Annotated in this window: 209 protein-coding genes, 1 tRNA gene, 1 pseudogene and 1 riboswitch (1 of these 212 cut by a window edge); of the genes and pseudogenes, 96 read left to right on the forward strand and 115 right to left on the reverse strand. The window is 72.8% G+C overall.

What is annotated here, in order from left to right; genetic code table 11:
* Positions 1 to 22: 22 nt before the first annotated feature.
* The 3 genes from AC3IX6_RS01970 to AC3IX6_RS01980 form a co-directional block, all read right to left on the reverse strand.
* Positions 23 to 886, reverse strand: a complete 864-nt coding sequence (locus AC3IX6_RS01970) for a serine hydrolase domain-containing protein (protein WP_489368426.1) — start codon at positions 884 to 886, stop codon at positions 23 to 25.
* 119 nt (positions 887 to 1005) lie between these two features.
* Positions 1006 to 1941, reverse strand: coding sequence for a DUF4436 family protein (locus tag AC3IX6_RS01975; RefSeq protein ID WP_489368427.1), 936 nt, complete (start codon positions 1939 to 1941; stop codon positions 1006 to 1008).
* Positions 1938 to 3101 carry an agmatine deiminase family protein gene (locus tag AC3IX6_RS01980; protein ID WP_489368428.1) on the reverse strand — a complete coding sequence of 388 codons (1164 nt, stop codon included), beginning with the start codon at positions 3099 to 3101 and terminating at the stop codon, positions 1938 to 1940. The genes AC3IX6_RS01975 and AC3IX6_RS01980 overlap by 4 nt, the downstream gene beginning before the upstream one ends.
* Positions 3102 to 3357: 256 nt before the next feature.
* Here AC3IX6_RS01980 and AC3IX6_RS01985 point away from each other — a divergent pair, with 256 nt between their 5' ends.
* Positions 3358 to 5133, forward strand: a complete 1776-nt coding sequence (locus AC3IX6_RS01985; RefSeq protein WP_489368429.1) for a serine/threonine-protein kinase — start codon at positions 3358 to 3360, stop codon at positions 5131 to 5133.
* 60 nt (positions 5134 to 5193) lie between these two features.
* Positions 5194 to 5925, forward strand: coding sequence for an ATP-grasp domain-containing protein (locus AC3IX6_RS01990; protein WP_489368430.1), 732 nt, complete (start codon positions 5194 to 5196; stop codon positions 5923 to 5925).
* Positions 5926 to 5992: 67 nt separating this feature from the next.
* Here AC3IX6_RS01990 and AC3IX6_RS01995 read toward each other — a convergent pair whose 3' ends face one another.
* Positions 5993 to 9472 (reverse strand): S8 family serine peptidase, encoded by a 3480-nt coding sequence (locus AC3IX6_RS01995; protein WP_489368431.1) that lies wholly within the window; start codon positions 9470 to 9472, stop codon positions 5993 to 5995.
* Between the two features lie 346 nt (positions 9473 to 9818).
* Here AC3IX6_RS01995 and AC3IX6_RS02000 point away from each other — a divergent pair, with 346 nt between their 5' ends.
* Positions 9819 to 11309, forward strand: coding sequence for an MFS transporter (locus AC3IX6_RS02000; protein ID WP_489368432.1), 1491 nt, complete (start codon positions 9819 to 9821; stop codon positions 11307 to 11309).
* Between the two features lie 27 nt (positions 11310 to 11336).
* On the opposite strand, the gene AC3IX6_RS02005 is transcribed toward AC3IX6_RS02000, so the two are convergent.
* The gene (locus tag AC3IX6_RS02005) at positions 11337 to 13391 is read right to left on the reverse strand and encodes a glycosyl hydrolase family 28-related protein (RefSeq protein ID WP_489368433.1); all 2055 of its coding nucleotides are present in this window, start codon (positions 13389 to 13391) and stop codon (positions 11337 to 11339) included.
* A gap of 137 nt (positions 13392 to 13528) precedes the next feature.
* Here AC3IX6_RS02005 and AC3IX6_RS02010 point away from each other — a divergent pair, with 137 nt between their 5' ends.
* Positions 13529 to 14185 carry a DUF6629 family protein gene (locus AC3IX6_RS02010; RefSeq protein ID WP_489368434.1) on the forward strand — a complete coding sequence of 219 codons (657 nt, stop codon included), beginning with the start codon at positions 13529 to 13531 and terminating at the stop codon, positions 14183 to 14185.
* A 449-nt stretch (positions 14186 to 14634) separates the two neighbouring features.
* A complete protein-coding gene (locus AC3IX6_RS02015; RefSeq protein ID WP_351434288.1) occupies positions 14635 to 16290 on the forward strand; it encodes a GMC oxidoreductase in 1656 nt (551 codons plus the stop codon).
* Between the two features lie 82 nt (positions 16291 to 16372).
* Here AC3IX6_RS02015 and AC3IX6_RS02020 read toward each other — a convergent pair whose 3' ends face one another.
* The 5 genes from AC3IX6_RS02020 to AC3IX6_RS02040 all read right to left on the reverse strand — a co-directional run bounded on the left by AC3IX6_RS02020 (position 16373) and on the right by AC3IX6_RS02040 (position 20487).
* Positions 16373 to 16852, reverse strand: a complete 480-nt coding sequence (locus tag AC3IX6_RS02020) for a carboxymuconolactone decarboxylase family protein (protein ID WP_327302617.1) — start codon at positions 16850 to 16852, stop codon at positions 16373 to 16375.
* Complete coding sequence (locus AC3IX6_RS02025; protein ID WP_489368435.1) at positions 16849 to 17931, reverse strand: NAD(P)H-dependent amine dehydrogenase family protein; 1083 nt, start codon at positions 17929 to 17931, stop codon at positions 16849 to 16851. The genes AC3IX6_RS02020 and AC3IX6_RS02025 overlap by 4 nt, the downstream gene beginning before the upstream one ends.
* A gap of 64 nt (positions 17932 to 17995) precedes the next feature.
* A complete protein-coding gene (locus tag AC3IX6_RS02030; protein ID WP_489368436.1) occupies positions 17996 to 18142 on the reverse strand; it encodes a DUF6126 family protein in 147 nt (48 codons plus the stop codon).
* Between the two features lie 17 nt (positions 18143 to 18159).
* Positions 18160 to 18855 (reverse strand): helix-turn-helix domain-containing protein, encoded by a 696-nt coding sequence (locus tag AC3IX6_RS02035; RefSeq protein ID WP_489368437.1) that lies wholly within the window; start codon positions 18853 to 18855, stop codon positions 18160 to 18162.
* Between the two features lie 63 nt (positions 18856 to 18918).
* Entirely contained in the window at positions 18919 to 20487 is a 1569-nt protein-coding gene (locus AC3IX6_RS02040; protein ID WP_489368438.1) for an ATP-dependent DNA ligase, read from the reverse strand.
* An 867-nt stretch (positions 20488 to 21354) separates the two neighbouring features.
* On the opposite strand from AC3IX6_RS02040, the gene AC3IX6_RS02045 reads away from it, so the two are divergent.
* Together AC3IX6_RS02045 and AC3IX6_RS02050 are read left to right on the forward strand one after the other, a co-directional pair.
* Positions 21355 to 22341 (forward strand): hypothetical protein, encoded by a 987-nt coding sequence (locus tag AC3IX6_RS02045; protein WP_489368439.1) that lies wholly within the window; start codon positions 21355 to 21357, stop codon positions 22339 to 22341.
* A 694-nt stretch (positions 22342 to 23035) separates the two neighbouring features.
* The gene (locus AC3IX6_RS02050) at positions 23036 to 23476 is read left to right on the forward strand and encodes a hypothetical protein (protein WP_489368440.1); all 441 of its coding nucleotides are present in this window, start codon (positions 23036 to 23038) and stop codon (positions 23474 to 23476) included.
* A gap of 191 nt (positions 23477 to 23667) precedes the next feature.
* Here the strand turns inward: AC3IX6_RS02050 and AC3IX6_RS02055 are convergent, their stop codons facing one another.
* Both AC3IX6_RS02055 and AC3IX6_RS02060 read right to left on the reverse strand, forming a co-directional pair.
* A complete protein-coding gene (locus AC3IX6_RS02055) occupies positions 23668 to 23928 on the reverse strand; it encodes a DUF6422 family protein (protein WP_489368441.1) in 261 nt (86 codons plus the stop codon).
* A 265-nt stretch (positions 23929 to 24193) separates the two neighbouring features.
* Positions 24194 to 24832 (reverse strand): PadR family transcriptional regulator, encoded by a 639-nt coding sequence (locus AC3IX6_RS02060; RefSeq protein ID WP_489368442.1) that lies wholly within the window; start codon positions 24830 to 24832, stop codon positions 24194 to 24196.
* Between the two features lie 164 nt (positions 24833 to 24996).
* Between AC3IX6_RS02060 and AC3IX6_RS02065 the strand changes: the two genes are divergently transcribed.
* The 6 genes from AC3IX6_RS02065 to AC3IX6_RS02090 all read left to right on the forward strand — a co-directional run bounded on the left by AC3IX6_RS02065 (position 24997) and on the right by AC3IX6_RS02090 (position 32381).
* Complete coding sequence (locus AC3IX6_RS02065) at positions 24997 to 25935, forward strand: ATP-binding cassette domain-containing protein (RefSeq protein ID WP_489368443.1); 939 nt, start codon at positions 24997 to 24999, stop codon at positions 25933 to 25935.
* A 50-nt stretch (positions 25936 to 25985) separates the two neighbouring features.
* Entirely contained in the window at positions 25986 to 26792 is an 807-nt protein-coding gene (locus AC3IX6_RS02070) for an ABC transporter permease (protein WP_489371710.1), read from the forward strand.
* A gap of 171 nt (positions 26793 to 26963) precedes the next feature.
* Positions 26964 to 27272 carry a hypothetical protein gene (locus tag AC3IX6_RS02075; protein ID WP_489368444.1) on the forward strand — a complete coding sequence of 103 codons (309 nt, stop codon included), beginning with the start codon at positions 26964 to 26966 and terminating at the stop codon, positions 27270 to 27272.
* Positions 27273 to 27709: 437 nt separating this feature from the next.
* Positions 27710 to 30427, forward strand: coding sequence for an alpha/beta fold hydrolase (locus AC3IX6_RS02080; RefSeq protein ID WP_489368445.1), 2718 nt, complete (start codon positions 27710 to 27712; stop codon positions 30425 to 30427).
* A complete protein-coding gene (locus AC3IX6_RS02085; protein ID WP_489368446.1) occupies positions 30424 to 31356 on the forward strand; it encodes an ABC transporter permease in 933 nt (310 codons plus the stop codon). Before AC3IX6_RS02080 ends, AC3IX6_RS02085 begins: the two co-directional genes overlap by 4 nt.
* Positions 31357 to 31484: 128 nt before the next feature.
* A complete protein-coding gene (locus AC3IX6_RS02090; RefSeq protein ID WP_489368447.1) occupies positions 31485 to 32381 on the forward strand; it encodes a carbonic anhydrase in 897 nt (298 codons plus the stop codon).
* A gap of 13 nt (positions 32382 to 32394) precedes the next feature.
* Here the strand turns inward: AC3IX6_RS02090 and AC3IX6_RS02095 are convergent, their stop codons facing one another.
* Positions 32395 to 33309 (reverse strand): aldo/keto reductase, encoded by a 915-nt coding sequence (locus AC3IX6_RS02095; RefSeq protein ID WP_489368448.1) that lies wholly within the window; start codon positions 33307 to 33309, stop codon positions 32395 to 32397.
* A 298-nt stretch (positions 33310 to 33607) separates the two neighbouring features.
* Here AC3IX6_RS02095 and AC3IX6_RS02100 point away from each other — a divergent pair, with 298 nt between their 5' ends.
* Complete coding sequence (locus AC3IX6_RS02100) at positions 33608 to 34789, forward strand: LacI family DNA-binding transcriptional regulator (protein ID WP_489368449.1); 1182 nt, start codon at positions 33608 to 33610, stop codon at positions 34787 to 34789.
* A 320-nt stretch (positions 34790 to 35109) separates the two neighbouring features.
* Here AC3IX6_RS02100 and AC3IX6_RS02105 read toward each other — a convergent pair whose 3' ends face one another.
* From AC3IX6_RS02105 to AC3IX6_RS02115, 3 genes are all read right to left on the reverse strand, one after another.
* Positions 35110 to 36141: an FG-GAP repeat domain-containing protein gene (locus AC3IX6_RS02105; RefSeq protein ID WP_489368450.1), complete on the reverse strand. Its 1032-nt coding sequence runs from the start codon at positions 36139 to 36141 to the stop codon at positions 35110 to 35112.
* Positions 36142 to 36329: 188 nt separating this feature from the next.
* Positions 36330 to 37154 carry a sugar phosphate isomerase/epimerase family protein gene (locus AC3IX6_RS02110; RefSeq protein ID WP_489368451.1) on the reverse strand — a complete coding sequence of 275 codons (825 nt, stop codon included), beginning with the start codon at positions 37152 to 37154 and terminating at the stop codon, positions 36330 to 36332.
* Positions 37151 to 38248: a LacI family DNA-binding transcriptional regulator gene (locus AC3IX6_RS02115; protein ID WP_489368452.1), complete on the reverse strand. Its 1098-nt coding sequence runs from the start codon at positions 38246 to 38248 to the stop codon at positions 37151 to 37153. The genes AC3IX6_RS02110 and AC3IX6_RS02115 overlap by 4 nt, the downstream gene beginning before the upstream one ends.
* Positions 38249 to 38488: 240 nt before the next feature.
* On the opposite strand from AC3IX6_RS02115, the gene AC3IX6_RS02120 reads away from it, so the two are divergent.
* The 6 genes from AC3IX6_RS02120 (at position 38489) to AC3IX6_RS02145 (ending at position 46340) form a co-directional block, all read left to right on the forward strand.
* Complete coding sequence (locus AC3IX6_RS02120) at positions 38489 to 39613, forward strand: Gfo/Idh/MocA family protein (RefSeq protein ID WP_489371711.1); 1125 nt, start codon at positions 38489 to 38491, stop codon at positions 39611 to 39613.
* Positions 39610 to 40767 carry a dihydrodipicolinate synthase family protein gene (locus AC3IX6_RS02125; RefSeq protein ID WP_489368453.1) on the forward strand — a complete coding sequence of 386 codons (1158 nt, stop codon included), beginning with the start codon at positions 39610 to 39612 and terminating at the stop codon, positions 40765 to 40767. The genes AC3IX6_RS02120 and AC3IX6_RS02125 overlap by 4 nt, the downstream gene beginning before the upstream one ends.
* Positions 40764 to 41603, forward strand: coding sequence for a sugar phosphate isomerase/epimerase family protein (locus tag AC3IX6_RS02130; RefSeq protein WP_489368454.1), 840 nt, complete (start codon positions 40764 to 40766; stop codon positions 41601 to 41603). The genes AC3IX6_RS02125 and AC3IX6_RS02130 overlap by 4 nt, the downstream gene beginning before the upstream one ends.
* 116 nt (positions 41604 to 41719) lie before the next feature.
* Positions 41720 to 44113, forward strand: coding sequence for a polysaccharide lyase 8 family protein (locus tag AC3IX6_RS02135; RefSeq protein ID WP_489368455.1), 2394 nt, complete (start codon positions 41720 to 41722; stop codon positions 44111 to 44113).
* Between the two features lie 76 nt (positions 44114 to 44189).
* The gene (locus AC3IX6_RS02140) at positions 44190 to 45815 is read left to right on the forward strand and encodes a N,N-dimethylformamidase beta subunit family domain-containing protein (protein ID WP_489368456.1); all 1626 of its coding nucleotides are present in this window, start codon (positions 44190 to 44192) and stop codon (positions 45813 to 45815) included.
* A 135-nt stretch (positions 45816 to 45950) separates the two neighbouring features.
* Positions 45951 to 46340: a VOC family protein gene (locus AC3IX6_RS02145; protein WP_489368457.1), complete on the forward strand. Its 390-nt coding sequence runs from the start codon at positions 45951 to 45953 to the stop codon at positions 46338 to 46340.
* Here the strand turns inward: AC3IX6_RS02145 and AC3IX6_RS02150 are convergent.
* The 4 genes from AC3IX6_RS02150 to AC3IX6_RS02165 form a co-directional block, all read right to left on the reverse strand.
* Entirely contained in the window at positions 46330 to 47190 is an 861-nt protein-coding gene (locus AC3IX6_RS02150; protein WP_489368458.1) for an ABC transporter ATP-binding protein, read from the reverse strand. The two genes, AC3IX6_RS02145 and AC3IX6_RS02150, sit on opposite strands and share 11 nt — an antisense overlap.
* Positions 47187 to 48242 carry a FecCD family ABC transporter permease gene (locus AC3IX6_RS02155; protein ID WP_489368459.1) on the reverse strand — a complete coding sequence of 352 codons (1056 nt, stop codon included), beginning with the start codon at positions 48240 to 48242 and terminating at the stop codon, positions 47187 to 47189. Before AC3IX6_RS02155 ends, AC3IX6_RS02150 begins: the two co-directional genes overlap by 4 nt.
* Complete coding sequence (locus AC3IX6_RS02160) at positions 48239 to 49231, reverse strand: ABC transporter substrate-binding protein (protein ID WP_489368460.1); 993 nt, start codon at positions 49229 to 49231, stop codon at positions 48239 to 48241. The genes AC3IX6_RS02155 and AC3IX6_RS02160 overlap by 4 nt, the downstream gene beginning before the upstream one ends.
* Positions 49232 to 49288: 57 nt before the next feature.
* A riboswitch (cobalamin riboswitch) is annotated at positions 49289 to 49368 on the reverse strand.
* 47 nt (positions 49369 to 49415) lie between these two features.
* Positions 49416 to 50396 carry a helix-turn-helix transcriptional regulator gene (locus AC3IX6_RS02165; protein ID WP_489368461.1) on the reverse strand — a complete coding sequence of 327 codons (981 nt, stop codon included), beginning with the start codon at positions 50394 to 50396 and terminating at the stop codon, positions 49416 to 49418.
* Between the two features lie 187 nt (positions 50397 to 50583).
* On the opposite strand from AC3IX6_RS02165, the gene AC3IX6_RS02170 reads away from it, so the two are divergent.
* The 3 genes from AC3IX6_RS02170 (at position 50584) to AC3IX6_RS02180 (ending at position 53959) form a co-directional block, all read left to right on the forward strand.
* Positions 50584 to 51033, forward strand: a complete 450-nt coding sequence (locus AC3IX6_RS02170) for a hypothetical protein (RefSeq protein ID WP_489368462.1) — start codon at positions 50584 to 50586, stop codon at positions 51031 to 51033.
* A gap of 178 nt (positions 51034 to 51211) precedes the next feature.
* Positions 51212 to 53239: a PA14 domain-containing protein gene (locus AC3IX6_RS02175; RefSeq protein WP_489368463.1), complete on the forward strand. Its 2028-nt coding sequence runs from the start codon at positions 51212 to 51214 to the stop codon at positions 53237 to 53239.
* Between the two features lie 423 nt (positions 53240 to 53662).
* Positions 53663 to 53959 carry a phosphotransferase gene (locus tag AC3IX6_RS02180; protein WP_489368464.1) on the forward strand — a complete coding sequence of 99 codons (297 nt, stop codon included), beginning with the start codon at positions 53663 to 53665 and terminating at the stop codon, positions 53957 to 53959.
* 1010 nt (positions 53960 to 54969) lie between these two features.
* On the opposite strand, the gene AC3IX6_RS02185 is transcribed toward AC3IX6_RS02180, so the two are convergent.
* Both AC3IX6_RS02185 and AC3IX6_RS02190 read right to left on the reverse strand, forming a co-directional pair.
* A tRNA-Trp gene (locus tag AC3IX6_RS02185) sits at positions 54970 to 55042 on the reverse strand.
* Between the two features lie 54 nt (positions 55043 to 55096).
* A complete protein-coding gene (locus tag AC3IX6_RS02190) occupies positions 55097 to 55831 on the reverse strand; it encodes an ankyrin repeat domain-containing protein (protein WP_489368465.1) in 735 nt (244 codons plus the stop codon).
* 133 nt (positions 55832 to 55964) lie between these two features.
* Between AC3IX6_RS02190 and AC3IX6_RS02195 the strand changes: the two genes are divergently transcribed.
* From AC3IX6_RS02195 to AC3IX6_RS02215, 5 genes are all read left to right on the forward strand, one after another.
* Positions 55965 to 56591, forward strand: coding sequence for a hypothetical protein (locus AC3IX6_RS02195; protein WP_489368466.1), 627 nt, complete (start codon positions 55965 to 55967; stop codon positions 56589 to 56591).
* 196 nt (positions 56592 to 56787) lie between these two features.
* Positions 56788 to 58119 carry a glycoside hydrolase family 18 protein gene (locus tag AC3IX6_RS02200; protein ID WP_489368467.1) on the forward strand — a complete coding sequence of 444 codons (1332 nt, stop codon included), beginning with the start codon at positions 56788 to 56790 and terminating at the stop codon, positions 58117 to 58119.
* A 78-nt stretch (positions 58120 to 58197) separates the two neighbouring features.
* The gene (locus tag AC3IX6_RS02205) at positions 58198 to 59448 is read left to right on the forward strand and encodes a serpin family protein (protein ID WP_489368468.1); all 1251 of its coding nucleotides are present in this window, start codon (positions 58198 to 58200) and stop codon (positions 59446 to 59448) included.
* A gap of 43 nt (positions 59449 to 59491) precedes the next feature.
* Entirely contained in the window at positions 59492 to 60691 is a 1200-nt protein-coding gene (locus AC3IX6_RS02210; protein WP_489368469.1) for a serpin family protein, read from the forward strand.
* The gene (locus tag AC3IX6_RS02215) at positions 60688 to 61572 is read left to right on the forward strand and encodes an aldo/keto reductase (protein WP_489368470.1); all 885 of its coding nucleotides are present in this window, start codon (positions 60688 to 60690) and stop codon (positions 61570 to 61572) included. The genes AC3IX6_RS02210 and AC3IX6_RS02215 overlap by 4 nt, the downstream gene beginning before the upstream one ends.
* 20 nt (positions 61573 to 61592) lie before the next feature.
* Here AC3IX6_RS02215 and manD read toward each other — a convergent pair whose 3' ends face one another.
* The 4 genes from manD to AC3IX6_RS02235 are packed head-to-tail and all read right to left on the reverse strand — an operon-like array spanning position 61593 to position 65920.
* On the reverse strand, positions 61593 to 62798 hold the full coding sequence (manD, locus tag AC3IX6_RS02220) for a D-mannonate dehydratase ManD (protein ID WP_489371712.1): 1206 nt from the start codon (positions 62796 to 62798) through the stop codon (positions 61593 to 61595).
* On the reverse strand, positions 62686 to 64269 hold the full coding sequence (locus AC3IX6_RS02225; RefSeq protein ID WP_489368471.1) for an MFS transporter: 1584 nt from the start codon (positions 64267 to 64269) through the stop codon (positions 62686 to 62688). The genes manD and AC3IX6_RS02225 overlap by 113 nt, the downstream gene beginning before the upstream one ends.
* Positions 64266 to 65279: a PfkB family carbohydrate kinase gene (locus AC3IX6_RS02230; RefSeq protein ID WP_489368472.1), complete on the reverse strand. Its 1014-nt coding sequence runs from the start codon at positions 65277 to 65279 to the stop codon at positions 64266 to 64268. Before AC3IX6_RS02230 ends, AC3IX6_RS02225 begins: the two co-directional genes overlap by 4 nt.
* Positions 65276 to 65920, reverse strand: a complete 645-nt coding sequence (locus tag AC3IX6_RS02235) for a bifunctional 4-hydroxy-2-oxoglutarate aldolase/2-dehydro-3-deoxy-phosphogluconate aldolase (protein ID WP_489368473.1) — start codon at positions 65918 to 65920, stop codon at positions 65276 to 65278. The genes AC3IX6_RS02230 and AC3IX6_RS02235 overlap by 4 nt, the downstream gene beginning before the upstream one ends.
* Before the next feature lie 86 nt (positions 65921 to 66006).
* On the opposite strand from AC3IX6_RS02235, the gene AC3IX6_RS02240 reads away from it, so the two are divergent.
* Positions 66007 to 66807: an IclR family transcriptional regulator gene (locus tag AC3IX6_RS02240; RefSeq protein WP_489368474.1), complete on the forward strand. Its 801-nt coding sequence runs from the start codon at positions 66007 to 66009 to the stop codon at positions 66805 to 66807.
* A gap of 78 nt (positions 66808 to 66885) precedes the next feature.
* Here AC3IX6_RS02240 and AC3IX6_RS02245 read toward each other — a convergent pair whose 3' ends face one another.
* Both AC3IX6_RS02245 and AC3IX6_RS02250 read right to left on the reverse strand, forming a co-directional pair.
* Positions 66886 to 69030 (reverse strand): tetratricopeptide repeat protein, encoded by a 2145-nt coding sequence (locus tag AC3IX6_RS02245; protein ID WP_489368475.1) that lies wholly within the window; start codon positions 69028 to 69030, stop codon positions 66886 to 66888.
* A 107-nt stretch (positions 69031 to 69137) separates the two neighbouring features.
* Positions 69138 to 70181, reverse strand: a complete 1044-nt coding sequence (locus tag AC3IX6_RS02250; RefSeq protein WP_489368476.1) for a S66 family peptidase — start codon at positions 70179 to 70181, stop codon at positions 69138 to 69140.
* A 122-nt stretch (positions 70182 to 70303) separates the two neighbouring features.
* Between AC3IX6_RS02250 and AC3IX6_RS02255 the strand changes: the two genes are divergently transcribed.
* From AC3IX6_RS02255 to AC3IX6_RS02270, 4 genes are all read left to right on the forward strand, one after another.
* Positions 70304 to 70819 (forward strand): helix-turn-helix domain-containing protein, encoded by a 516-nt coding sequence (locus AC3IX6_RS02255; RefSeq protein WP_489368477.1) that lies wholly within the window; start codon positions 70304 to 70306, stop codon positions 70817 to 70819.
* The gene (locus tag AC3IX6_RS02260; RefSeq protein WP_489368478.1) at positions 70812 to 71180 is read left to right on the forward strand and encodes a DUF4180 domain-containing protein; all 369 of its coding nucleotides are present in this window, start codon (positions 70812 to 70814) and stop codon (positions 71178 to 71180) included. The genes AC3IX6_RS02255 and AC3IX6_RS02260 overlap by 8 nt, the downstream gene beginning before the upstream one ends.
* Before the next feature lie 129 nt (positions 71181 to 71309).
* Positions 71310 to 73007 carry a sigma-70 family RNA polymerase sigma factor gene (locus tag AC3IX6_RS02265; protein ID WP_489368479.1) on the forward strand — a complete coding sequence of 566 codons (1698 nt, stop codon included), beginning with the start codon at positions 71310 to 71312 and terminating at the stop codon, positions 73005 to 73007.
* A gap of 191 nt (positions 73008 to 73198) precedes the next feature.
* A complete protein-coding gene (locus AC3IX6_RS02270) occupies positions 73199 to 75718 on the forward strand; it encodes a helicase associated domain-containing protein (protein ID WP_489368480.1) in 2520 nt (839 codons plus the stop codon).
* Positions 75719 to 75747: 29 nt separating this feature from the next.
* On the opposite strand, the gene gad is transcribed toward AC3IX6_RS02270, so the two are convergent.
* Positions 75748 to 77139 (reverse strand): glutamate decarboxylase, encoded by a 1392-nt coding sequence (gene gad / locus AC3IX6_RS02275; protein ID WP_489368481.1) that lies wholly within the window; start codon positions 77137 to 77139, stop codon positions 75748 to 75750.
* Between the two features lie 132 nt (positions 77140 to 77271).
* Between gad and AC3IX6_RS02280 the strand changes: the two genes are divergently transcribed.
* From AC3IX6_RS02280 to melC2, 5 genes are all read left to right on the forward strand, one after another.
* Positions 77272 to 78099 (forward strand): PepSY domain-containing protein, encoded by an 828-nt coding sequence (locus AC3IX6_RS02280; RefSeq protein ID WP_489368482.1) that lies wholly within the window; start codon positions 77272 to 77274, stop codon positions 78097 to 78099.
* Positions 78100 to 78114: 15 nt separating this feature from the next.
* Positions 78115 to 78831 (forward strand): response regulator transcription factor, encoded by a 717-nt coding sequence (locus AC3IX6_RS02285; protein WP_489368483.1) that lies wholly within the window; start codon positions 78115 to 78117, stop codon positions 78829 to 78831.
* Between the two features lie 113 nt (positions 78832 to 78944).
* Positions 78945 to 80294 carry a sensor histidine kinase gene (locus AC3IX6_RS02290; RefSeq protein ID WP_489368484.1) on the forward strand — a complete coding sequence of 450 codons (1350 nt, stop codon included), beginning with the start codon at positions 78945 to 78947 and terminating at the stop codon, positions 80292 to 80294.
* Positions 80295 to 80484: 190 nt separating this feature from the next.
* A complete protein-coding gene (gene melC1, locus AC3IX6_RS02295; RefSeq protein ID WP_489368485.1) occupies positions 80485 to 80889 on the forward strand; it encodes an apotyrosinase chaperone MelC1 in 405 nt (134 codons plus the stop codon).
* Positions 80889 to 81752 (forward strand): tyrosinase MelC2, encoded by an 864-nt coding sequence (melC2, locus tag AC3IX6_RS02300; RefSeq protein ID WP_489368486.1) that lies wholly within the window; start codon positions 80889 to 80891, stop codon positions 81750 to 81752. Before melC1 ends, melC2 begins: the two co-directional genes overlap by 1 nt.
* On the opposite strand, the gene AC3IX6_RS02305 is transcribed toward melC2, so the two are convergent.
* Positions 81692 to 82414, reverse strand: a complete 723-nt coding sequence (locus AC3IX6_RS02305) for a response regulator (RefSeq protein WP_489368487.1) — start codon at positions 82412 to 82414, stop codon at positions 81692 to 81694. The two genes, melC2 and AC3IX6_RS02305, sit on opposite strands and share 61 nt — an antisense overlap.
* Positions 82411 to 84099, reverse strand: a complete 1689-nt coding sequence (locus tag AC3IX6_RS02310; RefSeq protein ID WP_489368488.1) for a sensor histidine kinase — start codon at positions 84097 to 84099, stop codon at positions 82411 to 82413. The genes AC3IX6_RS02305 and AC3IX6_RS02310 overlap by 4 nt, the downstream gene beginning before the upstream one ends.
* 126 nt (positions 84100 to 84225) lie before the next feature.
* On the opposite strand from AC3IX6_RS02310, the gene AC3IX6_RS02315 reads away from it, so the two are divergent.
* Complete coding sequence (locus AC3IX6_RS02315) at positions 84226 to 85578, forward strand: cation:dicarboxylate symporter family transporter (protein ID WP_489368489.1); 1353 nt, start codon at positions 84226 to 84228, stop codon at positions 85576 to 85578.
* Positions 85579 to 85806: 228 nt separating this feature from the next.
* Positions 85807 to 87612 (forward strand): S8 family peptidase, encoded by a 1806-nt coding sequence (locus AC3IX6_RS02320; RefSeq protein WP_489368490.1) that lies wholly within the window; start codon positions 85807 to 85809, stop codon positions 87610 to 87612.
* Positions 87613 to 87690: 78 nt separating this feature from the next.
* Here the strand turns inward: AC3IX6_RS02320 and AC3IX6_RS02325 are convergent, their stop codons facing one another.
* From AC3IX6_RS02325 to AC3IX6_RS02340, 4 genes are all read right to left on the reverse strand, one after another.
* A complete protein-coding gene (locus tag AC3IX6_RS02325) occupies positions 87691 to 88371 on the reverse strand; it encodes a (2Fe-2S)-binding protein (RefSeq protein ID WP_489368491.1) in 681 nt (226 codons plus the stop codon).
* A gap of 1 nt (position 88372) precedes the next feature.
* Positions 88373 to 88585 (reverse strand): hypothetical protein, encoded by a 213-nt coding sequence (locus AC3IX6_RS02330; protein WP_489368492.1) that lies wholly within the window; start codon positions 88583 to 88585, stop codon positions 88373 to 88375.
* 83 nt (positions 88586 to 88668) lie between these two features.
* Positions 88669 to 89721: an SIS domain-containing protein gene (locus tag AC3IX6_RS02335; protein WP_489368493.1), complete on the reverse strand. Its 1053-nt coding sequence runs from the start codon at positions 89719 to 89721 to the stop codon at positions 88669 to 88671.
* A gap of 143 nt (positions 89722 to 89864) precedes the next feature.
* Entirely contained in the window at positions 89865 to 91118 is a 1254-nt protein-coding gene (locus AC3IX6_RS02340; RefSeq protein WP_489368494.1) for a PTS transporter subunit EIIC, read from the reverse strand.
* Between the two features lie 176 nt (positions 91119 to 91294).
* Between AC3IX6_RS02340 and AC3IX6_RS02345 the strand changes: the two genes are divergently transcribed.
* Positions 91295 to 92071: a GntR family transcriptional regulator gene (locus AC3IX6_RS02345; RefSeq protein ID WP_489368495.1), complete on the forward strand. Its 777-nt coding sequence runs from the start codon at positions 91295 to 91297 to the stop codon at positions 92069 to 92071.
* Between the two features lie 99 nt (positions 92072 to 92170).
* On the opposite strand, the gene AC3IX6_RS02350 is transcribed toward AC3IX6_RS02345, so the two are convergent.
* A complete protein-coding gene (locus AC3IX6_RS02350) occupies positions 92171 to 92977 on the reverse strand; it encodes an alpha/beta fold hydrolase (RefSeq protein WP_489368496.1) in 807 nt (268 codons plus the stop codon).
* Positions 92978 to 93117: 140 nt separating this feature from the next.
* Here AC3IX6_RS02350 and AC3IX6_RS02355 point away from each other — a divergent pair, with 140 nt between their 5' ends.
* Positions 93118 to 93804, forward strand: coding sequence for a GNAT family N-acetyltransferase (locus AC3IX6_RS02355; protein WP_489368497.1), 687 nt, complete (start codon positions 93118 to 93120; stop codon positions 93802 to 93804).
* 96 nt (positions 93805 to 93900) lie between these two features.
* Here the strand turns inward: AC3IX6_RS02355 and AC3IX6_RS02360 are convergent, their stop codons facing one another.
* Positions 93901 to 94938, reverse strand: a complete 1038-nt coding sequence (locus tag AC3IX6_RS02360; protein WP_489368498.1) for a TolB family protein — start codon at positions 94936 to 94938, stop codon at positions 93901 to 93903.
* 250 nt (positions 94939 to 95188) lie between these two features.
* On the opposite strand from AC3IX6_RS02360, the gene AC3IX6_RS02365 reads away from it, so the two are divergent.
* Entirely contained in the window at positions 95189 to 96400 is a 1212-nt protein-coding gene (locus AC3IX6_RS02365) for an alpha/beta hydrolase (protein ID WP_489368499.1), read from the forward strand.
* Here AC3IX6_RS02365 and AC3IX6_RS02370 read toward each other — a convergent pair.
* Entirely contained in the window at positions 96378 to 97931 is a 1554-nt protein-coding gene (locus tag AC3IX6_RS02370) for a carboxylesterase/lipase family protein (RefSeq protein WP_489368500.1), read from the reverse strand. The genes AC3IX6_RS02365 and AC3IX6_RS02370 overlap by 23 nt on opposite strands.
* Positions 97932 to 98141: 210 nt before the next feature.
* Between AC3IX6_RS02370 and AC3IX6_RS02375 the strand changes: the two genes are divergently transcribed.
* Both AC3IX6_RS02375 and AC3IX6_RS02380 read left to right on the forward strand, forming a co-directional pair.
* Entirely contained in the window at positions 98142 to 98540 is a 399-nt protein-coding gene (locus tag AC3IX6_RS02375; RefSeq protein WP_489368501.1) for a hypothetical protein, read from the forward strand.
* A gap of 157 nt (positions 98541 to 98697) precedes the next feature.
* Entirely contained in the window at positions 98698 to 98982 is a 285-nt protein-coding gene (locus tag AC3IX6_RS02380) for a chaplin (RefSeq protein ID WP_327302678.1), read from the forward strand.
* An 86-nt stretch (positions 98983 to 99068) separates the two neighbouring features.
* On the opposite strand, the gene AC3IX6_RS02385 is transcribed toward AC3IX6_RS02380, so the two are convergent.
* Both AC3IX6_RS02385 and AC3IX6_RS02390 read right to left on the reverse strand, forming a co-directional pair.
* Positions 99069 to 99932 (reverse strand): tyrosinase family protein, encoded by an 864-nt coding sequence (locus AC3IX6_RS02385; protein WP_489368502.1) that lies wholly within the window; start codon positions 99930 to 99932, stop codon positions 99069 to 99071.
* A gap of 6 nt (positions 99933 to 99938) precedes the next feature.
* Complete coding sequence (locus tag AC3IX6_RS02390) at positions 99939 to 100316, reverse strand: tyrosinase family oxidase copper chaperone (RefSeq protein ID WP_489368503.1); 378 nt, start codon at positions 100314 to 100316, stop codon at positions 99939 to 99941.
* A gap of 314 nt (positions 100317 to 100630) precedes the next feature.
* Here AC3IX6_RS02390 and AC3IX6_RS02395 point away from each other — a divergent pair, with 314 nt between their 5' ends.
* Complete coding sequence (locus AC3IX6_RS02395) at positions 100631 to 101845, forward strand: hypothetical protein (RefSeq protein ID WP_489368504.1); 1215 nt, start codon at positions 100631 to 100633, stop codon at positions 101843 to 101845.
* A gap of 10 nt (positions 101846 to 101855) precedes the next feature.
* Here the strand turns inward: AC3IX6_RS02395 and AC3IX6_RS02400 are convergent, their stop codons facing one another.
* The 3 genes from AC3IX6_RS02400 to AC3IX6_RS02410 all read right to left on the reverse strand — a co-directional run bounded on the left by AC3IX6_RS02400 (position 101856) and on the right by AC3IX6_RS02410 (position 104209).
* Positions 101856 to 102707 carry a YhjD/YihY/BrkB family envelope integrity protein gene (locus tag AC3IX6_RS02400; RefSeq protein ID WP_489368505.1) on the reverse strand — a complete coding sequence of 284 codons (852 nt, stop codon included), beginning with the start codon at positions 102705 to 102707 and terminating at the stop codon, positions 101856 to 101858.
* A 106-nt stretch (positions 102708 to 102813) separates the two neighbouring features.
* A complete protein-coding gene (locus AC3IX6_RS02405; protein WP_489368506.1) occupies positions 102814 to 103425 on the reverse strand; it encodes a trimeric intracellular cation channel family protein in 612 nt (203 codons plus the stop codon).
* A 181-nt stretch (positions 103426 to 103606) separates the two neighbouring features.
* Positions 103607 to 104209, reverse strand: a complete 603-nt coding sequence (locus AC3IX6_RS02410) for a sigma-70 family RNA polymerase sigma factor (RefSeq protein WP_489368507.1) — start codon at positions 104207 to 104209, stop codon at positions 103607 to 103609.
* Positions 104210 to 104295: 86 nt separating this feature from the next.
* Between AC3IX6_RS02410 and AC3IX6_RS02415 the strand changes: the two are divergent.
* Positions 104296 to 105119 (forward strand): annotated as a pseudogene (locus tag AC3IX6_RS02415) (alpha/beta fold hydrolase).
* 15 nt (positions 105120 to 105134) lie between these two features.
* Here AC3IX6_RS02415 and AC3IX6_RS02420 read toward each other — a convergent pair.
* From AC3IX6_RS02420 to AC3IX6_RS02430, 3 genes are read right to left on the reverse strand one after another with little or no spacing between them, the layout of a single operon-like run.
* Positions 105135 to 106259: an acyl-CoA dehydrogenase family protein gene (locus AC3IX6_RS02420; RefSeq protein ID WP_489368508.1), complete on the reverse strand. Its 1125-nt coding sequence runs from the start codon at positions 106257 to 106259 to the stop codon at positions 105135 to 105137.
* Positions 106256 to 107476 (reverse strand): acyl-CoA dehydrogenase family protein, encoded by a 1221-nt coding sequence (locus tag AC3IX6_RS02425; RefSeq protein ID WP_489368509.1) that lies wholly within the window; start codon positions 107474 to 107476, stop codon positions 106256 to 106258. The genes AC3IX6_RS02420 and AC3IX6_RS02425 overlap by 4 nt, the downstream gene beginning before the upstream one ends.
* Complete coding sequence (locus AC3IX6_RS02430) at positions 107473 to 108471, reverse strand: NADPH:quinone oxidoreductase family protein (protein WP_489368510.1); 999 nt, start codon at positions 108469 to 108471, stop codon at positions 107473 to 107475. The genes AC3IX6_RS02425 and AC3IX6_RS02430 overlap by 4 nt, the downstream gene beginning before the upstream one ends.
* A 301-nt stretch (positions 108472 to 108772) precedes the next feature.
* On the opposite strand from AC3IX6_RS02430, the gene AC3IX6_RS02435 reads away from it, so the two are divergent.
* Entirely contained in the window at positions 108773 to 109897 is a 1125-nt protein-coding gene (locus AC3IX6_RS02435) for a hypothetical protein (RefSeq protein WP_489368511.1), read from the forward strand.
* Positions 109898 to 109983: 86 nt separating this feature from the next.
* Positions 109984 to 110904, forward strand: a complete 921-nt coding sequence (locus tag AC3IX6_RS02440) for an SDR family oxidoreductase (protein ID WP_489368512.1) — start codon at positions 109984 to 109986, stop codon at positions 110902 to 110904.
* On the opposite strand, the gene AC3IX6_RS02445 is transcribed toward AC3IX6_RS02440, so the two are convergent.
* Together AC3IX6_RS02445 and AC3IX6_RS02450 are read right to left on the reverse strand one after the other, a co-directional pair.
* The gene (locus tag AC3IX6_RS02445; RefSeq protein WP_489368513.1) at positions 110894 to 111367 is read right to left on the reverse strand and encodes an SRPBCC family protein; all 474 of its coding nucleotides are present in this window, start codon (positions 111365 to 111367) and stop codon (positions 110894 to 110896) included. The two genes, AC3IX6_RS02440 and AC3IX6_RS02445, sit on opposite strands and share 11 nt — an antisense overlap.
* Positions 111364 to 111957 carry a Rossmann-fold NAD(P)-binding domain-containing protein gene (locus AC3IX6_RS02450; RefSeq protein WP_489368514.1) on the reverse strand — a complete coding sequence of 198 codons (594 nt, stop codon included), beginning with the start codon at positions 111955 to 111957 and terminating at the stop codon, positions 111364 to 111366. Before AC3IX6_RS02450 ends, AC3IX6_RS02445 begins: the two co-directional genes overlap by 4 nt.
* An 86-nt stretch (positions 111958 to 112043) precedes the next feature.
* Between AC3IX6_RS02450 and AC3IX6_RS02455 the strand changes: the two genes are divergently transcribed.
* A complete protein-coding gene (locus AC3IX6_RS02455) occupies positions 112044 to 112646 on the forward strand; it encodes a TetR/AcrR family transcriptional regulator (protein WP_489368515.1) in 603 nt (200 codons plus the stop codon).
* Positions 112647 to 112714: 68 nt separating this feature from the next.
* Positions 112715 to 113518, forward strand: coding sequence for a hypothetical protein (locus AC3IX6_RS02460; protein ID WP_489368516.1), 804 nt, complete (start codon positions 112715 to 112717; stop codon positions 113516 to 113518).
* Here AC3IX6_RS02460 and AC3IX6_RS02465 read toward each other — a convergent pair.
* Complete coding sequence (locus AC3IX6_RS02465; RefSeq protein ID WP_489368517.1) at positions 113505 to 114338, reverse strand: enoyl-CoA hydratase/isomerase family protein; 834 nt, start codon at positions 114336 to 114338, stop codon at positions 113505 to 113507. The genes AC3IX6_RS02460 and AC3IX6_RS02465 overlap by 14 nt on opposite strands.
* A 23-nt stretch (positions 114339 to 114361) precedes the next feature.
* Entirely contained in the window at positions 114362 to 115126 is a 765-nt protein-coding gene (locus AC3IX6_RS02470) for a PIG-L deacetylase family protein (protein WP_489368518.1), read from the reverse strand.
* Between the two features lie 18 nt (positions 115127 to 115144).
* Between AC3IX6_RS02470 and AC3IX6_RS02475 the strand changes: the two genes are divergently transcribed.
* Positions 115145 to 115966 carry an MBL fold metallo-hydrolase gene (locus tag AC3IX6_RS02475; protein ID WP_489368519.1) on the forward strand — a complete coding sequence of 274 codons (822 nt, stop codon included), beginning with the start codon at positions 115145 to 115147 and terminating at the stop codon, positions 115964 to 115966.
* Between the two features lie 17 nt (positions 115967 to 115983).
* Here the strand turns inward: AC3IX6_RS02475 and AC3IX6_RS02480 are convergent, their stop codons facing one another.
* From AC3IX6_RS02480 to AC3IX6_RS02490, 3 genes are all read right to left on the reverse strand, one after another.
* Positions 115984 to 117324: an alpha/beta fold hydrolase gene (locus tag AC3IX6_RS02480; RefSeq protein ID WP_489368520.1), complete on the reverse strand. Its 1341-nt coding sequence runs from the start codon at positions 117322 to 117324 to the stop codon at positions 115984 to 115986.
* A gap of 170 nt (positions 117325 to 117494) precedes the next feature.
* Positions 117495 to 118349, reverse strand: coding sequence for a PaaX family transcriptional regulator C-terminal domain-containing protein (locus AC3IX6_RS02485; protein WP_489371713.1), 855 nt, complete (start codon positions 118347 to 118349; stop codon positions 117495 to 117497).
* Between the two features lie 38 nt (positions 118350 to 118387).
* On the reverse strand, positions 118388 to 119026 hold the full coding sequence (locus tag AC3IX6_RS02490; RefSeq protein WP_489368521.1) for a GNAT family N-acetyltransferase: 639 nt from the start codon (positions 119024 to 119026) through the stop codon (positions 118388 to 118390).
* 122 nt (positions 119027 to 119148) lie between these two features.
* On the opposite strand from AC3IX6_RS02490, the gene AC3IX6_RS02495 reads away from it, so the two are divergent.
* On the forward strand, positions 119149 to 120216 hold the full coding sequence (locus tag AC3IX6_RS02495) for an alpha/beta hydrolase family protein (RefSeq protein ID WP_489368522.1): 1068 nt from the start codon (positions 119149 to 119151) through the stop codon (positions 120214 to 120216).
* A gap of 62 nt (positions 120217 to 120278) precedes the next feature.
* On the opposite strand, the gene AC3IX6_RS02500 is transcribed toward AC3IX6_RS02495, so the two are convergent.
* The 4 genes from AC3IX6_RS02500 to AC3IX6_RS02515 form a co-directional block, all read right to left on the reverse strand.
* Positions 120279 to 121103, reverse strand: a complete 825-nt coding sequence (locus AC3IX6_RS02500) for a hypothetical protein (RefSeq protein ID WP_489368523.1) — start codon at positions 121101 to 121103, stop codon at positions 120279 to 120281.
* 155 nt (positions 121104 to 121258) lie between these two features.
* Entirely contained in the window at positions 121259 to 122182 is a 924-nt protein-coding gene (locus AC3IX6_RS02505) for a phosphotransferase family protein (RefSeq protein WP_489368524.1), read from the reverse strand.
* A gap of 14 nt (positions 122183 to 122196) precedes the next feature.
* Complete coding sequence (locus AC3IX6_RS02510) at positions 122197 to 123282, reverse strand: S-(hydroxymethyl)mycothiol dehydrogenase (protein WP_489368525.1); 1086 nt, start codon at positions 123280 to 123282, stop codon at positions 122197 to 122199.
* A gap of 181 nt (positions 123283 to 123463) precedes the next feature.
* Positions 123464 to 124441, reverse strand: coding sequence for a LysR family transcriptional regulator (locus AC3IX6_RS02515; protein ID WP_489368526.1), 978 nt, complete (start codon positions 124439 to 124441; stop codon positions 123464 to 123466).
* A gap of 70 nt (positions 124442 to 124511) precedes the next feature.
* Here AC3IX6_RS02515 and AC3IX6_RS02520 point away from each other — a divergent pair, with 70 nt between their 5' ends.
* The 3 genes from AC3IX6_RS02520 (at position 124512) to AC3IX6_RS02530 (ending at position 126941) form a co-directional block, all read left to right on the forward strand.
* Positions 124512 to 125459, forward strand: coding sequence for a dihydrodipicolinate synthase family protein (locus AC3IX6_RS02520; RefSeq protein ID WP_489368527.1), 948 nt, complete (start codon positions 124512 to 124514; stop codon positions 125457 to 125459).
* Between the two features lie 40 nt (positions 125460 to 125499).
* A complete protein-coding gene (locus AC3IX6_RS02525; RefSeq protein ID WP_489368528.1) occupies positions 125500 to 125841 on the forward strand; it encodes a hypothetical protein in 342 nt (113 codons plus the stop codon).
* 428 nt (positions 125842 to 126269) lie between these two features.
* Positions 126270 to 126941 (forward strand): transglycosylase SLT domain-containing protein, encoded by a 672-nt coding sequence (locus AC3IX6_RS02530; protein ID WP_489368529.1) that lies wholly within the window; start codon positions 126270 to 126272, stop codon positions 126939 to 126941.
* Here AC3IX6_RS02530 and AC3IX6_RS02535 read toward each other — a convergent pair.
* Together AC3IX6_RS02535 and AC3IX6_RS02540 are read right to left on the reverse strand one after the other, a co-directional pair.
* Complete coding sequence (locus AC3IX6_RS02535) at positions 126935 to 127300, reverse strand: 5-carboxymethyl-2-hydroxymuconate Delta-isomerase (protein ID WP_489368530.1); 366 nt, start codon at positions 127298 to 127300, stop codon at positions 126935 to 126937. The genes AC3IX6_RS02530 and AC3IX6_RS02535 overlap by 7 nt on opposite strands.
* Positions 127301 to 127515: 215 nt before the next feature.
* The gene (locus AC3IX6_RS02540) at positions 127516 to 128160 is read right to left on the reverse strand and encodes a MerR family transcriptional regulator (RefSeq protein WP_489368531.1); all 645 of its coding nucleotides are present in this window, start codon (positions 128158 to 128160) and stop codon (positions 127516 to 127518) included.
* A gap of 101 nt (positions 128161 to 128261) precedes the next feature.
* Here AC3IX6_RS02540 and AC3IX6_RS02545 point away from each other — a divergent pair, with 101 nt between their 5' ends.
* On the forward strand, positions 128262 to 128771 hold the full coding sequence (locus tag AC3IX6_RS02545) for a DUF4188 domain-containing protein (protein ID WP_489368532.1): 510 nt from the start codon (positions 128262 to 128264) through the stop codon (positions 128769 to 128771).
* Between the two features lies 1 nt (position 128772).
* On the opposite strand, the gene AC3IX6_RS02550 is transcribed toward AC3IX6_RS02545, so the two are convergent.
* Positions 128773 to 129369 (reverse strand): squalene/phytoene synthase family protein, encoded by a 597-nt coding sequence (locus AC3IX6_RS02550; protein ID WP_489368533.1) that lies wholly within the window; start codon positions 129367 to 129369, stop codon positions 128773 to 128775.
* 61 nt (positions 129370 to 129430) lie between these two features.
* The gene (locus tag AC3IX6_RS02555) at positions 129431 to 131167 is read right to left on the reverse strand and encodes a serine/threonine-protein kinase (protein WP_489368534.1); all 1737 of its coding nucleotides are present in this window, start codon (positions 131165 to 131167) and stop codon (positions 129431 to 129433) included.
* A gap of 126 nt (positions 131168 to 131293) precedes the next feature.
* Here AC3IX6_RS02555 and AC3IX6_RS02560 point away from each other — a divergent pair, with 126 nt between their 5' ends.
* Positions 131294 to 131818, forward strand: a complete 525-nt coding sequence (locus AC3IX6_RS02560; protein ID WP_489368535.1) for an NUDIX domain-containing protein — start codon at positions 131294 to 131296, stop codon at positions 131816 to 131818.
* A 49-nt stretch (positions 131819 to 131867) separates the two neighbouring features.
* On the opposite strand, the gene AC3IX6_RS02565 is transcribed toward AC3IX6_RS02560, so the two are convergent.
* The 4 genes from AC3IX6_RS02565 to AC3IX6_RS02580 all read right to left on the reverse strand — a co-directional run bounded on the left by AC3IX6_RS02565 (position 131868) and on the right by AC3IX6_RS02580 (position 134381).
* A complete protein-coding gene (locus tag AC3IX6_RS02565; RefSeq protein ID WP_389432641.1) occupies positions 131868 to 132134 on the reverse strand; it encodes a GlsB/YeaQ/YmgE family stress response membrane protein in 267 nt (88 codons plus the stop codon).
* 95 nt (positions 132135 to 132229) lie between these two features.
* A complete protein-coding gene (locus AC3IX6_RS02570; RefSeq protein ID WP_489368536.1) occupies positions 132230 to 132559 on the reverse strand; it encodes a hypothetical protein in 330 nt (109 codons plus the stop codon).
* 5 nt (positions 132560 to 132564) lie between these two features.
* Positions 132565 to 133488 carry a hypothetical protein gene (locus tag AC3IX6_RS02575; RefSeq protein WP_489368537.1) on the reverse strand — a complete coding sequence of 308 codons (924 nt, stop codon included), beginning with the start codon at positions 133486 to 133488 and terminating at the stop codon, positions 132565 to 132567.
* The gene (locus tag AC3IX6_RS02580) at positions 133485 to 134381 is read right to left on the reverse strand and encodes a phosphatase PAP2 family protein (protein ID WP_489368538.1); all 897 of its coding nucleotides are present in this window, start codon (positions 134379 to 134381) and stop codon (positions 133485 to 133487) included. The genes AC3IX6_RS02575 and AC3IX6_RS02580 overlap by 4 nt, the downstream gene beginning before the upstream one ends.
* Positions 134382 to 134585: 204 nt before the next feature.
* On the opposite strand from AC3IX6_RS02580, the gene AC3IX6_RS02585 reads away from it, so the two are divergent.
* Positions 134586 to 135218: a TetR/AcrR family transcriptional regulator gene (locus tag AC3IX6_RS02585; protein WP_489368539.1), complete on the forward strand. Its 633-nt coding sequence runs from the start codon at positions 134586 to 134588 to the stop codon at positions 135216 to 135218.
* Positions 135219 to 135419: 201 nt separating this feature from the next.
* Here AC3IX6_RS02585 and AC3IX6_RS02590 read toward each other — a convergent pair whose 3' ends face one another.
* Both AC3IX6_RS02590 and AC3IX6_RS02595 read right to left on the reverse strand, forming a co-directional pair.
* Positions 135420 to 135956 carry a TerD family protein gene (locus AC3IX6_RS02590; protein WP_489368540.1) on the reverse strand — a complete coding sequence of 179 codons (537 nt, stop codon included), beginning with the start codon at positions 135954 to 135956 and terminating at the stop codon, positions 135420 to 135422.
* Between the two features lie 155 nt (positions 135957 to 136111).
* Complete coding sequence (locus AC3IX6_RS02595; RefSeq protein WP_489368541.1) at positions 136112 to 137272, reverse strand: hypothetical protein; 1161 nt, start codon at positions 137270 to 137272, stop codon at positions 136112 to 136114.
* Between the two features lie 251 nt (positions 137273 to 137523).
* Here AC3IX6_RS02595 and AC3IX6_RS02600 point away from each other — a divergent pair, with 251 nt between their 5' ends.
* Positions 137524 to 138339 (forward strand): glutamate ABC transporter substrate-binding protein, encoded by an 816-nt coding sequence (locus tag AC3IX6_RS02600; protein WP_489368542.1) that lies wholly within the window; start codon positions 137524 to 137526, stop codon positions 138337 to 138339.
* On the opposite strand, the gene AC3IX6_RS02605 is transcribed toward AC3IX6_RS02600, so the two are convergent.
* Together AC3IX6_RS02605 and AC3IX6_RS02610 are read right to left on the reverse strand one after the other, a co-directional pair.
* On the reverse strand, positions 138323 to 139276 hold the full coding sequence (locus AC3IX6_RS02605; protein WP_489368543.1) for an SMP-30/gluconolactonase/LRE family protein: 954 nt from the start codon (positions 139274 to 139276) through the stop codon (positions 138323 to 138325). The genes AC3IX6_RS02600 and AC3IX6_RS02605 overlap by 17 nt on opposite strands.
* 125 nt (positions 139277 to 139401) lie before the next feature.
* Entirely contained in the window at positions 139402 to 139974 is a 573-nt protein-coding gene (locus AC3IX6_RS02610; RefSeq protein WP_489368544.1) for a DJ-1/PfpI family protein, read from the reverse strand.
* A 248-nt stretch (positions 139975 to 140222) separates the two neighbouring features.
* On the opposite strand from AC3IX6_RS02610, the gene AC3IX6_RS02615 reads away from it, so the two are divergent.
* Positions 140223 to 141035, forward strand: a complete 813-nt coding sequence (locus AC3IX6_RS02615) for an endonuclease I family protein (RefSeq protein WP_489368545.1) — start codon at positions 140223 to 140225, stop codon at positions 141033 to 141035.
* Between the two features lie 25 nt (positions 141036 to 141060).
* Here the strand turns inward: AC3IX6_RS02615 and AC3IX6_RS02620 are convergent, their stop codons facing one another.
* The 4 genes from AC3IX6_RS02620 to AC3IX6_RS02635 all read right to left on the reverse strand — a co-directional run bounded on the left by AC3IX6_RS02620 (position 141061) and on the right by AC3IX6_RS02635 (position 145106).
* Positions 141061 to 141501: a GNAT family N-acetyltransferase gene (locus AC3IX6_RS02620; RefSeq protein ID WP_489368546.1), complete on the reverse strand. Its 441-nt coding sequence runs from the start codon at positions 141499 to 141501 to the stop codon at positions 141061 to 141063.
* Between the two features lie 113 nt (positions 141502 to 141614).
* Positions 141615 to 143288: a beta-N-acetylhexosaminidase gene (locus tag AC3IX6_RS02625; protein ID WP_489368547.1), complete on the reverse strand. Its 1674-nt coding sequence runs from the start codon at positions 143286 to 143288 to the stop codon at positions 141615 to 141617.
* Positions 143289 to 143386: 98 nt separating this feature from the next.
* Positions 143387 to 143821, reverse strand: a complete 435-nt coding sequence (locus AC3IX6_RS02630) for a GlcG/HbpS family heme-binding protein (protein ID WP_399379428.1) — start codon at positions 143819 to 143821, stop codon at positions 143387 to 143389.
* Between the two features lie 58 nt (positions 143822 to 143879).
* Positions 143880 to 145106, reverse strand: coding sequence for an MFS transporter (locus AC3IX6_RS02635; protein ID WP_489368548.1), 1227 nt, complete (start codon positions 145104 to 145106; stop codon positions 143880 to 143882).
* Between the two features lie 240 nt (positions 145107 to 145346).
* On the opposite strand from AC3IX6_RS02635, the gene AC3IX6_RS02640 reads away from it, so the two are divergent.
* Complete coding sequence (locus AC3IX6_RS02640) at positions 145347 to 145814, forward strand: MarR family winged helix-turn-helix transcriptional regulator (protein WP_489368549.1); 468 nt, start codon at positions 145347 to 145349, stop codon at positions 145812 to 145814.
* Here the strand turns inward: AC3IX6_RS02640 and AC3IX6_RS02645 are convergent.
* The 7 genes from AC3IX6_RS02645 to pdxR all read right to left on the reverse strand — a co-directional run bounded on the left by AC3IX6_RS02645 (position 145811) and on the right by pdxR (position 151502).
* Positions 145811 to 146260, reverse strand: coding sequence for a nuclear transport factor 2 family protein (locus AC3IX6_RS02645; RefSeq protein WP_489368550.1), 450 nt, complete (start codon positions 146258 to 146260; stop codon positions 145811 to 145813). The genes AC3IX6_RS02640 and AC3IX6_RS02645 overlap by 4 nt on opposite strands.
* Positions 146261 to 146352: 92 nt before the next feature.
* A complete protein-coding gene (locus tag AC3IX6_RS02650) occupies positions 146353 to 146883 on the reverse strand; it encodes a GNAT family N-acetyltransferase (protein ID WP_489368551.1) in 531 nt (176 codons plus the stop codon).
* A gap of 9 nt (positions 146884 to 146892) precedes the next feature.
* Positions 146893 to 147885 carry an AraC-like ligand-binding domain-containing protein gene (locus AC3IX6_RS02655; RefSeq protein WP_489368552.1) on the reverse strand — a complete coding sequence of 331 codons (993 nt, stop codon included), beginning with the start codon at positions 147883 to 147885 and terminating at the stop codon, positions 146893 to 146895.
* 130 nt (positions 147886 to 148015) lie between these two features.
* Positions 148016 to 148588 carry a hypothetical protein gene (locus AC3IX6_RS02660; RefSeq protein ID WP_489368553.1) on the reverse strand — a complete coding sequence of 191 codons (573 nt, stop codon included), beginning with the start codon at positions 148586 to 148588 and terminating at the stop codon, positions 148016 to 148018.
* Complete coding sequence (locus tag AC3IX6_RS02665; RefSeq protein WP_489368554.1) at positions 148585 to 149250, reverse strand: RNA polymerase sigma factor; 666 nt, start codon at positions 149248 to 149250, stop codon at positions 148585 to 148587. The genes AC3IX6_RS02660 and AC3IX6_RS02665 overlap by 4 nt, the downstream gene beginning before the upstream one ends.
* 8 nt (positions 149251 to 149258) lie before the next feature.
* Positions 149259 to 149711, reverse strand: a complete 453-nt coding sequence (locus AC3IX6_RS02670) for an LPXTG cell wall anchor domain-containing protein (protein ID WP_489368555.1) — start codon at positions 149709 to 149711, stop codon at positions 149259 to 149261.
* Positions 149712 to 149912: 201 nt separating this feature from the next.
* Positions 149913 to 151502 (reverse strand): MocR-like pyridoxine biosynthesis transcription factor PdxR, encoded by a 1590-nt coding sequence (gene pdxR / locus AC3IX6_RS02675; protein WP_489368556.1) that lies wholly within the window; start codon positions 151500 to 151502, stop codon positions 149913 to 149915.
* 28 nt (positions 151503 to 151530) lie between these two features.
* On the opposite strand from pdxR, the gene AC3IX6_RS02680 reads away from it, so the two are divergent.
* Positions 151531 to 152562, forward strand: a complete 1032-nt coding sequence (locus tag AC3IX6_RS02680) for a DMT family transporter (protein WP_489368558.1) — start codon at positions 151531 to 151533, stop codon at positions 152560 to 152562.
* Positions 152563 to 152594: 32 nt separating this feature from the next.
* The gene (locus AC3IX6_RS02685) at positions 152595 to 153530 is read left to right on the forward strand and encodes a helix-turn-helix domain-containing protein (protein ID WP_489368559.1); all 936 of its coding nucleotides are present in this window, start codon (positions 152595 to 152597) and stop codon (positions 153528 to 153530) included.
* On the opposite strand, the gene AC3IX6_RS02690 is transcribed toward AC3IX6_RS02685, so the two are convergent.
* Together AC3IX6_RS02690 and AC3IX6_RS02695 are read right to left on the reverse strand one after the other, a co-directional pair.
* Complete coding sequence (locus AC3IX6_RS02690; RefSeq protein WP_489368560.1) at positions 153508 to 156945, reverse strand: endo-alpha-N-acetylgalactosaminidase family protein; 3438 nt, start codon at positions 156943 to 156945, stop codon at positions 153508 to 153510. The genes AC3IX6_RS02685 and AC3IX6_RS02690 overlap by 23 nt on opposite strands.
* 216 nt (positions 156946 to 157161) lie before the next feature.
* Positions 157162 to 157686, reverse strand: coding sequence for a CGNR zinc finger domain-containing protein (locus AC3IX6_RS02695; RefSeq protein ID WP_489368562.1), 525 nt, complete (start codon positions 157684 to 157686; stop codon positions 157162 to 157164).
* A 25-nt stretch (positions 157687 to 157711) separates the two neighbouring features.
* Here AC3IX6_RS02695 and AC3IX6_RS02700 point away from each other — a divergent pair, with 25 nt between their 5' ends.
* The gene (locus AC3IX6_RS02700) at positions 157712 to 158380 is read left to right on the forward strand and encodes a LysE family translocator (protein ID WP_489368564.1); all 669 of its coding nucleotides are present in this window, start codon (positions 157712 to 157714) and stop codon (positions 158378 to 158380) included.
* A gap of 20 nt (positions 158381 to 158400) precedes the next feature.
* Here the strand turns inward: AC3IX6_RS02700 and AC3IX6_RS02705 are convergent, their stop codons facing one another.
* Entirely contained in the window at positions 158401 to 159606 is a 1206-nt protein-coding gene (locus AC3IX6_RS02705; RefSeq protein WP_489371714.1) for an MFS transporter, read from the reverse strand.
* Between the two features lie 257 nt (positions 159607 to 159863).
* Positions 159864 to 160238, reverse strand: coding sequence for a YbjQ family protein (locus AC3IX6_RS02710; protein ID WP_388499743.1), 375 nt, complete (start codon positions 160236 to 160238; stop codon positions 159864 to 159866).
* Between the two features lie 266 nt (positions 160239 to 160504).
* Here AC3IX6_RS02710 and AC3IX6_RS02715 point away from each other — a divergent pair, with 266 nt between their 5' ends.
* Positions 160505 to 160996: a hypothetical protein gene (locus AC3IX6_RS02715; protein ID WP_489368566.1), complete on the forward strand. Its 492-nt coding sequence runs from the start codon at positions 160505 to 160507 to the stop codon at positions 160994 to 160996.
* A 23-nt stretch (positions 160997 to 161019) separates the two neighbouring features.
* Here AC3IX6_RS02715 and AC3IX6_RS02720 read toward each other — a convergent pair whose 3' ends face one another.
* The 5 genes from AC3IX6_RS02720 to AC3IX6_RS02740 form a co-directional block, all read right to left on the reverse strand.
* A complete protein-coding gene (locus AC3IX6_RS02720; protein WP_489368567.1) occupies positions 161020 to 161385 on the reverse strand; it encodes a PIN domain-containing protein in 366 nt (121 codons plus the stop codon).
* A 63-nt stretch (positions 161386 to 161448) separates the two neighbouring features.
* Complete coding sequence (locus AC3IX6_RS02725) at positions 161449 to 162417, reverse strand: phosphatase domain-containing protein (protein ID WP_489368568.1); 969 nt, start codon at positions 162415 to 162417, stop codon at positions 161449 to 161451.
* Between the two features lie 4 nt (positions 162418 to 162421).
* On the reverse strand, positions 162422 to 163636 hold the full coding sequence (locus tag AC3IX6_RS02730; RefSeq protein WP_489368569.1) for an RNA ligase: 1215 nt from the start codon (positions 163634 to 163636) through the stop codon (positions 162422 to 162424).
* A 72-nt stretch (positions 163637 to 163708) separates the two neighbouring features.
* A complete protein-coding gene (locus tag AC3IX6_RS02735; RefSeq protein ID WP_489368571.1) occupies positions 163709 to 164413 on the reverse strand; it encodes a Rossmann-fold NAD(P)-binding domain-containing protein in 705 nt (234 codons plus the stop codon).
* A gap of 52 nt (positions 164414 to 164465) precedes the next feature.
* Complete coding sequence (locus AC3IX6_RS02740) at positions 164466 to 164900, reverse strand: VOC family protein (RefSeq protein ID WP_489368572.1); 435 nt, start codon at positions 164898 to 164900, stop codon at positions 164466 to 164468.
* Positions 164901 to 165063: 163 nt separating this feature from the next.
* Between AC3IX6_RS02740 and AC3IX6_RS02745 the strand changes: the two genes are divergently transcribed.
* Positions 165064 to 165777: a YoaK family protein gene (locus AC3IX6_RS02745; RefSeq protein ID WP_489368573.1), complete on the forward strand. Its 714-nt coding sequence runs from the start codon at positions 165064 to 165066 to the stop codon at positions 165775 to 165777.
* A gap of 250 nt (positions 165778 to 166027) precedes the next feature.
* Here the strand turns inward: AC3IX6_RS02745 and AC3IX6_RS02750 are convergent, their stop codons facing one another.
* Positions 166028 to 166975 carry a tellurite resistance/C4-dicarboxylate transporter family protein gene (locus AC3IX6_RS02750; RefSeq protein ID WP_489368574.1) on the reverse strand — a complete coding sequence of 316 codons (948 nt, stop codon included), beginning with the start codon at positions 166973 to 166975 and terminating at the stop codon, positions 166028 to 166030.
* A 309-nt stretch (positions 166976 to 167284) separates the two neighbouring features.
* Between AC3IX6_RS02750 and AC3IX6_RS02755 the strand changes: the two genes are divergently transcribed.
* From AC3IX6_RS02755 to AC3IX6_RS02800, 10 genes are all read left to right on the forward strand, one after another.
* Positions 167285 to 168253 carry an urea transporter gene (locus tag AC3IX6_RS02755; protein ID WP_489368575.1) on the forward strand — a complete coding sequence of 323 codons (969 nt, stop codon included), beginning with the start codon at positions 167285 to 167287 and terminating at the stop codon, positions 168251 to 168253.
* 111 nt (positions 168254 to 168364) lie between these two features.
* Positions 168365 to 168670, forward strand: coding sequence for an urease subunit gamma (locus AC3IX6_RS02760; protein WP_243332378.1), 306 nt, complete (start codon positions 168365 to 168367; stop codon positions 168668 to 168670).
* A 3-nt stretch (positions 168671 to 168673) separates the two neighbouring features.
* Positions 168674 to 169552 (forward strand): sirohydrochlorin chelatase, encoded by an 879-nt coding sequence (locus tag AC3IX6_RS02765; protein WP_489368576.1) that lies wholly within the window; start codon positions 168674 to 168676, stop codon positions 169550 to 169552.
* Positions 169553 to 169575: 23 nt separating this feature from the next.
* On the forward strand, positions 169576 to 170121 hold the full coding sequence (locus tag AC3IX6_RS02770; RefSeq protein ID WP_489368577.1) for an urease subunit beta: 546 nt from the start codon (positions 169576 to 169578) through the stop codon (positions 170119 to 170121).
* 2 nt (positions 170122 to 170123) lie between these two features.
* Entirely contained in the window at positions 170124 to 171848 is a 1725-nt protein-coding gene (gene ureC / locus AC3IX6_RS02775; protein ID WP_489368578.1) for an urease subunit alpha, read from the forward strand.
* A complete protein-coding gene (locus AC3IX6_RS02780; protein WP_489368580.1) occupies positions 171845 to 172570 on the forward strand; it encodes an urease accessory protein UreF in 726 nt (241 codons plus the stop codon). The genes ureC and AC3IX6_RS02780 overlap by 4 nt, the downstream gene beginning before the upstream one ends.
* 60 nt (positions 172571 to 172630) lie before the next feature.
* A complete protein-coding gene (ureG, locus tag AC3IX6_RS02785; RefSeq protein ID WP_489368581.1) occupies positions 172631 to 173254 on the forward strand; it encodes an urease accessory protein UreG in 624 nt (207 codons plus the stop codon).
* 5 nt (positions 173255 to 173259) lie between these two features.
* Positions 173260 to 174255 (forward strand): urease accessory protein UreD, encoded by a 996-nt coding sequence (locus AC3IX6_RS02790; RefSeq protein WP_489371715.1) that lies wholly within the window; start codon positions 173260 to 173262, stop codon positions 174253 to 174255.
* Positions 174256 to 174303: 48 nt separating this feature from the next.
* Complete coding sequence (locus tag AC3IX6_RS02795; RefSeq protein WP_489368582.1) at positions 174304 to 175677, forward strand: ammonium transporter; 1374 nt, start codon at positions 174304 to 174306, stop codon at positions 175675 to 175677.
* Complete coding sequence (locus AC3IX6_RS02800) at positions 175674 to 177086, forward strand: ammonium transporter (protein WP_489368584.1); 1413 nt, start codon at positions 175674 to 175676, stop codon at positions 177084 to 177086. Before AC3IX6_RS02795 ends, AC3IX6_RS02800 begins: the two co-directional genes overlap by 4 nt.
* 59 nt (positions 177087 to 177145) lie before the next feature.
* On the opposite strand, the gene AC3IX6_RS02805 is transcribed toward AC3IX6_RS02800, so the two are convergent.
* On the reverse strand, positions 177146 to 177673 hold the full coding sequence (locus AC3IX6_RS02805; protein ID WP_489368586.1) for a universal stress protein: 528 nt from the start codon (positions 177671 to 177673) through the stop codon (positions 177146 to 177148).
* A gap of 171 nt (positions 177674 to 177844) precedes the next feature.
* Positions 177845 to 178459 carry an RraA family protein gene (locus tag AC3IX6_RS02810; protein WP_489368587.1) on the reverse strand — a complete coding sequence of 205 codons (615 nt, stop codon included), beginning with the start codon at positions 178457 to 178459 and terminating at the stop codon, positions 177845 to 177847.
* Between the two features lie 218 nt (positions 178460 to 178677).
* Here AC3IX6_RS02810 and AC3IX6_RS02815 point away from each other — a divergent pair, with 218 nt between their 5' ends.
* On the forward strand, positions 178678 to 179709 hold the full coding sequence (locus AC3IX6_RS02815) for a Rossmann-fold NAD(P)-binding domain-containing protein (RefSeq protein WP_489368588.1): 1032 nt from the start codon (positions 178678 to 178680) through the stop codon (positions 179707 to 179709).
* Positions 179710 to 179721: 12 nt separating this feature from the next.
* Here AC3IX6_RS02815 and AC3IX6_RS02820 read toward each other — a convergent pair whose 3' ends face one another.
* The 3 genes from AC3IX6_RS02820 to AC3IX6_RS02830 all read right to left on the reverse strand — a co-directional run bounded on the left by AC3IX6_RS02820 (position 179722) and on the right by AC3IX6_RS02830 (position 181663).
* Positions 179722 to 179937, reverse strand: a complete 216-nt coding sequence (locus tag AC3IX6_RS02820) for a heavy-metal-associated domain-containing protein (protein ID WP_489368589.1) — start codon at positions 179935 to 179937, stop codon at positions 179722 to 179724.
* Positions 179934 to 180971, reverse strand: coding sequence for an urease accessory protein UreH domain-containing protein (locus tag AC3IX6_RS02825; protein WP_489368590.1), 1038 nt, complete (start codon positions 180969 to 180971; stop codon positions 179934 to 179936). Before AC3IX6_RS02825 ends, AC3IX6_RS02820 begins: the two co-directional genes overlap by 4 nt.
* Positions 180972 to 181063: 92 nt before the next feature.
* Entirely contained in the window at positions 181064 to 181663 is a 600-nt protein-coding gene (locus AC3IX6_RS02830) for a hypothetical protein (protein WP_489368592.1), read from the reverse strand.
* 116 nt (positions 181664 to 181779) lie between these two features.
* Between AC3IX6_RS02830 and AC3IX6_RS02835 the strand changes: the two genes are divergently transcribed.
* Both AC3IX6_RS02835 and AC3IX6_RS02840 read left to right on the forward strand, forming a co-directional pair.
* A complete protein-coding gene (locus AC3IX6_RS02835; protein ID WP_489368593.1) occupies positions 181780 to 182052 on the forward strand; it encodes a hypothetical protein in 273 nt (90 codons plus the stop codon).
* A 41-nt stretch (positions 182053 to 182093) separates the two neighbouring features.
* Positions 182094 to 182243, forward strand: a complete 150-nt coding sequence (locus AC3IX6_RS02840; RefSeq protein WP_489368595.1) for a hypothetical protein — start codon at positions 182094 to 182096, stop codon at positions 182241 to 182243.
* Here the strand turns inward: AC3IX6_RS02840 and AC3IX6_RS02845 are convergent.
* The 3 genes from AC3IX6_RS02845 to katG form a co-directional block, all read right to left on the reverse strand.
* Complete coding sequence (locus AC3IX6_RS02845; RefSeq protein ID WP_489371716.1) at positions 182231 to 184225, reverse strand: potassium channel family protein; 1995 nt, start codon at positions 184223 to 184225, stop codon at positions 182231 to 182233. The two genes, AC3IX6_RS02840 and AC3IX6_RS02845, sit on opposite strands and share 13 nt — an antisense overlap.
* A gap of 113 nt (positions 184226 to 184338) precedes the next feature.
* Complete coding sequence (locus tag AC3IX6_RS02850; protein ID WP_266902336.1) at positions 184339 to 184689, reverse strand: hypothetical protein; 351 nt, start codon at positions 184687 to 184689, stop codon at positions 184339 to 184341.
* A 214-nt stretch (positions 184690 to 184903) separates the two neighbouring features.
* Complete coding sequence (gene katG, locus AC3IX6_RS02855) at positions 184904 to 187135, reverse strand: catalase/peroxidase HPI (protein ID WP_489368597.1); 2232 nt, start codon at positions 187133 to 187135, stop codon at positions 184904 to 184906.
* Between the two features lie 370 nt (positions 187136 to 187505).
* Between katG and AC3IX6_RS02860 the strand changes: the two genes are divergently transcribed.
* Positions 187506 to 187916 (forward strand): Fur family transcriptional regulator, encoded by a 411-nt coding sequence (locus AC3IX6_RS02860; protein WP_489368598.1) that lies wholly within the window; start codon positions 187506 to 187508, stop codon positions 187914 to 187916.
* A gap of 103 nt (positions 187917 to 188019) precedes the next feature.
* On the opposite strand, the gene AC3IX6_RS02865 is transcribed toward AC3IX6_RS02860, so the two are convergent.
* Positions 188020 to 188475 carry a MarR family winged helix-turn-helix transcriptional regulator gene (locus AC3IX6_RS02865; RefSeq protein ID WP_489368599.1) on the reverse strand — a complete coding sequence of 152 codons (456 nt, stop codon included), beginning with the start codon at positions 188473 to 188475 and terminating at the stop codon, positions 188020 to 188022.
* 96 nt (positions 188476 to 188571) lie between these two features.
* Between AC3IX6_RS02865 and AC3IX6_RS02870 the strand changes: the two genes are divergently transcribed.
* The gene (locus AC3IX6_RS02870; protein WP_382739049.1) at positions 188572 to 188904 is read left to right on the forward strand and encodes a rhodanese-like domain-containing protein; all 333 of its coding nucleotides are present in this window, start codon (positions 188572 to 188574) and stop codon (positions 188902 to 188904) included.
* 35 nt (positions 188905 to 188939) lie between these two features.
* A complete protein-coding gene (locus tag AC3IX6_RS02875) occupies positions 188940 to 189518 on the forward strand; it encodes a YceI family protein (RefSeq protein ID WP_250738298.1) in 579 nt (192 codons plus the stop codon).
* A 133-nt stretch (positions 189519 to 189651) separates the two neighbouring features.
* Here AC3IX6_RS02875 and AC3IX6_RS02880 read toward each other — a convergent pair whose 3' ends face one another.
* Entirely contained in the window at positions 189652 to 190239 is a 588-nt protein-coding gene (locus AC3IX6_RS02880) for a TetR/AcrR family transcriptional regulator (protein WP_489368600.1), read from the reverse strand.
* 383 nt (positions 190240 to 190622) lie between these two features.
* Between AC3IX6_RS02880 and AC3IX6_RS02885 the strand changes: the two genes are divergently transcribed.
* The 6 genes from AC3IX6_RS02885 to AC3IX6_RS02910 are packed head-to-tail and all read left to right on the forward strand — an operon-like array spanning position 190623 to position 195976.
* Positions 190623 to 191807 carry an aminotransferase class I/II-fold pyridoxal phosphate-dependent enzyme gene (locus AC3IX6_RS02885; protein WP_489368601.1) on the forward strand — a complete coding sequence of 395 codons (1185 nt, stop codon included), beginning with the start codon at positions 190623 to 190625 and terminating at the stop codon, positions 191805 to 191807.
* Complete coding sequence (locus AC3IX6_RS02890) at positions 191797 to 192309, forward strand: DUF6190 family protein (RefSeq protein WP_489368602.1); 513 nt, start codon at positions 191797 to 191799, stop codon at positions 192307 to 192309. Before AC3IX6_RS02885 ends, AC3IX6_RS02890 begins: the two co-directional genes overlap by 11 nt.
* Positions 192310 to 192319: 10 nt before the next feature.
* Positions 192320 to 193099 carry a dihydrodipicolinate synthase family protein gene (locus tag AC3IX6_RS02895; RefSeq protein WP_489368604.1) on the forward strand — a complete coding sequence of 260 codons (780 nt, stop codon included), beginning with the start codon at positions 192320 to 192322 and terminating at the stop codon, positions 193097 to 193099.
* Positions 193093 to 193932: an iron-containing redox enzyme family protein gene (locus AC3IX6_RS02900; protein WP_489368605.1), complete on the forward strand. Its 840-nt coding sequence runs from the start codon at positions 193093 to 193095 to the stop codon at positions 193930 to 193932. The genes AC3IX6_RS02895 and AC3IX6_RS02900 overlap by 7 nt, the downstream gene beginning before the upstream one ends.
* Positions 193929 to 195242 (forward strand): methyltransferase domain-containing protein, encoded by a 1314-nt coding sequence (locus tag AC3IX6_RS02905; RefSeq protein WP_489368606.1) that lies wholly within the window; start codon positions 193929 to 193931, stop codon positions 195240 to 195242. Before AC3IX6_RS02900 ends, AC3IX6_RS02905 begins: the two co-directional genes overlap by 4 nt.
* A gap of 2 nt (positions 195243 to 195244) precedes the next feature.
* Complete coding sequence (locus tag AC3IX6_RS02910; RefSeq protein WP_489371717.1) at positions 195245 to 195976, forward strand: DsbA family oxidoreductase; 732 nt, start codon at positions 195245 to 195247, stop codon at positions 195974 to 195976.
* A gap of 65 nt (positions 195977 to 196041) precedes the next feature.
* On the opposite strand, the gene AC3IX6_RS02915 is transcribed toward AC3IX6_RS02910, so the two are convergent.
* From AC3IX6_RS02915 to AC3IX6_RS02925, 3 genes are all read right to left on the reverse strand, one after another.
* On the reverse strand, positions 196042 to 196947 hold the full coding sequence (locus AC3IX6_RS02915; RefSeq protein ID WP_489368607.1) for a geranyl diphosphate 2-C-methyltransferase: 906 nt from the start codon (positions 196945 to 196947) through the stop codon (positions 196042 to 196044).
* A gap of 14 nt (positions 196948 to 196961) precedes the next feature.
* Entirely contained in the window at positions 196962 to 198332 is a 1371-nt protein-coding gene (locus AC3IX6_RS02920) for a family 2 encapsulin nanocompartment cargo protein terpene cyclase (protein WP_489368608.1), read from the reverse strand.
* A 258-nt stretch (positions 198333 to 198590) separates the two neighbouring features.
* Positions 198591 to 200003 carry a family 2B encapsulin nanocompartment shell protein gene (locus AC3IX6_RS02925; RefSeq protein ID WP_489368610.1) on the reverse strand — a complete coding sequence of 471 codons (1413 nt, stop codon included), beginning with the start codon at positions 200001 to 200003 and terminating at the stop codon, positions 198591 to 198593.
* A gap of 676 nt (positions 200004 to 200679) precedes the next feature.
* Between AC3IX6_RS02925 and AC3IX6_RS02930 the strand changes: the two genes are divergently transcribed.
* From AC3IX6_RS02930 to xdhC, 3 genes are read left to right on the forward strand one after another with little or no spacing between them, the layout of a single operon-like run.
* A complete protein-coding gene (locus tag AC3IX6_RS02930; protein ID WP_489368611.1) occupies positions 200680 to 202167 on the forward strand; it encodes a xanthine dehydrogenase small subunit in 1488 nt (495 codons plus the stop codon).
* Positions 202164 to 204611 (forward strand): xanthine dehydrogenase molybdopterin binding subunit, encoded by a 2448-nt coding sequence (gene xdhB, locus AC3IX6_RS02935; protein ID WP_489368612.1) that lies wholly within the window; start codon positions 202164 to 202166, stop codon positions 204609 to 204611. Before AC3IX6_RS02930 ends, xdhB begins: the two co-directional genes overlap by 4 nt.
* Position 204612: 1 nt before the next feature.
* Positions 204613 to 205506: a xanthine dehydrogenase accessory protein XdhC gene (xdhC, locus tag AC3IX6_RS02940; RefSeq protein ID WP_489371718.1), complete on the forward strand. Its 894-nt coding sequence runs from the start codon at positions 204613 to 204615 to the stop codon at positions 205504 to 205506.
* A 60-nt stretch (positions 205507 to 205566) separates the two neighbouring features.
* Here xdhC and AC3IX6_RS02945 read toward each other — a convergent pair whose 3' ends face one another.
* The 7 genes from AC3IX6_RS02945 to AC3IX6_RS02975 form a co-directional block, all read right to left on the reverse strand.
* Complete coding sequence (locus tag AC3IX6_RS02945; RefSeq protein ID WP_489371719.1) at positions 205567 to 206697, reverse strand: MFS transporter; 1131 nt, start codon at positions 206695 to 206697, stop codon at positions 205567 to 205569.
* The gene (locus tag AC3IX6_RS02950) at positions 206628 to 207314 is read right to left on the reverse strand and encodes a hypothetical protein (RefSeq protein WP_489368614.1); all 687 of its coding nucleotides are present in this window, start codon (positions 207312 to 207314) and stop codon (positions 206628 to 206630) included. Before AC3IX6_RS02950 ends, AC3IX6_RS02945 begins: the two co-directional genes overlap by 70 nt.
* A 126-nt stretch (positions 207315 to 207440) precedes the next feature.
* Entirely contained in the window at positions 207441 to 208634 is a 1194-nt protein-coding gene (locus AC3IX6_RS02955; protein ID WP_489368615.1) for a serine hydrolase domain-containing protein, read from the reverse strand.
* A 168-nt stretch (positions 208635 to 208802) separates the two neighbouring features.
* Positions 208803 to 210620, reverse strand: coding sequence for a glycoside hydrolase family 35 protein (locus AC3IX6_RS02960; protein ID WP_489368616.1), 1818 nt, complete (start codon positions 210618 to 210620; stop codon positions 208803 to 208805).
* 193 nt (positions 210621 to 210813) lie between these two features.
* Positions 210814 to 212076, reverse strand: a complete 1263-nt coding sequence (locus AC3IX6_RS02965) for an ATP-grasp domain-containing protein (protein ID WP_489368617.1) — start codon at positions 212074 to 212076, stop codon at positions 210814 to 210816.
* A 44-nt stretch (positions 212077 to 212120) separates the two neighbouring features.
* Positions 212121 to 213368, reverse strand: a complete 1248-nt coding sequence (locus AC3IX6_RS02970; RefSeq protein ID WP_489368618.1) for an MFS transporter — start codon at positions 213366 to 213368, stop codon at positions 212121 to 212123.
* A complete protein-coding gene (locus AC3IX6_RS02975; protein ID WP_489368619.1) occupies positions 213365 to 214690 on the reverse strand; it encodes a hypothetical protein in 1326 nt (441 codons plus the stop codon). Before AC3IX6_RS02975 ends, AC3IX6_RS02970 begins: the two co-directional genes overlap by 4 nt.
* Positions 214691 to 214818: 128 nt before the next feature.
* On the opposite strand from AC3IX6_RS02975, the gene AC3IX6_RS02980 reads away from it, so the two are divergent.
* Entirely contained in the window at positions 214819 to 216060 is a 1242-nt protein-coding gene (locus tag AC3IX6_RS02980) for an MFS transporter (RefSeq protein WP_489368620.1), read from the forward strand.
* A 6-nt stretch (positions 216061 to 216066) separates the two neighbouring features.
* Positions 216067 to 217011 (forward strand): GNAT family N-acetyltransferase, encoded by a 945-nt coding sequence (locus AC3IX6_RS02985; protein WP_489368621.1) that lies wholly within the window; start codon positions 216067 to 216069, stop codon positions 217009 to 217011.
* Positions 217012 to 217063: 52 nt separating this feature from the next.
* Here AC3IX6_RS02985 and AC3IX6_RS02990 read toward each other — a convergent pair whose 3' ends face one another.
* The 3 genes from AC3IX6_RS02990 to AC3IX6_RS03000 all read right to left on the reverse strand — a co-directional run bounded on the left by AC3IX6_RS02990 (position 217064) and on the right by AC3IX6_RS03000 (position 220398).
* Positions 217064 to 217984 (reverse strand): TauD/TfdA dioxygenase family protein, encoded by a 921-nt coding sequence (locus AC3IX6_RS02990; RefSeq protein ID WP_489368622.1) that lies wholly within the window; start codon positions 217982 to 217984, stop codon positions 217064 to 217066.
* A 201-nt stretch (positions 217985 to 218185) separates the two neighbouring features.
* Positions 218186 to 219094, reverse strand: a complete 909-nt coding sequence (locus AC3IX6_RS02995) for a GNAT family N-acetyltransferase (RefSeq protein ID WP_489368623.1) — start codon at positions 219092 to 219094, stop codon at positions 218186 to 218188.
* Between the two features lie 77 nt (positions 219095 to 219171).
* Positions 219172 to 220398: a helix-turn-helix domain-containing protein gene (locus AC3IX6_RS03000; RefSeq protein ID WP_489368624.1), complete on the reverse strand. Its 1227-nt coding sequence runs from the start codon at positions 220396 to 220398 to the stop codon at positions 219172 to 219174.
* Between the two features lie 364 nt (positions 220399 to 220762).
* Here AC3IX6_RS03000 and AC3IX6_RS03005 point away from each other — a divergent pair, with 364 nt between their 5' ends.
* Positions 220763 to 222016 (forward strand): ATP-grasp domain-containing protein, encoded by a 1254-nt coding sequence (locus tag AC3IX6_RS03005; protein WP_489368625.1) that lies wholly within the window; start codon positions 220763 to 220765, stop codon positions 222014 to 222016.
* A gap of 122 nt (positions 222017 to 222138) precedes the next feature.
* Here the strand turns inward: AC3IX6_RS03005 and AC3IX6_RS03010 are convergent, their stop codons facing one another.
* Positions 222139 to 222321 carry a hypothetical protein gene (locus AC3IX6_RS03010; RefSeq protein ID WP_489368626.1) on the reverse strand — a complete coding sequence of 61 codons (183 nt, stop codon included), beginning with the start codon at positions 222319 to 222321 and terminating at the stop codon, positions 222139 to 222141.
* A gap of 311 nt (positions 222322 to 222632) precedes the next feature.
* Here AC3IX6_RS03010 and AC3IX6_RS03015 point away from each other — a divergent pair, with 311 nt between their 5' ends.
* Positions 222633 to 223853 carry a helix-turn-helix domain-containing protein gene (locus AC3IX6_RS03015; RefSeq protein ID WP_489368627.1) on the forward strand — a complete coding sequence of 407 codons (1221 nt, stop codon included), beginning with the start codon at positions 222633 to 222635 and terminating at the stop codon, positions 223851 to 223853.
* 108 nt (positions 223854 to 223961) lie between these two features.
* Here the strand turns inward: AC3IX6_RS03015 and AC3IX6_RS03020 are convergent, their stop codons facing one another.
* Positions 223962 to 224758, reverse strand: the 3' portion of a protein-coding gene (locus AC3IX6_RS03020; RefSeq protein ID WP_489368628.1) for an alpha/beta hydrolase. Its footprint extends 226 nt past the window's final position; 797 of the gene's 1023 nt are visible here — the last part of the coding sequence; its start codon lies off the right edge, out of view; the stop codon is at positions 223962 to 223964.

Raw genomic sequence — 224758 nt, forward strand, 5'->3', positions numbered from 1 at the left:
CGGCGTTGCACCGGATCGGAGTTCAGGCGAAGACCGCGTCACGGAACGCGGTACGGAGCGGGGCCGACGGGGCGGCGGGGAGGAGGGCCGCCCAGCGCCGCCCGCGCGGGGAGATCCACAGGGCCGGGCCGTCGCCGTGGGACCAGGAGCCGTGCGCGCCGGGGTGCCAGAGGAGGCCCCGGGCGGGTAGCAGTTCGCCGGTGCGGATGCGGAGCGACTGCGCGGTCCAGGCCGGGCTGACGGGTCCGCCCGCCGGGGCGAGGAGGTGGCTCAGGAACCGGCCGAGGTCGGCGGCGGACGCGCGCAGGGTCCCGTCGGGGGCGAATCCCGTCCGGGTCATGCCGAGCGGTGCCCAGATCCGGTCGGCGGCGACCCCCGCGAGGGGGCTGCCGCACAGCCGCTCGGCGAGCCCGGTGAGCGCGGGCGACACCCCGGGGCCGTGGGTGAGCAGATGGTGCGCGGTGGTTCCGGCGGGCAGGCCGTCGCCCGCCCCGTAGGCGGTGAGCGGGGTGTGCAGGGCAAGCTCCCCCGCGTCCACGAGCATCCCGATGACGGGCCAGACGGCCAGCACACCCGCCAGCCCGCTCGCATCGGGAGCGGCGGCCGGGCCTCCGGCCGGGGCTTCGGCCCCGGCTCGATCGCCGACCTCGGCTCGACCGCCGGCCCCTACGTCGGCCTCCACCACCGCGTCCGGGCCGTCCGGGCCGTCCGCGCCGCCGACGGCCCAGCCGGCCCCGGGGTCCGCGTCCCGAACGAGTGCCGCGATCCGTACGAGTGCCGCGATCCGGTCGACGTCCCCGGCCGGAGCGCGCCGCGTGACCGGCTCGCGCGGTCCGGCAGGCCCCGTCTGGTCGGCCTGTCCGGCCCGGTCGCTCTGGAGCGTCATGCTCAGCACGGTACGGCGCCCGCGGCGCCCGTCCCGCGCGTCGCGCGGTCCGGCCGCGGCGGGCCACCCGAATGCCCCCGCGGCCGCCCGGCACCGGCGTCCCGGTACCGCCCGCCGGGCTACCGGGCGGCGCCGGGCCCCGGACCCTCCACCGGAGGCTGCGCCTCGGGCCCGCCCGCCCCCTCGGCCGGAGGCTCCGCGCGGGACTCGACCCTCATCCCCATGACCACCACGGTGATCAGGCAGAACGCGATGAGGATCTCCGCCCAGAGGAAGGCGAGGTAGTCGAGCAGGCAGCCGATCGGCGGTGTGCCCGGGGCGGCGTTGCGGAAGGCCGCCAGCGCGAACAGGGTGGCGGCCATCCAGCCGAGGGCGGGCCAGGTGAGCCCCTTGCGCCGGGTGACGAGGAACCAGCCGCCGATGAGGACGGACACGGCCAGCGCCCACATCGCGATCATCATGAACACCGCGAACACGAGCACGCTGTTGGAACGGGCCAGCCCGACGTCGAGGACGACCTCGCCGCCGCTCGTCGTCGAGGCCCCCACCGTGGACGTGAAGAGCACGTCGTTGTTGGAGAACAGGACCCGGACCGGGACCTTCTTCTCGCCCAGTACGGCCCCGAATCCGATGTCCGCCCCGTAGGTGTCGAACGGGTAGTCCGTGACGGAGCCGTCGTCCAGGGCCACCGCCACGTCCCGGCCGGCGATGCGCTGGTGGGCCTTGAAGGTCAGGTCGTCGCGGGTGGCCGCCGAGGTCTGGAGGGTGAGGTCCTCCACGGGTGCGACCCCGTCGGGCTCGGCCAGCGCTCCCCTGGGCGTGACCAGGACCCGCAGCACCAGTTCGCGCCCGGCGGCGTCGACGCGCTGGATCGTGGCCTCGACGTCCACCCGGTCCGGATCGGCCCGTCCCGTGGTGTGGACGGTGTCCTGGGCCTGGCGTTCGCCGAACTGCAGCCAGGCCCCCACGCCGACCGCCGCCACGATGACGAGCAGGAGCAGTCCCGGGAGCAGGGGGACGCGCCGCCCGGACGGGCGGCGCCGCACTGCGCTCACGCGGCGGGCTTGCCGGGCTGGTCGTGGGTCGAGCAGTGGATGCCGCCGCCGCCCGAGGCGATCGTGTCGATCGTGACGGGGACGACGTCCCGCTTGGGGAAGTGCTCCTGCAGGATGCCGCGGGCCCGGTCGTCGGCCTGGCGGTCCCCGAACTTCGGCATGAAGACGGAGTCGTTGGCCACGTAGAAGTTGGCGTAGGTCGACACGAAGTCGTCGCCCTCGCCGGTGATCTTGTCCAGGTCGGGCTGCGGCAGGTCGATGATCTCGAACTTCCGGCCGCGGGCGTCCGTGGCCTTCGACAGGACCGCCTTCGCCTGGTCCGCCGAGCGGGACCAGGAGTCCTTCGGGGTGTTCGGGTGGGCGCGGTCCAGCAGGACGACGCCGGGGGCGGCGAACCGTACGAGGCTGTCCACGTGGGCGTCGGTGATGTCCTCGCCGCGTACGCCGGCCAGCCAGACCACCGTCTGCACGCCCAGGGTCTGCTTGAGCTCGGCCTCGATCTGGTCCCGGCTCTTGCCGCGGTTGCGGTTGTCGTTGACGATCGAGCTCTCGGTGATCAGCAGGGTGCCCTCGCCGTCGGTCTCGAAGGAGCCGCCCTCGGCGACCAGCGGGGCCTGGACCCGGGGGATGCCGTACTTCTGGAGCAGGAGCCGGCCGACCTGGCCGTCGTTCTTGTGCTCCTGCTTGTTGCCCCAGCCGTTGAAGTTGAAGTCGACACCGATGACCTTGCCCTCCTCCTCGACGAAGACGGGAACGGTGTCGCGGGCCCACAGGTCGTCCACGGCCAGCGGGATCACCTCGACCTCGGAGCCGCAGGCCTTCTGCGCCGCGGCCACCTGCTCGGGCCGGGCCATCATGATGACCTCCTCGTACCCCCCGACGGCCCGGGCGATCCGCGCGATGTCCTCGCGCACGGAGCGCAGGTCCTCCATCCAGACCGCGTCCAGGGCGGGCCAGGCCATGAAGGTGCGGGTGTGGCTCTCCCACTCGGCGCCGAGCCGGCGCGCGGTGGCGGCCGGGGACGGCTGGGGGGTTCCGTCGGGGGCGTTGGAGCGCGGGGCGCTCTGCGAAGGGCCGCAGGCGGCGGCCCCGAAGGCGAGGGCGCCGAGCCCGGCGAAGGTGCGGAGGGCGGTCCGGCGCGTGGGGGGCAGGTGGGACACGGGAGGGCTCCGATCGAGGGCCGGCAGGACGACTGCGTCCGGCCGGGACGGGCGCGGGAGGCACGGCACGGGCCGACCGTCCCGGGCCCCTGAGACAAGGGTGCGCCCTCCGTCCGCGAAGGGCCGTGACGCGGAACGGGTGGTGCGGGCGCGTGTCGCCCACTCTGGCACTGACTGAAAATTCAGTCAATTCATGGCACGATGTGCGCGCAGGCCCCTGCCACGTCTCGCCTCGCATCGTTGAAAGAGCCACCGCATGTCCGAACAGCACTCCGGCGCACAGCCGGCCCGTACGGCACTGTCCGCAGACGATCCCGCCGAGATCGGCGGCTACCGCCTGCACGCCCGGCTCGGCTCCGGCGGCATGGGCGTGGTCTACCTGGCCCATACGCCCGGCGGCCGCCCCATCGCGCTGAAGGCCGTCCGCAGGGAGCTCGCCTCCGATCCCGAGTTCCGGCGGCGGTTCGCCCAGGAGGTGGCCAGCGCCCGCCGGATCCACGGCCTGTTCACCGCCCAGGTGATCGACTCCGGGGTCGAGGACCCCACGCCGTGGCTCGCCACCGCGTACGTGTCCGGTCCCTCGCTGCACGAGGTCGTACGGCGGCACGGGCCGCTGCCGGCCCGCACGGTCCTGCTGCTGCTCGCGGGCATAGCCGAGGCGCTCCAGGCCATCCACGGGGCGGGCGTCGTCCACCGCGACCTGAAGCCGGCCAACGTGCTGCTCGCGGGGGACGGCCCCCGGGTGATCGACTTCGGCATCGCCCGGGCGGCCGACGCCGCCGCACTGACCGGTACGGGGCTGCGGATCGGCACGGCGGCCTTCATGGCGCCCGAGCAGGCGCTCGGCCATCCGGCGACGCCGGCGACCGACGTCTTCGCGCTCGGCACGCTGGCCGCGTACGTCGCCTGCGGGATCGCGCCCTTCGGGAACGGGCCGGAGTCCAGCGCCCTCTACCGGGTCGTCCACGAACATCCCGACCTCACCCGGGTGCCGCACGAGCTGTACGGCCTGGTCTCGTGGTGCCTCGCGAAGCGTCCCGAGGACCGTCCGCGGCCGGCCGAACTGATCGCCTCCGTGCGGGCGCACCCCCTGGTCTGCGGGCAGCCGGAGTTCACCGACGGCTGGCTGCCCCGGCAGGTCCGGGAGGAGCTCGGCGGAGGCGGGGGCGGCGGCGCGGGTGCAGGCGGTGGCACGGCCGGGGGCGACAGCGCCCGGACCGCCCCCGCGCCGTTCCGGGCCACCAGGACGGCCACCGCGCTGCCGGACCCGGCGGGCATCGCGCCGTACTCCCCCGGGACGGCCTTCCCCGGACCGCGCACGGATTCCGGAGCCCGGCCCGACGGACAGCCGCCGGCGCCCGCATCCGCGCCGGCCCCTGCACCGGTCCCTGCACCGGTCGACGCACCGGTCCACGCACCGGCATCCGGCCCCGGTCCGGGCCACGGCAGGCCGGCCCGGAGGCGGCGGCTTCCGCTGCCGGCGACCCTCATCGTGGCCGGCACCCTGCTCGCCGCCGCCGGAGCCGTGTACTACCTGGACGACCCCGCGGGCGAGGCCCGGAGCACCGACGGCCGCGGCCCCGTCACCGGCCCCACGGCCTCCGCATCCGCCCCCGCCACCCCCACACCCGGTGCCGCCCCGGCCGACCCGGCCGCCGGGTACCTGCCCGGCTACGCGAAGGCCAGGCTCACCGCCCCCGACTCCGGGTACGAGTTCGACCTGAAGGCCGGGAAGGTGGTGCCCGCGGAGACGGCCGCCTGGTACCTGGCGCACGACGGCCAGGCCCTGGTCCCCTCCGAGGAGTCGGACTCCTTCGTCTCCGACTCCGACTCCGGGGAGCTGACCGTGGCCGCCTGCCTCCACGGCATCGGGACCCGCCCGGCCGCCGACCTGCCCCTCGCCGCCCTCGCGAAGGCCCGGCCGTTCTGCGTGCGCAGCCCGGACCGGACCGAGCTCGCGATCGCGAGACTGGCCGAGGCCCCGGCCGGCGGCTCCGTCACGATCCTGGTGGACCAGTACCGCCGCGGCTGACGCCCCGTCCGGCTCCGAAACCCGGATGACGCGGGACCGGACCCCCGGCAGGATCTCCGCATGACCCTGCTGCTCCCGCCCCGTGTCACCGCGTCCGCCGCCCGGCTCCGGGACACGGCGCGGGCGCGCGGGCTGGCCACCGTACAACTGGACGGCTTCGCCGTGCCCGAGGGCCTGGAGGCCCGCCATCTGCACGCCGGGCCGCGGTTCGCCGATGCCGTGGCCCCCGGGCTCGGGATCGGTCTGCTGGAAGCGCCGTCCGACTGGCTGGCGCGGCTGCCCCGGGAGTTCACCGGCCGGGAGGTCCGGCTGATGCCGATCCGTGAGGCGTACGGGCTGCGCAGGCCCGTATTCGTGAAGTCGCCGAACGACAAGGACATCCCGGCACTCGTCTACGCCGACGGCTCGCGCCTGCCGGGGCCGGACGCGGTGGATCCGGGGACGGAGGTGCTGGTCAGCGACGTGGTCCGGTTCACGGCGGAGCACCGCGTGTTCCTGCTCGACGGGACCGTGCACACGGCGAGCCGCTATGCCGAGGACGGCCGGCTCAGCCCCGGCCCGGCCCCGGCCGATGCCCTCGCCTTCGCGTCCGGACTGCCCTTCTCCACCCTCCCGTCCGCGATCGTGGTCGACGTGGGCCTCGCCGGCGGCCGCTGGTCGGTGATCGAGGCCAATGCCGCGTGGGCCAGCGGTACGTACGCCTGCGACCCGGGGCGCGCCCTGGACGTGGTCCTGCGCGCGGCGGCCCCGCTCCCCTCCTTCGCCGGCCGCGACCGGAGGTTCCTGCGCTGACCCCGGGCCTGAACGCACGGGGGCGGGGCACCCGGAGGTGCCCCGCCCGTCGCGCTGTGGCCCGGGGTCAGGTCTTGTCGGGGCGGTCCGTCACGCGCAGGGAGTTCAGCAGGGGTTTGCCGAAGCCGGTGTGGGTGACGAAGCGGACGTTCAGGACGCCGTCCGTGACCGTGACCGTGTAGGTGCGGGTCAGGGCCGTGTACGGGCCCGCTTCCAGGGCGATGTCCAGGGAGGGCAGGACCTGGGCGCCTTCCGCCAGGACGTCGAAGACGCGCTTGTTCGGCTTGGTGGAGGAGAGTTCCGCGAAGCCCAGTTCCACGGTGTAGGTGCCGTTGGGGACGTTGTCGAAGCGGTATTCGTACATGCCCTCACGGGCGTTGCGGAAGAGCTTCTGGTCGTCCGTGCCCGCGATCGTGCGGCTGGTGGACTGGGACGAGGCGTTGCCCTGGTAGCCGTACGAGCCCGTCGTGTACTTGCGGTCCGGGGACCAGCCGTCGCCCAGCGAGTCCGTGCTGGAGCCCGTGGAACCGGCGTCCAGGGCGACCTGGTAGCGCGGGACGACGAGCTTGACGGGGACGGTGAGCACCGGGGTCCGGCCGCTGGCCGAGGTGATCTTCAGGTCGGCCGTGAGGACGGTGCCCGGGGTCAGGCCCGTGGTGTCCACGACCAGGGTGAGCGGGGCCTTCCCGCCCGTCGGGAGGTCCCCGGAGCCGGGGGTCACCGTCAGCCAGGCCGCGTCCTCGGCCGCCGTAAAGGCCGTACCGAGACCGGGGTTGGCGAGGTCGAGGGTCCGGGTCCGCTTCTGGCCGGGCGGCAGGACGAGCTCCACGGCCGGTTTCGCCGGGGTGACCTTGCCGGTGCGCAGGGACCGGGTCACCTGGGTGACGTCGGCCGCCTTGACGTCCACGGTGGCCGCGGCCGGCTCGTACTGGGCGGCGGTCAGGGCGAGTTCCCGTGCTCCCGAGGGGCTCTGGACCACGTAGCCGCCGTCGGCCGCCGTGGTGGCGGAGACCGCGGTGGCGCCCGTGCCGATGGTCACGGTGGCTCCGGCGACCCCGTTGCCGTCGTTCGCGTCGAGCACGCGGCCCGCCACGACGCCGCTCCTGGTGGTGCGGAAGGAGACGGACAGGCCGTCCGTGATCACGGGCGTGTTGAAGGAGTACCGGTAGGCGTCGGTGCCGGTGGCGTTCTCCACGCCGACCGTGGCGGTGGAGCCGCCCTTGATGCCGGTGCCGCCGGTCCCCTGGTAGGAGTAGCGGACGGTGCCGTCCTCGCCGATGGCCGCCGAGAAGGAGAACTTTTCGGACTGCGCCGACCAGTGCGACACCTCGCGCCATTCGATGACGTAACTGCGGTGCGGTGCGGTGCCGGTGACGGCCGTGAAGACTCCGGAGCCGCTGCCGGCGGCGCCGACGACCAGGTCGTCCCAGAACGGGTACAGCGCCGCGTTGGGCGTGGCCGTGCTCGGGATGTCCCCGTTGACGTCCCCGGTGTTGTTGCCGCCGAGGCTGACGGTGCCGTTCGTGCCGATCCAGGCCTGCGCGTACGTCTTGCCGTACAGCGGCAGCGGGAAGGGCAGGTCGACGCGCTCGGTGGTGTTGTCGCCGGTCAGCGCGAGCCGCCGGTCGCCCGGCTGGTACGGGGTGCCGTTCGAGGCGGCGCAGGCGTAGCCGTAGCCGTCGGTGCGCTCGGGCAGGTTGACGGCGACGGTGGTGTCACCGGCGACGGTGACCGCGGCCGCGCCGGCGGTGAGGCAGCGGGAGGAGTGGGTGGCGTTCACGGTGTAGGTGCCGTGGGGCAGGGTGACCTCGAAGCGGCCCTGGGCGTCGGTGGTCGCGGTCACCGGGGTGTCCGCGACGCTCACCGCAGCGCCGGCGACCGGGCCCGCGGCCGAGGCGACGGTGCCGGTGAGCTTCCCGGAGTCCGCCTGGACGAGGTCGATGTCACCGGTGGCGGTGGCGTTCTCGGTCACCGCCACGGTCGCGCCCTGCTGTCCGTAGCCGAACTTCGAGGCGGTGAGCGCGTACGAGCCCACGGACAGGGTGGGGAAGCGGTACGTGCCGTCGGCCGCGGTGGTCGCCGTGCGGTCGATGGGGCCGTCGGCGACGACCTTCGCCCCGGCGACGGGCTGCCCGCCGGAGCGGACGGTGCCCGCGAGCGCGCCGAGGGCTCCGCGCGGCGCGGAGGTCACGGCGGCGAGCACGTCGAGCTTGCCCTCGCCGAAGACGTTGTTGTCGGCGGCGGTGCCGCCGCACTGCGCGCTGTCGGTGTCCAGCGCGGTGCCGTCCAGCAGTGCTTCGGTCTGCGCGACGTCGCCTTCGAGGGCGGGTGCGGCCGACCAGAGCAGGGCCACGGCCGCGGCGGTGTGCGGGGAGGCCATGGAGGTGCCGGAGAAGGACTCGTATCCGCCGCCGGGGACGGAGGAGCGGACGTTCACCCCGGGGGCCGCGATGTTCGGCTTGAGGATCCCGCCGGGGCCGGCTCCGCGCGAGGAGAAGGAGGCGATGGCGCCGTTGATGTCGAAGGCGCCGGAGCTGTAGGAGCTCGCGTAGTCGCCGGGCGATCCGCTGGTGGCGCAGCCGGGTCCGGAGTTGCCGTTGGAGAAGGCCGGGAAGATGCCGGCGGCCCGCCAGGTGTCGACGATCTGCTGGTACCAGGTGTCCGCGCCCGGGCCTCCCCAGGAGTTGTTGACGATGTGCGGGGCCAGGTCGGGGCGCGGGTTCTGGCCGTTCAGGTCGGTCGGCGCGACGATCCACTGGCCCGCGGCGAGCAGCGAGGCCTCGGAGCAGGAGTTGCTCTCGCAGCCCTTGGCCGCGATCCACTTGGCTCCCGGGGCGACGCCGGTCTTGTTGGCGCCGCCGTCGTCGCCGACCATCGTGCCCATGGTGTGGGTGCCGTGGTCGTTGTTGTCGCAGGGGGCGGCGGTGGCGCAGACGCCCGCCGGGTCGAACCAGTCGTAGTTGTGGTCGTAGGACCCGTCCGCGGCCCGGCCGCGGTACTGGTTGGCCACGGCCGGGTGGGTGTGGTCCACGCCGCTGTCGATGTTGGCGACGACGATGCCCTCGCCGCGCACGCCGAGCTGGTCCCAGACCTGCGGCGCCTTGATCCGGTCCACGTTCCACTCGACGGCGTCGGCCGCCGTCTTCTCCCGGGTGCCCTCCGCGGGCTTCGCCAGGGCGATCCGGTCGTCGGCGTCGATCCGGGCGACCTCGGGGCGCTGGGCCAGGGCGGTGGCGAGCTTCTCGGTGCCGACGACGCGGACCGCGTTGACGATCCAGTACGAGGTGTACTCGGCCTGCGTGCCCTGCAGGGCCTTGATCACCTCGGTCTGGCTGCGTGCGGCCTGCTCCTTCTTGAGCCGCAGCACCGTCTCGGCCTTCGCCGCGCGGGTCGGCTGCGCGGCCGCGGCGGTGAGGTCGGCGGCGCTGTCGAGGTAGACCCAGAAGACGGCCTTGGCGGAGCCGTCGAGCTGGGCCCGGAGACTCGGCTCGATCTTGCGCTCGGCCGCGCCCGGGCTGGGGGCCGGATCGGGGGCGGCCGCGGCCACGCCCGCGCCGAGCGGCAGGAGCAGGGCCGCGGTGAGGGCGGCGAGCCCTGCGCGCAGGGGTCGTAATCGTGCTCGGGAGGATCGTCGGCTGTCGCTTGGGGCCACGTGTGTCTCCTCGTACGCCGTGTGCAGAACGTGCGGAAAGGGTGTGCGTGACGTGCGCGGGTCATGGTGCGGGAGATGTCATGACCCGTACAAGGGTGCCTAATGAGCCGAACCGCTACCGGACCGCGACCGGACGGCCACCGGTTCCGCCGCCGGCCCCGCCGCCGGACCGCCGCCGGACCGCCGCCGGACCGCCCCCGGCCGGGTGGCCGTTCCGGGCCGCGCGGGCCAGCCTGGGGGAATGACCGCCCCCGCCCCGACCCCAGCCCCGGCCCCCGGGGGGCGGCTCGCTACCGCGCAGGGCCGGTGGATCGTGCTGACCACCGTGCTCGGATCCGCCATGGCGCTGCTCGACTCGACCGTGGTCAATGTGGCCCTGCCCGCCATCGGCCGGGATCTCGGCGCCGATCTGGCGGTGCTCCAGTGGACGGTCAACGCCTACCTGCTGACCCTCGCGGGCCTGATCCTGGTCGGCGGGGCCCTCGGGGACCGGTTCGGGCGTCGCCGGATCTTCGTGCTCGGGGTGGTGTGGTTCGCGGTGGGCTCCCTGCTGTGCGGGATCGCCCCGAACGCCGGGGTGCTCATCGCCGCCCGCGCTCTCCAGGGGATCGGAGGGGCGCTGCTGACGCCCGGTTCCCTCGCGCTGATCCAGGGCTCGATCCATCCCGACGACCGGGCCCGCGCGGTGGGGCTGTGGTCGGGGTTCGGCGGGGTGGGCGCGGCCGTGGGGCCGTTCCTGGGCGGCTGGCTGGTGGACGGGCCGGGCTGGCGCTGGGTGTTCCTGCTGAACGTGCCGGTGGCCGCGCTCTGCGTCCCGGTCGCGCTGCGGCACGTACCGGAATCGCGGGATCCGGCGGCGCACGGGCGGTTCGACGTGGCCGGGGCGGTGCTCGGGGCGGCCTCGCTCGCGCTGCTGACCTACGCGCTCATCGAGGCCCGGTCGGGCACCGCGCTGGTGGCGGGCGCCGCCGTGGGCGGCGTCCTGCTGGCCGGGGCCTTCGTGGTGGTCGAGCGGCGGCGGGCCGATCCGATGGTGCCCCCGGACATCTTCTCCTCGCGCCGGTTCACCGCCGTCAATCTGGTCACGCTGTGCGTGTACGCGGCCTTCGGCGGGTTCTTCTTCCTCGTGGTGCTCCAGCTCCAGGTGGTGTCCGGCTACTCCGCCCTCGGCGCCGGGGCCGCCCTGCTGCCCACCACGGCCCTGATGCTGCTGCTGTCGGCCCCCTCCGCGCAGCTCGGGGAGCGGATCGGCCCGCGCATCCCGCTGACCGTGGGGCCGCTGCTGTGCGCGGCGGGGATGCTGCTGATGCTGCGGGTGGGCCCGGAGGCCTCGTACGTACGGGACGTGCTGCCGGCGCTGCTCGTGATGGGCCTGGGCATGGCGGCCCTGGTGGCCCCGCTGACGGCGACCGTCCTGTCCTCGGTGGACCCCGGCCGGGCGGGCCTGGCCAGTGGCATCAACAACGCGGCCGCGCGCGCCGCCGGGCTCCTCGCGGTGGCCGCGCTGCCGCTGCTGGCCGGGATGGGCCCGGACGCGTACCTCTCGGCCGGGGCCTTCGACGCGGCCTTCGGGCGGGCGATGTACTGGTGCGCGGGGGTGCTGGTGGTCGGAGCCGCCGTGGCCTGGGCGACCGTACGCTCCCCCGCGCCCGGGGCCTGTCACCCGCAGTGCCGTACGAACTGCGCGGTGACCGCTCCGCCGCTCGAACCCCCGGGAGCGGCGGAGCGGTAGCCCCTCAGAGATCGCCGGGCCGGGTGTTCACCAGGGGCTCGGCGCCGGCGGGGCGACGACCGGCGGGCGGTCGTCGCAGGTGATGGTGTTGGGCAGTTCCCAGCCGGACAGCCAGGGGCCCGTGGTGCCGCCGCCGTCGTTGCCGCCGCGGTCGACGAGGGTGAACTCCGAGCCGGTGGCGGGGAAGTTGAAGGAACCGCAGTTGTTGACGCCGACGGCCCCGACGCCCCGGGCGTCGACGTTCTCGAAGCTCGCCGAGCCGGCCACGCGCGCGCTGACCACGGAGGTGCCGGTGCCGTCGACGCGGACGTCCTTGAAGTGGACGTTCTCGATGCGGACCTTGTCCTTCACCGGCCAGTCGCTGACCAGCATGATCGCGTTGTAGGTGCTGTCGAGGAAGGAGTTCCCGGTGACCTGGATGTCGGCCTGGTCGATGCTGCGGTCCAGGGCGTAGAACCAGATCGCGCCGAGCCCGATGTTCCAGTTCAGTTCGTACGTGCCGGAGCGCACGGTGGTGTTGCCGTCGATCCGCAGGCTGCCGGTGAAGGGTTCGGCTCCGAAGCGGGAGCCGACGTGCAGGGCGCTGCCCTCGCGGACCGGGTCGGCCACGAGGTTGGCGGTGACGGTGGTGTCGGCGCCGCCGTAGATCGCGATGCCGTTGGCCAGCGTGGGGCTCTGCACGGTGTTGTGGTCGAAGGTGTTGCGGGCGTTCGTGGTCTTCTCCGCCCACATGGCGAGGCCGTCGTCGCCCGTGTTGCGGACGAAGTTGTCCTGGACGAGGGAGTCGGTGACTCCGGTGTGGAAGTTCAGGCCGTCGGCGATCTGGTCGGTGATGACGTTGCGGGTGACCTTCACGTTGCTCATCGGGCCGTCGAACCAGAGGCCGACCTTGGTGTGGTGGATGTAGAGGGAGTCGATGGTGGAGTCGCTCATCGCGCCGCCGACCCCGTTGACCTGGTCGGTGTCCACGCGTTCGCGGACGTCGCCCTCGATGGCGAAGCGGGACAGGTGGACGCCCCGGCTGCCGCCGTCCGCGGCCTCCTTGCCGTAGAAGCCGACGCCCTTGCCCTTGACGGTGGTGTACCAGCTGCCGGCGCCGGTGATGGTGACCCCGTCCACGATGATGTGGCGGTTGACCTGGTAGGTGCCCGGCGGCAGGTAGACCGGGAGCCGGTGGCGCTTGGCGAAGGCGATGGCCCGGTCGATGGCATCGGCGGAGTCCCGGCGGCCCGTCGGGTCGGCGCCGAAGAGGAGAGCGTTGGCGGCGGCCGCCTCCACGTGCGGGGCGCCGACGCGCTGCGAGTCGAGCAGGTCGATCACCGTCCACGCGGCGGGGCTCCCGGCCGGGACGGTGAGCCGGACCTTGTCGCCCGCCCGGTAGGTGCGGCCCAGGAGCAGGCGCTGCTCGTCGTACATGTGGGTGGGGCGGAACGGCTTGGCGATGACCGGCGCCGGGGTGGTGGCCGCCGGGACGCAACCGCACTCGGTGATCCACCAGTCGGGGTGCAGGAGGCCGGCCTGCGGGTCGTTGCTGAAGGGGTACTGGTTGTACAGCCAGGAGTACTGCGAGGTCAGCGTCATGGAGCGGCGGTTCTTGCCGTTGACGGTGACGTCGAGCGGGGCCGTGATGCCGCCACCGGCGGGGGCGTCGGGGAGGCTGTAGCGGACGGTGACGGCGTCGGCCGCCGCGGGCAGGGTGAACTCCACGTACTGGCCCGGGGCCAGCTTCACGGCCTTGCGGCCGGAGGCCTCGGCGGGCAGGGAGTACGCGGTGCGGTCGGGGCCGATGAGCGTGCCGGAGGTGGCGGCGTTCTCCGCCTCCTGCTCGGCGAAGTCCACCCGGGCGCCGCGGCCCTCGGCCAGTGCGGGGTCGAGGGCGGCCCGGGTGACGGCCGTGGGGGCCGCGGGGCCCGCGGCGGCGGGACGGGCCTCGGCCGCGCCCGCGCCCAGGGCGCCGAGGCCGAGGGCGGACGCGGTCAACGCCGCCAGGACGGCGGTGGCCCGTGTGGGGACGGCTCTTCTGCGTGCTGCGCCGGCTGCGGCTGGGTTTGCGGCTCGGCTTGCGGCTCTTCTTGGGGGCATGGCCGGGACAGTAGGACCCCGCACGGAAACACGGCAAGACTCGTGCAGGATTCTTCTCCTTCCTGTCGAATTTTTCCAAAGATCCGTGGTGTGGCAGACGTGACCACCTCGGCCTACCGTGGGATCGGGAGGGCGCCATGTGCTGGAGCGCGACGGCCGATCTGACGGCGGGCACGGTCATCACCGCCGTCGGGATCGCCTGCCTGGCCCGGACCCGGCGCGCCCGGGACCTGCCCGTCGCGGCGCTCCCGCTGATCCTCGGCGCGCACCAGCTGATCGAGGCGGCCGTCTGGCGCTCCGGCGGCGGCTGCGGCCCGGCCACCACCGCCTGGGCGGTCATCGCCCTCCCGCTGCTGCCCGTATGGGTGCCGCTCGGGGTGCTGCTCGCCGCCGCGCCCGAGCTCAGGCCCAGGCTCCGGCTGCCGGCCGCCGCCGGAACCGCCACCGGCGCGTACCTCGCGTACTGCCTGGCGACCCGCCCGGTGAGCGCCGAGATCCGCGGCCACACCCTCGGGTACGGCGTGAACCTTCCGTGGATGCCCCTGGCCCTGGCGGGCTACCTGTTCGCCACGCTCGGCACCCTGCTCCTCTCGGGGGACCGCCGGCTGCGCCTCCTCGGCTCCCTCCTGGCGGCCGGGGCCCTCGTCTGCGCCGCCCTGTGGAGGCTGGAGTTCGCTTCCACCTGGTGCGCCTTCGCGGCGGCCGCCTCGACGCTGATCCTGGTCTGGACCGGCGACCGCCCGCGTTCCCCTTCTGTACGCGAGGGCGCCCGGCGGGGTGCGCCGAGCCTGTAACACCGGCCCGGGGGCGGAACAGGAGCGCCTGTCGAAGGTAAAAAGATTCGCGCGCCGATCACGGGCCCACCTTGCGGTTTGTCGCTTTTCGGCCTCGGAGCCCGCGGGATGCAGCCATGGCGGAGTGGCTGGATGCGCCGAGGACCCCGCCACCCCGGGGCGGCGGGGCATCCCGTAACGCGTTCGACTTCTGACGTGGTGGATTCGAGCGGACGCACCCCGCCCGCGGGCCCCTCCGCGGGGCGGTTTCCGTCACTGCGGGATCGCCGGCCGTGCACAGCGGGTGGTCGTTCCCAGCGTCCGATGGGACCTTCGCCGGCCCTCCGCGGGCCGCGAACCGACGCCGCCCACGGCCACCGCCGGCGAAAGACGCCTTGACGTATCTAGTGACTTCGCAAGCACTCGGCAGTAGAACTCGTTCTCATTCCGCCTAGAGTGAGGAAGCTCACATGAGCGACAAAGGCCTGCACAAAACGAACCAGAACGGCGTATCCCGTCGAGGATTTCTCGGTAGAACGGGTTCCATCCTGGGTGCAATGGCCCTCGCCGGTCAGATCGCCCCGTCCCAGGCCCAGGCCGCCACGGCCGGCGCGGCCGCCGCCGGCCCGATCGACAACGGAGCGCACGTACCGGCCCTCGTGATCGGTACCGGGTACGGCGGTTCCGTCGCCGCCCTGCGGCTCGCCCAGGCCGGGGTCGACGTCCACATGATCGAAATGGGCATGGCCTGGGACACCCCCGGCTCGGACGGCAAGATCTTCTGCAATACGACCACCCCGGACTACCGCGCGTACTGGCTCCGGACCAAGACCAAGGCGCCGCTGAGCAACTTCCTGGGCTTCCCCATCGACAAGGCCGTCCCGCGCTACACCGGCATCCTGGACGCCGAGGAGATGGGCGGGATCATCGTCTACCAGGGCCGCGGCGTCGGCGGCGGCTCCCTGGTCAACGGCGGCATGGCGGTCACCCCGAAGCGCGCGAACTTCGGCGCCGTCCTGCCGACCGTGAACGCGGACGAGATGTACGACACCTACTACCCGCGCGCCAACGCGGGCCTCGGGGTCAGCCTGATCGACCCGGCCTGGTTCGAGAGCGTCGACTGCTACCAGTTCTCCCGCGTGGGCCGCAAGCACGCCCAGCGGGCCGGGTTCCCCTTCGTCTTCGTCCCGGACGTATACGACTGGGACTACATGAAGCAGGAAGCGGCCGGGACCGTCCCCAAGTCCGCCGTCGCCGGTGAGATCCTCTACGGCAACAACGCCGGCAAGAAGTCCCTCCAGCAGACCTACATCGCCCAGGCGAAGGCCACCGGCAAGGTCACCATCTCGCCCCTGCACAAGGTGACTTCGGTCTCCCCGGCCTCCGGCGGCGGGTACACGGTCGTCATCGACCAGATCAACACCACCGGCGACACCGTCGGCACCAAGACCGTCGTCGCGGACAAGGTGTTCTTCGCGGCCGGCAGCGTCGGCACCAGCAAGCTGCTCGTCCGGCTCAAGGCCACCGGCGCCCTGCCCAACCTGAACAACGAGATCGGCAAGGGCTGGGGCGACAACGGCAACGTCATGTGCGGCCGGGCCAACCACATGTGGGACGCCACCGGCAAGGTGCAGGCCTCCATCCCCTGCGGCGGCATCGACAACTGGGACGCGGGCGGCGCCTTCGCCGAGGTGGCGCCGCTGCCGACCGGCATCGAGACGTACGCCTCGTTCTACCTGTCGATCACGAAGAACCCGAACCGCGCGGAGTTCACGTACAACGCCTCGACGGGCGGGGTCGAGCTGAACTGGCAGACGGCGTGGAAGGCACCGTCCATCGCCATGGCGAAGACCATCTTCGACAAGATCAACTCGAAGGAGGGGACGATCTACCGGACCGACCTCTTCGGCACCAACAAGATCTGGGGCGACCACCTCACCTACCACCCCCTCGGTGGCGCGGTCCTGGACAAGGCCACCGACAACTACGGCCGCCTGCACGGCTACACCGGCCTGTACGTCATCGACGGCGCGCTGATCCCCGGCAACACCAGCGTCAACCCGTTCGTCACCATCACCGCGCTCGCCGAGCGCAACATCGAGAAGATCATCGCCACCGACCTGTAGGGGCGGCGGACAGCACGAAGGCCGGGGCCGTCGGATTCTCCGACGGCCCCGGTCCCGTGTGCGCACCGCACGCGCCCCGCGCTCAGTGGCCCGGCAGCACGCAGACACTGTCGAGGCCGAGCACGTGGTTGAGCCGGCCGAAGGCCAGCCAGGAGCCGATGCTCATCGTCAGCTCCACGATCTCCACCTGGCTGTAGCGGGCCGTCATCCGGTCCCAGAACTCCTCGTCCAGGCCGTGGTGGTCCAGGCAGTACCGCTCCGCGTACTCCGCCGCGAGCCGGGTGCGCTCGTCGAAGCGGTCCGTGGTGCGCCAGTCGGTGACGGCCTCGGGGAACTCGTCCTCGACCTTCTCCCCGTCCCGGTCCGTGCGCCAGTCCAGGCAGAAGACGCAGCCGTTGATCTGCGCGACGCGCAGCCGGGCCGCCTCGAACTCCCGCAGTCCCAGGGTGGTGTGGGCGTACACCGACAGGGAGAAGTTGGCGGCGGCCATGCCGATGCCGGGGACCAGGTCGCCCCACACGTACTCGATGGGGTGCTGGCCTTCGGGTATGTCGATCCTCATGACAGTTTCCTTCCGAGTTTGCCGACGGCGGGGCGCAGGGGGACGTCCAGGGCGTCGTAGAGCCCCGGTTCGGCCTCCACCAGCCAGTCGATGGCTCCGACGAGGCGTCCGACGGCGGTGGCGTTGCCTCCGGCGGAGCGGTTCTCGCCCTCGTCGGTGGCCTCGATGGTGACCTCGATGTGCGGGCGGCCCTCGATGATCACCCGGTGGGCGCCGTCGCCGCCGTCGGGCGGGGTCGGCCAGTCGGGGGCGCAGGAGGCGTGGATGCGGGTGACGTGCTCGATGACGATGCGGGGTTCGCCCTCGACGATCCCCTGCACCTCGAAGCGGACGGCGCCCTGGGTGCCTCCTTCGAACTCCCCCATCGTGCGCGTGGCGACGGTGGTGTCGAGGGCGCGGCGCTCCACGGTCTCGCGTATGTCGTCGAGTTCGACGCCCAGCGCCCGGGCCATCATCCGGATCTGCCCGCCCCACACCATGCTCGGGATGGACGGCATGAGCATCATCGGCTCGTAGTCCATGGGCTGGCCCATGCCGATGAGGTAGCGGACGGAGTCCGGCTGGTCGTAGGTGGAGTAGTCGAAGATCTCCTGGCAGCGGATGACGTCGATCCGGGTGCCGAGCCCGCTGAGCAGCAGCGGGAGCACGTCGTTGCCCCAGCCGGGGTCGACGCCGGAGGCGAAGAGCGAACCGCCGCCCTCCGCGACCGCGGCGGTCACCGGATCGAGGAACTCCGGTGGGGCGCTGCGATAGTCGTAGAGCGGATAGAGGGCGGGGCTCACGACGACGGCGCCGGAGCGGATCGCCCGGGTGATGTCGGCGAGCGCGTCGTCGGGGCGGATGTCGCCGGACGCCGCGTAGACGACCGCCTGCGGGCGGGCCGCGAGGACCGCCTCTATGTCGTCGGTGGCCGCGACGCCCGTCTCGTAGTCGAGTTCGCCGAGTTCACCGGCGTCGCGGCCGACCTTTTCTGGATTGTGGACGATGACGGCGGCCAACTTCAGCGCCGGATGGGCCTCTACGGCACGGATGGCCAAACGGCCGACGTTGCCGGTACCCCAGACAACCGTGGAAATCATGCGCGGAGGGTAGCTTCAGGACCTGTAGGTTCCTAGAGCCGTGTACGGAAATTCCGGCCCGCTGTCACTGGTTTTGCGCACCCAGCACGAAGAGCAGGTAGACGAAGAACGCGAACAAGTGACCTACGAACAAGTAGGCGACGAGCCGGATGATGAGACCGCGCGGGAACTTCGACTGCTGCACTTGCTTCGTGCCCTGTGAATCGGACATGGCGTACGGCTCCTCGCCTATCGGTGGTATGTGGTCGTGCCGGTACCGCCGCCGAGGCACAGGCCGGCGAGGCTGCTCTGCAGCAGGGTGTGGACGAACAGCAGCTCCGCCCCGGCGGCCGAGGCCGCGCTGATCCGGTGCGCGGTGAGCGAGTCGAAGTGGGCGCTGTCCCCGGGCTCCAGCAGGTGCTCGGTCTCCCCCAGGTGCAGCCGCAGCCGCCCCTGCAGCACGTACAGCCACTCCTCCCCCGGATGGACGCGGACCAGCTCGCCCTGGCTGCGGCCGTTGGGGACGTGCACGCGCAGCGCCTGCATCCCGCGGCCGGAGCCGCCGGCCTGCCAGTACGTCCAGCCGTCCGCCTCGCGGGCGCCGGGGCCGCCGGCCCGTACGATGGGATCGGCGACGGCCGGGGTCTCCCCGAGCAGCTCCGAGACCGTCGTGCCGTACGTGCGGGCGAGCCCGAGCAGCAGCGGCAGCGAGGGCTGGCGGCGGCCGGTCTCCAGCCGCGACAGGTGCGCCGGCGAGAGCCGGGCCCGGGCGGCGGCGGCCTCCAGGGTCAGCCCGGCCCGGCGGCGCAGATCGCGCAGCTGCGGGGCCACGGTGGGCAGCTCGGCGTCGGGGGCGGTGGCACCGGGGACGGTGGCACTGAGGGCGGTGGCACTGGGGTCTGGGTCGGCCGCTTCGCCGGGGCCGGGGGCAGGACCGGTTGTCATGCCCCGATTGAGCCAGAAACTTACCTGCCTGGCAATCCGCTTTGCCTCTGAGGTAAACCGGCCTTACGGGGCGTCGCCGGATCCCGTTTCGGCGCCGGGTCCGGTGGGGCCGCCGAGCACCGTCTCCACCGTGTCCGCGTCCTGCGCCCGCTTGTCGGGGCGGTGGCGCAGGACCCGCGCGAAGCGCAGCGCGACCCCGGCCGGGTAGCGCGGGGAGCGCTGCAGGCCGTCGTAGGCGATCTCCACCACCAGTTCGGGGCGCACCCGGACCGTGTGGCCGTCGTCCTCGACCGCGAGCTCGCCGAGCCGCTCGGTCTGCCAGCGCAGCATCGCGTCGGTCAGTCCCTTGAAGGTCTTTCCGAGCATCGCGTATCCGCCGTCGGCGGTCCGGGCGCCCAGGTGCAGATTGGACAGGAGGCCGGTGCGCCGGCCGTGGCCCCGTTCGACGGCGAGCACGACCAGGTCCAGGGTGTGCACCGGTTTCACCTTGAGCCAGTGCTTGCCGCGCCGGCCGGCCGCGTAGACGGAGTCGAGGGCCTTGACCATCACGCCCTCGTGCCCCCGGCTCAGGGTCCGCGTCCAGAACTCCTGCGCCTCGGCCGCCTGCGCCGCCGGGTCCTCGACCACGAGCCGGCCGACCCGGAACTCCTCCGGCACCAGGGCGGTGAGCGCCGCGTACCGTTCGCGCACCGGCAGGTCGAGGAGCACGCGGTCCCCCGCCACCAGCACGTCGAAGAAGTGCGGGACGACCGGAAGGGTCCGCCGTGCGGCCTCGACGTCGGCGCGCGAGCCGACCCGGCTCGCCACCTCCTGGAACGGCACCGGCCGCCCGTCCGCCGGGGAGCGTCCGATGACCTCCCCGTCGAGGATGAACCGGTCCCCCGGGAAGGACCGGGCCAGCTCGGCCACTTCCGGCAGCCGGCCGGTGATCTCGTCGAGGGAGCGCGTGTACACCCGTACGTCGTCCCCCTCGCAGTGGACCTGCACGCGGATCCCGTCGAGCTTCTCCTCCACCGCACACGGCCCGAGCGCGGCCAGGGCCTCGGCCACCGACTTGGCGGTGTTCGCCAGCATGGGCTGTACGGGCTGCCCCACGCGCAGGGTGACCTCACGCAGGGCCGCCGCCCCCTCGGCGAGCACGGCCGCCGCCACCCGGGGCAGGGAGCCGTCGAGCATCGCCGCCCGGCGCAGGTCGGCAGCGGGCACCCCGGCCGCGGCGGCCACCCCGTCCAGGGCCACGGCGTCGAGCGCGCCCTGGCGCACCTCCCCGCCGAGCAGGCTGCGCAGGAACCGCTGCTCGGCCTCGGTGGCGGCGCCGAGCAGGCCGTCCAGGATCCGGCGGCGTTCGGCCTGGGCGCCGGCCCCGGCCACGGCGGCGAGCCGGGTCACCGCCTCGTCGACGGCGGTCACGGTCAGGGTGGGTTCGGCGGCCGGTTCGGTCTCCCCGGCCAGCGCGCGCCAGCCGATGCCCGGGCGGCCCTGCGGGAGCCGCCCGGCGAGGTAGGAGACGACCAGCGCCGCTTCCCCGGCGGGCGCGGCGGCGAACAGCTCTGCGAGCAGGGCGGTCTTCCCCGACCTGGCGGAGGTCGCGGCGACCTCCCGGGACACGCGCGCGACCTCGGCGAGCAGCATGCGGCCATCCTCCTGCCGGGCGGCTCCCGGCGCAGCCCGGCACACTTAATTGCTGCTCCGCCGCGAAGCCGCTCGCCAGGACGCAGGAGCCGGGGACGTGGTCGGCGGCCTGGGCGAGCATCGGCTCGAAGGGTGCAGTCAGGACCACTCGGGATGGCCTCCTTCACCGCCGCTCCGGGCCTGGCACCACCAGCCTCCCCCGCTGGTCCCGGAGGCGCGACAGGCAGAGCCACAAGGCCCTGCTGCGTCAGGCTCCCGGGCGTACCGGCTTCTGCTGGGCCGCAACCACGAGGACTCTGCATTCCTGGCAGAGCGGGTTCTCTGGGCGGAATCGTGTGGCGCGAGGCGGAGCACGACGTCATGACGAAGCTCAGAGCCGGTGCAACTAACCCTGGCCAGTGCCACAGGTGTGGTGCCATCGGCGATTCCGTTGAGTCTTGGGACCAGCGGCCCGGCGGCCCGGCGGCCTGACTCGGCCGGCGTTTGATGCGGTGGGGGGCCTGGCCCCGTCTGGGCAGACGGCTCATTCGGGTGAAGCGTTCATTCGATCACCTCGTGGTGCGCCGCCGAGCGGTACACCGGGCTTTATGACAACGGGAGAGCTCGATCAGCAGGTCAGGACTCAGACCGACCACACCGCTGTGCCTCTGGCAGGGGCTTCATCGGTGGTGCGGTGCGCCACTGGCCTGGTCACTTCGACGATGGGCTCGTTGCCGTCACCAGCCTTCGGCGCGGCGGGCAGCCTTCGCTCTCCGGTGTGCGTGGACGTCTTGAACTAAGGACACTGCCGACCTGTTCTTCCTCATGGGCGGCGACGGCTACGTGGCGGGCACACCGCAGACCCACGAGACGAACCTCTGGCCCCTCATGCGTGACGTCACAGCCAGGACCGACGCCGGAGAAGGAGCCCGCATCGACTACTCGGACTGGGCGAAGAAGAACGACACGACGGCCGCGGAGGTGGTGACCTACGTCTGCCGGGACTCCATCCAGTGGGCGGCCGACTGGTGCGGCGAACGCTACGCCGACCAGCCGACATTCCTCCGCTACACCGCTCTGACCACGATCTGCGACGACATCTGCATTCCGCCGCTGGACCTCGTGCGCGATGGGTTCCGCAGGTACGGCCGATCGGTCGGCGAGATCATCGCCGCCATGGACGAGGAGGGCTGGGGGCACGACGCTGTACACGCGCTGCTCGCCCTGGTCCGCCCATACCTGTTCCAATACGCCGAGAAGCTCGACCACACGCCGACCCGGGGCCGTGCCGACCTGCACACCCGGCTCAACAACTCGTCCGGTGTATGGGACGCCGTCATCTACCGCACGTACTCCGCCAACACCTACGGATGTCTCATCGGAGTAGCGCGCCTGTACGACGCCGGCCCCGCGTCGTTCACCTGGCTGATGGACAGCGCCATCGCCGACGGCATGTCCATGGACTTGTGCAAGTCCGCGATGGACGTCTACCGGCTCGACGCCCACCAGCCCACCGCCAACGAGCATCTTGCTTCGCGCAGGCAGACGGCCTACCGCTCGGTCTACCTCGACCTCATTGACGATCTCGGGGCCAGTGGGGCGCACGACGCCCTCGTGCACTACGGCCGGGCCGGTTTTCTGTACGTTCAGATCCAGGACCGCTACCACGAACGCCGACTGGGCAGCCGTATCCCGCTGCGGCCGGCGGTATCCGAGCGGCTGCACAGCTTGTTCGGTGACGAGCCGGTGGACCCCTTGACCGAGCACCGGTTCCAGGCTCAGCGCACCACCATCCCGGCCGCCGCGACGGGACCGGTACTCGGCGGGCCGACCGGTCTGGGCACATCAGCAGCCAGAATCATCGTCCCGCGCTGACGAAGCACGTGGCCACGCAACAAGCCCCTAGGAGGCAGGCGGCGACCACCCGCAGTACGAAGGCCAGGATCAGGGCAGGCCGTTCGGACAACGTGGGATTGGGGCGTCGTTGCGCGCCGCGCACCAGCCGGGCCAGGGCTACGAGCTTCCTCGTTCGAGGAGAAGCTGATGGCGAACCTGCGACGGTTCATCTCGTAGGACGAGGTCATCACGTTCGGGAAGGCGTACGGCGCCGAGCGAGGCCACCTCAGTGACCCTCTCGCCGGGCTCCCACGGTTCTCCGAACTCCCTGGCGGTGTACGCGCGCCGACACGGCGAGGAGGGCGAGTTCACCGAGTTCCTGAGCGTGGGCGCCTTCATCAGCCCGGCGGGCGGCCTCGACCGCCGAAACCGCGTCGGCGAACGTCGACGGCGCCGCATCCGGCATCACCGGGTCGTCCGCGAGCCCGACCAGAGCGCCCGTGAAGTACCGGCGCGCACGGCCTCCGCCCGCCCCGCGAACGCCCGCAGCCACCCACGGACCGTGCCCTCCGCCAGCAGCACGTGCGTAACCTTGCAGCCCGGGCAACGAGTACGGCGCGGCCGCAAACAGCCGGGCCCCAGATCTAATCCGTTTCGTCTGGATGGTGCGAGCTCGGACAATGGAAGAGCTGGAAGGAGCGACTCTCCAAGATCGAAGCAGGTTGCTGAGGCAATGACTGAAATGCCATCCACCATGCAGATGGTCACCTTTGCGGCCTGGCGGGACGATTCCCTTCACACGGGCGGCCCGGCTGATCGCCGCCACGTCACCCTGGCTGAGCTTCTGGTCCGACTGGGGAGTTACGGACTCGGGCTGACATGGAAGGCTCAGATGTTCGACGAGCAGCCACACCCGGCGTTTGCTCGGATGATGAAGGCGTCAGCCGGCACCGGAATCCCCACCCTTCAGTTGCTGGCCATGGACGCGCCTTACCTGCAGGCGATCGACGGCGACTTCGAGGGCTATGCGGGCAACGAACTCGTACTGACCCTGAGGGAGTTCGACAGTTCCAGCTGGGATGTCCGCACAGCCGACGCCTGGGTGCTGAGTGAGATCCAACGGCGATACCCCGACGCCAGGCCAATGACCTCAGACGAATGGGACTCGAACTGATTCCCTGAGGATGGAGCCACGTAGTCAGCAGCACCGGCGCCGCGGCTGGCGGCCGGACGACGGAGAGGTCGGCGGTCGCCGGTCCTCCCCCGCGTACCGAGAGCGCGCGGGGTCGGGACCCGCTCGACGGCCGCCCGCACCCGGCCCGGATCCGGGAACCGGTATGGCCCCGACGAGTCCGGGCTCCAGAGTCACTCTACGTTTTCGTGGCTTTCCAAGTCGTGCCTGCATGTGGGCCGCCCGCACTTGAAAGTGTCATCGGACAGACCTCCGGGGAACTTGAAGAAGGCGCAGCTACACAGGCTGCACGGCGACAGGTTGTCCTCGGTGGGCTCCACGCCCGCCTCAAGGAGACGGGACCGAGCGCTGGCGTAGGCGGTGGCGACACTCCGCATTGCGTCGTGCACGACCTTCTGCTGCTCTTCGGTTAGGTTTCTCTCGCCATGGGACATGTTGCCTCCCCAGCATCGTCTGAGAGACGGCCCTTGTCCCCAAGGTCCTGCAGGCGGTCCACACCCGCAACCGGGGACGCCAGGCACCAGCGCACGCCCGCCCCGCCCAGCCGCCCTCGCACCGCATTGCCGAACGTCGCCGGCGAACCGGACCGGGCCCACGCCGGCGCTCGCCTGCGCGAGGCCGCCTGGGACATCGACGCCGGTCTGCCGACCCGTAGCCCGTAGCTGCTGCGCTCACACCCGCCGCCGCCAGGGTGCGTCACTACCGGTTGTCCTCCGGGTGCGGCCCCGTCGCGTACGGGTTCGGCTCGTCGTCCGCGAGGACGCCCACGAAGGGTTCGCCTTCCCCCGCGAAGGTGTACGCACCGCCCTCGATTCGCGCGATCAGGCTGTGCGTCCATTCCGCTTCACTGTCTGCGGAATGCACCCACATGTTCATGATCTCGCCGATGTGCCCGAGCTGTTCGGGCCCGTTCTCCGGTACGTAGTACTCGGTGACCCCGGCCCGCCACTGCTCAAGGCCCCTGATGCGCTCCTTGAGGAGTGCGACAGCCTCGGCTCGCGGCAGGTCGACGATGAATCCGATGCCGGCCGAGAGCATGTCCATCTTCTGGTCGTACGAGGTCAGAGCCTGGCGCAGCAGTGCGAGGTACTCCTCGGCTCCCTTCTCGGTGATCTCGTACTCGACGCGGGGCGGGCCGCCGACGGCGCTCGGCGCGACCTCGTGCGCGATGAGGAGCCCTTGCTTCGCCATCTGCTTGAGCGCGTGGTAGATCGAGCCCGGCTTGGCGTTGGACCACTCGTGGGCGCCCCAGAATTCCAGGTCGTTGCGCACCTGGTAGCCGTGGGCCCGTCCGTGCTGACGCACCGCGCCGAGGACCAGCAGCCGGATCGCTGACATGGGCGTCCCCCCTCTAGGTAATTTTGACTAGATTACCTCTCCGCGAGTTGACCAGCTCCACGGTTCCCGTCGATTTCTCGCCCTAATCAAGTTTGACTAACCGGTCGGAGTGGCCTACCTTCGAGGATCTAGTCAAGTTTGATCAATGAGTGGAGGAGGTTGCCTTGTCTGACCACGATCTGGCGATCGTCGTCGAAGGTGTCCGGAAGAAGTACGGGGACAAGCAGGCCCTCGACGGCCTCGATCTCACGGTCCGAGCGGGGACCGTCCAGGGGATTCTCGGCCCGAACGGCGCCGGCAAGACCACGGCCGTACGCATCATGTCCACGCTGCTGCGTCCCGAGGAGGGGCGTGTCCAGGTGGCGGGCATCGACGTGAGGACCCGGGCCGGCGAGGTGCGCTCACGGATCGGGCTGCTCGGCCAGAACGCCGCCGTCGACGAGGAGCTCAGCGGCCGCCAGAACCTGGAAATGTTCGGCCGGCTCTACCACCTCGGCGCCCGCCGTGCGGGCGCCCGGGCCGATGAGCTCTTGGCCCGGTTCGGGCTCGCGGACACCGGCAAGAAGGCCGTCAAGCAGTACAGCGGCGGCATGCGGCGTCGGCTCGACCTCGCGGCCTCCCTCATTTCCCAGCCGCAAGTGCTCTTCCTGGACGAGCCCACGACCGGGCTCGACCCCCGCGGCCGTACGGAGGTATGGAGCGCGGTGCGTTCCCTGGTCGGCGGCGGCACGACCGTCCTGCTGACCACGCAGTACCTGGAGGAGGCCGACCAGCTGGCCGACCAGATCGCGGTGATCAACCACGGGAAGGTCATCGCCGAGGGCACGGCAGACCAGCTGAAGACCAAGACGGGCGGCGACCGCATCGACGTGGTCCTGCACGACGCCGGCCAACTGGCCCGCACGGCCACGCTCCTGCCCGGTGAAGTCACGGTGGACGAGGACCGGCGGATGGTCAGCGCCTCGGTCAGCGACCGCATGGCGGCGCTGACGGAGACCGTGCGGGCGCTCGAGGCGGCCGGCATCGAGGCCGAGGACATCGCCGTACGCCGGCCGACGCTCGACGAGGTCTTCATGCACCTGACCAAGGAGGACGCCGCATGAGCACGACGCACGATGTGGACACGACGTACGGTGTCAACACGACGCACGGCATGAGCACGATGCCCGGCACAGGCTCGAAGCTGGGCTGGGCGGCCGCCGATTCCTGGACGATGACCCGACGCGAGCTGGCGCACTGGGCGCGCCAGCCCGTACAGGTGATCGTCGGGCTGGTCTTCCCGGTGATGATGCTGCTGATGTTCAGCTACCTCATCGGCGGCGGACAGGGCGTCCAGGGCGACTTCAAGGCCTACCTCGTCCCCGGCATGCTCACCATGACCATGGCCTTCGGCCTGGAAGCAACGATGCTCTCGGTGACCCAGGACCTCGGCAAGGGGGTCATCGACCGGTTCCGGTCCATGCCGATGAACTCCGGCGCGGTCCTGGTCGGGCGGAGCGTCGCCGACATGCTCCAGTCGGTGGTCGGCCTCACCGTGATGATCGCGGTCGGATACGCGATCGGCTGGCGCTGGCACGAGGGCTTCGCCGCCTTCCTGGGCGCGGTGGGACTGCTGTTGCTGCTGCGCTTCGCGATGCTGTGGATCGGCATCCACCTGGCCATGGTCGCGGGCAAGCCGGAACTGGTGCAGGCCGTACAGATCCTGGTCTGGCCCGTCAGTTTCCTCTCCAACGCCATCGCCTCACCCGAATCGATGCCCTCCTGGCTCGGCGCGATCGTGGAGTGGAACCCGATGTCCGCGACGGCCACCGCGGTACGCGGCCTGTTCGGCAACCCGGGCGCGGCCGGCGACTCCTGGGCCGCGACGCATGCGGAACTCCTCGCCGTGGCCTGGCCGGTAGCGCTGGTCGCGGTGTTCTTCCCGCTCGCCGTCAAGCGCTTCCGCAACCTCAGCCGCTGACGAACCCGGCCCCGCTCTCCGATCCGTTTCACCGGATCGCAGTCCGGGGCCGGCCCGGCGATCGCCCGCTACGTCTCTGGACGCTGCCGTCCGCGCCCTCAGAGATGCCAGCGAGGTCATATGTCGGACCGTCGTCTGGCGATGTCGGTGGCGCCTTCTACCCTTCCTTCCATGTCGGTCAACATTGATCTCGCCTTCACCGTTACCGGTGTCACGGGTGAGCCGCAGGCCTGGGAGATCGTCCGTGCTCTCGAGGAGCTGCTGCGTGAGGAGTCCCTCATCCTCCAGGTGTCGTTGGGGGTGGCGGTGGACGACGACGGCGCGTTCTTCGTGTCCGGCGAATCCGACTTTCCGCTGGGGATCAGCCGCTTCTACCTGTGGCGGCCGCATTTCGAAGGGCTCTTCGCGGCGACCGTCGCAGAGGTAGCTGCCGGTGCGAGCGGGACGGTTCAGTGGGGCTATCCCGACGAGGAGTACTGATTTCCGACCGGCGTCGGGGACTCTGCTGCCCTGATGGAGCTCGGTGAATCTCCCCACGCGTCGGTTGGGCTAGGTCAGACCTGCTCGCCGCGGTCGCTGCCGGGCGAGGGGCAAGGCGGCGGTGTCTACAGCAACGGCGGCACGGTCACCGTCGTACCAGGCAGCGTCACCAAGAACACCCCGAACGACTGCGCCGCGTTTGAGGCGCGGGGTCTGGGCGGAGCCCCAGCGCGGCGGAGCCGCGGAATGCCGCACAGCCGGGAAGGGGTGGGGTGGGGTGGGGTGGGGTGGGGGAAAATATCGCCCCCCGGCCCCGACCCCGGCCCGCCGCATACCGCAGGCGCGGTACGACGACCGACCGGTGTAGTCCTTGAGGACGTCCGCAGTTCAGCCTGCGGGAGCGCGGCCACCGGCGGCCTGGCGCTTAGGGTTCCCGTATGAAGCTCCGACTGCCCCGGCGCCGCCGCAGCCGCCTGCTCGCGGGCGCGGCCGCGCTCGCCGTCGTCGCGGGGGCGGGCACCCTCACGGCCACCGCCGCGGCCGGCGACGCCCCGTCCGTGCGCCGCGAGGACAAGGTCCTCGACATGCCCGGCGCCGGCATCGACATCTCGTACTTCACGGCCGGAGGGGACAGCGGGGGAAACCGGCCCGCCGTGCTCCTCGCCCACGGGTTCGGCGGCAGCAAGGAGGACGTGCGCCCGCAGGCCGAGCGCCTCGCCCGTGACGGCTACGCCGTGCTGACCTGGTCGGCGCGCGGATTCGGCCGATCCGGCGGGAAGATCGGGCTCAATGACCCCGCCTTCGAGGTCAAGGACGTCTCCCGGCTGATCGACTGGATCGCCGCCCGCCCCGGGGTGCGGCTCGACGCGGCGGGAGATCCGCGCGTGGGCATCGCGGGCGGCTCGTACGGCGGGGCGGTCTCGCTGCTCGCGGCCGGCAACGACCCGCGCGTGGACGCCATCGCCCCCTCGATCACCTACTGGAACCTCGCGGACTCCCTCTTCCCCGGCGACGTCTTCAAGAAGCTGTGGGCGGGCCTCTTCTTCACCACCGGTTCCGCGGGCGGGCTGCAGCCGGGCACCTCCGGCCCGGGAGCCGCCCCGCAGGCGGGCCCGGCCGCGCCCGGCTGCGGACGCTTCCAGCCGGAGCTGTGCGCCATGTACGAACGGGTCGCGGTGGCCGGCAAGCCCGATCCGGAGGCCCGCGCACTGCTGGAGCGGCGCAGCCCCTCGGCGGTCGGCGGCGCGATCAAGGTGCCGACCCTGATCACGCAGGGCCAGGACGACTCCCTCTTCCCGCTGGACCAGGCCGATGCCATGGCCCGGACGATCGCCGCCAACGGTGCGCCCGTCTCCGTGGACTGGGCGGCCGGCGGTCACGACGGGGGCATGCGCGAGGCCGACCGGGTCGAGGACCGGGTGAAGACCTGGTTCGACCGGTACCTCAAGGAGGACACGGCCGTGGACACCGGCCCCGCCTTCCGCGTCTCGCGCTCCGGCGGCATCGACTCCACCGACGGCCGGGTCACGCTGCGCGGAGCGAGCGGCTCCACCTATCCCGGGCTGTTGTCCGGGCCGCGCGAGTTCGCCCTGACCGGCCGGGAGCAGACCTTCGCCAACCCGGCGGGCGGGGCCCCGCCCGCGCTCTCCGCGCTTCCGGGCATCGGCGGGCAGCTCGCCGCCCTCGGGGGCGGCCTCTCGCTGGACTTCCCCGGGCAGAACGCCCGGTTCGAGTCGGAGCCGCTGACCGGGGAAACCCGGATCACCGGGACCCCGACCATCACCCTAAAGGTGAGGTCTACGGCTGAGGACGGCTCGGCCGTCCTGTTCGGCAAGGTGTACGACGTCAGCCCCGACGGGCGCCAGCAGGTGCTGCCCGGTCAGCTGGTGGCCCCGGTGCGGGTGGAGGGCGCGCAGCAGGACAAGACCGTAGAGCTGCGGCTGCCCGCGATCGACCACGCCGTCGAGGCCGGGCACCGGCTGCGGCTCGTCGTCGCCGCCACCGACCTCGGCTACGCCTCCCCGGCCGTGCCCGCCACCTACACCGTCTCGGCGCAGGGCCCCCTGGCCGTGCCCGTCGCGGGCGGGGTGCGCACGGCGTCCTCCGGGCTGCCCGCCTGGACCTGGTGGATGCCCCTCGGGGCGGCGCTGCTGGCCGCTGCGCTGGTGGGGATCCGCAGGACCGGCCGGGGGCCGGGCGGGGGCCGGGCGGGCGCGGCGCAGCCCGACCCGGCGCTGGCCGGCGTACCGCTGGAGATCACCGGGCTGACCAAGCGCTACGCCAAGGCGCAGGACCGCTACGCCGTACGGGACCTGTCCTTCCGGGTGGAGAAGGGCCAGGTGCTCGGCCTGCTCGGACCCAACGGCGCGGGCAAGACCACGACCCTGCGGATGCTCATGGGCCTGATCACTCCGGATGCCGGGGAGATCCGGGTCTTCGGGCACCAGGTCCGGGCCGGCGCGCCCGTGCTCTCGCGGGTCGGGGCGTTCGTGGAGGGTGCCGGCTTCCTGCCGCACCTGACGGGGCGCGCCAACCTGGAGCTGTACTGGCAGGCCACGGGCCGTCCCGCCGCGGACTCCCACATGGAGGAGGCCCTGGAGATCGCCGGGCTCGGCGACGCGCTGGAGCGGGCGGTGCGCACGTACTCGCAGGGCATGCGCCAGCGCCTCGCGATCGCGCAGGCCATGCTCGGCATGCCGGACCTGCTGATCCTCGACGAGCCGACCAACGGTCTGGACCCGCCGCAGATCCGCGAGATGCGCGACGTGATGATCCGGTACGCGGCCGGCGGGCGGACGGTCATCGTCTCCAGCCACCTGCTGTCGGAGGTCGAGCAGTCCTGCACGCACCTGGTGGTCATGGACCGCGGCAGGCTCGTCCAGGCGGGCGAGGTCGCCGAGATCACCGGCGGCGGCGACGTGCTGCTGGTGTCGCTGGCCGAACCGGTGGACGAGGCGGTCGTCGGGAAGATCGCCGCGCTGGAGGGAGTGGAGTCCGTGGCGAGCGCCGAGGACGGTCTGCTCGTACGGCTGGACGGCGCGAGCGCCGCCGAGCTGATCGCCGAACTCGTACGGCTGGAGGTGCCGGTCTCGGGAGTGGGGCCGCACCGGCGGCTGGAAGACGCGTTCCTCACCCTGATCGGAGGCGCGGCATGAAGACCGTGACGGATGCGAACGCGCACAGGAACCCGGAGGACTCGCCCGCGGACGGCGACGTGACGCCGGACGGCATCGGCCGCGAGGTGGCCCACGGCTACCGGGCGAACCGGACGCTGCCGCTGCGCGTGGAGGCACTGAGGCAGTGGCGCCGGCGGCGGACGCTGGTGATGGGCGGGATCCTGGCCGCGCTGCCCTTCATCCTGATGATCGCCTTCGCGGTCGGCGGCGGCCCCGGCAGCCGGGGCGGCGACGGCCGGATCACCCTCATCGACACGGCGACGGCCTCGGGCGCGAACTTCGCGGCCACCTGCCTGTTCGTGTCGGCCGGGTTCCTGCTGGTGGTGCCGGTGGCGCTGTTCTGCGGGGACACGGTGGCCTCGGAGGCCAGCTGGTCCTCGCTGCGGTACCTGCTGGCCTCGCCCGTGCCCAGGGCCCGGCTGCTGTGGAGCAAGCTGGTGGTGGCCCTCGGGTTCAGCCTGGCCGCGATGGTGCTGCTGCCGCTGGTGGCGCTCGCCGCGGGTACGGCGGCCTACGGATGGGGGCCGCTGGAACTCCCCGCGGGCGGCTCGCTGCCGGCCGGGGACACGATCGGGCGGCTCGCGATCGCCGTGGCGTTCGTCTTCGTATCGCAGCTGGTCACGGCCGGGCTGGCGTTCTGGCTGTCGACGCGGACGGACGCTCCGCTGGGCGCGGTGGGCGGGGCGGTCGGTCTGACGATCGTCGGCAACGTGCTGGACGCGGTGACCGCGCTGGGGTCCTGGCGGGAGTTCCTGCCCGCGCACTGGCAGTTCGCGTGGGCCGACGCCTTGCAGCCGCAGCTCGAGTGGGGCGGGATGATCAAGGGAACGGTGGTGTCGGTGTCGTACGCCGTGGTGCTGTTCGCGCTGGCGTTCCGCGGGTTCGCGCGCAAGGACATCGTGTCCTGAGGTTCGGCCGTCGGGGGCGAACCCGGGCGGGCCCGTGTGTGCCTGCCGCGCCGGCGGCCCGTCCCCCCGAAGAATCGCCTCGGTCAGGGCGTACGGACGCGTCCGAACGGCACCGAGGGGTACGACCCATGGACAGAGCAGGACTTCCGCCTCGCAGGTTCGTGCTGACGGGTGGCCTCACGGCCGCCGCGGCCCTGCTCGCGGGACTCACGGGCTGCTCGGCCAAGAGCGCCCCGAAGGCGACGACGGCCGCGCCCGAGCCCCGGCCGAGCACCCCCGAAGGCGCGTACAGCCGCCTGATGGAGGGCAACAAGCGCTGGGTGAGCGGCAGCCTCAACCACCCCGACCGCGATCCGGACCGCCGTGAGCTCGTGGCGCAGGCGCAGGATCCCTTCGGCGTGATCCTGGCCTGCATCGACTCCCGGGTGCCGCCGGAGCTGCTCTTCGACACCGGGCTCGGCGACCTGTTCGTGCTGCGCACGGGCGGGCAGGCGGTCGGCCCGGTGGTCACCGGGTCGGTGGAGTTCGGGCCCATGACGGCGGGCACCCCGCTGATCATGGTCCTCGGGCACCAGCGCTGCGGGGCCATCGACGCCTCGTACAAGGCGCTGCGGGAGGGCAACCCGCTGCCCGGCAACCTGCGGGCGATCGAGAGGGCGCTGGTGCCGGCGTACGAGCTGACGATCAAGGACCCGGGCGCCGACCCGGTCGACACGATGATCCGCAACCAGATCAAGGTGACGGCGGACGAACTGCGGGCCAACGCGGATCTGGCGCCCCTGGTGGGCAAGGGCTCGCTGGCCGTGGTCGGTGCCTACTACTCGCTGGACACCGGCCAGGTGGAGATCCTGACGGGGGCGCCGACGGGAAGCGCTTCCGCCAGCCCGTCGGCCAGTAACTCGGCCGGCGCCTCCGGGAGCTCCTCGCCGAGCCCGTCGGAGTCGGCATCCGCATCCTCGTCGGCATCGGAGTCCCCGTCTCCGTCGGGGTCCGTTTCCGTCAGCCCGTCGCCCGACGCCTCCTGAAGGCGGGGGCCGGTCAGCCCGCGGCAGCTCCCGCGACGGCGTCGACCTCCGCGAGGAGTTCCGCGTCGAGCGGCCGGTCCGCGACGGCCGCGTTGGCCCGTACCTGCTCGGCGGACGTGGCACCCGCGATGACGGAGGCACAGCCGGGCTGGGCGGAGAGCCAGCCGATGGCGAGTTCCAGGACGGTGCGCCCGTGCTTGTCGGCCAGCGCCGCCAGGGCTTCCACGGTGTCGAGGCGCTCGTCGGTGAGGTAGGCGTCGCGGCCTTCGAGGCGGGAGCCCGCGGGGACGGGAGCACCGCGGCGGATCTTCCCGGTCAGCAGGCCGTTGGCCAGCGGGAAGTACGGCAGTACGCCGACTCCGTAGTGGAGGGCGGCCGGGACGAGCTCGCGCTCGGCCGATCGCTGGAGCAGCGACCATTCGTTCTGGGCCGACACGAAGGGTGCCGCGCCGGTCTCGCGGGCCACGTGGGCGGCTTCGGCGAGCTGCCAGCCGCTGAAGTTGGAGTGCCCGATGTAGCGGATCTTGCCCTCGGTGACGAGTTCGGTGAGCGCGGCGAGGGTTTCGGCCACGGGAACGGCCGGGTCGGGGCTGTGGAGTTGGTAGAGGTCGATGTGATCGGTCTGCAAGCGGGTCAGGGAGGCTTCGACGGCGCGGCGGATGTAGGCGCGGCCGCCGCGGGAGCCGGCGGCGGGTCCGTAGCCCATGTCCACGCCGTCGTAGCCGAACTTGGTGGCCAGGACCACCTGGTCCCGGCGGCCCTTGAGGGCCTCGCCGAGGTGGGTTTCCGAGCCGCCGGCGCCCCCGTAGATGTCGGCGGTGTCGAGGAGGGTGATGCCCGCGTCGAGGGCGGCGTCGACGACGGTGCGGGTGGCCCGGGCGTCGAGGCGACCGCCGAAGTTGTTGCAGCCGAGCCCGATCGCCGACACCTGAAGACCTGAACTGCCAAGGGGTTGATGGCGCATGGTTCTCGTTCCTCCGCACTCGTCCGGCACATGATCGGCAGGACGGCAGTGTAGATCGCCTCCGGCTCCCGGCCCCGGGACGGGTGGCTGCTCCGGCGCGGAAGTTCACACGATCGCAAAAGACTTCGCGGATGTCGGCGCCGGAGGTGTCAGTGACCGGTTGAGCGGGTTCGATCGAATCGATCGTTTTGGTTTTCTGTGGTGGAATCGAGCGCCACGCGCACCACGGACACGGACACGGACCACGCCGCAGGGGGATCCCTTGAGACCACATGTCGACCAGCGCCAGGCCCGTGTGCTCGCCCTGGTCCGGGCGCGGGGCAGTGCACGGGTCGTGGACCTCGCCAGGGAGCTGGGCATCTCCCCCGTGACCCTGCGGCGGGACGTCGAGGCGATGGCGGCGCGGGGCGAGATCCAGCGGATGCACGGGGTGATCAGCCGGCTGGAGTCCGTCCCGGCGGGTACGGAGCCCGGCACCGCGGGCACCGGCACTGCGGGCACCGGCACTGCGGGCACCGGCACCGCAACTGGCGCCGACCCGGGCCGCGGGGGTAGCGGTGGCCTGGTCATCGGGATGGTCGTGCCGACCACCGAGTACTACTACGCGGACGTTGTCCGGGGGGCCCGCGAGGTGGTCGAGGCGCGGGGCGCGCGGCTCGCCGTGGGGCTGACCCGGTACCTGGCGGGCGAGGACCGCACGCAGGCGGAACGGCTGCTCTCCACGGGGGCCGACGGACTGCTGCTGACCCCGAACTGGGAGGCCGGAGCTCCCGGCCCCGGCGAGGGGGCGTGGACGGCCGAACTGCCGGTGCCGACCGTCCTGGTGGAGCGGTGGGCCCCGCCCGGGCATCCGGCGGCCGCCCTGGACCGGGTGGGCTCCGACCACGCGGACGGCGCGGCCCGGGCCGTGGCGCACCTGGCGGAACGGGGGCACAAGCGGATCGCGCTGGCCAGCCGGGAGACCCCGACGTCGGGGCGGCTGCGGGCCGGTTTCGCGGCGGCCGTGGCCACCCTCGGGCTGGAGCCGGCCCCTGCGTGGCCCGCCGCCGGGGCGCGGCCCGCGGCGGGGGCGGGCACGGCGGCCGGGGCGGCGGCGCCGGCGGAAGCGGAGGCCTTCGCGCGGACCCTGGACTACTTGTGCGCGGCGGTGACCGAGGGCGGAGTGACCGCTGCCCTGATCCACAGCGACACGGACGCGATCATGCTGATCCCCCGGCTCCAGGCGCGGGGCGTGCGGGTGCCGGAGGACCTGGCGGTGATCACGTACGACGACGAGGTGGCCGAACTGGCCGACGTACCGCTGTCGGCGGTGGCTCCGGCCAAGCGTGAGGTCGGGGCGCGGGCTGCGGGCATGCTGCTGGACCGGCTGGAGGACCGCGGGGCGGGGCGGGAGGGGCCGCGGCAGCATCTGGACCTGCTTCCCCGGCTGACCGTCCGCCCGTAGCCCCGCGCTGCGCTGCGTGCGGGCGGTGCGTGCGTGCGTGCCTGCGTGCCTGCGTGCCTGCGTGCCTGCGTGCCTGCGTGCCTGCGTGCCTGCGTGCCTGCGTGCCTGCGTGCCTGCGTGCGTTCCGAGTGTGCGTTTCACGTGTGCGTTTCGATCGCATCACGGAATCGCTCTTGACGACATGATCGTCCGCACAAAAGGATGAGGCCCGCGAACAGCTCCGGGGCCGCCTCTTTGGGGAGCGGCGGCCCCGGGGCCTTTTCGCGGCCGCCTTCGGTCAGTCCACAACCGATCGGGCGGGTTCCCTCACCGTGCGGTCGTCACCAGGTGCCGGGCTCGACCGTGACGGAGTTGCGGCCGTTGCCGAACGTCCCGTCGGCCTTCCCCGGGGCGATGGCGAACTCGAATTTCGTGGTGCCGAAGTTGTAGGCGTACTGCAGATCCGCACGGGTGTCGTCGTCGAACCTGCCCCCGGTGATGGAGACCGCGTTCCAGTCCCAGTTCCCCGGTGCGATGCTCAAACCTCCGTGCCATCCCGAGTAGTTCCCGTCCGCCGTGGCGCGCGCGGTGAAGAACGTGACGCGGCCGTCGCCGTACTTGTAGAGGGCGCCGATGTCCGTACGGCCGTCCCCGTCGAAGTCACCGACCGCGTACTTCGCGAGATCCGCCCACCATTCGTTCTGGGCCCCCCGCCAGGCCACGCGGACATCCGGGAACGTTCCGTTGGCGGTACCGCGGAACACCCACAGTGCGGAGTTTCCACTGCCGTAGTCGTACATCACCGTGATGTCGGACTTGCCGTCCCCGTCGACGTCACCCGGCAGCAGCGTGGAGGACCCGGCGCACCAATTGCCCGCGCCGGTCCGGAAACTCGAGACCTCGCTTTCGAGGGTGCCGTCGGCCTTGCCGCCGAGCAGGGTGAACATCATCATGTCGCAGTTTCCGTAGTCGTACATGAACGCGATGTCGCCCTTCCCGTCGCCGTTGAAGTCGCCGGCGGTGGGCTTCACCGAGTTCCAGCTCCAGTTGCCCGCCGGCACGTCCCGGGCGAGGACCTCGTTGAAGGATCCGTCCGGCTGCGTGTACCAGATGAAGATCCGTACGGCTCCGTTGCCGTAGCCGTAGATGCCGGCCAGGTCGGTGCGTCCGTCGCCGTTGAAGTCGGCGGCCGCGTACGTGCTCTGGTGGTAGCACCAGGTGCCCGGGGTCATCCACGCACGGCGTTCGACGGGTGTCCCGGAGACACCGTCCGCGGCGGTGAGGGCCGTCCAGAGGCTGCTCGTCTCCGGCTCGGCCGCCGTCAACGCCCTGCCGGCCGCGGAGTACACGCTCGCCGCCATCCTGTTCGCCAACAAGCGGGGTCCTGGACTCCGCACACGCCTACCGGGCCGCCCGCGGCCCCGTCGCCCCGTCGCCCCGCTACCCCGCCGTCGGCAACTACCACCGCACCGTCGGCCTGGTCGGCGCCTCGCTCAGGGGAACTGGAGCGCTACGCCCGGGGGCTCGGCTTCCGCCACGCCGTCGACCGGGACCGGCTCGGCTACTCGGCCTGGGCCGTCGCCTTCGGATCCTGCGGGGCCCGGGCCGCGCGGACCAGCCGCTCCAGGTACGCGCGGCCCGGCCCGAGCCGCTCCGGGAGCTCGCCCGCGCCGGGGTACCAGCGCTTCTCGTACTCCCAGCAGAGCCAGCCCCCCGGCGGTACGAGAGCCACCGCCTCGGCGAGCGGCAGCGCTCCCCCGCCGAGCCCGAGCGGGGTCAGCTCCTGCGCCGACGCCACGTCCTTGACCTGGACGTACCCCAGGTGCCCGGCGAGGGCACGGCTCGACTCGGCCGGTGACTCGCCCCCGAGCCAGGTGTGCAGTACGTCCCACAGCGCGCCCGCGCCCGGATGCGCGACCCGGTCGAGGACCCGGGCCGTGGCGGCAGCGGTGCGGTGCGAGTCGTGGGTCTCCAGCAGGATCCGCACCCCGTGCCGCTCGGCGAAGGGCGCGGCGGCCCGGAGCCTGCGGACCGCGTGGTCGTCGGCGTCTGCCGGGGGCGGTTCACCGCCGCCGGGGAAGACCCGTACGTAGGGGGCTTCGAGGTCGGCCGCGAGCCGGACCAGCGCCCGGATCTCGGCGAGGACGGGCTCGTCGGGGCCGGGCGCGGCCACCCGGACGTAGCCCGCGACGCCGAGGACGGTGACGCCGGCGGAGGCCAGGGTGCGCAGGCCGGCCGCGCGGTCGCCGGCGGAGCTGGCGGGATGCAGGGGCTCCTCGGGGTGGGCCCGCAGTTCGAGGCCCTGGTAGCCGTGCGTGGCGGCGAGCTCCGCGCTGCGCTCCAGCGGGGTGCCGGGCAGGCCGAGGGTGGAGAAGGCGTACCTCACGGACGGCCCCCTGCGGTGGCGGCGGGCGGACCGGTGGTGGGCGGCGGCCCGGTGGAGGCGCGCACCGTCAGCTCGGCGGGCAGCGTGGTGATGCCGCCGGGGGGCAGCGCTCTGCGGCCCGTGACGAGCTGCGCGGCGAGCACCCCGGCCTCCCGCAGCGGCACCCGGACGGTGGTGAGGGCGGGGGCGGTGTCGACGCAGACGGGCAGGTCGTCGAAGCCGGCGACGGAGACGTCCTCGGGTATCCGCAGGCCGGCCTCGCGCAGGGCCGCGGCGACGCCGGTGGCGACGGTGTCGTTGGCGGCGGCCACGGCGGTGAAGGGTGCTCCGCGGCGGAGCAGTTCACGGGTGGCGTCGTATCCGGCGGACCGCTCGAACCCCGCGTGCACGGTGAGAGCGGCGCAGTGCGCGGGCAGTGCGGGGTCGTGGTCGCGCAGGGCGTCCTGGTGTCCGGCGAGGCGCTCCCGGGTCGTGCTCAGTCCGGGCGGGCCGGCCACGTAGGCGATGTGCCGGTGGCCGAGCGTCAGCAGGTGCTCGGTGAGCCGGAAGGCGCCGCCCCGGTCGTCGAACATGACGGTGGCGACGGGGAGTCCGGCGGGCATGGGCAGCGGGGGCCGCCCGCAGAGCACCACCGGGGCTCCGGTGGCCGCGATGCGGGCGAGGCGGGCGGCGAGCGCCCGGGTGTGCTCCGGCTCCTCGACGGCGCCGCCGGTCAGGACGACCCCGCCGGCCCGCTGTCCCTCCAGGAGGGCGAGGTAGTCGAGCTCGGCGGCCGGGGCGCCCTCGGTGTTGCAGACGACGGCGAGCCGGCGCGCGCCGCCCTGCCCGCCGGGGGTCAGGGCGCTCTGCAGGGAACCGGCGAGGATCCCGAAGAAGCTGTCCGCGACATCGTGGACGAGGACGCCGATCAGGTCGGAGGTCGCGGCGGCGAGGGCCCGCGCGGGGCCGTTGGCGATGTAGCCGAGGTCCTCGACCGCCCGCTCCACGCGGGTCCTGGTGGCGCCCGCCACCGGATACCCGCCGTTGAGTACGCGCGAGACCGTGGCGGGCGATACGCCCGCGTGCGCCGCCACTTCGGCGAGTGTGACCGCCATCGTCCCCTCCTTCCGTTCCGTCCCGGGCCATCGTCTCACCCGGCGTGTGGATCTCCATAGTCGCCGAGGAAGAAAGCGCTTTCTATCACCCGTAAGAGTCTTGCACCGCGACGTCGCGCGGCCCTAGCCTGAGCGGAGAGAAAGCGCTTTCTATGCCGTTTCTCGGAAGCTCCGCACAAGGAACACCGCAACAAGACGAAGGAGGGGGACACCGTGCAGCGCAGGACGATCAAGATCGCCATGAACGGCGTCACCGGGCGGATGGGATATCGCCAGCACCTGGTCCGCTCCCTGCTCGCACTGCGCGAGCAGGGCGGGCTCGACCTCGGCGACGGCACCGTACTGTGGCCGGAGCCGGTGCTGGTCGGGCGCCGCGAGGAGGCCCTGCGGGCCATCGCGGAGCGGCACGGCCTGGAGCACGTGAGCACCGACCTGGCCGCCGTGCTCGCCGACCCCGAGGTCGAGATCTACTTCGACGCCCAGGTCACGAGCGCCCGCGAGGCGGCCGTGCGGCAGGCCGTGGCGGCCGGCAAGCACGTGTACTGCGAGAAGCCCACCGCCCTCACCTTCGAGTCCTCGCTGGAGATCGCGCGACTGGCCGACGCGGCCGGCGTCAAGCACGGAGTGGTGCAGGACAAGCTGTTCCTGCCGGGCCTGCTGAAGCTCAAGCGGCTCATCGACGGCGGCTTCTTCGGCGAGATCCTGTCCGTGCGGGGGGAGTTCGGGTACTGGGTCTTCGAAGGCGACTGGCAGTCCGCCCAGCGCCCTTCCTGGAACTACCGCTCCCAGGACGGCGGCGGCATCGTCGCCGACATGTTCCCGCACTGGGAGTACCTGCTGCACGAGCTGTTCGGCCGGGTCCGCACGGTGCAGGCGCTGACCCGCACCCACATCGGCCGCCGCTGGGACGAGGAGGGCAAGCCGTACGAGGCCACCGCGGACGACGCGGCGTACGGGATCTTCGAGCTGGAGGGGGGCGCCGTCGCGCAGATCAACTCCTCCTGGGCGGTACGGGTCAACCGCGACGAGCTCGTGGAGTTCCAGGTGGACGGAACGCACGGATCGGCCGTCGCCGGGCTGCGCGGCTGCCGGATCCAGCACCGCGCGACGACCCCGAAGCCGGTGTGGAATCCGGACCTGCCCCTGACGGAGAACTTCCGCGATCAGTGGCAGGAGGTGCCGGACAACACCCCCGCCGACAACGGCTTCAAGGCCCAGTGGGAGCTGTTCCTGCGCCATGTCGTCCGGGACGAGCCCTGGCAGTGGGACCTGCTGGCCGGGGCCCGCGGGGTGCAGCTGGCCGATCTCGGGCTGCGCTCCTCGGCGGACGGCCGGCGGCTCGTGGTCCCGGAGGTGGCGCTGTGAGCATCCGGCTCCCCTCGGCGGACGGCGGGCTGCGCCTCCACGCCCCGGTGACCGCTCCGCTGGCACCGCTGGCCTGTGCCCCGGCCCGCAGCCGCACCTTCTACTCGGCCGCGCACGTGGTGGCCGACCCCCTCTCCGCCTCGGCCGAATCCGGCCCGGTGATCGACTGGGAGTCCACGCTGGCCTTCCGGCACACGCTGTGGGCGCAGGGCCTCGGGGTCGCCGAAGCCATGGACACGGCGCAGCGCGGGATGGGGCTGGACTGGCCGGCCGCGGCGGAGCTGATCCGGCGTTCGACCGCCGAAGCCCGGTCGGTGGGCGGCCGGATCGTCTGCGGGGCGGGCACCGACCAGCTGGCCCCGGACACCACACACGCCCTGGCCGCGGTCACCGCGGCGTACGAGGAGCAGCTGGCGCTGGTCGAGGAGTGCGGGGCGACGGCCGTACTGATGGCCTCCCGGGCGCTGGCCGCGGCGGCGCGCGGTCCGGAGGATTATCTGGAGGTGTACGGGAGGCTGCTGCGGCAGAGTTCCCGGCCGGTGGTCCTGCACTGGCTGGGGCCGATGTTCGACCCGGCACTTGAGGGGTACTGGGGGCACGCGGACCTGGACATGGCCACGGACGTCTTCCTGAAGATCATTTCCGAGCATCCGGAGAAGGTCGACGGCATCAAGGTCTCGCTGCTCGACGCGGGGCGCGAGGTGGACATCCGGCGGCGGCTGCCTGGGGGCGTGCGCTGCTACACGGGCGACGACTACCACTATCCGGAGCTGATCGCCGGGGACGGCGAGCTGGCCAGCGACGCACTCCTGGGGATCTTCGATCCGATCGCCCCGATCGCGGCGCGGGCGGCGCTCGCCCTCGACCAGGACGATGCGGCCGGATTCCGGGAGCTGCTGGATCCGACGGTGGCGCTGTCCCGGCACCTGTTCGCTCCGCCCACCCGCTACTACAAGACGGGCGTCGTGCTCCTGGCCTGGCTCGCGGGGCACCAGAAGCACTTCGCGATGGTGGGCGGGGTGCACTCGGCCCGCTCGCTCCCCCATCTGGCCACCGCCTACGAACTGGCGGACAACCTCGGCCTGTTCCCGGATCCGGAGCGCGCCGAGGCCCGGATGCGACAGCTGCTCGCGCTGCACGGGGTGGCCTCGTGAGCCCGGCGGCGGCGCCGGCCCGGTTCAGCCTGAACCAGGAGACGATCCGCCAGTGGTCCCTTCCCGAGCTGGTGGCCGGGTGTACCTCCGCCGGGGTCGGCGCGGTCGGGCTGTGGCGCGATCCCGTACGGCGGTTCGGGGTGCGGGAGACCGCGAAGCTGGTCGCCGGGGCCGGACTCCGGGTCAGCTCGCTGTGCCGGGGCGGCTTCTTCACCGCCGCCGATCCGGACGGGCGGGCGGCCGCCCTCGAGGACAACCGCCGCGCCGTGGAGGAAGCCGCCGAGCTGGGCGCCGACACACTGGTGCTGGTCTCGGGCGGCCTGCCGGACGGAGACCGGGACCTGGCGGGAGCCCGGCGGCGGATCGTGGACATCCTGGGTGACCTGGTCCCGTACGCCGCCGGGCACGGCGTGCGCCTGGGGATCGAGGCGCTGCACCCGATGTACGCGGCGGACCGCTGCGTGGTCTCCACCCTCGGTCAGGCCCTCGACATCGCCGAGGAGTTCCCGGCGGCGCGGGTGGGGGTGGTCGTCGACTCCTACCACCTGTGGTGGGACGAGCGGCTGCCGTGCGAGGTCCGGCGGGCCGGAGAGGCCGGGCGGATCGTGTCCGTCCAGGTCGCCGACTGGGTGACGCCGCTCCCCGAGGGCGTGCTGCTGGGCCGGGGACAGCTGGGCGACGGCTCGATCGACCTGAGGGCCTTCCGGGAGCTGACCGACTCCGCGGGATACCTGGGGCCGGTCGAGGTCGAGATCTTCCACCCCGGACTGTGGGCGCGCGACGGCGCCGAGGTACTGCGGGAGGTGATCGACCGCTACCGCGAGCACGTCGCATGAGGTGAAGGGGGGTGCGTGAGCCGAAGTACACGGGGGCCACAGCGTTTCAGGCGATGCAGCGTTTCAGGCGAAGCAGCGTTTCAGGCGAAGCAGCGTTTCAGTCAAAGGAGACTGTGATGACAGATGTGTGGAGCCGCCGTGCCTTCCTCACGGCGGTCGGTGGCAGCGTGGTCCTCCTCGGCACCCCCGCCTTCCCCGCGACCGCCGGGACGGTGACCTCGGTACACGCCGCCATGCGCGCGGTGTGGCAGGGCCTCGTCCTCGGGAGCGTGTCCTCCCCCACCGCGGAACCGTTCCGCACGCGGCTGACCGCGCTGGGCGCGCAGGCCGGCCAGTGGCGCTCCTCGATGGCCCCGGCGACCGGTTCGCTCTGGCCCGACCAGGTCTTCACCACCGACCCCGAGTGGATGGCGCAGAGCTACTACCGGCTGCGGAGCATGGCCGAGGCCTACGTCAGACCGGGGACGGGGCTCACCGGTGACGCCGCGCTGCGCACGGCCGTGCTGACCGGACTGGACCATCTCCACGCCCAGGTCTACAACGCCGGGCAGACACGGTACGGAAACTGGTGGTGCTGGCAGATCGGCGCGCCCCAGGCGCTGCTCGACACCGTCGTCCTGATGTACGGCCAGCTCTCCGCGGCCCAGCTCACCGCCTACTGCGCCGCCGTGGACCACTTCGTACCGGCTGCCACGGTCGGCTCGTACACGGGCACGAGCACCGGAGCGAACCGGGTGGACCTGTGCCGGGTGCTCGCGCTGCGCGGTGTGGTCGGCGGCGACGACGCGAAGATCGCCCTGGCCCGGGACGCGCTCACGCCGGTGTTCCCGTACGTCACCTCTGGCGACGGGCTCTACCGGGACGGCTCCTTCATCCAGCACACCTACGTCGCGTACACCGGTTCGTACGGTTCGGTCATGCTCGGCGGACTGGGCATGCTGTTCGGCCTGTTGAAGGGGACTCCCTGGGAGGTCACCGATCCGGGCGCGCAGATCGTCTTCGACGCCGTGGAGCACGCGTGGGCGCCGTTCCTCTACAACGGGCTGATGATGGACGCCGTATCGGGGCGGGCTCCCAGCCGGGGGGTCCAGGTCGCCGATCCGCTCCAGGCGCAGCTGGACGACCACACCCGCGGGCACTCGGTCCTCGCCGCGATCCTGCTCCTCGCCGAGGGCGCGAGCACCGCCGAGCGGACGCGCTGGCGCGGCCTGGTGAAGGGCTGGACGGCCCGGGACTACTACGGCCCCCCACTGGCGGACGCCACCGTGAGCCTGTCGGCCCTGGCCCGGCTCTCCGAGGTCGCGGCGGACGCGGCGCTCACGGCGACGCCCGAACCGGTGGCGCACCGACTGTTCCCCTCGATGGACCGGGCCACGCACCGCAGGCCGACGTGGGCGGCCTCCCTGTCCATGGCCTCGAAGCGGATCACGCACTACGAGACGGGCAACGGCGAGAACCTGCGCGGCTGGCACACGGGCAGCGGCATGCTCTCCTGGTGGGGTTCCACCTACGGGAACGGCCAGTACTCGGACGCGTTCTGGCCCACGGTCAATCCCTACCGGCTGCCCGGGACCACCGCCTCCCGCAAGGCGCTGGCCGACGGCGCCGGCGGCGACTGGGGTGCTTCCCGGCCGGACGTCACCTGGGTGGGCGGCACGACCGACGGGGAGTTCGCCTCGGTAGGCCAGCACCTGAAGGGGCTGGGCAGCACGCTCACGGCCAGGAAGTCCTGGTTCTTCCTGGACGACACGGTGGTCTGCCTGGGCGCCGGGATCAGCTCCACGGACGGCGCCGCGGTCGACACGGTCATCGACAACCGGAACCTGGGCGCGGCCGGCGCCCACGCCCTGACCGTGAACGGCACGGTCCAGCCGGCCACGCTGGGCTGGACCGCCTCCTTCCCCGGGCCCGGCTGGGCGCACCTGGCGGGCTTCGGCGGCTATGTGATGTCGGGTTCGGGCACCTTCCGGGCGCTGCGGGAGGCCCGCACCGGCCGCTGGAGCGACATCAACCGGAGCGCCTCCACCACGGTCCTCACCCGCCGCTATCTGACCCTCTGGTACGACCACGGGACCAACCCGGCCGCCGGCAGCTACGTCTACCAGCTGATGCCGGGCGCCTCGGCCGCCCAGACCTCGGCGCGGTCCGCCGCCACCGGCCGGCTCACGGTGCTCGCCAACAACGCGACCGCCCAGGGGGTGGCGGTGGGCCCGCTCGGCTTCACCGGGGTGAACTTCTGGCAGCCCGCGACCATAGGCGCCCTGCAGGCGAGCGCGCCGTGTTCGGTCACGGTGCGGGAGCTCGGCGACGGCACGGCCGTGGTCTGCGTCTCGGACCCGACCCGGACCCTCTCGGGACTGACCCTCGTCTGGAACCGGCCCGTCGCCCAGGTGCTGTCCCAGCCCGCGAGCGTGGTCTCCGTGAGCACCGGGACCGCGCTCCAGCTCGGCTTCGGCAGCCTCACCGCCCTGGAGGGGGCGAGCCAGGTGGTGAAGGTGAGGCTCGGGTGAGCTCCGGGCCCCCTCGTCCCCCGACACCCGCGGGGCGGTAAAAGCAGAGCCCTCAGGGTGACATAGCGTGACCTGCATGGATCAGGAGCACATATCCGGGGACGGCGAAGGCGCGGGCAGGCGGCGGTTCCTCGCCCTGGCGACGGGGGCCGCGGCCACCGCCGCCGGGCTGGGGGCCGTGACCGGCTGCGCGAACGGGGACGCCGGGGAGGCGGACGGGGCGGGGCCCGGCGGGAGCCCGGAGCCGTCCGGTCCCCCGCAGAAGCAGGAGGGGCCGCACGGCTTCGACGTCCGGGCCGAGAACGCCCGCCCGGGGAACGCCGACTGGCAGGTCTCCAAGGCCGGCCCGGCCCGCGCCATCGAGGGCTTCGCCGACCGGGTCAGCGTCCTGCCCGGCGAGTCCTTCGGCCTGCACGTCTCCACCACCGCACCCCGGTTCACCGTCTCCGCCTACCGCATGGGCTGGTACGGCGGCGCCCGAGCCCGCCTGGTCTGGCGCTCGGAGGCCCTGCCCGGGGTGCGCCAGCCCGACCACACGGTGGACGCCGCGACGCGTACGGTCCGCACCCGGTGGGCCCGTAGCGCCACCGTCGAGACCAAGGACTGGCCCGAGGGCTGCTACCTGCTGCGCCTCGACGCGCAGGGCGGCGAGGGCCAGCGGTTCGTCCCCGTCACCGTGCGGTCCGCCGCCACGGCCGGACGTACCGTCGTCATCAACGCGGTGGCGACCTGGCAGGCGTACAACCGCTGGGGCGGCTACGGCAGTTACGACGGCCCCAGCGGCGGATACACCTCGCGCTCGCTCGCCGTGACCTTCGACCGGCCCTACGCGTACGACGACGGCGCGGGCCTCTTCCTGGTGTACGAGGCTCCGCTGCTCGCGCTCGCCGAACGTCTCGGCATCCCCCTGGCGTACACGACGACCACCGACGTGGCCCGGGAGAAGCGACTGCTGGAGGGAGCGTCGGCGGTGCTCTCCCTCGGACACGACGAGTACTGGTCGCCCGAGCAGCGCGCGCACGTCACGGCGGCCCGGGACGCGGGCACCAACATCGCGATCCTGGGCGCGAACTGCTGCTACCGCCGGATCCGGCTGGAGGCCTCCGAGCTCGGACCGGACCGCACGGTGGTCTGCTACAAGTCCTCCTACGAGCAGGATCCCGGCTTCAAGCGCGGCCACCCCGCCACCGTCGACTTCCGATCCCCGCCGGCCGCCGACCCGGAGAGCTCGCTGCTCGGCGTGATCTACGACGGCTACCCCGTGGACGCCCCCTATGTGGTGACCAACCCGGGCCACTGGCTCTTCGAGGGCACCGGCGCGAAGGCCGGCGACAGCTTCCCGCACCTGGTCGGCGTGGAGTACGACAAGGTCAGCACCGGTTTCACGACCCCGCGCCCGATCGAGATCCTGGCCCACTCCCCCGTGGTCTGCGAGGGCCGCCCCAGCCACCAGGACACGGCGTACTACACCACCCCGAGCGGCGCCGCCGTCTTCGCGACGGGGACGATGCGCTGGGTGGAGGCCCTCGACGCCAAGGGCGACGGCCGCAGCGGGGCCAACCACGGCCTGGACGCACGCTCGGGCGCCCTGACCACGCGGGTGACGGAGAACCTGCTCCGCACCTTCGCGGCCGGCCCGGCGGGACGGACGCATCCGGCACAGGACAACGTGAAGTCGGTGTACGGAGGTCCGGGCGCGTGAGGCCCGCCACGGCGTCCAAACCCTCTGGACTCCTCCCGTAAGGGTTGTTTAGGATCATGTCGCGGCATCGCGTGTCGGTCACCGGCCGGGTGAGGCATGGAGGTGCCGGGACGTGCCTTTCGGAGGCATCCACTCATGACGGTTCAGCTCAACCACACGATCATCCACTCCCGTGACCACCGGGAGTCGGCCGAATTCCTGGCGTACTTCCTCGGCCTGGAAGTCGGAGCCCCCTGGGGCCCCTTCATCCCCGTCGAGACCGCCAACGGCGTCACCCTGGACTTCGCGACCATCGACGCCGAGTCCATCGCCCCGCAGCACTACGCTTTCCTCGTCTCCGAGGCCGAGTTCGACGAGGCCTTCGAGAAGATCAAGCGGGCGAGGATCACCTACTTCGCCGACCCGCACGGACAGCGCCCCGGCGAGATCAACCACAACGACGGCGGCCGCGGCGTCTACTTCCAGGACCCCTCGGGCCACGGAATGGAACTGATCACCGTCCCGTACGGCGGCTTCAAGCAGTAGCGGCCCCGCCCTCCGGAAGGTAGACGATGTGCGGCGCGCCCGTCGTCGGGTGGGTGCCGATGCGGGTGCGGACCCCGTAGACCTCGGCCAGCAGGGGCTCCGTCAGCACCTCCGCCGGGGTGCCGGAGGCCGCCACGCGGCCGCCCGCCAGGACGTACAGCCGGTCGCAGTACAGCGCGGCCAGGTTGAGGTCGTGCAGGACCAGCAGGGCGGTGGCCGGCAGGGAGCGGACCAGGCCGAGGATCTCCAGCTGGTAGCGGATGTCCAGGTGGTTGGTCGGCTCGTCCAGGGCGAGCAGGCCCGGGTCCTGGACGAGGGCGCGGGCCACCAGGGCGCGCTGGCGCTCGCCGCCCGAGAGCCCGTCGAAGCGGCGGCCCGCGAGGGCGGCCGCGCCGACGGTGTCCAGGGCCCGCGCGACACGGCGTACGTCGTCGGGTCCGTCCTGCTCCCAGAACCGTTTGTGCGGGCTGCGCCCCATGGCGACCACCTCGCGCACGGTGAGCCCGAACGTGCCGGCCGCGTCCTGGGGCACCACCGCCACCCGCCGGGCGCGGTTCTTGACCCCCAGCGAGGCCGCGTCCGCTCCGTCCAGCAGGACGCGCCCGCCGGTCGGGCGCAGGGCGCCGTAGACGCAGCGCAGCAGTGTCGTCTTGCCGCTGCCATTGGGGCCGACGACCCCGACCGTCTCGCCGGGGCGGGCGGTGAGGTCGATCCCGTGCAGCAGCGGCTGCCCGTCGATCGCGTAGCGCAGGGCCTCGACGGCGAGTTCCGCCGCCTCGGCCCCCGCCTCCGCCCCCGCCGTCACCGGCACCGGCTCGGCCACCGGACCCGCCGGGCGTCCGACCCTCATCCCACGACCCCTTCGGTACGGGTGGACCTGCGCAGCATCCACAGGAAGAACGGCCCGCCGACGAGCGCCGTGACCACGCCCACCGGGATCTCCTCCGGCGCCGCGGCGGTACGGGCGATCAGGTCGGCCAGCGTCAGGAACACCGCCCCGCCCAGCGCGGCCACGGGCAGCAGCGCCCGGTGCCCGGCGCCGACGGCCATCCGGGCGGCGTGCGGCACCATCAGCCCCACGAAGCCGATCGCCCCGCTGTAGGCCACCAGTACCCCGATGACGAGCGAGGTGAGGACGAACACGGCGGCCCGGAACCGGCCCGTGTCCAGGCCGAGCGTCTGGGCGCCCTCCTCCCCCGCGAGCAGCAGGTCGAGCGGCCGGGCCAGGGCGACGAGCAGCCCGGTGCCCAGGAGCAGGGCCCCGGCGGGCAGGGCCAGTTCGCTCCAGCGCGCCCCGCCCAGCCCGCCGAGGGTCCAGAAGAGCACGCTGCGGATCTGATCGGGATGGGCGGCCAGCACCAGGATCAGGCTGGTCAGGGCCGACAGCACGTACTGGACGGCGACTCCGGCCAGGATCAGCCGGCCGGTGGTCATGGTGCCGCCGCGCCGGGCCATGGCGTAGACGGCGACGAGTGCGCCCATCGACCCGGCGAACGCGGCGAGCGGTACCGCGGTCCCGCCCGCGAAGCCGAGGAACCCGGCGCCGAAGACGATCACCAGCACCGCCCCGGCCGAGGCCCCGGAGGAGGCTCCGAGCAGGAACGGGTCGGCGAGCGGATTGCGTACGAGGGCCTGGAGCACGGTTCCCGCGACGGCCAGTCCCGCGCCGACGACGGCCCCGAGCAGGACGCGCGGCATGCGGACGTCCCACACGATCGCCCCGAAGGCGCCCGTTCCGGCTCGGGGCCCCGGTCCTGCGAGCACGATGTCGAGCACCTGGCCGGGAGGGATCCGTACCGGGCCCAGGGCCAGGCCCGCCAGGGCCGACGCGGCCAGCGCGGCGGCGAGCAGGGCCAGTACGACCGGCGTACGGGTGACCGTGCGGGCGGCCCGGAGCCTCACGCGGCGTCGGGGTGGAGCTGGCCGCCCAGCGATTCGACGGCGTCGGCGACGCGTACGCCGAGCACGGCGGAGGAGAGCGGCAGCACGACGAACCGCTGGTTCTTGACCGCGGGGACCTGCGCCAGCGCCGGGTCGTTCAGCAGGCGCTGCTTCTTGGCTTCGACGGTGGTGCCGCCGTAGTCGTAGATGAGGACGACCTCGGGCTTGCGCTCGATGACCTTCTCCCACGACACGTCGCCGAAGGTGTCGTCGAGGTCGGCGAACACGTTCGTCCCGCCCGCCAGGGCGACGATCTCGTTGCCGATGCCCTTGCCGCCCGAGGTGAAGGCGGAGGCCTCGCCCGAGTCGTAGACGAAGACGGCGGGCCTGGCCCGGTCCTTCACGCGCGCGCTGACGGCCTCGATGCGGCGCTGTTCGTCCGCGATGAGCCGTTCGCCGCGCTCGGGCACGCCGAAGGTCCGCGCCACCTCGGTGATCTCGGTCCTGAGCTGGTCGAGGCCGACCTTGCCCTCGGTGCAGTACTCCACGCTGAGCCGGGAGTTGATGCCGGACTTCGCGAGGCCCTCGCGGTCGCGGCCCTGCGCCTTGTCGAAGGCGCTGGAGTAACCCCCGTACACGAAGTCGGGGTTGGCGCCGAGGAGGATCTCCTTGGAGGGATACTCCTTCGCCAGCACCTTGATCTTGTCGTACGCGGGCCGGTAGGCGGGCAGTACGGCATCGTCCAGGTAGGCCGTCCCGACCGTCTTCCCCTCCAGACCGAGCGCCAGGAGGATCTCGGTGGCGTGCTGGTTCATCGCGACCGCGCGCTGCGGCGGCGCCTGATAGGTGCTGGTGACACCGCAGTTGGTGACCGTGTACGGGAATCCGGGCGCGGCGCCGGCCGCCGGCTTCGCGTCCTCGGCCCCGGACGGCCCCCCGCACGCGGCCAGCGGTATCAGGAGGGGGAGGGGCAGGAACGCGCGCAGCAGCGCACGGGAGTACGAAGACATGGTGGAGCCTCTCCGGGGGATCCGCGTCCCCTGGTCGAACCGAAAGAGGCGGTGCGTCAGTGTCTGACTCCCGGGTCCCCGCGCGGGGATGTCCGGTCACAGTGGCGGGACCGCACCGGATTCACACCGGTTTCCTGTCCTGCACCGCCTGGATAACCCGGCCCAGTGTGCCAGAAGGGCGACGTCAGCGGTGCGCGCGCACCCCGCCGGCCGCCCGGGAGGCGAGCGTCCGCAGCGCTTCGTCGGAGGGGGATCCGGGCTCGGCCGTGTAGAGGTAGAGGGTCTGGTCGGGGTCGTCCGGGAAGGCGAGGGACTCGTACTCCAGGGCCAGTTCACCGACGAGGGGGTGCCGGAACCGCTTGGTGCCGTGGGTGTGTTCGAGCACGTCGTGCCCGGCCCACCAGCGACGGAAGTCCCCGTCGAGCGCGCCCAGTTCCTCGACGAGCGGACTCAGATCCGGATCGTACGGGTGCCGGCCCGCGTAGAACCGCAGCGCGGCGACGGCTGCGCGCGCGGCGCTCTCCCAGTCGGCGAACAGCCCGCGGGCGGCGGGGTCGAGGAAGAGGAACCGCGCCAGATTGCGCCCGCCCCGACCGGGCGCACCCGACTCCGGGGTGGGAGGCTCGGCGGCGTGGGGCTCCGGGGTATGCGGCTCGGGCGCGCCGAAGTCGGCGTACAGGGCCTCGGCGAGCCGGTTCGCGGCCAGGACCTCGAGCCGGCGCCCCATGATCATCGCCGGGGTGCCGTCGTCCAGGGCGTCCAGGACCCGGTACAGGCCCGCCCGGACCCGCTGCGGGCCGGCGGCTTCCGCGGGGCCGGGGGCGCCGGCCGCCCCGCCGGCTGCGCGCCGGCCGGGCCCGGTGGCCCGCTGCGGCCTGGCCAGGTCGAAGAGGTGCGACCGCTCGGTGGCGTCGAGCCTCAGCGCCCGGGCCACGGCGTCGAGTACCTCATCGGAGACGTGCAGGGTGCGCCCCTGCTCCAGCCGCGTGTAGTAGTCGACGCTGACCCCCGCGAGCTGCGCGACCTCCTCCCGCCGCAGCCCGGGCACCCGCCGCCTCCCCGGGTGAGCGGCGACCCCCACCTCCTCGGGACCGATCCGGGCACGCCGGGAACGCAAGAAGTCCCGCAGATCGGAACGGGCCTCGCGCCCGGCGCTGACGTTCATTCCCCCAGGCTAGGCGCTCCCCCCGCCTTCCCCCGGCACCTCCGCACCAGACGGCCGTCCCCCATCCCGCATCCCGCATCCCCTGTCGCCCCGTCCCCCGTCCCCATTCCCCCGGCTACGGCGCGGGCCGTGTCACAGCCCGGTCACAGCGGCCCCACGGGCCCCGGTACCGGGCCACGATGGCCCGATGCGCAGACACCACGTGACCCTCGCCCTCACCGCCGCCGCGGGAATCCTCGCCCTCACCGGTTGCGGCAGCAACTCCGAGACAACGACCGCCGACAAGCCCTCCCCTTCGACCGTGCCGAGCGCCAACCCGAGCGCCAGGCCCAGCGCCGACCCGAGCGCGGCCCGCCCCGACAGCGGCCTCCCGCCGAGCCCCGCACCCGCGCAGCGCGCCGCCTACCTGGCCGCGCTGAACAAGATCGACCCCGAGATCGTCAACGGCAACGACGACAAGGCCGTCTCGCGCGGCCTCGACCAGTGCCAGTCCATGAAGGGCGAGAAGGACCCGGCCAAGCGCGTGGCCGGCGCGAACCAGCGCTTCATCGGCCCCAACCACCCCGACGGCTTCGGCCCCGTCAAGTCCGCCCTGATCGTCGCGGCCACCCAGGCCAACCTCTGCCCGACCACTTGAGTTCCGGCGAGGCGGCCGAGCTCGCCCGTGCCGGGGACCGGCCAGGCCCCTTGCGGAGGTTTGGCGCCCTGCCTCCAGGTCTCGTCCAGCCCGATCATGACCAGTAGGGTCGACCCGGCGGAAGATCACCCCCTCGTGACCCGCCAGTCCACCTTCCTCCTCGGACGGGCCTCACACCGTGACCACAACTCCTCGGCGCCATCGTGGCGCCGCGGCGCTGGCTGCCATAGCCACCACCTGCGGACTGATCACCGCGGCAGGCACCACCTCCGCAGCAGCAGCAGCAGCAGCAGCAGCAGCAGCAGCCGCATGCCCGTCGTCGCAGTTCACCCGCGACTTCTTCCCCACCACCTCGTTCAGCCAGGTGCCCGTACGGACCGACTGCGACGCCGCGATCGACGAGGGTTGGGGTACCGGCGCTCCGGCCGCGGGCCTGCCGTCCGACAATTTCGGGGTCCGATGGACCCTGGACCGGGACTTCGGATCGGGCGGCCCGTTCACCCTGACAGCCACCGGCCAGGACGGCATACGCGTCTACCTCGACGGGACCCTCCACATCGACCTGTGGAAGAACGTCTCGGCTGACCAGACGCATACCGTGAACGTGACGATTCCGCCCGGCACCCACAAGCTGCGCGTCTACACCGTCAACTGGAGCGGCGCCGCCGCCGTCAAGTTCGGCTACGTGCCCAGGACCTCGGCGGCCGAGGACAAGGTCAAGCCCCTCGCGCCGACCGGCGTCACGTCCGTGCTCGACAACACCACCGCACAGGTGAAGGTGTCCTGGGCGGCGAACAGGGAGATGGACCTCGGTGTCTACCGGGTCTACCGACGGCTCGCGGGGACCACCGCCTGGACCGCCGTCCGCACCACGAAGGCTACGTCCTTCGCCGAGCCGCCGCCCGAGGGCGCCGGCCGCACCTACCAGTACCAGGTGCGTGCCTTCGACCTGGCCGGCAACGCCTCCGCCGCGACCGCCGGTCAGCCGGTGACCACCTCCACCGCCGCCGCCCCCGGCGTGCCGAGTGCCACGGCCGCCGACACCGGCATCTCCCTGACCTGGCCGACGTCCTCCGGGGCAACCGGCTACCTGGTCAAGCGGATCGGTGACCCCACCGTCCGCAAGACCACCGCGGCGAGCTTCAAGGACACCGCGGCCCCGCGCTCGGTCGTCTCCGAGTACCAGGTCGCGGCCGTCGACTCGGCCGGCCGGGCCTCCCGGTACAGCACCCCGGTCAGCGCTCGCCGCCCGGTCGCAGCGCCGCACGAGGTCACCGCGAAACCCGCCTCGGGCACGTACGTCGACCTGACCTGGAAGGTCCGCCCCGCAACGGACGGCGCGTACGAGGGCTTCACCGTCTACCGGTCCACCACCCTCCCCGTGAACACCCGGACGGCGGAGGTCTTCTGCGGCGGCCGTACCTCGAAGAAGCTGCCGGACGGGCGGATCCAGTGGACCTGCCAGGACAACGGGACCGCGGCCAACACCAAGTACCACTACGCGGTGCGGGGTTGGGGCGTCGACCAGGACTCGGGAAACACCTCCGTGCCGTCCAGCACCGCCACCGTCACCACCGGTTCCCGCGACCAGACGCCGCCCCCCGCGGTCACCGGACTGACCGCGCGTGCCACCGCCTACGGCACCGTCCTGAAATGGAACGCCAACCCGGCGACCGACCTCCAGCGGTACGAGGTCTACAGCGGCACCCCGGTGGGTGAGGACTGCTCGGCGGGCGTGACCGCGTACCTCGGCGCGACCGACACGTCGTACCTGCTGGAGACGCTGCCGGACGGCGAGGAGCAGTGCTTCTTCGTCGACGCCGTCGACACCACCGGCAACTCCAGCTTCCAGTGGACCGGCGATGCCTCGGTCGTGAACGCCACCGAGCTGGACCTGACGCCGTCCGTCGGGACTCCCGAAGACGGACCGGTCACCCTCGACGCCACCCGTGCGGCCTCCGGCACCGACGTGGACCTGTCGTGGAACACGGTCGCGGACGCCATCGGCTACCTGGTGTACCGCTGGAACCCGGCTACCAAGGCCTACGAGAAACTGACGACCCGGCCCGTCACCGGCACCGCGTACAGGGACTCCGGCCCGGCCACCGGAACCACCCACTTCTACCGGGTGACCGCCTCGTACGCCGGCGGCAAGGAGTCGGTGCCCGGCGGGAACCACGTGATCCTCCCGCCGCCCCAGCAGTAGGACCGGCGGCGGACACACCTGGGGCGCTGGAGGATCCGTCGACGGGGTCGTCGGGTCAGGTGTTCTGGAAGTTCCAGAGGACGGCGACCTCGTCGTCGTTCACCGCGATCAGTCCGGCGTCCCAGTCGTACCGGCTGAAGGGGTCGTCGAATCCGCCTCGTGCGGAAAGTCCCTGGCTTCCCGTTCGTTCTTGCGATGAGATTTCGGACGTGACACTTCACGCGGATGAGATCCCGGTCCACGAGACGCTGGTCCGGTCCCTGCTGAAGGCCCAGCGCCCGGAGTGGGCCGACCTACCGTTGTCGCCCGCAGGCGCGGGCACGGACAACACCATGTACCGGCTGGGCGATGACCTGCTCGTGCGACTTCCACGAACTGGGAGCCACTCGCGCAGGCGGCCTCAGCTGGTACCGCGGAGGCGGCTTGGGGCCATGCGACCAGTGGATCACCAGATGTCTCGACGATTGCCGCACCATCGTGGGCTCCGAGCTCGACGTCGACTCCCTGGAACGGTTGTGGCGAGCCGCGCGCGCACTGCCCGAGCCCTCCGGACCTCACATCTGGCTCCACGGCGACCTCAAGCCGACCCACCTCTTGGTCCGGGAAGGCAAGCTCCACGCGGTCATCGACTTCGGAGGACTCTCGGTCGGCTTTCCCGCCTTCGTCGCCGAGTGCCGGGCACGACTTCGGGCGATCCTCGCTGACGCCGCCGCGCGTTGAGTGTTGCCGCGCGTTGAGTGTCGCCTCGCGGCAAACCGTTCGCGCGGCGTCCTCCCGGCCTCCTACGGTCCGCACATGACCAGAACCACACCGGCCAGACCGGTGTCCGTGGAGGCCGTCTTCCCGGAGCTGGCCACCCACCGGGGCCGGACGAGATCCGCAGCGCTCGAGCCGCGGGCGCGTGGCCGCGGAGCCGGCCGTGGCCCGGCATCGGAACGCCCGGGCAGTCCGGACCGGTGCCGCTCGTGGGGCTCGCCCAGTTCTTCCGCCGGCATGTCCCGGGCCTGGCTGCGGGGCCCGACGGCTCGGACCTGGTGCAGCTGTTCCGCTGCCCGTTCACCCACGGTTCCCACCTGGAACGCCGCTACCGCCTGCGGTGGCGACGGGCCGAGGAGACCGAACGCGCGACACCCCATCGCGCGACTCCGCCCGAAGTGCCCTTGCTGCCATGGGAGCACGAACTCCCCGAGCCGTGTGTCCTGCACCCCGAAGAGGTGGACACCTATCCCTGGGCGGAGGACGACACACTGCCCGCCCCGCTCATCGCACGCATCGACGCATGGGACGACGCCCAGGCGTCCGAGCACGGTCCTGACGCCCCCAGCTACCAGTTCGACCTTTCGATCCCGCCCGGCTGGCGGGTGGGCGGCTTTCCGAACACCCGCCCCGATGGGTGCTCTCCTAAAGGTCACCACACCCTGGTCCCGGACGAACTCGGCACCCGCGGCGCTCTGGACTGGTCCCCGCCCAGGTCACACCGTTGGAGCCAGCAGCGGTCAAGGGAGAGGTCGGAGGTCCGGGTGCGCACATCAGCCCCTCCCCGAGGTCGGATTCGCCCAAGAGCTGAGCCGACAGGGCAGGGCGGGTCCGCTCAGGTGGTCAGGGTGCGGAGCCAGGTCGTCATGCCGTCATCCTGTTCCACGACCTTGGCCGGAGTGGTACGGAGAAGCCCCCCGGCCGCGATCGGCCGGGGGGCTAAAAAACAGGCTTTCACCTGTTGCTTCATCTTGCAGGGGTGGCAGGGCTCGAACCTACGACAACCGGTTTTGGAGACCGGTGCTCTACCAACTGAGCTACACCCCTTCGGTGAGACCAACCATGTCATGGTGCACGCCGAAGATCCACTGAATTCGGTGGTCAACCGCGAGGAATTTCGTCCCGGGTCCGCCCTCCGACGGATCCGAGCCAGTCGATGAGCGGGCCGTCTTCGCTGGTCAGGGCGATGTCGAGGGGGGTTTGGCCGCCGTAGCCGATCCAGTTGGCGTCCGCCCCTTGAGACAACAGGTATTGCGCCGTGGACAGTTGGCCCCCGTGGCACGCCCCCCAGAAGGCGCTGGTGATCTCCTCGGGGTCCGCGTCCGCCGCGACGGATTCCTCGACCGCCGCGAGCAGTCCGAGGGTGGCCGCGTCCTGGAGGGTGGGGCGGGCTCCGAGTTCGAGGAGTCTGCACGCCGCCTTCCACTGTCCGAAGCCGCTCGCGTCGGACAGGGGGGCGCCGCCTCCCAGGACCGAACCCGGGGCCTCGATGTCGGCCCCCGCTTCAACCAGGGCGTCGATCGCGGCGACGTCGTCGTTGCTCGCGGCCCAGTGCAGCGGGGTTTCCCGGTGCGAGCCCACGAAGCGGGCCCCCGGGTCGGCTCCGGCGGCGACCAGGGTACGGATCACCTCGGCGGTCCTCGGGTAGTGGCCGGGCCAGTCCACGGCGAGGTGCAGCAGGCTCCGCTCGCCCGCCGCCTCGCCCCGCTTCACGATCCGGCCCCCCGCCAGCCCGGGGTGCGCGGCCAGCAGCCGGCGGAGTCCGTCCAGGTCGCCGCCCCGGATCGCGGCCGTGACGGCTACGGCGAGCGGGTCGTCCGATGCGAGGGAGAGCATGTGGCCCACCCTACGAGCCCCCGAGCCCGGAGCCTCCGCCCGGCGCGGCCGCGCCGCGGGTCGCGGGCCCCGCCGCAGGTAGCGGGCCCCGCCGCCGCGGAGGATCGTGGACCGGGTGAAGGGTGGTGCGGCGATGCCAGGTTCCGCCCGGGCCAGGCCGGCCGGGCCGGCAGAGCCGTCTGGACCGGCAGGGCCGGCAGGGCTGGTCCGGCCGGGCCCCGCCGCGCGGCGGGGCCCGCGCAGGGTCGCCGTCCTCGCGGCGCTCACGGCCGCTCTGCTCCTCGGCCCCGCCCCTCTGGGTTCCGGTGCCGGTCCGGGGCCGGACACCTCCGGCGAGACCGTCTCCCTCAGCGGAACCGACCCCGGTGAGCGGCTCGACGTGACCCTCACGCGGGTGGCCGACCCGGCGGGCCCCGCGCCGGGCGACGCGGACCGGCTGGTCTCCGTACAGCTGCGTCTGGAGAACACCGGGACGGCCGTGTATGAGGATTCCCCGGCCGCCGCGACTCATCTGCTGGACTCCGAGGGGCACCGGTTCACCGGCCTGGACGCGTCGGCGGAGGAAGCCGGTGAGGCCGGTAGGGCCGGTAGGGCCGGTGAGGCCGGTGCCGTCTTCCCCGGCCTCGTCGTCCTCGACCCCGGGTCCACCGCGACCGGCTGCATCGTCTTCCGGCTGCCGCAGGACGCGGGCCTCGCCGCGGTCCAGTTCGCCCTCGACGGCGGCCTCGCCAACGAGGTCGCCCAGTGGAGCCTGCCCTGACCCGGACATCGGCCCGGACATCGGCCCGGGCATCGATCCCGACGCCGACCCCGACACCCCCGGGACGCTCCCGACGCGCCCTCCCGTCCGCACCGACTTGCCCCGCCCCCTTGACCCGCTGTGGTCCAGACCAATAGTTTCCGCATGCACAGCGCACGCGCCCCGGCACCACTCACCGCATCCGCAAAGGAAGCCCATGCGCCGCAGCATGCTCGGCAGGCTGGCAGTCGCCGCCTGCTCCCTCTCCCTGCTGACCGCCTTCGCCCCCGCCCACGACGGCTCCGGCCACGACGGCTCCGGGCACGGCCGCTCGTACAAGAAGGTCGGCTACTTCACCCAATGGGGCGTCTACGGACGGGACTTCCAGGTCCAGGACCTCGAGAAGAACGGCAGCGCGAGCAAGCTCACGCACATCAACTACGCCTTCGGCAACATCAGCGCGGACGGCAAGTGCTTCACCGGCAACATCCCCGGTGAGGCCGACGCCTGGGCCGACTACGTCCGCCCGCTGGACGCCGAGAACTCGGTGGACGGCGTCGCCGACGACTGGGTCCAGCCGCTCGCCGGCAACTTCAACCAGCTCCGCGAGCTCAAGGCCAAGCACCCGGGCCTCAAGGTCCTTATCTCCCTGGGTGGTTGGAGCTGGTCCACGCACTTCTCGGACGCCGCGCTCACCCCTGCCTCGCGCAAGGCCCTCGTGTCCTCCTGCATCGACCTGTACATCAAGGGCAACCTCCCGCAGGACGGCAGCCGCGGCGGCGCGGGTTCGGCCGCGGGGCTCTTCGACGGGATCGACCTCGACTGGGAGTGGCCCGGCTCCTCGGGCGACACCGACACCACCTACCGCCCCGAGGACAAGAAGAACTTCACCGCCCTGGTGGGCGAGTTCCGCACGCAGCTCGACGACTACGCCCGCAGCCAGAAGCGGAAGGCGAAGTACGAGCTGTCCGCCTTCGTCCCGACCGCCCCCGCCAAGATCGACGCGGGCTTCGACGTCCGCCGGATCATGCGCGACCTGGACTTCGTGACCCTCCAGGGCTACGACTTCCACGTCTCCGGCGAGGCCACCACCGCCCAGCAGTCCGCGCTGTACGCGAGGAACGACTTCAGCGTCGACGGCACCGTGGACGCCTGGGAGCGGCGCGGCGCACCCGCGCACAAGCTCGTGATGGGCATGCCGTTCTACGGGCAGGGCTGGACCGGCGTCAGCGGCGGCGGGGACGGCATGGGGCAGCCCGCGACGGGTCCGGCGCCGGCCGCCTGGGCCAACGGGTACGCGGACTACAAGGAGCTCAAGCAGCTTGCCGCGTCCGGTACTTACAAGCTCCACCGGGACCGCCGCAACGGCAGTGCCTGGCTCTTCGACGGCACCACCCTGTGGACGTACGACGACCCGCAGGTGCTGCGCACCAAGACCCGGTACATCCGTGAAGAGGGCCTCGGCGGCGCGATGTTCTGGTCGCTCGACGCGGACACCGCCGACGGTGAGCTGATGACCGCGGTCGACGAGGGCCTGCGCGGCCGCTGACGGCCCCACCCTGAACAGCGCCGCCGGGCCGTGGAAATCAACCCGTCCCGGCGGCGCCCCAACCCTTACGCTCCCCGCATGAAGACGCACACGGTACGAGCGGTCAACGCACTCACCTCGCGCTGGGCCGGCCGGGCCGTGACGGGCGGCGAGGGCACGGTCCTCACCGCCGCCGGGGTCTGGCCGCTGCTGGCCCTGCTCGCCGACGGGGCCGCGGGACCCGCGCGCGGCGAACTGGAAGAAGCCCTCGGCATACCCGCCGGCACCGAGGCCGAAGCCGCCCGGGAGTTCCTCACCGCCCTGGACGGCGTACGGGGCCTGCGCGCCGCCACCGGACTGTGGACGGCCCGGGACCTCCCCCTGGAGGCAACCTGGTCGGCCCGGCTCCCCGCCGGGACCCGGGGCATCCTCACCGGCGACGAGGACACCGACCGCGAGGCCCTGGACGCCTGGGCGGCCGAGCGCACCGACGGACTCGTCGAGCGGATGCCGGTCCCCGTCGACGAGGAGACGCGCTTCGTGCTCGCCTCGGCGCTGGCGCTGCGCCTGCGGTGGATCCAGCCCTTCGCGCCCGGGCCGACCTGGATCGACGAAGGGCCCTGGGCCGAATTGCCCGTAGGAACCGTGCAGGGGCTGAGCCGCCGTACGGCCCTGCTGGACCGGGTCGGCGTGGCGCATGCGCCGACGGGTCCGGTGACTCTGCTGGAGGTGGTGGGCGACGGCGGCGTGGACGTCCACCTCGTCCTGGGCGAGCCGCAGGCCCCGCCGGGCCAGACCCTCCAGGCCGGTATCGCGGCGGTCACCCGGGCGATCGCGACCACGGGCGCGAGCCGGCTCCCCGAGGGGAACCCGGGGCCCGGCCTGCACATCGACCTGTTTCCCTCCGTGGACCGCCACCCCTGGCTGAGCATCCAGACGGTGGCCTTCGAGGTGCCGGCCGAACACGATCTCCTCGCCTCCGCACAGCTGTTCGGGCTGGCGAGCGCCTCGGACTCGCGGACCGGACACTTCCCCGGCATCAGCAGCGAGCCCCTGGCGGTCGGTTCGGCGCGGCAGTCGGCCGTGGCACGCTTCCACGCGGAGGGCTTCGAGGCCGCGGCCGTCACCGCGATCGGCGCGGTCGGCGCCGGGGTACCCCGCTTCCGGTACCGCGTCCGCCGGGCCCAAGTCGCCTTCCACTGCCCCTTCGGCTTCCTCGCCGTCCACCGGACCTCCCGCCTGGTGCTCGCCGCGGGCTGGGTGGCGGAGCCCCTCATGTACGAGGAGAAGGACCACGCGGCGGAGGAAGCGGAGGCCTGGGCGAAGCTGGATGCCGAGGAATGGGATTGAGCCGGTCCCGCTCCGCCCGGCCCGTGCCCGTACGCTCCGCTCCATGGACAACTCGACGGTGGAGGCGGTCAACCGCCTGACGGCACGGTGGGCGGCACGACGGTCGGCGCGGTCCGCGGACGCGGCCGAGGGCACGGTGTTCACGGCGGCCGGGCTCTGGCCGCTGCTGGCCCTGCTCGCGGACGGCGCCGACGGGCCGGCCCGCACCGAACTGGAGCAGGCCCTCGGCATACCCGCCGACGCGGCGGCCGAAGCCGCCCGGGAGCTACTGACCGCCCTGGACGGCGTACGGGGCCTGCGGGCCGCGACGGGCCTGTGGGCACGGCGGGACCTCCCGCTGGAGGCGGCCTGGTCGGCCCGGCTTCCCGCCGGGACCCGGGCCGCCCTGACCGGCGACGAGGACACCGACCGCAAGGCCCTGGACGCCTGGGCCGCCGAGCGCACCGGCGGGCTCGTCGAGCGGATGCCGGTCGAGGTCGGTCCGCACGTCGAGCTGGTCCTCGCCTCCGCGCTCGCGCTGCACCTGACCTGGGAGCAGCCCTTCTCCGAGCGGCCGGTGCGGCCGGCGCACGGCCCGTGGGGCGGGCGCTCGCTGCGCGGGCTGGCCGTCACCCACGCCTTCCCCGAGCGGATCCGGGTGGCCCGGGGGCCCGCCGGTCCGGTGACCCTGCTCCGCGTACCGGGTGCGCCCGGCGCCCGCGGTGTGGACGTGCACCTGCTGCTCGGCGAACCCGGGTCCGCGCCCGGGGACGTGCTGACGACCGGGATCGCCGAGGTCACCGGCGCGCTCGCCTCCGCGACCGCGAGGGAGCTGCCCGACGGCGAAGCGGGTCCCGGGCTGTCGCTGCGCACGGTGGACTCGACGAGCTCCGCACCGGTGGTCCGGATCGGCACGGTGGCCTTCGGCATCCGCGCCGAGCACGATCTGCTGGAGCACGCCGAGCTGTTCGGGCTGACGTCCGCGGCCGCCGTCCCCGGCCACTTCCCCGGCATTTCCGCCGTCCCGCTGGCGGTCCGCTCCGCCCGCCAGTCGGCCGTGGCCCGCTTCCACGCGGAGGGGTTCGAGGCCGCGGCCGTCACCGCCGTCGGGATGTTCCGCGGGGCCGCGAGGACCCGGACGTACCGGGTCCGGCAGGCAGCGTTCGAGGTGGACCGGCCCTTCGGTTTCCTCGCCGTCGACCGGGAGTCCGGTCTGGTCCTGTTCGCGGGCTGGGTCACCGACCCGGATACCCTCACCCGATGACTTCCGACAAGATCACCGCGGCCGACTCCGGCACCTGGCTCCTCGGCGACCTCCCGGTCCGCCGCATCGGGTTCGGCGCGATGCGCCTCACGCACCTCGCCGACGGCTCCCCCAGCGACCGCGACCGGGTGACCGGGGTGCTGAGGCGGGCCGTCGAGCTGGGCGTGAACCACATCGACACGGCCGCCTTCTACTTCTCCGCGACCCGCTCCGCCAACGAGCTCATCAACCGGGCCCTCGCCCCGTACGCCGACGAGCTGGTCATCACCACCAAGGTCGGGCCGGGCCGTGATGCCGCCGGCGAGTGGTGGTGGGCCACGCCCGAGCAGCTGCGCGGACAGGTCGAGGAGAACCTGCGCCAGCTCGGCCGCGACCACCTGGACGTGGTCAACCTGCGCGTGCCGCGCCAGGCGACGACCGGTTCGATCGCCGACCACTTCGGGGCGCTCGCCGAGCTGCGCACGGCCGGGCTGATCCGGCACCTGGGCGTGTCCAACGCGCGGCCGGACCACCTCGCCGAGGCGCAGGCCATCGCTCCCGTGGTCTGCGTGCAGAACGCGTACGGGATCGGTTCGCCCGCCGAGGAGCACGCCTTCCTCGACGCGTGCGGGGAGCAGGGCATCGCCTTCGTCCCCTTCTTCGCGATCGCGGGCGCGGGCAAGGAGTCGGGAGGGGTCACCGAGGAGGGCCCGGCGGTACGCGATCTCGCGCGGGCCCACGGCGTGTCCCCGGCCCAGCTCCGCCTGGCGTGGACCCTGAGCCGGGGCGCGCACGTCCTCGCCATCCCGGGCACCGGGAACCCGGAGCACCTGGACGAGAACGTCGCCGCCGGCGCGCTGCGGCTGCCGGCCGGGGAGACGGCCCTGCTCTCAGCCGGGTAGCCCGGGTGCCCCGGTGCCGGCTACCAGTCGTGGACCGAGCCGTCGGCGAGGGTGTTGACCGGCAGGTACTTGCGCTCGTACGGGAAGCGGGCCGCGGCCTCCTCGTCGAACTCGACGCCGATGCCGGGGGCATCGCCGGGGTGCATGAGGCCGTCCTCGAAGGTCCAGGAGGTGGTGAACACCTCCCGGTAGGGCGGCAGGTGCTCCATGTACTCCTGCATCCCGAAGTTCTGGACGGAGAGGTCCACGTGCAGCGCGGCGGCGAAGGAGACCGGTGAGAGGTCGCCTGCGCCGTGCGAGCCGGAGCGGATCCCGTAGAGCTCGGCGAGCGAGAAGATCCTGCGGAGGTGGCTGATCCCGCCCGCGTGGGAGACCGAGGTGCGGATGTAGTCGATCAGCCGCTCGGTGATCAGGTGCTGGCAGTCCCAGATGGAGTTGAAGATCTCGCCGACGGCCAGCGGGGTGGTGGTGTGCTGCCGGATGAGGCGGAAGGCCTCCTGGTCCTCGGCCGGGGTGGGGTCCTCGATCCAGAACATCCGGAAGGGTTCCAGGGACTTGCCCAGGTGCGCGGCCTCGATGGGGGTCAGCCGGTGGTGCACGTCGTGCAGGAGGTGGAAGTCGTAGCCGAACTCCTCCCGTACGGCGGCCATGTACTGGGGCACCCAGTCCAGGTACTTGCCGGTGTCCCAGCACTCCTCGGAGGGCAGTTCGCCGTCGGCCGGCTCGTAGGTGTTCCCGTCGCCCTTGCGCATGCCGTAGACCTTGGCGACGCCGGGCACGGCGGCCTGGGCCCGGACGGCACGGAAGCCGCGGTCGCGGAACTTGGCGACGTCGTCGAGGAGTTGGGGGATGTCGTTGCCGCTGGCGTGCCCGTAGACGGTGACGCCGTCGCGGGCGGCGCCGCCGAGGAGCTGGTAGACGGGGAGCCCGGCGACCTTGCCCTTGATGTCCCACAGGGCCACGTCGACCGCGGCGATGGCGGTCATGGTGACCGGACCGCGCCGCCAGTAGGCGCCCTTGTAGAGGTACTGCCAGATCCGCTCGATCGCCGCCGGGTCCTTGCCGATGAGCAGCGGGCAGACGTGGTCCTCCAGGTAGGAGGCGACGGACAGTTCACGCCCGTTGAGGGTGGCGTCGCCGATGCCGGTGACCCCGTCGGAGGTGGTGATCTTGAGGGTGACGTAGTTGCGGCCGGGGCTGCTGACGATGACCTTCGCCGCGACGATCGTGCTCATGGTGGCTGCTGCCTCGCTTCTTCGAGAGGGGGAACGGGGGGAGGAGATGGCTGGTTCGGGTCAGGAGGATTCGGGTCAGGACGTGGGGACCGGGGAGCGGCTCGACCTTCTTGATCACCAGGCCGTAGGAGAGGGCGCCGACGACGGCGAGGGCTCCGGAGAGGGCCAGCGCCAACATGAAGGAGCCGGTGGCCGCGACGATCGCGCCGGTGATGATCGGGCCGAGGAAGCCGGCGATGTTGGAGGCGAAGTTCTGGATGCCGGCGAGGGAGGAGACCTGGCCGGGCTCGGGGGCGACGTCGGCCGGCAGCGAGGCCACCGAGGCGCCGGCGAAGGCGAGCGAGGCGCAGCAGACGGAGAGCAGCGCGATCATGCCGGCCGCGTTCTCGACGAAGACGGCGGGGGCGATGGCGGAGGCCCCGGTCATGCCCGCCACCAGGCAGGTCTTACGCGCCCGGTTGACGGACCAGCCGCGCTTGAGGAGGGAGTCGGCGACCGCTCCGCCGCCGAGGCTGCCGCCGATGGCGACGAATCCGGGGATCATGCCGAAGATGCCGAGCTCGGCAAGGTTGAAGCCGCGGTCCTTGACGAGGAAGGCGGGGAACCAGGTGATGAAGAAGAAGTTGCTGTAGTTGAGGCAGAAGAAGCCGATCATCATGCCCCAGACCGTGCGGTACCGGAACAGCTGACTCCACCTCACCTTCGAGACCGCGGTGCTGCCGTCCTCGTTCACGTCCTCCAGGCGCGCTCCGCCCTTGCGGATGTAGTCGAGTTCCGCCGCCGTGGCCTTCGGGTGGTCCTGCGGGTCGTGGTAGGCCTTCCACCAGAGCAGGACCCACCCGATCGCGAGCGCGCCGGCCACGTAGAAGGCCGTGCGCCAGCCCGCCCAGGCGATGAGCGCGGTGATGATCGGGAGCGAGATGACCGCGCCGATCCGGGAGCCGGAGTCCCAGATCGCATTGCCCATCGTGCGCTCGTGCTTGGGGAACCAGCGGGAGACCACCTTGGCCGAGGCCGGGTAGGCGCTGGCCTCTCCGACGCCGAGGCCGAGACGGGCGAGGACCAGTTCGACCGGGCCGCGGACCAGGCCGGTGAGCACGGTGACCGAGCCCCAGATGACGGCGCCGATCGCGAAGACGGGCTTCACGCCGTACTTGTCGATCAGCTTTCCGGCCGGGAGCTGGCAGAAGGCGTACCCGGCGAAGAACACGCCGAGCAGCAGGCCCTGGGTGGCCTCGCTGATGTGCAGGTCGTCGCCCATGAACGGGAGCGCCACGCTGAGGGTGGTGCGGTCCATGTAGTTGAAGACGAACGCGAGCGAGCACAGGCCCGTCATGTACCAGCGCAGGTTGTTCTTACGGCCCTTGGGGCGGGGCGGCAGCGCGCCCGGCGCCGCCCCTCCCCCTCCTTCGGCCCGCGCGGTCGTCCGGGTGGCAGCGTCCTTGCTGTCCACAGTGCTCATGTCGTCGCCTGTCCTGTGCCGAGGAGGTGGTCGCGGTGGGCGGCCGCCAGGGCGGCCGTCTCGGTGAAGTGCGGGATGCGTCCGGTGCCGCCGCGGCCGGACACGGAGAGGGAGGCCGCCGCCATGGCGTGGGCGACGGCGTCCGCGAGGCTGTCGCCGAGCGCGAGCCGGGCGGTGGCGGTGCCGGTGAAGCAGTCCCCGGCGCCGGTCGCGTCGACCGGGTCGGGGTTGACCGGGACGGGGAGGTACGCCGCCTCCGTGCCGTCGTCCAGCAGCAGCCGGCCGGCGCCCGCGGTGACCGCGACGGTACGGGCGCCCAGGGCCCGGTAGCGTGCGGCGGCCTCGGCCGGGTCGTCGGTGTCGACCAAGGCCAGTGCGTCGGCCGGGCAGGAGGTCTTCAGCAGCCCGGTCAGCGGGGCGATACGGGCCAGAAGACTGCGCGCCTCGCCCCGGCTGGTGAGCCGGGAGCGGAAGTTGGGATCATAGGAGAGGTGCCCGCCGGCTCCGTGCACGGTCCGGGCGGCGAGCAGGACGGCTTCGCGGCTGCTCGGCGACAGGGCGCCGGCGATACCACTGGTGATCAGGGCCTTGGAGCCGGTCAGCAACTCCCGCCAGGACTCGATGTGTTCCACGGAGAGGGTGGAGCCGGCGCTGCCGGTGCGCCAGTACACGAACTCACGATCGCCCTCGGTGTCGGCGCAGAGCAGGTAGGCGCCGTTCGGGCGCGGGGAGCGGCGTACGTGGGAGACGTCCACGCCGAGTCCGGCGGCGCGGGCCAGCAGCGGGACGCTCAGTTCGTCCTCGCCGACGACGGCGAGCAGGGCGGTGCGGGCTCCGGCGGCGACGGCGGCGGCCGCGGCGTTGAGGGCGTCTCCGGAGAAGGAGACGCGGGCGGCGGTGCCGTCGGCGGCGTCCCGCAGGGCCGTCTCGGCGTGGATCTCGACGAGGACCTCGCCGAGGACGAGGACGTCGTATCCCTGTGTCCCGGCCGCGCTCCCGGACCCGCTCACGACCGGCGCTCCCTGCCCGCGCAGTCGCCGCAGCAGGGCCGGGCGAGGTCGGCGAAGACGGCGGCCAGTTCGCCCGGGTCGGCGGGCAGACCGCTGCCTATCCCGACGGCGGCGGCCCCGGCGGCGAGCCAGTCGCGGACCTCGCCCGGCGCGATCCCGCCGGTCGGGATGATCAGGGCGTCGGGGAGCACGGCCTTGAGGGAGCGGATGAACTGCGGGCCGCCCACGTGGGCCGGGAACACCTTCGCCGCGCCGGCGGACCGGACGGCCGAGGCGATCTCCCCCGGGGTGAAGCCGCCCTCGATGAAGACGGCGCCGCGCTCCTCGGCGACCTCGCGGACCTCGGGGGCCGGGTAGGGCGAGATGAGGAAGGCGGCGCCCGCGTCGAGTGCGGTGTGCGCGGCCGCGGCGGTGGTGACGGTGCCGACCCCGATGAGGGCGGGCCGCCCCTGCGCGTCGCTGAGCGGCACGGTGCGGGCCACGGCCTCGGCCCAGCCGGGGGTGGAGGTGGTGAGTTCGACGGCGCGGCAGCCGGCGGCGAGCAGGGCGGTGGTGTGGCGGACGGACTCGTCCGCGTCGGCGTTGCGCAGGACCGGCAGCAGGCGCTGCGCGGTGATGGCCGCATACGGGTGACAGGACAAAGGACCCTCCATTTGTTCCACGTACTGGAACTTGGTATCGTGTAGCGGAACTTCTGATGCAGACCATACCCATCTCTGGAGATCCCTTGTCCACGGACGAAAGGCCCGAGAACGCAGAGGCCGAAAGCACTTCCCGCGGCGGCCGGACCTCCGCCGCGGGTACGGCGCTGGAGAAGTCGATGCGGATCCTGGAGGCCGTGGCCGCGCCCGGCGGCCCGCACCGGCTCACCGACGTCATGGCGGCGGCGGCCGTGCCGAAGTCGAGCACCTTCCGCATCCTGGCCTCGCTGATCGAGCAGGGCTTCGTACGCTCCGAGGGCGAGAGCCGCTACGGCGTCGGCCCCCGGCTGCGCGGACTGTCCGCCCTGGTCGCCGGCGGGGAACCGGCCAGCATCGAGCGGATCCTGCGGGACCTTCAGGAGGCCACCGGGCAGGCGGTCCATCTCGCCCTGCACAGCGGGGAGACCATCACCTACATCCGGAAGCTGGAGAGCACGCAGCCCTTCCAGACCGCCTCGCGGATCGGCATGCGGATGCCGCTGCACACGACCGCGATCGGCAAGAGCATCCTGGCCCAGCTGCCCGGGAACGAGGCCCGCGAGCTGGTCGCCTCGGCCGGGCTGGCTCGCCGCACGCCGAACACGCTCACGACGCCGCGGGCCCTGGAGGCGGAGCTGGAGGCCGTACGGGAGCGGGGGTTCGCCCTGGACGACGAGGAGAACGAGGCGACCATCCGCTGCATCGGCGCCGCGATCCTCGACACCCGGGGCCGCCCGATCGGCGGTGTCAGCATCACCACCGTCACGTTCCTGGTCTCCCGCACGGAGATCGAGGCCTACGCGCCCGCCCTGCTCGCGGCCACCCGGGCACTGGCCCCGCTCCTGTAGCCGCCCGCGAACGCCGGTCCGGGCCCGGTCGGTGCTCGGGGCCCGGTCGGTGCTCGGGGCCCGGTCGATGCTCGGGGCCTAGTCGGCGGTCGGCGCCCGGGCGGTGGTCGGGGCCCGGCCCGTGGTCCGGGCGAGCAGTTCCCGGGCCGTCCGCAGGTGCCGGTGGCCCGGCTCCAGGACGGACTCGGCCCGCGCCAGGGCGCCGGTCAGCACCTCGGCGGCCTCGGGAGCCCGGTCCCGGGCGAGCAGGACGCGGGCCCATTCCAGCCGGGAGTAGAAGGCGTGCGGGTGGTCCTCGCCGAGCACCCGGGTCCGGTCCGCGGTGAGCTGGGCCCAGGCCTCGGCCGCCTCGGCCGTGCGCCCGGCGCGGGCCGCGAGCGCGGCCAGGCTTCCCCGGACGGCCAGGGTGTGCGGATCGTCGGGGCCGATCCCCTCGGCGGCTTCGGCCTCGGCCAGCAGCTGCCTCAACTCGGCTTCCGCCTCGGCCGGTTCACCCGGCCGGAACCAGATCAGGCTGCGCCGCGTCGCCAGGACCTGCGGATGAGCCGCGCCGTGGACCCGTAAGCGGTCGGCCAGCAGCTCTTCCAACTGGCCCGCGGCCGCGCGGGGATCGCCGCCCTCTCCAGTGGAGTAGGCCAGCTGGTGACGGGCCGCCAGGGTGTCCGGGTGATCGGGCCCCAGCACCTCCCGGGCGTCCACGAGCAGCGCCGCGAACTGCGCCGCGGCGGCCAGGTTGTTCCCGGACTCCCCTACGAAGAAGGCCAGTTGATGCCGTGCGGCCAGGGTGTCGGGGTGCCTGGGCCCGAGCCGGCCGGCCCGCCTGTGGGCGATCCCGGCCAGATCGGCGGCGGCCCTGTGGGGCTTCCCGGAGTCACCGATGGCGATGGCCAGCGGCAGTTCGGCGCCGGGGACCCCGCCGCGCGAGGCGATGGAGAGGGCCTCGACGGCGCGCGCGAGGCGGCCCTCCTGATGGGCGACGAGCCCCATGTCGTAGGCGTCGGCCGGCTCCACCAGCGGCAGCAGCCCGCGCCACAGGTGGTCGGGCACGGGACCGTTGCCCGGCGCGTTCAACAGGTAGTCGAACGCGGTGAATCCGGCCCCGAAGTTGCCGATGAGCAGCCCGCTCGTGGCGTAGGCGGCGGCGCAGGCCCAGTCCATCGCCTCCGCGAACGGCTCGGGCTGGAGGTCCCCGCCGCCCCGGGCCGCCAGGTAGGGGGCGTGCAGCTCGCGCAGCCAGGCGCGGCTGACGGGGCGGCGCAGTCCGGCCCGGCGGCAGTCGACCGCCGCCGCGACCACGGCGGCGCCGCGCGGATTGGCCCCCGGGGACCAGGCGTTCTCCCAGGCCGCCAGGAGTTCCGGACCGGCCGCCAGCACCTCGGCGACCCCGAACCGCTCGCCCGCGCGCAGCGCGGCCCCGATGCGCGGATCCCCCTGGTGGGCGGCGGCCCGGCCGCGCTCCGCCCTGGACCAGTGCCGGGGCAGCCTGACGACCACCGCCTGGTGGAGCAGGTCGCGCTGGGCCCGCCAGGCGTCCCGGTCGGAGCCGGTGAGCCGGCTCTCCTCGCGGGCGTCGTAGCGCCGGTGCTCCTGGACCCGCATCGTCGCGATGACCACCGCCTTGCGCAGGGAGGCCAGTTGGGCTGTGCTGAGGCCGCCCGCGCCGAGGTAGTCCTCCAGGTCGTCGAGCCACAGCACCGCGCGCCGCCGCCGCCCGGCGATCCGTACCGCTTCGGGCAGCGCGGCGCGGGAGAGCGGGCGGACGAAGGCGTGCCGCGGGTAGCGGCTGCGGGCCACCTCGTAGGCGAGCCGGGTCTTGCCCGCCGTGGACTCTCCCACCACGAGGACGAAGCGGCTGCGCTCCAGGGCGGCGCGCAGTCCCGGTTCGGCGTCGCGCCGGATGTACGCGGGCGGGGCCGCGGGGGCCTCGGCCGGGTGGGCTCCGGCCAGTTCGGGGCGGTCCACGTGGCGCAGCAGCGGGATCCGGCCCGCCGCCGTACGGAGCACCTCCCCGGCGGCCCGGGGATCGGCACCCTCCCCGGGGGGCCGCATCCGCTCGGCGGCGAGTCCGGACAGCGTGGTGACGGCCGCGCCGATCCCGGCGGCCCAGGGCCCCGAGGTCCACACCGCCGCCAGCGCCACCGCACCCGCTCCGAGCCCTACCGAACCGAGGTATCCGGCCCAGCCCCGCGCCCGGCCGGATCCCCTCAAGAGCAACGCCGACATGCCGCCCCCAACACGTCCCGTGGGAGACCCATTGTCACCCCGGACCCGGGCGGGGGAACCCCAACGGAGCTACTGCGGAGGGATGTTCGTCAGTCGGCCCGGTTACTTCAGTAAGTGACGAAGATGCGGCGGGCCGGGCCGTCCACCCGGATCCGGCCACCGACGGGGATCACGATCTGCGGGTCGGTGTGCCCGAGGTCCACGTCGAAGACGGCCATGGTGCCGGGGGCGTACTCGTCGAGGGCGCGCAGGACCGCCTCGCGCTGCTCGCGGCGGTAGCGCTCCCGCTCCTCGGCGTCGAAGGGCTTCTCGAAGGACCAGCTCTTCGCCCGGCCCATCAGGAGGGCGGGGAACTGGCGCAGCAGTCCGCGCTCCCCCATGCTGCGCAGGATCCAGTAGACGTCCCGGGCGCTCGGCATGTCCTCCGAGGTCTCCAGGAAGAGCACCCCGCCGGCGTACTCCTCGACGGGCCGCAGCGCGCGGTCGGCCATCAGCAGCCAGGAGAGGATCTCCAGGTTCCCGCCCCAGCCGTCGCCCTCGACCACCCGGTCGGCGTTGCGCCAGGTCCAGCCTCCGGCCGGCTCCAGTTCCGGTTCGGCGTCGAAGGTGCGCGGGTCGTCCCAGGGGCCGTTGACGTCCCCGCTGGCGCCGGCGGCGGTCAGCTCGTACTCGCCCGAGGTGAACAGCGCCGCCCGCAGGGACCCGGCCGTGAGCGGGTTCAAGGCGCCGGGCCGTCCGAGCTCCACCATCACGGAGCCCCCGTGGTAGGCGACCAGCCCGAGGTCGCTCAGGTGCAGGAGCAGGTTGGTGTTGTCGCTGTAGCCGAAGAACGGCTTGGGGTTGGCGCGCAGGAGCTCGGCGTCGAGGTGCGGGAGCAGCGTGATCTGGTCGTCGCCGCCGATGGTGGCGATCACCGCCTTGATCTCGGGGTCGGCGAAGGCGGCGTGGAGGTCGGCGGCCCGCTCCCGCGGCGTCGCACCCATCTTCCGGGTGGTCGGGTACTCCACCGGCTCCAGCGCGAACTCCTCCCGGAGCCGGCGCAGCCCCAGCTCGTAGGGCTGTGGGAAGAGCTCGGGCAGACCGGCCGAAGGAGAGAGCACCGCGACGCGGTCTCCGGGGCGGGGCTTGGCGGGGTAGCGGGGATCCGTCATCCGGTGATCTTAGGAGCGGGCCCGACCGCCACCGAAGCGATTTTCGGGCCTCACCTTCTTCAATCCTCCGCAACCTTCCCTATCAGTCCTCATCTTCACTTCTTGAGGTAGGATTCGGCATGATGAGTGACGAAGGACGCGAGCTGTACTCGGTCGGCGAGGTGGCCGAGCTGCTCGGGCTGCACGTGCGCACCGTCCGGAACTACGTGCGCGACGGCCGGCTCAAAGCCGTCCGGATCGGCAAGCAGTACCGGATCAGCCGGGCGGACTTCGAGGCCCTCACCAGCCTCCCCGCCCCGGCCGCCGAGGGCCCTTCCACCGCCCGGGAGACGCCGCGGCGGCATCTGGAGGTGTCGAGCATCGTGCAGATCGACGCGATCGGCCCCGACGCGGCGAACCGGCTCGCGAACCTCGTCACGGCGAGCGCGCAGTCCCCGAGGGCCACCCCGGCCACGCTGCGCGTCCAGACGGTCTACGACAAGGAGCTGGCCCGCATGAAGATCGTGATCCTCGGCGACGCCGCCACCACCGCCGATCTGCTGCACCTGGTCGACGGGGTGCTCGGGCCGGGCAACGGCATGGGGAACGAAGTGGACCGCGGCACCGGCCACGACGCGGGGGCGGCGCACCGTGGCTGACCTCCTCGTGGAACACCACGGCGTACCGGTCCTGGTCTGCGCTGCCGACGGACCGCCGGTCGCCACCGAACAGGACGCGCTCGACCAGCTGATCGGCGGCGCCTTCTACCGGACCGACATCGTCGCCGTCCCGGTGGAACGCCTGGACGCCGGCTTCTTCGACCTGCGCAGCGGGCTCGCCGGGGCGATCATGCAGAAGTTCGTGAACTACCGGGTCCGCCTGGTGGTCGTGGGCGACCTCTCGCACCACCTGGAGGCGAGTCCGGCCCTGCGCGATCTCGTACGGGAATCGAACGAGGGCCGCCACATCTGGTTCCTGCCCGATCTCGACGCCCTGGCCTCCCGGCTCGCCCCGGCCTGAAGAACGGGGCAGGGCGCTCCGGATTCCGCATCCGCGGAATCGTTCGGCGGATAAGCGTTATCGGAGTCCCCCTCGACGGTCTCCCAGGTATTGGGCATCATCGAGCGCCGGTACGGACAGGGACTTTCCATGAACACTCAGCACACGGCAGCACTGGTGGCCGCGGCCCGCGCGGGAGATCCGCGCGCCCAGGACGACCTGGTCAGCGCCTATCTGCCGCTGGTCTACAACATCGTCGGGCGGGCCCTGAACGGGTCCGTCGACGTGGACGACGTGGTCCAGGACACGATGCTGCGGGCACTCGACGGGCTGGACGGCCTGCGCGACGACCACAGCTTCCGGTCCTGGCTGGTCGCGATCGCCATGAACCGGGTACGCGCCCACTGGCAGGCCCGCCGGAGCGCCCCCGGCGAAAGCGGCCTGGAAGCCGCCTGGGAGCTCGCCGATCCGGGCGCCGACTTCGTGGACCTGACCGTCGTACGGCTCCAGCTGGAGGGCCAGCGGCGCGAGACGGCCCGTGCCACGCGCTGGCTCGAGCCCGACGACCGGGCGCTGCTGTCCCTGTGGTGGCTGGAGTGCGCCGGGGAGCTGACGCGCGCGGAGATGGCCGACGCGCTGGAACTGTCCCCGCAGCACACCGCGGTACGGGTGCAGCGGATGAAGGCGCAGCTGGAGGCGGCCCGGGTGGTGGAGCGGGCGCTGGGTGCCCAGCCGCCCTGCGAGGACCTGCGGGCGATGGCGGCGAGCTGGGACGGGCTGCCCTCGGCGCTGTGGCGCAAGCGAATAGCCCGGCACGCCCGCGCGTGCCTGCGGTGCGCGGGGCTGTGGAACGGCCTGGTCCCGGCCGAAGGACTGCTGGCCGGGCTGGCGCTGCTGCCGGTCTCCGCGGTGCTGCTCGCGGGCGTACGGGCGGCCCTGGACTCCGGCTACACCTCCGCGGGCCTGGCCACCGCCGCCGCGTCGTACGGCCCTGACGGCTCCCCCGCCCCGGACGCCGGCCCCGTCGGCGGTGGCAGCGGCAGCGGTGCCGGTGACGGTGGCCTCGAAGCGCAGTTCGCCGCGGCGGGCGGCCCCGGAGACGGGCGCGCCTCGCTGCGCAGACAGCGGCGCACCCGCGGCCGGCGCCGGGTGATCGGTGGCGCGGTGCTCGCCGCCTGTGTCGTGGGAGGCGGGCTGACCTACCTCGCCACCCGCCCCGGCACCGCCTCCCCCGAGGTGCCTCCGGCCGCGCTCGTGGCGCCGGATTCGGGTACGGCCCTGCCCCCGGAGACGGCCTCCCCGACACCCAGCCCCTCGGTGTCCGCCTCTCCGAGTGCCTCGCCGAACCCCAGCCCCAGCCCCAGCCCCAGCCCCAGCCCCACCCCGAGCCCGACCCCCACGCCCACCCCGAAGCCGAGCCCGAAGTCCACCCCGCCGAAGAGCCCGGCTCCCGCCCCGCCGGGCGGCAGCACCGCCGCCCAGGTGATCTCCCTGGTCAACTCCGAGCGCGCGAAGGCCGGCTGCGGGCCGCTGAAAGAGGACGCGCAGCTGCGTACGGCCGCCCAGGGGCACTCCGACGACATGGCGCGGCGGGACTTCTTCTCGCACACCAACCCGGACGGCGCGGACCCGGGCAAGCGGACCACCGCCGCCGGGTACCGCTGGTCCACCTACGGGGAGAACATCGCGAAGGGGCAGCGGACCGCGGCCCAGGTCATGGATTCCTGGATGAAGAGCCAGGGCCACCGCGAGAACATCCTCAACTGTTCCTTCAAGGACATCGGCGTCGGCATCCACACGGGCGCGGGCGGCCCCTGGTGGACGCAGAACTTCGGCGCCCGGATGTAGTGGCTTGCCGGCGCGGCCGCGGCTCCCCGCACCGCCCCGGCCCGGGAGGCGCTCCGTCCGGCCCGGCCCCCGCCACGCTCCGCCCCCGCCTCGCCACGCTGCGCCGCACCCCCGTCTCCACGATCTCCCCGCAATGATTCAAAATGGGGGCAAGATAGAAGCTGGAAGCAAAGCGGCAGATCACGGTGGAGGTGGGGCGCATCAGCAGGCAGAAGCTCCGTCCGCACCAGCGCGAGGCCGTCGACGCCGCCGTGCGGGCGCTGGAACTGCCCGCCGGGCGCAGGGTCCCACGGACCGGGCTGCGTACGCAGGTGATCATGGCAACGGGTTCCGGCAAGTCGCTGGTCGCCGTGCACACGGCCGAGGAACTGCGGGCCGGCCGGGTCCTGGTGCTGGTGCCCTCCCTGGACCTCCTCGTGCAGACCGCGGCGGCCTGGCGCGAGGGCGGCCGGACGGGCCGTGCCTTCGCCGTGTGTTCGCTGCGCGGCGAGGACGCGGGGGTGCCCACCACCACCGATCCGGCCGAACTGGCCGGCTGGGCGGGCCCGCCCGTCGACCGGGTCACGGTGTACGCCACGTACGCCTCGCTCGGCCTGGGCACCATCGAGCGCGCGCACCGCGAGGGGCTGCCCGGCTGGGACCTGATCGTGGTCGACGAGGCGCACCGTACCTCGGGGCGCATCGGCAAGCCCTGGGCGGTGGTGCACGACAACGTCCGGATCCCCTCGGTCCGCCGGCTGTACATGACGGCCACGCCCCGGGTCTGGCAGGACGGCGAGGATTCCGCGTCCGCCGAGGCGGAGGGCGACGAGACCGCCGAGGGCTCCGCCCGGCCGGAGGCGGTGCGCGGCCGGGGCGACCTCGTGGCCTCCATGGAGGACGATCCCGACGGGCCGTTCGGCGCGCGCTGCTACACCCTCACCCTCTCCGAGGCCGTCGACCGGGGCATCTGCGCGCCCTACCGGGTGGTCTGCGTGGACGTCAGCGATCCGGAGTTCCAGGCGGCCGTCCTGCTCGGGCCGGACGGGCGCTCCGACTCCGTGCGCGGGGTGCGGCTCGCGGCGCTCCAGACGGCGCTGGTGACGGCGGCCGTGAAGCAGGGGTTCCGGCGCACGCTCGTCTTCCACCACCTGACCAAGGAGGCCGAGGCCTTCGCGGCCGGCCTGCCGGCGGTCGCCGCACGCCTGCGCGCCACGAGCTGGGCCCCGCGGCCGGTGTACCCCCGTAGCGTCTGGGCGGACTGGCTGTGCGGGCAGCACACGGCGGCGCACCGGCGCCGGGTGCTGGGCGCGTTCGCGGACGACCGGGTCGCGGACAAGGCCTTCCTGGGCAGTGTCCGGGTGCTGGGCGAGGGCGTGGACACCAAGGAGTGCGACTCGGTCTTCTGGGCCGACGTACGGGGTTCCATGCCCGACCTGGTCCAGGCCGTCGGCCGGGCGCTGCGCATCCGGCCCGGGGAGGGCAAGGTCGCCTCCCTCGTCGTGCCGGTGCTGCTGGGGCCCGGCGAGTCCCCCGAGACGATGCTGACCTCACGGGCGTACGGGGACCTCGCGCGGCTGCTGGAGGCGCTACGGGCCCACGACACGCGGCTCGTCGAGTCCCTGGCGCAGCCCCAGGCACCGAGCCGGCGCACGGCACCGGGCACGGGCGGCGCGGAGTCCGTGAGCGGCTCCGGGCTGCGCGGCGGCGCGGAGTCCCTGCTGAGCTTCTCCACCCCGCGCGACCCGGCGCTGCTGGCCGCCTTCATCCGGCTGCGGGTCCTGCACCCGGAGCACGAGCACTGGCGGCGCGGGGTGGAGGCCGCCCGGATCTACGCGGGGCGCGCCGGTGACCTCAAGGTGCCGTTCGCGTTCAAGGTGCCCGACAGCGGCGAAGCCGGGGCGGCGGCCGGCGATGCCCTCGGCGCCGGGGCCGCGTGGCCGCCGGGGCTGGCCCGGTTCCCGCTCGGCCAGTGGATCGCCGATGCCCGGCGCACGTACCGCCGCGGGGCGCTCGGCCACCGTCGGGTGGCGCAGCTCGACGAACTGGGCATGGTGTGGAGCCACTTCGACGTGGCGTTCGAGGAGGGGCTCGCGGCGGCGAGCGGCTGGGCCGCCGAGCACGGTCATCTGCTGCCTCCCGTGGACGCCACCTGGCGCGGCGCCCCGGTCGGGGTCTGGGTCAAGAACCAGCGGGCGGCGGCCCGCCGGGAGGGCCCCGGAGCCCTGTCCGAGGAGCGCCGGGAGGCCCTGGAGGCCATCGACGCCTCCTGGTGTCCGTCCTGGGAGATCTCCTGGCAGCGGGCCTTCCACCTGACCCGGGTCCATCTGGACGCGGGTGGCCCGCTCCCGGCGCGCCCCGGGGAAGCCGTGGTCCAGGGCGAGGACCTCGGCGTGTGGCTGCGCGGCCAGCGCGCGTCCTGGGAGCGTCTCGCCTGGGCCCAGCGCTGGCTGCTGGAGCACACCCTCGGGGTGGCTCCGGCCGAGGGCGCGGACCGGCCGAGGGCGCGGGTCGCCCACGCGGACGCGTGGGCGGCGCACCTGGAGGCGGCCCGGCTGTTCCACGACCGCGAGCGGCACCTGCGGGTGCCCCGTGCGCACGTGGAGCGGGTCGGCGACCGGGACGTGCGCCTCGGCTCCTGGATCGCCAACCAGCGCTCCCGCGCCGCGTCCCTCACCCCGGAGCGGACGGCCGCGCTGACGGAGCTGGGGATGCGCTGGTCGGCGTCCTGAGCGCCGGGCCGCCGGGCCCTGACCCCCGGTCAGTGGTGGAAGCCGGACCGGGGCGGGGCCGCAGGCACGGGCTGCGGGTGCGCGATCAGGTGTTCCACGGCGAGGCGCAGGTCGGAGACGAGCAGGGCGATCTGGTCCCGGGTCACCCCGTGCCGGATCAGGACCCGCTGGATGACCGTGTCGTCGCGCTCGGCCGGCAGCGGGTACGAGGGCACCTGCCAGCCGCGCATCCTGAGCCGGTCGGAGAGGTCGTAGAGGGTGAAGCCCGCGCCCTGCGGATCGGTGAGCCGGTAGGAGACGGCGGGCAGCGCGCCCTGGCCGTCGTAGAGGAGGGTGAAGGGGCCGATGGTCTCGATCTCGCGGGCCAGGTACTGGGCGGTGTCGGCGCAGGCCTGCTGGACCCGGCGGTAGCCGCCCCGGCCCAGCCGCAGGAACAGGTAGTACTGGGCGATGATCTCGCCGCCCGGCCGGGAGAAGTTCAGGGCGAAGGTGGGCATGTCCCCGCCGAGGTAGTCCACGGAGAAGACGAGGTCGGCGGGGAGCAGGTCGGCGGTGCGCCAGACGATCCAGCCGACACCCAGCGGGGCCAGACCGTACTTGTGCCCGGAGGTGTTGACGGAGGCCACGCGGGGCAGCCGGAAGTCCCAGACCACGTCGGGGTGGAGGAAGGGGGCCACGAAGCCGCCGCTGGCGGCGTCCACGTGGATCGGTACGTCCCAGCCGTGCTCGGCCTGGATCCGGTCGAGTTCGGCGGCGATCTCGGCGACGGGCTCGTAGACGCAGGTGTAGGTGACGCCGAGGATGGCGACGACGCCGATGGTGTTCTCGTCCACGTTGGCGGCGAGCTGCTCGGGGCTCAGGCCGGTGGCTCCGGGCAACAGCGGGAGCTGGCGGAGCTCGACGTCGAAGTACCGGGCGAACTTCTCCCAGCAGACCTGGACCGGCCCGCACACCAGGTTCGGCCGGTCGGCGGGCAGTCCGGCGGCGCGGCGGCGTTCGCGCCAGCGCCACTTGAGGGCGAGGCCGCCGAGCATGGCGGCCTCGCTGGAGCCGGTGGTGGAGCAGCCGGTGCCCGTGGTGCCGGCGGGGGCGTTCCACAGGTCGGCCAGGATGTTCACGCAGCGGGCCTCGATCTCGGCCGTCTGCGGGTACTCGTCCTTGTCGATCATGTTCTTGTCGAGGCACTCGTTCATCAGCCGGTGGACCCCGTCGTCCGACCAGGTGGTGCAGAAGGTGGCCAGGTTCTGGGCGGCGTTGCCGTCGAGGAGCAGCTCGTTGTGGAGGAGCTGGTAGACCACCTCGGAGGGCGAGTGGTCTTCGGGCATCCGGTACTTGGGGAGGATCTCGCCGCTGAGGGCGGACGCGAACACGTCCGTCTCGGCGTCGCGGGCACGCAGGTCCTTCGTCTCATGGAGAGCCATAGCGGGACTATATCGGGATGAACCTGGACAGATCATCCTTAAGTCGCCTTCAGGATGCTTCAGGGAGGGCTCAGGAGGGCCACCGAGAGTGGAGTCCTCGCCAGCCGGTGGGACAGCCGCTCGGGAGGGCCCATGCACGTCCGTACGACCGCCACCGCGAAGGCCCCGGCCACCGCCCGCCGGCGCCGCCTGCCGGCCGCCGCCCTCGCGGCCGGAGCCCTGGTCCTCTCGCTCACCGCCTGCGGCGGCGCGGGCTCCGACCCCGGCGTGGACAAGGCCCGCGCCGCCGGGAGCGCCGCCCCGGCCGCGGCGGCCGGCTCCTCCACCGCCCCCGAGTCCCCCGCGGCGGCTCCGGAGCGGGCCCCGGCCGAACGGGGCGGCCCCAAGACCTCCCGCGCCCAGGCCATGGCGACCGCCGAGAAGTCGGTGCCCGGCGGCAGGATCACGGACGTGGAGCTGGAGACCGAGGACGGCACGCAGGTCTGGGAGATCGACGTCGTGACCGCCGAGCCGCGCGTGCACCACCTCGCGGTGGACGCGGCCACCGGCGCGCTGCTAGGCAACCGGGCCGACCGGATGCCGGAGCGCGCCCGCCAGTACCTGGAGATCCCGCTCGCCAAACTGGCCGCCGCGCGGGTGGACCGCGAGGACGCCGTCCGCACGGCGGTGGCGAAGGCGGGGGCGGGCTTCGCCTCCGAACTGTCCATCCAGGGCACCGAGACCGGGCCCCTGTGGCAGATCCGGGTCAGCGACGGCCCGGCCCGCCACGAGGTCGACGTCGACGCGAAGACCGGCGAGGTGGTCCGCCACCGGAAGGAAGAGGACCGCGACCGCGACGGCAGCGGCAGCGGCAGCCCTGACGAGAAGGCCTCCGGCCGCCCCTCCGGGCAGGAGATCCGGGAGCGCTCCGGCGACCTCGGCCGGGACCACTACGACTGGTCGCAGCACGCCCGCCACTGAGGTCATCCACCACCAATGGGTAGGATCCGGACAAGGAGCAGCATATTGATCGTCGAGGACGAGGTCTCCCTGACCTCCGTCCTGCGCCGCGGATTCGAGGCCGAGGGACTGCTGGTCGACGTGGCCCACGACGGGCACGAGGGCCTGCGGCTCGCGCTCACCGACGCCTACGACGCGATCGTCCTCGACGTGATGCTGCCGGGCCTCGACGGACACCGCGTGTGCCGGACCGTACGGGCCGCCGGTCTCTGGACCCCGATCCTGATGCTGACCGCCAGGGACAGCGAGTACGACGAGGCGGAGGGCCTCGACACCGGCGCCGACGACTACCTCACGAAGCCCTTCTCCTACCTGGTGCTCCAGGCCCGCCTGCGCGCCCTGCTGCGCCGCGGGGGCGCCGCCCGGCCGGCCGTGGTCGAGGCGGGCGACCTCGTACTGGAGCCCGGGACCAAGAGGTGCACCCGGGCCGGGGCCGAGATCCCGCTCACCGCCAAGGAGTTCGACCTCCTCGCGGTGCTCGCGCGGCGGCCGGGGGTCGCGGTCTCCAAGGGCGCGCTGCTGGAGGAGGTCTGGGACCTGCCCGCCGACAGCGATCCGAACGTGGTGGAGGTACACGTGAGCGCGTTGCGCCGCAAGCTCCAAAGCCCCTTCGGGGACACCGCGCAGCCGCTGCTGTACACCGCCCGCGGGATCGGGTACCGGCTCGTCCCGCAGTCCGCCGCCACCCCGTGAAGCGCCTCCGACCGCGATCGCGGCTCCGCTTCCCCTTCACCTCCCCCTTCACCTCTCCCTCCCTCCGCCCCTTCTCCTTCCCCGGATTCCGGCTCCCGCTCGGATCGGTCCGCGTGCGGACCACCCTCGGCGCCGTCGCCATCGTCACCGTCGCGCTGCTGGCCGCCTGCGCGGGCCTGTTCGGCGTGATCCGCCACGGACTGGTCGGCTCCGCCGAGCGCACCGCGCTGACCCGCGCCGAGGCCGTCGCCGGGGTCACCGGATCGGGGCGGCTCGTCGACCGCCTCGCCGTACCCGAGGGCGAGGACTGCCTGCTCCAAGTGGTCACCGACGACGGCCGGATCCTCGCCGCGAGCCACAATCTGGCCGGGCGCGGCCCCGTGGCCTCCTTCGAACCGGCCGACGGCCACGACTCGGCCGCCCGCAGTCTGGACCTGGCCCTGCGCCCCGATCCCCGCCCCCACCCCTTCCGGCTCGTCGCCGTCCGGGCGGCGACCGCCGACGGCGCGGGAGCCACCGTGTACGCCGCCACCAGCCTGGAGACCGCCCGGTACACCCAGGACCTGATCCTCCGCTCCATGGTCCCCGGCATCCCGCTGCTGGTCCTGCTCGTGGCCGCCGTCACCTGGCGCTCCACCGGCCGGGCCCTGCGTCCGGTGGAGGCGATCCGCACCGAGGTCGCGGAGATCACCGAGCGGGACCTGGGCCGCCGGGTGCCGGTGCCGGCCTCGCGCGACGAGGTCGCCCGGCTCTCCCGGACGGTGAACTCCACCCTGGACCGGCTGGAGGAGTCCATGGACCGTCAGCGCCGGTTCGTCGCCGACGCCTCGCACGAGCTGCGCAATCCCATCGCCGCGCTGCGCGCCCACGTGGAGGTCGGGATCGCCCATCCGCGGCTCCTGCACCACAGGGAACTGCTGGACGACGTGATCCGGGTGCAGCAGCTCGCGGACGACCTGCTGCTGCTGGCCCGCCTCGACGCGGGCCGCGCCCCCGAGCGGACCGCTCTCGATCTCCGCGACCTCGTACGGGACACCCTGGCCCGGCGCCCCGAAGGGCGGGTGCCGGTGTCGGTGTCGATCCCGGTGCCGGAACCGGCGGACACCACCGGGCCGGCCCTGGTCCGCGGCAACCGCGGGCAGTTGGCCCGGGTGTTGGACAACCTCCTCGACAACGCCCAGCGGCACGCCCGCGAGGCCGTCGCGGTGACCGTCACTGCCGGGCCCGGCGCGGTCGTCCTGGAGGTCCGCGACGACGGCGCCGGGGTCCCGGAGGCGGACCGGGAGCGGATCTTCACCCGCTTCACCCGGCTCGACGCCTCGCGCAGCCGGGACGCGGGCGGGACCGGGCTCGGGCTGGCCATCGCGCGGGACATCGCATCGGCGCACGGGGGGACGCTGACCGCCGGAGCGGGCCCCGGAGGCAGGTTTTCACTGCGGCTTCCGGCCGACTCCGCGGTGTGATCCCTTCCATAGCCACCCCGCGCCACCGCAGGATTTCCTGCCGGTTAAGCTTTTTCGCACAGGTCTTCCCGTCCGGGCTGCTGGAGCCGCTCCGGACGGGAAGATCATCCAACTAGTTCGACCGGCAACTTATCCGCGCATGTCCGGATAGCAGCCCTCCGTTCCCGGCGCCCTGATACCTCTTCGGCCCATGAACAAGATCACCCGCCGACAGGCCTTAGGCGCCACTGCCGGCGCACTCACCGCCCTCGGCCTCGCAGGCGCCACCGCGCACGCGGCCGTCACCGGATCCCGTACCGCCGCACCCGCCACCCCCGCGGGCACCGTCGACGAGGTCTACCAGGGCCGTCGCATACGGATAGTTCCCGCCTCGGGCGGCGGAAACGACCACGGCGGCCACCACGGCGGCCACCAGGCCCCCGGTCAGCCGACCGTCCTCATAGACGGCCGCGAACTGCACGTGATGCGGAACGCCGACGGCAGCTGGATCAGCGTGGTCAACCACTACGAGACCTTCTCCGGACCGCTCCCGCTCGCCCGCGCCGCCGTGCGCGAACTCCAGGGCGCCGCCCTCGTCCCGATGGGCGGCATGTGATGACCATCCGCAAGAACCAGGCCTCGCTCACCCCCGAGGAGAAGAAGGCGTTCGTCGCCGCGCTCCTCGAACTGAAGCGCACCGGCCGCTACGACCGCTTCGTCACCACGCACAACGGCTTCATCATGGGCGACACCGACTCGGGCGACCGGGTCGGCCACCGCTCCCCCTCGTTCCTGCCCTGGCACCGCCGGTTTCTGCTGGAGTTCGAGGCGGCACTGCAGGAGGTGGATCCGGCGGTGGCCCTGCCCTACTGGGACTGGACGGCCGACCGGACCGCCCGGTCCTCCCTCTGGGCCGCCGACTTCCTCGGCGGCACCGGGCGGGCCCGGGACGGGCAGGTGCTCGACGGACCGTTCGCCTACGCGACGGGCAAGTGGGAGATAGCCGTACGGGTGGACGGGCGCTCCTACCTGCGGCGCGCGCTCGGCACCGGTGTGGCCCAGCTGCCGACCCGGGCCGAGGTGGACTCCGTCCTCGCGATGCCGGTGTACGACGCGGCGCCCTGGAACAGCTCCTCGGGCGGCTTCCGCAACAACCTGGAGGGCTGGCGCGGAGCCAACCTGCACAACCGGGTGCACGTGTGGGTGGGCGGCCAGATGGCCACCGGGGTCTCCCCCAACGACCCGGTGTTCTGGATGCACCACGCCTTCATCGACAAGCTGTGGGCCGACTGGCAGGCGCTGCACCCGCAGTCGCCGTACCTGCCCGCCGCCGGCACTCCCAACGTCGTGGACCTGAACGACACGATGCGGCCGTGGAACGACGTGACTCCGGCCGACATGCTGGACCACCGGAAGTTCTACACCTTCGACACCGAGCCGGTGCCGGCCGGCGCCGGGGCCGCCGCCAGCCAGCGGTAGTGCAGTTCGGGGCGGCCGACCTGGCCGTACCGGGGGGTGCGGTCCGCGCGGCCGGTGTCCACCAGGTGCTCCAGGTACCGGCGGGCGGTGATCCGGGAGATCCCGGCCGCCTCGGCCGTCCCGCCCGCGGTCAGCCCCTCGGGGGCCGCCCGCAGCAGCGCGGCGACCCGCTCCAGGGTCGGGCCGCCGATCCCCTTGGGCAGTTCGGCCGGCCGGGGTGAGCGCAGGGCCGCCATCGCGCGGTCCACATCATCCTGGCCGGCCGCCTCGCCCGCCGCCGTCGCGCGGAACTCGGCGTAGCGCAGGAGCCGTTCGCGCAGGGTGGGGAAGGCGAAGGGCTTCAGTACGTACTGCACCACCCCGAGCGAGACGCTCTCGCGGACGACCCTCAGGTCCCGCGCCGAGGTCACCACGATCACGTCGGCGGGGTGGCCGGCGGCCCGCAGTCCGCGCGCGAAGCGCAGCCCGTGGCCGTCGGGCAGGGTCAGGTCGAGCAGCAGCAGGTCGATCCGGGTCCGCTCCAGGACCCGGGTGGCCCCGGCGAGGGAGTGGACGACCGCGACCGCGGTGAATCCGGGCACCCGCCCGACGTAGAGGGCGTGCGCGTCGGCCGCCACCGGATCGTCCTCGACGACGAGGACCCGCACCTCGGGCGTGCTCATGCGTCCGCCTCCCCGCGCGCCGGCAGCCGTACGGTGAACCGCGCGCCCCCGTCCGGCAGTTGGTCGGCGTCCGCGCTTCCGCCGTGCCGGTGGGCCACCTGCCGCACCAGCGCGAGGCCCAGACCCCGCCCCTCACCCTTGCCCGACCAGCCGCGCCGGAACACGTCCGCGCCCTCGGGAAGTCCGGGGCCGTTGTCGGCCACGCCGATCAGCACCCCGCGTCCGTGGGGCCCGGCCGGGCCGTCGGGGCGGATGGTGACGGAGATCCGGCCGCCGGGCACGCCGGTGAGGGCGTCGACGGCATTGTCGACGAGGTTCCCGAGGACGGTGACGAGGTCCCGCGCGGGCGGACCGCCAGGACCGGCGCCGATGGCTCCGCTGTCCGGGGTGACGACCAGCTCGACCCCCCGCTCGTGGGCCTGTGCGGCCTTGCCGAGCAGCAGCGCGACGAGCACGGGCTCGCCGACGGCGGCGATCACCTCGTCGGTCAGGGCCTGGGCGAGGGAGAGTTCGGCGGTGGCGAAGTCCACCGCTTCCCGGCTGCGGCCGAGTTCGATGAGGGAGACCACGGTGTGCAGCCGGTTGGCCGCCTCGTGGGCCTGCGCGCGCAGCGCCCGGGTGAATCCGCGCTCCTGATCCAACTCCCCGGTCAGCGACAGCAGTTCGGTGTGGTCGCGCAGGGTGATCACCGTGCCACGGCGGCCGCCGCCGGCGACGGGCGCGCTGTTGAGCACGAGCACCCGGTCCACCGTCAGATGGACCTCGTCCACCCGGGGCCGGTCGGAGAGCAGGGCCCCGGTGAGCGGGGCGGGCAGGCCGAGCTCGGCGGCCGCGGTGCCCTTGACCTCCCCGCGCAGGCCGAGGAGTTCGCGGCCCGCGTCGTTGACCAGGGTGATCCGGCGCCGGCCGTCGAGCATCAGCAGCCCTTCGCGGACCCCGTGCAGGGCGGCCTGGTGGTAGTCGTACATCCGGCTCAGCTCGGCCGCGTTCATCCCGTGGGTGTGGCGGCGCAGCCGGGCGTTGACGACGTAGGTGCCGGCCCCGCCGAGGGCGAGGGCCCCGCCGGCCATCCAGGCGAGCGCGGAGAGCCGTGCGGCGAGGCGGGCGCTGACCGCGCGGACGGTGATGCCGGCGGCGACCATGCCGATGACCCGGCCGTCGTCGGTGATCGGGGTGACCACGCGCAGCGAGGGGCCGAGGGTGCCGGTGTAGGTCTCGCTGAAGGTCTCGCCCCGCAGGGCGCGGGCGGTGTTGCCGAGGAAGGGTTCGCCGATGCGCATCGGGTCGGGGTGGGTCCAGCGCCGCCCGTCCGGAGCCATGATCGTCACGAAGTCCACGCCCGCGTCGATGCGGACCCGTTCCGCGTAGGGCTGCAGGGCCGCGGTGGGCCCGCCGGGGTCCCCGGCCCCGCGCCCGGATCCCCGTAGGGCTTCGGGGGCGGGCTCCGCTCCGGGTGCGCGCGCCTCCTCCTGCCGCTGCGCCCGCGCCGCGTCCCGTACCGACGGGGAGTCCGCGACCGCGCGGGCCACCGCTCCGGCCTGGCGCCGGGCGGCGTCTTCGGCCTGGTCGCGGGCGGTCGCGTACGCGAAGACGGCGCAGCCGGCGACGACCGCGGCGACCAGCACCACCTGCATGGCGAAGAGCTGGCCGGCGAGGCTGCGCGGCGGCCGGGGGAAGCGGAACATGGCGCTCAGTGTGCACCCGGGCGTGAACTCAATGAACGCAAGGGTGACCGGGGTCACAGCGGCGGGCGATGGTCCTCCCGGGACGCCTTCGCCATCGGGGAGGCGAGGGCACTACCAGGAGGCATCGTGGCCGCCAGGCGCGACAAGACGCATTATCTGTACATCGCCGTGATCGGCGCGGTGCTGCTCGGCATCGCCGTCGGGTTCGCCGCGCCCGGCGCGGCCGTGGAGCTCAAGCCGCTGGGCACGGGGTTCGTCAACCTCATCAAGATGATGATCTCGCCGGTCATCTTCTGCACGATCGTGCTGGGCATCGGCTCGGTGCGCAAGGCCGCCAAGGTCGGCGCGGTGGGCGGGCTGGCGCTCGGCTACTTCATGGTGATGTCCACGGTGGCGCTGGCCATCGGGCTGCTGGTGGGCAACCTGCTGGAGCCGGGCAGCGGGCTGCACCTGACCGAGGCCGCCCGCAGTGCGGGCGAGGCGCAGGCCAAGGCGGGCGGCGCCGAGAGCACGCCGGAGTTCCTGCTGGGGATCATCCCGACCACGCTGGTGTCGGCCTTCACCGGGGGCGAGGTGCTGCAGACGCTGCTGGTGGCACTGCTCTGCGGGTTCGCGCTGCAGGCCATGGGCGCGGCGGGCGAGCCGGTGCTGCGCGGGATCGGACACCTGCAGAAGCTGGTGTTCCGGGTGCTCGCGATGATCATGTGGGTGGCGCCGGTGGGCGCGTTCGGCGCGATCGCGGCGGTGGTCGGGGCGACCGGCATGGACGCGCTGAAGTCCCTCGCCGTCATCATGATCGGCTTCTACACGACCTGCCTGCTCTTCGTCTTCGTGGTCCTGGGCACGCTGCTGCGGCTGTGTACGGGGATCAGCGTCTTCGCCCTGCTGCGCTACCTGGGCCGGGAGTTCCTGCTGATCCTGTCCACCTCCTCCTCGGAGTCGGCGCTGCCCCGGCTGATCGCGAAGATGGAACACGTGGGTGTCTCGCGGCCGGTGGTCGGCATCACGGTCCCGACGGGCTACTCCTTCAACCTGGACGGGACCGCGATCTATCTGACGATGTCCTCGCTCTTCGTCGCGGAGGCGATGGGCAAGCCCCTCGCACTGGGCGAGCAGATCTCCCTGCTGCTGTTCATGATCGTGGCCTCGAAGGGCGCGGCCGGGGTCACGGGCGCGGGCCTCGCCACGCTCGCCGGAGGACTCCAGTCGCACCGGCCTGAACTCGTCGACGGTGTCGGCCTGATCGTGGGCATCGACCGGTTCATGAGCGAGGCGCGGGCGCTGACGAACTTCGCGGGCAACGCGATCGCGACCGTGCTGATCGGCACCTGGACCAAGGAGTTCGACCGGGCCCGGGCCACCGAAGTCCTCGCGGGACGGCTGCCGTTCGACGAGAGCACACTCACCGACGACACGTACGAGCAGGCCGCGGCCGTACCCGCCCAGCCGGGCGGCACCAAGGACGGCGTACCCGTCTGACGGGGACGCCCCGCGGACCGGCCGGGCAGGGCTCGCCCCCACGGTGCCCAGCCCGGCCGGCCCCGACACCTCTAGCGATAGTCGTTTTTCAGCCAAGATCCGATGAACCGTCTAGCTGCAAAAGGTACTTCCATATCGGGGCACGCTTCTGACATCTTGCGTCCACCACTCGTTTCGTACGGACCGGTAGGTGCCACCCGCACCGCAGGACCGTTCTCGGAGGACGCATTGATACCCCACATATCCAGCCGACCTCGACGCACCCTCGTACTGGGGGCCGCCCTGGCCGCCCTCGCCTTCGGGGCACCGGCCGCGCTCGCCGGCACGGCGCCCGTGTCCCCGGCCGGCATTCCCGAGGCCTCCGCACCCGCCAAGGCCCAGGCCGCGGCGCCGACTTCCCAGAGTGCGACCTGGGCTGCCGGCACCCGCGCCTACGTGGTGATCACCGCCGCCGGTGACAGCTCCGCGGTCCGTTCCGCCGTCACGGCGAACGGCGGCACGGTCTTCTCGTACTACGACCAGATCGGCGTGATCGTCGCCCACTCGACCTCCTCGACCTTCGCGGCCACCATGCGCGGGGTCAGCGGGGTCCAGAAGGTCGGCGCGACGCGCACCTCGGACGTACCGGCCGACGCCTACAACCCGGCGCTGCCCGCCAACCCGTCCCAGTCGACGACCCCCGCGGGCGAGCCCGCGCGCGCCGACATGACCCAGATCAAGGCCGACCAGGCCTGGGCCGTGACCACCGGCTCGGCCTCCGTCAAGGTCGGCATCCTGGACACCGGCGTAGACGACCAGCACCAGGACCTGGCGCCGAACTTCAACGCCGCCGACTCCGCCTCCTGCGCCTACGGCAAGCCGGACACCAGGGCCGGCGCCTGGCGCGACGTGGGCACCCACGGCACGCACGTCGCGGGCTCCGTCGCCGCCGCCAAGAACGGCAAGGGCGTCGTCGGCGTGGCCCCGGGCGTGAAGATCTCCTCGGTCCGCGTGGCCGAGCCGGGCACCTCGCTGTTCTTCGCCGAGAACACCATCTGCGCCTTCGTGTGGTCCGGCGACCACGGCTTCAAGGTCACCAACAACAGCTATTACACGGACCCGTGGCAGTTCAACTGCCCGGACAACATCGACCAGGCCGCGATCATCGAAGGCGTCAAGCGCGCCCAGGAGTACGCGGAGGGCAAGGGCTCGCTCCAGGTCGCCGCGGCGGGCAACGAGAACTACGACCTCGCCAACAAGACCACGGACTCGGCGAGCCCCAACGACTCGACGCCGACCACCCGGACCATCACCAACGCCTGCCTCGACATCCCGACCGAGCTCCCGGGCGTGGTCACGGTCGCGGCCAACGGCACCGGTACCACCAAGGCCTCGTTCTCCAACTTCGGCCAGGGTGTCATCGACGTCGCGGCGCCGGGCAGCAACGTCTACTCCACCGTGCCGGGCGGCGGTTACAGCTCCATGAGCGGTACGTCGATGGCCTCCCCGCACGTCGCGGGCGTCGCGGCGCTCATCGCCAGCGCCAACCCGACCTTCACCCCGGCGCAGATCCGCACCGCGCTGGCCACCCAGGCCAACGACGTCGCCTGCCCGTCCGACAGCCGCTGCAAGGGCACCACGGCCAACAACGGGTTCTTCGGCGAGGGCCAGGTCGACGCGCTCAAGGCGGTCGGCGGCTCGACCCCGCCCCCCGGCAAGTACTTCGAGAACCTCACCGATGTCGCGATCACCGACAACGCGACCGTGAACAGCGCCATCACGGTCAGCGGAGTGACCGGCAACGCGCCGGCCACCCTCAAGGTGGGCGTGGACATCAAGCACACCTACATCGGTGACCTCAAGGTCGACCTCGTGGCTCCGGACGGCTCCGTCTACGTCCTGAGCAACCGGGCCGGCGGCGGCACGGACAACATCGTCCAGACCTTCACCGTCAACGCCTCCACCGAGGTGGCCAACGGTGTCTGGACGCTGCGCGTGAACGACAACGCCAACCAGGACACCGGCAAGATCGACGCCTGGAACCTGACCTTCTGATCTTCTGATCAGCGGGGCGCCGAACAGCCCACGGGGGCCATCGGGAGCGGTACGCCGCACCCGGTGGCCCCTTGCCGCTCACTTGGTCCGCAGTACGCAGTCCCCGCACAATCCGCCGCCCGGCACCTTGTAGTACAGGCAGCAGCTGCGGCGCACGAAGGCCACCCCGAGGCCCGGTTCGTGGAGATAGGTGCCGCTCCCGCCGAGCGGGCCGCCGTCGGCGAGCAGCCCGTCGGCGAGCAGGGCCGCCGCTTCCCCCGGCACCCGGTCCGTGAGCACCCGGACGGCGCCGACCAGCCCGGAGGCGGCGTTGCCGCGCAGCACCAGCGGCGAGACGCCGAACCGCTCGCGCAGTGCCGTGTCGAGCACCGCGAGGTGGCCGAGCACGGTGTCCGCGAGGGCCCGCGCCGGTGTTTCCCCGGGGAATTCGGCGGGCTCGGGCAGCCACAGCTCCAGGGACCCCGCTCCGGGCAGCCGCCACCACAGGCGGTCGGGGCCGAGGTCCGGCACCCGCCCGGCGAGCACGGCGCAGCCGAGCCCGAGCGACCAGAGCCGCGAGGCGATCCCGAACTGCGCGGTCGAGGCCGCCACCCGCCCGGGTCCGCTCCCGATGCGCCGGCCGACCTCCCCCACGTAGGCCCCGAGCCGCTCCCCGTACAGCTCGTCGAGCGGCCGGAAGCCGGGGCCGGGCGGCTCCTTCCCGTACGCCACGGTGAAGAAGGGTCCTACGGAGCGCAGTTCGCGCAGCACCTCGTCCACCTCAGGCTCCGTGGCCGTCGTCGGCCGGGCCCGGGCCGGGCTCCGGGCAGGCGCCGTGGTTCAGGCCGTACGTACTCGCCTGGTGCAGCGGCCAGTGCGCGGGGTCCGGGTCCCCCTTCGCGGCCACCAGCTCGGTCAGCCGGGCACCGGCGGAGAAGTCCCCGAAGCTGCCGGTGGCGGCGAAGCGGGCGAGGTCCGTCACGAAGCGATCCATCCGCAGATGATCTCAGGCTGCCGAAGCGCCACGGCCCGCGGGATCCTGGGATCCGCGGGGCCGTGGCGCCGGCAGCCGGGGGCTCAGGCCTGGGTGAAGGCCGCGACCTCGAAGTCGGACATGTCGAGGCCGCCCTGCTTGGTGTCGTCGTTGGCGAAGACGAAGGACTCGATCGGAACGTCCCGCTCGGCGCTGAGCTGGGCCACCAGCTCCTGCAGGACCACCGTCTCCAGGACCACCCGGACCGCGTCCGCGACCTCGGGCAGGCGGACGACCGACAGGCTGTCCGCCGGCTCCACCTCGGCCGTGGTCATCAGCAGCGTGAGGTGGCCGGCGCCCGCCAGCGAGCGGGCCAGCTCGATCTCGCGGCCGTCGCCGTAGACGAGGTGGAGGGTGTTGCCCGCCGACTCCATCTCACCGTGCAGGTAGTTGCGGGTCGCCGAGTGGGCCGCTGTCATCCGCACCACCTCGCGCAGCAGCAGCGCGCCCTCCTCGGCGGAGGCCCGGGAGGCTCCGGCCGCCACGCCGTCGGAGGCGATGCAGCGGGCGCCGCGCTCCCGCAGGCCCGCCACGACGGCAGTGGCCTGCGCGTGGATCGCGGTGGTCTGCTCGGCGATCTCGCCCCACGGGTCGCCGGCACGGCCCGCGACGGCTCCGGCGATCAGGTCGAGGGCGACGATGGTGCCGGTGTAGCCGATGGTCGAGGCGTACGAGTCGGGCTCGTTGCCGAGGTCCACGGTGAGGTCGGCGAGGTCGCCGAGCGGCGAGGGGACCACGTTGAGCAGCGCGGTCTTGGTGATGCCGGGGGCGGCGCACTCGAAGGCGGCGATGGTCTCGGAGCTGCGGCCGCCCTGGGAGACGGCGATCAGGCAGTCGGTGTCGAAGCCGGCGGTGCCGGTCTCGATCTCGCTGGACAGCACGCGCTGGGTGACGATCCCGGCCTCGCGGAGCTGCTGTACGGGGACGGCGAGGGCGGCGTACGAGGCTCCGATGCCGGTGAACAGGGGGCGTTCGGCGGCGCGCAGCCCGGCGAGCTCCGGGGAGGCGAGCTGGGTGCGGACGCGGTCGGCGATCCGGGCGAGGGCTGCGCCCTGGTCGGCCTGGCCTTCGAGGAACGTGATGCGGGATCCGGACATGGTGGGGGGTCCTTAGCGAAGTCTGGGGGGGCGCGGGCCCCCGCCGGTTCGGGCGGGCGGGGGCGGGCGATCGTGCGGGGCGGTCGTGCGTGCAGGACGGTCGGGCGGAGCGGGGCCGGTCGGGGTGAGCCGCCGGCTCGGGCTCAGGAGGCGTCGGCCTTGGTGAGCGGCTTGCCTTCCTCATCGCGTTCGCGACCCGGGGTCGGGAGGTCGAACTTCACGATCGCCCAGCGGAAGAGCACGTAGTAGATGGCGGCGAAGGCCAGGCCGATCGGGATGAGCATCCAGGGCTTGGTGGCGATGCCGTAGTTCACGATGTAGTCGATGGCGCCGGAGGAGAAGCCGAAGCCGTCGCGGATGCCGAGGGCGTAGCAGACGGCCATCGAGACGCCGAAGAGGAAGGCGTGGATCGCGTAGAGGATCGGGGCCACGAACATGAAGGCGAACTCGATGGGCTCGGTCACGCCGGTGACGAAGGAGGTCAGGGCGACGGAGATCATCATGCCCTTGACCATGACGCGGTTCTCGGGGCGTGCGGTGTGTGCGATGGCCATGGCGGCGGCCGGGAGCGCGAACATGTAGATCGGGAAGCCGCCGGTCATGAACTGGCCCGCGGTCGGGTCGCCGGCGAGGAAGCGGGCGATGTCTCCGTGCACCTCGGTGCCGGTGGCCGGGTTGACGAAGCTGCCCGCCTCGAACCAGGGGAAGACCGAGAAGAAGTGGTGCATCCCGATCGGGATGAGGGCCCGGACGACGAGGCCGAAGAGGCCCGCACCCCAGGCACCGGTGCCGACCAGCCACTCGCCGAAGTGGAAGAACCAGCCGCCGACGGTCGGCCAGACCACTCCGAATACCACTCCCATTCCGACGCCCGCGAAGGCGCTGAGGATCGGCACCAGCCGGCGACCGCCGAAGAAGCCGAGCCACTCGGGCAGCTTGGTCCGGCTGAAGCGCTGGTAGAGGAGGGCCGCGACCAGGCCCATCACGATGCCGCCGAGGACCTTGGCGTCGAGGGGCTCGCCGTCCACGCCCTTGGGGAAGGCGGGGCTGGCGAGTACGGCCTTGAAGACCAGGTATCCGACCACGGCCGCCAGTGCGGTGGAGCCGTCCGACTTCTTGGCGAAGCCGATGGCCACGCCGACCGCGAAGAGCAGCGGCAGGTTGGCGAAGACGGTGTCACCGGCCGCCGCCAGGACCATCGCGAGCTTCTGGATGATCACCGGGAAGTTCTCGCGGCCCAGCAGGTCGGCGCCGCCGAGGCGGGTGAGCAGGGCTGCTGCCGGCAGCGTGGCCACGGGCAGCATCAGGCTGCGGCCGATGCGCTGCATGACCGGCATGATCCGGCCCGGCTTCTTGCCGGCGGCCGGCGCGGTGGCCGGGACTGTGGCCGTACTCATCTCGGGACTCCTCGTCGAGCGGGGTGGTGGGGACGACTCGAAGGTAGTCAGTGGTTTTGGATTGGTCAACGGTGGTCTCTCGTGGTCTTATGGAAAACATCAAGACGAGGGCTTAGGTCCCGATTCCCCCAGGACGGAAGCCAGTCGAAGTGGTAGCAAGTGGTATGGTTCGACACATGACCGACGATGCCGCCCTCGCCGCCGCCTCCTCGATCGCGGCGAACGCCCGCGCCGCGGACCCCCTGTGGGCCCAGGCCGCGGACCGCATCCGCGAGGAGATCGCCCGCCGCGGCCTGTCCGAGGGCAGCAAGCTGCCGCCCGAGCGCGAGCTGTGCACCCGGCTGGACGTCTCGCGCGTCACCCTGCGCCGTGCGCTCGCCCGCCTCGTCGAACAGGGACTGGTCACCGCGTCCCACGGGCGCGGCTGGTTCGTCGCGGCGCCGGTGGCGCCCGCGCCCGCCCGCGAATGGCCCAAGGACCTGGAGTCCTTCACCGCCACCGCGCGGCGCAAGCACATGCGCGCCAGCTCGGTGGTCCTACGCCACGACACCGTCACCGCGTCCCTGGACGACGCCGACCGCCTCGACGTGCCCGCCGGCACCCCGCTCCTGCGCCTGGAGCGGGTCCGGCTGCTCAACGACGTCCGGATCGCCGTCGACCGGACCCTGGTCGTCGCCGAGCTCGCGCCCGACCTCGCCCGCACCGACTTCCGCGAGACCTCCCTCTTCGAGGAACTGCGCCGCTGGGGCGTCGAACCCGACCGCGCCGAGGCGACCATCGAAGCGCGCAACGCCGACGGGGAGCTCGCCGGCCACCTGGGCATCGCCGAGGGCGCGCCCGTACTCGTACTCGACCAGACGGTGTACACCAAGCAGCAGCGGCCGCTCCTGCTGTCCACGGTGGAGTACAGCGGGGACCGCTACCGGCTGCGCACCACCCTGCAGACAGACTGACACCGCCCGTCCGGCGCGCGGTAGCCCCGTTCGTCACCCTCCGGGAGCCCCGTTCGTCACCCGCCGGACAGCCGAAAGCCCCGGCCCGCGCGCCGTCGGTCAGATTCCCGCGAGGAACTCCAGCAGCGCCCGGTTGAAGGCCTCCGGCTGCTCCACGCCCGGCAGGTGCCCGGCCCGCTCCACCACGGCGAGCACCGAGTGCGGGACCAGCGCGTGCAGGGACTCCGCCTCGGCGACCGGGGTGTAGACGTCGTCGCGCCCGACCACGATCAGGCAGGGCACCTCGGCCGGCAGCGCCGCGAGCACCGGGGCGTAGTCGGACCGTTCGGCCCGCCCGCGCAGGGCGGCAGCGGCACCCTCCGGGTCGGTGGCGTACATCATCCCGGTGACCTTGGCCGCGGCCTCCGGCATCCCGGTCACGTTGTACGGCGCGAGCATCTTGTCGATGACCTCGTCGGCATAGGGCTTCATTCCCTCCGCGAGGAGCCGCTCGGCGAGGTTGCGGCGGAAGGTTTTGCCATCCTCCGTTTCCGGCGGAGCGGAGGTGTCGGAGAGGACGAGGGCCCGCACCCGGCCCGGGTGGCGCAACCCCATCTCCATGGCGATCTGGCCGCCCATGGACACACCGCCGACGACCGCCTGTTCGACGCCCAGACGGTCGAGCAGAGCGGCGAGATCGTCGGCGAAGTCAGCGAGCAGCGTTTTACCCGGAAGCACCGGGCTTTGCCCGTATCCCCGCAGGTCAGGGGTGATGACGCGGTAACCGGCCGTGGTCAGTGCGGCCGTCTGGGGGGCCCACATCGAGTGGCTGAACGGATGTCCGTGGATCAGGATTACGGAGGCTCCGTCGCGGGGACCCAAGTCCTCGAAAAAGAGTGTCACGCCATTGCCAATTTGGGGGTTCATGAAAGGACTCTAAGGGGCTACATTGAGCCACTCGCGTTCACCTGACAGCCCGTTGCCTTTCACTCGTGTTTTGCACGGGGGGCGACGTCAGGGACGCAGACTGTGCAACCACCCCACCGCCCAGAAGGACCGAAGGCTCCGTGCCCGTACCCGTACTCCTCGCCGGCCGCTCCGTGCGGCTTGAGCCCCTCGCCCCCCACCACACCGAGGCCTTGGCCCTGGCCGGGGCCGAGGATCGTACGACTTACGCCTTCACTCCCGTACCTCACGGGTTGCAGGCGTCACACGAGTACATCGACCGTGCCCTCGCCGATCAGGCGGCGGGTCGATCGCTCCCGTTCGCGGTGGTCAGAGCCACCGACGGTCGGGTGGTCGGTTCGACCCGGTTCCTGGAACTCGACTACTGGCAGGGGCCGCTGGTGTGGCCCGCCGTGCCGGGGGTCCCGTTCGGCGATCCGGCTACGGCGATCCCCGATGCCGCCGAGATCGGCAATACCTGGCTCTCCCCGCAGGCCCAGGGCACCGGCATCAACACCGAGGCGAAGCTGCTCATGCTCCGCCATGCCTTCGAGACCTGGGGCGTCCGGCGGATCTCGCTCCGCGCGGACGCCCGCAACGGACGTTCGCGCGCCGCGATGGAACGGCTCGGGTTCACCAGCGAAGGGGTCCGCCGGGCCCATTCGAGGGGCCTGGACGGCGCCGTGCGCAGTACGGCCTTCTACTCGATCCTCGACGAGGAGTGGCCGGCCGTGCGGTCGGTCATCGAGCTGCGGCTGTCGGCCGCGGCGCAGCGCAAGCGGCGCCGCAAGACGCTCATCCCGGCGTAACGGTCCTTCTCCGGTCCTTCTCCGGCCCCTGTCCGGTCCTTCTCCGAGGGACCGGACGCCCCGCCCTGGCCCCTGCCCCGCCCCCTCTTCCCGGTGTCAGCCGAGGAAGGCGGGGGCGAGGGCCGAGGTCATCAGCCGGACCGGGGCCCCGCCGCCGTCGGCGGGCAGGGCATACAGGTCGGCGCCGAAGTCCCCGGGCAGCGAGTACACGACGGTCTTGTCGTCGGTCCACACCACCTGGTCGTCGACGCTGCGCTCCTCCGCGAGCGGAGCCTCGGCCATCGTGGCGAGGTCCAGGACGTACAGCCGCCACGGCGCGTCCGGCGACAGGCCCGGCACCCGCTTCTTGAACACCAGCCGGGTCCCGTCGGGCGACAGGGACGGGCATTCCAGGTTCTCGCGCAGCGTGGTCACCGTGCGCGCCGCGAGGTCGCCGCGGACCAGGTGGGTCCGACCGCCGGTGGCGAGCGTCGCGTAGAAGGTCCGTTCGTCGGCGGCGAAGGTGACCCCCCAGAAGTTGACGTCCGCGTTGCGGTACGTCTTGCCGTCCTTGTGGATCGTGAAGTCCTCCAGCGAGGCGTCGTACGTCCCGCTGCGCAGGTCCAGCAGGGAAGTCCGGGTCGAGAAATTCGTACCGGCGTACGAGTCCCCGCCCACGAAGACCGTCCAGGCGACCAGGTGGCCGCCGGGCGAGACCCTGGCCCGGGTCGGGATGCCCGCCAGCGGGCGGGTGGCGACCTCCTTCAGCCGGGCGTCGAGGACCACCGCCTTGTAGCCCTCCTGCACCCCGCCCTTGTCGGCCTGGAGGCAGACCCCCGTGCCGGCGGCCGCGTGGAAGCGCAGGCAGCTGACCCCGGAGGCGGTACGCGGACCTTCGGGCGCGCCGGCCGCCGCGGTGGCGAGCTCGTCGCGGTGCGGCCCCCAGGCCATGTTCCGGAAGACGATCCGACGCCCGCCGACGCCCGCGGCGAGGGACACCTCGCCGCGGGCGATCGGCGGCCCGCCGGCCTGGACCCGGTTCTTCTCCTCGGCGCGCGAGGAGGCCCGTACGACGGCGAGCGTACCGACGGCGGCGAGCAGGAGGACGCCGGAGAGCAGGATCAGGATCCGGCGCTGGAGGGGCGTACCGAACACGGGCGTTACCTCCGGACAGGGGGCTGGGGCGGCGCGGAGGTACCGTACCGATCGGCATGCGCAGAGGCCAGGGACAAGCGGTGACCAGACCGGAACCCGGCGCGCCCTTGTCGTGCCGGGCAACGCGCTCCTCTCCGGAACCCCAAGAGAGGTAAAAATCGGGAACCCGTGGGCACGTACGCTCATCTTTCGATCGAAAGCAGTCCCACCCCGCCCCCACGGGGCAGCACCAGCCGGAGAGCAACCGCACATGTCGCACGCACCCGACGGACAGCAGCAGCCGTACCGCTCGGAAGGGCCCTACCAGCAGCAGCCCTACGGCGAGCCGTACGACCAGCAGTACGGGCATCAGTACGGGCAGCCGCTGCCGCCACCCCCCGAGGAGCCGCGCCGGCCGTCCCGGGTCCGGCGGTGGGTGATCGCGGGCGCCTCCGTCCTCGCGCTCGCGGCCGTCGCCTCGCTCGTGATGAGCCACTACGAGATACCGCCCTTCACCGACAAGGGCGACTCCGTCTCCTTCGGGCAGCTGCCGCCGTCCGGTTCCGCCGGGGGCGACACCGGTGGAACGGCGGTCACCCCGCCGCCGAACTCGAAGATGTCGATGCCCACCGGCCCGGCGGCCGACTTCAAGAACTCGATGACCCTGCCGGACGGCACGCACGTCGCCGTCACCACGATCACCGGCAAGAAGTCCGGCTTCAAGGGCAAGGTCTGGGTGTGGGCGCCCAAGGAGTACAACGACCCGAAGTTCGCCAAGAGCGGCTTCCCGGTCATGATCGCGCTGCCCGGCGGCGCCGGTTACCCGAACAACTACTGGATGGGCACCGACCTGGGCCTGCAGACCAGCATCAGCAAGTGGTACTCCGAGGGCAAGAGCAAGCCCTTCATCCTGGCCATGCCGGTGCTGAACCCGGGCCCGGACGACAAGGGCGTCTACTGGGACGGCTCCGACATCCCGGGCCAGCCCAAGATGGGCACCTGGCTGACCGACGACGTCCCGGACCTCGTGCGGGAGAACTTCCGCACGGTCAAGTCCCGTGACGGCTGGGCCTACATGGGCTCCTCCACCGGCGGCTTCGCCAGCCTGAAGGCCGTGCTGAAGCACCCGGAGAAGTTCAAGGCCGCGATCTGCTCCGGCCCCGACATCGTCCCCGACTCCTCCCTGTGGACGGGCCACGACAAGGAGAAGGCGGAGAACAACCCCGAGCTGCTCGCCAAGGCACTGATCGACAAGAAGGGCAGCCCGGACGTCTACCTGGCCTTCCAGGTCGGCACCAACGAGAGCAACAAGAACACCCTGCCGAACGTGCAGAAGTTCATCGCCGCCTACGGCAAGGGGCCGATCCACACCGAACTGAAGATCATCCAGGGCGGCCAGCACAACGCCAAGACCTACGTCCCCAACATGGGCGAGGGGCCGATCCAGTTCATCAGCAAGGTCATGGAAGGACCTGTCGAGTAGGCACCGCGCCGACCCGCGCCGCCTCCCCGGCCCACGTCTCCCCGGGCCCGGGCTCCGCGCTCGCCGGCTGCTCGCGCCCCGGCCCGCCGAACACCTTCGGCGGGCCGTCGCCGTTCCAGGGCGCCCAGCCCGGGTCCCCCTCGACGGCGAAGCGCACCCAGGCCGCGTGCATCTCCCCGGCCAGCTCCCGCGGGGCGTCCGGCCCCGCCAGCCAGGAAGCCTCGGGGACGTCGAGGGTGTCGAAGACGAAGCCCAGTTCCAGCGCGTGGCAGGACCCGAGGCCCGGCACCCCGGAAGGCCACGCGAACTCGTACACGAAGCTCGGTGCGCTGCGCCCCGCCGCCCCCGCCAGCGCGCGCAGCGGATCGCGCAGCAGCCGGTCGGTGAGCAGGTGGCCGAGGAGGTCGGCCGGTCCCGCGCCGGACCGCTCGGCGCGCAGGGCCCGTACGGCGGCCCGGTCCTTGCCGGAGCGGATCCGGCCCAGGGCCACGGACAGCGGCCCCAGCCGGTCCAGCAGCCGCATCGTGCCGGTCGGGGCCAGCCAGAGCCGGTACTCCTCGGCGGTCCATCCCAGCAACAGCGGTACGTCGCCCCGCGCGGCCGCCCCTTCGAGCGGATCGAGCGGCAGCGTCCCGGGGTCGGCGACCAGGCCGAAGGCGGGGCCGCCGAGCAGCGGGGAGGAGCGGCGCAGCACGGCCGCCTGGGCGGCGAGCAGATCGGGCAGGGCGGCCTGGGTGAAGGCCTCGGCGGTGGCGGGGACCTTGAGCAGCGCGGCCATCCGCCGGACCATGGTGCGCACCCGGTCCCGCGGCAGTACCTCGGGGGCGCCGCTCTGCAGGACTGCCTGCCGGAAGAGGCCCTCGGCGCGGGGTGCGGCGAGCAGGGCGCCGATGCTGATGGCACCGGCGGACTCGCCGAAGACGGTGACCCGGCCGGGGTCGCCGCCGAAGGCCGCGATGTTGTCCCGCACCCAGGCCAGGGCGGCGATCTGGTCGAGCAGCCCGCGATTGACGGGGGCGTCGGGGAAGAGGCCGTAGCCGAGGACGCCCAGGCGGTAGTTGACGGAGACGAGCACCACTCCGTCGCGGGCGAAGGCGGAGCCCTCGTAGACGGGCACGGCGGAGGAGCCCCGGGTGAGGGCGCCGCCGTGGATCCACACCATGACGGGCAGCGGGGCCGACGGCGCCTCCTTCCCGACGGGGGCCGGGGTCCACACGTTGAGGTTCAGGTAGTCGTCGCCGGGGACCTCGGGGTCCGGCAGCAGCGCGGCGAACGCCTCGGGGTAGGGGACCTTGGGCGCGGTGGGGCCGTACTCCCCCGCGTCGCGCACCCCCGCCCAGGCCTCGGGTGGCTCGGGCGCGGCGAAGCGGCGGGCTCCGACGGGCGGGGCGGCGTAGGGGATGCCCCGGAAGACGGCGATGCCGCCCGGCCCGGTCCTGCCCTCGACCTCGCCGTAGGCGGTCCGCACCCGGGGGCGGGAACGGGGACGGTCCCGGTCCGGGCCCGGGTTCTCGCTCGCCGCTGCGGTCATCACGTCCTCCTGGGGTCGGGGCTCCTCGGGGAGAGGCTCCTGGGGTCGGAGCCCCCTCGGAACGGGGCTCCTCGGGTCGGGATCCACCGTCCTGGATCCCCCGGAGCCGCTGAATCCGGTGTTCCGCACGGCGCCGGTCGCACGGTCGCACAGGCATGCGCGGGGTGACAAGGCGTGACCCCGCCCCGGGCGCGCCGGGTTGGGCGGGGCATGCGATCCCTGTCTCTCCCCCACACCATTCGGAGCCTCGTCCGGGCCGGATCGGTCCCCGTCCTGCTGCTGGCGGCCACGGCCACGGCCGGAGCGGCGGCCGGCGGCAGTGCGTACGCGGCCGACGGCCCGACCGCCGCCCTCGGCACCCCGACGGCCGTCGGGCCCGCCTTCCAGTACCTCGGCACGGACGACCGCCCGCACGGCATCGACTCCCCCAAGGGCTGCGTGGAAGCCCTCGGCGGCGGCGGGCGGGCGGTGACGAACAAGACCGGCCGCTCGGTGACCCTGTACCGGGAGCCGGGCTGCGCGGGCATCCCGGTGGAGGTGCTGGCGCCGGGCGCGGTCAAGCAGGTGCCCCGCTACTTCTCCTCCGCCCGCTTCTCGGCCGCGCCGTAGTCCGGAATCGGCAGGTGGTCCGGGATCACCGGGCAGTCGGCGATCACCGGCGGCCCATCGGCCGTGACCCTTGGGCTCTCTCCGCGTTGTATGCCATGTCAAACGCCGCAGCTTTCGTTGTCTGCGGCACCCCCAATTCCTTTCCTAGGAGATCTTGATGTCGCGTATCGCGAAGGCATTCGTCATCACCGCTGCCGCCGGTAGCGCCCTGGCCGCCGGTGCGGGTCTGGCGGCTGCCGATGCCGGAGCGCACGGTGCGGCGGTCGGCTCCCCCGGTGTCCTGTCGGGCAACCTGCTCCAGGTTCCGGTGCACGTCCCGGTCAACGTCTGCGGCAACACCGTCAACGTGATCGGCCTGCTGAACCCGGCGTTCGGCAACACCTGCATCAACGCGTCGGGCCACGACGGTGACCACCACACCGAGGGCAACTACGGCGGCTGATCGCCCGATGACCCGAAGGGCCCCCGCCGGACGGCGGGGGCCCTTCCTCGTGTCCTGGTGTTGCCGCTCGCCCAGGTCGCCGGGGCTCACTCGTAGCGGTAGATCCCCTGGTGGCCGAGCATCTCGCGCGGGGTAACGTCCCACGGCGGCATCGGCTCGTCGAGGGCGATCACCCGGCCGCGCTGGAGGTCACCGAGTGCGAGCGGGGCGGCGGGCAGGTAGCCGGAGGCCGGGTGCCGCTGCTGCCAGCGGTCCCAGAGCAGGTCCACGAAGGCGTGGTGCAGCCAGAAGGCCGGGTCGTTGGGGGCCGTGCCGCCGGTCATGTGGCCGCCGATCCACTGGTGCACCTTGTTGTGGTTGCGCCACTTCTCGCTCTTCGGGGCGGCCCAGCCCTCCAGCTTGTTGCGGAAGCCGCCGCGCCCGGCCGTCGAGTCCCAGGGGGAACTGTCGTACAGCGGGTCGTCCATCGCCCACTGGAGCTCGGCCGGGGTCGGCAGGCTGATCGGGTTCTGCGGCCGGCCCAGGTTGCGGGTGAGGAAGGCGGCCTCCGTAATGCCGACCGTGACCGTCCAGTTGCCCGTGCCGTAGGCGAACGGGCCGGTCATCACCTGGCGGTCGCTCGCGCGGCCGGTCCCGCCGAGGAAGTCCTCCGCCCACAGGGAGGAGGCCGGGCTGTTGTCGGTGGTCCAGTCCCAGTACGGGATGGTGACGCCCGCATCGACGGCCTGGAGCTGGCGTTCGAACTCCAGCAGGTAGCGCCGGTGCCAGGGGAAGAAGGACGGTGACATGTGCCCGACGCGCAGTTTGCGGTCCCGGTCGGGGACGAAGTACTTGTCGTGGGTACGGACGAACGCGTCGTAGGTGCCGTTGCGCTTGAGCTCGATCACGGCAGCCGTGAAGCGCTTCTTCTGCGCACTGGTCAGGTTCTTCTGGTTCTGCCGGGTGTACACGCCCTGCTACTCCTGTCCCCCGTGGTGTGCGGCGGCGAACGCCAGCTGGGTGGTGCCCAGTTCGTCGACCGCCGCGCGGGCCAGCTCCAGCGGGGTCGCGTAGGACTGGAAGTGGTTGATCCCGCTCAGGTACGTGCCGTCGGAGCGGCGCATGACGTGCAGGGCGCGGCCGTCGATGCGCACGGAGGTCCCCGCCGGGTCGACGGCGATGTGCCGGCCGCGGTACGTCTCCTCGCCCGCCGGGATCAGCGGGGCCGGTGTGAGCGTCTGCCGGGGTCGGCGGGCGCGCAGTACGGGGGCCAGCGCCGCGGCCGTGCCGGCGAACACGGCCGCGGTGAAGGCCGTACGGAGGACCGCGCGTCGGGTGAGTGGTGCTGCGTACATACGGTCTCCCTCGCTCGGTGGCCGGTGGCTACGGGTCTAACGCGGCGCGGCGGGCGAGGTCACCGAGTAGACCCCCACTGCCTCATGTGGTTGTAGGAGGAGAGGGTCGCCACCGGCGGCGCGGATCACCCGGTGGGCCCAACCGAACGCGCGGATCCGGCGGCCCTGTGTGTCCCATGGGACACACGCACGTCCTGTCGTGCCTCGTCCCCGGGAGTGCCATGAGCGTGCCGTCCGATTCCCCCGACGAAGTGTCCGCACCGGGTCGAACGGGTGCACGTGGCAGGCGGATCGTCCCGAGCTCGGTCTCGGCCGTGCTGATCACGCTCACCTGCATCCTCGTGCCGGTCTCCCTGCTCACCGTCTGGGTGCACGACATCGTGCTGGACACCGACCGCTACGTGTCCACCGTCTCCCCGCTCGCCTCGGATCCGGCGATCGAGGCGGCGGCCGTCCACCGCATCACCGAGGCCGCCGATGTCCGGGTCGACGGCGCCCAGGTCACGTCGGACCTGGCGAAGTGGCTGGAGGCCCAGGGGTTGCCGCCCCGCGTGGGGACGGCGGTCAAGGCGCTGGGTCCACAGCTGGACTCGGCCGCGGACGCGGCCGTCTCCAAGGTGGCGACCCGGTTCGTCGAGAGCGACCGGTTCGAGACCGTGTGGACCACCGCCAACCGTGCCGCGCACGCCGCGGTGGTGCACGCCCTGACCGGTGAGGGCCGCGGTGCGGTGGGGGTGGAGGGGGGCACCGTCACCCTCGATGTCGGCGCCGCCGTGGAAACCGTCAAACAGGACCTTGTGGAGGCCGGCCTGTCCCCGGCCGAGAAGATCCCCGATGTCGACAAGCAGATGGTGCTCCTGCAGTCCGAGAAGCTGGAGAAGATCCGGGGTGCGGTCCACCTGCTCGACGTCGTCGGCAACTGGCTGCCCGTGCTCACGGTGGTCCTCGGCGGCGCCGGAGTGCTGCTCGCCCGGCGCCGTCGGCGTGCCCTGGTGACCACGACGCTCGGTGCGGCCGCCGCTTGCCTCGTCTTCGGCATCGGGCTGGTCGTCGCCCGCCACTACTACCTCGACCACCTTCCGGCGCAGGTCCAGTCGCCGGCGGCGGCAGCGGCGGTCTTCGACACCCTGGTGCGGTTCCTGCGGGTGAGCATCCGGACCGCGCTGGTCCTCGGCGTCGTCGTGGCGCTCGGCGCCTACCTCTCCGGCGCGGGCCGCCTGCCGCGGGGCCTGCGCGGCGGCGCCGAGCGCGCGGCCGACTCCGCCGCCGGTTGGGGCGCCGCCCACGGCGTGCGCACCGGGCGGGTCGGCACCTGGGTGCAGGCGCAGCGGAGCCGGCTCACCATCGGCGTCCTGCTCGTCTGCGTGCTCGTGTTCGCGCTGTGGAACCACCCGACGGTGCTCACCGTCCTGTTGCTGGCCCTCGTCCTGCTGGCCGTGCTCGCCGTCCTCTCCCTGCTCGCGGCCGGTGGCCGCTGCGCCGACCGCGGTGACCGCGGTGAGCTCGCCGACCGCGCCGGACAGCGGTAGCCGCGCGTCGTCACGGCTTCTCGGGGTCCGCGGGCGTGCGGAGCCAGGCCGCCGGGAGCGGTTCGTGGGCCACCACGTACCCGACGGCGATGGCGAGGGTGACCACGATGAAGAACCCGATGAGCCAGGACAGCAGGACGAAGACCGAGCCGAGGCTGCCGAACTGCTGCAGACTGCGATCCACGGCATGGGGCATGTAGACCCTCGACGCCACGGTCAGGAGCTGCTCCCCGAACCCGGCCAGCAGCGCGCCGGGCAGCAGCGGCAGCCAAGGGATCCGGGAGCCGAGCAGCAGGTGCTGCGTCCACCACCACAGCAGGGTGCCGCTGACCACGGCGAGGGTGAAACCGGTGATCGGTCCGGTGCCGAACGCCGTCTGCACCAACCCCTGGAACAGCAGGGCGACGAGCCAGACGACGAGCCAGGCCAGCCACCGCCAGGCGGCGACCCGGGCCTTGGCCTTGGGCAGGTGCCAGGCGCGCTCGCACGTCTTCTGAAGGGCCCGGCTGCACGCGGTCGCCGACAGCAGCGTCACCACGATTCCCACCCCGCCGGTGCTCGCGACGGCCGTGGCATCGGCGGCGGTGTAGACCGACTGCACCTGGTCCAGTGCGGCGTCCGTGAGCCCCAGTGTCGTACGGATGGACGTGACCAGCTGTTGCTGGAGCCAGTCGGGTGCGAGTGCCGCGATGACGAAGATGGCCGGCACCGCGCCGAGGAAGGCCTGGGCCGCCAGCCTGGTCGCACAGTCCAGCACCCTGACCGTTGCGAGCTGCTCCAGGAGCCGGCCCAGCAGCGGGGTGTGCTTCCGCATCCACCGGGGGACGACGCGCAGGTGAGGGATCGTCTCCGGTACGGACACGCTGAGACTCCTCGGGGCGCGGTTCGCGGCGGCTGTGACCGCCCTTCCCGAGAACAATGCCGGAAAAGCCCGTTTTCAGCCTTTCGCCACACCCTCGACGGCGACGTCAGACCGCGGTGCGCTGGAGCCGGGGCAGGTGCAGATCGCGGAAGATCGCGGTCATGCGCAGGGCGAAGACGAGCCCGGCCGACACGACGATGTCGACGGTGTCCGGGACACCGGCCCAGTGCAGGCCGAGGTAGGAGAGCGCCCCGGCGAGCGCGGCCGTCGCGTACACCTCTTCGCGCAGCAGCAGCGGCGGGAACTCCCCGCAGAGCACGTCGCGGACGACCTCGCCGGTGACGCCCGTCAGGACGGCCAGGATGAGCACGGCGACGGGGGTGACGTGCGCGTCGATGGCGGCGCGGGCGCCGATCACGGTGACCACGGCGAGGCCGACGGCGTCGACGACCATCAGCGCGCGGTGCGGGAGCTCGCGGCGGCGCAGGTAGAGCATGGTGGCGACGGCGACGGTCCCGATGAGGACGAGCAGCACCCAGTCGTGGGTCCAGTAGAGCGGGTGCCGGCCGAGGATGAGGTCGCGCAGGGTCCCGCCGGAGATGCTGGCCGCGAAGGCGAGGACGAGCCCGCCGAAGGGGTCCATGTCGGCCCGGTGGGCGGCCAGGACGCCGGAGGCGGCGAAGGCGGCGATGCCGAGGAGGTAGAGGGCGTGCAGCATGGCGCCTCCTTCTGGGGCGGCGTACGGGGGGACCCGTAGAGGCTGCCCGATCCGATCGCGGGCCCGCATCGGCCGTTCGGCCGGAACGCGGCGCGTCGGCGCCTCGGTGCGTCGGCGCCTCGGCACGTCGGCGCCTCGGCACGTTGGCGCGCCACCGCGGCCGTGCGCGGCCCCCGTGCCGTCAGGCGCCGTCGCCGAGCCGGTCGCGCTGGATCCGGTGGGCGAGGGTGCGGCGCACGGAGGCCGGGGTGTCCGCGGTGGCCCCCGAGGGGACGTCGAGGCCGCGGCTGATCGCGTCGTACGCCTCCCGGTAGCCGCCGGGCAGGTCCTCCCGGTGCAGTCTCAGGTCCTCCTCGACGAGGCGGCGCAGCTCGTCGACGTCCCGGGGCGTGAAGCGCCGCTTACCCCGGGCGATGGCGTCGACGTGGCGGGCACAGCGCGCGGTGTCCGGGTACGCCTCGGCGATCTCCTCGGCCAGGCCCCACAGCCGCCCTTCGAGCCACGGGGCGTCACCCTGGTCGAGGGAGAGCCCGATCGGCGGGAGCGGGTCTTCCGCCTTGTACTTCGCCACCTGCTTCGACACGGCCGGCTGACTCATGGCGGTGAGCTGGGCGATCTTGTCCTGGGTCCAGCCGAGGCCCGTGAACACCTTGATCATCTCGGTGCGGAGCTTGCGCATCTCCTCGCCCGCGCGGATGACCTCGTTCATCTCCGCCAGCATCCGCCCGGCCTGCTCCTCCGTCAGCGACTCGGGGATCCGGCGCACGCCCTCTTCACCTGTCATAGCTCGGTTATACACCGGAACCGCACGCTGGGAACATGCGTCATAACCAGGTTGTACAACTGGGTTATGGCTGGCAGGCTACGTCCATGCCCACCTTCTGCGCCCCCGATGGAACCCGGCTCTCCTACCGCACGGCCGGAGACGGCGACCCGCTCGTCTGCGTCCCCGGAGGACCTACGGACTCCCGCTACCTCGGCGACCTCGGCGGCCTCTCCCGCCACCGCCGGCTGATCCTCCTCGACCACCGAGGCACCGGCCGGTCGGCGGTTCCCGAGGACCCCGCCTCCTACCGCTGCGACCGGCTCGTCGAGGACCTGGAGGCGCTGCGCGCACACCTCGGGCTGGACCGGACGGACCTGCTCGGCCACTCCGCCGGGGCGAACGTCGCCATGGGGTACGCGGCCCGGTACCCCCGCCACATCGGCAAGCTCGCCCTGATCGGACCGAGCACCCGGGCCGTCGGGATCGAGGTCACCGGCGCGACGCGGCTCGAACTGGCGCGGCTCCGCAAGGACGAGCCGTGGTTCCCGGCGGCGTTCGCCGCCCTGGAGGCCGTCTCCGCGGGTGCGGGCAGCGACTGGGACGCCCTCACCTCTTCTGCGGCCGGTGGGACGACGCGGCACGGGAGCACCACGCCGCCGGCCTGCCGGCCAACCGGGAGGCCGTCGCCCGCTTCGGCTCCGACGGCGCCTTCACCCCGCAGGCCACCCGGGCGGCGCTCGCCGCCTTCGGGGCACCCGTCCTGCTGCTCACCGGGGAGTTCGACCTGAACAGTCCCCCGCGCTCGACGGCCGAGCTCGCGGGGCTGTTCCCCGACGCCGCGCTCTCGGTGCAGGCCGGAGCGGGCCACTACCCCTGGGTCGACGATGCCGGACGGTTCGCGGCGGCCGTCGCGGCGTTCCTGGGGTAGCGGCCCGCTCGCCTCCTACGGCGCCGCAAGCTCGGCGAAGTCCGCGACCAGGCCCCGGTGGTGGCCGGCCGTGCCCAGGGCCAGGGAGTCGGCCTTGGCGCGCTTGAGGTACAGATGCGCGGGGTGTTCCCAGGTCATCCCGATGCCTCCGTGGAGCTGTACGCACTCCTCGGCGGCCCGGACCGCCACGCCCGAGCAGTAGGCCTGGGCCACCGCCACCGTGAGCGGCGCGTCGGCGGCTCCGGTCGCGAGGGCGTCGGCCGCGGCGCGGGCCGCCGCGCGGGCGGAGGCCACGTCCAGCCACAGCCGGGCGAGGCGGTGCTTGATGGCCTGGAAGGAGCCGAGGGGCCGGTTGAACTGGTGGCGGGTGCGCAGGTACGCCACCGTCTCCGTCAGGCACCACTCGGCGATCCCGAGCTGTTCCGAAGCGAGCAGCCCGGCCCCGGAGAGCAGCGCTCCGGCGATGGCCGCGCGGGCGGTGGCCGGGTCGGCGAGCCGGGTTCCGGTGGCTCCGTCGAGGTCGACGGTGGCCAGCGGGCGGGTCAGGTCCAGCGCCACCAGCGGGGTCAGCGAGACCCCCGCCGCGTCGGCCGGTACGGCGTACAGCCCGGTGTCGGCGAGGACCAGCAGCACGTCCGCGCAGACGGCGTCGGCGACGGAGCCGACGCTCCCGCCGAGCGAGCCCGACCCGGAGTCCCGGACCGGTGCCGGCAGGGGTGCGCCCGGGGCCAGCGTCAGGGGCAGCGCGGGCACGCAGACGCGGCGGCCCGCGGCGATCTCCCGCAGGAGGTCGGCGGACTCCGCGCTCTCGCAGCCGAGCAGGATCTCCGTCGCCAGGACCGCGCTCGTGAGGTACGGGACCGGCGCCGCGGCCCGGCCGAGCTCCTCCAGGACCACGGCCGCCTCCCGGTGGCCGGCCCCCTGCCCGCCCAGCTTCTCCGGTACGAGGAGTCCCGCCGCACCGATCCCGGCGGCGAGCAGCCGCCACAGTTCGGGGTCGTGGGGTCCGGCCCCCTCGATCCGGGCGAGGACGGCCGCGGCGTCGCAGCGGGCGGCGAGCAGGGACCGTACCGCCGTGCGGAGTTCCTCCTCGGTCTCGGAGTACAGCAGGTCCAGCGGAGCCGCGGCGGGAGAGCTCATCGGGCCAGGTCCTTCCAGGCGAGGTCCTTGTCGTCGCGCGGCTCGGCGGGCAGGCCGAGGACGCGTTCGGCGACGATGTTGAGGAGGATTTCGCTGGTGCCGCCCTCGATGCTGTTGCCCTTGGCGCGCAGGTAGCGGTAGCCGGCGTCGCGGCCGGTGAAATCGACGATCTCGGGGCGGCGCAGGGTCCAGTCCTCGTACAGCAGGCCCTCTTCGCCGAGGAGTTCCACCTCCAGCCCGCTGATCTCCTGGTTCAGCCGGGCGAAGGTCAGCTTCATGCCCGAGCCCTCGGGCCCGGGCTGGCCCTGGGCGAGCTGCTGGCGCAGCCGCTCTCCGGTCAGCCGGGCGACCTCGGCCTCGACCCAGAGCTCCAGCAGCCGCTGGTGCAGGTCGTGCGTCCGCAGCTCCGGCCGTTCGCGCCAGGCGGCGGCGACCGGGGCGATCATGCCGCCCTCGCGCGGGATCCGCATGCCGCCGATGGAGACGCGTTCGTTCATCAGGGTGGTGCGGGCCACCGCCCAGCCCTGGCCGACCTCGCCGAGGCGGTGGGCGTCGGGGATCCGGACGCCGGTCAGGAAGACCTCGTTGAACTCGGCCTCGCCGGTGATCTGGCGCAGCGGACGCACCTCGACGCCGGGGGCGGTCATGTCGCAGAGGAAGTAGGTGATGCCCTGGTGCTTGGGCAGCGCCGGGTCGGTGCGGGCGATCAGGATGGCCCAGCGGGCGGTGTGGGCGCTGGAGGTCCACACCTTCTGGCCGTCCACCACCCAGTCGCCGCCGGCCTCGCCCTTGCCATCGCCATCCGCCGCGCGGACCGCGCGGGTGCCGAGGGCGGCGAGGTCGGAGCCGGCGCCGGGCTCGCTGAAGAGCTGGCACCACACCTCCTCACCGAGCCACAGCGGGCGCAGGAAGCGGCGCTTCTGCTCCTCGGTGCCGTACGCGAGGATCGTGGGCGCGGCCATGCCGAGGCCGATGCCGATCCGGCGCGGGTCGTTGTCGGGGGCTCCGGCCGCCTCCAGCTCGGCGTCCACGACGGCCTGCAGGGAGCGGGGCGCACCGAGGCCGCCGAGGCCTTCGGGGTAGTGCACCCAGGCGAGTCCGGCGTCGAAGCGGGCCCCGAGGAACACCGCGGGTGCGGTGGTGGCGGGCGGGTGCGCGGCGAGCAGTTCCCGTACGCGGACGAGCAGTTGGTCGGCGGTGAGCGCGGCGGCCGTCATCGGGAGCCCCCTGCGGTGGGGGCGGGCAGCGTGGCGTCCAGGGCCGGTACGACGACCAGCCGGCCGGTGGTGGTCCCGTCGGCGAGGCGCTGTACGGCGTCGGCGGCTCCGGCGAGCGGTACCCGTTCGCTGACCAGCGGTTTGATGGAGCCGTCGGCGGCGAGCCGGGTGAGCTCGGCGTGGCAGGCGGCGATCGCTGCCGGGTCCTTGGCGGCGTACAGGCCCCAGTGGAGGCCGAGGATCGCGTAGTTCTTGACGAGGGCGTGGTTGAGCGCGGGCGCGGGGATGGTGCCGCTCGCGAAGCCGACCACGATGATCCGGCCCTCGAAGGCCACGCACTTGGCCGAGGCGGTGTAGGCCTCGCCGCCGACCGGGTCGTAGACCACGTCGGCCCCGCGTCCGCCGGTGAACTCCTTGACGCGGGCGACCAGTTCCTCACTGGTGCGGTCGATGACGAGATCGCAGCCGAGCTCCTCGGCGGCGCGCGCCTTGGCCTTGCCGCCGACGACCCCGATGACGGTGGCTCCGGCGGCCTTGCCGAGCTGGACGGCGGCGCTGCCGACCCCGCCGGCGGCGGCGTGCACGAGGAGGGTCTCGCCGGCCTGGATCCGGGCCCGGCGGTGCAGGCCGAACCAGCCCGTCTGGTAGCCGATGTGCAGGGCGGCCGCCTCGGCGTCGTCGAGGGTGTCCGGGGCGGGGAGCAGGGCGCGCGCGGGGGCGGTGACGTACTCGGCGAAACCGCCGTGCGGCAGGCTCGGGTTGGCGATGACGCGGCGGCCGTCGTCGGTCTCGCCGCAGATCTCGACGCCGGGGGTGAAGGGGAGCGGCGGGCGGATCTGGTACTGGCCGCGCACGAGCAGCGCGTCGGGGAAGTTGACGTTGGCGGCGAGCACCTTGAGCCTCACCTCGCCCTCGCCGGGGACCGGTTCGGGAACCTCTTCGAGGCGCATGGCCTCGCGGGGCTCGCCGGGGGTGTGTACTCGCCATGCCTGCATCCGGGGCCTCCAGCCGCCGACGGGAACCACGCCTCGCGGGCATACTAAGCGGTCGCTTGCACTGCTGTGAACCGGTGGGACCGGACGAGAACCCCGAATCCGGTCCGTGGATCCGGATCCTCCGCAACCACTGCCGTAAATCCGGCCACTTCCGCTACACCTTCGGGCAGCATGTGGCGTGCACGTGTCACGAATTGACGGGGAACGGCACGCGTCCGTGCGTACGCGCGTCCACTCCACGCGTACGCGCACCCACGCGTACGCAGCTCCACGCGTCCACGAGTCCAGGGGGAACCGCCGCATGAGAAGAAGCACGTCCGCGACCGCTGCCGCCGCCGTCCTGGCGGGTCTGGTCACCGCGGCGGGCCCGGTCGCGGCCGCCGAGGCGAAGTGCACGCCGAAGATACAGGTACTGGGACATCTGGCGCCCGACACCTACGTCCCGGACACGACGCCGACGCAAGGGGTCCTGGACCTCGGTCCCGGCCGTCTCTCCGTCGGCGTCTCCGGCGGCAAGCCGGTGTACTGGACCGGCACCAGGCTCCACCGGGTCCCGCTGGGCGACGCCACCCGCACGGGCGAGGTGATCGCCGTCAACCGGAGCGGGCTGATGCTGGGCCGGGTGACCGGTGAGACCGGCTACCTCTTCACCTACCGGGCCGGGGACCCGGCGGTCACCCCGCTGCCGGGAAGCGGCCGGCCGGGCATCGAGGCGGACGTCAACGACGCCGGATACGTCGTCTCCACCACCGCACAGGGGACCGGCACGGTCTGGAAGGACGGCCTGAAGGTGCGGGAGCTCCCGCTGCCCGCCGACAGCGGCCCCGGGACACGCATCAGGATGGTCACCGCGGTCAACACCGCGGGCGACGTCCTGGGGCTGGTGGAGCAGGACTACGAGGTGCCCGAGACGGGCGAGCACAAGTGGTGGAACCATCCGCTGATCTGGCCCGCGGACGGCTCGCCGGCCCGGGCCCTGGCGCCGAGCGGCGCCGGCGGGTTCGAGGACAGCTACGTGCAGGACATGGACGAGAGCGGCCGGGTGGTGGGCTACGACTGGCTCGGCCCGTGGCACGAGTACAAGCCGTTCGTCTGGACCCCGCCGCACACCGGCCCCGCCTCCTCCCCCGGGGTGCTGAGCACGCACCCGTACGGCACCTTCGAGGCGATCAGCCCGACGACCGGCGTGAGCGTCGGCACGGCCAAGTTCCACCCGGAATCGCAGACCCTGCCCGACCAGGCACAGCTGTGGCCCGGCTCCGGTCCGGTCCTCGCGCTCCCCCGGCTCTCGCCGAACGGCGCCAGCACGGCGGAGGCGGTCTCCGACGGCGACCGGGTCGGCGGATCGGCCGTGAACGCGAACGGCAAGCTCAGGCCGGTCGTCTGGACCTGCGCGAGCGAGCAGGCGTACCTGCCGCAGCCGTAGGCCCGGGGAAGCGGCCCGCGGGCCCGGGCGAGCGGCCGCCGTCCGGGCCATGGCGATCTGAGCGTGCGCACGCTATCGATGGCCGCATGAAAAACATCGATGGCCGACCGGAAAACCCGCTGCGCGGCCTGCCCGCACCCCCGCCACTCGGTTCGGCCGCGCTGCCGCCCGGTACGTTCACCGGCCGGGCGGTGCTCGTGACCGGCGGCGGGACCGGGCTGGGCAAGGCCATCGCCACCGAGTTCGCGCGGCTCGGCGCGGACCTGGTGATCGCCGGCCGCCGGATCGAGCAGCTGAAGTCCGCTCAGGAAGAGCTGGCGGCCGTCCCCGGAGCGGGCCGGGTGACGGCCGCCGTCTGCGACATCCGCGATCCCGAACGGGTCGCCGAGGTCTTCGACGCGGCCGGGGCCGCCTTCGGCGGGGTCCCGGACGTGCTCGTCAACAACGCTGCCGCCAACTTCCCCTGCCCGGCCGAGGACTTGTCCCCGAACGCCTGGCGGGCGGTGGTCGACATCACGCTGACCGGCACCTGGTTCGTGACGCGGGAGTTCGGCCGCCGCCACCTCGCCGCGGGCAGCGCCGGGTCCATCGTGAACATCGGCGCCTCGTACGCCTGGACCGGCGGGCCCGGCTACGCGCACAGCGCCGCCGCCAAGGCCGGGGTGAAGAACCTCGTCGAGACCCTCGCCGTCGAGTGGGGCCCGTACGGCATCCAGATCAACGGCCTGGTACCCGGGCTGTTCCCGCACCCTGACATGACCGAGGACATCCGGGGCGGCCTGGAGCGGGCCGCCCCGGACGGCAAGGACGCCCGGCAGCCCGCCCTGCGGGTCGGCGCGCCGCGCGAACTGGGCTGGGCCGCCACCTTCCTGGCCTCGCCCTACGCCCGCTTCATCACCGGGCACACCCTGGTGGTGGACGGGGCGAACTGGCAGCGGCGCTCCCTCGTGAACCCCGAAGTGGTACCGGTCCGCGAGCAGTTGGGCCGGGGGCCGTTCACTCCGTGAAGCGCCCCCGGAGCGCGGCCAGCCCGCCGCCGTAGGTCCCCTCGCCGAAGATCTCCTCGACCTGGGCGGCGACTTCCTCGTCGGCGAGGTAGCGGGCGGACCAGACGATCTCGCTGCCGAGCGGGTGGGGGCGTACGGCCAGGGTGGCGACGTACTCCCGGAGCGGGAGCAGGCTCTCCACCACGGCGTACGAGTACACGCGCGCGGCGGGGTCCCGGGCGAGCAGCTCCTCGCGGGCGACGACCGTCCCGTCGATGCTGAAGACCCGTACGGCTCCCGGCCGTTCGGCGTCGCCACCGCCCTCGATGGCGGCCTTCGGTACGTACGGGTGCCACGCGTCGAGCGCGCCGAACCGGCCGACGAGCTCCCAGACGGCATCCGGGGCGGCCGGGACGACGGCGGTCCGGACGAGTTCGCGGGCGGTCACGACAGGTCCGGAGTCCCCGGACCGGTCGGCGCTCACCAGGCACCGTCCCCGCGCAGTACGGCGTCGGCCCCGCCGTCGATGAAGACGACCTGGCCGGTGACGTGGGTGTTGTCGGGGGCGGTGAGCCAGTCCAGCAGCGGTGCGACCTGTGCGGCGGTGGCGTGGCCGTGCAGGGGCATCGGAACGCTCGCGTCGACCACCTCGCGCATGGCGGCTTCGGCGGCCGCTTCCTCGTCGCCGGCCAGTGCGGCGTCGACGATGGCGGGGTCGGCGGGGTGGATCGAGGCCACGGAGGAGCCGACGACGGCGCGGGGGGCCGATCCCGCGGCGAGCAGCGGGCGCAGGCCCTCCAGGGTGGCCACGGCTCCGAAGTGGTTGACCCGGACGGTCAGCGGATCGAAGGCGGCGATGCCGGCGCAGGCGACGACGGCGTCCAGGCGGCCCCCGGTGAGGCCGGTGGCGGCGGCGACGAGGGCGGCGCGGCCCGCGGCGGTGGCGAGGTCGGCCTCGATGTCGGCGCCCTTGAGGTCGGCGCCGATGACGGTGTGGCCCTGGGCGCGCAGCCGGTCGGCGGTGGCGCGGCCGATGCCGGAGGCGGCTCCGGTGACGAGGTAGGTACGAGTCATGGATGGCACGGCACGTCTTTATGGCACAACATGCCACAGTGCGATCGTGTGGCACATTGGCCCCATCTACCCCTGGAGGTGTTGCGGTGAGCACGGCGAGTACGGGCCGCCCGTCGTTGACGGAGCGGCGCAGGGAGACCACCCGCTACGAGATCGCGGAGGCCGCGGCCGCGCTGTTCTCGGAACGGGGGTACGAGGCCACGACGGTCGACGACATCGCGCGGGCGGCCGGCATCTCGCTGCGCACCTTCTACCGGTACTGCCCGGCCAAGGAGGACGCCCTGACCCCGGTCCTCACCGCGGGGGTCGCCACCCTGGTCGAGGAGCTCGCCCTGCGCCCCGCGGCGGAGCCCCTCACCGAGGCCGCGCAGGCCGCCTTCACCATCGCGACGGCGGGCGCGCGCTACGAGGAGCCCGGGCAGACGGTCCGCCTCATCCAGGTGATGAGCCGCGTCCCGGAGATCCGCCTGCGCTGGCTGGCGGCCGCCCGCGCGATGCAGGACCGCCTCGTACCGGTCCTCGCCGCCCGTACGGGCCGCCCCGAAGCCGCCCTGGAGACCCGCCTCTTGGCGGCCGTCCTCATCGACGCGGTCACCGTCGCCCTCGAACACTGGGCCGCCGAAGACGGCCGCGACCCCCTCCCGGCGGTCTCCGCCCGCGCCCTCGCCCTGCTGCGCCTGGAGGAGTAGCGGGGGGCCGGTCGCCGCTGGACGGGGGGCGTGCCCGGTTGTCAGTGGTCCGGTGCACCATGGACCGCATGTCCCACGCTGATCTGACCCTTGACCGGTGGCGCTCGCTCGCCCTGCCGGACGTCCACCGGTTCGCCCGGGAAGCCGCCGGCCTGGTGGGTGCCCGGGTGAGCCTCATCGATGCCGTCCCGCACCTCGGCGGCCCGCTCCACCGCGTGTTCGTCGAGCGGGACGGGCGGGAGTTCGCCCTGATACCCGGGGGACGGGTCCGCCTCGGGTTCGATCTGGACGCCTGGGAGCCGACCCCGGAGCAGACCGCCGACTTCGAGTCGAGCCTGGCCGAGGAGTACGGCTACGGTCCCGATCTCAAGTCCCACCTGGCCGAGTTGCTGAGCCCGCCCCGGACCGTCACCCTGGCGACGGTGTTCATGGCCGTGGAGAACGAGCCGCTCGCCGAACTCCCCGCCGACATGCCCGCGGTGCTCGCGGGGCGCGGACTGCGGATGCCCGGCGCCGACGAGTGGGAACACGCCTGCGGGGCCGGTGCGCGCACCCTCTTCCGGTGGGGCGACACCTGCCCGATCGGCGAACCCTCCTACGGCAGCGGCACGTTCGCCCCGCGGTGCCAGCCCAATGCCTTCGGTCTGCGCATCGCCCACGACTCGTACGCCGCCGAGCTGAGCGACGACCCCGGCGCCGTCCACGGCGGGGACGGCGGCGAGTCCGTGTGCGGCGGGTACGGGGACCTGTGGGCCTGGCTGACGCTGGCCACGGCGAACCGCAACCCGGCGATGGCCGAGCTCGCGTACGGCCCGGAGGGCGAGTCCGCCTGGGAGGCGTTCTCCGTCCGGCCGGTTCTCAGCCTCCGGTGAAGTGCGGGGGGCGGCGGGCCGCTTTGGCGGTGTAGCCCTCGCGGGAGTCCTCCGAGGTGAGGGTGAGGGCCGCCGTCATCGCCACGCGGTCGAGGGCCGCGGGCAGGGCGGCGTCCGCGTAGGAGTCGATCGCGCGCTTGATGCCCTGGACGGCGAGCGGGGCGTTGGCCGCGATCTCCGCGGCGAGGGCGCGGGCGACCGCCTCCAACTTCTCGGTGGGCACCACCTGCTGGACGAGGTTCAGGCGCTCGGCGGTCCGGGCGTCGATGCGACGGCCGGTCAGCGCCAGGAACTTGGCCCAGCCGGCGCCCGCCTCGCGGGCGATGCGCAGGTCGCCGCCCGCGTCCACCGCCACCCCCAACTGGGCCTCGGGCAGGGCGAAGACGGCGTCCTGTGCGGCGACCCGGATGTCCGCCATCAGGGCCAGTTCGAAGCCGAAGCCCAGGCAGTACCCCTGCACGGCCGCCACGACCGGCTGCGGAAGCCGGGCCAGGACCGCGAAGCGTTCGTGGACCCAGCGGATGCCCTCGTAGTAGTTGCGGTTGCGCTCCGCCGCCGAGCCGCCGGTGATCGCGCCGCCGGGGGCCGTCACGTCGATGCCCGCGCAGAACGCCCGGCCCTCGGCCCGCAGCAGGACCACCCGTACGGCGGGGTCGAAGCGGATCCGGTCCGCGAGCAGGCCGAGCTGGCGCGTGGACTCCCAGCTCCAGCCGTTGAGCTTCTCCGGCCGGCAGAGGGTGAGTTCCGCGATCCCGTCCGCGACGTCCAGACGGATCCGTTCCTCACCCTCCGCGATCTCCGTGCTGATGGTGTCGATCACGCGGACACCCTAGGTCGCCCCGCTCAGCGCGGGAAGACCTCGAACGCCACTGCCGGACGGCCGCCGAACCGGGCCGCCGCCTGCTGCGCGTTGCCCGTCAGGAAGGTGCGGACGTACGTCTCCGGGTCCTCGTCCGTCAGCGCCGCGATGTACGCCTTGTGTTCCATCAGGGACTTCACCGAACGTTCCAGGCCGGGGCCCGCGTCGGCCGCGTGCGTGGGCGTCGTGGTGCCGGACACCGCCACCCAGCGCACCCCGTTCCACGGCTCCAGGCCCTGTTCCGTGAGGAGTTCGGGGAAGATCCAGCGGTTGCCGGCGTCGCCCGCCGCGTCCAGCGTGGCCCGGCCGACCGCCTTGTGGTCCGGGGTGTTCCAGTATCCGCCGCCCTCGGCCCCGCCCCACGTGTCCCGGTGGTTCATCGTGATCACCAGCTCGGGGCGGTGGCGCCGGATGGCCGCCGCGATGTCCCGGCGCAGGTCCAGGCCGTACTCGAGGACCCCGTCGCGGTGGTCGAGGAACTCCACCGTGGGCACGCCGACGACGGCCGCGCTCGCCCGCTGCTCCGCCTCGCGCAGCGGGGCGCACGCGGCGGGGTCGATGGTGTCGATGCCGGCCTCGCCGCGCGTGGCGAGCAGGTAGACGACCTCGCGGCCGCCGTCCGTCCAGTCCGCGATGGCCGCGGCGCAGCCGTACTCCAGGTCATCCGGGTGTGCGACGACGGCCAGCGCACGCTGCCAGTCGGTGGGCATGGGCTCCAAGGGGGCGGGCCCGTCCAGTCGTTCGTTCATAGGTCGCACAATAGGCGCATGGATGCTCAGGGGCAGGTGGTGGCCCTGCTCGACGCCACCGGGTCGTTCTTCGAGTCCGCGGTCACGGCTTTCCCGGGGGCGGGCGCCGCCGCCTGGGAGCGGGCCGCGCTGCTCGATCCGGGCGCGGCCGGGCCGGACGGCTCCTGGCGGCTGGACTTCCGGTGCTTCGCCGTGTCCCGGCCGGGCGGCCGCTGGGTGCTGATCGACGCGGGCGTCGGCCCGGCACAGGGTCCGGCGGCCGGCTGGGCCCCGGTACCGGGCCGGCTGCCCGCCGCGCTCGGGGAGGCCGGGATCGCCCCGGCCGACGTGGAGGCGGTGGTCCTGACCCACCTGCACGAGGACCACACCGGCTGGACCCAGGACGCGGCCGGCCGGCCCTTCTTCCCCGACGCGCGGTACCTCGTACAGAGCGCGGAAGTCGCGGCCCTGGACCGGGCGGATCCCGTGTGGGACTGGACGGTGGCCCCGCTGCGGGCCACCGGGCAGCTCCAGGAGGTGGCCGGACAGCACCGGCTCGCTCCCGGCATCACCCTGCTGCCGACTCCCGGGCACACGCCCGGCCACCAGTCGGTGCTGGTGGAAGGGAGGGCCGGGCCCGGCGGCGGGAGCCGGGACCGGGACGTCCTCGTCACCGGTGACGTACTGGTCCACGCGGTGCAGCTGGCCGATCCGGCGGTCCCGTACTCCCACGAACGCGACCGGGCCGCCGCCCGCGCCTCGCGGGAGGAGCTCCTGGCCCTGGCCGTCCGCCGCCACGCCCTGCTGGCCACCGCGCACCTGACCCGGGCCTTCGTGGAACCGCCCGGAGCGGGGCGCTGAGGCGGCCGGTGGGCCGCTCAGGCCTCGTCGCGTACGAGGGCCAGCAGCCGGTCCAGGACGCGCGGGCCCGAGGCGCGTACCCCGTCGTGCTCGAACTCGTCCGTCACCCAGGTCTTCAGGCCGCGGATCGCCCGGGCGGTGGCCAGGGAGTGCGCGGTGTCCACGTACATGTCGTCGTGGTAGACGGCCGCGGCCACCGGCACCTCGTTGACGGCGAGCCGCGCCCTGTCGTACAGCGGGGTCCAGCCGGTGCGCGCCATCAGCAGTTCGGCGGTCTCGCGCAGCGGGGCGAGCGCCGGGTCGCAGTCGAAGTGCCAGGGGTGGATGGTCTCGCCGGTGAAGTACAGCGGGTCCGCGCCCGCGAGGGTCTTCGCGGCGTCGAACCGCGGGTGTCCGGAGCGGACCCGCTCGGCGGCCCAGCCGATGGGCGCGCCCGGGTCCTGGGCGTAGATCGCCTCGTGGACCAGGGCGTAGAGGGGGTGCCCGGCGAAGGAGAGCTGGGCGTGCACGGCCTCCAGGAAGGCGTCGGAGAGGGCGGGCCCGTCCGGGGTGGGGACGAAGGCGTCCTCCAGCAGGTAGTGCAGCTGGTGGCTGCCGTCGGAAACGCCGAGGAGCAGACCGAGGGACTGGAAGGCCTCGGCCGTCAGCAGGTATCCGCCGGGGAGTTCGGCCGGGCGCTCGACGAGGTGGGCGGCGATGCGGCGGGCCCGCTCCACGTCCATGGGGTAGCGGGCGTAGTGTGCCCGGTTCTTGCGCTCGACACGGGGGTACGCGGCTTCGTACACCTCGGCGGCGGTGGCGTCGAGGGAGGGCAGCCCGCCGGTGATGAGGGCGGCGGCCAGCCCCTCGGGGGCGGCGCCCAGGTAGTGGGTGACGCAGAAGCCGCCGAAGCTCTGGCCGAGGACCGTCCAGGGCGCGCCGCCGGTGAGGAGCGGGCGGATGGTCTCGGCGTCGCGCACGATGGAGTCGGCGCGGAAGTGTGCGAGGTACTCGGCCTGCTGCGCGGGGCCGCCGCGCAGCGGCAGGGTCTGCCGGTTGACCGGGGTGGAGCGGCCGGTCCCGCGCTGGTCGAGCAGCAGCACCCGGTACTCGGCGAGGGCCCGCTCCAGCCACGCCTGCCGGCCGACGAACCGGCGGGCGCCGAAGCCGGGTCCGCCCTCCAGGTAGAGCATCCAGGGCAGGGACTCCGGGTCCTTGCCGGTGGCGACCAGTTCACGGGCGTACAGCTCGATCCGCTCGCCGTCGGGGCGGGCGTGGTCGAGCGGGACGGTGAAGTGGTGGTCGGTGAGGACGACACCGGGCTGGCGGTAGCTGCCGGCGGCGGCGCTCTCGGCGGGCACGGGGTTCACGGAGGTCACGGGAGGTCCCTGGGGTCGGCGCGGTGCGGTGGTGTACGCGGCAGCCGTCCCGGGGCCGGTGGGTGGTGACGAACCGGAACGACGGGCCCGCCCGAGCTTACGCGAGGCCCGTGCGTCCGCCGCTTGCCGGAGGCGGTACGCGTCGACGTGCGCGCCCTCCGTCCCGCGCCTCAGCGCGCGGCCCTGTCTGCGGCTTCCCGGGCGATGTCGGCGTACAGGCGGAAGAGGGTGGGGCGGGCTGCGCCGCCGTCTCGTTCGTGTCGTTCGCCCAGGGCCGCCCAGCACCGGGCGATGAGCTCCCGGGACTGGGTGCCGGGCCAGGGCTGGGGCAGGAGCTGAGGCGGCAGCAGCGGGTCGGGCTCCATGGCGCGGGTGAGTTCGGCGGCGAGCTCGACCGCGATGGTGAGGAGTTCGGGCGGGGAGATTCCGGCGGGGCCGGTGAGCCGGGCGAGGCGGGGCCGGGCGATGCCGCCGAGGCGGTGGTAGCGGTCGGCGATCTCGTGGAGGGACCACAGGCGGCGGGCGAGTTCGACGGGCTCTCGGGTGTCGCCCTTGCGCAGGTCTGTCGTGGTGAGAAGGGTGAGCGAGCTCTGCGCGCCGAGGCGGTGGGCGGCTTCCTCGACGTACGGTTCCCAGGCGTTGGCGCAGACGTACAGTCCGCCCTGGAGCGGGGCGCCGCCGAGGTGGACGAGCGTCTCGCGAAGGGCGTCCCGGGCCGCGCGCGCCGATTCGGGCACCGCGAAGGCGGCCAGGTGCCAGACTCCGTCCCAGGGAGCGAGCCCGGCGTCTTGCCGGAACGCGTGCCGGAGGAAGTCCGCGTTCGGGGCCAGGGCGCGCGTGGTGTCCGCGGTCGCGTGCAGTTCCGCCTTGCGGCCACGGCCCTCGTGGGTGAACCGGCCCTCGGCCACGAGCCGTTTGACGCACAGCCGCACCTGCTGGTCGCTCATGCCCAGGGTGTTGGCGACGGTGTAGAGCTCGTCCGCGCCGACGCTGCCGTCCTCGCGGATCAGCGCGTGGACGAGCATGCGGGTGGGGACCTCGACGACGTGGTCCGATTCGGCGCTCACAGTACTTCGGCCCCTCTCGTTGCGACGGCGCGCCGCATGGTGGTCACCGCGCCGAACCCCAGCAGACCGCGCAGGTAGGGCGTGCGCGCGGTCCGCACGGCCGTGAAGCCGCGCCGTTCGTACAGGGCCCGGGCGCGCGGATTGACGTCGATCACGTCCAGTCTGATCTCCCGGCAGTGCCGCTCCGCCGCGACGGCGGCCACTTCCTCGATGAGCAGGCTCCCGACGCCGCGGCCGCGCATGGCCGGGTCCACGGCGATGCCGTCCATGACGAGCTGTCCGGGAGCCGGGTGGCGTTCGAACAGGGCGAGGAGCAGGAGTCTGGGCAGCCCCCGCAGGTGTCCGTACGCGCGCAGCACGGCGGAGGCCGATCCCCCGGTGAGGGCACGGCCGCCGAGCTGGTAGCCGGCGAGGCCGACGAGCTGCCCGTCGAGCAGCGCGCACACGGCGCGATCGGCGTTCAGGTGGGCGGCGATGAAAGGCACCGCCTTGTCCGGCGGGTTCAGCGCGGGGCCGAGTTTGCGGCCGAAGGCGTCCCAGTACATCTCGGCCGCCCGCCGCTCGGCGCCGGCCGGAAGGCCCCGCCGGACCGTCACCGGTCCACCGGTACCGCTGTCCGTCACGTCCCGTCCCATGCCTCTCCCCCTCGTCTCGCTCCCACCTTCAACCCTTCACCTCAAAACTATCACCTTTACGGCGACCGTTCTTATTCTGATAGTTTCAGGTCGGCTCACCCGAACAGAGGCGGTCAGATCCCATGCGCACAAAGACCCAGCCGCGCCGACGGCGCGGGCTCCGCACAGCCGTGTGGTCACTCGTCACGGCCCTGGTCGTGGCCACCGGCCTCGTCGGCGTGGTGCTGTGGCAGCACTCCTACGCCATGGACGAGCAGCGGGTGTCGATCCGCCACGGCGGCCACACCCTCGACGGAGTACTGGCCACCCCCAAGGACGGCCGCAAGCGCCACGGCCTGGTCGTGTACGTCCACGGCGACGGCCCCGTCGACGCCACCCATGACGACGGGTACAAGCCCCTGTGGGAGGCGAACGCCAAGGCCGGCTACGCCTCACTGTCCTGGAACAAGCCCGGCATCGCGGGCGCGCCCGGGAACTGGCTCGGCCAGTCCATGGACGACCGGGCCGACGAGGCGGCCGCCGCCATCGCCTGGGCCCGCACCCGCCCGGACATCGACGCCGACCGGATCGGACTCTGGGGCGTCAGCCAGGCGGGCTGGGTCCTGCCGAAGATCGCCGCCAGAACACCCATAAGCTTCGTCATCGCCGTCTCGCCCGCGATCAACTGGCTCCGGCAGGGCCGCTACAACCTCCTCGCCGAGCTGCGCGCCGACGGCGCGTCAGCAGCCCGCACCCACGCGGCGATCGCCAGGAGCGACGCCACCCGAGGACTGCTGGAACGGCACGCGACCTTCGAGGAGTACGTCCAGACCATGGGCGGCGACGCGGACGGCATGACCGCCGACCGCTGGGGCTTCATCTCCAAGAACCACACCGCGGACGCCACCCAAGACCTTCGCTCCCTGCGCGGCGTACCGGTACTGCTGGCCCTCGCGGGTCATGACATCAACGTGGACACCGCCGACACGGAGCGCGTCTACCGCGAGGTACTGGATCCGGGCGGCGCCTTGACGGCCGAGCGCTACCCGGACGCGACCCATTCATTCCTCAAGCAGTCCATCGAGCGGTCGGACCTCAAGGTCACGCTCACCGCGCTCTTCTCGCCCCGCTCGCTCTTCGCGGACGGATTCCTGGACGGCCAACGACAGTTCCTCAAGCGCCTCGACCAAGGCGGCAACACCACTCCGTGACCGCGGACCTCGTGCGCAAGACGCTCCGTCAGAGGATCCCCGCTCATGAACTCGCCGGAGGGTCAGGAGCCCGCGCCGGCCGGTGTGAGCTTCGCGATGTCGATGACCTCGGAGTCCGCCGGGGGCGTGGTGTCGACGGGGGTGTCGAAGGCCGAGTAGGCGATCTCTCCGGCCGTGCCCCCGCCCACCAGGGCCTTGAGGAGGTGGGGGGTGCCCTCGGTGGCGATCCAGTAGGTCTCTTCCTGGCCTTGCGCGGTCTGCGCGGAGACCGCGACCACCGCCCTGCCGTCGATCAGGGAGGTCCCGGTCTCCCTGGCCTTGACCGCGTTCGCGCCGACGCTCGTCAACGGGGTGATCTGGTCGCAGGCGGCCGACATCTGGCGGGCCTGCGGGTTGCTCGTGGGAATGCGCACCCAGTGCGCGGCGAACGCGCCGACCACCGCGTTCTCCTGCTTCTTCGAGGCCTTCTTCTGTGCGGCGATGCTCCGCCAGAACTCGGCGTCCCCGTTGACATGGACGAGCTCGGCCGTCCTGATGATGCTGAGCGACCCGGTTCCCCCCATCTGCACGGTGCCCCGGCAGTTGCCGTTCTTGTCGACGGCCAGGTCCATCTTGACCGACGTGCCCGCCGCCACCGGCGTTCCGTCCGCGGTCTTCCCGTCCTCCGTGTTGGACAGCGAGCCCGTGACGTGGACCGACTTGAGCGCGTCCATGGCCGCGCCGGACTTGGCGAGGATCTGGTCGACCGGCAGGGTGTCCAGCGCGGCGGACGGCGTCGCCGCCGGCGTCGAGGCGCCGCTCGCACCCTCCGCGTCGGGTCCGCAGGCCGTCATGGTGAACAGGGCCGTGGTGCCGAGCGCCATCAAGGCGATCGTTCGGGCGTGCATGTGTCCCCCGGGGATGTCGTGGGCGACCGACGATATCCGCAGGCGCCAAGAGCGCCGCACCGGGGTCGGCCGCGGCCCCGCCCGGGGTCAGGACCTCTTCCGGTCCTGGCGGTCGGGGGTCCTCCCCCTCCACGGCTCTGATCGGCCCTTCGCCGCTACCGGGGACGCCACCAGTAGCGGCCGACGATGAGTTCGTCGAGTGCGTGGAGCCTGTCCGCGGCCATGCGGGCATGGGTGGCGGGGTGTTCGAGGGCGATGCGGAGGTCGGAGGCGAGGTAGGTCGCTTCGCGTACCTCGCAGCCTGCCCGGAGGGTTTCCGGGGCGGTCCGTGTCGCGCGGGCGATGACGTCGAGCACCGTCTCCGTGTGCGGGCCGCTGAACCGGGCCAGGAAGAACCAGTCATCGAGCGGTTCTCCGAAGCGGGCCCATTCGAAATCCAGCAGGGCCCTCACGCTGCCGTCGCACGCGAGCCAGTTGTCCCAGTGGCAGTCCGCGTGAACCGGGACGACCGTACGGGCGTGCAGGGGCGCACGCTCCGCGATCGTCCGCAGACCGTCGAGCAGCCGGGGAGGTACGGATCCGTGCCGGTCGACAGCGGCGAGGCTCTCGATCTCGGCGCAGAGCGCGGCCCGGCCGGTGAATCCGCCGTGGTCGAGGGTTTCCCTCAGCGTGCGGTCGGCGCCGGCCGCGGGCACCCAGCCGTGCAGCCGGCCGAGCCGCTCGACCGCCTGCTCCGCCAACGCGCGCGCGGTCGCACCGTCCACGCCGGGCATGCCCATGCCGGGAGCGGACCCGGGCACACGGGCGTAGCAGGCGTAGCGGACCTCGCGCGTCCCGAGCCGGTGGAGCCCGCTGCCGAGCACGGGGGCCGTGAGGCCCGCGGGCAGGTCGGGCGCGAGCGCGATCTCCCTGTTCAGCCGGGAGTGGGAGGCGGCGTCGATGAGCTTCACGACGACGTCCGAGCCGACGTACACGTGGTGGGAGCCGCTCTCGGCGGCGGCCATGGGGCCGGGGTCCCGCCCGAGGGCCGCCGCCACGATCGCGCGGGCGTCGTCGTGGGCTTGCCTCAGGCCGGTCACCGGTGGGTGCGTGGTCAGAACTCGACCACCGAGCGGAGCACCTCGCCCCGTTCCATGCGGGCGAAGGCCGCCTCGACCCCGTCCAGGGCGATCCGTTCGGAGACGAACGCGTCGAGGTCGAGCCTGCCTTGCAGGTAGAGGTCGATGAGCAGCGGGAAGTCCCGCTCGGGCAGGCAGTCCCCGTACCAGGAGGACTTCAGGGCGCCGCCGCGTCCGAAGACGTCCAGCAGCGGGAGTTCGAGCCGCATCTCCGGCGTCGGGACGCCGACCAGCACCACCGTGCCGGCCAGGTCGCGCGCGTAGAACGCCTGCTTGTACGTCTCGGGGCGGCCGACGGCCTCGATGACCACGTCCGCGCCGTTGCCGCCGGTCAGCTCCTGGATGGCCTTGACCACGTCCTGCGTACCGCCGTTGACGGCGTGCGTGGCGCCGAGTCCCCGCGCCCACTCCAGCTTCCGGTCGTCCAGGTCCACGGCGATGATGCGGGAGGCTCCGGCCAGCCTGGCCCCGGCGACGGCGGCATTGCCCACGCCCCCGCAGCCGATGACGGCCACGGAGTCGCCGCGCCCGACGTTGCCGGTGTTCAGGGCGGCGCCCAGGCCGGCCATCACCCCGCAGCCGAGCAGACCGGCGGCGGCCGGCGAAGCGGCCGGGTCCACCTTGGTGCACTGACCGGCGGCGACCAGCGTCTTCTCGGCGAAGGCTCCGATGCCGAGGGCCGGGGAGAGCGGGGTCCCGTCCTCCAGGGTCATGGGCTGGGTCGCGTTGTGCGTGGCGAAGCAGTACCAGGGGCGGCCGCGCCTGCAGGCCCGGCAGCTCCCGCACACCGCACGCCAGTTGAGGACGACGAAGTCACCGGGGGCCACGGAGGTGACGTCCGGGCCGACCGATTCGACGACTCCGGCCGCCTCGTGGCCGAGCAGGAAGGGGTACTCGTCGTTGATCCCGCCCTCCCGGTAGTGCAGGTCGGTGTGGCAGACCCCGCAGGCCTGGACCCGTACGAGCGCCTCGCCGGGGCCCGGGTCGGGCACGAGGATCGTCGTGGTCTCCACCGGTGCGCCCTTGCTCCGGGCGATGACCCCTCGTACGCGATGCGTCACGTGCTACCCCGATCTCGATCACGGTCTCGTCAACTGCGCCGGAGGCCCCCCGAGGGTTCCACCGGTCCCCGGCCAACGTACACGCGCTGCCCCGTGCGCGGGAGTTGCCCCGCGCCCGGGTGCGGTGGGCTGCCGCTTGAGCGCGATGGGGTGCCGCTCGGGTGCGGTGGCCCGCCTCGCCCTAAGCCCGCGGCCCGGACAGCTCGGGCGGCAGCACCGTCCGCAGGGCCGCGCCGAAGGCGGCCACGGCGGGGTGGGCCGCGGCGCCGCTGCGGAAGGCAACGTTGGTGCGCCGCTCCATGACGAGGCGGGTGAGCGTGACGGCCGGATCCGCGTGTCCGGTGATCCCCAGCTGCGGCACCACGGCCACCCCCTGGCCGGCCGCGACCAGGGCGAGCACGGTGGCGAACTCGTCCACCTGGTGGCGGATCCTCGGCACGAACCCCGCGTCCTCGCAGGCGCGCACGGTCATGGCGTGGCAGAGCGTGCCGGGTGTGGCGGTGATCCAGGGCGCGTCGGCGTGCGTACGCAGCAACGCGCGCTGCCCGGCTCCGCCCGCCCCGGCGCCCCCGGCCGAAGCGACGGCCCCGGCCGGGGAGGCCTCGGCGTCGGGGGTGCGGGCCCCTTGCGCCGGGGTCGCCAGGTACATCGCCTCGCGGTAGAGCGGTTCCGTGGCGAGTCCCGGTTCCTCCGGCGCGGGGACGAAGTCGTACGCGTGGATCAGGGCCACGTCCAGGTCCCCGGCCCGTAGCGCGTCGGCGACCGCGGCCGGGTCGGTTTCGGACACCATCGGCTCCAGTCCCGGGTGCCGGCGGGCCAGCTCGACCAGGGCCGCGGGGACGACGGCCCTGGTCGCGGTGGGGAAGGAGCCGATCCGCAGCGCTCCGGCCAGCCCGCCGCGCGCCTCCGCGAGCTCCGCTTCGGCCCGCTCCAGCAGCTCCAGCACCGCGTCGGCGCGGCGGACCAGGTTCTGGCCGGCGGGCGTGAGCCGGACCCGGCGCCCGGTGCGCTCCAGCAGGGGCAGACCGGCCTCGCGTTCGAGGACCGAGAGCTGCTGGGACACCGCCGAAGGACTGAAGGAGAGCGCCTCGGCCACCGCGGCGATGGTCCCCCGGCGGGCGAGTTCGCGCAGGAGGCGCAGGCGTCGTACATCGAGCATCGGATCAGCTTACGGTTCAGATAAGAAAGGCGAACTGGATTCGATGCTCGGAGCGGGTCAGGCTCGACCCATGACCACCCAGACGCTCAGGACCTCGCCCACGCCTGCCGCCGCCCCCGGCCCGTACGGTCCGTACGCCCCGCACGGGATCCACGTGCCGCTGATCACCCCCTTCACCGCCGCCGGCGAGGTCGCCGCCGACGCCCTGGAGGCGCTCGCCCACGAGGTGCTCGACGCGGGAGCCACCGGGATCGTGGCGCTGGGCACCACCGGCGAGCCGGCCGCCCTCGACGAGGCCGAGCGCGACCTCGTCACCGACGTCTGTGCCCGGGTCTGCCGGGAGCGCGGGGCGGCGCTGACCGTGGGTGCCGGAGCGAGCGGGACCCGGGCCGCCGAGGAGTCGCTCGGCCGGCTGAAGCGGTGGCCCGAGGTGCGGGCCGCGCTGGTGACCGTGCCCGCTTTCGTACGGCCCGCGGCCGCCGGGGTGCTGGCGCACTTTGAGCGGCTGGCGCTGGTGAGCCCCGTACCGCTGGTCGTCTATCACGTCCCGTACCGGACCGGGCAGCCCCTGGACGCGGCCCTGCTGCGGGAGATCGGTGCGCTGCCCGGGGTGGCCGGGGTGAAGTACGCCGTCGGCTCGCTGGACGGGGAAGCGGTGGCACTGCTCGGTGACCTGCCGGACGGTTTCGCGGTGCTGGCGGGTGACGACGCATTCCTGTCGCCCCTGCTCGCGCTCGGCGCGGCGGGCGGGGTCCTCGCGTCGGCGCATCTCGCGACGGACCGGTTCACCGAGCTCGCGGCCGCCTGGCGGGCGGGCGAAGCGGACCGGGCCCGCCCTCTGGGCCATGCGCTGGCCCGGCTCTCCGCGACCCTCTTCGCCGAGCCCAACCCGACCGTGATCAAGGGGGTGTTGTACGCACAGGGCCGCATCCCGACCCCTGACGTACGCCTCCCCCTGCTGCCGGCGAGCCCGGAATCGGTCGCGGCGGCGCTGCACGAACTGGCGCGGCTCCGCTAGGCCGTCGCGTCCGGCACAACCTCGGTCACTCGATGCCGAGTTGACGACGCTCCGGCGGCCCGGCGGCCACCGGGTCCGGAATGCCCGCCCCGAGCAGCGGGGCACCTCCGGGCACGGGCACCGGTCACGCGTGGGTCTGCGGGACGCCCGGGAACGGCCGAAGCCGACCCTGCGGTTCCAGGCCAAGGACGACACGGACGACCGGGAGGTCCGCCGGGAGGTCCCGGCCGCCGTCGCACGACTGGAGGAGATCATCCACAGCAACGGGGACGGGGACGGTCCCGAGCCGCCCCGGCCGACCGATCCGGAGGCCGACGCCGGCTTCGTGATCGATCACATCGCGGCCTGCGCTGCGCACGGACGCCGGCAGACGGCAGTTTGACGACAGGCCCTAGCCCGCACGCGGCCCGCGGGGCACTGGCGCGCCACATCCCGACCGACCACGAGGTCCTATTGACCCGTGATGGGCGATTCGCCACCAACGGGCGGGTCGCCCGAATCAGGCCCGGCGACGGGCGACTTGCCCGGATTGGGCCCTCGCCCGCCGGCTCGTGATGTGAGTCACTCCGGCGGCGTCAACATCATTTCCCCGCGAGGGACGATTCCCTTTTCCCGGTTGGATATTCGCGAATTCCCCGACCTCTTTTCAAGGTCATCCACCGGACCGAATGCGGGAAGTTGATCTCCCGGTCGAATTCGTGTCTTGTTCCGGCCCGCCGGCCTCGCCTACGGTCGCCTCATTCCAGGTGGTCAGCTGCCGAATCCGGCCTCCGCCAGGGCTCTTCCGTCCCCCACGTGAGGAATTCCGCCATGCCCGCACAGGGAAAGCACCGCCGGCCGAAGCAGCACAACGCACTCACCCGCAAGCTGGCCCTCGCCGGTACGGGCAGCGCCGCGCTGGCCCTCCCGCTGATCAGCGCGACCACGGCCGGGGCGGCCGAGGTGACCGTCGCCCCGACGACGTATTCCGTGGTCAGCGGTGACACCCTGAGCAAGATCGCGGCCGAGCACTCCATCGGCGGCGGCTGGCAGAAGCTCTACGAGGCCAACAAGGGCATCGTCGGCGCCGACCCCTCGGCCATCCGCCCCGGCCTGAAGCTGAACCTCACCGGGGTCGCCGCCGCCGCCGCGCCGGCCGCGGCCAAGGCCGCCACCGGCTACGCGAACAACCTCGACGGCTGGATCCGGGAGTCGCTCGACGTCATGGCGCAGCACGGAATTCCCGGAAGCTACGACGGAATTCACCGCAACATCATGCGCGAATCCTCGGGGAATCCGCTGGCCATCAACAACTGGGACTCCAACGCGGCGGCCGGCATCCCCTCCAAGGGGCTCCTCCAGGTCATCGACCCGACCTTCAAGGCCTATCACGTGCCCGGCACCCCGATGGACTCCTACGACCCGGTCGCCAACATCACGGCCGCCTGCAATTACGCGGCGGACCGCTACGGTTCGATCGACAACGTCAACGGCGCCTACTGAACGAGCTTGCGGTAGGCCGCTCCCAGCTCGCTCACGTCCACCGAGGCGTGCACGACGGGACCGGCCCCGTCCGCCCCGGCGGTCAGGTGCTTGTACAGCAGGTCGAGCACGGCCTCGCTCAACTCGGCCTTGACCGCCTCGGTCCGGCCCGCCAGCAGGCCCAGCTGTACGTGGACGAGCGCAGCCCCGGGCGCCCCGTCGGCCACGTACACCTCGTCCAGACACCGGAAGCGCGTCTTGCAGTTCGCGACGGTGGCAGCCGCGACCTCGGTGATCAACGCGTGCAGGGCCAGCGCGAATCCGCGCCGGTCGAAGGTGTCGGACAGGTTCGCCGAGTAGTCGACGGTGATCTGCGGCATCGGGCGCTCCAGGTGCTGGGCGACCCGGCCTCACAGGGCCGCATCGCGTGGTGACGGGTGACGAGGGGCGGGTGACGAGGGGCGGGTGGCACGCGCCGCGTACCCCCTGCGCATTCTCGCCGACCCGCACGGCCCGTACCGCCGGGCGACACCCCCGGCGCACCTCCGCCGCCCCCGCCGCGCTCCGGCCCGTACCGACGCACCGCGCCCCCGCCTCACTCCAGCCCGTACCGCCGTGCCGACTCCTCCTCCTGCGCCAGCCGGTGCATGGCCTTCAGTACCGGCTGGACGAGGATGACCGCGGCCACCGCCGTCTCTACCTTCTCCGCCTCGGAGGGGTACGTCTCCATGAAGTCGAAGTCGCGCACGGCCGCCTGGTGCATCAACGCGGCGTACGGAGCCATCAGTTCGGCGTCCCACGGGTAGCCGAGCCGGATGAGGGTCGACACCGCCGACACGAGCGAGCGATGCACCGGGGACAGGTCCCCCACCTCCCGGGCCGCCGACCAGCCCAGCATCTCCAGCAGCCGGTCCACCTCGCGCCGAGCGGTGATCACCGCCGGTTCCTCCTCGTCCGGCTCGGGCCCCTGCGGCAGCGCCCACAGCGCCGCGCCGATCCGCATCGTCCGCCCCAGGGACTCGTCGTCCACGTGCGCGAGCACTTCCCTGGCCGTGGCCACCGGAATCCCGCCGACCTGGATCAGCGCGCGGACCAGCTTCAGCCTCCGCAGGTGCCCCTCGTCGTACTCGGCGGTCGTCGCGCTGATCCGCCGCCCCGGCGCCAACAGCCCTTCGCGCAGGTAGTACTTGATGGTCGCGGTGGAGACGCCACTGCGTTCGCTCAACTCCGCCAGTCGCATCTCTTGAGCCTTTCCTTGGAGAGTGCCACTATCCAATCATGCGCGGGCGGCACGGCCTGACCGTGTCGCGTTCGCGTTCCCACCGCGCCCCTGGAGGCAGAGTGTCCGTCAAGCCGATACCGGGCCGCACCACCGCGGCCGCCGAGGGCGACGTCGTCGTCCTCCTGCTCGGATTACGCATCAACCACTTCTGGGCCCTCCACCAGTGGATCCCGGTCGTGCTCGCCATGCCGCGCATGCTCCGCGAACTGGCCCGGGACGAGGGCCGGGGCCTGCTCGGCCACGTCCTGCTCACCGCCTCGCCGCGCACCTACTACGTGGTCCAGTACTGGGAGTCCAAGGAGAAGCTCTACGCGTACGCCGCGGCTCCCGACATGCTCCACCACCGGGTCTGGGCGATCATCAACCGCAAGGAGCACGCGGGCAAGGTCCGCCAGCACGTGGGCCTGTGGCACGAGTCGTACATCGTGCCCGAGGGGTCGTACGAGTCGATCTACGCCGACATGCCGCCCGCCGGCCTGGCCGCGGCCACCGGAGTCCTCCCCCTGGAGGCCCGCGGCCGCCGCGCGGCCGACCGCCTGCGCCACCTCTCCGGGCCGGAAGCGGCCTGAGTCAGGCGGCCGTACGCGGCCTGCGCGCCCCGGCGAGGTCCGCGAGGAAGTCGACCCGCTGGGCGGCGTCCACGAACCTCCGCCAGCCCGCGGCCTGTTCGGCGTCGGGCCCGCCCTGGTACTGCAGGCCGGTGAAGACCAGCACGCCGGGCCAGGCGTAGGCGTCGAGGTAGGTCTGGAACTCCTCCTCGGCGGCGAACCCGTCGAAGACCGCCTCCTCGGTGGCCGCCCCGTCGAGGAACCGGAACACCCAATCGGCGGGCAGACCACGGGAGTCGACGGCGTGGGCGTAGGCGCGCAGCAGCGGGTCGGGGCTGTCCCCCGTGTCCAGGGCGCGGCGCACCTCGGTGCCCAGTTCGTCCAGGCCGGCGGCCCGCTGGCCGGCGGTGCCGGTCTCGGCGACGTCGTCGACCCGGTTCATGAAGCCGAGGCCGGCCACCAGCCAGGGTACGAGCGGGGGTGCGGCCGGCAGCCGCAGGGCGAGGTACGGCGCGGGTTCCCGGCGCAGGACCCGGCGGGCGGCGTACGTGCAGTCGGCCCGGAGGCGGGGGCCGCCGGTTATCCCGGCCGTCGTGAGCGTGCTGCGCCAGCTTGGCATGGTGGTGGTTCTCCGCCTCCCCGGCCGCCGGCTCCGCTGAGCCCTCGGCTCCGGTAGGCCTTCAGCTCCGGTATACCTTCTTGATCTTAAAGTCGGTGCCGGCGAGGACGTAGCCGCCCTGTCCGTACTCGTCGCTCAGGTAGGGGCGGACCGCGGGGGTGTTCATCCAGGGCGAGACGTTGAGGTAGCGGGAGCTCGGATTGTCGACGCCGAGCTCCTTCGTCGACTCGGCCATCAGCGCGGGCAGGGCGTCCCAGTCGAGCGCCGCCATGTCCATGAGCGGATCGCCGGGCTTCACGGTGCCGGACGGGCCGGTGCGTTTGGCGACGCCGCCGCGGTACTGCCAGGAGTCGACGGTCTTGGCTCCGGGTGCGGTCGGGATGTCGGCGAGCACGTACTCGTCGTAGACCTTCATGTCGACGAAGGTGGTGGTGCCCGTCTGCTGCTTGAACGCCTCGACGGCGGTACGGATGTTGGCCGGGTCGATCAGGCTGCCCTTGGGCGGGGTGACCGGCTTCGGGGTGCTCGCCTTCGGGGTGGGGGTGGGGGTCAGGGCCACGGCGGTGCCCTGGGCCGGGGAGGCCGGTCCGGAGGCGGACGCGGTGTCCGTGGTCTTCGTATCGCCGCTCTTGCCCGTGGAGCCGTCGGCGTTCCCGTCGGGCAGCCAGTTGACGAGGCCGGCGACGCCCGCGGCCAGGACCACCGCGAGGAGTCCGGCGAGCAGGGCCGGACGACGGCGCCGGCGCGGGGCGGGCGGCGCGGGGAGGGTCACGGGGACGGTGAACGCGTACGGGTTGCCCGCGCCCGGAACGAACGGCGCCTGCGGTGCCTGAACAGGGCTGTGCGTCGCCGCCGGTATCGGTACGGGGCCCATGGCGGGACCGGGGGCGGGGGTCGCCGGCCCGAAGCTCCCGAAGCTGACCGTCGGTACCACCGGGGAGGCGCCTGCGAGAGCACTGCTCGCGCCGCGGAGCAGCGCTTCCAGCTCCTCGGCGTCGGGCCGCACGGACAGGTCCCGCACCAGCAGCCGTTCCAGTACGGGTCCCAGCGGGCCGGACCGGACCGGCGCGGGGATCGGCTCGTCGAGCACCGCGACCACGGTGGCCAGGCTGGTGGCCCGGCGCAGCGGGTGCACCCCCTCCGCGGCCACGTACAGCAGCATCCCGAGCGACCACAGGTCGGAGGCGGCCAGTCCCTCAGAGCCGCGCGCCCGCTCGGGCGCGATGTACTCCGGCGAGCCGATCAGGGCTCCGGTCGAGGTGAGCCCGGTCGCTCCGTGCAGGGCGGCGATCCCGAAGTCGGTGAGCACCGCGGAGCCGCCGGGGCGCAGGAGCACGTTGGCCGGTTTCACATCACGGTGCAGCACCCCCTCCGCGTGCGCGGCCCGCAGCGCGGAGAGCAGGTCGAGCCCGAGGCGCAGCACGTCCGCCACCGGCATCGGCCCGGCCTCCAGCCGGTCGGCGAGGGAGCCGCCCCGGACGAGCTCCATCACGATCCACGGATGGCCGTCGGAGCCGGGCTCGGGCTCCACGATGTGGTGGATCGTGACCACGTTCGGGTGGGCGAGCCGGGCGAGGGCCCGGGCCTCGCGGACGGCCCGTTCGCGCAGTTGGACGACGAGCCCGGGCTGCGCGGCGGCGGTCGCCGGGTCGGGCGGCCGCACCTCCTTGAGGGCGACCTCCCGGTCCAGCGCGATGTCGCGGGCGAGCCACACCGTGCCCATCCCGCCACTGCCCAGGGGACGGGCGAGTTCGAATCGCCCGTCGATCAACCGTCTGCCGGCCTCACTGCTGTCCATGGCCGGTCATCGTAGGCGCCGCCACCGACGCCGGTGCACCCGTACCGGGACGTGGACATCACGGACCCGGTCCGGGGCCCCAACGTGGGCGTGAGCCGCGCGCGGCGTGGGTAGTGTGCCTGCCCGATGTCCCCGAGGGGCCGAGGCCCGGACGGAGGTGGAACGGTGTCCGTCTGGCTCCCGCCCGCCGAGTACGTCAAGACGATCCCCCGGGCGACCGGTTACGCCTGCCTCTACTTCACCGACACCGCCGGCCGCCCGGTGCAGCTGCGTGCCACGTACCCCACGGAGGTCTGGCAGTGGCCGGGCGGGAACATGGACCACGGCGAGACGCCCTGGGAGTGCGCGGTCCGGGAGTGCCTGGAGGAGACGGGCATCGCCTTCGAGGGCGAGCGCAAGCTGTTGGGCACGCAGTTCATCGCCGACCGCGGCGAGGCCTGGCCCGCGAACCACATCGGCTTCCTCTTCGACGGCGGCACCCTCACCGACGAACAGATCGCCGCCATCGTCCTCGACCCCGAGGAGCACAGCGAGGTACGGGTCCACTCGGTGCGGGAGTGGGAAGCGCTGATGAGCCCCGCGAACTTCGCCCGCCTGCGGGAGATCGACGCGGCCCGGCGTACCGGCACGGTGGCCTACATGGAGGTCTGACGCCCGGACCCGGGTCCCGGGTCCCGGGTCCCGGTCCGCGGCCCGCCGGTCAGTTGCGGGAGTTGCCGAAGAGGAGGCGGTAGGCGACGAGGAGGACCAGGGAGCCGGCGATGGCGGAGCCCCAGGTCGCGAGGTCGAAGAAATCGTTCTGGATCGACCGGTTCAGGAACTTCGCCGAGAGCCAGCCGCCGGTGAAGGCGCCGGCGATGCCGATGAGGGTGGTGCCGATCAGGCCGCCCGGGTCACGGCCGGGCAGCAGGACCTTGGCGATCCCGCCCGCCAGCAGTCCGAGGATGATCCAGCCGATGATGCCCATGCCCGTTCACTCCGCTTCGATGTGCGCGCGTCGTCGTGCGCGCGACGTCCGTTCAGGTCTCATGAGGAGAGACGCGTGAACAGGCGAAACGGTTCTCAGCGGCGCCTACGGGACCCGGGGGCGGGCCTGAGGACGGCGGCCGCGGCCAAGGCCAGCACCGCGACTCCCGTCGCGCCCACCGCTCCCGCCGCCAGGAATCCGCCGCGGGAGCGCCAGGACAGCACCGACAGCGTCGACTGGGCGGAGGCGAACGAGCCCGCGCTCAGCACGGATCCCACCGAGGCGGCCGACAGGGCCGAGCCGATCGAACCGACCGACAGCACGCTGCCCACCGATCCGATGGAGAGGACGGAGCCCACCGATCCGATGGAGAGGATCGAGCCCTTGGAGCGGAGCGAGAGGAACGAACCGTCGTCGGCAGCCATGCGGCTCATGCTGCCACACCGGCCATCGGCGCGGGCTGAGGCTGAGGCGCGGCCTGGGGTGTGGCCTGGGCTGCGGCCTGCGCTGCCACCTGGGATGCGGCGGCCGACGTCGGCTGCGGGGTCCGCGTGAGCAACAGCACGCCCCGGGCCGCCGCGAGCGCCCCGGCCACGGCCAACAGGACTCCGACCGCTCCGCCTTGGATGCGTTCGCCGAGCAGGATCATGCCGATCGCGGCCGCGGCCAGCGGGTTGGTCAGGTTGACCACCGCGAGCGGGGCGCCGAGGCCGCCCCGGTAGGCCCGCTGGGACAGGAGCATCCCGCCGACCGCGAAGACCACCACGAGCAGCGCCACCGAGATGACCCGGACGCTGAGCAGGGACCCGCCCCGGCCGCCGGCCACGGCGACGGTCTGGGTGAGGGCGGAGGCCGCCGCGGAGGCCAGCCCGGACGCCGTCGCGTGGCGCAGCCCCGAGCGGGTGTCGCTCCGTGCGGTCAGCACCATGATCACCGCGGCCGTGGCTCCGGAGACGGCGAGCGCCTCGGCCAGGGTCAGGGTCTCGTCGGGGGACGGGCCGGAGGCGGGCAGCAGGAGCAGGCCGAGGCCGACGACGGTGGCCAGGGTGCCGCGCCACTCGCTGGCCACGACCCGCCGACCGGCGCCGCGGGCACCCAGCGGTACGGCGGCGACGAGGGTGAGCGCGCCGAGCGGCTGGACCAGGGTGAGCGGCCCGTACCGCAGGGCGGCGGCGTGCAGGAGCGCGGCGGCGGCGTTCAGGCCCGCCGACCACCACCAGGCGCCGTTGCCGAGCAGCGCCGCGGTGCTGCGGGCGACCGCGCGGCGGGCGAGGCGTTCCTGGGCGACGGCGGCGGCCGCGTAGGTGACGGCCGCGGCGAGGCAGAGCAGGACGGCGAGGAGCGTGGCGTTCACCGGACCGCTCCTACGGGCTCTACGGGGTCTACGGGCCTCAGGGCGCCCGGCCCCGGCCCCGGCCCCGGCCCCGGACTCTCGGCCGGACCCGCACCCGCACCCGCACCCGCCGGCACGGGCACCTCCGCGGAGCGCGGCCCCGGCACGCTCCGCCGGGCGACGATGGACCGGCCGACCGGACGCGGGACCAGCAGCAGAGCGGCCCCGAGGAGCAGCGTGGCGACGATGGCGTCGAGCCAGTAGTGGTTGGCCGTGCCGACGACCACGAGCAGGGTCACCAGCGGGTGCAGCAGCCACAGGGCGCGCCACCGCGAGGAGGTGGCGGCGATCATGCCGAGGGCCAGCATCAGCGCCCATCCGAAGTGCAGCGAGGGCATCGCGGCGAACTGGTTGGCCATGGTGTCCGCGGCGGGCGCGGCCCCGTAGACGGTCGGGCCGTAGACCTGGCCGGTGTCGATCAGGTGGGCCTCTCCCAGCATCCGCGGGGGTGCGAGGGGGAAGGCCAGGTGGAGGACGAGGGCCGCGCCGGTCAGGGCGGCCAGCACCCGGCGGGTCCAGAGGTAGTGCGCGGGGCGGCGTACGTAGAGCCAGACGAGGAAGAGCACCGTGGCGGGGAAGTGCACGGCCGCGTAGTAGGTGTTCGCGGTGTGCACGAGGGCGTCGCTGTGCAGGAGCAGGCGCTGGACCAGGCCTTCGCCGGGCAGGTGCAGGGTGCGCTCGGCGTCCCAGACCCGGGTGGCGTTGCGGAAGGCCTCCTCCGTGCGGCCGGTGGCGAGCGTACGGCCGAACTTGTAGACGGCGAAGAGGCCCACGACGAGCAGGAGCTCGCGTATGAGGCGGCGACGGGCGCCCGGCCCCGCTACGGCCCCGGCGGGTGTGGTGTGGGAGGTCATCCCCCGGTCTCGCTTCCTGTACACAGCTACACGGCTCACAATCGACACACCAGTGTATCGATACATTCTCGTATCGATACGAGTGTGTACCGATACGCTCGCGTTCCCGTAGACTTTCACTAGACACCGCTGCGGTGCGACCGAAATATCTCGGCCGTGAGCAGCAGCAGAATGTGGCCACGCAGCATCGAGGAGAGCCGCCCCATGACGTCGCCGACGCCGGAAGCCGCCCCGGCCCCCGCGCGCCGCTCCAAGATCACGCCGGAGCGCGAGCAGCAGCTCTACGACGCCGTCCTGGAGCAGCTGCGCGAGGACGGCTACGAGGCGCTGACCATGGAGAAGATCGCCGCCCGGGCCACCTGCGGCAAGTCCACGCTCTACCGGCAGTGGAAGACCAAACCGCAGCTCGTCGCCGCCGCCCTGCGCGCGGACCGGCGCGGGACGCTCGCCGCGGTGGACACCGGAACCCTGCCGGGCGACCTGCGCGAGGCGGCCCGGATCGCCGCCTGCACCTCGGGGCGCGACACCCGGCTGATGCAGGCCCTCGGGCACGCGGTGCTGAGCGACGAGGAGCTGAAGGCGGCCCTGCGCGAGGCTCTGGTGGAGCCGGAGCTGGCGGCGTTCGACTCGATCGTGGCGCGGGCCGTGGCCCGGGGCGAGCTCGCCCCCGGGCACCCTGCCGTGGAGTTCCTGCCGGCGCAGCTGATGGGCGTGCTGCGCATCCGCCCCGTGCTGGAGGGACGCTACGCCGACGCCGAGTACCTCGTACGGTTCGTCGACGCCTGCCTGCTGCCGGTGCTGGGCGCGGCCCCGCCGGAAGCGGACCGGGCCCCCTGAACCGGGCTCCCTGAACCAGCGGGCCGCCGTCCCCGATGACCGGACGGTGACCCGCTCGCGCTGCCTCGTGGGGACGGTGGCAGCGCAGCCCCCGGACCGGACGGCGGGCACTCCCTCGCGGAGTGGCCGCCGACCGGTCCGTGCGGCGTTCCGGGCGGCCGGCTCAGATCAGTGCGGCTGGCTCAGATCAGTGCGGCCCGCTCAGTTCCGGGCCGCGCCCATCGCCCGGGCGAACTCCTCCGGGTCGGCGTCGAAGCCCCGTACGGCCGGGTCCAGGGACCAGACCCCCGCGTCGTCGCGGGTGAACTCGGCGACCGTGACCGCGCTCGCCGCGCCGAAGCCGGCGAGATCGTCCACGGCGAGATCGGTGTAGCCCTCCCGGATGCGCAGGCCCTTCCCCGCGACCTCGGCGAAGGTCAGCGCCGGTCCGCCGCCCGGACGCTGGATCACCACGCCCACCACGACCCGGGTCAGTTCGGCCGCGATCCGGGTCAGTTCGAGGGTCATGACCTCGTCGAAGCCCAGCCCCAGCCCGGTCCTGCTGTCCCGGTTCAGCGTGATGGTGCCGTCGGGCGACCGGCTGCCGAAGTGGACCAGGTGGACGGGCTCCCCGTACGGGTCCGCCGCGGCGTACACCGCGGCGAGCAGGTCGAGGTCGTGGACGGGCGCCCCCGCCGGGCTGGGATCCCACCGCAGCGCGATCTCCACCTTGGCCAGGCCCTTGCGTACTCCGCTCACCGAACTCCCCCTCCGACCACCGTGTGTTGCCCGCCCATGCTGTCACGGGTCCCACCCCGGGGGTCGAACGACCGTACGTTCCCGGCCAGTCCGGGGTACGGGGCGGCCCGTCGGCGAGTCCGCGGGACGGCCCGGGCGGTGGAGACCCGCGCCGCCTACCAGTCGCCGTCCTGGACCGGTTTGCCCGGCCGCGGAGCGTTCCCCAGGGGTGCGACCTGGCCGGGAGCGGGCTGCGCCCACGGAGCCTCGTCGGTGCCGAGCCATTCGCCCACCGGCCGCACCCGGCCGAGGGTGTCGGAGGGGGCGAGGTCGGCGGCCTCTTCGTCGTAGTAGTCGAACCACGGCAGCCCGGCCTTGGTGTACGCCGCCCGGTCCACCGGCGACGGTGGCGGCTCCTCCCCGGTGATCCGGCGCCACGCGGGCGGGGTCACCAGGTGGACGAAGACCCGCGCGGCCGGCTCGGACGCCCAGTCCTTCGCCTTGCGGTCGTCGCGGTACACCTCCTGCCGCATGGAGCCGCCTACGCCGAGCCCCATCGCCGGGGCCGCCTGCGGGGCCGGCCCGCCGCCCGAGCGCCGCAGCGGGCCCGCGGCCGCGGCCGGGGCCGCAGGTGCTCCGGGAAGTCCGCCCGGCGCCGGCGGGGCCATCGGCGCCGGCATCGGCATCCCCGGGGCCGCTCCGTAGCCGCCGCCCCCGTAGCCGCCCGGATGGCCGCCCGGCGGCACGATCCCGTAGGGAGCACCACCGACCCGGCCGGTGGCGGCCGTGCGCGCCCGCTCCTCCTCCCGCCACCGCTCCCGCGCCCTCGCGCCGAGCGGGAAGGCCTGGAGCTGCACGCCGCCCGCGGTCTCCTCGCCGGTGACCTGGCCCTCCACGGTGGCGCCGAGGCCCAGCGGGACGGCGACGAACTGGCGGACCGTGCCCGTGCCCGAATTGATCCCGTCCAGCCAGGGCTGGCGCGGCAGCACGAGGTAGTTCTGCGGCTTGCGCCCGAGCGCGCCCGTCCACCGCTTGCCGGAGACGGCGCACACCTTGCCGACACCGACCTGGAGCGCGGTGGGCTCCCGGGTCCCGCCGAAGCTGAGCCACATCGCCTCGCGGAGGTACACGGGGAGCATCACCCCGCCCTTGGCGAGCCAGTCCGCCGGAACCGTGTCCGGATAGTCCTCCACCCGCCGCAGCGGAAACTCCCCCAGCCCCGGGGGCAGATTGTGCGTACCGGTCTCCGGCAGCCGCAGCGTCCGCATGAACCGGACCTGCGCCCCCTCGCCCAGCAGCAGTGCGTTCCCCTCGACCCGTACCCCGCCCTTGGCCACCCGACCGGCTCCTCTCCCGTTCAGAACCGGATTCGCCGCAGGATCTGCCGCCGTTCCGGATCGTTACCCTCAAGATTTGCTCAGATGCCGTGACACTGCGCCCGACACCTTCCTAGCTTCCTCATATACGCGTCCACCAGCCCGCGCGGTTCCCCGCGCCCCGGCCCGGTCCCGGTGCGCTCCGCACCCTGCCGTGCGGTTCCGCCCGCCCGCGACCCCGCGTATCCGCGTACCCCAGGAAAGAGTGCACCATGAAGGTTCCCAAGGCCGGCGCCATCGCCGCAGTGATCGGTCTCTCCCTGACCGCATCGGCGTGTGGCGGTGACGACGACCAGAAGACCTTCTCCGTCGGCATCAAGTTCGACCAGCCGGGCGTCGGCATGCGGGAGCCCGACGGAAGCTTCACCGGTTTCGACGTGGACGTGGCCACGTACGTCGCGAAGGAGCTCGGCTACTCGAAGGACCGGATCGTCTTCAAGCAGGTCCTCAGCAACGACCGCGAGCTCCTGATCGAGTACAACGAGGTCCAGATCGTGGCGGCCAGCTACTCGATCAACGACAAGCGCAAGCAGAAGGTCGACTTCGCCGGCCCGTACTTCCTCGCGCACCAGGACCTGATGGTCCGCGCCGACGACCCCACGATCACCAAGGCCGAGGACCTGAACAACGCCGGCAAGAGGCTGTGCTCGGTGACCGGCTCGACCTCGGCGGAGAACGTGAGGAAGAACCTGGCCCCCAAGGCGAGCCTCCTGGAGCTCGGCGGCTACTCCGAGTGCGTCGTCGCCCTCAAGGACGGTCTGGTGGACGCCATGACCACGGACAACTCCATCCTGGCCGGCTACACCGCCCGCAAGGGCAACGAGGGCAAGTTCCGGCTGATCGGGCTGAGCCTGAGCAGCGAGAACTACGGGATCGGCATGAAGAAGGGCAGCCCCGAGCTCCAGGTAAAGATCAACAACGCGATCCGCAAGATGGTCGAGGACGGCACCTGGGAAGCGGCCGTGAAGAAGAACTTCGGCCCGGACTACAAGTACGAGGCGGCGCCCGCCATCACAGCGGGCAGCTGACGACCGTCGAGGCGGTGGCCGGGTCCGACCAGTCCGCGTCGAAGCGGGCGTTGACCACGTAGAGCCGGCCGCCGTACACCGCGGCCGTCGTGGGCTCGTCGAAGCGCGGGTCGGTGATCCGTTTGACGAAGCGGGCCCGGCGGCCGTCCCCGCTCAGGGTGAACACGTCCACGGCATAGGCCCAGTTGCGTACGACGTACAGCGTCCGCCCCTGCACCACGAGCCCGTCGCCGTTGCCCACGGAGCCGCCGTCGAGCAGGGTCCGGGTGGCGGCGCCGGTGCGCGGGTCCACGCGGAACAGCGCCTCGGCGGTGTCGTGCACCACGAGCAGGGCCTGACCGTCGGGGGTCCGCGCGATCCCGTTGGCGCCCCAGTACGCACCGCCGGGCGGGACCGGGTCCCACTCTCCGCCGAGCGGCAGGGCACGGGGGGCCGCGCCGGGCCCGGTGAGGTCCCGGCCGACGGGCAGGAAGTACAGGACGTCCGCGAAGGAGTCGGTGAACCAGGCGCCGCCGCAGCCGACGACGGCGTCGTTGACGAAGGCGGTGCCGGTCGCGGCCTGGTGGGTGGCCAGAATCCGCCCGTCCCCGGCGTCGATCACCCGGATCTGCCCGCTGGCGCCGCCCGCGACCAGCAGCCGGCCGTACGGGTCGAGCTTGAGGCCCACCGCCATCGGGCCCTCGCCCCGGGTGATGATCCGCCCGGCGCCGTTGGCGAGGTCGAAGCGGTAGATCGAGCCGTCGAGCAGCGAGCCCGTGTAGGCCGTTCCGCGCGCGGAGACGGCGATCCCCTCGGGCTGGAAGCCCGCCGGGATCGCCACCGTGTCCGGCCCCGGCGGCCGGGCCGCCTCCTGTGCCCGGGCGAGCGGCGCCCCGGCTCCGACGAGCGCGGCGCCTCCCAGCGCCGCGGCCGCACCGATGAACCCGCGTCGTCCCATAGTCCCCGTCATGACTGGCCCTCTCAACTGCCTTGCGCAATAGGTGGGTTGGCGCTCACACCCCACCACACCGATTGCGCCCCGGCAGCCACCTGTCAGGATCTTTCACAAGGGGACGGCGAAGCTCAGCCTCCCGAGACCGGGGCCTTGCCGCGCAGGACGGTCAGGAACTCCCGCATCCAGGCGGAGTGGTCGGGCCAGGCGCGGGCCGACACCAGCGTGCCGTCGACCACGGCCTCGGAGTCCTCGAACGCGGCGCCGGCCGCCTTCATGTCCAGCTCCAGCGCCGGATAGGCCGTGACCCGGCGGCCGTCGAGCGCACCGGCCGCGGCGGTGATCAGGGGGCCGTGGCAGATCTGCGCGATCGGCTTGTCGTCGCCGGCGAAGGCCGCCAGGATCCGCCGCACCTCGGGGTCGTTGCGCAGGTACTCCGGGGCGCGTCCGCCGGGTACGACCAGCGCCGCGTACTCCCCCGGGTCCACGTCGGCGAAGGCGATGTCGGCCGGCCAGGTGTAGCCGGGCTTCTCGGTGTAGGTGTCGAAGCCGTCCTCGAAGTCGTGTACGACGAACCGCAGCTTCTTCACCGCCGGCGCCGCGATGTGGACCTCGTACCCCTCCTCGATCAAGCGCTGGTAGGGGTAGAGGACTTCCAGAGATTCCGCCGCGTCGCCGGTCACGATGAGGATCTTCGGTGCCATGGGCTGCTCCTGGTAGGGCTGTTCACGGTGTGGCCTCCGTTACCGTGCCCGCGCCGCCCGGTCCTGCATAGGGATTCTTGCGCCATTCACCCGCACAAATCCCCCGCATGACGCGCGTAGAAAATCCCGCCTCCCGACACGTGCTTTTTACCTGTAGGGCACATGACAATGTGAACCTCGCTCTGCCACCTGATGCCCCGCCAATTCCCCGGGCGGGAGCGGTGCGTGTGGAGAGGTACCCCCACGTGATGAGAATCTCGCGCCTTACTCCCTGGGCAGCCGGCCTCGCGGCCGCGTCCCTGATACTGGTCCCGGCCTCCGCCTCGGCGGGCCAGCGGACCCCGGCCGCCGCCCCCGCGGCGACCTCGGCCTCCGCCGTCGACACCTACTACGCCACCGCCGAGGGCAAGACCGGCGCCGCGCTGAAGACGGCCCTGCACAACATCATCAAGACCCAGTCCAAGGTGACGTACGACGGCGTGTGGAACGCCCTGAAGGTCACCGACCAGGACCCCGCGAACTCCAACAACGTCATCCTGGTCTACTCGGGCCGCTCGCAGTCGAAGTCCACCAACGGCGGCGGCGTCAACGACTGGAACCGCGAGCACGTCTGGGCCAAGAGCCACGGCGACTTCGGCACCGCCACCGGCCCCGGGACCGACCTGCACCACCTCAGGCCCGAGGACGTCACCGTCAACAGCACCCGCGGGAACAAGGACTTCGACCTGGGCGGCGGACCGGTCTCCGAGGCCCCCGGCAGCCTGACCGACTCCGACTCCTTCGAGCCGCGCAACGCGGTCAAGGGCGATGTCGCGCGCATGCTGCTCTACATGGCCGTGCGCTACGACGGCGGTGACGGTTTCGCCGACCTGGAGATGAACGACAAGGTCAACAACGGCAGCGCGCCCCTGTTCGGCAAGATCAGCGTCCTGAAGCAGTGGAACCTGCAGGACCCGCCGGACGCCTTCGAGCAGCGCCGCAACCAGGTCATCTACGACACCTACCAGCACAACCGCAATCCGTTCATCGACCACCCGGAGTGGGTCAACTCCATCTGGTAGGCGCCCGTCAGGGCCCCTCGGCGTCCTACTGCACGCCGAGAGCCATCCACTTCTCCGGTGCCGCGAGCGGCTCGAAGCCGGCCTTCGCGTACACCTCGTGGGCGTCCGCGGTCGCCAGCAGGATCCTGCGCAGCCCGTACGGGGCGAGGTTGTCCCGTACCGCCCCCGCCAGGGCGGTGCCGAGCCCCTTGCCCCGTACGCCCCGGTCCACGTACACGTCGCAGAGCCAGGCGAAGGTGGCGCGGTCGGTGATGACGCGCGCGTAGGCCACCTGGCGGCCGGACACGGAGTCGTAGACCCCGTAGTTGAGCGACCCCTCGATGGCGGCGTCCTGCTTCTCCCGGCTCCGCCCGAGCGCCCAGTAGGCGTCTTCGGACAGCCACCGGTGGATCAGCTCCCGGTCGAGGCGGCCGGGGGCGGTGGAAATCTCGTAGCCCTCGGGCGAGGGCAGCGCGCTGTCGTCCATGCCCGCATCCAAGCAAAGCGGACGGGACCCGGCCAGCGGGTTTCGGCCGCCGAGACGCCGAGACGCCGAGGCGTCGAGGCTCCGGGCCGCCGGTACCCCGGGACACAGCCGGGCTACAGCCGGTCGGCCAGTGCCTTGAAGGCCGGCCAGTCCAGGGCCGGGGTGCGGGAGTCCCAGACCTTCTGGGACAGGGCGGCGAGGGGGAGCCGGATGCCGGCCGCGACCTGGGCCTGGGTCTGGGATCCGGCGAGATCGCACCAGACGGCGAAGCGCGCGCCCAGGATCTGGCCGGCGTACCGCGCGGGCACGGCCGTGGTGCCGCGCAGGACGAGCGGGGTCCACTGCTCGTAGATGCGCCGCCCGTCGGGGTACGTGAACTGGTTCGGCTCCCCCAGCACGTAGTAGAGGTACTCGTCGTTGAGGTTGACGACCTTGCGGCCCTCGCGCAGGTACTCCAGCGGCGGCCGGGCCCCGAGCTCCATGCCCGTCCAGTACTCGACCTGGATGTCCCGGGCCGGCTGGGCGAGGCCGCCGGTGAAGAAGCCGTCGTTCCAGGCCGTCGGTGCCCGGCCCGCCGAACGGACCACGGCCGCACGGTCGTTCAGCCAGCCCGTCGCCAGGTCCTGGACCCGCGCGGTGGGACCGTAGCGCTGCCGGGCGGCGGCCGTGAGCTGCGGGAAGGAGGTCTGCGGATCGCGGTAGACCAGGGCCTGGTACTCGTCGGCTCCCACGTTCCAGATCGCGCCGGGGAACAACGGCAGGTACTCGCGCAGGAGTTCGTCGACGAGTTTCGCCGCCGCCGGATTCGCGATGTCGACCGCGCCCTTGACCGCACGGCCCTGGACGTCGCGCAGCTGCAGGGCGGGGTACGCGCGCAATACCGCTCCGAGGTGCCCGGGCGAGTCGATCTCGGGGACGACCGCGATGTGCAGGCGGGCGGCGAGCGCCGTGATGTCGCGCACCTGTGCCTTGGTGAGGTGGGGGGTGGAGACGATCTCGGGGTGGGTGTCGGACTCGATCCGGAAGGCCTGGTCGTCGGAGAAGTGCAGGCCGAACTGGTTCAGCTTCAGGTCGGCCATCTCGCGCAGCCGGTCCTCGATCCAGTCCGGGGTGAAGTTCTTGCGGGCGATGTCGAGGTTGAGCCCGCGCTGCGGCTTGGCCGGGGCGTCGCGCACGGTGCCCTCCGGGGCCGAACCGCCGCCGCTCACCTCCTGCTTGAGGGTGCGGGTGCCGTAGAACACCCCGGCCTGGTCGGGTCCGGTGATGCGGACCTGTCCGTTGCTCACGGTGAGGGTGTACGACTCGGGGGTGCCGGAACCCTTCGGCCCGAGGGCCAGTTCCACGTCGCCCTTGCGCGGGGTGGCCGATTCGGCGAATCCGATGCGCAGCTCCCCGGCGAGCAGCTTGCCCTCGTCCGCCAGGGCCGCGCTGTCGGCCGGCGGTACGACGACCCGCGCCTCGGGGGCGGGCCGCCAGCCGGGGCCGTGGGCCGGCACGTGTTCCCGTACGGCCGGGATGGTGCGCGGGGCCTTGGACAGCGGATAGACGGGCGTGGGCGCCGGGGCTTGCGGGGTGGAGGGGGTGGTGACGGGAGTGGCGGGGGTGGCGGCGGGGGCCGTCGCGCTCGGCGGGGTCGCCGCGGTCGTCGCCGCGGCCGGGGCCCGGGCGTCCCCCGGGCCGGTGGTCCCGGACGCGCAGCCGGGGACGGCGGCAAGGGTGACCAGCGCGGCGACGATTGCCGTCGCGATGACGTGGCTCCGCCCGTACTGCTTCGTCTGCCGCATCATGCACCTGTCCCCCCGTACCAACGTGGCACGGGGGACGGCGGTGCGCGACCCGGAGGCGAAGATCGGGCCCTCAGTGGAGACCGGGCCGGACGCCGGGGTCAGGCCAGGACGCCGAGCGCCGACTCGGCGAACCCGTGGTCCTGGGCCGGGGCTCCGCCGCCGACGCCGATGGCTCCGACGAGCCGGCCGTCGCGGTGGACCGGCAGCCCGCCCGCGATGAACAGCAGCGGCCGGTCCAGGGCGGTGGGCAGGGTGTGGAAGGGGCCGCCGGGCTGGACGGCATCGACGAGATCGGCGGTCGGGGCGTCGAGCTGCAGCGCCGTGAAGGCCTTGCGGGTGCTGGTCTCGCCCGAGATCAGGACGGCCCGGTCGTCGCGCCGGAAGGCCAGCGGGTGGCCGCCCGCGTCGAGCACGGTGACGCTGACGGCGACCCCGGCGGCTCCGGCGGCGGCCGTGGCGGCGGCGACGAGCGCCTCTGCGTCCGCGGTGGTCAGGGGGGCTACGGCGGTGCGGGTGGGGGTGGGGGTGGACATGCGCGTCTCCTGTGACGTGGGGGGATACGGGGGCGGTGGCGGTACGAGGGGTGGTGGATCAGTGGTGGGCCGGGACGGCGGCGGCCGCCGGGGCGCCGGCCGCGATGACCCGGCTGCCGTCCTCGCCGCCCGCGCGGGTCCCCGTACGCCGTTCCAGCGCTCCGGACACCAGGGCGAGGGCGAGGGCGGAGGCGGCCAGCGCGGCGCCGACCCAGTTCGGGGCGGTCCAGCCGAGTCCGGCGGCGATGACGAGCCCGCCGAGCCAGGCGGCGAGGGCGTTGCCGAGGTTGAAGGCGCCGATGTTGACGGCGGAGGCCAGGGTGGGGGCGCCGGCGGCCTGGTCGAGGACCCGCTTCTGCAGCGGCGGCACGGTGGCGAAACCGAGGGCCCCGATGAGGAAGATCGTGACGGCGGCGCCCACCCGGTCGTGGGCGGTGACGGTGAACAGGGCCAGCACCACGGCGAGCGCGCCCAGGGAGGTGTACAGCATCGGCATCAGCGCGCGGTCGGCGAAGCGTCCGCCGACGAGGTTGCCCGCGACCATGCCGAGGCCGAGGAGGACGAGCAGCCAGGTGACGGAGGTGTCGGCGAAGCCGGCGACGTTGGTCATCATCGGGGTGATGTAGGTGATGGCGGCGAAGACCCCGCCGAAGCCGAGGACGGTCATCCCCATGGCCAGGAGCACCTGGACGTTGCGGAACGCGGCCAGCTCGTGGCGGATCCGTACGCCCTCGGGGCGGGGCAGGTCGGGGACGAGCCGCGCGATGCCGAGCAGTCCGAGGAGGCCGAGCGAGGCGACGATCAGGAAGGTGACGCGCCACCCGAGGTGCTGGCCGACGAGGGTGCCGAGCGGGACGCCGACGACGTTCGCGACGGTGAGGCCGGTGAACATCATGGCGATGGCTCCGGCCTTCTTCTCGGGGGCGACGAGCTCGGCGGCGACGACCGCGCCGATGCCGAAGAAGGCGCCGTGGGCGAGGGAGGCCACCACCCGCCCGGCGAGCATGACGCCGAAGACGGGGGCCAGCGCGGAGACCACGTTGCCCACGATGAACAGGCCCATGAGCAGCATCAGCATGCGCTTGCGCGGGATGCGGGTGCCGAGCACGGTCATCAGCGGGGCGCCGAGGACCACGCCGAGGGCGTAGCCGGTGACCAGGAAGCCGGCGGTGGGGATCGAGACGCCGTAGGTTCCGGCGACCTCCGGGAGCAGGCCCATGATCACGAATTCGGTGGTGCCGATCCCGAAGGCGCCGATGGCGAGTGCGAGGAGTGCGAGAGGCATGAGGGGTGCCTTCCAGGAGCTACAGGAGAGCTATAGGGGCGGGCTGTAGGAGCTGCGCGAGCCACGGGAGCTACCGGGGCTTCGGGCAGGAGGGGGAGGAGGAGGGAGAGGCGGCGGGCCCGGCGATTGCCACAGCGGGTTGCCTGCGTCCACATTAATTGCAGACGCGGGATATTTGCAAGCGCGGGCAATTGCAGACGTGGCCTATCCTGGACGTACACGCCTTCGAGGAGGAAGCCCATGACGGCCACGGACAGCGCACTCACCGCCCTCTCCCAGGGCTGGTGCGCCCTCTCCCTCCTGCACGGGCGCATCGAGACGCACATCGAGCGCGCGCTCCAGGCGGGACACGAGCTCAGCGTGCGCGAGTACTCCCTGCTCGACGTCCTCAGCCGCCAGCACAGCGGCCCCGGCGGCCACCTGCGCATGCACCAGGTCGCGGACGCGGTGGTGCTCAGCCAGAGCGCGACGACCCGACTGGTCAGCCGGCTGGAGGACCGCGGGCTGCTCAGCCGCTACCTCTGCGACACGGACCGCCGGGGCATCTACACCGACGTCAGCCCGGCCGGCCTGGCGCTCCTGGCCGAGGCCCGCCCCACCAACGACACCGCCCTGCGCGAGGCCCTGGACGAGGCGGCGCGCAATCCGGAACTCGCCCTGCTGGTGGCCGCGGTACGGAACACCCCGGCGGGGGTCCCGGCCGTCTAGGCGGCCGGTGCCGGCCCTGCGCAGGCTTCGGCGATCGCCGCGGTGTCCCAGTAGAACGGACGGACTTCGCAGATCAGCCCGTCCTTGACCCTGATCGTCTGCACGATCGGGAACGTGAGCTCACGGCCGGTGGCGCGGGCGCGAGCGCGGACCTGGGTGAGCACCACCGCGGTCTCGCCGGTGGCGAGGAACTCCTGCTCCACCATGTCGAACGATGCCCACACCCGGCTCATCGCGAGGAAGAACTCCTCCATGCCCTCGTGCCCACGCCAGGTTCCGCCGTAGGGCAGGGCGTCGGCTTGATGCAGCACGACATCAGGTGCGAAGAAGGGGGCGAGCAGGTCGAACGGGGCCTCGCCCGGCCCTCCGGCCGCCAGGTACTGCGTCTCGGCCGCGTACATGCCGGTGAGGAGGGGGGCCGAGTCCGGTGCGGAGGGAAGCGTCATGCCGCAAGTGTGATCGCGCGCGACGGACCACGCCGGCGGCAATCCGACGGTGAGCCATGGACGCGGCCGGCACCTTCCCCGCACACCTAGGCCTAGACCCGCCGGGCCAGGACCTGGCCCGGCCAGGTGCCGGAGAGGAACGGGGCGGTGCGGGTGAAACCGTTGCGCTCGTAGTACGCGACCAGGTCGCCCGTGCCGCCCGCCCAGCAGTCGACCCGCAGCAGCTCCACTCCGGCCCGCCTGGTCTCCTCGACGGCCCGGTCCAGCAGTGCGGCGCCGATGCCCAGGCCGGCGTACCGCCGGTCGGAGACCAGCAGCCGGACGTACCGCTCGGGTTCCCCGGCCGGTGCGATCATCGGCATCTTCGGACTGGGCCCGGAGTCCAGCACCAGGGCTCCGACGGGCACGCCGCCCAACTCCGCAACGTACGGGGAGTTCTCGGTCGTGTACCGCTGGACCCGCTCCACCCCGCCGGGAATCCGCGAGTACGGGATCGTGCCCCACTGCTCGGTGTTCCCGCGGGCGTTCATCCAGGCGACCGCCCCGTCGAGCATGTCCAGAACGGCCGGTACGTCCGCCGGGCCGCCCGGCCGGATCCGTATGCCGTGTGTGGTGTCGTTCATGGGACGACCCTAAGCGCTGTCCCGGCGCGGATGCCCGGCGCTCAGCGCGCGGTACTCCGTGGGCGTGAGCCCGTACGCCTCGCGGAACGACCGGCTGAAGACCGCGGCTCTGCCGAAGCCCCAGCGGGCGGCGATGGACTGCACGCGGTGGGCGGCGAGTTCGGGCCGGCCCAGGTCGGTGCGGCACTGTTCCAGGCGGCGTCGGCGGATCCGGGCCTGGACGCTCTCCCCCTGGTCCTGGCTCTGGAAGAGCAGGTGGAGGCCGCGTACCGAGATGTTGTGGCGGGCCGCGATGGCGGGCGGTCCCAGTTCCGGGTCGCCGAGGTGGTCCTCGATGAAGGCGTGGATCCGCCGCAGGAGCACCTCCGCCCGGGCTTCGGAGGGGATCCGGTCCTCGGCGTCCAGGTGCTGCGCCAGGCAGGCCGTGGCGAGGTCGACGGCGACCGCGCCGAGCCGGGCCAGTTCCTCCGGCTCGCATGCGGCGGCGTGGTCCTCCAGGGCGGTCATGAAGGAGGCCAGGATCGCCGCGATTCCGCGGTCGCCCGGTATGCGGCGGGCCAGCAGCCGTTCCAGCCGTTCGGGACGCAGCGGCAGGACGTCCCGGGGGAGCATCAGGATCGTCGCCCGCACCTGGCCGCCGTCCGCGTGCATCGTGTTGTCGGAGGGGAGCGAGGTGTCCCACAGCATGAGGTCCCCGGCCCCAACCGTGCACGCGTTGCGGTGCTGGGACATCGACGTGACGCCCTTGCGCAGCAGGGCCAGTTGGTACTGTTCCGGATCGCCGCGCCGGATCAGCGCGGCGGTGCGCCGCGAACGCAGGGGCGACAGGGTGAACTTGGACGCGCGCAGGAGCCCCAGGTCCACCACGGCGGCCTCGCCCTGGAAGTCGGCCGGCCGTTCGCTGCTGAGGGCGGCCGGCATCACCTCGCGCGAGATGATGTCGGCGTACCAGTCGAACCGCTCCCCCGCCGGTACCCCGCCCGACGACACCACGTGCCACATCCCGCGCCCCCTGTTCGAACTCTTCGGCAGGGTCCCAGGATGCGGCCAACCGGTCCCCGTCGGCGCATGGTCGGGGTCGGCGTGGCGCCTCGACCGACCCGCTCCCGTCGCCGCTCCGGCCCCCGCTCCCTCAGCGGCGGCCCGGCGAAGCGGTGGGCGGCGGGGACGAGGACGAGGCCCGCGGCGAAGACGGGGACGGAGACCGGGACGGAGACGCCGACGACGGAGCGGAGGCGGAGGAACCGGGCCGTGGCGTACCCGTACCGGCCTCCGGCGCCCGCGACGGGCTCACGGTGGGCGGGTACGCGTTCGTGGGCGCGGCCGAGGGCGAAAGGTGCGACGGGGAAACGGACGGGGACGGACCGTCCGGGGACGGCCCCGGAGCGAGGCCGGTCGGGATGGGCGACGGCGGCGCGGCCGGCGGCACCGGTACCGGCCCCGGGTGCACCGGAGCGTCCGGCGCCAGTACGGCGTATCCCACCACCGCGGCGGCCGCCGCCAGCCCCGCCAGGGGCAGCGCGAAACCGCGCGGCCAGGCCCACGACAGCCGCCGCACCCCCGGCTCCGGCGGCTGTGCCGGGCGCAGTGCGCGCACGGTGATCCCGGCCGCGCGGGCGTCCAGGGCCTGCCGCAGCCGGTACTCCACGGGCCGCTCGGCCGGCTCCCTGCCCGGACCCGCGGGCGGCTCCTGTCCACGCGTCATATCCGACCCTCCAGAATCCGTTCCAGCGCGTCCAGCCCGCGGCTCGCGTTCGATTTGACCGCCCCCCGGCTGATCCCCAGCGTCTCGGCGATCTCCGCCTCGCTGAGGTCGGCCCAGTAGCGCAGCACCAGGACCTGGCGCCGCCTCGGCGTCAGCCGCCCCAGCGCGGCGAGGACCTCGCGGTGTGCCTCGTCGAGGACCACGGACGCCTCGGCGGAGGGTACGTCGGCGGGTGCCTGCGGGATCCACGCGCGGGCGGTCCGGCGGCGGCGCAGCACGGAGCGGGCCGTGTTGACCACGGCGGTGCGCAGGTAGCCCAGCGCGTTGTCCACCTCCGTGATCCGCTCGCCGTGGCGCCGGTACAAGGCCGTGAAGGCGTCCTGCACCACGTCCTCGGCGGTACCGAGGTCGTCCACCAGCAGCACCGCCAGCCGGACCATCCGCAGCCGGTGGGCGTGGTAGAGCTCGGTCACGGTGGGCGGCGGGCCGCCCGTCTCGGAGGGGTGGCCGTACGTGTACCCGTGCCGGTACGGATCCTGCGGCGCGGGCGGGGCCTGCGCGGAGGAGGAGCGCTCACGGCGCAGCAGGAACGACCACAAGCCCCGCCACGGCCGGTCGAAGCCGGTCGTGGCGGGGCCCAGGGACGGTGCGAGGTGGAGCACGGAGATCCTCAGCCGTTGGCGCGGCGCCGCAGGGTGTACAGGGTCGCGGCCCCGGCGGTGACCAGCACGGCGGCCCCGGCGCCGAGTGCGGCCGTGGTGGCGGAGGAGCCAGTATGCGCGAGCTCGGGCTCGCCGGACGAGCCGGGGGCCGCGCTCGGGACGGCGGTCGGCGTCCCGCCCGGGGCGACGGTCGGCGACGCGCTCGGGCGGACGCTGGGGGCCGCGCTCGGCGTCGCGCTCGGGGGCCGGCTCACCGAGGGCGCGGGTGCCGAGGGGGCCACGCTCGGCGCCGTGCTCGGCGTCGCGGTCGTCGCCGGTGCGGGCGCGGCGGTCGGCGAGGCGGACGACGCCCCTTGTGCGGCGGAGGCCGGCCCGGCCAGCGCGACGGCCACCCCGGCGGCGGCGACGGCGAGGGCCGCCGCCCTGCGGACGGACAGCGGGGCGCGCTTCAGGTTCTTCACGGTGGTTCTCCACGGTCGGCTGCGGGGGCGCGGGATCACGCCCTTCACCCCCGCACGACGCGCGAGTGCCCGGGAGGTTGCCGCCGTTCCCGAAAAACTTTTCGCGGCCCCGGGGCGCGGCCCCTCGGACCCGGCGCGGACCCCTCAGGCCGCGCGGCCCCTCAGGCACGGGGCCGCCCCCTCAGGCACGGGGCCGCCCGCTCAGGCCCGGCGGCGCCCCCGCGGGACCCGTCCCTCCCGCAGCCGCCGCAGGGCCGTGCCGATCACGGCCACGCCCTCCTCGATCTCCCCCGCCGTACCCGCCGCGTAGCCGAGGACCAGGCCCGGAGCCCCCGGGGCCACCCGGTGCCAGGACAGGGGGTGCGCCTTGACCCCGAGGTCCAGGGCCGCGGCGGCGAGGGCGGTGTCGTCGAAGCCGGCCGGGGTGCCGGAGCCGCCCGCCCCCTCGAAGGTGACCATCAGGTGCAGTCCGGCCGCCGCCCCGTGCACCCGCGCGCCGGGCAGTTCGGCGGCGATCGCGCGGAGCATCGCGTCCCGGCGGGCCCGGTGGCGCCGGCGGACGAAGCGCAGGTGGCGCTCCAGCTCCCCCGAGGCCATCAGCCGGGCCAGCACCAGCTGGGCGAGGACGGGATTGCCGAGGTCGGCGTAGCGCTTGGCCTCGATCACGGCGTCCAGCCGGCGCGGCGGGACCAGCAGCCAGCCCAGTCGCAGGGCGGGGGCGAGGAGTTTGGATACGCTTCCGGTGTAGCAGACGGCCTCCGGGAGCAGGGCCCGCAGGGCGGGGACGGGGGCGCGGTCGTAGCGGTGTTCGGCGTCGTAGTCGTCCTCGATGACGACTCCCCCGGCCGCCGCCCAGCCGAGCAGCTCGCGGCGCCGTTCGCCGTCGAGGACGACTCCGGTCGGGAACTGGTGCGCCGGTGTCAGCACCACCGCCTGGGCCGGGCCGGCCGCCAGGGCCGCGGTGTCGATGCCGCCCCCGTCCACCGGTACGGGCAGGAGCTCCATGCCCCCGTGCTCCAGCTGCTGGCGTGCCCCCAGCGAGCCGGGGTCCTCCACGGCGACGCGCCGTACGCCTTCCGCCCGCAGCACCTGGGCCAGCAGCCCCAGCGCCTGGGCCACGCCCGCCACCACGACCACCTCGTCGGGGGTGGCCCGGATCCCGCGGTTCAGGGCGAGCCAGCCGACGATCGCCTCGCGCAGTGCGGGCGTGCCCTGCGGGTTCCCGTAGCCGAAGTCGGCGGGGGTCAGGTCGGCCAGGACCCGGCGCTCCGCCTGGAGCCAGGCCGTGCGCGGGAACGCGGTCAGGTCGGGCGCCCCGGGCGAGAGGTCGATCCGGCACGGGGCGGCGCGCAGCGCGTCGACGAGTCCGCCCCGGGGCCCCGCGAAGGGGCGGGCCGGATCCGTGGCCCCGGACCGGGCGGGCCGGGACGGGGGCGGCCGCTCGGTCACCGGGGCGGCCACCACCACGGTCCCCGCGCGGCCGCGACCGGCCACCTGGCCGGTCTCCGCCAGCCGCTGGTACGCCTCGGTGACGAGTCCCCGGGAGACCCGGAGTTCGGCGGCGAGGACGCGGCTGGCGGGGAGTCTGGAGCCGACGGCGAGCGTGCCGTCGGCGATGGCGGCACGCAGCCGGTCGGCGAGCCAGTCGGTACGGCCGCCGGCCGGAGCCCGGCCGATGTCGAGCTGGAGGAAGTCCGACCCGGCCGCTTCGGATGTCGGTGCTCCGGACCACGCTGCTTGGGCTCTCGCCACTTCGGACCCCTGGATGGCGCTCTCTTTGGACCTGTCCACGGGTCCATTGTGGCGCCAGGCTCGACGTATGAGCACTTCGCCCCCTTCGACCCGGCAGTTGCGCGATCTCGCCCCCGGCATGGCCGGCATGGCCCTCGTCGGCAGCAGCGTCACCGTCTCCCGCTCCCTCGTCGACGCCCCGCTCTTCGGTGTGCAGGCAGCCCGTTACGCGGTGGCCGCGCTGCTCCTGTACGGCCTGGCCCGCCTCACCCGGGTGCCGATCAGGGCCCCGCGCGGCCGGGAGTGGCTGTGGCTGGCCGGGGTCGCCGCGACCGGTCTGGTGCTGTTCAACGTGGCCGTCGTACGGGGCGTCGCGCACGCGGAACCGGCCGTCATCGCCGTCGCCGTGGCCTCGGCACCGATCCTGCTCGGGGTGATCGGGCCGCTGCTGGAGGGCCGCGGGCCGAGCCCCCGGGTGCTGCTGGCCGCGCTGGTGGTGGTCGCCGGTGCGGTCCTGGTGGAGGGAACCGGCCGGACCGACGCGGCGGGAGTGGGCTGGGCCGCCCTCGCGCTGGGCTGCGAGGCCGCCTTCACTCTGCTCGCGGTACCGGTGCTGCGGCGCCACGGCCCGTGGGGTGTCTCGCTGCACGCGGTGTGGCTGGGCGCGGTGATGCTGGCGGTGCTCACGGTGTGCGTCGAGGGGCCCTCCGAGCTCGTGTCGGTGAGCCCGCGCCAATGGGCGGCCGTCGGATACCTCGCCGTCCTGGTGACGGCGGTGGCCTTCCTCCTCTGGTACCGCACCGTGGCCGCGGTGGGCGCCGGCCGGGCCGGTCTGCTGGCCGGTGTGGCGCCGCTCGCGGCGGCGGGCGCGGGAGCCGTGACCGGCGGCGGGGTGCCGGGGCCGGCGGTGTGGCTGGGCCTGGCCGTGGTGGTCGCCGGGCTGGCTCTCGGACTCCGGCCGGAGCGGGCCCCGGGCGGGCCGGCGGCCACGCCGCCCACGCCGGTGGTCCCGGTCGCGCCGGGCTCGCCCGCCCCCGCCGTCCCGCTGGTCACCGCCGTCGCGCCGGTCGCCCCCGATGCGCGAAAGCCTCGTAACGCCCAGGAGTCCGCGGCCCCTTGAGCGCGCCCCGCCTTGTGGATCACAATCCGCAGATGGCAACGCCTCCGTACAGCAGTTGGATGCGGTACTTCTCGCCGACCGCCAACCACCGCCGGCTCGGCCTGGTGTGCCTCGGTGTGGGGGTGCAGCAGGGCGAGCTGCCGGTGGTCGGCCCGCGCGTGCTCGACCACCACGTCGCGGTGGTGGTCTGCGCCGGCCGGGGCTGGTTCAGCCACGGCGGGCGGGCCCCACAGCCGGTGACGGCCCCGGCCCTGCTGTGGCTCGTGCCCGGGGTGGAGCACCACTACGGCCCCGATCCGCAGACTGGCTGGGACGAGTGCTTCGTGGATTTCGCCGGCCACAGCGTGGAGGCGTACACCGACCTCGGCTACGTCACCCCCGACCGGCCGCTGGTCCCGCTCAGCGGCACGGCCGGGGTGCGGCACGTGGTCGACGGGATCGTCCGGGCGGCCCGCCTCGGCGGCCCCCTGCTGGAGGTGGAGGCCGCCGCGGCCGTGCACGGGCTGCTCGTCGCGCTGCGCTACGCCCGGGCCGGGGTGTCGCGGCACGGGGACGCCGTGATGGACACCCTGGCCCGGGACGCGCTGCTGCCGATCTCGGTGGCCGAGCACGCGGCCCGGCTCGGGATGAGCCTCCCCGAGCTGCGCGGGGCGGTGCGGGGCAGTACCGGGGAGGGGGTCAAGGAGTACCTCCTCGGCATCCGCCTGAGCCGGGCGAAGGAGCTGCTGGCCCGGACCGACCTGCCGGTCGCCGGGGTCGCCCGGCGGGTCGGTTACGAGGATGCCGCCTACTTCAGCAGGCTGTTCAGCCGCCGGGTGGGCGTGGCGCCCGTCCGGTTCCGCCAACAGCAGTCGGTGCAACAGCAGTCGGCGCGCCGGCTCCATCCGCCCCGGGAGCCGTCACCCCCCGAACCGGCACCGCCGGCCCCGGCACCGCGGGGAGGCGTCACGGCAGGTAGCCGATGTTGAGTTCCGCGACCGCCGTCCACGGATTGCCCGAAACCTCCCTCGTGGCCTTGAGCTTGACGTAGCGCGCGGTGCGCGCCGTGAAGGCGACGTCCTGCTGGGCGGTGGTGTTGGCGAAGGTGCCGGAGGCGGCCGCCGTGCCCCAGGTGACGCCGTCGGTGGAGGTCAGGACCTGGTAGTCGGCGATGCGTCCGTTGCTCTGCGTCTGCCGGGGCAGGTAGTGCAGGGCGGAGACGTTGTACGAGGCGCCGAGGTCGAGGGTGATCTCGTGCGGCATCGGCGCGGTGGCCTGGTACCACTGGGTGTGCCAGATGGTGGCGCTGTCCCCGTCGAGCACGTTGGCCGCGGCGCCGTTCTCGCCCGCGGTCTCCTGGCTGTCGACGGCCTTGACGCTCATCTGCGTCTGCGGGACGAGCAGTTCGCCGCCGCCTCCGGTGCCCAGGTCGTCGACGGCGAGGTCGTCGAGGATGAAGTCGGCCTCGTTGTGGGAGCCTTCGCCGGTGACCTTCCGTACGCCGATCCAGGCGTCGGTCCCCGCGGTGAAGGTCTTGGTGAAGGTGGTGGCCGTCCGGGCCTGGTTCAGCGCGGTGGCCGTCTCGGTGCTGCCGGAGCCGGTGATGAACTGGTAGTCCCCGCTGAAGCCGTTCTCGTAGCTGAAGGTGACCTTGTACGAGCGGCCGGGCGTCAGCCGCAGGGTCTGCGGGAGGGTGCGGTAGACCAGGCCCTGCCGCTCCTCGTGCGACTTCAGCGAGTTCTGCCCGCTGATCACGTCGTCGACCAGCTTTCCGTTCCAGCCCGCCTGGGTGTACGGGGCGTTGCGCTGGGCGATGTGGGTGCGCGGGTCGGTGGCAGAGCCGCCGGCGCCGCCGAAGGCGAAGGGGCCCCAGCCCGCGTCGACGTTCTCGAAGTCCTCGGTGAACCAATGGCCGTTCAGCGGGGTGCGGGCGGAGCGGACGACCCGTACGTCGTCCAGGTAGACGGTGCCGGAGCCGGAGGCCGCGGACAGTTTGAGGGTGGCCGCCGACTGCCCCGCGGGGACGTCGAAGAGCACCTTCATGCGCTGCATCTTGGTGCCGTTCTTCTCGCTGCCGCCGAGGTTGTTGGTCAGCGTGGAGGAGTCGGCGTGGACGGAGGCCGCCGCGCCTCCGGCCGGGGTCACGGTGAGCGTGGCGGCGCGTCCGGCGGGGGTGGAGACCCAGACGGAGGCGGCGTAGGTGCCGGGGGCGAGTCCGGTGAGCTGCTGGGAGACGGCGGGCGCGGTGCTCGCGGCCATCGTGAGCTCGTTCTGCCCCTGGGCGTTGCGGGTGACGGCGGCGCCGGATCCGGTGACGGTCCAGGCGTTCAGGTTGCCGGAGAAGAAGGAGGGGTCCTTGACGGGGGCGCCCTCGCCCCAGTTCGGGTCGGCCTGGGCGGGGGCGGCGCCGTTGGTGACGACGTAGCCGGTCCTGGCGGCGGCGTTGATGGTGACCTGTCCGCCGGTGACGGCCAGGTCGCCGACCAACTGGCGGCCGGTGTCGGTCAGTTTGTACAACTTGGGCGAGGACCAGCCGGCCGGCAGGGTCCAGGTGGTGGAGGCGGCCTTGTCGTTCCAGTGGTAGAGCTTGCCGTCGCGCGGGAGCAGGTAGGCGGAGCCGTCGAGGACGGTCCGGCCGGCCGTGGTGATCTTGCGGGTGTTCCCGGAGGTGGTGACGGTGGTGCCGTTGGCAAGGGTGACCGCGCCCGCGGTCCACTTCACGATCGGGGATTCCTGGAGGTACTTGGTCGGCAGGTTGGTCGCGAAGGTGGTGGTGAGGAAGGAGGTGAAGTCCCGCTTGCCCTGCCAGCCCTCGTAGGCGGTGATCTCCGCGCCGCCGAGCAGCGGGTTGGCGGCGATCCAGTCGTCCTTGGTGTGGTTGGCGATGAAGCGGGCGATGTTCGAGTTGATGCCCTTGAGGTCGGTGCCGCCGTAGTTGACGTCGGTGGCCCAGTGGTGCCAGAGGGACTGTCCGGTCAGGGAGGCGGGGAACTCGGTGGCGAGCTGGTAGCCGAGGCCGCCGATCTCGCGTTCGAGCTTGCGCGAGAGGTAGCCGTCGCCGTACCAGACGTCCACGTAGAGGAAGTCCAGGCCGGGGGCGGCCGCCTTGAGGTCCTGGAGCCGCTTGAGGCGCCCGCCGGACTGGCCGTCCTTGCGGGTGTCCACGTAGTACGACTGGTCGAGCCAGTCCCAGCCGAGGCCGCCGGTCTGGTGGGCCGGGTCGAAGGTGGCCGAGACCGGGTACTCCTCGGTGGCGTTGATGTGGACGCCGAAGTCGGCGTTGTAGGTGTGGCCGACGGTGGTGAGGGTGTTCAGGTCGGTGGCGCCGCCGAGCTTGGAGCCGATGTTCTTGTAGTCCATGTGGGCCGAGTCGTGGCCCTCGGAGGCGTACCCCTTGAGCAGGACGAACTGGCCGAGGCCGTCGGTGGCGAGGTTGACCCGCTTGGTCTCGTCGAGGGTCTCGGCGAAGGGGTGGGTGGCCGCGGAGGCGAAGTTGAAGGGGATCCGCTGCACGACCCGGTCGGCGGTCTGCTGCCAGCCGGTGGGAGCGGTCCAGATGTCGCGGTAGGCGACCGCCGCGTCCTGCCAGTCCACGGTGGAGTCGGCGTTGCGGTCGGCCGTGATCGCGACCCGGACGTAGGGCAGCGGCTCGGTGTCGGTGTCGGCCGCGCCCGAGGCCCGGTAGAGCCAGGATCCGCTCCACAGGCCGGCCCGGCGGTAGGTGCCCTTGTCGGTGACCTGCTTGCTGATCCGGCCGTTCTCGTTGGCGGTGGCGCCCGAGGGGGCGTCGTAGTACGAGTTGGAGTCGATGGCCGCGGCCAGTTTGCCGGTGTTGGCCAGCCCGTACATCACGGTCGTCGCGGAGGCGTCCACCGGGGTATTCGCGGTGATGGGGGCGAAGGTGTCCCCGGTGCCGGTGGTGGCGGTGTGCATCTTCGCGGTGGAGAGCGCGGCGCCGCTCTGGTTGCTGCGGACGCTGACGAGGTTGTGGTGGGGGATGGCGAAGCTGCGTACGCGCAGGGCGGCCGTGTCCTCGACCGCCGTGACCTTGAACTCCACCACCGAACCGGTCACCGAGAGCCGGGACCTGATGGTCACTCCGGAGAAGGCCAGCGCGTAGTCCACGCCGGAGGCGGAGGGGGTGGCGGTGACGGTGGGGGTGTAGGTGGTTCCGTTGACGACGATCGCGCCGATGGTGTCCTCGTTGCCGTTCAGCACGTCCCCGGTGGCGGTGCGGGTGTAGCTGATGACGCGGGGGAAGGCGCTGTCCACGCTGACGGACAGCTCGGGCGAGGCGATCGTCACGGGGCCGGCCGCCACGGCGGGGGCGGCGGGCACGGCCACGACCAAGGTGGCCACGAGACCGGCCACCGCGGCTGCGGCCGGCCAGAGGGGGGTTCGCATCGGACCTCCGGGAGTCGGCTCTTCCTGGGCGGAAGACCGCACACCGTGGAGGCCTGCGGTCCGCTCACTGACCTGACAGCCTGCGGACCGCGGCCCGGCAGGCCCATGGACAAAGCCGCGCCCCGTCCTGGACTTATGTGACGGGTGGGTCGGGTGGGCGACCGGTCGCGGCGCGAGTCGTCACCGCTCTCGGCACCGCGCTCGTCACCCCGCTCGTCACCGCGCGCGCTGACGGGCACGGTGCCGGCGGACGGCGTCGCGGCTGCCGCAGCGTGGTGAGCAGTACCGCTGGGTGCCGTTCCGCGAGGTGTCGACGACGACGTTCGCGCAGGGGTGGGCCGCGCACCGGCCGAGGCGGTGCATGCCACGAGTCGTCAGGTGCAGTGCCGTGCCGACGCTGAACACGGCGTGCAGGACGCGTGCCAGGTCGTCGTCGACGTCGCGATAGTGCAGGTGCCAGCCCTCGCCGTTGTGGTCGGTCAGGCGTGGATAGGCGGTCGCGGCGGCCATCTGCTCGTTGAGGATCGTGGCCCGCTCGTTCGGGTCGCGGGCGTCGACGACCCTGATCCAGTCGTCGATCACCGCCCGGCAGCGGGCGTGGTCGTCGGGCCGCTCGGGGAAGGGCATCGTCATGCCGAACTCGCGGGTCCGCTCGACGATCCCCGCCCGGGTGCCGGGCCAGTCGTCGGCCAGGGAGCGGGCGAGGAGCACGGCGTACTCGCCGTAAGGGTTGAGATGCATAAGGGGATTACATCAGGGTGAGGACATGTCTCTCACCTCGCTGTCCTCGCCCGTGGCCGCCCTGTCCGTCCTCGGGATGGCACTCACCGCGCTGGTCATGGCGCTGACCCCCGGGCCCAACATGATCTACCTCGTATCGCGCAGCATCAGCCAGGGGCGCGCTGCGGGGCTCGTCTCCCTGGCCGGCACCGGCGTCGGCTTCGTCGCCTACATGCTGATGGGCAACCTCGGCCTCGCGGTCGTGTTCGTCGCCGTGCCCTGGCTGTTCATCGGCTTCAAAGCCGCCGGCGTCCTCTATCTGGTCCACCTCGCCTGGCAGGCCCTGCGCCCCGGAGGGCGGGGCATGTTCGAGGTCCGTGACGTTCCCCGTGACAGCCCGGCCCGGCTCTTCCGCATGGGGCTGGTGACGAACCTGCTCAACCCCAAGGCCGCGATCATGTACCTCACCTTGATACCGCAGTTCATCGACCCGCGCCGCGGGCATCCGACCGTGCAGGGCCTGGCCCTCGGGTCGGTCCAGATCACGGTGAGCCTGACCGTCAACGCCCTGGTCGTCATCGCCGCCGGCGCCGTCGCCGCCTTCCTCGGCCGACGCCCGAGCTGGGCCGCCGCGCAACGCCGCATCACCGGCACCCTCCTGGGCGCCGTGGCACTTCTGCTCGTCCGCGAGGTGCCTGCCCGAGCCCGCGCCTGACCGTTCCCCGGCCAGATGGCCTAGGCCGGCTCGGCTCCCTCCACCTCTCGGGGGGTCGGGTACGAGGCTGCGGGCTCGACGCGCCGGATCCACAGCAGGGCGCCCGCCAGCAGCATCGCGCCCCCCGTCAGCCAGGGCAGCGGGCCCCGCGGCAGCACGCCGACGAGCAGGCCGGTGAGACCCCCGGTCAGTTGCAGGGCGAGGGACTGGACGGAGAGTGCCGTGGCCCGTCCCGCGCTCGGCACCCGGCGGTGCAGGAGCTCGTTCTGGCTCGGTCCCGCCGCGCCGAGGCCTAGGTAGACCAGCCCGTAGCCGAGGATCGCGAGCACCAGCGCGACCGGGCCCGCCGCCACGGCGGTGGCGCCGAGCAGGAGCAGTCCGCTCGCGCCGGCGCCCAGGCCCAGCAGGACCGCGCGCTCGCCGCTGCCCGCGAGCCGGGCGGTCAGGGGTGCGAGGTGGTTCCCGAGTCCGGAGCAGAGGAAACCGGCGCAGGCGAGCACGGCGAAGAGCATCGCGCCCGATTCCGGCGCCCCGGTGAACGAAGCGGCGCGGCCCGGTGTCAGCAGTTCGAGCGCGGCGAGGGCGCCGCCCGCGGCCGCCGCGCTCAGCAGCACCCGGCGGATCAGCGGATCGCGGCCGCCCAGCCGTACTCCCTCGGCGATGGTGGCCGGGATGCCGTGGAGCACGGAGCGCAGGGTGCTCGGCGCGCGGGGCGGCTCGGGGAGGGCGGTGAGGACGTACAGCACGAAGGCCGTCACCACGACCGCGCCCAGCAGCGGTGGTGTGGAGAGCGGGAGCACCAGCCCGGAGGTCGCCCGGTTCAGCCGGGCGGCGACTCCGTCGCCCTGGGCGAGCAGCCAGGGGAGCGCGCCTCCGAGCAGGGTGCCCGCCGCGAGCGCGGCGGAGACCGCGGAGCCGCCGCGGGCCAGGCCGGTGCGCAGTTCGGCGTCGGGGCCGGAGTGGGCCTGGACCGTGTCGACGTACCAGGCCTCGGCGGGCCCGCTGGACAGCGCGCGCCCCGCGCCCATGAGGGCCATCCCGAGGGCGAGGACCCAGGGCGCGGTGCCCAGGCCCTGGAGGGTGAAGGCCGTCAGGTTCAGCAGGCCGGCCGCGGCCAGCACGGCGCGGCGGCCCAGCACGTCGGAGAGTCCGCCGGTGGGCAGTTCCAGTACGGCGGCGGTGACGGAGTGCGCGACGAAGAACGCGGCGACGGCGGTCAGCGACATGCCGCGCTCGGTGAAGAGCAGGATCAGCGGGCTGACGGCCAGTCCCACGGGGAACCAGTAGAGGACGCAGGCGGTGACGTAGCGGCGTCCCGCGGTGCGCGGGTCCAGGGGCCCGGTCACGTCGCGGCCCCGGCGGCCCCGGCGGCTCCGGAGTCAGGGCGGACCGACTCGGTTTCGCGTATGTGTTCGCAGATCACCACGGGAGGTTAGAGCCCCGTCGAGGTGATCGCCAAGGGTGGACCCGCGGAACTCTCCCCCTAGGTGCTCGCCGGCACCAGGATGACGGCCGTCCCGTACGCGCACACCTCGGTGCCGACGTCGGCCGCTTCGGTCACGTCGAAGCGCATCATCAGCACGGCGTTCCCGCCGCGCGCCTTCGCCTGCTCGATGAGGCGTTCCATGGCCTGGTTGCGGGTCTCCACCAGGGTCTTGGTGAGGCCCTTCAGCTCGCCGCCGATCATCGATTTCAGGCCGGCGCCGATCTGGCTGCCCAGATGGCGGGAGCGGACGGTGAGGCCGAAGACCTCGCCGATGACCTGCTCGACCCGGTAGCCGGGGACGTCGTTCGTCGTCACCACCATCACACCGGTCTGCTGTGCGCCGGGGCCGCCGCCGTAATCGTCGATACCCATGGCATCCACTCTGGCGGCGCCGCGCGGTGCCCGCATCCGGAGCGGAGGGGGGCCGGGGCTTCGGACGGGGGCTCCGGGCCGGGGCTTCGGAGCAACCGGGTTGCGCACCCGGGCGGAGTCGGATATTGGGCATATCGGGCGAAGTCACGGTGCGTCAGCGGGACCTTCCGGCTCTGCGTCGCCATAGTCGTCCCTGGCAACCGCCTGGTTGCCGCCCCGTGCCGCGTGCCGCGGCCGGGCGGACGTATTCTCGGAGGAGCCGGCTCATGCTGAAGCCCACCAGGACCATCCTCGCCCTCACCGCCGGAAGCCTGGTGCTCGGCCTGGTCGGGGCGGGCACGGCCGTCGCGGCCGACCACTCGGTACCCCGCGGCCCGGTCCTGACGTCCCCTGCCGACGACGAGGAAGACGACTACGGCCGGGACGACGAGTACGGCAACCGCAAGCACGCCCGCGGCGTCGTCATCTCGCGCGGCTCCCTGACCGTCCGCAGCAGGCCGACCACCCACTCCCACAAGGTGGGCCGGGTGCACCCGCACGAGAAGCTCTCCATCGACTGCAAGACGCGCGGCGAGCGGGTCGACGGCAACAACCTCTGGTACCTGCTGAAGGAGCGCGACGACCACAACTCGATGGACGAGGACCGCCAGGGCGCGATGACCCCGAAGTCGGCGAAGGCCGCCAAGGACCGCGACGACCGCTGGGTCTCCGCCCGCTACGTCAAGAACCTGGGCGAGGTCCGCTACTGCCGCTCCTAGGCACCGCCCCCGCGGCACACCCGTTAGGGCCGCATCTCCGGGCGTACGGTTCGCGGCCCCACGCACCGCGCACCGTACGCCCGTACCCGTGTCCGCAGTTCCCGGTCCGCCGTGACCACCACGCACCCGCCGCGCTCCGCGCAGGCGGCCGCGAGCTCCACGATCCGGTCGTCGCCGCTGCCCGGCGCCTCGTCGACCCGGACGCCGGGCACCGATGCGACGCCCCGCGCGGCGCCTTCGACGACGAGGACGATCTCCTCGCCCGCGTCGCGCAGCGCCAGCCGGTCGCGCAGCCGCTCTGCGGCGCCGCGCCGGTCCCGCCACCAGCCGTCCGGCACGGATCCCACGACGTTGGCACCGTCCACGATCAGTACGTTCGGCTCGTCCACCTCCCCAGTATGGCGAGCCGGCCGGAAGCCGCCGTACCGGGCGGGCCCGCCGTACCGGCCGTACTAGAAGTCGCCGTAGTTGACCTGCCAGGTCGCCAGACCCATCCGGCGCCAGATGGCCACCACGCGGTCGCGGTCGTCCAGGGAGACCCGGACCGCGTACCGGTCGCGTACGTGCGCGTTGAACAGCTCCGCCTTGACGATGTCGTCGCGGCGCGTGTCGCCCGCCGCCCGCATCCACAGCTCGTCGTACGGGACTTCGTGCTCCCGCAGCCAGGCCTCGGTCGGCTCCCGGTGCTCCTCGCCCCGCCCGGACAGCAGCACGATGGTGTTTCCGTCGGCCCGCCGGAAGGAGTCCAGCGCGTCGCGCACCGGGGCGTTCAGCGTGTCGAGGCCGCAGCGCGAGAAGTCGTACGGATTGCGGTCGCCGGTCATCGCGAGCGTGCCGTCGATATCGCACATGACCGCCGCGGGCAGCGCCGGGTCGGCGACGTACGGGGACACGTCCGGCTGGTCGTTGAGCCAGTCCGCGGTGAGCCGCCAGCCGCCCTTCTTCGCCTTCGCGTGCTTGTCCGCGAGTATCCGGATGATCTCCTCGCCGACCTGGCGTTCGCGCGCGGCGTCGCGCCGCAGGCACTCCTCCACGGGCACGTCGGTGTAGTCGTGCACGACGAAGGTGGCCCGTCCCGCCACGGCCGCCTTGAGCCGCTTGGGGATGTACGAGGTCAGGTGGGTGTTGTCGACGACCACGTCGAAACCGCCCTCGACGGCCGCGCTGACGGCCGCGTCCTGGATGTCCAGCACGGTCTGCTCGTGCTTGTACGAACGCGCGCGCTCGGGGTCCGGCACGTCGAGCATGGCCCGCAGGTCGTCGAGGTTGACGCGGCGCATCCGGCCGCCGGACTCCGCCTGGAGGGCGCGCGCGGCGGTGGTCTTCCCGGAGGCCGGCAGACCCGTCATGACGTGGACCACCGGCAGCGCGGGGGGCGCGGCCGGGGGCGCGGGGGTCTCGGTTTCGGGTGCTTCGGACACGGGTTCAGTTCTCCTCGTCGTTCGTGAAGGGGTCGGACGCCTCGGGCCGCACCTGCCGCCAGGTGACCATCTCGGTCGTCCTGCCGTCGAGGCGCTGGAACAGTGCGCCGCGGACCCCGCTGTCGCGGATCGTCGTCTTGGCGGCGCGCGCGAACGCGCCCCGGTCGCCGGCCAGGTGGGCCAGCGAGGCGTACGCCTCGTCGATGGCGCGCTCGCGGAGCGCGGCCTCGGCCTCCAGGCGTTCGATCACCGAGCGCACCCAGTGGTCGAACTCGTCGGGCACCTGTTCCAGCAGGGCGTCGAGCGGCTTGCCGCCCGAGGCCTCGATGTCGGCGACGGTGCAGTTCAGGCCCTGGGCGAGCTGCTTGAGGGGCAGTCCGGCGAACCGCTGGATGCCGTGGCCGCGCCAGATGTCCCGCTCGGTCACCCCGGTGAGCACCTTGTGGAGGCGTACGTACTCGGCGATCTTCGCCTTGGCCCGGACGCCCGAGGCGAAGCGCAGCACGAAGCCCTCCGCGTCGGTACCGGTCGCGGCGGCGCCGCCCGGCAGGGTGCTGGACCCGGTCAGCGCGAGCAGCTCGCCGAGCGGCATGGCGGGCCACACCTTGACCACGGAGCCGATGCCCTGCCAGTGACCGGCGGCCTCGGCGAGCGGCACCTCGGCGCCGTCCGCTCCGTACGCGGCGAGCAGGACCAGGTCGCGGCGGTCCCCGTAGTCCACGACGATGCGGTTCTGCGGGTACACGATCTCCGCGAGGTAGGTGGTGCCGGGGACCAGCGCCGAGGTGTCGCGTCCGTCGAGGCGGCGCTGCGCCCAGACGGCCTGCGTGCTGGTGAAGGACCCCCTGGAGGCGGCCCGCCACTTCCCGGCGTAGTGGAAGAGCACCCCGAGGCTGCCGTCGACCTTGTCGTACACCTCGAACGGCTCGTCGTCCGGCAGGGCCGGCGCGTACGGCCGGCCCGCCTCGTGCTCGCCGACGTTGAAGAACTTGGGCAGCGGCAGCGCGACGATCTCGCCGGTGACGTCGTCGGCGACGAGTCCGCGGCAGCGCGTGGTGACCTGGTTCCAGACCTGCTCGTACTGGGCGGTCCGGGTGTAGCTGTAGAGGGACAGCGGCAGCTCGGGGTGTGCCTTGCGGGCCACGTATCCGGCGTCGATGGCCTCGGTCAGCGCCTGCGCGGGCATCAGGTCGTGCAGAGTCAGGCGGTCCTGGCTCATGGGGTTCCTCCCGGTTCGAGATGCCTCATTCTCGGGTGCGGGAGGACCTGGCCGAAACCGAATATCGGCCCGTTACCGCAGGTCCTTCGCCCTGTGCGGGTCTTCGCCGCCCAGCCGGTTGATGTCGCGCGGCCGCAGGATCCGCTGGGTGCCGGCGTCACCGGGCCCGGCCGCGGCGACGGCGATCATCGCGCGGCCGAGTGCCCCGGTGGTGGTGACGAGGTGGGGTGCGAAGCGGCGCAGGATCGGGAAGAGCGGCGCGGTGACGGCGTAACCGGCGCGGTAGAGCGGGGTCTTGGAGGGGATGCCGCGGTCCGGCTGCACGATCCCCGGCCGGAACATGTACGCCTCGAAGGGGAGCTTCAGCAGGTCGTTCTCGGTCTTCCCCTTGACCCGGGCCCACATGGAGCGGCCGCCCTCGGTGCTGTCGGTGCCCTCGCCGGAGACGTAGGCGAAGGTCAGCCGCGGGTTGGCGGCGGCGAGGGGACGGGCGGCGGCGAGCGTCAGGTCGTAGGTGATCCGCCGGTACTCCTCCTCCTTCATGCGGAAGGAGGAGACGCCGAGGCAGAAGAAGCACGCGTCGTACGAGGCCAGGTCCGGCCCGGGCACCGACAGGTCGGTCGGATCGGCCCGGACGAGCTCGCGCAGCTTGGGGTGGGTGACGGCGAGGGGGCTGCGGCCGACGGCGAGCACGCTGTCGACGGACTCGTCGCGCAGGCACTCGCGCAGCACGCCGCGCCCGATCATGCCGGTCGCACCGAAGAGGATGACGTTCACGGGGCCACCCTAGGGGGTGTCTTGTCGATCGGGCCGGATCAGGCGGCAGCCGTCAGTGGGAGACGCACAGTTCGTTGCCCTCGGGGTCCGCGAGGGTGGTCCAGACGAAGGGGCCCTGATTGCCTTCGTGCAGGTGCTCGGCCCCCTTCGCGAGGAGCCGCTCGACCAGGGCCCGCGGGTCGTCCTCGCCGGTGCGGACGTCGAGGTGGACGCGGTTCTTGACGGTCTTGGGCTCCTCGATGAACTGGAAGAGAATGCGGGGCGCCCGTTCGAGGCCCTCGGGGTGGCGGATCCCCTGGCCCGCCTTCCAGACGAGGACGCCCCGGTGGGTGGTGGTGTCATCCTCGGTCGCCCGCCCGGCGTCGATCATCTTGCGGATGAACTCCTCGTCGCTGGGCTCGACTTCCCATCCGAGGGCGTCGGCCCACCAGTCGGCGAGGGCGTGCGGGGCGGCGGAGTCCACGGTGACCTGGAACGTGTAAGCCATGCGGCGACCCTACCCGGAGCGCCCCGCCGCACGCGGGTCGCTCCTCCCCGCGCGTACTCGGCATCGCTAGCATGTCCGGGGACGACGTCCCCTCCGCTCCCCCTCCCCGGGCGCGCCAAGCCGCCCGTCGCGGACCGGCCCACGCGATGACCAGAGGCACCCCATGACCTCCACCCCACCCCGGCGGCGCGGGGTCCTGCGTCCCCTGGCCGCGCGGCTGTTCCCGCCGGAGGCGGACGGCGCCGCGTCTCCCCACGGGGTGCTGCCCCCGCTGCTGATCGTCCTCACCTTCGTCAGCGGTGTGGTCGACGCGGTGAGCTACCTGGGCCTCGGCCACGTCTTCGTGGCCAACATGACGGGCAACGTGGTCTTCCTCGGCTTCGCGATCGCCGGGGACCGCTCCCTGTCCGCCCCGGACTCCCTGCTCGCCGTCGGCTCCTTCCTGGCCGGAGCGGCGGCCGCCGGCCGGCTGCGCCGGACCACCGAGGCGGCCAGGATGTTCGCGCCGCTGGTGGCGGTCCAGACGGTCCTGGTGGGCGGGGCGCTCGCCCTGACCGTGCTCGGCGCCGGGCCGCCGGGCGTCATCGCCCTGCTCGCCCTCGGCATGGGCCTGCAGAACGCCGTCGTCCACCGGCTCGCCGTCCCCGATCTCACCACCACCGTCGTCACCAGGGCCCTGACCGGACTGGCGGCCGATCCGTGGGGGCCGGGGCCGCTCCGCCGCCTCGTGACGGTCGTGGCCCTGCTCCTCGGAGCCCTCGCCGGCGGCCTGCTGACACTCCGTCATGGAGCGGCATGGGCACTGGCCTTGGCCGTGCTCCTGTTGGGCTGTGTGACCCTCTCCCCCCGGTGGGACGGCACCGGGCGCCGGCCGTAGGGGCCGGACTCGCCTCCGGCGCGCGCCGGGCGGCGGGCAGGTCGGCCCTGCAAGCACCCTCCACGGCGGGCGTGTTCAGCCGTCACTCCATGCCCGCAAGGCCTTTCCGGCCGTACGCAACGGAATTCCCCGGCGGCGCCGATACGAAGTCGGGCTTTCGGCGGCGGCGTTCCCAGGCCGGCGTTTCCGCGATGGCGTTCCGGTCTCCGGTCACGCATTTCGATCCACCGCCGCCCCCATTCCCGCACCCTCACTTCCGCGGACGGTCCTGTCCGCGCTCCACGAGGAATGCCACGAAGGTCAGCACCCACGCCCCCACCGCCACCCAGAGCAGCACCGCACCGAGGGGCCGCAGCCAGTGCACCCCGGTCGGGGCGGCCGCCGAGAGGCAGGCGGTCGCCGTCATGCCGAGCGGGAACACGCTCGACCAGCGCCGGATGTCGTAGTGGGGCCTCGGCCGGACCGCCTCGGCGGTGAGGAGCACGGCGTACCAGGCCAGGGAGAGGCCGAGGGCCGCCAGGGTGACGGTACGGAGCCCCGCGTGCGCCCATCCCGACCACAGCGGTGACGCCGTGAGCCCGGATCCGGCGAGGGCGGTGATGGAGAGCGCCCCGCCGGCCACCCAGTGGTCGCCCGCGCCCGAGACCACTTGGCGGAAGTCGAAGCGCACGAGGGCCTCGGCGTAGAGCAGCAGCCCCAGGCAGAAGGCGGCCAGCGCGGCCCGGCCGAGCCAGTCGCGGCCGGTCGGGGCGGCCAGGGTGCCCGCCAGGACGGCGAGCCCCTGGGTGGCCACGCAGACGAGGAACGCCGCACCGGGCATCCGGTAGCCCCAGTGCCGCAGTACGGCGACCAGCAGTCCCGGCCAGAGCGCGGCGGCCAGCACCAGCAGCCCGAAGGCCACGGGCTGCCATCCGAGGAGCGAGAGCCGGGCGCCGAGCACGGTCGTGGCGGCCACGGCGGTGAGGGCGGCCGGGGTGTCGGCCTCGGCGCGGAACCGCCGGCGGTCACCCAGGAGCCGGGCGGTGAAGTCGGCGGCGAGGACGAGCCACAGCGCGGCGGAGACGACCAGTGCGGCGATGGACAGCGCGTCCCGGCCGATCAGGTGCAGGCCGGCCGAGATGATCCCGGCCGCCATGACGGCGGCGCCGGCGGCCGGCGACAGCTCGGCCCACCACCGGGCACCCGCAAGGACTCGCACCCTGCCAAGGGACACCACCGGGGCGGGCCGGGCCGCCGCGGCGCGCCATCGCGGCGGCGGCGATGACCCTTCCGGGCGCGATGAAGGACCCCTCCCCCACCATTCGATATTCGATATTCCGATCCTATTTCCCTCCACAAAGGCGGGAATGACGAACACATTTATGACAACCCGGCCGCATTCTCCGGCATATCCCGACACGCCCACGCCCAGGCGGAATTGATCCGATTCACCGGTACTGTCGTCGTCAACGCACCGCCGATTAACGGGCCCTTCAGGGCCCTCTCTTTTTGCACATGGGAGAATGAAATGCAGGCCTTGGAAACGGAGCCCGCACGCCAGGCCCCTCCCGCCCAACCCGCGAGCTTCATCCAGGAAGTCCTGCGCGGTGTCGCCCAGGTCGATTTCATGCCGAGCGCGATCACGGGCATCTTCTTCCTGGCCGCCCTGGCCGCCGCCGGCTGGCAGTACGCCCTCTACGGCCTCCTCGGCGCGGTCGTCGGCACCGCCACCGCCTACGCGTTCGGCATCGACCGCGAGATCGTCTCGGCCGGCCTGCGCGGTTTCAACGGCACGCTCGTCTCGCTCGGGTTCGCCGTCTTCCTCGGGTGGGACCACCTGTCCACGCTGCTGCTCGCGATCGGCGGCAGCATCACGGTGGTGGTCGTCACCTCGGCGCTGGCCACCGTCCTCGACACCTGGAACATCCCCACGTTCACCGCGCCGTTCTGCATCATCGCGAGCGTCATGACCATCGCGGCGCCCAGCTTCTCCCGGGTGTGGCACACCGGCCCCGATCTGGCGGCGCTGCCCGGGGCCGCCAGCGGCACCACGGAGCTGGACTGGGGCCAGCTCTGGCGCGCCTTCTTCGCCAACGTCGGCCAGATCTTCTTCATGCCGCAGTGGTACGTCGGCCTGATCTTCCTCGCGGGCATCTTCGTGGCCAGCCGGGTCGCCGGGGTCATGGCCTGCGTCGGCAGCGTCACGGCCATCTTCGTCGCCTGGGCGATGGGTTCACCGTCCGAGGGGGTCTCGCAGGGGCTCATGGGCTACAGCAGCGTGCTCGTCGCGATGGCCCTGTGCGGCGTCTTCCTCGTCCGCTCCCACTGGAGCTTCGCGTTCGCCGTCCTGGGCGCCGCGGCGGCGACCGGACTCACGGCCGCGATGACCGCCTTCTTCGCCCCGTTCGGCGGCCACACCTTCACCTGGCCGTTCGTCCTGACCACGGTCGTCTTCGTCGCCGCCGTCCCCCAGATCCCCCGGCTGCAACGGACCTGACACCACCTCAGCCGGCGCCGCCGCAGCAAGAACGGCCGCACTGGCACCGCCGGCGGCACCAGCACCACGAGCAGCACCTGAACCACCTTGAGAGCCGAAAGTGAGTGACCGATGAATCTCGCTCCCCGTGAGATGGACAAGCTCTGGATCTACGTCGTGGCCGACCTGGCCCGCAAGCGGCGGGACCGGGGCGTCAAGCTCAACTACAGCGAGGCCTGCGCCCTGATCAGCGAGGGCATCCTCGAGGGTGCCCGCGACGGCAGGACCGTCGCGGAGTGCATGGAGCTCGGCAAGCAGATCGTCTCCGCCGCCGACGTCATGAAGGGCGTACGGGAGATGCTTCCGCTGCTCCAGGTCGAGGCCGCCTTCGTGGACGGCACCAAGCTCGTCTCCTGCCACGACCCCGTCGGCGCCTGAGCGGTGGCGGCCATCGCACCCGAACGGCCGGGCCGGGCACCGGAATCGGCGGCCTGCGTCGTCCTGGCCGGCGGTCACGAGGGCGGCGCCGCGGCGGGCGCCGCGCACCCCGGCCGACCGCTGGCCGAAGCCGTGCGCGCGGCGCTCGCCGCCTCGCCCGAGCCGGTGTGCGTGGTCCCGATGACGCTGGGGCGCGACCCCGGGCTGATCGCCGACTGCGCCCGCGCGCTGCGCTGGCTGAGCCGGGGGGAGGAGCCCGGGCGGCTCGTGCTGGCGCCCCCCTTCGCCACCGTGGACCACCTCACGGCGTGGCTCCGTACCGCCGCCCTGAAGGCGGTGCGCGAGGCTCCCGACACCTCCGCCGTTCTGGTCACCGCACCCGCCGCGGGTCCCTTCGAGGACGCCGACCTGTTCCGGGTGGCCCGGCTGGTGCGCCAGTACGGGCACCACCGCTGGGTCGAGGTCGCCTTCGACGGCGGTGACCCGGACCTGGCGGAGGGCGCGGAGCGGTGCCGCCGTCTCGGCGCCGGCCACGTCTCCCTGGTCCGGGCCGCGTTCGCCCCGCCCAGCGAGCTACCGGCCGGGGTCCTGGACACCGGTCCGCTGCTGTCTGACGCGGCGATCGCCCAGGTCGTACGGGCCCGCACGCAGGAGGCGCTGCACCGGCTGGCCCACGGTCGGGACGGCGTGGCCGAGGGCCTGGACGCCGAGCACGGGCACGGGTACGCGCACTCCCACGGCCCGGGCGGGGACCACCACCACGACGCGGACCCGGACGCACACCACACGGACGCGCACACCCACGCTCACGGCGAGAGCCACCGCCGCGCGGACGGCCGGGGTCACGGTCACGGCCACCCGCACGGCCATTCCCCCCACTGAACCGAAGGAAGGGAAGTACCACCATGTCAGGTGGCGTCTCATACCTCTACGGCGAAGGCACCGTAGAGATCAACGCCGGCCGCCGCAAGGCCAAGGTCACCGTCTCCAACACCGGTGACCGTGCCGTCCAGGTCGGCTCGCACTACCACTTCTTCGAGGTGAACCGAGCCCTCGACTTCGACCGCAACGCCTCCTACGGCATGCACCTCGACCTCCCCGCCGGCACCGGCGTCCGCTTCGAGCCGGGCGACACCCGCGAGGTCGAACTCACCGCGTACAGCGGCCACGGCCGGCTGATCGGTTTCAGCTCGCTGACCAACGGCGGCCTCGGTTCCACCGACACCCGCGTCCGCGCCATGAACAGGGCCGTCGAGCTCGGATTCCTGGGAGCGCGTGTGGAGTCGGCCCAGCAGGCCGCGGCCGCGCAGGCCGCCGCGCCGGCCGTGGAGGCCCCGAAGAAGCCGGCGTCGAAGCCCGCCGCGAAGCCGGCCGCGAAGCCCGCCGCCAAGGCACCCGCCAAGACCGCGGCCGCCAAGAAGTCCAAGACCTCCAAGAAGGGCGACAAGTAGCGATGGCTGTCCTGAGCCGCAAGCAGTACACCGACCTGTTCGGGCCGACCGTCGGCGACCGCTTCCACCTGGCGGACACCAACCTGGTCATCGAGGTCGAGAAGGACCACAACGAGGGCCACTACGGCGACGAGGCCGTCTACGGCGGCGGCAAGGGCATCCGCGACGGCATGGCGCAGGACCCGCAGGCCACCAACCTGCAGGGGGCCCTGGACCTGGTCATCACCAACGTGGTGGTCATGGACGCGATCCTGGGCGTGGTCAAGGGCGACCTCGGCATCAAGGACGGGTTCATCGCGGGCCTCGGCAAGTCCGGCAACCCTCACACCCAGTCCGGGGTCCACCCCAAGCTGGTCATCGGGCCCGGCACCGAGGTCATCTCGGGCGAGCACATGATCGCCACGGCCGGCGGCATCGACAGCCACATCCACTTCATCGCCCCGCAGCAGGCCGAGCACGGCCTGTCCAACGGCATCACCACCCTCATCGGCGGCGGCACCGGCCCCTCCGACGGCACCAACGGCACCACCTGCACCCCGGGTCCGTGGAACATCGGCCGCATGTACCAGGCGTCCGAGGACCTGCCGGTCAACGTCGGCCTGCTGGGCAAGGGCAACGGTTCGCTGCCGGAAGCCCTGATCGAGCAGGTCGAGGCGGGCGTCTGCGGCCTGAAGGTGCACGAGGACTGGGGCACCACCCCGGCCGCGCTGAGCAAGGCCCTCGACGTGGCCGATGCCTACGACGTACAGGTCGCGGTGCACACGGACACCCTGAACGAGTCCGGGTTCTTCGAGGACACCCGCTCGGCCATCGACGGGCGCACCATCCACACCTTCCACACCGAGGGCGCGGGCGGTGGCCACGCCCCCGACATCATGCGGGTGGCGGGCGAGCCCAACGTCCTGCCCTCCTCCACCAACCCGACGCTGCCGTACACGGTGAACTCGGTCGACGAGCTCCTCGACATGGTGATGGTCTGTCACCACCTGTCGCACGACATCCCCGAGGACGTCTCCTTCGCGGACTCGCGCGTGCGCGCCGAGACGATCGCCGCCGAGACCGTGCTGCACGACGAGGGGGTCATCTCGATCTTCTCCTCCGACTCCCAGGCCATGGGCCGCATCGGCGAGTCCTGGACCCGCGCCTTCCAGACCGCGCACCACTGCAAGGACCAGCGCGGCAAGCTCGACGGCGACACCGAGCGCAACGACAACTTCCGCGCCCTGCGCTACCTCGCCAAGATCACGATCAACCCGGCGATCGCCACGGGCACCGCCGAGCACATCGGCTCCCTGGAGACGGGCAAGCTCGCCGACATCGTGCTGTGGCCGATCGGCTCCTTCGCCGCCAAGCCGAAGATGGTCATCAAGGGCGGACTGATCAACTGGGCGCTGATGGGCGACCCCAACGCCTCGCTCCCGACCCCGCAACCGGTCTACTACCGGCCGATGTTCGGCGCCTACGGCAAGGCCAAGCAGGCCACCCGGGTCTCCTTCATGTCGCAGGCCGCGATCGATCTGGGCGTCCCGCAGAAGCTGGGCCTGGACAGCAAGGTCCTGCCGGTCAGGCACTGCCGCACCGTCGGCAAGCAGCACATGGTCCGCAACGACGCCCTCCCGGTCATCTCGGTCGACCCGGAGACCTACAAGGTCACCCTCAACGGGGTGCCGGCCACCATCGAGCCGGCCCGTGAACTGCCCCTGAACCACCTGTTCTACCTGGCATGAACGCAGCCGATCAGGCCGTGAACCCCGCGGCGGTGACGCCGGTACAAGCCCTGCTGGTCAGCCTCCAGCTCACCGACTCGGCCTTCCCCAGCGGCTTCTACACCCTCTCCCACGGCCTGGAGGGCTACGCCCAGGCCAAGGCCGTGACCCCCGAGGGCGTACCGGGACTCCTGGCCGACCTGTTGCGGCACGCGGTGGGGCCTTCCGACGCCACCGCGCTGGCGCTGGCCCACCGGGCCGCGCTGGCCGGTGACTGGGAGGCCCTGGCCGAGACCGACCGGCGGCTGAACGCGGCCAAGCTGAACGAGGGGCTGCGCCGCGCCGCCACCCGTACCGGCCGCCAGCTGCTGGACCTCGCCCGCGAGTGCATCGGCGGGGAGCCCCTCGAACGGTACGCGGAGCTCGTGGCGGCCAAGCAGGCTCCCGGATCGCAGGCCGTGGCCGCCGGGGTCGCATACGCGGCCGCCGGCGTTCCGGCCGAACAGGCCGTCGTGAGCGATCTGTTCGCCTACGCGGCCAGCTTCACCGGGGCCGCGCTGCGGCTGCGGCTCACGGACCACCGCAAGGCGCAGGTGGTGCTGCGCGGGATCGCACCCGTCATCGAGGAGGTGGCGGGGGCGGCCCTGCGCCGTGAACTCGCCGATCTGGGCGGGTGCGTTCCGATGGCGGACGTGATGTCGGGCCGTCACGAGCGGGCCGAGGCACGGCTGTTCGCGACATAGCCCGGCGCCCGGCTCCGCTCCCTTTCTCAAGTCGTCTTTTACATAAGGTGTGTGACTTTGATGACCGAGGACAACGTCCTGCGCGTCGGTGTCGGCGGCCCCGTCGGCTCCGGCAAGACGGCACTGATCGAGGCCCTGGTGCCGGTGCTGATCGCGCGCGGCCACCGGCCCGCCGTGATCACGAACGACATCTACACCCAGGAGGACGCCCGCCAGGTCCGCCGCACGCTGGCCGGGGTGCTCGACCCCGAGCGCGTCGTGGGCGTGGAGACCGGCGCGTGCCCGCACACCGCCGTGCGCGACGACCCGACGATGAACCTGGCCGCGGGCGCCGAGATGCTGGAGCGGTTCCCCGATGTCGACACCCTGCTCTACGAGTCGGGCGGCGACAACCTCACCCTCACCTTCAGCCCGGTCCTGGTCGACCTGTTCCTCTTCGTCCTGGACACCGCGGAGGGCGAGAAGATGCCCCGCAAGCGCGGTCCGGGCATCACCGAGTCCGACATGCTCGTGATCAACAAGATCGACATCGCCCAGTACGTCCGCTGCGACATCGGCGTCATGGAGTCCGACGCGCACCGCGTGCGCGAGGGGCGCCCGGTGGTCCTGACCAACTGCCTGACCGGGCAGGGCCTGGAGGACGTGGCCAGCTTCATCGAGTCCTTCCGCCGGGTACCGGCGTGAGCGTCGTGGCGGATCCGCCCCACGCCTCGCCCCGCACTCCGTCCCGCACCCTCCTGCCGCCCGCACGCCTGGAGGCCGCGCACTACGAACCGCCGCGCGTCCCCCTGGAGGTCCTGCGGCACTCCTCGGTGCCCGACACCCTCGGTGTCGGGCGCCCCGGCAAGGTGGGGCTGCTGGAGCTGGGCTTCGAGCAGGTCGGCGGGCGCACGGAGCTGGTGCGGCACTACCAGAAGTCCCCGCTCCAGATCATGCGGCCGCTCTATTTCGACCCGCACCGCCCCGACCTGCCCATCACCTTCCTGATGTCCACGGGCGGCGGGATCATCCAGGCCGACCGGCTGCGCACCGACCTGTCCTTCGGCCCCGGCACCTCGGGGCACGTCACCACGCAGGCGGCCACCAAGGTCTACCGGATGGAGCACGACTACGCCGTCGCCCAGACCTTCCTGACCGCCGGCCCGGACGCGTACGTCGAATACCTGCCGGACCCGGTCATCCCCTACGTCGACTCGCGCTTCTACCAGCGCACGGTGATCACCGCCGACCCCACGGCCACCGTGCTGGCGAGCGAGACCGTCCTGACCGGCCGGCTGGCGCACGGCGAGCGCAACGCCTACCAGGTCTTCGCCTCCGACCTCGAACTGCGCCGACCGGGCGGCGAGTTGGTGGCACTGGACACCGTACGACTGGAGCCGGGCGGGGCCGGGGGCAGCTCCGGCTCCGTTGACGGGCCTGCCGTGCTGGCCGGCCGTTCCGTGATGGCCTGCTTCTTCGCGGTCAGCCCGCTCGCCCCCGCCCGCGAGCTCGCCGACCTGCTGCACGAGACCCTGGCCGACCGCGGACTCCCGTACGGGGTCAGCGTGCTGCCGCAGGACTGCGGGGCCTGGGTGCGGGTGCTCGGGGAGCACACCGAGCCCGTGACCCGGGCGCTCGGGGCCGTCTGGGACGCGGTGCGGCGCAGGCTGATCGGCGTACCCGCACCGGATCTGCGCAAGACCTGAACTACCCACCCCCTCCTGCCTGTTCACGACCAGAGAGAGCTCCACCAGATGCCCAGTGGCTACGATACGGGTAATACCGCCTGGATGATGGCGAGCACCGCCATGGTGCTGCTGATGACCCCCGGCCTCGCCTTCTTCTACGGGGGCATGGTCCAAACCAAGCACGTGCTGGTGATGCTCAAGATGAGCTTCGCCTGCCTGTCGCTGGTGACCATCCTGTGGGTCGCGGTCGGTTACTCCCTCGCCTTCGGCAAGGACGCCGGCGGCGGCATGATCGGCAATCTCGACCACGCCTTCTTCCGGGGCATCGGGATGGACTCCCTGCACGGCTCCATCCCGACGGTGATCTTCGCCTGCTTCCAGATGTCCTTCGCGATCATCACGGTGGCGCTGATCAGCGGCTCGATCGCGGGCCGCGCCACCATGAAGGGCTGGCTGGTCTTCGTCGTCGCCTGGACCATGCTGGTCTACGTGCCCACCGCGCACTGGGTGTTCGCCCCCGACGGCTGGATCAACAAGTCCCTGGGCGCGCTCGACTACGCCGGCGGTCTGCCCGTCGAGCTCAGCTCGGGCGCCTCGGGCCTCGCGGTGGCCATCGTGCTGCGCAAGCGCAAGGACTTCGAGCGCGAGACGATCCGCCCGCACAACCTGCCCCTGGTCATCATCGGTCTGGCGCTGCTGTGGTTCGGCTGGTTCGGCTTCAACGCGGGCTCCGCGCTCCAGGTCGAGGGCAGCGCCCCGACCACCTTCTTCAACACCCAACTGGCCGCCGCGGGCGCGATGATCGGCTGGCCGATCATCGAGAAGTGGCGCCTGGGCCATGTGGAGATGCTGGGCGTGGCCTCAGCGGCGGTCGCCGGCATGGTGGCCATCACCCCTGCCTGCGGCGAGGTCTCCCCGCTCGGCGCGCTGATCATCGGCTTCACCGCCGGTGTGGTCTGCTGCTTCGCCATCAACATGAAGTTCAAGATCGGTGTCGACGACACCCTCGACGTGGTCGGCGTGCACGGCTGGGGCGGGATCGTCGGCGTCCTGTCGATCGGCTTCTTCGCGACGGCCGCGATGAGCGGCAAGAAGGGCCTCTTCTACGGGGGCGGCCTGGACCAGTTGTGGCGTCAGGCCGTCGGCGTTCTTGCGGTCGGCTGCTTCGCCTTCGCCATGACCTGGCTCATCGCCAAGGCGATCGACAAGGCCGTCGGCTTCCGCACCTCGGAGGAGTACGAGAACGTACCCGGCCGGGACGAGGAGGTCGCCTACGACAACGAGACCCTGGACGAGATCCGCGACCGCATCGGCGGAGCCGCGGCCGCGCCCCGCGCGCCCGCCGCGGTGGGCGCGGCCAAGGGCACGTCGGAGCAGCAGGACGCCGCGCTGCTCGCCGAGATCGTATCCGTACTGGACCGACGAGAGCGTGACAAGTGACCGCGCACACGATTGCCTCCACCGTATCGGCGGTCTCCGCCGCACCCACCGTCGCCGACTCCGGCAACGCGTCCTGGCTGATGATGGCCACGGCCCTGGTCCTGCTGATGGCTCCCGGAGTGGCCTTCTTCTACGGCGGCATGGTCCGCACGGGCCAGATCGTCGCCATGCTGAAGATGATCTTCTTCTGCATGGTCATCGTCACCGTGCTCTGGTTCGCGATCGGGTACTCCCTGGCCTTCGGCCCGGACGCCGGCGGACTCGGGGTCATCGGCACGCTCGACCACGCCTTCCTGCGCGGGATCGACGCGCAGTCGCTGACCGGGTCCGTGCCCACGGTCACCTTCGTGGTCTTCCACCTGTCCTTCGCGGTCGTCACCGTGGCCCTGATCGCCGGCTCCATCGCGGGCCGCGCGAAGATGGGCGGCTGGATCGCCTTCGTCATCGCGTGGACCCTGCTGGTCTACATCCCCATGGCCCACTGGGTGTTCGACCCGGAAGGCTGGGTCTCCAAGCAGCTCGGCGCCGTCGACTTCTCCGGCGGCACCGTCGTGGAGATCGGATCGGGGGCCGCCGGACTCGCCCTCGCCATCGTCGCGGGCAAGCGGGCGGACTTCGACCGCCAGGGCATCCGGCCGCACAACCTGCCGCTCGTGGTCATCGGGCTGTCCCTCATGTGGTTCGGCTGGTTCGGCTTCAACACCGGTTCCTCCCTGGAGACCCCGGGCGGCGCCGCGATGGCCTTCCTCAACAGTCAGCTCGCGGCGGGCGCGGCGATGGCCGGCTGGGCGGCGACCAGTTGGTGGCGCACCCGGCAGGTCGGCCTGCTCGACATGTGCATGGGCGCCGTCACCGGACTCGTCGCCATGACCCCGCTGGCCGGCGGGGTGAGCCCGGTATGGGCCACCATCATCGGCTTCCTCGCCGGGCTGACCTGCGCGTTCGCGATCAGCTGGAAGTACCGGCTGGGCGTGGACGACACCCTGGACGTGGTGGGCATCCACGGCTGGGGCGGCATCGTCGGCATGGTCATGGCCGGCCTCTGCGCGACCGGGACGCTGACGGGCCACAAGGGCCTCTTCTACGGCGGCTCCTGGGACCTGCTGAGCAAGCAGCTCACCGCCACGGTGGTGCTCGGGCTGTTCTCGTTCGTGATGACCGCACTGATCGGCAAGGCCATCGAGGTCACCATCGGGCTGCGCCAGCCCGGCGGAATGGTGGAGAAGGAGCAGGCCTACGCCGACGCCCTCTCCGACAACCTCGACCAGCTGTCGGGCGATGCGCCCCGCCCCGAGGGGGCCGGTGAGGAGCCGGAGAGCGCCTCCGCGCTGGTCGCCCGGCTGCGCGAGGTCCTGCTGACGGCCCCCCAGGGCGGCGGCGACCGGCAGGGCGGCGACGGCCGGGCCTGAGCTCGGCCGCACCCGGTGTGGCGGCGGCCGCGTACGGAAGGCACGGGGCCCGGTCCGGGTCACGCCGCCCACCGGACCAGGTCTCCCGCGTCCAGGGTCCGCCGCCACACGATGCGGCGGCGCACGGCGTCCAGGTCGGCGCGCAGCGGACCGGGCGGCACGGCCAGTACGGGACAGGGCGCGCGCCTCAGGCAGTACCGGGACACCGAGGGCCGCAGTGCGCGCAGCAGCGGGGCGCGCGGCCCCGTACCCACCACGAGCAGGTCGCCGGAGTCCCGGACGGTCCCCACCAGGGCCGCGCCCGGGGTGCCCCGGACCGCCAGCCCGGCCAGGGTCACGCCCGGCGGTGCTCCCCCGAAGGCGGTGTCGAGGACCTCCCGCAAGCGCTCGACCGCCGCCTCCCGCGAGGCGGTGAGCAGCGCGGTCCCTCCCCCGTCGCGCCGGGCGCCCGGTCCGCCGAGCGGCGGCTGCCAGGCCAGTACGACCCACAGTTCCGCCTCCCGCGCCCGGGCCTCGGCGTGCGCCGCGTGCAATGCCGTCAGGCTCCCGAGGGATCCGTACACCCCCACCACGACTCGTCCCCGCACTGCGCCGTCCTCCCCGTCCGCTGCTCCGACTCCTCAAGGGAACGGCGGCGAAGGGGCTTTCGGCCCTCCCCCGGCGGACTCCTGACGGGCTCCTGACGCGGAACGCGGGGGCCCTGACGGGTCCTTGACGCGGGGGCCCGGTCTCCGTGCGGTCAGCCGGCGCGCGTGCGGTCAGCCGGTGAAACCGAGGCCGCCCAGCGCCTTCTCGATGCGCGCGCGGTGCTGCTCCTCCCAGGCGTCCAGGGACTCCCCCGCCTCCTTCTCCAGCTTGTCCAGGGCGGCCCGCAGGATCTCGTCCTGCCGGGCGGCCGGGGTGACGACGACGCCCTCCTCGTCGGCGACCACGATGTCCCCGGGGTGGACGGTCACTCCGCCGACCCGCACGGCATCGCCGAGGGAGCCGAGCTTCTTCTTGCCGCCCGGGATGGGGATGACACCGCGGGCGAAGACCGGGAAGCCCGCCGCGCGCACCTCCGCGAGGTCGCGCAGGAGTCCGTCGAGCACGAACCCGGCGATGCCCCGGCGCTGGGCAACGGCGCACACGTTGCCGCCGGCGAGCGCGTGGTCCAGGTCACCCGACTCGACGACGATGACCGAGCCGGGCTCGGCGCGGTAGATGGCCGCGTGCAGCATCAGGTTGTCGCCGGGCTCGCACCGCACCGTGTAGGCGGGTCCCGCGACGCGCGGCGCGTCCCACAGCGGCCGGATGCCGATGTCCATGACCTGCTCGCGGCCCAGGAAGTCGGCGAGGGTGGTGGGCGGGACGCCCTTGAAACCGTTCGGCATGTCAGTCCTTGCTCTCAGTGCCGCCCGTGCGTGCGGCGGGCCCGCCCGGGGCAGCAAGATCGTAGGTCACGGCGCCCCGGGAAGGCGCGAACGGACCGCGGGGCGGACGGACGGCGGGGCGGACGGACGGCCGGGGGCCGAGGGGAGCGGGGGGAAGAGTCCTCCGCTGTCGGCGAACCGGCCTCGGCATCCGGTGCGGGTGGTGCTTGGCTGGCGCCATGGAGATCCTCATTCTGGGCGGAACGGCATGGCTGGGCCGGGAGTTGTCCCGGCAGGCGATCGGGCGGGGTCACCGGGTGACGTGCCTGGCGCGCGGCGAGAGCGGCCCCGTCGCGGACGGGGCCGCTCTCGTGGTGGCCGACCGGCACGGCCCTTCGGCGTACGAACCCCTCCTGGACCGCACGTGGGACGCGGTCGTCGAGGTGTCCTGGCAGCCGGGGTTCGTCCGCGGGGCGCTGGCCGCGCTCGCGGACCGGGCCGGGCACTGGACCTACGTCTCCTCCATCAGCGCCTACGCCTCCCACGCGGCCCCGGACGCCGACGAGTCCGCGGCCCTGCTGGCCCCGGCCGAGGCGGGCGAGGCCGACCGCTCGGTGTACGGCGAGGCCAAGGTCGCCTGCGAGCGGGCCTCCGCGGCCGCCGTCGGCGACCGGCTGCTGATCGCCCGCGCCGGCCTGATCGGCGGCCCGGGCGATCACAGTGACCGCTCCGGTTACTGGGCGGCCCGCGCCGCGGCCGATCCGGTGGGGCCGATGCTGGTCCCCGACGAACCGGACCTCGCCACCCAGGCCGTGGACGTACGGGACCTCGCCGACTGGCTCCTCGACTGCGCGGCGAACGGAACCACCGGCACCTACGACGCGGTCGGCCCGGTGGTTCCGTTGGCGCGGTGGATCGAGCTGTCCCGGGCGGCCGGGGGGCACACCGGTCCGGTGGTCCCCGCCGGCTCCGAGTGGCTGCTCGCCCACGGCGTGGCCGAGTACATGGGCCCCGGTTCGCTGCCGATGTGGGTGGTCGAGAAGGGCTGGGAGGGCTGGGCGGCACGGAGCGGGGCGGCGGCGCGGGCGGCGGGTCTGCGCCACCGCCCGCGGTCCGGGCTGCTGGCCGACACCCTGCGCTGGGAGCGGGCCCAGGGCCTGGACCGGACCCGGCGCGCGGGCCTCGGCCCCGGACGCGAACGCGAACTGCTCGACGCACTCGCGGCCGAAGCCGGGGCCGCCGGGTCCGGGGCCGGAGCCGGGGCCGGCTGAGGCCCGTTCGGGCTACCGCGCGCGTTCCGCCGGGTATCCCGCGGAGGCGATCGCCGCGATGACGGCCGCGGGGTCGACGGGCCGGTCCGTATCGACGACGGTGCGGCCCGTGCGGACGCTCGTCGCGCTGGCGACCACTCCCGCCAGCTCCTCCACCTCGTCGTCGATCAGCAGTCCGCAGCTGTCGCAGTGCATGCCGGTCACGGTGAACTCCATGCGCTCCTTCACGAGGCGCCCTCCTGGCTCTCGAAGGTGATCAGGCCGCCGTACATGCCCATGCCGCAGCTGTACTCGAGCGTCCCCGGCCGCCGGGCGCCCAGGTCGATGCCGGTGCTCCCGGTCGTGGGGAGGATCTTCTGGATGCCGAGGTCGGGGATGACGAAGGCGCGGACGCAGCCGCCCGTCCCCTGCGTGGCGACGACCAGGGTGGTGGGGACCCCGGCCTTCGCCGTGACGGCGGCCGGGGCGTACGCGTTCGTACGGGCCCGGATGGTCACGGTCTGCGTGCCGTCCGGGTTGAGCACCACCGTCTGGGGCGCCACCTCGACGGCGACCGCCGCCGGGGCTCCGGCGGGCCACCAGCCGCCGAGCCGCAGCCCGCTGCCGAGGGTCCACACCGCGACGAGCAGCACCACGACGGCCGTCGCCAGGGTCAGCCGCCCCTGCCACAACCGGGCGGCGGAGCGCAGGAAGAAGCCGAGGGCGGCGAAGAGCGGACCGGTCCCGAGGACGAAGCCGGCCATGACGGCCGCTCCCGCGAGCGGGCCGCCGGAGGTGACGGCGAGGAGCTCGACGCTCAGGGTCACCCCGCAGGGGATCAGCACGGTCAGGAAGCCGAGTACGGCCGGGGTGGTGACGGCCGTGGACTTGGCCGACCGGCGGACCCGGCGGCCCCAGGAGGCGGGCGTGCGCGGCACGAAGCGGCGTACCGCGCGCACTCCGAACATGTCGAGGGCGAACAGCACCATCAGCACGCCCGCGGCCAGCATCAGCACGGCGCGGGTGCGCGGACCGGGCTGGACCGCGGCTCCGATCAGGCCGAGGGCGGCGCCGAGGAGGGTGTGGGAGAGGAGCTTGGCCCCGAGGAAGGCCCCGACGGGGGCGAAGAGGCCGCTGCGGCGCCACCTCTCCTCGGACCACTCGGTGGACCGGCGGCCGACGGCCCCGGCGAGCAGGCCTCCCTGGACGGCGGCGCAGGACGCGCCGCCGGCGAGCAGACCGGTGGAGACACCGGTGACGAACAACGCGGTGGATGAAGCCATGGGGAACGGACTCCCTGTACGTCGCGGTCGATCGGGACACGGCGAAGCACCCCGGCCGCCCGGCGTGCGGGCGGCTACGGGTGCGGGGCCGGTCAGGTCCGGCTGACGCAGAGGGAGTCGAGATCGGGCGCTCTCGGGCGGGAGCACTCCGGGGGCGGCACGGGCCCCGGCCGGCCGTCCGCCGCGGACGGCGCCCCCGCCGCGGCGGAGCCGGCAAGGTCCCCGGCGGGCACGCTGGGCGCGTACGCCGAAGCCAGCGGACAGTCCTGCCCGAAGGCGGAACACCCCCCGCCGTCCCCCGAGCCCGCACCACTCTCCGGGCCGCTGCGGGGGCCCGTACCCGGGCCCACGGCGGGGACCGTTCCGGGGCCTGCGTCCGGGCCCGCACCGGGACCCGTTCCCGGGCCCGCGTCGGGGGCCGCGGCCATGGCCTTGGGCGCGACCGCGCCAAGAACCGGATCCATGCGCAGGGCCGGTCCCGCGCCCATGTCCATCCTGGGCATCCCGGCCATCGACGGAGTCCCGGCCATGGCGTGCGACGACCCCGTCAGCGGCCCCCGGGCCATCCGCATCCCCGCCGCGTCCCCCGCGGATGCGGGATGCGTGAACAGCCCGCCGCAGACGAGCAGCAGCACCGTCACGACGCCCGCGGCGACGGCCGTGGCACGGCGGAGGGCGCGGAGTGGCTGCATGGTCGCGATGCTACGACAGCCGCCCACCGCGCTCCGGAACCGGGGTTGTGGCGCGGGGCGGTGCGGTGCCGTCGCCGGACCCGGCACACGGCCGGCTCCGCCGTTACCGTGGGTCCATGGAGAACCACACCGCCCTGCCGACCGTGCCCGAGGCCCCGGCCGTGGACGCGCCCCGCCGTGGTGCGTGGCTCCGCGCCGGCATCAGCCGGGACGGCGGCCCGCTCCGGGAGACCGAGCACGTCGTGTGGCTCCAGACCGGCAGCCTGTACGCGGACAGCCGCGGGTTCGCCGGAACCACCTCCTACGACGGCCGGGAGATCACCTTCCACCACCACGTCGGCGCCCCCGGCCACGACGTCGGAGTCCTGCGCCCGACGGCGAGCGCCTGATCGAAACGGGCACCAACCTCGACGGCAGCACCTTCCTGGAGGTGTGGTCCCCGCTGCCCGATGCCCAGGGCCCCACCGGCTGCTGGCTCGCGGCGGGCACCCAGACCGTGCGGGTGGGCGGCCACGTGGTGCACGTCGACGCCGCCGGGCACGGCTCGCACCAGGTCCTGCCGCGGGATCAGCCGGGCTGACCCGGTCCGGTGTCCGCGGCCCCGGCCCCGGCCGTACGGGCCTGCCCGCGGCCGAGCAGTTCCGCCAGGCCGCGCCGGGTGGCGGCCATGACCACGCGGTCCTCGGGCCGCAGGACGTGGCCGGGGCGCAGGTCCCACACCAGGGTGGGCGGCCTGGCCGTGTCGTAGCCGGGTTCCGTGGCGAGGCCGGGACGGCGGTTCGCCGGGGCGGCGGTGTCCAGGGCGACCACCCGCCAGGCACCGGGCCGGAACGATTCCGCGATGGTGCGGCCCTCCAGCTGGGGGTGGCCCGCCACCTCCAGCACCGCGAACACCAGCACCCTGCGCTCCACCGGGATCGCGCCGAGCACCTGGCGGCCCATCATCGCCCCGGCGAACGCGGGCGCGGCCAGGTGGGAGACGCTGCGGCTCCGGGTGAGGGCCGCCGGGTGGGCCTCGCGCAGGGTGCGGTAGACGGCGGTGGCGAACTCGTTGTCGTACAGCCGCATCACCACCCGTACGTCGGGTTTCACCGAGCGGGCGTAGAGCGCGGCCTCCAGATTGGTGGTGTCCGAGCTGGTCACCGCCAGCAGGGCGTCGGCGCGGTGGATCCGGGCGGCTTCCAGGACCCCTTCGTCGGTGACGTCGCCGAGCACGACAGGTACGTGCAGGCGGCGCGCGAGGGCGATCCCGCGGGCCCCGGGGTCGGACTCCACGCACACGACGGGGATGCCCAGCTCCCGCAGCCGGGCGAGCACCCGGGCGCCGACCTTGCCGAGGCCGAGCAGCACGACGTGGCCGGAGAGCCCGCGCGGCGGCCTGCGCAGGGCCGTGGCGGTACGGAAGGCGCCCAGTGCTTCGAGCGCGGCCGCGACCAGGACCGGCAGCAGGAGCAGCCCGACGAACCCGGCCAGGATCTGCAGGAGTTGCCGCTCGGTGGGCTGGTCGAGCGCGGGGTCGTTGATCGCGAAGACGTCGAGCAGGGTCAGGTAGACGGCGTGCAGCGGGGTGTCTCCCGTGACCAGGGAGGAGGCCACGGCCAGGGCGCCGACGGCGGCCGTGATCCCGGCCAGCGACCAGCGGAGCCTGCGGGAGAACAGTGAACCCACCGGCAGGGAGACCTGGTTCAGCCGCCTCCCCTCGGGCGCGGCCGCGGCGTGGGAGACGGCTTCCAGCGCGACGATCCCCCGGCCGGTCGCGGCCGCCACGGACCGGGCGTCCGGGAGGAGTTGAGGTCCGCGGTCGCCGCCGAGCTCCGATCCGTCGGCGCCGGCCGGGTCCACGGCGGTGGCGGAGAGCAGGGCTAGGGTGCACAGGCCCGGGTCGGCCACCTCGCCGGGGCCGGGAGGTGTGCGTTCCACCGCGCGCAGGAGCAGACCGTCGGCCTGGATCACCTTGCTGGTTCCGGCGACGGCGGAGGCGACGAGTGCGGGGGCGGCCGTATCGGCGTCGGAGAGCACGGTCGTGGCGGAGTCGAGCCCCCGCCGGTCGAGCCCGGGCTCCGCGACGAGCGCCGCCTGGTCGAGCAACTCCTCGAGGTGCTGGCCGAGTTTGCGGTTGTAGAGGCGGATGACGAGCCGCAGCCTGGGGTTGAGCCGCCGGGCCATCAGGGCGGCCCGTACGTTCGTCTCGTCGTCCTCGTAGACGAGTGCCAGCGCAGCCGCCCCGGCCACCCCGGCGGCGGAGAGGGCCTCTTCGTCGGGGGCGGGCGCCTCCAGCACCCGCAGTTCCGGTACGGGCACCTCCCCCGCGGCGGCCCGGTCCGCGACGGCCCGGTCCGCGACGGCCCGGTCCGCGACGGCCGTACGGATCCGCGCGGCCGGAAACCGTCCCAGCAGCGCGCGCCCGGCCCCGACCCGGGCGCGGGTCCGGCCCGGTCCGGCGCCCGCCCCGGGACGCACCTCGCGGGCGGCCGGCACGACCAGCGTCACCCGCTCCTCGTACACGTCGCGGAGCTCCGCGGCCAGCCGGTGGGCGAGCCCGTCGTCCCCGCACACGACCATCAGGTCGGCGGATTCGGTCGGTTGGGGATGCGTGGAAGGAGAGGACACCGCCCCAGCATGCCGTGTCGCCCGACCCGCCCGGGCGGCGGCCTGCGCCACGGGGCGGCCTTGCGTCAGTGGATGACGCTGAAGCTGCGCCAGGGCAGGGCTTCGGGGGCCGTGACGTTCGAGAGGGTGGTGCCCACGTAGGTGCCGTCGCCGCGGTCGAGTTTGCGGCAGTCCTCCGTCTGGTACAGGACGACGTCCACGAGGGTGTTGTTCTCCACGTGGGTCGCCCCCTTCGGCAGGCCGATCTTCTGGCAGCCCTTGACCGAGGTGTTGATGTAGCTCACCTCGAGCGGCGAGTCGTGGCCGCGGAATTCGAGCATCCCGACGGTGCTCCGGCCCAGGCCCGAACAGGCGGTGGCCGTCAGCAGCAGCGCTGCCGTTCCCGCGATGATGCTGATACGCCTGCTGTGGGACATGGCGCGGTCCTCGTCTGTGCGGTGGTGGCGGTCCTACGCACAGACTGCCCCGGCACGGCGCGGGCGGCTTCCGCTGCTCCGCCGTCCGGGTGAACGCGGCCCCGCGGCGGCGGGCCGGGGGGGCCGGGACCCCGGGGCCCACTGGCCCCGCTCTGGGCCCCGCCGGGCTCCGGGCCGGCCGCCGGTCACGGCGGGCCGACCCGGACGCCGGGGATCAGACGAGGTCGAACCGGTCCAGGTTCATGACCTTGTCCCAGGCGGCGACGAAGTCCTTGACGAACTTCTCCTTCGCGTCGTCGCTCGCGTAGACCTCCGCGAGCGCGCGCAGCTCGGAGTTCGACCCGAAGACCAGGTCGACCCGGCTGCCGGTCCACTTGACCTTGCCCGTGGCGTCGTCGCGGGCCTCGAAGGTGTTCGCGTCCTCGGAGGTCGGCTTCCAGGTCGTCCCCAGGTCGAGCAGGTTGACGAAGAAGTCGTTGGTGAGCGACCCGGGGGTCGTGGTGAGGACGCCGAGCGGCGACTGCTGGTGGTTCGCCCCGAGCACCCGCAGGCCGCCGACGAGGACGGTGGTCTCCGGGGCGCTGAGGTTCAGCAGGTTCGCCTTGTCGAGCAGCAGGTACTCGGCCGGCAGGCGGTTGCCCTTGCCGAGGTAGTTGCGGAACCCGTCGGCGGCCGGCTCCAGCGCGGCGAAGGACTCCACGTCGGTCTGCTCCTGCGAGGCGTCCACGCGTCCCGGTGCGAAGGGCACCCGGATCTCGACGCCGGCGTCCTTGGCGGCCTGCTCCACGCCCGCGCCGCCCGCGAGGACGATCAGGTCGGCGAGCGAGACCTGCTTGCCGCCGGTCTGGGCCGAGTTGAAGGTCTCCCGGATGCCGTCCAGCGTGCGCAGGACCGTCGCCAGTTCGTCGGGGTTGTTCACCTCCCACCCGCTCTGCGGCTGGAGGCGGATGCGCGCGCCGTTGGCGCCGCCGCGCTTGTCGCTGCCGCGGAAGGAGGAGGCCGCGGCCCAGGCGGTGGAGACGAGCTGGGACACGGTGAGGTCCGAGGCGAGGACCTTGGCCTTGAGGGCGGCGACGTCCGCGTCGTCGACGAGGGAGTGGGTCACCGCGGGGAGCGGGTCCTGCCACAGCAGCGTCTCGGAGGGGACCTCGGGGCCGAGGTAGCGCACGACCGGGCCCATGTCACGGTGGGTGAGCTTGTACCAGGCGCGGGCGAAGGCGTCGGCGAACTCGGCCGGGTTCTCGTGGAAGCGCCGGGAGATCTGCTCGTAGGCCGGGTCGATGCGCAGCGACAGGTCGGTCGTGAGCATCGTCGGGGCGTGGGTCTTCGACGGGTCGTGCGCGTCGGGTACGGTGCCCGCTCCGGCGCCGCCCTTCGGCCGCCACTGGTGGGCGCCGGCGGGGCTCTTGAACAGCTCCCACTCGTAGCCGAAGAGGATGTCGAAGAAGGTGTTGTCCCAGGTGATCGGGGTGTTCGTCCAGATCCCCTCCAGCCCGCTGGTGATGGCGTCGCCGCCCTTGCCGCTGCCGTAGGAGTTGGCCCAGCCCAGGCCCTGCGCCTCGATCGGGGCGGCCTCGGGGTCGTCGCCGACGCTTTCCGCCGGGCCCGCGCCGTGGGTCTTGCCGAAGGTGTGGCCGCCCGCGATCAGGGCGACGGTCTCCTCGTCGTTCATCGCCATCCGGCGGAACGTCTCGCGGATGTCGCGCGCCGCGGCGAGCGGGTCCGGGGTGCCGTTCGGGCCCTCCGGGTTGACGTAGATGAGGCCCATCTGGACGGCGCCGAGGGGGTTCTCCAGCTCGCGGTCGCCGGTGTAGCGCTCGTCGTCGAGCCAGGTGGTCTCGGGACCCCAGTAGACGTCCTCGTCCGGCTCCCAGACGTCGGCCCGGCCGCCGCCGAAGCCGAAGGTGTCGAAGCCCATCGTCTCCAGGGCGACATTGCCCGTGAGGATCATGAGGTCGGCCCACGAGAGGCTCTGGCCGTACTTCTTCTTGACCGGCCACAGCAGGCGGCGGGCCTTGTCGAGGTTGCCGTTGTCCGGCCAGCTGTTGAGCGGGGCGAACCGCTGCTGACCGGCTCCGGCGCCGCCGCGGCCGTCGCTGATCCGGTAGGTGCCGGCGCTGTGCCACGCCATGCGGATCATGAACGGGCCGTAGTGGCCGAAGTCGGCGGGCCACCAGTCCTTCGAGGTGGTCAGCACCTCGGCGATGTCCCGCTTGACCGCCGGGAGGTCGAGCGTGTTGAACGCCGCGGCGTAGTCGAACTCCTCACCGAGGGGGTTGGCCACGGCGGGGTTCTTGGCGAGGATCTTCAGGTTGAGCCGGTCCGGCCACCACTGGCGGTTTCCGCCGCCCTGGGTCGGGTGCGCGGCCCGCTCGTGCGCGACCGGGCAGCCACCGCCGCCCTCCGCCTTCGCATCGGTGACGATTGCATCATGGTTCTCAGACATGGGAATCCTTCCGGACCGGACCGGGGGTCGCGGTGATCAGGAACTGCATGCGATGGAACATTTTTAGGGCACGGGACCCGGCGGGCCCCGGTTTCACGGTCGTCCTGACGCCGGGGCGGTCACCGTCGCGGACGGTCTCACGTCCAGTCTCGCGCTGCTCCGGACCGTTCCTGTCCCTTGGCTATCAACACGACCGATCCTACGATGGACGCAATCCAAGTCAAGAACGACACCAAGCCCGCATCACGTCGGATCCCGGACCGCGGGCGGTAAATTCCGGGGGATCCCGCCGACCCTCCCCGCCGACCCTCCCCGCCGAGTCCGCCCCCTCCGAATGTGCCCCGCCGAATCAGAAAGTGGTGAGCCGATCATGAGTGACCTGCTGGAGCGGCTGCGCGAACGCGGCTGGCGGATGACCTCCCAGCGGCGCGTCGTCGCGGAAGTGCTCGACGGTGACCACGTGCACCTCACGGCCGACGAGGTGCACGCCCGCGCGGTGGAGCGGCTGCCCGAGATCTCCCGGGCCACCGTCTACAACGCCCTGGGCGAGCTGGTCTCCCTCGGCGAGGTCATGGAGGTCACCACCGACGGCCGGGCCAAACGGTACGACCCCAACGCGCACCACCCGCACCAGCACCTGGTGTGCTCGGGCTGCGGCCTGATCCGCGACGTGCACCCCACCGGCGACCCGCTGGCCGGCCTCCCGGCCGCGGAGCGGTTCGGTTTCACGGTGTCCGGGGTCGAGGTCACCTACCGGGGGCTCTGCGCCTCCTGCGCATGAGGGACGGGCCGGGCCCGCCGCGGGGAGCGGCGGGCCCGGCCCGAATACGCCCGTACGAGAGCCCGCGCGCGGTGCGCGAGGTGGACGCAGACCCGGCCGGAGGTCAGCCCAGCGGGAGGTCGGAGTCGGGCTGGGCGACCTTGAACAGCGCACGGGCGATCACCGCGGCGTCCTCGTCGGTGAGGTGCGCGGAGAAGTGCTTCTGGATGCTGCGCATGTAGACCGGGGCGGTCGCCCGATGGGCCGCGGCCCCCTCCGGGGTGATGACGGCCCAGGAGGCCCGCTTGTCGTGGGGGTCGGGCACCTTGTCCACGAGGCCGGCGCGCACCATCTCGTCGATCAGGCGGCTGACCCGGGTGCGGCTGAGGACCACCCGGTTGGCCACTTCCTGCATGCGCAGCCCGTGCTTCCCGGCCGCCTTGAGTTCGAGCAGTACGTCGTACCACGTCAAAGGGATCCGGCCGTCGCGCTGCACATCGTTCTCGATGGCGCGCACGGCGGTGTTGTGCGCGAGGAGCATCGCCCGCCACGCCTCGAGTCGATCATCCTGTCCGGTCACACCGTGATCCTACTCCCCCATTGCGTGCGCCCGCACATACTTGTTAAGGTGCGTGCGTACGCACTTATTGATCCTTGATTTTCGGAGGCTGGCTACATGGCGGTTCAGAACCTCTCCCGCGACGAGGTCAAGCAGAAGCTCGACGGTGGCAAGGCCGCGGTCGTCGAGGCCCTGCCCGAGCAGTACTACAAGGAGGCGCACCTGCCCGGGGCGCTGCTCCTCCCCCTCGACGACGTCGACGCGCTGGCCCCCGGCCTGCTGCCCGACAAGGACGCCGAGGTCATCGTCTACTGCACCGGTACGACCTGCTCCAACTCGGGGATCGCGGCCGAGCGCCTCGCGGAGCTCGGCTACTCGAAGGTCTTCACCTACAAGGACGGCAAGGAGGACTGGATCGGGGGCGGCCTCCCGACCGAGTCCGGCGTCTGAGCGCGGCGTCCACACACGAGCAGGAGGAACGGACGATGACCAGTAGCGCGACATCCCCGACCCGCACCGTGGACGGGGTGGAACTCCCGGCCGTGGGCGACTGGAAGGTCGACCCGGGACACGCCGAGGTCGGCTTCCTCGGCCGGCACTTCATGCTCACGAAGGTGCGCGGCCGGTTCACCGGCGTCGACGCCACCGTCTACATCGGCGAGCGGCCCGAGGACAGCAAGGTCACCGCGGTGATCGACATGGCCAGCGTCAACAGCGGGGACACGGCCCGGGACGACCACCTCCGGTCCGCCGAGTTCTTCGACGTGGCCGAGCACCCACAGGCGACGTTCACCTCGACGTCGGTCAGCTGGAACGGCACGAGCGGCACGCTCGCCGGCGATCTCACGATCAAGGGCTTCACCCGGCGCGTCGAGCTCGACGTCGACTACCTGGGCCACGCCAAGGACCCGTGGGGCAACGACCGTACGGTCTTCTCGGCGCGCGGCAAGATCAACCGCGAGGACTGGGGCCTGACCTGGAACATGGCCCTGGAAACCGGCGGGTTCCTGGTCTCCAAGGAGATCGAGCTCTCGCTGGAGATCGAGGCGGTCAGGGAGGTCTGACGCCGGGCGCGTCGCCCTGCCGGTCCCGGTGCGGCCCCAGCCGCGCCGGGACCACCCCTGCCCGCGTCCACCACTGCCCGCGGCTGGTCCACGCCCGCCCGCGTCCGGACCGTGCCCGCCGACGGCGTGCCGGTCAGGCCTCCAGGACCCGCCGCACCATCTCGCCCAGTGCCCCCCGGATCCGACCGGGGGTGAACTCTCTGCTGCGCAGCGCCTGTTGGAGGTCGGCGTCGACCATGGCGAGCAGCAGGTGCGAGGTGCCCTGGGCGTCCAGCTCCGGCCGCGCCTCGGCCAGCAGGACGGACAGGTGGCGCTGCCACAGGCAGTAGGAGCCGATCTGGTACCGGACGCCGGGCGCGGTGGTCTCCGAGAGCCGGACCAGTTCCAGGTTCGTGTCGAGCAGATCCAGATACGTGTCGAAGAAGGCGGTGATCCGCGTGCTCGGGTCGGCTCCGGGCCCCAGGGGCGGCGGCCCGAACAGCATCCTGCTCTGGAGCTCGCTCTCCTCGGCGTCGAGCAGGGCCACGGCGAGCCCGGACTTGCTCCCGAACCGGCGGAACAGCGTTCCCTTGCCCACGCCCGCGCGCGCCGCGATGGCGTCGAGGGACACGTTCTCGACACCGCGCTCCCCGAAGAGTTCGGCGGCGACCGCCAGGATGCGGTCGCGATTGCGCGCCGCGTCCGCCCGCTCGCGGATCGGCTTCCGGATGAGTTCGGTCACTTCAGGTGACCCGCTGGTCATGGTGCGTCTTCGTCCGTGATGTCGTAGGTGTGTCGGCTGTCGCGAGTGTACCCATCTCGGACATCACGCGCGCCTGGTGGACAGCGACCACACCTAACCCCCAACTGCCGTTCTTCGCCGTTCGTTTGCTTGCCCCCGTGAACACGATGTGTCAGGGTCGTTGCCGAAACGGACCGCAGTCCGCTTATGGGTGACCACCGTGACACAGCAGAGCGGCCGCCGCACCGCGTTCCCTTCAGAAGCCGGCCGCCCACGGAAGAGTTCCGTCAGCCCGATCGGCAGCTGCCCCCGCACACCGCGAGCACAGCGCGCCCGCGCGCGCACCACTCCCCCTGGCACGCCCGCCCTCGACCGGAGGAAGCATGACCACGCACACCAGCCCGACCAGCCCGGACAATCAGCTCCTGGACCTGACCCAGCACGAGATCCAGGCGCTGCGCACCAGGTTCAACCTCGCCGACGCCCACACCCACCAGCAGCAGTCGGACAGCCAGCGCGAGATCGTCGCCCGGCTGCCCGAGCTCTGGTACGAGGCGGAGCGCGGGCTGCAGGCGACGGCCGAGGAGCGCTTCATCGAGGCCTTCTTCACCCTGCACCGCCAGGACACCGCCCTGGCCAAGAACAAGACCCTGCTCTCGTACGCCGCCTCGATCTCGACGATGGTCGCCGGCATGTACCTCAAGCAGCAGCGCAAGTCGGTCACGCTGGTCGAGCCCTGTTTCGACAACCTCTACGACGTCCTGAACAACATGGGCGTACCCATGTACCCGATCGAGGAGTCGGCGCTCCACGACCCGGACCGGATCTACTCCGAGCTCAAGCGCCTGGTCCGCACCGACGCCCTGTTCCTCGTCGACCCGAACAACCCCACCGGCTTCACGCTGCTCCAGCACGGCCGCAAGGGCTTCGAAGAGGTGGTCCGCTTCTGCAAGGACCACAACAAGCTGCTGGTCATCGACTTCTGCTTCGCCTCGTTCACGCTGTACGACGAGAAGCTCGCCCGCTTCGACATCTACGAGCTCCTCGAGAGCTCCGGCATCTCGTACCTGGCCATCGAGGACACGGGCAAGACCTGGCCCGTCCAGGACGCCAAGGCGGCCATGATCACGGCCAGCGACGACATCCGCGAGGACGTCTACAACCTGCACACCAGCGTGCTGCTCAACGTCTCGCCCTTCGTGCTCAACATGCTGACCCAGTACGTCCGGGACTCCACCCGCGACCAGCTCGCCTCCGTCCGCGAGGTCCTCACGCAGAACCGCGAGGCGATACGCAAGACGATCGACGGCACGATCCTGGAGTACCAGGAGCCCGTCGCCGGAGTGAGCGTCGCCTGGGCGCGCATCAACCACCCCGAGCTGACCGCGACCGAACTGCAGCGCCTCCTGGCCGAGGCCGAGGTGTACGTCCTGCCCGGCCGGTTCTTCTACTGGAGCCAGCCCGACCGCGGCGAGGCCTTCGTCCGCTTCGCCCTCGCGCGCGACCCGCAGGTGTTCTCCGACGCCATGGCCCGGATGCGCGAGGTGCTCGACCGCCATGCCGTCTGACCCCCACGTCCGTGACGAGTACGCCGACGCCGCGCTCTTCCTCGGCATGAACAGCGAGGACGAGGACGTGCGCCGCGCCTGCAAGGCCTTCTTCGTCGACCGGCTCGACGGCAGCATCGTCATGAGCCTGGAGCAGGTGGGCCGCTGCGACGACATCATCTGGGGCTTCTCCCGCGAACTCCAGGACGCCTACTACCCGTTCATGGACAACCTGCACACCGTCATGGACATCCGGCGGCTCGGCTACGAGGAGGCCGACGTGCTGCGCGCCACCGACACGGAGCTGCCCCGGTCCCTTCCGGTGCACGAGCGGCTGCTCCTGGGCATGGTCCGGGGCCGCGAGGGGCTGCTGCACACGGCCAGCCCGCGCCTCGCGGCCACGACCGGGTTCGCGCTCCGCGCCGTGGCCGGCGCCGACGGGCCCGAAGCCCTCTTCCCCGAGCCGCTGGAAAGCCTCTACCAGCAGTCCCTCGCCCTGCGCGTGCCGGCCGAAGCCCTGTGACGGAGGACCGATGATCACCGGAATGACCACCGCGCTCGTCACCCCGGTCGACGCGGCGGGTGAGATCGACGAGAAGAGCATGGCCCGCCTGATCGCGACCGTACGGCCCTACGCGGACGCCCTGTTGCCGGCGCTGAGCACCGGCGAGGGGGGCTCCCTGTCGGACCGGCAGTGGCGGGACGCGCTGACCGCCGCCGTCCGGCACGCCGACGGTTTGCCGGTCCTCGCCGGCATCCTGCGGCCCACCACGGCCGCGGCCCTCGCCCTCGCCCGCGGCGCGGCCGGACTCGGCGCCGCCGCGGTCGTGGTCACCACCCCGTACGGCGCGGACGTGACCCAGGAGGAGATGTACCGCCACTTCGAGGCCGTGGCCGGAGCCGGACTGCCCGTGATCGTCTACCACGAGTCGGCCGTCTCCGGGAACAGCCTCGAGATCGGCACCCTGCTGCGCGTCTGCGCGCTGCCGGGAGTGGCCGGGGTCAAGGACTCCGCCGGGGATCCCGAGTTCACCCGCGCGCTGATCGCCGCCGGCCCCGGCGTACCCGTGGTCCAGGGGCTCGAACACCTCCTGCTGGACTCCGGACCCGTCGACGGCTGGGTCGTCGCACTGGGCAACGTCGAACCGGAGCTCTGCCGGGCCCTGTTGACCGACCGCGGCGAGGAGCGCGCGGCGCAACTGCACGCCGCGTACGCACGGTACGGCCTGGACCGGGACGACTGGTACCGCTCGCTGAAGACCGAACTGCTGCGGCGCGCCGTGATCGAGACCGACCGGGAGGTCCCGTGCTGAACGTGACACCGAAGCCCGCCGACAGCCCGCACAAGCGGCTGTTCATCCACAACCGCACCCTCCAGAACTCCACGGTCCTCGCCCGGATCGAGGACCTGGAGGCGGCCTGGATCGAGCCCCTCGTCGAGGACCTCGCCGACCGCACGCCGCCGCTCGCCGGCCGCGCGGAGTGGAAGGAACGCCTCGACGGACTGCTGGCCCTCGAACGCGAGGGCAGCCCGGCCGCGAGCTATCTCGCCGAGAAGGCCACCCTGGAGCAGTTCGCCCACGTGGTGCGGGAGTTCGCCCTCGACGGACTGACCGAGGCGCAGAACTTCTTCCCGGCCGTACCCCGGCTCCCCCTCCGCGCGCAGATGGCCGTGATGCGGGTGCTCATCGACGAGTTCGGCTGCGGCAACCTCCAGCAGACCCACTCCAAGCTCTACCTCGACCTGCTCGCCGAACTGGGGCTCCCCCAGGAGCTGGAGAGCTTCCTCGACACCACCGGCGACGAGACGTACGCCTTCCTCAACGTCTTCTACTGGCTCACCCAACGCGCCGCGCACGTCGAGTACTTCCTCGGCGCACTCGCCTACCTGGAGGCGAGCATCCCCGACGCCTTCACCGTGCAGGCCCGCGCCTGCGCCCGGCTCGGGATCGCGCAGGGCCGGTACTACACCGAGCACCTGCACATCGACACCTTCCACATGCGGGAGATGCAGACCGCGATCAAGGAGTACGAGGCGGTGCGCGGACTCGACGCGACGAAGCTCTGGGTCGGGGCGCAGTTGCTGTCCGGGCTGATCGGGGGCGCCTTCGACGCCGCCGTCGAGCGGGCGCGGGAGCTGGCATGAGCGACGCCGTACTGGAAGAGCTGCCGGGCGACCGGGTGCGGGTCCGCGTCGCGGGCCGGGAGTTCGTGATCGACGCCGCCTGTACGCACCGGCTCGGCCGGCTCGTGCACGGGCAGGTCAATCCGCGCACGCTGCGCATCACCTGCCCGCTGCACGGCACCGGCTTCGACCTCACCACCGGCTGCCCGGTGGCCGGCCCGGCGGCGGAGCCGCTCAGGGTCCACCACGCGGGCGTGCTCGGGCAGTCGTACGCGCCGCAGGACGTCTGGCTGCCTGCCTCCGAGCGGCTCCTCGAATGGGACGACGGCTTCCACGACCTCATGCTGGGCGACCGGCTGCGGATGGCCGCCTACAAGGCGGCCGTCACCGAGGCGGTACGGCCCGGCGCCACCGTCCTCGACCTGGGTACCGGGACCGGCATCCTGGCCCAGTGGGCGCTGGAGGCGGGAGCGGCCCGGGTCTACGGCATCGACCTCAACGAGAAGATCCTCCGGACCGCGACGCGGCGGCTCACCGAGGCCGGGTTCGGGGACCGTTTCCATCCGCTGCGCGGGTTCTCCTTCGACATCGAGCTGCCCGAGCGGGTGGACCTGATCATCTCCGAGATCATGGGCAACCTCGCCGACAACGAGAACTGCGTCGCGATCCTCGACGACGCCCGCGGCCGCTTCCTGCGGCCGGGCGGCACGATGCTCCCGGTGGCCGTGGAGAGCTATCTCGTACCGGTCACCGCGGAGGCGGCGCACGGCGCGGTGCGCGACGGAACGCCGCAGGACGCCGGGGACCCGGCCGAGTTCGCCGAGCTGCTGAAGGGGCGCGGGGCGCGGGACGCCTTCGACCTCTACTACGACGCGATCATCCCGGTCGGCGGCCAGCTCTCGGCGCCGCGGCTCCTGCGCCGGTACGCCTTCGAAGGGACGCACGGCGCGCACGAGACCTCGTACGAGGTTCCGCTCGTGTACACCGTCCAGCGGGCGGGGCTGTTCACCGGCTTCAAGGGCTACTTCGTGGCCACCCTCTCGGACACCGTGGCCCTGGACATCTCCGGCGACGAGGTCTCCGCGGACGATCCGCGGGCCCGGACGACCTCGGACAGCTGGAAGCACGCCTACCTGCCGGTCCGGGACGCCGTGCCGGTGCGGCCGGGCGACCGGATCGCGCTCACCTTCTCCCGGCGGCACCCGGCGGACACCGGATCCGGGTCCTTCGGGCAGGTCTACGGCTGGGAGGGCTCGGTCGTCTCCGGGGACGTCACCGTGGCCCGGTTCTCCCACAGCACCCGGCCCGACCAGGAAGGCTGGACACCGTGACCATGACGACCCCGACCACCACGACGGGCAGCCGGCTCACCGACCCGCGGCTGCCCGCGACGCCCGACACGATCAGCGTCTACACCGATCTGAACTGCTCCTTCGCCCATGTGGCCGTCCACCGGCTGCACGAGACCCGGCGCGAGCTGGGTCTGGAGGGCCGGATCTGGTTCGACTTCCGGGCCTTCCCCCTGGAGCTGTTCAACCGGGAGGTCAACGCCCGGCCCGGTGTCGACTCCGAGATCTCGGTCCTCGGCGCGCTCGAACCGGAGGCCGGGTGGCGGCTGTGGCAGGGGCCCGACTGGACCTACCCGGTCACCACCCTGCCCGCGCTCGAAGCGGTGCACGCGGCCAAGTCCCAGTCCCTGGAGGCCAGTGAGCGGCTCGATCGCGCGCTGCGCAGGGCCTTCTGGGCGGAGGGCCGCTGCATCTCGATGCGCCACGTCATCCTGGACGTGGCCGCCGCGACGGGCGCCGTCGAGGTGGACGCGCTCGCGAAGGCCCTGGACACGGGCTCGGCGCGGGCCGCCGTGACGGCCCAGTACGAGTCGGCGCGCGAGGGCCGGGTCAACTGCAGCCCGCACGTGTTCCTCCACGACGGCACCGACATGGCCAACCCCGGCATCGAGGCGCACTGGGTGAACGGCGACTTCGGGGAGGGCTTCCCCGTGATCGACCGGGACCGCCCGGAGGTCTACGAGGAGCTCCTCGCGCGCGCCGCCCGGCTGCTCTGAGGCTTCGCCCGGGTCCGGGCCCGCCGGGGGGCGGGCCCGGACCCGGGCGGGGTGGCTATACCCCGTCAGACACGGTCGGCCGCGATCAGGAGGTACTGGAAGGAGCCGTCCTTGTAGGACTCGATGAACGCCTCTTCGATGCCGGTGACCAGCGAGGACGTGGCCCGCAGTTCCCAGTAGGGCAGGGTCGCGGGGGTCAGGTCGATGACGGCCTGCGGCACGAGGCGGTTGTCCGCCATGGACCGCAAGTACTCCCGGCGGGAGTGGATGTTGCACTCGAAGTGCGCGTTGATCTGCGAGACCCACTTCGAGGGCTGGCCGTAGCGCGGGTTCCAGCAGCCGGTGATGGTCACGTACCGGCCGCCGACCTTCAGGACGCGGGAGTGCTCGGCGAAGAGGTCGTCCAGGTCGACGTACATGCTCGACTCGTTGTTCCAGGACGCCGTGGCCTGACCGGTCTCGAAGGGCGTGCCGAGCATGTTGCAGACGCGGGCCCGGACACTGTCCTCGATGCCGAGCTCACGGGCGCGCTGGTTGGCGAAGTCGGCCTGCTTGGCGGACAGGGTGACGCCCTCGACCTTGCATCCGAAGCGCTGGTGAGCCATGACCATCGAGCCGCCGCGACCGCATCCGGCGTCCACGAGCGTGTCCTCGCGGCCGACGGAGCCGAGGTGGTCCAGGAGGAGTTCGGCCTGCGCCGACTCCAGCCGGTGGAGCTCGGCGACCAGCTTCTTCTCGTAGGCGCCGTCGTCGGTGTCGCCGAGGGCGGCGTGGTCGACGTCGCCGATGCCGTAGTGGTGGTGGTACAGGCCGTCCACGTCGCCGAGGCGCAGGTTCACCGGCCTGGCCTCGTTGTTCCAGTAGCGGGCGATGTCCCCCTGGTAAGGGGTCGCCGGCCCGGGAATGATCACGGGGGCCGTGGTGGTGCCGTTGGAAACGGTGGTGCCGGTGGTGAGATCAGTGCTGGTCACTAATAGATCCGTCCTTACCAGAAGTCGGGCAGGCTGTAGCGATAGGTATTGGTCTGGTGCCAGTAGTGGTTGCCGTCGACCCAGACGGCGACTCCCCGCAGGAAGCGCAGGACGCTCGGGACGGGGCAGGCCGCGGCCAGGGCGGCGGCCTCCGCTTCGAAGGCGTGCATGAGGTCGTTGTGGACCTCGACCGCCTTCAGGTAGCCCTCCTTGTCGGAGGTCCCCTCCCGGTCGGCGATCACCACGGGAAGGTTCATGTGCCGTCCGGGGGCGGCGAGTTCCTTGGTGTAGGAGTAGAGGTCGTTGACGATCGTGGTGGCGTTTCCGGCGAGCGCGATGACCCGTTGCATGGCTGCCTGGGCGTGCAGATCGGCCGGGAGCTCGTACCCGCCGACGGTGTCGGTGATGGTGGGGCAGGGGCGGAAATTGTTGAACTGCCGCATGGCCAGGTACTCCCACACCTCGGGGACGTACTCCGTCTGGCTCCAGGCCGCCTCGGCGAGGTACCCCAGGTGCAGCCGGGCCATGTCGTGCCGGTAGCGGTCCGCCTGCGAGGGGCTGGCCTGCCGGAGGAAGTACTCCATGGCGGAGCCGTAGGCGCGCCGGGGCGCGTCCGACCGGAGCGACTCCGCCCACGCGGGCTCGTACTCCTTCGTCGTGTGGAGGGGGTCGATGGCGGTGTGCGCCAGCAGGAGGCGTCCGCCGAGGCCGATGGGCGAGCCGCCGTGGTCCTCGCAGTAGCAGTCGTCGACCGCGTTCTCGGCGACCATCAGCCGGGTGGCGACCATCAGGTGCTCGATGGTGGGAGCGTCCGGGTGGCAGGCCACCATGTAGCGCCCGACGTGGAAGCCGTCGAACTGGTTCTCCCAGGCGTCGGGGAACAGGTCGACCTCCTCCACCGCCCAGGCCTTGATCCGCCGGCTGACCTCCTCCACCCGCACCGGGTCCGGCTCCGGCACGGGGTGGTAGTAGAGGCCCGGGATCGGGTTTCCGGCGGCCGGAGCCCCGGGCTCCGGGGCTGCCTCGGGGACGGCGGGCTCTTCCCGGCGGGCCGGGTGCAGGCCCGTCGTGCCCAGGCCGCTGGGTCCGCCCAGGAGCCGTCGCAGGGCATCGCTCGGGGCGGGAGGGGAAGGCGGGGCGGAAGGGGTAGGCGGGGTGGGTAGGGCGGGCGCGGCGGCCGATGCCGACGGAACGGACGGGCCCGGCCGGCCGGCCGGGGCGGGCACTGCGGGCCCGGTCGGCACTGCGGGGCGGCCGGGTACCGCGGGCCCGGCCGGCAGGCCGCCGGACGCGTGGGCCCGGGCGCTGCCGAGGACGTGGGCTCCGAACTGGGCAGCGGCGCCGGGCAGGCTCGACTGCAGAGGGGAAGGCCCGGGCTCGGGCATCCGTGACTCCTTGGTGAGGTGGGTGTTCCGTCCCGGATCCCGGGCGCGCCCGGCCGGCCCGGGGGGTGTCTTGTCGGTCGGGCCGGATCAGGGAGCGGGGTCTGGTGCCGTGCATCGCAAGGCGGAGGAGAGGGTCGACGCGGAGCGTCGGCAAGTGACGACAACGCCGCGAGGTGCGGCACCAGACCCCGCGAGCCCGGCCTGATCGGCAAGACACCCCCCAGAGGGTCCGGGCTGTCGTACGGGGCTTCCGGCCGGTCAGTCGCTGCGGCGGGCGATCTGGACGTTCTCCAGGACGCCGAGGGCGTCGGGCACCAGGATCGCGGCGGAGTAGTAGGTGGTGACCAGGTAGGAGATGATCGACTTCTCGTCGATGCCCATGAAGCGGACCGACAGGCCCGGCTCGTACTCCTCCGGCAGGCCGGTCTGGCGCAGGCCGATGACGCCCTGGTTGTCCTCGCCGGTGCGCATGGCGAGGATCGAGCTGGTGTTCTCCTTGGTGATGGGGATCTTGTTGCACGGCAGGATCGGGACCCCGCGCCAGGCCGGGACCTGCTGTCCGCCCACGTCCACGTGGTCCGGGTAGAGCCCGCGGGCGTTCATCTCGCGGCCGATCGCCGCGATCGTGCGGGGGTGGGCGAGGAAGAGCTTGGTGCCGCGGCGGCGGCAGAGCAGCTCGTCCATGTCGTCCGGGGTGGGCGGGCCGGAGTGGGTCTGGATCCGCTGCTTGAAGGCGGCGTTGTGGAGCAGCCCGAACTCCCGGTTGTTCACCAGCTCGTGTTCCTGGCGCTCGCGCAACGCCTCGATGGTGAGCCGGAGTTGTTCCTCGGTCTGGTTCATCGGGCCGTTGTAGAGGTCGGCGACCCTCGTGTGGACCCGCAGGACGGTCTGGGCGATGGAGAGTTCGTACTCACGCGGCTTCGATTCGTAGTCCACGAAGGTGCCGGGCAGTTCGGCCTCGCCGGTGTGGCCGGCCGACATCGCGATCTCGGCCTCGCCGTGCTTGTTCTGCCGCTGCAGGGGCAGCGAGCTGAACCGCTGGATGTGCTCCTGGAGGTGCGGCGCGTTGGACACGATGCCGGCGAAGTCGGCGCGGGAGAGCGTGAGGAGGGTGCCGGGGGTCTCGGCGGTGGCGGTGTAGTCCCAGCGGGCGTCGGAGTCCAGCAGGGCGTTCTCGCCGAACCGGTCGCCGTCGGCGAGCACCGCGACGGAGATCTCGTCGCCGTACTTGCCCGCGGAGGTCTGGCTGATCCGGCCGTGGGCGATCAGGTGGATCTGCTCGGCAGGGGCGCCCCGCTCGACCAGCACCTCACCGGCACGGAAGTCGCGCTGGACGCAGCGGCCGGCGATCGCCGCCAGTACTTCCTCGTCGTCGAAGCCGCGCAGCAGGGCCAGTTCGCCGAGTTCGCGCGGGATCACCTGGACGCGGGCACCGTCCTGGACGAACTCGATGCTCCCGTCGCCGACGGTGTAGCTCAGCCGGCGGTTCACCCGGTAGGCACCGCCCTTGGTCTCCACCCAGGGCAGCATCCTCAGCAGCCAGCGGGAGGTGATCTCCTGCATCTGCGGGGCGGACTTGGTCGTGGTGGCAAGGTTGCGGGCGGCCGACGTGCCCAGGCTGGACTGCTTGGGCGGATCCAGCTGGGCTTCCGGGCTGGTGTCAACAGTCATCGGTCGAGCTCTCCTTCATCAGCGGGGAAAGGAAGGCGAACGTCTGGGCGTCCGTCCAGATCCCGGGGAACCGTAACGGCGGAGATCCCCGGCCCACCGTGAAAAAGCGGTGCCGTTGCTTCGTTCTGGTGATCCTGTCCCGCACGGGGTTTGTTCGGCGCACCGACGATTTCCGGCCGGGGCAGCTCCGGCCCTGACGTGATCGCGTCACCGTGCCACCGGAGCCCGGCCCGGAGCCCTGCCCGGCGACCTGCCCGGCGGGCCGGCGACTGGTGTCGCGTACGAATGCGCACCCCGCGCGGCCGTCGGCTTTCGTGGATTCGACCGAGATGTGCTTGACCGATCAAATCTCGGCACGTAACTTCGACCGCACCAACTCGAGAGCCACTGGAAGGAGGCGAAGCCGGATGTCGACCATCTCCGTACCGCTTCGCCTCGCACACCAGACCGCCTGGGCTCCGGGTCGCGTAGCACACGGCTGCTGAACAGCCCCCCTTCCGGCGTGCCCGATCGCGGCCCCGGAACTTTTCCATCACTCTGTCACCATTTTCGGCACCTCCTTGCGTGCCGGTTCGCCGCGCTCGCGGGACATCGAGCTGCGGCCACTGAACGAGAAAGCTCCTGCCATGGCGACTAGGACAGTCCGATCGACCGCGCCCCGAAACGGAGACGTACCGTGGTAGCGGCGCGGATCACGGTCAACGGGAAAGAAACACCGATCGCTCCGGCCGCAGCCCACACCTCGGTGCTGGACTTCCTGCGCGACCGCGGCCTCACCGGCACCAAGGAGGGCTGCGCCGAGGGCGAGTGCGGCGCCTGTTCGGTACTCGTGGCCCGGCCGGGTGTGAACAAGCCCACCGACTGGGTGGCCGTCAACGCCTGCCTGGTTCCGGCCCTGGCGCTCGACGGCCAGGAGGTCATCACCTCCGAAGGCCTCGCCACCGTCGACGAATCCGGCGCACCCACCGCGCTGCACCCCGTGCAGGAGGAGATGGCCGTCCGCGGCGGCTCCCAATGCGGTTACTGCACACCGGGGTTCATCTGCAGCATGGCCTCCGAGTACTACCGGCCCGACCGCTGCGCACACGCGGACCCGGCTGCGGACCCGGCCACCGACCCGGCCGACGGCGCCGACTCCGAGCACGGCCCGAACGGCTTCGATCTGCACGCACTGAGCGGAAACCTGTGCCGTTGCACCGGCTACCGCCCGATCCGCGACGCCGCGTTCGCCGTCGGTTCGCCCGCCGAGGACGACGTCCTGGCGCAGCGTCGCGAGCAGGCCCCGCCCGAGGCCGCCGCCACCGAATACGCCCGGGACGACAGCGAGTTCCTGCGGCCCGGCACCCTCGCGGAGACGGTGCGGCTGCTGGGCGAGCGGCCCGGGGCGGTGGTGGTCGCCGGCAGCACCGACTGGGGCGTGGAGGTGAACATCCGCTCCCGCCGCGCCACTTGTGTGGTCGCGGTCGACCGGCTGCCCGAACTGCGGGAGCTGCGCGTGGAGTCCGATCACATCGAGATCGGAGCGGCGCAGACGCTGACCGAGATCGAACGCCGCCTCGACGGCAGCGTCCCGCTCCTGGCGGAGCTGTTCCCGCAGTTCGCGTCCCGGCTGATCCGCAACAGTGCGACCCTCGGCGGCAACCTGGGGACCGGCTCCCCCATCGGTGACAGCCCGCCGGTGCTGCTCGCGCTGGAGGCCTCGCTGCTGCTGGCCGGCGCCGACGGTGAGCGCGAGGTCCCGCTGGCCGACTACTTCACCGGCTACCGGCAGAGCGTGCGCCGTCCCGGCGAGCTGATCCGCGCGGTGCGCGTCCCACTGCCGCTGTCGCCCGTCACGGCCTTCCACAAGATCGCCAAGCGGCGCTTCGACGACATCTCCAGCGTGGCGGTCGCCTTCGCGCTCGACATCGAGGACGGGATCGTCCGCAAGGCGCGCATCGGCCTGGGCGGCGTGGCCGCCACCCCGATCCGCGCCCTCTCCACCGAGGCGGCCCTGGAGGGCAAGGCCTGGACGGCGGAGACCGTCGCGGCCGCGGCCCGGGTCCTGCGGGCCGAGGGCACCCCGATGGACGACCACCGCGCCAGCGCCCTCTACCGCTCCGCGATGCTCGGCCAGAGCCTGAACAAGCTGTACGCGCAAACCACCGAGGCGGTGTCGTCATGAGCCAGTTGTCCGAGCGTCCCGAAAAGCCCGTCGTCGGTCTGTCGATGCCGCACGAGAGTGCGAACCTGCACGTCACCGGCGCGGCCCTCTACACCGACGACCTGGTCCACCGCACCAAGGACGTCCTGCACGCCTACCCGGTCCAGGTCATGAAGGCCCACGGCAGGATCACGGCGCTGCGCACCGAGCCGGCGCTCGCCGTGCCCGGTGTGGTCCGCGTACTGACCGGGGCCGACGTGCCCGGCGTCAACGACGCCGGGATGAAGCACGACGAACCGCTGTTCCCCGACACGGTCATGTTCCACGGCCACGCGGTGGCCTGGGTGCTGGGCGAGACGGTGGAGGCGGCCCGGCTCGGTGCGGCGGCCGTCGAGGTGGAACTCGACGAACAGCCCTCCGTGATCACCTTGCGGGAGGCAATCGAGAAGGAGAGCTTCCACGGCGCCCGGCCCCTGATGGTGACCGGTGACGTCGACGCCGGTTTCGAGGACTCCGCGCACGTGTTCGGCGGGGAGTTCCAGTTCTCCGACCAGGAGCACTTCTATCTCGAAACGCACGCGGCGCTCGCCCTCCTGGACGAGAACGGGCAGATGTTCGTCCAGAGCAGCACCCAGCACCCCTCGGAGACGCAGGAGATCGTCGCCCACGTACTCGGCCTGCACAGCCACGAGGTGACCGTGCAGTGCCTGCGGATGGGCGGTGGCTTCGGCGGCAAGGAGATGCAGCCGCACGGGTTCGCGGCCGTCGCCGCGCTCGGCGCCAAGCTCACCGGCCGGCCGGTCCGGGTACGGCTCAACCGGACCCAGGACCTGACCATGTCCGGCAAGCGCCACGGGTTCCACGCCACGTGGAAGATCGGCTTCGACGCCGAGGGCCGCATCCAGGCCCTGGACGCCACCCTGACCGCCGACGGCGGCTGGAGCCTGGACCTGTCCGAGCCCGTGGTGGCCCGCGCGCTGTGCCACATCGACAACACGTACTGGATCCCCAACGCGCGCATCGCCGGCCGCATCGCCAAGACCAACAAGGTCTCCAACACGGCCTTCCGCGGCTTCGGCGGCCCCCAGGGCATGCTGGTGATCGAGGACATCATGGGCCGGTGCGCGCCGCTGCTCGGCCTGGATCCGATGGAGTTGCGCGAGCGCAACTTCTACCGGCAGGGCCAGTCGACGCCGTACGGTCAGCCGGTCCCCCGCCCCGAGCGGATCTCCGCCATCTGGCAGCAGGTCCGCGAGGACGCCGCCCTGGCCGAGCGGGGACGCGAGATCGCGGCCTTCAACGCCGCGCACCCGCACACCAAGCGGGCGCTCGCGATGACCGGGATCAAGTTCGGCATCTCCTTCAACCTCACCGCCTTCAACCAGGCCGGTGCGCTGGTGCTGGTCTACAAGGACGGCTCCGTCCTGATCAACCACGGCGGCACCGAGATGGGCCAGGGCCTGCACACCAAGATGCTGCAGGTGGCCGCGACCACGCTCGGCATCCCGCTGCACAAGGTGCGGCTGGCCCCGACGCGCACCGACAAGGTGCCCAACACCTCGGCGACCGCCGCCAGTGCGGGGGCGGACCTCAACGGCGCGGCGGTGAAGAACGCCTGCGAGCAGATCCGCGAGCGACTGCTCCAGGTGGCCGGCACGCAGCTGGGTACGAACGCCTCGGACGTGCGCATCGTCGAGGGCGTCGCGCGCGCCCTGGGCGTCGACAAGGAGCTGGCCTGGGACGACCTGGTGCGCACCGCGTACTTCCAGCGGGTCCAGCTCTCGGCGGCCGGTTTCTACCGGACCGAGGGCCTGCACTGGGACGCGAAGGCGTTCCACGGCTCGCCGTTCAAGTACTTCTCCTACGGGGCAGCCGCGACCGAGGTGGAAGTGGACGGCTTCACCGGCGCGTACCGGATCCGGCGGGTGGACATCGTCCACGATGTCGGCGACAGCCTCTCCCCGATGATCGACATCGGTCAGGTCGAGGGCGGCTTCGTCCAGGGCGCGGGCTGGCTGACGCTGGAGGACATGCGCTGGGACTCCGGCGACGGCCCGAACCGGGGCCGCCTGCTGACCCAGGCCGCGAGCACCTACAAGCTGCCGAGCTTCTCCGAGATGCCCGAGGAGTTCAACGTCCGGCTGATGGAGAACGCCACCGAGGAGGGCGCCGTCTACGGGTCCAAGGCGGTCGGTGAGCCCCCGCTGATGCTGGCCTTCTCGGTGCGGGAGGCCTTGCGCCAGGCGGCCGCGGAGTTCGGGCCCGCCGGAATCAGCGTGGAGCTGGCCTCGCCGGCCACGCCGGAGGCGGTGTACTGGGCGATCGAAGGAGCCCGCGCGGGCGGTGCGCCCGGTGACGGGCACGCGCCCGAGGGCAGCGGGGTCCTCGCCGGTGCGGGTGCCGGTGCCGGTGCAGGTGCGGGTGCGGGTGCCGAAGCCGATGCAAGCGCCTTGAGCAATGTCTGACATGAGCTGGGTCGCCGCGGTCGCGCGGTTGCGGGCACGCCGGGAACCCGGCGTGCTCGTGACCGTCGCGACCGTGCGCGGCCACGCGCCCCGCCGGGCCGGTGCCAAGCTCGTCGTGGGACGGACCGAGACCTGGGGGTCGATCGGCGGGGGCAACATCGAGGCCGTCACCATCGACCGGGCGCGCGAGCTGTGCGGCGCGGCCGATCCGGAGACGGAGCTGATGGAGTTCGCCCTGAACGACAAGGTCACCAGCCGGCACGGCGTGCAGTGCTGCGGCGGGGCCGTCACCGTGCTGCTCGAACCGCTGCCGGTGGTCCAGGCCGTGGCCGTCTTCGGCGTCGGGCACGTCGGGCTGGAACTGGCGCGCATCCTGGCCCGCCAGGACCTCGACCTGCACCTCGTCGACAGCCGCCCCGACATGCTGACCGACGACCGGCTCGGTGTGCTCGGCGACGCGGTGGCGCAGGTCCACGTCCACCACACCCCGCTGCTGCCGGAGACGGTGCTCGGGGAGCTGCCGCCCGGCACCCACGTCCTGATCATGACGCACGATCACGCCGAGGACGCCGCGCTGTGCGACGCCGCCCTGCGCACCGACGGTCTCGGCTCGATCGGCCTGATCGGCTCGTCCGCGAAGTGGGCGCGGTTCCGGCAGCGGCTGGCCACCGAAGGCGGTCACGACGCCGGCACCATCGACCGGATCACGACCCCGATCGGATTGACCGGGATCACGGGCAAGGAGCCCGCCACGATCGCGGTGAGCGTCGCGGCGGACCTGCTCCGCACCTTCGAACAGGACCGCCAGTGGGCGGTCCCGGAGGTCCCGGCCGTCTCGGCGGTCCCGAACACCATCGCCGACGTGGCGTACCCGACGGTCACCGGCGGCGCGTGAGTCCTCGCGGGCGCACGCGCCGCCGGTGACCGGGCCGGGCCGGGCGGTCCCGCGCGTCGTTCAGTGCGCGGCGGTCCGCGCCGGGCGCCTGAGCAGGTAGCCGGCCGCGCCCAGGACGAGCACCGCCATGCAGGCGATGAACACCAGTCCCGCGCCCTCCAGCCCGAGGGGGCCCTCCAGTACGCCCACCCCGATCACGGGCAGCGAGATGCCCGTGTACGCCACCAGGAACAGCGTGGAGATCACGGCTGCCCGCTGGTCCGCGGGAGAGGCCCCGGCCACGGCGGACAGTGCCCCGCGGAAGGCGAGCCCCTGCCCGACCCCGCTGACGAGGGCGCTCAGCACCACCAGCGCCAGCAGGTCCCACCACAGCGCGCCCGCGAGGAACGCCAGCCCGGCGAGGAGCACGGCGCACCCCAGCGGCAGCGAACGCTCCACCCCGACGCGGCCGACGGCCAGCTGGCCTGCGGTGGAGGCGAAGAAGGCCAGGGCGACCACCAGCCCGCTCACGGCCCGGTCGTGCACGTCCAGGGACTCCGCGAGGAACGCCGGGCTGACGGAGGTGAACACCCCGAACAGGGCGAAGCCCACGAACGCGGCGGTCGCGGCCGGTCCGAACACCGCCCGCACCTGCGGGGGCAGAGCGGGTTTCTGCGGTCGTACGGTGCTCAGCGGGCGCCGCTCGCGCACCGTCTCGGGGAGCAGCAGCAGGACGACGGCCGCTCCCGCCACGAGGGCGAGGTGCACCACGAAGGGCAGGTACAGCGGCCAGGAGGCGTACTGCGCGAGGATTCCGGCGAGCAGCGGGCCGCAGCCCAGGCCGCCCATGTTGGCGGCCGTCGCGACGAACGTGGCCCGCGAGGCGCCGCCGGGCGGTGCCAGCTCCATCACGTACGCGGTGGCGGCCCCGGTGAACAGGCCGGCGGACAGGCCGGACAGCAGCCGTCCCGCGTACAGCCAGGGCATCGCGTCGGCGCACAGGAAGCAGACGGCGCTCGCCGCGGCGAAGCCCAGACCCGCCAGCAGCACCGGCCGCCGGCCCACGGAGTCGGAGGCATTGCCCGCGAGCAGCAGCACGCCGATCACCCCGAAGGCGTACACGGCGTACACCACGGTCACCATCAGCGCGGAGAAGCCGAACTTCTCCTGGTAGAGCCCGTAGAGGGGGGTCGGCAGCGTGGTGCCGGCCATGCAGACGACGAACACCGCCCCGGCCAGCAGGCACCGGCGCCACCCTTGTCGATCATGGTCCATGCCGCCGACCGTATCCCGTGGGGAGCCCGGGGCTCGCGTCGGTACACCAGTTTGTAGGTCACGTCCTTGGGGACCGGGTCCGGTGCGGTGTCGGTGTAGAGGAGCCGGATCGTGGTGAAGCGCCGCAGATCCGGATGCTCCGGCCAGGCCTGCGGATGGCTCAGCGTCACCGTGACCGGGTAGGCGCGGAAGCGGCCGGCCGCGCAGTACGGGCGGCAGTCGTTCACCATGTCGGTGCCGGTGGCCGTGGCGGTGCCCGGCCCCCAGCTCTCCCACCGGAGGCCGACGAGCCGGTTGTTCCCGTCGCCACAGGCGAGGATGTACTCCGCGGGACGCATCTGCGCCTTCGAGAAGCAGTCGACGAGCACCACCGGGTCCTGTGGATCCGGGGTCCGGGCCGAGAACGCGGACGCGGCGCCGCCGGTGGGTGCGGAGGGGGCCGCGGAGGCCGGGAGCACGGCGGCCGTCAGCGCCGCCACCGCGCACAGCAAGGTCGCCGTCCGGGCCGGGCGCCGGGATCCGCGCGCGGGGCGGCCACCTGCGGAAACGTTCACGGAAGACCTTCCTTGCCACTCTGCGCACCGTCGGCATCACCGGGGTCTTCCCAGCTTCCCCCATGGGGGTGAAGCCCGCACCCGCGGGAAGGGTGCGGGCGCCGGGTCACCGGTGCGGGCGCGGGGTCACTTGCGCAGCAGGGCGCAGACGAAGTCCTCCTGGACCTCCCGGACCTGTCCGAGCAGGTCCGGGTTGACGCTCAGGGAGGTCTGCGCGGTGATCGAGAAGGTCAGCGAGCGCCGGCCGTCCGCCGTGGCCGCCGCGAGCTGGGTGTAACCGGCCGTGTTGCCGGTGTGGCCGTACACCGTTCCGCAGCGCGTGGTGTAGCGGAAGATCCCCAGGCCCGCCTCGGAGCGGCCGGGGCCGGGGGGCTGGGACACGGCGCCGGGAATGAACCTGAACTGCTGGCGCCGGGTGCGCTCCGAGACGAGGGCGCCGCCCGCGTAGCCCCGGATGAAGGCGCTCAGGTCCTTCGGCGTCGAGACGATGCCTCCGGACGCCCAGGCCCCCGAGGCGCCGACGGCCTCGCTGACGTCGATGGGCCCCTCCTGCGGATCGATCTGGTAGCCGTGGAGGAAGGGGGTGGGCAGCCGGTATCCCTGGGGCAGGCTCGTGGCCCGCAGGCCCAGGGGCTCGTAGACGAACTCGCGCAGCAGCGTCTCGTACCGGCGTCCGGTGGCGGCCTCGGCCATGAGGGCGACGGCGATGTTGTCGGAGTTGGAGTACGCGTAGCGGCTGCCCGGGGGGAAGGCGAGGTCCTCGTCGGCGACGAACTCCAGCAGGCGGCGGGAGTCGAAGCGGTGACGGGGGTCCTGGGAGATGATGTCGATGAACCCCTGGGAGTTCGAGTAGTCGGGCAAGCCGCTGGTGTGATTCAGAAGTTGACGGAGCGTCACCGCGTGCCACGCGGCCGGCTGCCCGGGCAGCACCTCGCCGATCGTGTCGTCGAGGTGCAGCCGGCCGCGGTCGACGAGCCCGAGGGCCACCGCTCCGCTGAAGGCCTTCGCGACGCTGGCGATCCGCATGTGGTCCGTCGCCCGCGGCGGCCGGCCGCTCTCCACGTCGGCCACGCCCGCCCGGTAGACCTCCGTGTGCTCGCCGTCGCGCAGAACGGCGATGACCCCGGGGGGCCCGTCGGGCCGTTCCACCAGCTCCCTCAGCTCCTGGTGGAGGGCGGCCCCGGGGGGCGGATTCCGGTCCGCACCGGCCTGGGCGGGCTGCACGGAGACGGCGAGCAGGGCGCCGCACGCGGCGGTGGCGGCGGCCAGGCGCAGTGACGGACGGATCCGACCGGAGTGGCCGTGCGGGCGTCGGGACACGGAGGTACCTCCCGGGGAAGACGGACGCGGTGGCCCACGATGGCAGGGCCCGCACCGGCTCCGGCGCCGACGCGGCCGCACGCCGGCGCACCGTGGCCCATCCGGCCCTGCCGGGGCCGCGGCGACGTCCGGGGTGACGTCCGGGGTGACGTCCGCGGCCGGTGGCGGCTACCAGACGGGAATGGGCGCGGGCGCCTCCGTGCCCAGGTCCGGGGCGTCGCGGAGTTCGACGGTGGTCCCGGGCCGGTGCAGTTCGAGGATCACCAGGGTGTTCCCGCCGGCGTGCCACAGGGGACCCGGTGCGTACAGCGTCTTCTGCGGGCCGCGCTCCCAGAACCTGCCCAGGGCGAAGCCGTTCAGCCAGACCATGCCCTTGGTCCAGCCGGGCAGGGCGATGAACGCGTCGGCGGCGGCGTCCAGTTCGACGGTGACCCGGTGGAAGGACGGGCCGTCCGGGAGCGCACCGGAGCCGAACTCGAGTCCCGACAGGTCATCGAGGGGCAGCGGCCTGGTCTCCCAGCCGAACTGGTACTGGTTGTCCAGCCTGACCCCGTCGCGGATGCCCTTGCGATCGGCCAGCAGGGGACCGTAGTTGATGCGCCCCTGGTTCTCCACGAGGACGTCGAGTTCCGCTCCCCCGTCGGGCACGGCGACGGTCAGTGCCGCGAGCGGCTCGTCGCGTTCCAGCAGCCCGATCTCCCGTCCGTCCAGGAAGACCTGGGCGCGGTCGGCCAGTCCGTCGATGCGCAGCGCCGCCTCGGGCAGGGGTCCCCGCAGGCGGGTGCGGTAGTGGATCAGGCCCAGGGACTGGCCGGCTTCCTCCATGGTCAGGGGGTCGACGTGGTGCACGGGCTTGGAGAGCGCGTCCAGGGAGTCGGCCAGCGAGACGTGTTCGTCCACGGAGAGCACCCGGGGAGCCACGCGCGGGGGCAGGGCGGGGGGTTCGTGGGTGACGGGAGCGGTGTGGCGGCCGATGACCTCGCGGAAGAGGTGGAACTTCCGGGTGAGTTCGCCGGCTTCGCCGACGGGGGCGTCGTAGTCGTAGCTCGTCACGTCGGGCTGGTAGGTGGTGCCGTCGTGGTTGGCGCCGTTCCACCAGCCGAAGTTGGTGCCTCCGTGCCCCATGTAGATGTTCACCGAGGCGCCCGCGGCGAGCAGGCTGTCCAGGGTGGCGGCGGCGTCCTCGGCGTCGCGCGTGTGGTGCGGCTCGCCCCAGTGGTCGAACCAGCCGTGCCAGTACTCCACGCAGACCAGCGGGCCCTCCGGCTGGTACGTGCGCAGGATCGCGAGCGAGCTCTCGGGGCGCGAGCCGAAGGTTCCGGTGGTCAGGACGCCGGGGATGCGGCCGCCGAGCTGGAACCCGTGGTCGGCCCCGTCCGTGGTGAACAGCAGGCAGTCCAGGCCCCGTCGGACCAGGCCGTCGCGGAGGTGTTCCAGGTAGCCGGTGTCGTTGCCGAAACTGCCGTACTCGTTCTCCACGCCCACCGCCACGACCGGCCCGCCCCGGCTGCCGAGCAGGGGGAGCAGTACGGGGGCCAGGGTGTCGAACCACGCGTCGACCGCCGCCAGGTAGGCGGGGTCGCGGCGGCGGATCCGGATCGTGCGGTCGGCCAGCAGCCAGCCGGGCAGTCCGCCGAAGTCCCATTCGGCGCAGATGTAGGGGCCGGGCCGGACGATGACGTCGAGTCCCAGGGCGCCGGCGGTCCGGATGAAGGCCGCCACGTCGCCCGGCCCGTCGAAGGTGAACGTGCCGGGTCTGGGTTCGTGGACGTTCCAGGCCACGTAGGTCTCGACGGTGTTCACGCCCATCGCGCGCAGGCGCAGCAGGCGGTCGGCCCAGAGGCCGGGGTGCACCCGGAAGTAGTGGATGGCCGCGGAGACGATCCGGTGCGGGCGGCCGTTCCGCAGGAAGCCGGTCCCGTCCGTGGTCAGCGTCGTGTTCGGCGTCGTGTTCGGCGTCGTGACGGGCGGGTGGGGTGGCTTCACGTGTGCGCTCTCCTTCGGTGCTCCGGGTGGTGCTCGACTCGTCGGCCGACAGGGCTCCGGCAGGAGGAAACCCCCGCATGGAAAGCGCTTTCTACGGGCCTCGGATCACGCTAGGCCGAAGCAGCCCGGGGGGTCAAGGCGTTCAGGGCTACCCGCCGCCCCCGAGCAGCGGCGATCGACGGCCAGAGGGTATTCATTCGCCCGGGGCGGGCCCGGTCAGCCGGTACACGCGTTCCTTGAGTTCGCCGATCGCCTTGTAGTCGGCTTCGAGGGCCGCCGGGTCCGCGTCGGCCATGTAGACGGTGAGGGGGCTGCTGGGCAGGTCGACCGTCGGGCGGACCCGGCGGCCGGGACGGTACTTCACGGTGAGATCGCGCACGGTCGCCAGCGCGGTGATCTGCTCCACCACGGCCTCGTCCACGCCTTCGACGATCCCGTCCAGCGCGGTCGTGGTGTCGTGGACGAACGCCTCGATGAGCTTGGTGTACGTCCGGCCGCCGTAGCGCTGGCGGAACTCCCCGGGCCGTGCGTAGGCCAGTGCCGTCGCGGCGGCCTGGTCGATGCCGAGGCAGAGTTCCTGGAACCCGGCGTTCAGACCCCCGTTGAGGCGGGCGGCGACCTCCACGAGGACCGGGCCGGAGGCGGTCATGATGACCTCGGCGTGGACGGCTCCGTGCCGGATGTCCAAGGCCTCCAGGACGGTGTCCACGTAGGCGACCAGCTCGGGGACGGGATCCCGGCCCGGGTCGAGCAGGACGTCCCGGTCGTAGATGCGGCGGCCGGAGCCGATGTCCCGCTTGCGGTACTCCCAGACCCCGCACACGTACCGCTCCCCCTGGGAGCAGGCCATGTCCACCACGTACTCGGTGCCGTCGAGGTACGACTGCGCGAGGGCCTCGGTGTTGGGCTGCTGGAACAGGTCCCTGGCCGACATGACCGCGCGTGCGGCCCGGACGATCGCCTCGCCGTCCCGGCAGATGTGGACGTTGTCCGCCCCCGAGGAGCTGATCGGTTTCACCACGACGGGATGGACGCCCTCCCGCTCCGCCCAGGCGCGCAGCTCTTCGGGGTCGGCGGACCGGTACTGGCGCGCGCACCGGATGCCCGCCTCCCGCAGGGCCTCGATCATGAGGAACTTGTCCCGTCGCGCGGCCGACAGGCGGGTGCCGTTCGTCATCAGGCCGAGCCGCTCGCTCAGGTCGTCGGCGAGCCGGACCCCGAACTCGGCGCCGGCGAGCACGGCCAGCGGCCGGTGGCGGGCCAGCTCGCGGGCCGTGGTCCCGGGATCCGCGCAGACGAGGTTCTCCCGGTAGGCGGCGAGCAGGGGCGGGGCGAGGGGGGTGATGAGTTCGGGGGTGCTCTGGACGTGGACGGCCTCGACTCCGAGCCGGGCGAAGGCCGGCAGGAGGAAGTTCCCGGTCGAGTAACCGTCCACGATCGCCACGGTCGGGGTCACGTTCCGCGTGTGCGGCGTATTCACGTTCCGCGTGTGCGGCGTACTCATCGTCGTCCACCTGCCCAGGTCACGAGGGGCCCGCTGCCGAGGCCCGCGAACAACAGCACTGCGCTGAGGGCCAGCCAGCCGGGCAGCCCCATCCCGAGCGGCAGCAGGCTCATCACCGCGGGGGCGACGGCTTCGACGGCCCCGCTGCCCAGTCCGAACACACCGGCGTACTGGCCCTGCAGCCGGGCCGGCGCCAGGCCGAAGCAGTACTCGTAGGAGGCGGCCGCGTACCAGAGCTCGCCGAAGGCGAAGACGCCCATGCCGACGAGCAGCAGGGCCGAGGCCGTCCAGGGGGAGGTTCCCGCCGCGCAGGCCATCAGCATCAGGCCGGCGGCGAAGGCGGCGCCGGCCCAGGCCATGCGCCGGCCGGCCGTCCTGGCGTCGTGCACGCCCCGGCTCACGGGGACTTGGAGCAGCACCACGAAGGCCATGTTGAGCACCAGCACGGCCGAGACCATCCACCGGGGCGCGCTGGTGTGGCCGACGATCCACAGCGGGAGCAGGAAGCCGGAGGCGGCGTAGTTCAGGGACAGCACCGCGTTGACCAGCGTGGCGCTCAGGTACGTGCGGTCCCGCAGTGCGGCCCAGCCCCGTTCCGTCTCCCCGGCGGGGTCCGGGGCGGTTTCGGGCAGGCGCAGCCGCAGCAGGATGAGGCCGCAGCCGACGTAGGCGAGGGCGCGGCACACCACGAGGGCCAGGTACGCGGGCCGGCTGTCGATCTGGATGGCGAAGCCGGCCGCGACGGCGCCGAAGGCGAGGGCGAGGTTGGTCACCGACCGCAAATAGCCGATGAACAGGGTCGGGTTGCCGTCGGCGACCCCGCGGATGAGCGGCGCCTTGCTGGCCTCGTCCGCGGGGATGACCGCTCCCGCGACCAGGGAGACCGCGAAGAAGGACCAGAAGGATCCGATGAGGGTGAAGCAGGAGATCGCCACCCCGCCGCCGAGCATGACCGAGATGTGGACGCGTTTGGGTCCCCACTGGTCGGCCAGCCGTCCGACGAGGACTCCGGCGATCAGCCCCGTCATGGCCCCGCCGAACAGGCCCATCGCGACCTGTCCGGCCGGGAGTCCGACGACGCGGGTGAAGTACAGCACGCTCGCGGTGGTGAACATCCCGCCGCCGAAGCTGTTCGCGAAGGTGGCGACGGTCAGGATCCGCTGCGCCCGCGTGGCCGGCAGGAGCCTGCGCAGGCCGGCGCGCGGGGGCGGGGGCACGGGCCCGGCCGCGGGCGTGGACGTCACTGCCACAGTGCGTCCCCGAACCGGGCGCCGGGGCGCAGGACGTGCTGCAGCTCGCGGAGCTCGCGGGGCTTGAGGCCGTCGGGGACGACCACGAGCCGGGTACGGAACCAGTCCCACACCTCGACGAACCGGTCCTGGAGCTCCTCGGCGGAGTCCGCCATCACCATGAACTGGCCGATCCGCTGGCCGGTCCCGGCGACTTCGGGGGCGTGCTCCCCCACGGGCCGTTCGATCCGGACGAACTCCACGCCGGGCAGGGCGGAGACCTCCGCGGCCGAGGGGCAGTCGAGCAGCAGGCCGGCGTCCGCGGTGAGGTAGGCGCCGCCGACGACCGCGGGGCGGATCTTGACGTCGAGTTCGGGACGCCGGCCGAGGGCGACCTGGATGGCGCACTGCGCCAGGTCGACGTTGAACTTGGCCTGCACCACCTCCTGCACCAGGGCGCCGCCACGGCGCGCGGCGCATTCGCCGAAGGTGAGGGTGCCGGTTCCGGGGTCGTGGAAGAGCTCCAGGTGGAACATCCCGTCCCGCAGGCCCAGGGCCTCCAGGGACGCCTTGATCACGGGAAGTGCCCGGTCGTGGGCCCAGCCGTCGGAGGCCGGGTCGAAGTGGTGGAAGTGCAGGGGCCGGCCGGTGTCCACGGCCGTGAGGCAGGGGTCGCCGTACCGCCCGAGTGCGTAGAAGAGCAGTTCGCCCTCGTACAGGACGCCGTCGGCGATCCATTCCTCGCCCCGGACGAACTGCTCCAGGACGAAGGTGCGCTGCGGGGTGGCCTGCCTGCGGTACTCGTTGCTGCGCAGGCGGAGCTCGGCCGCGGAGGTGACGACGGTGGTCCGCTCGGTGGCCGCGCCCGCCACGGGCTTCAGCACGGCCCGCTCGAAGGGGAGCCGGTCGATCGCGGCGACGTCGTGCACGTCGTCGATGACCTCGGCTCCCGCGGTGGCGATGCCGGCGGCCCGGATCTCGCGCTTCTGCACGGACTTGTCGCGGAAGCGTACGGCGACCTCGGGCGGGGTGAAGGGCAGGCCGAGGTGGCGGGCGAGCAGGCCGACCATGACGAGGGAGTCCTCGTCGGTGGTGTACACGGCGTCGAAGGCCCGGCCGGTCAGACCGGCCCGGTCGAGCGCCATGAGGACGGCTTCCGGGTTGGTGTGGTCGTCCACGCGCAGCACGGTCACCTCGTCCGGTATCGCGATGTGCCCCTCGTCCCAGGAGGAGGCCCCGCAGAGGACGGTGGTGGCGAGGCCGAGGCGGACGCAGGCCCGCATGCCATAGCGGTCGAGGCCCACGATCAGGATCCTCGGGGGGCTTGCGTTCTCCATGGCGCTTCCTTCCTCATGCCTCATGCCTCATGCGCTGCACGGCCATTGATGCAGAGATGGCAACACCGTGTCAATGTGAGGCACATCCGTTGCTGCCACTCGGCAACATGTGGCAACATCCCTGTCCCATGAGACCCTTCTGGCTGCTGACCGGGGCCACGGCACTGTCCATGGCCGGAAACACCTTCCTGTACCTGGCGGTCCCCTGGGCACTGATCCAGGCCACCGGGTCCACCCTGCTCGCCGTCCTGAGCATGGCCGCGCAGACGGCCCCGTACCTGGCGGCGCCGTTCCTGGGCCCCTTCATCGACCGCCACGACAACCGCCGCCTGTTCATCGCGGGCGAGCTCGTCCAGGGCGCCTGCGTCGCGCTGATCCCGCCACTGCTGGCCATCGGTCAGATCGCCCTGGTGTTCGCGTCGCTGTGCGTGATGGGGCTGGCCAAAGTGGTCTCCGACGTGGCCGGGGACTACGGCCTGATTCCGGCCCTGGTACCGCCGGAGCGGCTGGAGCAGGCGACCAGCCACTTCAACTCGGTCCAGCTGGTGGCGCGGTTCGCCGGTCCCGCCCTGGCCGGACTGACCATCGCCGCGGCGGGACCCGGCATGGCCCTGGAGATCGACGCGGCCACCTTCCTCGTCACCGCCGTGACGGCGTTCTTCCTGCCCAAGGTCGCCCCGCAGGCCCGGAAGGCCGGCGCGTCCGTGGGCACGCTGCTGCGGGAGGGCATCGCCTACTTCCGCTCGCGCCCGGACCTGCTACGGCTGACCGGGGCCGTCGCGCTCTACAACCTCGGCGCCGGCGCCCTGGAGCCGACCCTGCTCACCGTCGGTACCGGCCGGTGGCACTGGTCCTCGGCCGCCCTGGGCGCGGCCGTCTCCTGCGGCGCCGTCGCCGCCGCGCTCGGGGCCTGGGTGAGCCCCAAGGTCCCGGCCGGCGAGGGTCGCCGGCGGCTGCGCGTCGGCGTGTGGCTGGGGGTGGCCGCCCTGGGGTCGCTGGGGCTGCTCGTCGACGAGCCGCTCGCGGTCGTGGCCTCCTTCTGCCTCCTGTGCTTCGGCGAGGGAGGCGTCAACACGACCACCATGAGCTACCGGCAGCACGAGATCCCCGCGGAGTTCAGCGGCCGGGTCAACACGCTCATCCGGATGTTCGTCACCGGGGCCGTGCCCGTGTCCTCGCTGCTGCTGGGACTGACGGTCGGCCTGTCCGGATCCTTCGGATCCGTCTTCGTGTTCCTCCCCGTCACCGCGACCGCGGTCCTCGCCGTGCTCCTGTGGTTCTCCCCCGTGCGAAGCCGCCGGGCGTCCGCCCGGCAGAACGCTCCCCTGGTCACCGCGAACGGCGACCGGTCCCCGACAAGAAACGGATGACAGCACATGGACATCGTCGATCACCACGGGCTGTCCGTCGCCCACGTCTCCCCCGAAGAGCTGCCGGGCCGCCCCTGGGACGACGCCCGCCGGCACATCGACGTGGTGCGCGCCACCGCGCCACCGGCCGGGGCGTACGAGGAACTCGCCGCGGCCGGCTTCATCCGGAAGCCGGCCTTCTTGTCGTGGACCGCCGAACTCGGCGCCGGTGAGGACGAGTTCCTCTCCGGGCTGGAGACCAAGGCACGGCAGGACATCCGGCGGGCCCGCGCCCGGGCGGAGCGGAGCCTGACCCTGGAGGTGCACGACCCGGTCGGGCCGCAGGCGCTGGACCGGTTCCTGACGCTCTACCGGCAGCGCGTGGACGAAATGACGTACGGCATCCCGATCGCCCTCCGGCAGCGGGAGCGGCTGCTCGACGGACGCGAGCGGTACTTCGCCGTCCTCGCCCTGCGGGACGGCGAACTGGTCGGCGGCTGCGTCGCCCTCGAATGCCCGGACCAGGACGCGGTGCGCATCCGGTTCTCGGCGGTGACCGAGGAGTGGCGCCGGGACTCCCTCGCCCGCACCCTCTACTTCGCCGCGATGCGCACCGCCCGGGAGAAGGGCTACCGCTGGGCGACGCTGGGCGACGAGCCCAATCTGTACGGCCACCTGACCAAGGCCGGCCTGTTCCGCTTCAAGGTGCGCATGGGGTTCCGCTGCGTACCGTCGCAGGACTTCCACGACCCCGACGGACTCGACGAGGCCGACCTGGTCCTGAACCTGGACCGGCTGTGCGATCCCTGCCTGATCCTGGGCTACGCCTCGGACACCCCGGGCGACCGCTCGCTGCGCGCCCGGCTCGTCAGCGGCGACCCCGTCGACCTGCGGGCCTACGCCGCCCCCTTCCTCGCGGGCGTCGAACACGGCCTGCCCGCGGGGATGCCCGCCCGGGCCGTGGCCCCGTAGACAGCACGATGCGGCGGCAACGGCCCCGGGCCCTTGCCGCCGCATCGCTCCGTCACATGGTCGAGCCGCCGCCGGCGGTGAACTCCTCGGCGTTGCCGCGCAGGACCATACCGGGCCTGCCGTCGACCCCGACCGTGGTGGTGCCGGCGACGGTGACCCGCTCGCCGCGGCGGTGCTGGTCGCCGTAGTCGTGGACGGCGTAGTGCAGCGTCGACCGGTTGTCCCACAGGACGAGGTCGCCGACCTGCCACTTCCAGCGGACGGTGAACTCCGGCTTGGTGGCGTGCTCCACCAGGACCCGGAGCAGGTCGCGTCCGGCCTGCGGGCCGAGTCCGGTCACGCTGCGCGCGAACCCGCCGACGAACAGGGAGCGTTCACCGGTCTCCGGGTGGACCCGGACGGCCGGGTGCTCGGCACTGAAGACGTTCTTCAGGTAGCTGCTCCGCGAGTCGCCGGTATAGGTGGCGTCGGTGAAGTCGGAGTCGTTGGAGTGGACGACCCGCATGCCGTCCGCGAGCGTACGCAGGCCCTCGGACAACTCCCGGTAGGCCGCGGCCGTGTTGGCCCAGATGGTGTCGCCGCCCACGGGCGGGCAGACCGTGTTGTGCAGGATGGCGACGGCGGGCGGGTTCTCCATGTAGGTGAAGTCGGCGTGCCAGTGATTGGCGCGCGTGCCCTCGCCCTTGGAATCCATCTCGCGCAGCAGCGGACGCCCTTCGGGGCCTCCGTAGATCGGGTGGCCGAGCGTGAGGTCGCCGAAACTGCGGCCGAAGACGACGAGTTGGTCATAGTCGAGCTGCTGGCCGCGCAGGAAGATCACCTTGTGGGTGAGGAGTGCCTCCCTGAGTTCCGCGGCCACCGAGTCACTCAGCGGGCGCGCGGCGTCCACGCCGGTGATCTCGGCGCCGATGTTTCCCGCGAGCTGCTTCACCCCGACCCTGATACCACTGTCGGCAGTCATGACGTCAGTCATGCGTTTGGACCTTTCTGGGCTGTGTGGGGGCGCGAACCGTGCGCGTCACGGCCGGGAAGTCCCGCCGGTGAGGCGGATCCTCCCGCACGTCCTGCACAGGGATCGTCGCCGGTTGCGCCTCGTAGCACCCTCAATGTTGCCACTACTTGCCAAGCCTGGCAACACTGGGCGGGGGAACGGGTCGCAGGACACCCCCCAGCGTCAGAGGAAGTGGCCGCTGGCGAGATAGGGAGCGGGTTCGGCCATGCCCCGGAGCGCGAGATAGCCCTCCTGGCCGATGTCCAGGCGCGCGGCCAGGCCGACGTCCACGGCCCAGTGGTTGGCGGTGGTGATGCAGTTGACGAGCGTGTCGCCCCGGGAGGCGGCGAGGGCCTCCCACAGCAGCTTCTGAGCGGTCCGCGGCTCCGCCGCGGCGAGGAGCACGGCCCGGTTCTCCTCGTCGTCGATGTACGCGTATCCCGGCCGGCGCAGGTCCTCGGACACGACGAGCCTGAGACGGTCGAGCATGTAGGCGTGGTCGGGGCCGTGGCCGGCCCCGCGGATCTCCCCGTCCAGCCGGTCCATCCATTCGAGGTCCTCGGGGCGGCCCTCCCGGAGCCCGCCGATCGCGGGAAGCGTGGACCGGTCGACCGTGCCGACCATGCGCATCTGCGGGTAGAGCAGGAAGCCCGCCTTGCGGTAGCGGCGGGTCGCCCCCGGGTGCACCGAGGAGGAGAACAGCCCCGGCCGGCCGTCGGCGTGCGCCAGGGCGGCGTCCATCAGCCTCCTGCCGATTCCCTGACCCTGGTACCGGGTCAGCACGCCGTAGGTGGCGAGGTACCACACGCGACCGCGGTTCTGGGACATGGCGAACCCGACGACCTCGCCGCCGTCACCGCCCGCACCGCCACCGTTCTCGTCGACCGCGACCCAGCAGCCCGCGGGATCGGCCTCCAGGTAGAACCGCATCCGTTCGATCCACTGCTTGGATCCGGATTCCGAACGGGGATGGATCTCCGGTTCGCTGACCCTCCTGCTGCTCTGGTCGGCCTCGAAGAACAGCACCGCCGAGGCTCGCTCAGCCGACGGGAGGTCTTCCTCTCGCGCCAGCCTGACCTGCACTGATTCCATTGTCATACGCTACCGGCCAGCTAGGCCGACCTCCTGGTTCCTGTCCGGGAATATCCATGTCCGGATGGCGAATCCGGTCAGCTCTGTCCCCCGCGCGACTCCGCGAGGGCCTCCGCGAGGGTGCGCCACGTCTCGGCCGCGAGTTCGACATTGTGTGCCTCGACGGCCTGCCGTGCGAGGTCGCTCAGCCGCTGGATCCCCTGGGTCGTCCGGCCGGCCAGCACGTCCAGCCTGCCGCTCAGCGCCTGCAGCCGGATCCGGTCGCGGAAGGACAGCCGCAGCTCCAACGCCTCGGCCCGATCGCACAGTTCGCGCGCCAGGTCCAGATCGCCCTCGGCGCAGGCGAGCTGGGCGTGCAGCAACAGCGCCTCCTGGCGGCGCACTTCGGTTCCCACGAGCTCCAGCGCCGGGGCTATCTGCTCCAGGGTGGCCCGGGCCTTCGCCGTCTGCGGCGGGACGATCTGCAGCAGCAGCGACGCCGCGGCGAGCCGCAGCCGCAGCCACAGCCCCGGGTCCTCATGACTGTCCAGCCCCTCCAGCGCACGCTCCAGCAGGTCGCTCGCCTCCCGGTACGCACCCCGGCGTATCCCGACGGTCGCCGCGGCCCACAGGGCCCTGGTGTGGGTGGAGCCTCCGACCGGCCCGGTGAGCGCGCACAGCTCCCGGGCGTGCGCCTCGGCCTCGGCGAGCCGGCCCGCCTCCGCCTCCGCGGACACCAGTGCGTGCAGGGCGCCGGCCCGGTCGGTCAGCGTGAGGCCGGCGGCGGCATCGACGGCGCCCGCGGCGTACTCGCACGCCTCGGCGATCCGCCCGATGGAACGCGCGCAGCGGGAGTGCTGGGTGTAGGCGCGGACGCGCAGTTCCACCACGCCCAACTCGTCGGCGAGACGGTGCAGTTCGGCGGTGAGCTCGTACTCCTCCGCGCACCTTCCCTGTCTGCCCCGCATCCGGGCGAGCAGCCACAGCGCCTGCCAGCGCAGGGCGGGATCCTGCCCGTCGTCGGCCCGCAGGGCCGCGGCGAGGGGGTCGGCCAGGACCTCGTCCAGCCCGTCGTCGGCCACCGAGGTGACGGCGGCGAGGACTTGCCCCAGCGCGGGGCCCTTCTCGCGCGCAAAGGCGGACACGGGGACTTCGAGCCGCTCGGCCAGATAGTCCACGCTCTTGGCGGTCGGCGGTCGGGCGCCGGACTCCAGGCGCGACAAGTAACCGGTGGACATCGCGTCTCCGGCGAGCGCCGCCTGGGACAGTCCGCGACCCACACGGAGCGCGCGGAGGCGTTGCCCGAAATGAGGCTGTTCCAGCATCTGCACCTCGGAAGGCGTGGGTTGACGCTCTGCGAGAGCCTCAATCCTCAGGAGGGATGGGCATTATGCCCGTTGTAGGCAAGACTGTCAATATTGGGTAACCCTACGCCGGGCTTCCCCCGTTGCGCATCGACACTTACCGAGCCACTGGTCGAATGGCTCAAATACCCCGCCCCGTTGGGCAAGCTGACGTCCCGCAGCGATCGGCCGCACACGTTCTGTCTATCACGCGACGCCGACCGGCAGGGTGGCGCAGGTCAGCAAGACTCTTGATATTGCCAGCTCTTGGAAATATATGGCAACATGCGGGATCCGTCGCTCCGTCACCGGGGCCGCACCCCACCACAGCGAGAGGTCGCGCGCGATGAAGAACGTACTGCTGATCAACTCCAGTCGTGAGATCGCCGCCCGGATGCTCCAGAGCCGGGACGACATACGCCTTTCGGTCATCACGATGCCCGAGTACGCGGGCTACTACGCCGACGGCGCGGACGTCGAAGTGGTGGACACCATCGAGGACCTGACCCAGGTACGGCTGGCGGCACTGCGCATACGGGAACGCAACCCGTTCCACTACGTGGTGTCCCCGTCGGAGTGGAGCGTCCAGGCCGGCGGATACATCCGCTCCTACTTCGGACTCCCCGGGTCCGGCTACGAGGTCGCCAATGCCTTCTCCAACAAGTACGTGATGAAGCAGCGGCTTTCCGCGGCGGGGCTGCCGGTGGCCCGGTTCCGCCTCATCGACCGATTCGCCGGAGCGCGGGCCGCCGCGGAGGAGATCGGCTGGCCGATCGTGGTGAAGCGGTCGTGCGGCGGCGGCTCCGAGTTCGTGCTGCCGGTGCACGACGCCGACCATCTGCGGCTCCTGGCCCACGACGAATCCACGGAGCGGATCCGGACCGCGCCGTACCCGCTGATGGCCGAGGAACTGGTGGACATCGAGGCCGAGTTCCACTGCGACGGCGTCGTACGGGACGGCCGGGTCCGCTTCGCTCCGGTCTCCCGCTACTTCGAGCCCGTGCTGCGCAGTGTGGGCGGCGTCATCGGCTCGTACACGCTGCCCGACGAACACCCGGACACCCTGGCCGTCGCCGCGCTGCACGAGCGGGTCGTCGCCGCGCTCGGACTGACCGACGGGGTGACCCATCTGGAGGTCTTCAAGACCCCGCACGGCCACCTGGTCGGCGAGGTGGCCTGCCGGCCGGGCGGCGGCGGGATCGCCGACCAGGTGAAGCACCAGTACGGCGTGGACCTGTGGAACACCTTCCTGTCCGTCTCCCTGGGCGAGGCGGTGTACACCGACACGCTGCCGCGCACCGACCACATGATCCAGTACATGCTCCCGCGGCCGGTGGGCACGGTCACCGCGGTCACCCCCGCGCAGGAGCTGCTCGCCGCCCCCGGCGCGGTGTACGCGAAGGTCGGGACGAAGGTCGGCGACAGGCTGGACGGCCCGGTCGACTCCTCCGTCTACGCGGGTGTCGTCCTGCTGCGGGCGGCCACCGAGGCCCAGGTGCACGAGCGGGTCGCGGACATCGGCCGGCGTTTCCGGATCGAGGTCGCCGAGATCGCGGCAGACGCCGTACCGACGGCCGCGGGTGCGACCGGGAAGGACTGACGCGCGGCCGAACCGCCCTCGCACGGCAGCACTGTTCACGGCGGGACACGAAGAAAGCCGACGGTCGGCACACCTCGCGAGAGGGTGCCGGCCGTCGGCTTTCCTTAACCGGACCACCGCACCTACGGCCACTCGATCTCGTCCGTGCCGGCGAGGACCTGCGCGGAGGCATCGGCCGGGGAGAGCGCGACGGCGGACGTCCTGGAGGGTGCGACCGGCCATTCGATGTCGTTCGGGCCGAACAGGGCGGCACCCAGGGCCAGGGCCGATACGGCGAGGGCGGTGGCGGCGAAGTGCATGCGCATGACTACTCCATACAGGCGATTCAGACGGGAATCCGGGAGGGAATGCTGCAGAACTCACTTACCAGCTGAAACAGGCACTCGGTGCCCGGCTGATGCACGCCAATCTAGGACCTCTGACTAACCTTTGACAAGGATGTTTCCCGAAGTTGCCAATCAATTTGGCAATAGTGACAAGTCCTGGCGAGTCAGTGACCCCGGTCGCATATCGCGCTTGGTCACAATGGGTTAGGATGTAGGCACATAAGTCAAACCGTGTGCCTACACGGGGCCACTGAGCACTTGAGCACCTGAGCACTGAATGTGGGGGCGACATGCCACTCGAGACGTCCTTCGGCGTCCGCCTCAAGGCGTTGAGGCAGAAGCACGGGCTCTCCCAGGCGGCGCTGGCCGGCGAGGAGATCTCCACCGGCTACCTGTCACGGCTGGAGTCCGGTGCCCGGCAGCCCACCGAGCGCGTCATCGGCTACCTCGCACAGCGGCTGGGAGTCGACCGCTCGGCGTTCTTCGCCCCGCACAGCAGCGGCTCCCTCAGCGAGGCGGTCAGCGTCGCGGCCTCCACGGACGGCGACGACGGCGCCGAAGCCCTCGCCGCCGAACTGGCCGCCTCCCGCAACGAGGACCCGCTGCTGCGCTGGCAGGCCCTGTGGCTGATCTCCCGGTTCCGGCACCGCCGGGGGGAACGCGCGGAGGAGCGGGCCGCCCTGGAGGAGGCCACCAGGATCGCGGACGGGCTCGAACTGCCCGCCCTGCAGTGCCGGTCGCGGACCGAGCTGGCCCGCTGCCTGCGCTCCGCCGGCCAGGTCCCGGAAGCACTCGAACTCGCCGTCTCCGCCCACCAGGTGGCGAAGGAGTCGGGCCTGGCCGTCTCCGACACCGGCAAGGCACTGCTGACACTGGTCTCGGTCGAGGCCGAGGCCGGCCGGCTGCCCGACGCCCGTGCCCACGTGGACGAGCTGGTCGCCATGGTGGCGGACCGTTCGGACGCGCTACGGGCCGAGGCCCTCTGGTCCGCGGCCACCGTCCGGTCCCGCCAGGGCGACGACGACGAGGCCCGCGACTTCCTCCGGCAGGCCATGGACTCGCTGGACAGCCGTGTCGATCCCGTCCTGTGGGCCCGGCTGCGGCTGGCCGCGGCCTCCCTGTACGTCCACGCCCGGCCGGCGCTGACCGAGGAGGCGCGCCGCTGCCTCGCGGAGGCGGACAAGGCCCTCTCCCTCGTCGGCACGCCCCTGCAGCAGCAGGAACTGCTCACGCTGCAGGCCCGCCTCGCCTTCGAGGACGGGCGTCTGGCGGATGCCCGGGCCGCCCTGGACCGGCTGGAAACCGACCGCCTCGCCCTGAGCTACCGCGACCGGGTCCGGCTGCGGACGCTGGAGAGCCTCCTGCTCGTCGAGGAGGGGCACCGGGAGCAGGGCCTGGCCCAGCTCAAGAAGCTCGGCGAGGAGGCCCACCGGGACGCGAACCTGGACCTCGCCGCGGAGATCTGGCGGATCCTGGCCGAGGCCCTGGAGAAGCCGGAGCGGACGGGCTGAGACCGGCCCGGCCCGCCCCGGCCCGGCCCCGAAGCACCGAAGCCCTACGGCTTCCCGCGGATCAGGACCGCGCGGGGAGCCGTAGGGCTTTGTCGGTGGTGGCGGTGCTCAGCGGTCCAGGATCCGCCGCAGCCAGGCCACCCGCGCCCGGTGGGCCGCCCGGGAGACGACCGCGTCCGGCACCCACTCGTCGAAGCTGTGGAACGCCCCCGACCACACGTGGAGTTCGGCCTCCCCGCCCGCCTCCCAGATGCGGGTGGCGTACGCGAGGGCGTCGTCGCGCAGGGCCTCCACCGAGCCGACCTCGATGAAGGCGGGCGCCAGGCCCGCCACGTCGGCGGCCCGCGCCGGAGCGGCGTAGCAGGAGACGTCCGGGGTGGCGCGCCGGTCGCCCAGCAGGGCCTGCCAGCCGGCCTGGTTGGACAGTCCGTCCCACAGGCCGACCTGTTCCATCTGCCCCGCGGAGAACGTGTCGCAGCGGTCGTCGAGCATGGGGAACTGCAGCAGCTGGCCCGCCGGCCGCGGCCCCGACCGGTCCCTGGTCAGCAGGGCGAGGCCCGCGGCGAGCGCGCCGCCGGCGCTGTTGCCGCTGAGTACGATCCGCCGCGGGTCGAAGCCCTCCGCGTCGGCGTGCCCGGCGAGCCAGGACAGCCCGGCGTAGCAGTCCTCCACGGGGGCGGGGTCGGGGTGCTCCGGGGCCAGGCGGTAGGCGACGGACACCACCGCAAGGTTCAGTTCCTGGGCGCGGTCGAGTTCCCCGGCCAGCTCGGTGCTGCGGTGGCTGCCGGCCACCATGCCGCCGCCGTGCGTGTGGTAGATGACGGGGACCGGGCCGGTGGCCGCCGTGGGGCGGCAGATGACCAGGGTGACCGGCGGGGCGCCGGGCGGGCCGGGCACGCTCCGCT

The sequence above is a fragment of the Streptomyces sp. GL_141 genome (genome assembly GCF_057834385.1).

Coding starts and splice junctions, on each gene's coding strand:
- AC3IX6_RS02430 (WP_489368510.1), bottom strand. CDS start 108,471: ATGCAGGCATGGCGAGTACACACCCCCGGCGAGCCCCGCGAGGCCATG.
- AC3IX6_RS02035 (WP_489368437.1), bottom strand. CDS start 18,855: ATGACAACCGGTCCTGCCCCCGGCCCCGGCGAAGCGGCCGACCCAGAC.
- AC3IX6_RS02945 (WP_489371719.1), bottom strand. CDS start 206,697: ATGGCCGGCACCACGCTGCCGACCCCCCTCTACGGGCTCTACCAGGAG.
- AC3IX6_RS02995 (WP_489368623.1), bottom strand. CDS start 219,094: ATGGAATCAGTGCAGGTCAGGCTGGCGCGAGAGGAAGACCTCCCGTCG.
- AC3IX6_RS02705 (WP_489371714.1), bottom strand. CDS start 159,606: ATGTCGCTGACCGCCGTCGCCGCGTTCTTCGTCGCGCACTCCGTCACC.
- AC3IX6_RS02140 (WP_489368456.1), top strand. CDS start 44,190: ATGGATCAGGAGCACATATCCGGGGACGGCGAAGGCGCGGGCAGGCGG.
- AC3IX6_RS02695 (WP_489368562.1), bottom strand. CDS start 157,686: ATGCATCTCAACCCTTACGGCGAGTACGCCGTGCTCCTCGCCCGCTCC.
- AC3IX6_RS02025 (WP_489368435.1), bottom strand. CDS start 17,931: ATGATTTCCACGGTTGTCTGGGGTACCGGCAACGTCGGCCGTTTGGCC.
- AC3IX6_RS02490 (WP_489368521.1), bottom strand. CDS start 119,026: ATGGGACGGGACGTGACGGACAGCGGTACCGGTGGACCGGTGACGGTC.
- AC3IX6_RS02875 (WP_250738298.1), top strand. CDS start 188,940: ATGACCAGTAGCGCGACATCCCCGACCCGCACCGTGGACGGGGTGGAA.
- AC3IX6_RS02020 (WP_327302617.1), bottom strand. CDS start 16,852: ATGAGGATCGACATACCCGAAGGCCAGCACCCCATCGAGTACGTGTGG.
- AC3IX6_RS02090 (WP_489368447.1), top strand. CDS start 31,485: ATGGACAGAGCAGGACTTCCGCCTCGCAGGTTCGTGCTGACGGGTGGC.
- AC3IX6_RS02600 (WP_489368542.1), top strand. CDS start 137,524: ATGAAGGTTCCCAAGGCCGGCGCCATCGCCGCAGTGATCGGTCTCTCC.
- AC3IX6_RS02535 (WP_489368530.1), bottom strand. CDS start 127,300: ATGCCGCAGATCACCGTCGACTACTCGGCGAACCTGTCCGACACCTTC.
- AC3IX6_RS02685 (WP_489368559.1), top strand. CDS start 152,595: ATGGCAACGCCTCCGTACAGCAGTTGGATGCGGTACTTCTCGCCGACC.
- AC3IX6_RS02910 (WP_489371717.1), top strand. CDS start 195,245: ATGACGACCCCGACCACCACGACGGGCAGCCGGCTCACCGACCCGCGG.
- katG (WP_489368597.1), bottom strand. CDS start 187,135: ATGTCTGAGAACCATGATGCAATCGTCACCGATGCGAAGGCGGAGGGC.
- AC3IX6_RS02425 (WP_489368509.1), bottom strand. CDS start 107,476: ATGACGGCCGCCGCGCTCACCGCCGACCAACTGCTCGTCCGCGTACGG.
- AC3IX6_RS02985 (WP_489368621.1), top strand. CDS start 216,067: ATGGACATCGTCGATCACCACGGGCTGTCCGTCGCCCACGTCTCCCCC.
- AC3IX6_RS02115 (WP_489368452.1), bottom strand. CDS start 38,248: ATGGCGGTCACACTCGCCGAAGTGGCGGCGCACGCGGGCGTATCGCCC.
- AC3IX6_RS02680 (WP_489368558.1), top strand. CDS start 151,531: ATGAGCACTTCGCCCCCTTCGACCCGGCAGTTGCGCGATCTCGCCCCC.
- AC3IX6_RS02305 (WP_489368487.1), bottom strand. CDS start 82,414: ATGAGCACGCCCGAGGTGCGGGTCCTCGTCGTCGAGGACGATCCGGTG.
- AC3IX6_RS02365 (WP_489368499.1), top strand. CDS start 95,189: ATGTCGCACGCACCCGACGGACAGCAGCAGCCGTACCGCTCGGAAGGG.
- AC3IX6_RS02895 (WP_489368604.1), top strand. CDS start 192,320: ATGATCACCGGAATGACCACCGCGCTCGTCACCCCGGTCGACGCGGCG.
- AC3IX6_RS02905 (WP_489368606.1), top strand. CDS start 193,929: ATGAGCGACGCCGTACTGGAAGAGCTGCCGGGCGACCGGGTGCGGGTC.
- AC3IX6_RS02830 (WP_489368592.1), bottom strand. CDS start 181,663: ATGCAGCCACTCCGCGCCCTCCGCCGTGCCACGGCCGTCGCCGCGGGC.
- AC3IX6_RS02450 (WP_489368514.1), bottom strand. CDS start 111,957: ATGACTCGTACCTACCTCGTCACCGGAGCCGCCTCCGGCATCGGCCGC.
- AC3IX6_RS02190 (WP_489368465.1), bottom strand. CDS start 55,831: ATGCTCTCCCTCGCATCGGACGACCCGCTCGCCGTAGCCGTCACGGCC.
- AC3IX6_RS02310 (WP_489368488.1), bottom strand. CDS start 84,099: ATGTTCCGCTTCCCCCGGCCGCCGCGCAGCCTCGCCGGCCAGCTCTTC.
- AC3IX6_RS01985 (WP_489368429.1), top strand. CDS start 3,358: ATGTCCGAACAGCACTCCGGCGCACAGCCGGCCCGTACGGCACTGTCC.
- ureG (WP_489368581.1), top strand. CDS start 172,631: ATGACCGAGGACAACGTCCTGCGCGTCGGTGTCGGCGGCCCCGTCGGC.
- AC3IX6_RS02615 (WP_489368545.1), top strand. CDS start 140,223: ATGAGAATCTCGCGCCTTACTCCCTGGGCAGCCGGCCTCGCGGCCGCG.
- AC3IX6_RS02000 (WP_489368432.1), top strand. CDS start 9,819: ATGACCGCCCCCGCCCCGACCCCAGCCCCGGCCCCCGGGGGGCGGCTC.
- AC3IX6_RS02460 (WP_489368516.1), top strand. CDS start 112,715: ATGTCCCACGCTGATCTGACCCTTGACCGGTGGCGCTCGCTCGCCCTG.
- AC3IX6_RS02795 (WP_489368582.1), top strand. CDS start 174,304: ATGCCCAGTGGCTACGATACGGGTAATACCGCCTGGATGATGGCGAGC.
- AC3IX6_RS02435 (WP_489368511.1), top strand. CDS start 108,773: ATGAGAAGAAGCACGTCCGCGACCGCTGCCGCCGCCGTCCTGGCGGGT.
- AC3IX6_RS02195 (WP_489368466.1), top strand. CDS start 55,965: ATGCCAGGTTCCGCCCGGGCCAGGCCGGCCGGGCCGGCAGAGCCGTCT.
- xdhB (WP_489368612.1), top strand. CDS start 202,164: ATGAGCCAGTTGTCCGAGCGTCCCGAAAAGCCCGTCGTCGGTCTGTCG.
- AC3IX6_RS02700 (WP_489368564.1), top strand. CDS start 157,712: ATGTCTCTCACCTCGCTGTCCTCGCCCGTGGCCGCCCTGTCCGTCCTC.
- AC3IX6_RS02030 (WP_489368436.1), bottom strand. CDS start 18,142: ATGTCCGATTCACAGGGCACGAAGCAAGTGCAGCAGTCGAAGTTCCCG.
- AC3IX6_RS02055 (WP_489368441.1), bottom strand. CDS start 23,928: ATGTCCCATGGCGAGAGAAACCTAACCGAAGAGCAGCAGAAGGTCGTG.
- AC3IX6_RS02625 (WP_489368547.1), bottom strand. CDS start 143,288: ATGATGCGGCAGACGAAGCAGTACGGGCGGAGCCACGTCATCGCGACG.
- AC3IX6_RS02500 (WP_489368523.1), bottom strand. CDS start 121,103: ATGCACGCCCGAACGATCGCCTTGATGGCGCTCGGCACCACGGCCCTG.
- AC3IX6_RS02150 (WP_489368458.1), bottom strand. CDS start 47,190: ATGAGGGTCGGACGCCCGGCGGGTCCGGTGGCCGAGCCGGTGCCGGTG.
- AC3IX6_RS02570 (WP_489368536.1), bottom strand. CDS start 132,559: ATGGCTGCCGACGACGGTTCGTTCCTCTCGCTCCGCTCCAAGGGCTCG.
- AC3IX6_RS02770 (WP_489368577.1), top strand. CDS start 169,576: ATGTCAGGTGGCGTCTCATACCTCTACGGCGAAGGCACCGTAGAGATC.
- AC3IX6_RS02170 (WP_489368462.1), top strand. CDS start 50,584: ATGCGCAGACACCACGTGACCCTCGCCCTCACCGCCGCCGCGGGAATC.
- ureC (WP_489368578.1), top strand. CDS start 170,124: ATGGCTGTCCTGAGCCGCAAGCAGTACACCGACCTGTTCGGGCCGACC.
- melC2 (WP_489368486.1), top strand. CDS start 80,889: ATGACCATCCGCAAGAACCAGGCCTCGCTCACCCCCGAGGAGAAGAAG.
- AC3IX6_RS02265 (WP_489368479.1), top strand. CDS start 71,310: ATGAACACTCAGCACACGGCAGCACTGGTGGCCGCGGCCCGCGCGGGA.
- AC3IX6_RS02350 (WP_489368496.1), bottom strand. CDS start 92,977: ATGAACCCCCAAATTGGCAATGGCGTGACACTCTTTTTCGAGGACTTG.
- AC3IX6_RS02850 (WP_266902336.1), bottom strand. CDS start 184,689: ATGTCCCACAGCAGGCGTATCAGCATCATCGCGGGAACGGCAGCGCTG.
- AC3IX6_RS03000 (WP_489368624.1), bottom strand. CDS start 220,398: ATGCTGGAACAGCCTCATTTCGGGCAACGCCTCCGCGCGCTCCGTGTG.
- AC3IX6_RS02565 (WP_389432641.1), bottom strand. CDS start 132,134: ATGGGCATCATCGGCTGGATCATCCTCGGACTGCTGGCGGGCGGGATC.
- AC3IX6_RS03005 (WP_489368625.1), top strand. CDS start 220,763: ATGAAGAACGTACTGCTGATCAACTCCAGTCGTGAGATCGCCGCCCGG.
- AC3IX6_RS02620 (WP_489368546.1), bottom strand. CDS start 141,501: ATGGACGACAGCGCGCTGCCCTCGCCCGAGGGCTACGAGATTTCCACC.
- AC3IX6_RS02085 (WP_489368446.1), top strand. CDS start 30,424: ATGAAGACCGTGACGGATGCGAACGCGCACAGGAACCCGGAGGACTCG.
- AC3IX6_RS02635 (WP_489368548.1), bottom strand. CDS start 145,106: ATGCCTCTCGCACTCCTCGCACTCGCCATCGGCGCCTTCGGGATCGGC.
- AC3IX6_RS02135 (WP_489368455.1), top strand. CDS start 41,720: ATGACAGATGTGTGGAGCCGCCGTGCCTTCCTCACGGCGGTCGGTGGC.
- AC3IX6_RS02495 (WP_489368522.1), top strand. CDS start 119,149: ATGCGCACAAAGACCCAGCCGCGCCGACGGCGCGGGCTCCGCACAGCC.
- AC3IX6_RS02560 (WP_489368535.1), top strand. CDS start 131,294: ATGTCCCCGAGGGGCCGAGGCCCGGACGGAGGTGGAACGGTGTCCGTC.
- AC3IX6_RS03010 (WP_489368626.1), bottom strand. CDS start 222,321: ATGCGCATGCACTTCGCCGCCACCGCCCTCGCCGTATCGGCCCTGGCC.
- AC3IX6_RS02755 (WP_489368575.1), top strand. CDS start 167,285: ATGCAGGCCTTGGAAACGGAGCCCGCACGCCAGGCCCCTCCCGCCCAA.
- AC3IX6_RS01990 (WP_489368430.1), top strand. CDS start 5,194: ATGACCCTGCTGCTCCCGCCCCGTGTCACCGCGTCCGCCGCCCGGCTC.
- AC3IX6_RS02520 (WP_489368527.1), top strand. CDS start 124,512: ATGACCACCCAGACGCTCAGGACCTCGCCCACGCCTGCCGCCGCCCCC.
- AC3IX6_RS02825 (WP_489368590.1), bottom strand. CDS start 180,971: ATGGCTTCATCCACCGCGTTGTTCGTCACCGGTGTCTCCACCGGTCTG.
- AC3IX6_RS02045 (WP_489368439.1), top strand. CDS start 21,355: ATGCGTGACGTCACAGCCAGGACCGACGCCGGAGAAGGAGCCCGCATC.
- AC3IX6_RS02070 (WP_489371710.1), top strand. CDS start 25,986: ATGAGCACGATGCCCGGCACAGGCTCGAAGCTGGGCTGGGCGGCCGCC.
- AC3IX6_RS02470 (WP_489368518.1), bottom strand. CDS start 115,126: ATGAACGAACGACTGGACGGGCCCGCCCCCTTGGAGCCCATGCCCACC.
- AC3IX6_RS02660 (WP_489368553.1), bottom strand. CDS start 148,588: ATGACGCGTGGACAGGAGCCGCCCGCGGGTCCGGGCAGGGAGCCGGCC.
- AC3IX6_RS02555 (WP_489368534.1), bottom strand. CDS start 131,167: ATGGACAGCAGTGAGGCCGGCAGACGGTTGATCGACGGGCGATTCGAA.
- AC3IX6_RS02380 (WP_327302678.1), top strand. CDS start 98,698: ATGTCGCGTATCGCGAAGGCATTCGTCATCACCGCTGCCGCCGGTAGC.
- AC3IX6_RS02335 (WP_489368493.1), bottom strand. CDS start 89,721: ATGTCCGGATCCCGCATCACGTTCCTCGAAGGCCAGGCCGACCAGGGC.
- AC3IX6_RS02860 (WP_489368598.1), top strand. CDS start 187,506: ATGAGTGACCTGCTGGAGCGGCTGCGCGAACGCGGCTGGCGGATGACC.
- AC3IX6_RS02370 (WP_489368500.1), bottom strand. CDS start 97,931: ATGACCGCAGCGGCGAGCGAGAACCCGGGCCCGGACCGGGACCGTCCC.
- AC3IX6_RS02605 (WP_489368543.1), bottom strand. CDS start 139,276: ATGGGACGACGCGGGTTCATCGGTGCGGCCGCGGCGCTGGGAGGCGCC.
- AC3IX6_RS02280 (WP_489368482.1), top strand. CDS start 77,272: ATGCACGTCCGTACGACCGCCACCGCGAAGGCCCCGGCCACCGCCCGC.
- gad (WP_489368481.1), bottom strand. CDS start 77,139: ATGGCTCTCCATGAGACGAAGGACCTGCGTGCCCGCGACGCCGAGACG.
- AC3IX6_RS02255 (WP_489368477.1), top strand. CDS start 70,304: ATGAGTGACGAAGGACGCGAGCTGTACTCGGTCGGCGAGGTGGCCGAG.
- AC3IX6_RS02740 (WP_489368572.1), bottom strand. CDS start 164,900: ATGGCTTACACGTTCCAGGTCACCGTGGACTCCGCCGCCCCGCACGCC.
- AC3IX6_RS02640 (WP_489368549.1), top strand. CDS start 145,347: ATGACGGCCACGGACAGCGCACTCACCGCCCTCTCCCAGGGCTGGTGC.
- AC3IX6_RS02250 (WP_489368476.1), bottom strand. CDS start 70,181: ATGACGGATCCCCGCTACCCCGCCAAGCCCCGCCCCGGAGACCGCGTC.
- AC3IX6_RS02210 (WP_489368469.1), top strand. CDS start 59,492: ATGGACAACTCGACGGTGGAGGCGGTCAACCGCCTGACGGCACGGTGG.
- AC3IX6_RS03015 (WP_489368627.1), top strand. CDS start 222,633: ATGCCACTCGAGACGTCCTTCGGCGTCCGCCTCAAGGCGTTGAGGCAG.
- AC3IX6_RS02870 (WP_382739049.1), top strand. CDS start 188,572: ATGGCGGTTCAGAACCTCTCCCGCGACGAGGTCAAGCAGAAGCTCGAC.
- AC3IX6_RS02010 (WP_489368434.1), top strand. CDS start 13,529: ATGTGCTGGAGCGCGACGGCCGATCTGACGGCGGGCACGGTCATCACC.
- AC3IX6_RS02810 (WP_489368587.1), bottom strand. CDS start 178,459: ATGCCGAACGGTTTCAAGGGCGTCCCGCCCACCACCCTCGCCGACTTC.
- AC3IX6_RS02165 (WP_489368461.1), bottom strand. CDS start 50,396: ATGAACGTCAGCGCCGGGCGCGAGGCCCGTTCCGATCTGCGGGACTTC.
- AC3IX6_RS02120 (WP_489371711.1), top strand. CDS start 38,489: ATGAACGGCGTCACCGGGCGGATGGGATATCGCCAGCACCTGGTCCGC.
- AC3IX6_RS02475 (WP_489368519.1), top strand. CDS start 115,145: ATGGATGCTCAGGGGCAGGTGGTGGCCCTGCTCGACGCCACCGGGTCG.
- AC3IX6_RS02145 (WP_489368457.1), top strand. CDS start 45,951: ATGACGGTTCAGCTCAACCACACGATCATCCACTCCCGTGACCACCGG.
- AC3IX6_RS02980 (WP_489368620.1), top strand. CDS start 214,819: ATGAGACCCTTCTGGCTGCTGACCGGGGCCACGGCACTGTCCATGGCC.
- AC3IX6_RS02205 (WP_489368468.1), top strand. CDS start 58,198: ATGAAGACGCACACGGTACGAGCGGTCAACGCACTCACCTCGCGCTGG.
- AC3IX6_RS02610 (WP_489368544.1), bottom strand. CDS start 139,974: ATGGCACCGAAGATCCTCATCGTGACCGGCGACGCGGCGGAATCTCTG.
- AC3IX6_RS02780 (WP_489368580.1), top strand. CDS start 171,845: ATGAACGCAGCCGATCAGGCCGTGAACCCCGCGGCGGTGACGCCGGTA.
- AC3IX6_RS02040 (WP_489368438.1), bottom strand. CDS start 20,487: ATGCTGCTCGCCGAGGTCGCGCGCGTGTCCCGGGAGGTCGCCGCGACC.
- AC3IX6_RS02015 (WP_351434288.1), top strand. CDS start 14,635: ATGAGCGACAAAGGCCTGCACAAAACGAACCAGAACGGCGTATCCCGT.
- AC3IX6_RS02075 (WP_489368444.1), top strand. CDS start 26,964: ATGTCGGTCAACATTGATCTCGCCTTCACCGTTACCGGTGTCACGGGT.
- AC3IX6_RS02050 (WP_489368440.1), top strand. CDS start 23,036: ATGACTGAAATGCCATCCACCATGCAGATGGTCACCTTTGCGGCCTGG.
- AC3IX6_RS02515 (WP_489368526.1), bottom strand. CDS start 124,441: ATGCTCGATGTACGACGCCTGCGCCTCCTGCGCGAACTCGCCCGCCGG.
- AC3IX6_RS02730 (WP_489368569.1), bottom strand. CDS start 163,636: ATGAGCCAGGACCGCCTGACTCTGCACGACCTGATGCCCGCGCAGGCG.
- AC3IX6_RS02550 (WP_489368533.1), bottom strand. CDS start 129,369: ATGCCAAGCTGGCGCAGCACGCTCACGACGGCCGGGATAACCGGCGGC.
- AC3IX6_RS02285 (WP_489368483.1), top strand. CDS start 78,115: ATGGGTAGGATCCGGACAAGGAGCAGCATATTGATCGTCGAGGACGAG.
- AC3IX6_RS02405 (WP_489368506.1), bottom strand. CDS start 103,425: ATGCTGCACGCCCTCTACCTCCTCGGCATCGCCGCCTTCGCCGCCTCC.
- AC3IX6_RS02410 (WP_489368507.1), bottom strand. CDS start 104,209: ATGACAGGTGAAGAGGGCGTGCGCCGGATCCCCGAGTCGCTGACGGAG.
- xdhC (WP_489371718.1), top strand. CDS start 204,613: ATGAGCTGGGTCGCCGCGGTCGCGCGGTTGCGGGCACGCCGGGAACCC.
- AC3IX6_RS02215 (WP_489368470.1), top strand. CDS start 60,688: ATGACTTCCGACAAGATCACCGCGGCCGACTCCGGCACCTGGCTCCTC.
- AC3IX6_RS02330 (WP_489368492.1), bottom strand. CDS start 88,585: ATGGATCGCTTCGTGACGGACCTCGCCCGCTTCGCCGCCACCGGCAGC.
- AC3IX6_RS02815 (WP_489368588.1), top strand. CDS start 178,678: ATGGAGATCCTCATTCTGGGCGGAACGGCATGGCTGGGCCGGGAGTTG.
- AC3IX6_RS02690 (WP_489368560.1), bottom strand. CDS start 156,945: ATGCGAACCCCCCTCTGGCCGGCCGCAGCCGCGGTGGCCGGTCTCGTG.
- AC3IX6_RS02390 (WP_489368503.1), bottom strand. CDS start 100,316: ATGTACGCAGCACCACTCACCCGACGCGCGGTCCTCCGTACGGCCTTC.
- AC3IX6_RS02200 (WP_489368467.1), top strand. CDS start 56,788: ATGCGCCGCAGCATGCTCGGCAGGCTGGCAGTCGCCGCCTGCTCCCTC.
- AC3IX6_RS02060 (WP_489368442.1), bottom strand. CDS start 24,832: ATGTCAGCGATCCGGCTGCTGGTCCTCGGCGCGGTGCGTCAGCACGGA.
- AC3IX6_RS02710 (WP_388499743.1), bottom strand. CDS start 160,238: ATGGGTATCGACGATTACGGCGGCGGCCCCGGCGCACAGCAGACCGGT.
- AC3IX6_RS02345 (WP_489368495.1), top strand. CDS start 91,295: ATGACCGACGATGCCGCCCTCGCCGCCGCCTCCTCGATCGCGGCGAAC.
- AC3IX6_RS02645 (WP_489368550.1), bottom strand. CDS start 146,260: ATGACGCTTCCCTCCGCACCGGACTCGGCCCCCCTCCTCACCGGCATG.
- AC3IX6_RS02245 (WP_489368475.1), bottom strand. CDS start 69,030: ATGTCGGCGTTGCTCTTGAGGGGATCCGGCCGGGCGCGGGGCTGGGCC.
- AC3IX6_RS02975 (WP_489368619.1), bottom strand. CDS start 214,690: ATGGAGAACGCAAGCCCCCCGAGGATCCTGATCGTGGGCCTCGACCGC.
- AC3IX6_RS02890 (WP_489368602.1), top strand. CDS start 191,797: ATGCCGTCTGACCCCCACGTCCGTGACGAGTACGCCGACGCCGCGCTC.
- AC3IX6_RS02580 (WP_489368538.1), bottom strand. CDS start 134,381: ATGACCTCCCACACCACACCCGCCGGGGCCGTAGCGGGGCCGGGCGCC.
- AC3IX6_RS02080 (WP_489368445.1), top strand. CDS start 27,710: ATGAAGCTCCGACTGCCCCGGCGCCGCCGCAGCCGCCTGCTCGCGGGC.
- AC3IX6_RS02005 (WP_489368433.1), bottom strand. CDS start 13,391: ATGCCCCCAAGAAGAGCCGCAAGCCGAGCCGCAAACCCAGCCGCAGCC.
- AC3IX6_RS02630 (WP_399379428.1), bottom strand. CDS start 143,821: ATGTCCACCCCCACCCCCACCCGCACCGCCGTAGCCCCCCTGACCACC.
- AC3IX6_RS02655 (WP_489368552.1), bottom strand. CDS start 147,885: ATGTGGCACGTGGTGTCGTCGGGCGGGGTACCGGCGGGGGAGCGGTTC.
- AC3IX6_RS02845 (WP_489371716.1), bottom strand. CDS start 184,225: ATGGTCGTGTGCGGGGACGACGGGCTCGCCCACCGGCTGGCCGCGGAG.
- AC3IX6_RS02225 (WP_489368471.1), bottom strand. CDS start 64,269: ATGAGCACTGTGGACAGCAAGGACGCTGCCACCCGGACGACCGCGCGG.
- AC3IX6_RS02650 (WP_489368551.1), bottom strand. CDS start 146,883: ATGAACGACACCACACACGGCATACGGATCCGGCCGGGCGGCCCGGCG.
- AC3IX6_RS02925 (WP_489368610.1), bottom strand. CDS start 200,003: ATGACTGTTGACACCAGCCCGGAAGCCCAGCTGGATCCGCCCAAGCAG.
- AC3IX6_RS02440 (WP_489368512.1), top strand. CDS start 109,984: ATGAAAAACATCGATGGCCGACCGGAAAACCCGCTGCGCGGCCTGCCC.
- AC3IX6_RS02745 (WP_489368573.1), top strand. CDS start 165,064: ATGACCTCCACCCCACCCCGGCGGCGCGGGGTCCTGCGTCCCCTGGCC.
- AC3IX6_RS02760 (WP_243332378.1), top strand. CDS start 168,365: ATGAATCTCGCTCCCCGTGAGATGGACAAGCTCTGGATCTACGTCGTG.
- AC3IX6_RS02375 (WP_489368501.1), top strand. CDS start 98,142: ATGCGATCCCTGTCTCTCCCCCACACCATTCGGAGCCTCGTCCGGGCC.
- AC3IX6_RS02885 (WP_489368601.1), top strand. CDS start 190,623: ATGACCACGCACACCAGCCCGACCAGCCCGGACAATCAGCTCCTGGAC.
- AC3IX6_RS02485 (WP_489371713.1), bottom strand. CDS start 118,349: ATGCTCGTCCACGCGCTGATCCGCGAGGACGGCAGCGTCGGCGCGGAC.
- AC3IX6_RS02530 (WP_489368529.1), top strand. CDS start 126,270: ATGCCCGCACAGGGAAAGCACCGCCGGCCGAAGCAGCACAACGCACTC.
- AC3IX6_RS02585 (WP_489368539.1), top strand. CDS start 134,586: ATGACGTCGCCGACGCCGGAAGCCGCCCCGGCCCCCGCGCGCCGCTCC.
- AC3IX6_RS02715 (WP_489368566.1), top strand. CDS start 160,505: ATGCTGAAGCCCACCAGGACCATCCTCGCCCTCACCGCCGGAAGCCTG.
- AC3IX6_RS01970 (WP_489368426.1), bottom strand. CDS start 886: ATGACGCTCCAGAGCGACCGGGCCGGACAGGCCGACCAGACGGGGCCT.
- AC3IX6_RS02340 (WP_489368494.1), bottom strand. CDS start 91,118: ATGAGTACGGCCACAGTCCCGGCCACCGCGCCGGCCGCCGGCAAGAAG.
- AC3IX6_RS02835 (WP_489368593.1), top strand. CDS start 181,780: ATGGAGAACCACACCGCCCTGCCGACCGTGCCCGAGGCCCCGGCCGTG.
- AC3IX6_RS02160 (WP_489368460.1), bottom strand. CDS start 49,231: ATGTCTTCGTACTCCCGTGCGCTGCTGCGCGCGTTCCTGCCCCTCCCC.
- AC3IX6_RS02920 (WP_489368608.1), bottom strand. CDS start 198,332: ATGCCCGAGCCCGGGCCTTCCCCTCTGCAGTCGAGCCTGCCCGGCGCC.
- AC3IX6_RS02540 (WP_489368531.1), bottom strand. CDS start 128,160: ATGCGACTGGCGGAGTTGAGCGAACGCAGTGGCGTCTCCACCGCGACC.
- AC3IX6_RS02420 (WP_489368508.1), bottom strand. CDS start 106,259: ATGAGCTCTCCCGCCGCGGCTCCGCTGGACCTGCTGTACTCCGAGACC.
- melC1 (WP_489368485.1), top strand. CDS start 80,485: ATGAACAAGATCACCCGCCGACAGGCCTTAGGCGCCACTGCCGGCGCA.
- AC3IX6_RS02990 (WP_489368622.1), bottom strand. CDS start 217,984: ATGACTGACGTCATGACTGCCGACAGTGGTATCAGGGTCGGGGTGAAG.